229 protein-coding genes, 2 tRNA genes, 1 other RNA gene, 2 pseudogenes and 1 riboswitch (1 of these 235 cut by a window edge) are annotated in these 230686 nt (G+C 31.5%); of the genes and pseudogenes, 126 read left to right on the top strand and 108 right to left on the bottom strand.

Features of this window, described 5'->3' with window-relative positions:
• The 11 genes from ABMY20_RS01170 to ABMY20_RS01120 form a co-directional block, all read right to left on the bottom strand.
• A protein-coding gene (locus ABMY20_RS01170) for an RteC domain-containing protein (protein WP_349264422.1) crosses the window boundary here: on the bottom strand, positions 1-784 show its 5' portion. It extends 62 nt beyond the left edge of the window; only the first 784 of its 846 coding nucleotides appear in the window; the start codon lies at positions 782-784; the stop codon falls past the left edge of the window.
• 168 nt (positions 785-952) lie between these two features.
• Positions 953-1969, bottom strand: a complete 1017-nt coding sequence (gene rsgA / locus ABMY20_RS01165; RefSeq protein ID WP_349264421.1) for a ribosome small subunit-dependent GTPase A — start codon at positions 1967-1969, stop codon at positions 953-955.
• Positions 1956-2369 (bottom strand): RNHCP domain-containing protein, encoded by a 414-nt coding sequence (locus ABMY20_RS01160; protein WP_159613168.1) that lies wholly within the window; start codon positions 2367-2369, stop codon positions 1956-1958. Before ABMY20_RS01160 ends, rsgA begins: the two co-directional genes overlap by 14 nt.
• Positions 2370-2379: 10 nt before the next feature.
• Positions 2380-2922: a TetR/AcrR family transcriptional regulator gene (locus tag ABMY20_RS01155; RefSeq protein WP_349264420.1), complete on the bottom strand. Its 543-nt coding sequence runs from the start codon at positions 2920-2922 to the stop codon at positions 2380-2382.
• 140 nt (positions 2923-3062) lie between these two features.
• Positions 3063-3419, bottom strand: coding sequence for an adenosylmethionine decarboxylase (gene speD, locus ABMY20_RS01150; protein ID WP_349264419.1), 357 nt, complete (start codon positions 3417-3419; stop codon positions 3063-3065).
• Positions 3409-4452: a bis-aminopropyl spermidine synthase family protein gene (locus ABMY20_RS01145; protein WP_349264418.1), complete on the bottom strand. Its 1044-nt coding sequence runs from the start codon at positions 4450-4452 to the stop codon at positions 3409-3411. The genes speD and ABMY20_RS01145 overlap by 11 nt, the downstream gene beginning before the upstream one ends.
• 174 nt (positions 4453-4626) lie before the next feature.
• Positions 4627-5169 (bottom strand): TetR/AcrR family transcriptional regulator, encoded by a 543-nt coding sequence (locus ABMY20_RS01140; protein WP_349264417.1) that lies wholly within the window; start codon positions 5167-5169, stop codon positions 4627-4629.
• Between the two features lie 87 nt (positions 5170-5256).
• A complete protein-coding gene (locus tag ABMY20_RS01135) occupies positions 5257-6510 on the bottom strand; it encodes a site-specific integrase (RefSeq protein ID WP_349264416.1) in 1254 nt (417 codons plus the stop codon).
• 235 nt (positions 6511-6745) lie between these two features.
• Positions 6746-6819: transfer RNA gene (locus ABMY20_RS01130), tRNA-Arg, on the bottom strand.
• 75 nt (positions 6820-6894) lie between these two features.
• Positions 6895-7128, bottom strand: coding sequence for a DUF2007 domain-containing protein (locus tag ABMY20_RS01125; protein WP_047788418.1), 234 nt, complete (start codon positions 7126-7128; stop codon positions 6895-6897).
• An 11-nt stretch (positions 7129-7139) separates the two neighbouring features.
• The gene (locus ABMY20_RS01120; protein WP_047788417.1) at positions 7140-7292 is read right to left on the bottom strand and encodes a hypothetical protein; all 153 of its coding nucleotides are present in this window, start codon (positions 7290-7292) and stop codon (positions 7140-7142) included.
• Between the two features lie 590 nt (positions 7293-7882).
• Here ABMY20_RS01120 and ABMY20_RS01115 point away from each other — a divergent pair.
• The 3 genes from ABMY20_RS01115 (at position 7883) to ABMY20_RS01105 (ending at position 12461) form a co-directional block, all read left to right on the top strand.
• Positions 7883-10267 (top strand): TonB-dependent receptor, encoded by a 2385-nt coding sequence (locus ABMY20_RS01115; RefSeq protein ID WP_349264415.1) that lies wholly within the window; start codon positions 7883-7885, stop codon positions 10265-10267.
• A 91-nt stretch (positions 10268-10358) separates the two neighbouring features.
• Positions 10359-11441, top strand: a complete 1083-nt coding sequence (locus ABMY20_RS01110; RefSeq protein ID WP_349264414.1) for a PepSY-associated TM helix domain-containing protein — start codon at positions 10359-10361, stop codon at positions 11439-11441.
• 78 nt (positions 11442-11519) lie between these two features.
• Positions 11520-12461 (top strand): calcium/sodium antiporter, encoded by a 942-nt coding sequence (locus ABMY20_RS01105; protein WP_239179084.1) that lies wholly within the window; start codon positions 11520-11522, stop codon positions 12459-12461.
• A gap of 71 nt (positions 12462-12532) precedes the next feature.
• Here ABMY20_RS01105 and ABMY20_RS01100 read toward each other — a convergent pair whose 3' ends face one another.
• A complete protein-coding gene (locus ABMY20_RS01100; protein WP_073181556.1) occupies positions 12533-13543 on the bottom strand; it encodes a glutamine synthetase beta-grasp domain-containing protein in 1011 nt (336 codons plus the stop codon).
• A gap of 184 nt (positions 13544-13727) precedes the next feature.
• Here ABMY20_RS01100 and ABMY20_RS01095 point away from each other — a divergent pair, with 184 nt between their 5' ends.
• The 8 genes from ABMY20_RS01095 to ABMY20_RS01060 all read left to right on the top strand — a co-directional run bounded on the left by ABMY20_RS01095 (position 13728) and on the right by ABMY20_RS01060 (position 23108).
• Positions 13728-15911, top strand: a complete 2184-nt coding sequence (locus ABMY20_RS01095; protein WP_167713354.1) for a glutamine synthetase III — start codon at positions 13728-13730, stop codon at positions 15909-15911.
• A 411-nt stretch (positions 15912-16322) separates the two neighbouring features.
• Positions 16323-17231, top strand: coding sequence for a hypothetical protein (locus ABMY20_RS01090; protein ID WP_073181552.1), 909 nt, complete (start codon positions 16323-16325; stop codon positions 17229-17231).
• Between the two features lie 73 nt (positions 17232-17304).
• Positions 17305-17760: a hypothetical protein gene (locus ABMY20_RS01085; protein WP_159489954.1), complete on the top strand. Its 456-nt coding sequence runs from the start codon at positions 17305-17307 to the stop codon at positions 17758-17760.
• Position 17761: 1 nt separating this feature from the next.
• Entirely contained in the window at positions 17762-18505 is a 744-nt protein-coding gene (locus ABMY20_RS01080; protein ID WP_349264413.1) for a CsgE family curli-type amyloid fiber assembly protein, read from the top strand.
• Between the two features lie 12 nt (positions 18506-18517).
• Positions 18518-18934: a curli assembly protein CsgF gene (locus tag ABMY20_RS01075; protein ID WP_047788409.1), complete on the top strand. Its 417-nt coding sequence runs from the start codon at positions 18518-18520 to the stop codon at positions 18932-18934.
• Positions 18935-18965: 31 nt separating this feature from the next.
• Entirely contained in the window at positions 18966-20312 is a 1347-nt protein-coding gene (locus ABMY20_RS01070) for a CsgG/HfaB family protein (protein ID WP_173359855.1), read from the top strand.
• A gap of 11 nt (positions 20313-20323) precedes the next feature.
• A complete protein-coding gene (locus tag ABMY20_RS01065; RefSeq protein ID WP_349264412.1) occupies positions 20324-21823 on the top strand; it encodes a carboxypeptidase regulatory-like domain-containing protein in 1500 nt (499 codons plus the stop codon).
• Positions 21824-21929: 106 nt separating this feature from the next.
• The gene (locus ABMY20_RS01060; protein WP_349264411.1) at positions 21930-23108 is read left to right on the top strand and encodes an AIR synthase related protein; all 1179 of its coding nucleotides are present in this window, start codon (positions 21930-21932) and stop codon (positions 23106-23108) included.
• A 46-nt stretch (positions 23109-23154) separates the two neighbouring features.
• On the opposite strand, the gene ABMY20_RS01055 is transcribed toward ABMY20_RS01060, so the two are convergent.
• Complete coding sequence (locus ABMY20_RS01055; RefSeq protein ID WP_349264410.1) at positions 23155-23586, bottom strand: hypothetical protein; 432 nt, start codon at positions 23584-23586, stop codon at positions 23155-23157.
• 78 nt (positions 23587-23664) lie between these two features.
• On the opposite strand from ABMY20_RS01055, the gene prfA reads away from it, so the two are divergent.
• The 7 genes from prfA to ABMY20_RS01020 all read left to right on the top strand — a co-directional run bounded on the left by prfA (position 23665) and on the right by ABMY20_RS01020 (position 33147).
• Entirely contained in the window at positions 23665-24741 is a 1077-nt protein-coding gene (gene prfA / locus ABMY20_RS01050; protein WP_349264409.1) for a peptide chain release factor 1, read from the top strand.
• A gap of 317 nt (positions 24742-25058) precedes the next feature.
• The gene (gene rpsU, locus ABMY20_RS01045) at positions 25059-25247 is read left to right on the top strand and encodes a 30S ribosomal protein S21 (protein WP_047788404.1); all 189 of its coding nucleotides are present in this window, start codon (positions 25059-25061) and stop codon (positions 25245-25247) included.
• A gap of 201 nt (positions 25248-25448) precedes the next feature.
• On the top strand, positions 25449-26636 hold the full coding sequence (locus ABMY20_RS01040) for an efflux RND transporter periplasmic adaptor subunit (protein ID WP_349264408.1): 1188 nt from the start codon (positions 25449-25451) through the stop codon (positions 26634-26636).
• 121 nt (positions 26637-26757) lie between these two features.
• The gene (locus ABMY20_RS01035) at positions 26758-29898 is read left to right on the top strand and encodes a multidrug efflux RND transporter permease subunit (RefSeq protein WP_281979709.1); all 3141 of its coding nucleotides are present in this window, start codon (positions 26758-26760) and stop codon (positions 29896-29898) included.
• 2 nt (positions 29899-29900) lie between these two features.
• Entirely contained in the window at positions 29901-31379 is a 1479-nt protein-coding gene (locus ABMY20_RS01030) for a TolC family protein (RefSeq protein ID WP_349264407.1), read from the top strand.
• Positions 31380-31454: 75 nt separating this feature from the next.
• The gene (locus ABMY20_RS01025; RefSeq protein WP_073181540.1) at positions 31455-32348 is read left to right on the top strand and encodes an AraC family transcriptional regulator; all 894 of its coding nucleotides are present in this window, start codon (positions 31455-31457) and stop codon (positions 32346-32348) included.
• Positions 32349-32472: 124 nt separating this feature from the next.
• Complete coding sequence (locus ABMY20_RS01020) at positions 32473-33147, top strand: SDR family NAD(P)-dependent oxidoreductase (RefSeq protein ID WP_349264406.1); 675 nt, start codon at positions 32473-32475, stop codon at positions 33145-33147.
• Positions 33148-33275: 128 nt separating this feature from the next.
• On the opposite strand, the gene ABMY20_RS01015 is transcribed toward ABMY20_RS01020, so the two are convergent.
• From ABMY20_RS01015 to ABMY20_RS00995, 5 genes are all read right to left on the bottom strand, one after another.
• Positions 33276-35174: a monovalent cation:proton antiporter-2 (CPA2) family protein gene (locus ABMY20_RS01015; protein WP_349264405.1), complete on the bottom strand. Its 1899-nt coding sequence runs from the start codon at positions 35172-35174 to the stop codon at positions 33276-33278.
• 3 nt (positions 35175-35177) lie between these two features.
• The gene (locus ABMY20_RS01010; RefSeq protein ID WP_047788399.1) at positions 35178-35771 is read right to left on the bottom strand and encodes an NAD(P)H-dependent oxidoreductase; all 594 of its coding nucleotides are present in this window, start codon (positions 35769-35771) and stop codon (positions 35178-35180) included.
• Positions 35772-36014: 243 nt separating this feature from the next.
• Positions 36015-36857, bottom strand: coding sequence for a DUF4437 domain-containing protein (locus tag ABMY20_RS01005; protein WP_349264404.1), 843 nt, complete (start codon positions 36855-36857; stop codon positions 36015-36017).
• A gap of 10 nt (positions 36858-36867) precedes the next feature.
• Entirely contained in the window at positions 36868-37527 is a 660-nt protein-coding gene (gene nfsB, locus ABMY20_RS01000; RefSeq protein WP_159489972.1) for an oxygen-insensitive NAD(P)H nitroreductase, read from the bottom strand.
• 294 nt (positions 37528-37821) lie between these two features.
• The gene (locus ABMY20_RS00995; RefSeq protein ID WP_047788396.1) at positions 37822-38181 is read right to left on the bottom strand and encodes a helix-turn-helix domain-containing protein; all 360 of its coding nucleotides are present in this window, start codon (positions 38179-38181) and stop codon (positions 37822-37824) included.
• A gap of 104 nt (positions 38182-38285) precedes the next feature.
• Between ABMY20_RS00995 and ABMY20_RS00990 the strand changes: the two genes are divergently transcribed.
• From ABMY20_RS00990 to ABMY20_RS00970, 5 genes are read left to right on the top strand one after another with little or no spacing between them, the layout of a single operon-like run.
• Positions 38286-38879, top strand: a complete 594-nt coding sequence (locus tag ABMY20_RS00990) for an NAD(P)H-dependent oxidoreductase (RefSeq protein ID WP_349264403.1) — start codon at positions 38286-38288, stop codon at positions 38877-38879.
• A 48-nt stretch (positions 38880-38927) separates the two neighbouring features.
• Complete coding sequence (locus ABMY20_RS00985) at positions 38928-39446, top strand: peroxiredoxin-like family protein (protein ID WP_159489978.1); 519 nt, start codon at positions 38928-38930, stop codon at positions 39444-39446.
• 9 nt (positions 39447-39455) lie between these two features.
• Positions 39456-40088 (top strand): transglutaminase family protein, encoded by a 633-nt coding sequence (locus ABMY20_RS00980; protein WP_159613127.1) that lies wholly within the window; start codon positions 39456-39458, stop codon positions 40086-40088.
• A gap of 7 nt (positions 40089-40095) precedes the next feature.
• Positions 40096-40674 carry a Crp/Fnr family transcriptional regulator gene (locus ABMY20_RS00975; protein WP_073182651.1) on the top strand — a complete coding sequence of 193 codons (579 nt, stop codon included), beginning with the start codon at positions 40096-40098 and terminating at the stop codon, positions 40672-40674.
• A gap of 58 nt (positions 40675-40732) precedes the next feature.
• Positions 40733-41497 (top strand): MBL fold metallo-hydrolase, encoded by a 765-nt coding sequence (locus ABMY20_RS00970; protein WP_073181528.1) that lies wholly within the window; start codon positions 40733-40735, stop codon positions 41495-41497.
• Positions 41498-41657: 160 nt separating this feature from the next.
• On the opposite strand, the gene ABMY20_RS00965 is transcribed toward ABMY20_RS00970, so the two are convergent.
• On the bottom strand, positions 41658-43799 hold the full coding sequence (locus ABMY20_RS00965; RefSeq protein WP_281979704.1) for a S46 family peptidase: 2142 nt from the start codon (positions 43797-43799) through the stop codon (positions 41658-41660).
• 429 nt (positions 43800-44228) lie between these two features.
• Between ABMY20_RS00965 and ABMY20_RS00960 the strand changes: the two genes are divergently transcribed.
• Positions 44229-45494, top strand: coding sequence for a tyrosine-type recombinase/integrase (locus ABMY20_RS00960; protein ID WP_349264402.1), 1266 nt, complete (start codon positions 44229-44231; stop codon positions 45492-45494).
• A 109-nt stretch (positions 45495-45603) separates the two neighbouring features.
• Here ABMY20_RS00960 and ABMY20_RS00955 read toward each other — a convergent pair whose 3' ends face one another.
• From ABMY20_RS00955 to ssrA, 23 genes are all read right to left on the bottom strand, one after another.
• On the bottom strand, positions 45604-48252 hold the full coding sequence (locus tag ABMY20_RS00955; RefSeq protein ID WP_349264401.1) for a hypothetical protein: 2649 nt from the start codon (positions 48250-48252) through the stop codon (positions 45604-45606).
• 2 nt (positions 48253-48254) lie between these two features.
• Complete coding sequence (locus tag ABMY20_RS00950) at positions 48255-50624, bottom strand: hypothetical protein (protein ID WP_349264400.1); 2370 nt, start codon at positions 50622-50624, stop codon at positions 48255-48257.
• A gap of 48 nt (positions 50625-50672) precedes the next feature.
• The gene (locus ABMY20_RS00945; protein WP_349264399.1) at positions 50673-51401 is read right to left on the bottom strand and encodes an AbiV family abortive infection protein; all 729 of its coding nucleotides are present in this window, start codon (positions 51399-51401) and stop codon (positions 50673-50675) included.
• Positions 51402-51434: 33 nt separating this feature from the next.
• Positions 51435-53816: a DEAD/DEAH box helicase family protein gene (locus tag ABMY20_RS00940; RefSeq protein ID WP_349264398.1), complete on the bottom strand. Its 2382-nt coding sequence runs from the start codon at positions 53814-53816 to the stop codon at positions 51435-51437.
• Complete coding sequence (locus ABMY20_RS00935) at positions 53813-54889, bottom strand: restriction endonuclease subunit S (RefSeq protein WP_349264397.1); 1077 nt, start codon at positions 54887-54889, stop codon at positions 53813-53815. Before ABMY20_RS00935 ends, ABMY20_RS00940 begins: the two co-directional genes overlap by 4 nt.
• Positions 54886-56343 (bottom strand): N-6 DNA methylase, encoded by a 1458-nt coding sequence (locus tag ABMY20_RS00930; protein ID WP_349264396.1) that lies wholly within the window; start codon positions 56341-56343, stop codon positions 54886-54888. The genes ABMY20_RS00935 and ABMY20_RS00930 overlap by 4 nt, the downstream gene beginning before the upstream one ends.
• 152 nt (positions 56344-56495) lie before the next feature.
• Positions 56496-57356, bottom strand: a complete 861-nt coding sequence (locus ABMY20_RS00925) for a hypothetical protein (protein WP_349264395.1) — start codon at positions 57354-57356, stop codon at positions 56496-56498.
• 137 nt (positions 57357-57493) lie between these two features.
• Complete coding sequence (locus tag ABMY20_RS00920; RefSeq protein WP_349264394.1) at positions 57494-57991, bottom strand: hypothetical protein; 498 nt, start codon at positions 57989-57991, stop codon at positions 57494-57496.
• Between the two features lie 22 nt (positions 57992-58013).
• Positions 58014-58205, bottom strand: coding sequence for a hypothetical protein (locus ABMY20_RS00915; RefSeq protein WP_349264393.1), 192 nt, complete (start codon positions 58203-58205; stop codon positions 58014-58016).
• Positions 58206-58339: 134 nt separating this feature from the next.
• On the bottom strand, positions 58340-60295 hold the full coding sequence (locus ABMY20_RS00910) for a DUF3732 domain-containing protein (protein WP_349264392.1): 1956 nt from the start codon (positions 60293-60295) through the stop codon (positions 58340-58342).
• A gap of 2 nt (positions 60296-60297) precedes the next feature.
• Entirely contained in the window at positions 60298-60792 is a 495-nt protein-coding gene (locus ABMY20_RS00905; protein WP_349264391.1) for a three component ABC system middle component, read from the bottom strand.
• Positions 60789-61979, bottom strand: a complete 1191-nt coding sequence (locus ABMY20_RS00900) for an ABC-three component system protein (protein ID WP_349264390.1) — start codon at positions 61977-61979, stop codon at positions 60789-60791. Before ABMY20_RS00900 ends, ABMY20_RS00905 begins: the two co-directional genes overlap by 4 nt.
• 358 nt (positions 61980-62337) lie before the next feature.
• Positions 62338-63327, bottom strand: coding sequence for a hypothetical protein (locus ABMY20_RS00895; RefSeq protein WP_349264389.1), 990 nt, complete (start codon positions 63325-63327; stop codon positions 62338-62340).
• A 238-nt stretch (positions 63328-63565) separates the two neighbouring features.
• The gene (locus tag ABMY20_RS00890; RefSeq protein WP_349264388.1) at positions 63566-63796 is read right to left on the bottom strand and encodes a hypothetical protein; all 231 of its coding nucleotides are present in this window, start codon (positions 63794-63796) and stop codon (positions 63566-63568) included.
• A gap of 42 nt (positions 63797-63838) precedes the next feature.
• Positions 63839-64429 (bottom strand): ParA family protein, encoded by a 591-nt coding sequence (locus ABMY20_RS00885; RefSeq protein ID WP_349264387.1) that lies wholly within the window; start codon positions 64427-64429, stop codon positions 63839-63841.
• Position 64430: 1 nt separating this feature from the next.
• Positions 64431-64877 (bottom strand): DUF6730 family protein, encoded by a 447-nt coding sequence (locus tag ABMY20_RS00880; protein ID WP_349264386.1) that lies wholly within the window; start codon positions 64875-64877, stop codon positions 64431-64433.
• A gap of 2 nt (positions 64878-64879) precedes the next feature.
• Positions 64880-65638, bottom strand: coding sequence for a relaxase/mobilization nuclease domain-containing protein (locus tag ABMY20_RS00875; protein ID WP_349264385.1), 759 nt, complete (start codon positions 65636-65638; stop codon positions 64880-64882).
• A complete protein-coding gene (mbpA, locus tag ABMY20_RS00870) occupies positions 65635-65931 on the bottom strand; it encodes a mobilization protein MbpA (protein ID WP_047790877.1) in 297 nt (98 codons plus the stop codon). The genes ABMY20_RS00875 and mbpA overlap by 4 nt, the downstream gene beginning before the upstream one ends.
• A 72-nt stretch (positions 65932-66003) precedes the next feature.
• Positions 66004-66855: a toprim domain-containing protein gene (locus ABMY20_RS00865; protein WP_349264384.1), complete on the bottom strand. Its 852-nt coding sequence runs from the start codon at positions 66853-66855 to the stop codon at positions 66004-66006.
• 223 nt (positions 66856-67078) lie between these two features.
• Positions 67079-68284, bottom strand: coding sequence for a primase-helicase family protein (locus ABMY20_RS00860; protein WP_349264383.1), 1206 nt, complete (start codon positions 68282-68284; stop codon positions 67079-67081).
• Positions 68285-68372: 88 nt separating this feature from the next.
• Positions 68373-68666 carry a hypothetical protein gene (locus tag ABMY20_RS00855; protein ID WP_159296636.1) on the bottom strand — a complete coding sequence of 98 codons (294 nt, stop codon included), beginning with the start codon at positions 68664-68666 and terminating at the stop codon, positions 68373-68375.
• A gap of 78 nt (positions 68667-68744) precedes the next feature.
• On the bottom strand, positions 68745-69434 hold the full coding sequence (locus ABMY20_RS00850) for a hypothetical protein (RefSeq protein ID WP_349264382.1): 690 nt from the start codon (positions 69432-69434) through the stop codon (positions 68745-68747).
• A gap of 154 nt (positions 69435-69588) precedes the next feature.
• Positions 69589-69984, bottom strand: a transfer-messenger RNA (tmRNA) gene (gene ssrA, locus ABMY20_RS00845).
• A gap of 230 nt (positions 69985-70214) precedes the next feature.
• Between ssrA and ABMY20_RS00840 the strand changes: the two genes are divergently transcribed.
• Positions 70215-71423: an NAD(P)-dependent oxidoreductase gene (locus tag ABMY20_RS00840; RefSeq protein WP_349264381.1), complete on the top strand. Its 1209-nt coding sequence runs from the start codon at positions 70215-70217 to the stop codon at positions 71421-71423.
• Positions 71424-71462: 39 nt separating this feature from the next.
• Entirely contained in the window at positions 71463-71678 is a 216-nt protein-coding gene (locus tag ABMY20_RS00835; RefSeq protein WP_047789880.1) for a DUF3820 family protein, read from the top strand.
• Here ABMY20_RS00835 and ABMY20_RS00830 read toward each other — a convergent pair.
• From ABMY20_RS00830 to ABMY20_RS00815, 4 genes are read right to left on the bottom strand one after another with little or no spacing between them, the layout of a single operon-like run.
• The gene (locus tag ABMY20_RS00830; RefSeq protein WP_349264380.1) at positions 71658-72038 is read right to left on the bottom strand and encodes a DUF2809 domain-containing protein; all 381 of its coding nucleotides are present in this window, start codon (positions 72036-72038) and stop codon (positions 71658-71660) included. The genes ABMY20_RS00835 and ABMY20_RS00830 overlap by 21 nt on opposite strands.
• A gap of 59 nt (positions 72039-72097) precedes the next feature.
• The gene (gene creD, locus ABMY20_RS00825; protein WP_349264379.1) at positions 72098-73483 is read right to left on the bottom strand and encodes a cell envelope integrity protein CreD; all 1386 of its coding nucleotides are present in this window, start codon (positions 73481-73483) and stop codon (positions 72098-72100) included.
• 57 nt (positions 73484-73540) lie between these two features.
• Positions 73541-73837 (bottom strand): transcriptional regulator, encoded by a 297-nt coding sequence (locus ABMY20_RS00820; RefSeq protein ID WP_047789877.1) that lies wholly within the window; start codon positions 73835-73837, stop codon positions 73541-73543.
• 32 nt (positions 73838-73869) lie between these two features.
• On the bottom strand, positions 73870-74478 hold the full coding sequence (locus ABMY20_RS00815) for a hypothetical protein (RefSeq protein ID WP_047789876.1): 609 nt from the start codon (positions 74476-74478) through the stop codon (positions 73870-73872).
• Positions 74479-74556: 78 nt separating this feature from the next.
• Between ABMY20_RS00815 and ABMY20_RS00810 the strand changes: the two genes are divergently transcribed.
• Positions 74557-74928 (top strand): DUF1801 domain-containing protein, encoded by a 372-nt coding sequence (locus ABMY20_RS00810; protein ID WP_159613114.1) that lies wholly within the window; start codon positions 74557-74559, stop codon positions 74926-74928.
• Between the two features lie 94 nt (positions 74929-75022).
• On the opposite strand, the gene ABMY20_RS00805 is transcribed toward ABMY20_RS00810, so the two are convergent.
• The 3 genes from ABMY20_RS00805 to kdsA all read right to left on the bottom strand — a co-directional run bounded on the left by ABMY20_RS00805 (position 75023) and on the right by kdsA (position 77818).
• Positions 75023-75919, bottom strand: a complete 897-nt coding sequence (locus tag ABMY20_RS00805) for a hypothetical protein (protein ID WP_349264378.1) — start codon at positions 75917-75919, stop codon at positions 75023-75025.
• Between the two features lie 90 nt (positions 75920-76009).
• On the bottom strand, positions 76010-76960 hold the full coding sequence (locus ABMY20_RS00800; protein WP_349264377.1) for a transglutaminase domain-containing protein: 951 nt from the start codon (positions 76958-76960) through the stop codon (positions 76010-76012).
• Between the two features lie 39 nt (positions 76961-76999).
• Positions 77000-77818 carry a 3-deoxy-8-phosphooctulonate synthase gene (kdsA, locus tag ABMY20_RS00795; protein ID WP_159613108.1) on the bottom strand — a complete coding sequence of 273 codons (819 nt, stop codon included), beginning with the start codon at positions 77816-77818 and terminating at the stop codon, positions 77000-77002.
• A gap of 67 nt (positions 77819-77885) precedes the next feature.
• On the opposite strand from kdsA, the gene ABMY20_RS00790 reads away from it, so the two are divergent.
• The 3 genes from ABMY20_RS00790 to ABMY20_RS00780 all read left to right on the top strand — a co-directional run bounded on the left by ABMY20_RS00790 (position 77886) and on the right by ABMY20_RS00780 (position 81158).
• Positions 77886-78884, top strand: a complete 999-nt coding sequence (locus ABMY20_RS00790) for a M28 family peptidase (protein ID WP_349264376.1) — start codon at positions 77886-77888, stop codon at positions 78882-78884.
• A gap of 171 nt (positions 78885-79055) precedes the next feature.
• On the top strand, positions 79056-80540 hold the full coding sequence (locus ABMY20_RS00785) for a S8 family serine peptidase (protein WP_349264375.1): 1485 nt from the start codon (positions 79056-79058) through the stop codon (positions 80538-80540).
• A 102-nt stretch (positions 80541-80642) separates the two neighbouring features.
• Entirely contained in the window at positions 80643-81158 is a 516-nt protein-coding gene (locus ABMY20_RS00780; RefSeq protein ID WP_173359818.1) for a DUF4136 domain-containing protein, read from the top strand.
• Positions 81159-81354: 196 nt separating this feature from the next.
• Here the strand turns inward: ABMY20_RS00780 and ABMY20_RS00775 are convergent, their stop codons facing one another.
• The 4 genes from ABMY20_RS00775 to ABMY20_RS00760 form a co-directional block, all read right to left on the bottom strand.
• Positions 81355-82419 (bottom strand): phytase, encoded by a 1065-nt coding sequence (locus ABMY20_RS00775; protein ID WP_349264374.1) that lies wholly within the window; start codon positions 82417-82419, stop codon positions 81355-81357.
• A gap of 2 nt (positions 82420-82421) precedes the next feature.
• Positions 82422-85169: a TonB-dependent receptor gene (locus tag ABMY20_RS00770; RefSeq protein WP_349264373.1), complete on the bottom strand. Its 2748-nt coding sequence runs from the start codon at positions 85167-85169 to the stop codon at positions 82422-82424.
• A gap of 267 nt (positions 85170-85436) precedes the next feature.
• Entirely contained in the window at positions 85437-85910 is a 474-nt protein-coding gene (locus ABMY20_RS00765) for a hypothetical protein (RefSeq protein ID WP_159613098.1), read from the bottom strand.
• Positions 85911-85952: 42 nt separating this feature from the next.
• A complete protein-coding gene (locus ABMY20_RS00760) occupies positions 85953-92072 on the bottom strand; it encodes an alpha-2-macroglobulin family protein (RefSeq protein ID WP_349264372.1) in 6120 nt (2039 codons plus the stop codon).
• Between the two features lie 197 nt (positions 92073-92269).
• Between ABMY20_RS00760 and ABMY20_RS00755 the strand changes: the two genes are divergently transcribed.
• Entirely contained in the window at positions 92270-93622 is a 1353-nt protein-coding gene (locus ABMY20_RS00755) for a Mur ligase family protein (RefSeq protein ID WP_349264560.1), read from the top strand.
• Here the strand turns inward: ABMY20_RS00755 and ABMY20_RS00750 are convergent.
• The 7 genes from ABMY20_RS00750 to trkA form a co-directional block, all read right to left on the bottom strand.
• A complete protein-coding gene (locus tag ABMY20_RS00750) occupies positions 93606-94691 on the bottom strand; it encodes a nucleotidyltransferase family protein (RefSeq protein ID WP_349264371.1) in 1086 nt (361 codons plus the stop codon). The two genes, ABMY20_RS00755 and ABMY20_RS00750, sit on opposite strands and share 17 nt — an antisense overlap.
• On the bottom strand, positions 94681-95802 hold the full coding sequence (locus tag ABMY20_RS00745; protein WP_349264370.1) for a hypothetical protein: 1122 nt from the start codon (positions 95800-95802) through the stop codon (positions 94681-94683). The genes ABMY20_RS00750 and ABMY20_RS00745 overlap by 11 nt, the downstream gene beginning before the upstream one ends.
• Before the next feature lie 63 nt (positions 95803-95865).
• Positions 95866-96048, bottom strand: coding sequence for a hypothetical protein (locus ABMY20_RS00740; RefSeq protein WP_047789856.1), 183 nt, complete (start codon positions 96046-96048; stop codon positions 95866-95868).
• A 23-nt stretch (positions 96049-96071) separates the two neighbouring features.
• Positions 96072-99911 (bottom strand): T9SS type A sorting domain-containing protein, encoded by a 3840-nt coding sequence (locus tag ABMY20_RS00735; protein ID WP_253679796.1) that lies wholly within the window; start codon positions 99909-99911, stop codon positions 96072-96074.
• A 97-nt stretch (positions 99912-100008) separates the two neighbouring features.
• Complete coding sequence (locus ABMY20_RS00730) at positions 100009-100599, bottom strand: tail fiber protein (protein ID WP_047789854.1); 591 nt, start codon at positions 100597-100599, stop codon at positions 100009-100011.
• 281 nt (positions 100600-100880) lie between these two features.
• A complete protein-coding gene (locus ABMY20_RS00725) occupies positions 100881-102380 on the bottom strand; it encodes a potassium transporter TrkG (RefSeq protein ID WP_073181451.1) in 1500 nt (499 codons plus the stop codon).
• Entirely contained in the window at positions 102380-103726 is a 1347-nt protein-coding gene (trkA, locus tag ABMY20_RS00720) for a Trk system potassium transporter TrkA (RefSeq protein ID WP_047789852.1), read from the bottom strand. Before trkA ends, ABMY20_RS00725 begins: the two co-directional genes overlap by 1 nt.
• Before the next feature lie 165 nt (positions 103727-103891).
• On the opposite strand from trkA, the gene radC reads away from it, so the two are divergent.
• From radC to ABMY20_RS00690, 6 genes are read left to right on the top strand one after another with little or no spacing between them, the layout of a single operon-like run.
• Positions 103892-104578 carry a DNA repair protein RadC gene (gene radC / locus ABMY20_RS00715; RefSeq protein WP_073181449.1) on the top strand — a complete coding sequence of 229 codons (687 nt, stop codon included), beginning with the start codon at positions 103892-103894 and terminating at the stop codon, positions 104576-104578.
• Positions 104579-104604: 26 nt separating this feature from the next.
• Complete coding sequence (locus tag ABMY20_RS00710; RefSeq protein ID WP_073181447.1) at positions 104605-105912, top strand: polysaccharide deacetylase family protein; 1308 nt, start codon at positions 104605-104607, stop codon at positions 105910-105912.
• Between the two features lie 5 nt (positions 105913-105917).
• A complete protein-coding gene (locus ABMY20_RS00705) occupies positions 105918-106592 on the top strand; it encodes a YjjG family noncanonical pyrimidine nucleotidase (RefSeq protein ID WP_349264369.1) in 675 nt (224 codons plus the stop codon).
• Entirely contained in the window at positions 106593-107165 is a 573-nt protein-coding gene (locus tag ABMY20_RS00700; protein WP_349264368.1) for a hypothetical protein, read from the top strand. It abuts the gene before it with no gap.
• Positions 107165-108547, top strand: coding sequence for a DUF5723 family protein (locus tag ABMY20_RS00695; protein ID WP_349264367.1), 1383 nt, complete (start codon positions 107165-107167; stop codon positions 108545-108547). Before ABMY20_RS00700 ends, ABMY20_RS00695 begins: the two co-directional genes overlap by 1 nt.
• Entirely contained in the window at positions 108548-109291 is a 744-nt protein-coding gene (locus ABMY20_RS00690) for a hypothetical protein (protein ID WP_349264366.1), read from the top strand. It begins immediately after the preceding gene.
• 20 nt (positions 109292-109311) lie between these two features.
• Here ABMY20_RS00690 and ABMY20_RS00685 read toward each other — a convergent pair whose 3' ends face one another.
• The 3 genes from ABMY20_RS00685 to ABMY20_RS00675 all read right to left on the bottom strand — a co-directional run bounded on the left by ABMY20_RS00685 (position 109312) and on the right by ABMY20_RS00675 (position 112484).
• Entirely contained in the window at positions 109312-110235 is a 924-nt protein-coding gene (locus ABMY20_RS00685; RefSeq protein WP_349264365.1) for a putative sulfate exporter family transporter, read from the bottom strand.
• 77 nt (positions 110236-110312) lie between these two features.
• On the bottom strand, positions 110313-111194 hold the full coding sequence (locus tag ABMY20_RS00680; RefSeq protein ID WP_349264364.1) for a LysR family transcriptional regulator: 882 nt from the start codon (positions 111192-111194) through the stop codon (positions 110313-110315).
• An 18-nt stretch (positions 111195-111212) separates the two neighbouring features.
• Positions 111213-112484, bottom strand: coding sequence for a replication-associated recombination protein A (locus ABMY20_RS00675; RefSeq protein ID WP_047789843.1), 1272 nt, complete (start codon positions 112482-112484; stop codon positions 111213-111215).
• A gap of 76 nt (positions 112485-112560) precedes the next feature.
• On the opposite strand from ABMY20_RS00675, the gene ABMY20_RS00670 reads away from it, so the two are divergent.
• A complete protein-coding gene (locus tag ABMY20_RS00670; RefSeq protein WP_349264363.1) occupies positions 112561-113265 on the top strand; it encodes a rhomboid family intramembrane serine protease in 705 nt (234 codons plus the stop codon).
• A 30-nt stretch (positions 113266-113295) separates the two neighbouring features.
• On the opposite strand, the gene rlmB is transcribed toward ABMY20_RS00670, so the two are convergent.
• From rlmB to ABMY20_RS00645, 5 genes are all read right to left on the bottom strand, one after another.
• Positions 113296-114033, bottom strand: a complete 738-nt coding sequence (rlmB, locus tag ABMY20_RS00665; RefSeq protein ID WP_047789841.1) for a 23S rRNA (guanosine(2251)-2'-O)-methyltransferase RlmB — start codon at positions 114031-114033, stop codon at positions 113296-113298.
• Between the two features lie 126 nt (positions 114034-114159).
• A complete protein-coding gene (locus tag ABMY20_RS00660; RefSeq protein WP_349264362.1) occupies positions 114160-115602 on the bottom strand; it encodes a RagB/SusD family nutrient uptake outer membrane protein in 1443 nt (480 codons plus the stop codon).
• 22 nt (positions 115603-115624) lie between these two features.
• Complete coding sequence (locus ABMY20_RS00655) at positions 115625-118804, bottom strand: SusC/RagA family TonB-linked outer membrane protein (protein ID WP_349264361.1); 3180 nt, start codon at positions 118802-118804, stop codon at positions 115625-115627.
• Positions 118805-118934: 130 nt separating this feature from the next.
• On the bottom strand, positions 118935-120440 hold the full coding sequence (locus ABMY20_RS00650) for a SusD/RagB family nutrient-binding outer membrane lipoprotein (protein WP_349264360.1): 1506 nt from the start codon (positions 120438-120440) through the stop codon (positions 118935-118937).
• A 13-nt stretch (positions 120441-120453) separates the two neighbouring features.
• On the bottom strand, positions 120454-123669 hold the full coding sequence (locus ABMY20_RS00645) for a SusC/RagA family TonB-linked outer membrane protein (protein WP_349264359.1): 3216 nt from the start codon (positions 123667-123669) through the stop codon (positions 120454-120456).
• 340 nt (positions 123670-124009) lie between these two features.
• Between ABMY20_RS00645 and rpsL the strand changes: the two genes are divergently transcribed.
• The 36 genes from rpsL (at position 124010) to ABMY20_RS00465 (ending at position 145480) form a co-directional block, all read left to right on the top strand.
• Entirely contained in the window at positions 124010-124390 is a 381-nt protein-coding gene (rpsL, locus tag ABMY20_RS00640) for a 30S ribosomal protein S12 (protein WP_028890722.1), read from the top strand.
• 32 nt (positions 124391-124422) lie between these two features.
• Positions 124423-124899 carry a 30S ribosomal protein S7 gene (gene rpsG, locus ABMY20_RS00635; protein ID WP_028890723.1) on the top strand — a complete coding sequence of 159 codons (477 nt, stop codon included), beginning with the start codon at positions 124423-124425 and terminating at the stop codon, positions 124897-124899.
• A gap of 6 nt (positions 124900-124905) precedes the next feature.
• Complete coding sequence (gene fusA / locus ABMY20_RS00630) at positions 124906-127023, top strand: elongation factor G (protein ID WP_047789836.1); 2118 nt, start codon at positions 124906-124908, stop codon at positions 127021-127023.
• Positions 127024-127028: 5 nt separating this feature from the next.
• The gene (gene rpsJ / locus ABMY20_RS00625) at positions 127029-127334 is read left to right on the top strand and encodes a 30S ribosomal protein S10 (RefSeq protein ID WP_024740605.1); all 306 of its coding nucleotides are present in this window, start codon (positions 127029-127031) and stop codon (positions 127332-127334) included.
• Between the two features lie 290 nt (positions 127335-127624).
• Complete coding sequence (rplC, locus tag ABMY20_RS00620) at positions 127625-128242, top strand: 50S ribosomal protein L3 (protein ID WP_047789835.1); 618 nt, start codon at positions 127625-127627, stop codon at positions 128240-128242.
• Complete coding sequence (gene rplD / locus ABMY20_RS00615) at positions 128242-128871, top strand: 50S ribosomal protein L4 (protein ID WP_047789834.1); 630 nt, start codon at positions 128242-128244, stop codon at positions 128869-128871. The genes rplC and rplD overlap by 1 nt, the downstream gene beginning before the upstream one ends.
• Before the next feature lie 8 nt (positions 128872-128879).
• Positions 128880-129170, top strand: a complete 291-nt coding sequence (gene rplW / locus ABMY20_RS00610) for a 50S ribosomal protein L23 (RefSeq protein WP_047789833.1) — start codon at positions 128880-128882, stop codon at positions 129168-129170.
• 11 nt (positions 129171-129181) lie between these two features.
• Positions 129182-130006, top strand: coding sequence for a 50S ribosomal protein L2 (rplB, locus tag ABMY20_RS00605; protein ID WP_047789832.1), 825 nt, complete (start codon positions 129182-129184; stop codon positions 130004-130006).
• A gap of 6 nt (positions 130007-130012) precedes the next feature.
• Complete coding sequence (gene rpsS / locus ABMY20_RS00600) at positions 130013-130291, top strand: 30S ribosomal protein S19 (RefSeq protein WP_028890729.1); 279 nt, start codon at positions 130013-130015, stop codon at positions 130289-130291.
• Between the two features lie 9 nt (positions 130292-130300).
• Positions 130301-130705 carry a 50S ribosomal protein L22 gene (gene rplV / locus ABMY20_RS00595; RefSeq protein WP_028890730.1) on the top strand — a complete coding sequence of 135 codons (405 nt, stop codon included), beginning with the start codon at positions 130301-130303 and terminating at the stop codon, positions 130703-130705.
• Positions 130706-130716: 11 nt separating this feature from the next.
• Complete coding sequence (rpsC, locus tag ABMY20_RS00590; RefSeq protein ID WP_047789831.1) at positions 130717-131433, top strand: 30S ribosomal protein S3; 717 nt, start codon at positions 130717-130719, stop codon at positions 131431-131433.
• A gap of 19 nt (positions 131434-131452) precedes the next feature.
• A complete protein-coding gene (rplP, locus tag ABMY20_RS00585; RefSeq protein ID WP_047789830.1) occupies positions 131453-131884 on the top strand; it encodes a 50S ribosomal protein L16 in 432 nt (143 codons plus the stop codon).
• Positions 131885-131896: 12 nt separating this feature from the next.
• Positions 131897-132088 carry a 50S ribosomal protein L29 gene (gene rpmC, locus ABMY20_RS00580; RefSeq protein ID WP_028890733.1) on the top strand — a complete coding sequence of 64 codons (192 nt, stop codon included), beginning with the start codon at positions 131897-131899 and terminating at the stop codon, positions 132086-132088.
• Between the two features lie 18 nt (positions 132089-132106).
• Positions 132107-132364: a 30S ribosomal protein S17 gene (rpsQ, locus tag ABMY20_RS00575; RefSeq protein ID WP_028890734.1), complete on the top strand. Its 258-nt coding sequence runs from the start codon at positions 132107-132109 to the stop codon at positions 132362-132364.
• A 1-nt stretch (position 132365) separates the two neighbouring features.
• Positions 132366-132734 carry a 50S ribosomal protein L14 gene (gene rplN / locus ABMY20_RS00570; protein WP_047789829.1) on the top strand — a complete coding sequence of 123 codons (369 nt, stop codon included), beginning with the start codon at positions 132366-132368 and terminating at the stop codon, positions 132732-132734.
• 14 nt (positions 132735-132748) lie between these two features.
• Positions 132749-133063, top strand: a complete 315-nt coding sequence (gene rplX, locus ABMY20_RS00565) for a 50S ribosomal protein L24 (RefSeq protein WP_047789828.1) — start codon at positions 132749-132751, stop codon at positions 133061-133063.
• A 2-nt stretch (positions 133064-133065) separates the two neighbouring features.
• On the top strand, positions 133066-133617 hold the full coding sequence (gene rplE, locus ABMY20_RS00560; protein ID WP_047789827.1) for a 50S ribosomal protein L5: 552 nt from the start codon (positions 133066-133068) through the stop codon (positions 133615-133617).
• 4 nt (positions 133618-133621) lie between these two features.
• Positions 133622-133891: a 30S ribosomal protein S14 gene (rpsN, locus tag ABMY20_RS00555; RefSeq protein WP_028890738.1), complete on the top strand. Its 270-nt coding sequence runs from the start codon at positions 133622-133624 to the stop codon at positions 133889-133891.
• A gap of 367 nt (positions 133892-134258) precedes the next feature.
• Complete coding sequence (gene rpsH, locus ABMY20_RS00550; RefSeq protein WP_047789826.1) at positions 134259-134657, top strand: 30S ribosomal protein S8; 399 nt, start codon at positions 134259-134261, stop codon at positions 134655-134657.
• A 15-nt stretch (positions 134658-134672) separates the two neighbouring features.
• A complete protein-coding gene (rplF, locus tag ABMY20_RS00545; protein ID WP_047789825.1) occupies positions 134673-135218 on the top strand; it encodes a 50S ribosomal protein L6 in 546 nt (181 codons plus the stop codon).
• A gap of 18 nt (positions 135219-135236) precedes the next feature.
• Complete coding sequence (gene rplR, locus ABMY20_RS00540; RefSeq protein ID WP_047789824.1) at positions 135237-135587, top strand: 50S ribosomal protein L18; 351 nt, start codon at positions 135237-135239, stop codon at positions 135585-135587.
• 8 nt (positions 135588-135595) lie between these two features.
• On the top strand, positions 135596-136120 hold the full coding sequence (gene rpsE / locus ABMY20_RS00535; RefSeq protein WP_125064354.1) for a 30S ribosomal protein S5: 525 nt from the start codon (positions 135596-135598) through the stop codon (positions 136118-136120).
• Between the two features lie 11 nt (positions 136121-136131).
• Positions 136132-136314, top strand: a complete 183-nt coding sequence (rpmD, locus tag ABMY20_RS00530; RefSeq protein WP_047789822.1) for a 50S ribosomal protein L30 — start codon at positions 136132-136134, stop codon at positions 136312-136314.
• Positions 136315-136326: 12 nt separating this feature from the next.
• Positions 136327-136776: a 50S ribosomal protein L15 gene (rplO, locus tag ABMY20_RS00525; protein ID WP_047789821.1), complete on the top strand. Its 450-nt coding sequence runs from the start codon at positions 136327-136329 to the stop codon at positions 136774-136776.
• Positions 136777-136788: 12 nt separating this feature from the next.
• Entirely contained in the window at positions 136789-138108 is a 1320-nt protein-coding gene (gene secY / locus ABMY20_RS00520; protein WP_047789820.1) for a preprotein translocase subunit SecY, read from the top strand.
• 1 nt (position 138109) lies between these two features.
• Positions 138110-138325 (top strand): translation initiation factor IF-1, encoded by a 216-nt coding sequence (gene infA / locus ABMY20_RS00515; RefSeq protein ID WP_024740627.1) that lies wholly within the window; start codon positions 138110-138112, stop codon positions 138323-138325.
• A 12-nt stretch (positions 138326-138337) separates the two neighbouring features.
• The gene (gene ykgO, locus ABMY20_RS00510) at positions 138338-138454 is read left to right on the top strand and encodes a type B 50S ribosomal protein L36 (protein ID WP_010181906.1); all 117 of its coding nucleotides are present in this window, start codon (positions 138338-138340) and stop codon (positions 138452-138454) included.
• Between the two features lie 2 nt (positions 138455-138456).
• A complete protein-coding gene (gene rpsM / locus ABMY20_RS00505) occupies positions 138457-138822 on the top strand; it encodes a 30S ribosomal protein S13 (protein WP_047789819.1) in 366 nt (121 codons plus the stop codon).
• A gap of 33 nt (positions 138823-138855) precedes the next feature.
• On the top strand, positions 138856-139242 hold the full coding sequence (rpsK, locus tag ABMY20_RS00500) for a 30S ribosomal protein S11 (RefSeq protein ID WP_047789818.1): 387 nt from the start codon (positions 138856-138858) through the stop codon (positions 139240-139242).
• 136 nt (positions 139243-139378) lie between these two features.
• Entirely contained in the window at positions 139379-139984 is a 606-nt protein-coding gene (rpsD, locus tag ABMY20_RS00495; protein WP_047789817.1) for a 30S ribosomal protein S4, read from the top strand.
• 99 nt (positions 139985-140083) lie between these two features.
• Positions 140084-141076, top strand: a complete 993-nt coding sequence (locus ABMY20_RS00490) for a DNA-directed RNA polymerase subunit alpha (RefSeq protein WP_047789816.1) — start codon at positions 140084-140086, stop codon at positions 141074-141076.
• 62 nt (positions 141077-141138) lie between these two features.
• Entirely contained in the window at positions 141139-141615 is a 477-nt protein-coding gene (gene rplQ, locus ABMY20_RS00485) for a 50S ribosomal protein L17 (RefSeq protein WP_047789815.1), read from the top strand.
• Positions 141616-141712: 97 nt separating this feature from the next.
• A complete protein-coding gene (gene carA, locus ABMY20_RS00480) occupies positions 141713-142822 on the top strand; it encodes a glutamine-hydrolyzing carbamoyl-phosphate synthase small subunit (protein ID WP_349264358.1) in 1110 nt (369 codons plus the stop codon).
• A 73-nt stretch (positions 142823-142895) separates the two neighbouring features.
• Positions 142896-144185, top strand: a complete 1290-nt coding sequence (gene eno, locus ABMY20_RS00475; RefSeq protein WP_159490047.1) for a phosphopyruvate hydratase — start codon at positions 142896-142898, stop codon at positions 144183-144185.
• A 154-nt stretch (positions 144186-144339) separates the two neighbouring features.
• Positions 144340-144882, top strand: coding sequence for a hypothetical protein (locus tag ABMY20_RS00470; RefSeq protein ID WP_349264357.1), 543 nt, complete (start codon positions 144340-144342; stop codon positions 144880-144882).
• A 4-nt stretch (positions 144883-144886) separates the two neighbouring features.
• Positions 144887-145480 (top strand): hypothetical protein, encoded by a 594-nt coding sequence (locus tag ABMY20_RS00465; RefSeq protein WP_349264356.1) that lies wholly within the window; start codon positions 144887-144889, stop codon positions 145478-145480.
• A gap of 80 nt (positions 145481-145560) precedes the next feature.
• Here the strand turns inward: ABMY20_RS00465 and ABMY20_RS00460 are convergent, their stop codons facing one another.
• The gene (locus tag ABMY20_RS00460; RefSeq protein ID WP_159490049.1) at positions 145561-146415 is read right to left on the bottom strand and encodes a hypothetical protein; all 855 of its coding nucleotides are present in this window, start codon (positions 146413-146415) and stop codon (positions 145561-145563) included.
• A 385-nt stretch (positions 146416-146800) separates the two neighbouring features.
• Between ABMY20_RS00460 and ABMY20_RS00455 the strand changes: the two genes are divergently transcribed.
• The 11 genes from ABMY20_RS00455 (at position 146801) to moeB (ending at position 157104) form a co-directional block, all read left to right on the top strand.
• Complete coding sequence (locus tag ABMY20_RS00455) at positions 146801-148087, top strand: citrate synthase (RefSeq protein WP_073181419.1); 1287 nt, start codon at positions 146801-146803, stop codon at positions 148085-148087.
• Positions 148088-148148: 61 nt separating this feature from the next.
• Positions 148149-149102, top strand: coding sequence for an arginase (locus tag ABMY20_RS00450; RefSeq protein ID WP_231128385.1), 954 nt, complete (start codon positions 148149-148151; stop codon positions 149100-149102).
• 97 nt (positions 149103-149199) lie between these two features.
• A riboswitch (TPP riboswitch) is annotated at positions 149200-149294 on the top strand.
• A gap of 67 nt (positions 149295-149361) precedes the next feature.
• Complete coding sequence (gene thiS, locus ABMY20_RS00445; protein WP_047789808.1) at positions 149362-149565, top strand: sulfur carrier protein ThiS; 204 nt, start codon at positions 149362-149364, stop codon at positions 149563-149565.
• A gap of 45 nt (positions 149566-149610) precedes the next feature.
• Positions 149611-151470: a phosphomethylpyrimidine synthase ThiC gene (gene thiC / locus ABMY20_RS00440; RefSeq protein WP_047789807.1), complete on the top strand. Its 1860-nt coding sequence runs from the start codon at positions 149611-149613 to the stop codon at positions 151468-151470.
• A gap of 73 nt (positions 151471-151543) precedes the next feature.
• Positions 151544-152146: a thiamine phosphate synthase gene (locus ABMY20_RS00435; protein WP_349264355.1), complete on the top strand. Its 603-nt coding sequence runs from the start codon at positions 151544-151546 to the stop codon at positions 152144-152146.
• 33 nt (positions 152147-152179) lie between these two features.
• Entirely contained in the window at positions 152180-152935 is a 756-nt protein-coding gene (locus ABMY20_RS00430) for a hydroxymethylpyrimidine/phosphomethylpyrimidine kinase (protein ID WP_349264354.1), read from the top strand.
• Complete coding sequence (gene thiE / locus ABMY20_RS00425; protein ID WP_281979650.1) at positions 152932-153579, top strand: thiamine phosphate synthase; 648 nt, start codon at positions 152932-152934, stop codon at positions 153577-153579. Before ABMY20_RS00430 ends, thiE begins: the two co-directional genes overlap by 4 nt.
• Before the next feature lie 10 nt (positions 153580-153589).
• Positions 153590-154360 (top strand): thiazole synthase, encoded by a 771-nt coding sequence (locus ABMY20_RS00420; protein ID WP_047789803.1) that lies wholly within the window; start codon positions 153590-153592, stop codon positions 154358-154360.
• Between the two features lie 106 nt (positions 154361-154466).
• Positions 154467-155591: a 2-iminoacetate synthase ThiH gene (gene thiH, locus ABMY20_RS00415; protein ID WP_047789802.1), complete on the top strand. Its 1125-nt coding sequence runs from the start codon at positions 154467-154469 to the stop codon at positions 155589-155591.
• Between the two features lie 58 nt (positions 155592-155649).
• Positions 155650-156003 carry a four helix bundle protein gene (locus ABMY20_RS00410; RefSeq protein WP_349264353.1) on the top strand — a complete coding sequence of 118 codons (354 nt, stop codon included), beginning with the start codon at positions 155650-155652 and terminating at the stop codon, positions 156001-156003.
• Positions 156004-156051: 48 nt separating this feature from the next.
• Positions 156052-157104, top strand: coding sequence for a molybdopterin-synthase adenylyltransferase MoeB (moeB, locus tag ABMY20_RS00405; protein WP_349264352.1), 1053 nt, complete (start codon positions 156052-156054; stop codon positions 157102-157104).
• Between the two features lie 79 nt (positions 157105-157183).
• On the opposite strand, the gene ABMY20_RS00400 is transcribed toward moeB, so the two are convergent.
• Both ABMY20_RS00400 and meaB read right to left on the bottom strand, forming a co-directional pair.
• Complete coding sequence (locus tag ABMY20_RS00400; protein ID WP_349264351.1) at positions 157184-157525, bottom strand: tRNA-binding protein; 342 nt, start codon at positions 157523-157525, stop codon at positions 157184-157186.
• A gap of 82 nt (positions 157526-157607) precedes the next feature.
• Positions 157608-158681, bottom strand: coding sequence for a methylmalonyl Co-A mutase-associated GTPase MeaB (gene meaB, locus ABMY20_RS00395; RefSeq protein ID WP_047789788.1), 1074 nt, complete (start codon positions 158679-158681; stop codon positions 157608-157610).
• Positions 158682-158781: 100 nt separating this feature from the next.
• Between meaB and ABMY20_RS00390 the strand changes: the two genes are divergently transcribed.
• The 6 genes from ABMY20_RS00390 (at position 158782) to lgt (ending at position 164126) form a co-directional block, all read left to right on the top strand.
• Positions 158782-159330: an RNA polymerase sigma factor gene (locus ABMY20_RS00390; protein ID WP_349264350.1), complete on the top strand. Its 549-nt coding sequence runs from the start codon at positions 158782-158784 to the stop codon at positions 159328-159330.
• On the top strand, positions 159323-159889 hold the full coding sequence (locus ABMY20_RS00385) for a hypothetical protein (RefSeq protein WP_349264349.1): 567 nt from the start codon (positions 159323-159325) through the stop codon (positions 159887-159889). Before ABMY20_RS00390 ends, ABMY20_RS00385 begins: the two co-directional genes overlap by 8 nt.
• Positions 159870-161327, top strand: a complete 1458-nt coding sequence (locus ABMY20_RS00380; protein WP_349264348.1) for a hypothetical protein — start codon at positions 159870-159872, stop codon at positions 161325-161327. Before ABMY20_RS00385 ends, ABMY20_RS00380 begins: the two co-directional genes overlap by 20 nt.
• 108 nt (positions 161328-161435) lie before the next feature.
• Positions 161436-162917, top strand: a complete 1482-nt coding sequence (cysS, locus tag ABMY20_RS00375; protein WP_073181391.1) for a cysteine--tRNA ligase — start codon at positions 161436-161438, stop codon at positions 162915-162917.
• Positions 162918-163154, top strand: a complete 237-nt coding sequence (yidD, locus tag ABMY20_RS00370; protein WP_073181389.1) for a membrane protein insertion efficiency factor YidD — start codon at positions 162918-162920, stop codon at positions 163152-163154.
• A gap of 111 nt (positions 163155-163265) precedes the next feature.
• Positions 163266-164126, top strand: coding sequence for a prolipoprotein diacylglyceryl transferase (lgt, locus tag ABMY20_RS00365; protein ID WP_159490069.1), 861 nt, complete (start codon positions 163266-163268; stop codon positions 164124-164126).
• A gap of 58 nt (positions 164127-164184) precedes the next feature.
• On the opposite strand, the gene ABMY20_RS00360 is transcribed toward lgt, so the two are convergent.
• The gene (locus ABMY20_RS00360; RefSeq protein ID WP_349264347.1) at positions 164185-165051 is read right to left on the bottom strand and encodes a hypothetical protein; all 867 of its coding nucleotides are present in this window, start codon (positions 165049-165051) and stop codon (positions 164185-164187) included.
• Between the two features lie 168 nt (positions 165052-165219).
• Positions 165220-165693, bottom strand: a complete 474-nt coding sequence (gene rlmH, locus ABMY20_RS00355) for a 23S rRNA (pseudouridine(1915)-N(3))-methyltransferase RlmH (protein WP_159490073.1) — start codon at positions 165691-165693, stop codon at positions 165220-165222.
• Between the two features lie 51 nt (positions 165694-165744).
• Here rlmH and ABMY20_RS00350 point away from each other — a divergent pair.
• A pseudogene (locus ABMY20_RS00350) lies at positions 165745-165852 on the top strand (IS110 family transposase); the annotation flags it as partial.
• 44 nt (positions 165853-165896) lie between these two features.
• Here the strand turns inward: ABMY20_RS00350 and ABMY20_RS00345 are convergent.
• From ABMY20_RS00345 to ABMY20_RS00315, 7 genes are all read right to left on the bottom strand, one after another.
• On the bottom strand, positions 165897-166649 hold the full coding sequence (locus ABMY20_RS00345) for a hypothetical protein (RefSeq protein WP_349264346.1): 753 nt from the start codon (positions 166647-166649) through the stop codon (positions 165897-165899).
• Between the two features lie 464 nt (positions 166650-167113).
• Entirely contained in the window at positions 167114-167968 is an 855-nt protein-coding gene (locus tag ABMY20_RS00340) for an SMI1/KNR4 family protein (protein WP_349264345.1), read from the bottom strand.
• A 58-nt stretch (positions 167969-168026) separates the two neighbouring features.
• Positions 168027-168443 (bottom strand): hypothetical protein, encoded by a 417-nt coding sequence (locus tag ABMY20_RS00335; protein ID WP_349264344.1) that lies wholly within the window; start codon positions 168441-168443, stop codon positions 168027-168029.
• Positions 168444-168597: 154 nt separating this feature from the next.
• A complete protein-coding gene (locus ABMY20_RS00330; protein WP_349264343.1) occupies positions 168598-169101 on the bottom strand; it encodes a hypothetical protein in 504 nt (167 codons plus the stop codon).
• 2 nt (positions 169102-169103) lie between these two features.
• Positions 169104-169454, bottom strand: coding sequence for a hypothetical protein (locus tag ABMY20_RS00325; RefSeq protein WP_349264342.1), 351 nt, complete (start codon positions 169452-169454; stop codon positions 169104-169106).
• Between the two features lie 69 nt (positions 169455-169523).
• Positions 169524-170633 (bottom strand): YaaC family protein, encoded by a 1110-nt coding sequence (locus ABMY20_RS00320; protein WP_349264341.1) that lies wholly within the window; start codon positions 170631-170633, stop codon positions 169524-169526.
• A gap of 1043 nt (positions 170634-171676) precedes the next feature.
• A complete protein-coding gene (locus tag ABMY20_RS00315; RefSeq protein WP_349264340.1) occupies positions 171677-172264 on the bottom strand; it encodes a 2OG-Fe(II) oxygenase in 588 nt (195 codons plus the stop codon).
• A gap of 553 nt (positions 172265-172817) precedes the next feature.
• Between ABMY20_RS00315 and nadC the strand changes: the two genes are divergently transcribed.
• The 12 genes from nadC to ABMY20_RS00255 all read left to right on the top strand — a co-directional run bounded on the left by nadC (position 172818) and on the right by ABMY20_RS00255 (position 188521).
• Positions 172818-173678 (top strand): carboxylating nicotinate-nucleotide diphosphorylase, encoded by an 861-nt coding sequence (gene nadC, locus ABMY20_RS00310; RefSeq protein WP_349264339.1) that lies wholly within the window; start codon positions 172818-172820, stop codon positions 173676-173678.
• Between the two features lie 83 nt (positions 173679-173761).
• Positions 173762-175864: a M3 family metallopeptidase gene (locus ABMY20_RS00305; RefSeq protein ID WP_349264338.1), complete on the top strand. Its 2103-nt coding sequence runs from the start codon at positions 173762-173764 to the stop codon at positions 175862-175864.
• Entirely contained in the window at positions 175865-176434 is a 570-nt protein-coding gene (locus ABMY20_RS00300; RefSeq protein ID WP_349264337.1) for a pentapeptide repeat-containing protein, read from the top strand.
• Between the two features lie 120 nt (positions 176435-176554).
• The gene (locus ABMY20_RS00295; protein ID WP_349264336.1) at positions 176555-176932 is read left to right on the top strand and encodes a four helix bundle protein; all 378 of its coding nucleotides are present in this window, start codon (positions 176555-176557) and stop codon (positions 176930-176932) included.
• A gap of 153 nt (positions 176933-177085) precedes the next feature.
• Positions 177086-178021: a YihY/virulence factor BrkB family protein gene (locus ABMY20_RS00290; protein WP_125068335.1), complete on the top strand. Its 936-nt coding sequence runs from the start codon at positions 177086-177088 to the stop codon at positions 178019-178021.
• Between the two features lie 116 nt (positions 178022-178137).
• The gene (gene hisS / locus ABMY20_RS00285) at positions 178138-179502 is read left to right on the top strand and encodes a histidine--tRNA ligase (RefSeq protein ID WP_349264335.1); all 1365 of its coding nucleotides are present in this window, start codon (positions 178138-178140) and stop codon (positions 179500-179502) included.
• A gap of 47 nt (positions 179503-179549) precedes the next feature.
• The gene (folE, locus tag ABMY20_RS00280) at positions 179550-180242 is read left to right on the top strand and encodes a GTP cyclohydrolase I FolE (RefSeq protein WP_047790480.1); all 693 of its coding nucleotides are present in this window, start codon (positions 179550-179552) and stop codon (positions 180240-180242) included.
• Between the two features lie 313 nt (positions 180243-180555).
• Positions 180556-183411 carry a TonB-dependent receptor gene (locus ABMY20_RS00275; protein ID WP_349264334.1) on the top strand — a complete coding sequence of 952 codons (2856 nt, stop codon included), beginning with the start codon at positions 180556-180558 and terminating at the stop codon, positions 183409-183411.
• Between the two features lie 75 nt (positions 183412-183486).
• Positions 183487-184749: a DUF5690 family protein gene (locus ABMY20_RS00270; RefSeq protein WP_349264333.1), complete on the top strand. Its 1263-nt coding sequence runs from the start codon at positions 183487-183489 to the stop codon at positions 184747-184749.
• Positions 184739-185890, top strand: a complete 1152-nt coding sequence (locus ABMY20_RS00265; RefSeq protein ID WP_349264332.1) for a TIGR03364 family FAD-dependent oxidoreductase — start codon at positions 184739-184741, stop codon at positions 185888-185890. Before ABMY20_RS00270 ends, ABMY20_RS00265 begins: the two co-directional genes overlap by 11 nt.
• 8 nt (positions 185891-185898) lie before the next feature.
• Entirely contained in the window at positions 185899-186564 is a 666-nt protein-coding gene (locus ABMY20_RS00260; protein WP_349264331.1) for a phosphonatase-like hydrolase, read from the top strand.
• A gap of 142 nt (positions 186565-186706) precedes the next feature.
• Entirely contained in the window at positions 186707-188521 is a 1815-nt protein-coding gene (locus tag ABMY20_RS00255) for a hemopexin repeat-containing protein (RefSeq protein ID WP_349264330.1), read from the top strand.
• A gap of 34 nt (positions 188522-188555) precedes the next feature.
• Here the strand turns inward: ABMY20_RS00255 and ABMY20_RS00250 are convergent, their stop codons facing one another.
• The 5 genes from ABMY20_RS00250 to mtaB all read right to left on the bottom strand — a co-directional run bounded on the left by ABMY20_RS00250 (position 188556) and on the right by mtaB (position 193065).
• Positions 188556-189131: an XRE family transcriptional regulator gene (locus tag ABMY20_RS00250; RefSeq protein WP_047790475.1), complete on the bottom strand. Its 576-nt coding sequence runs from the start codon at positions 189129-189131 to the stop codon at positions 188556-188558.
• Between the two features lie 212 nt (positions 189132-189343).
• Positions 189344-190246, bottom strand: coding sequence for a lytic transglycosylase domain-containing protein (locus ABMY20_RS00245; RefSeq protein ID WP_349264329.1), 903 nt, complete (start codon positions 190244-190246; stop codon positions 189344-189346).
• Between the two features lie 36 nt (positions 190247-190282).
• Positions 190283-190948, bottom strand: a complete 666-nt coding sequence (locus ABMY20_RS00240; RefSeq protein WP_159494586.1) for an alpha/beta hydrolase — start codon at positions 190946-190948, stop codon at positions 190283-190285.
• Entirely contained in the window at positions 190948-191694 is a 747-nt protein-coding gene (locus tag ABMY20_RS00235) for a DUF6438 domain-containing protein (RefSeq protein ID WP_159494585.1), read from the bottom strand. Before ABMY20_RS00235 ends, ABMY20_RS00240 begins: the two co-directional genes overlap by 1 nt.
• 36 nt (positions 191695-191730) lie before the next feature.
• A complete protein-coding gene (gene mtaB, locus ABMY20_RS00230; RefSeq protein ID WP_159494584.1) occupies positions 191731-193065 on the bottom strand; it encodes a tRNA (N(6)-L-threonylcarbamoyladenosine(37)-C(2))-methylthiotransferase MtaB in 1335 nt (444 codons plus the stop codon).
• A 127-nt stretch (positions 193066-193192) separates the two neighbouring features.
• Between mtaB and ABMY20_RS00225 the strand changes: the two genes are divergently transcribed.
• From ABMY20_RS00225 to ABMY20_RS00210, 4 genes are read left to right on the top strand one after another with little or no spacing between them, the layout of a single operon-like run.
• Complete coding sequence (locus tag ABMY20_RS00225) at positions 193193-193693, top strand: GNAT family N-acetyltransferase (RefSeq protein ID WP_125068311.1); 501 nt, start codon at positions 193193-193195, stop codon at positions 193691-193693.
• Entirely contained in the window at positions 193690-194010 is a 321-nt protein-coding gene (locus tag ABMY20_RS00220; RefSeq protein WP_281980674.1) for an antibiotic biosynthesis monooxygenase, read from the top strand. The genes ABMY20_RS00225 and ABMY20_RS00220 overlap by 4 nt, the downstream gene beginning before the upstream one ends.
• 2 nt (positions 194011-194012) lie before the next feature.
• Positions 194013-194525 carry a DUF4442 domain-containing protein gene (locus tag ABMY20_RS00215; RefSeq protein WP_047790469.1) on the top strand — a complete coding sequence of 171 codons (513 nt, stop codon included), beginning with the start codon at positions 194013-194015 and terminating at the stop codon, positions 194523-194525.
• Positions 194526-194538: 13 nt separating this feature from the next.
• Complete coding sequence (locus tag ABMY20_RS00210) at positions 194539-196113, top strand: ABC transporter substrate-binding protein (RefSeq protein ID WP_349264559.1); 1575 nt, start codon at positions 194539-194541, stop codon at positions 196111-196113.
• On the opposite strand, the gene ABMY20_RS00205 is transcribed toward ABMY20_RS00210, so the two are convergent.
• The 5 genes from ABMY20_RS00205 to ABMY20_RS00185 form a co-directional block, all read right to left on the bottom strand.
• Positions 196110-196844, bottom strand: coding sequence for a YggS family pyridoxal phosphate-dependent enzyme (locus ABMY20_RS00205; RefSeq protein WP_349264328.1), 735 nt, complete (start codon positions 196842-196844; stop codon positions 196110-196112). The genes ABMY20_RS00210 and ABMY20_RS00205 overlap by 4 nt on opposite strands.
• Positions 196819-197562, bottom strand: a complete 744-nt coding sequence (locus ABMY20_RS00200) for an ATP-binding protein (protein ID WP_349264327.1) — start codon at positions 197560-197562, stop codon at positions 196819-196821. The genes ABMY20_RS00205 and ABMY20_RS00200 overlap by 26 nt, the downstream gene beginning before the upstream one ends.
• 89 nt (positions 197563-197651) lie before the next feature.
• Positions 197652-198254: a MarR family winged helix-turn-helix transcriptional regulator gene (locus ABMY20_RS00195; protein ID WP_349264326.1), complete on the bottom strand. Its 603-nt coding sequence runs from the start codon at positions 198252-198254 to the stop codon at positions 197652-197654.
• Positions 198254-198517 carry a DUF2024 family protein gene (locus tag ABMY20_RS00190; RefSeq protein WP_349264325.1) on the bottom strand — a complete coding sequence of 88 codons (264 nt, stop codon included), beginning with the start codon at positions 198515-198517 and terminating at the stop codon, positions 198254-198256. Before ABMY20_RS00190 ends, ABMY20_RS00195 begins: the two co-directional genes overlap by 1 nt.
• Before the next feature lie 68 nt (positions 198518-198585).
• Complete coding sequence (locus ABMY20_RS00185) at positions 198586-198819, bottom strand: thioredoxin family protein (RefSeq protein ID WP_167714128.1); 234 nt, start codon at positions 198817-198819, stop codon at positions 198586-198588.
• Between the two features lie 201 nt (positions 198820-199020).
• On the opposite strand from ABMY20_RS00185, the gene ABMY20_RS00180 reads away from it, so the two are divergent.
• From ABMY20_RS00180 to ABMY20_RS00160, 5 genes are all read left to right on the top strand, one after another.
• The gene (locus ABMY20_RS00180) at positions 199021-200901 is read left to right on the top strand and encodes an ATP-binding protein (protein WP_349264324.1); all 1881 of its coding nucleotides are present in this window, start codon (positions 199021-199023) and stop codon (positions 200899-200901) included.
• Between the two features lie 3 nt (positions 200902-200904).
• Positions 200905-201549, top strand: coding sequence for a response regulator transcription factor (locus tag ABMY20_RS00175; RefSeq protein ID WP_159494576.1), 645 nt, complete (start codon positions 200905-200907; stop codon positions 201547-201549).
• Positions 201550-201657: 108 nt separating this feature from the next.
• Complete coding sequence (locus ABMY20_RS00170) at positions 201658-201999, top strand: zinc-ribbon domain-containing protein (RefSeq protein ID WP_047790462.1); 342 nt, start codon at positions 201658-201660, stop codon at positions 201997-201999.
• 37 nt (positions 202000-202036) lie between these two features.
• Entirely contained in the window at positions 202037-202456 is a 420-nt protein-coding gene (locus ABMY20_RS00165) for a hypothetical protein (RefSeq protein WP_047790461.1), read from the top strand.
• Positions 202457-202622: 166 nt separating this feature from the next.
• Positions 202623-203165, top strand: a complete 543-nt coding sequence (locus tag ABMY20_RS00160; protein WP_349264323.1) for a hypothetical protein — start codon at positions 202623-202625, stop codon at positions 203163-203165.
• Here ABMY20_RS00160 and ABMY20_RS00155 read toward each other — a convergent pair.
• From ABMY20_RS00155 to ABMY20_RS00100, 12 genes are all read right to left on the bottom strand, one after another.
• Complete coding sequence (locus ABMY20_RS00155) at positions 203162-204157, bottom strand: hypothetical protein (RefSeq protein WP_349264322.1); 996 nt, start codon at positions 204155-204157, stop codon at positions 203162-203164. The genes ABMY20_RS00160 and ABMY20_RS00155 overlap by 4 nt on opposite strands.
• A 22-nt stretch (positions 204158-204179) precedes the next feature.
• Positions 204180-204905 (bottom strand): aspartyl/asparaginyl beta-hydroxylase domain-containing protein, encoded by a 726-nt coding sequence (locus ABMY20_RS00150; RefSeq protein ID WP_349264321.1) that lies wholly within the window; start codon positions 204903-204905, stop codon positions 204180-204182.
• 157 nt (positions 204906-205062) lie between these two features.
• Positions 205063-205815 (bottom strand): hypothetical protein, encoded by a 753-nt coding sequence (locus ABMY20_RS00145; protein ID WP_159494572.1) that lies wholly within the window; start codon positions 205813-205815, stop codon positions 205063-205065.
• A 142-nt stretch (positions 205816-205957) separates the two neighbouring features.
• The gene (locus tag ABMY20_RS00140; RefSeq protein ID WP_349264320.1) at positions 205958-206980 is read right to left on the bottom strand and encodes an AraC family transcriptional regulator; all 1023 of its coding nucleotides are present in this window, start codon (positions 206978-206980) and stop codon (positions 205958-205960) included.
• Between the two features lie 211 nt (positions 206981-207191).
• Positions 207192-208337: a geranylgeranyl reductase family protein gene (locus ABMY20_RS00135; RefSeq protein WP_159494571.1), complete on the bottom strand. Its 1146-nt coding sequence runs from the start codon at positions 208335-208337 to the stop codon at positions 207192-207194.
• A gap of 55 nt (positions 208338-208392) precedes the next feature.
• Positions 208393-209406, bottom strand: coding sequence for an endonuclease/exonuclease/phosphatase family protein (locus tag ABMY20_RS00130; protein ID WP_073184842.1), 1014 nt, complete (start codon positions 209404-209406; stop codon positions 208393-208395).
• The gene (locus ABMY20_RS00125; protein ID WP_253680614.1) at positions 209407-210267 is read right to left on the bottom strand and encodes a rhomboid family intramembrane serine protease; all 861 of its coding nucleotides are present in this window, start codon (positions 210265-210267) and stop codon (positions 209407-209409) included. It lies immediately after the preceding gene.
• A 41-nt stretch (positions 210268-210308) separates the two neighbouring features.
• Positions 210309-211034: a rhomboid family intramembrane serine protease gene (locus ABMY20_RS00120; protein ID WP_047790454.1), complete on the bottom strand. Its 726-nt coding sequence runs from the start codon at positions 211032-211034 to the stop codon at positions 210309-210311.
• An 8-nt stretch (positions 211035-211042) separates the two neighbouring features.
• On the bottom strand, positions 211043-212896 hold the full coding sequence (gene mutL, locus ABMY20_RS00115; protein ID WP_173360435.1) for a DNA mismatch repair endonuclease MutL: 1854 nt from the start codon (positions 212894-212896) through the stop codon (positions 211043-211045).
• Positions 212897-213178, bottom strand: coding sequence for a riboflavin synthase subunit beta (locus ABMY20_RS00110; RefSeq protein WP_047790452.1), 282 nt, complete (start codon positions 213176-213178; stop codon positions 212897-212899).
• Positions 213179-213355: 177 nt separating this feature from the next.
• Positions 213356-213862 carry a 6,7-dimethyl-8-ribityllumazine synthase gene (gene ribH, locus ABMY20_RS00105; RefSeq protein ID WP_047790451.1) on the bottom strand — a complete coding sequence of 169 codons (507 nt, stop codon included), beginning with the start codon at positions 213860-213862 and terminating at the stop codon, positions 213356-213358.
• The gene (locus ABMY20_RS00100) at positions 213862-214644 is read right to left on the bottom strand and encodes a tetratricopeptide repeat protein (protein WP_073184850.1); all 783 of its coding nucleotides are present in this window, start codon (positions 214642-214644) and stop codon (positions 213862-213864) included. The genes ribH and ABMY20_RS00100 overlap by 1 nt, the downstream gene beginning before the upstream one ends.
• 113 nt (positions 214645-214757) lie before the next feature.
• On the opposite strand from ABMY20_RS00100, the gene ABMY20_RS00095 reads away from it, so the two are divergent.
• Positions 214758-215837: a DNA replication/repair protein RecF gene (locus ABMY20_RS00095; RefSeq protein ID WP_047790449.1), complete on the top strand. Its 1080-nt coding sequence runs from the start codon at positions 214758-214760 to the stop codon at positions 215835-215837.
• Positions 215838-215874: 37 nt separating this feature from the next.
• Positions 215875-216174: a DUF721 domain-containing protein gene (locus ABMY20_RS00090; RefSeq protein WP_047790448.1), complete on the top strand. Its 300-nt coding sequence runs from the start codon at positions 215875-215877 to the stop codon at positions 216172-216174.
• Positions 216175-216710: 536 nt separating this feature from the next.
• Here ABMY20_RS00090 and ABMY20_RS00085 read toward each other — a convergent pair.
• The 3 genes from ABMY20_RS00085 to ABMY20_RS00075 all read right to left on the bottom strand — a co-directional run bounded on the left by ABMY20_RS00085 (position 216711) and on the right by ABMY20_RS00075 (position 219060).
• Positions 216711-217442, bottom strand: coding sequence for a hypothetical protein (locus ABMY20_RS00085; protein ID WP_349264319.1), 732 nt, complete (start codon positions 217440-217442; stop codon positions 216711-216713).
• Between the two features lie 110 nt (positions 217443-217552).
• The gene (locus ABMY20_RS00080) at positions 217553-218113 is read right to left on the bottom strand and encodes a hypothetical protein (RefSeq protein ID WP_349264318.1); all 561 of its coding nucleotides are present in this window, start codon (positions 218111-218113) and stop codon (positions 217553-217555) included.
• Positions 218114-218286: 173 nt separating this feature from the next.
• The gene (locus tag ABMY20_RS00075) at positions 218287-219060 is read right to left on the bottom strand and encodes an HNH endonuclease (RefSeq protein ID WP_349264317.1); all 774 of its coding nucleotides are present in this window, start codon (positions 219058-219060) and stop codon (positions 218287-218289) included.
• A 585-nt stretch (positions 219061-219645) separates the two neighbouring features.
• Here ABMY20_RS00075 and ABMY20_RS00070 point away from each other — a divergent pair.
• The 4 genes and pseudogenes from ABMY20_RS00070 to ABMY20_RS00055 all read left to right on the top strand — a co-directional run.
• Positions 219646-219791, top strand: a pseudogene (locus ABMY20_RS00070) (IS110 family transposase); the annotation flags it as partial.
• A 406-nt stretch (positions 219792-220197) separates the two neighbouring features.
• Positions 220198-220674 (top strand): Hsp20/alpha crystallin family protein, encoded by a 477-nt coding sequence (locus tag ABMY20_RS00065; protein WP_349264316.1) that lies wholly within the window; start codon positions 220198-220200, stop codon positions 220672-220674.
• 86 nt (positions 220675-220760) lie between these two features.
• Positions 220761-220991: a hypothetical protein gene (locus ABMY20_RS00060; RefSeq protein WP_253056870.1), complete on the top strand. Its 231-nt coding sequence runs from the start codon at positions 220761-220763 to the stop codon at positions 220989-220991.
• 51 nt (positions 220992-221042) lie between these two features.
• Positions 221043-221510: a hypothetical protein gene (locus ABMY20_RS00055; RefSeq protein ID WP_349264315.1), complete on the top strand. Its 468-nt coding sequence runs from the start codon at positions 221043-221045 to the stop codon at positions 221508-221510.
• A gap of 137 nt (positions 221511-221647) precedes the next feature.
• Here ABMY20_RS00055 and ABMY20_RS00050 read toward each other — a convergent pair whose 3' ends face one another.
• Both ABMY20_RS00050 and ABMY20_RS00045 read right to left on the bottom strand, forming a co-directional pair.
• Complete coding sequence (locus ABMY20_RS00050; protein ID WP_028892988.1) at positions 221648-222067, bottom strand: nucleoside-diphosphate kinase; 420 nt, start codon at positions 222065-222067, stop codon at positions 221648-221650.
• Positions 222068-222175: 108 nt separating this feature from the next.
• On the bottom strand, positions 222176-223183 hold the full coding sequence (locus ABMY20_RS00045; RefSeq protein ID WP_349264314.1) for an alkaline phosphatase D family protein: 1008 nt from the start codon (positions 223181-223183) through the stop codon (positions 222176-222178).
• An 81-nt stretch (positions 223184-223264) separates the two neighbouring features.
• Here ABMY20_RS00045 and ABMY20_RS00040 point away from each other — a divergent pair, with 81 nt between their 5' ends.
• The 5 genes from ABMY20_RS00040 to ABMY20_RS00020 all read left to right on the top strand — a co-directional run bounded on the left by ABMY20_RS00040 (position 223265) and on the right by ABMY20_RS00020 (position 227257).
• Positions 223265-224293 carry a bifunctional oligoribonuclease/PAP phosphatase NrnA gene (locus ABMY20_RS00040; RefSeq protein ID WP_047790443.1) on the top strand — a complete coding sequence of 343 codons (1029 nt, stop codon included), beginning with the start codon at positions 223265-223267 and terminating at the stop codon, positions 224291-224293.
• Positions 224283-224822: a gliding motility-associated peptidyl-prolyl isomerase GldI gene (gene gldI, locus ABMY20_RS00035; RefSeq protein WP_159494563.1), complete on the top strand. Its 540-nt coding sequence runs from the start codon at positions 224283-224285 to the stop codon at positions 224820-224822. Before ABMY20_RS00040 ends, gldI begins: the two co-directional genes overlap by 11 nt.
• Positions 224819-225544: an FKBP-type peptidyl-prolyl cis-trans isomerase gene (locus ABMY20_RS00030; protein WP_349264313.1), complete on the top strand. Its 726-nt coding sequence runs from the start codon at positions 224819-224821 to the stop codon at positions 225542-225544. Before gldI ends, ABMY20_RS00030 begins: the two co-directional genes overlap by 4 nt.
• Before the next feature lie 88 nt (positions 225545-225632).
• Entirely contained in the window at positions 225633-226682 is a 1050-nt protein-coding gene (locus ABMY20_RS00025; protein ID WP_073184866.1) for a peptidylprolyl isomerase, read from the top strand.
• A 2-nt stretch (positions 226683-226684) separates the two neighbouring features.
• Positions 226685-227257 carry a phosphatase PAP2 family protein gene (locus ABMY20_RS00020; RefSeq protein WP_349264312.1) on the top strand — a complete coding sequence of 191 codons (573 nt, stop codon included), beginning with the start codon at positions 226685-226687 and terminating at the stop codon, positions 227255-227257.
• Between the two features lie 115 nt (positions 227258-227372).
• Here ABMY20_RS00020 and ABMY20_RS00015 read toward each other — a convergent pair.
• Positions 227373-227457 (bottom strand) — tRNA-Ser (locus tag ABMY20_RS00015).
• 294 nt (positions 227458-227751) lie between these two features.
• Here ABMY20_RS00015 and aroC point away from each other — a divergent pair.
• Both aroC and ABMY20_RS00005 read left to right on the top strand, forming a co-directional pair.
• On the top strand, positions 227752-228813 hold the full coding sequence (aroC, locus tag ABMY20_RS00010; RefSeq protein ID WP_349264311.1) for a chorismate synthase: 1062 nt from the start codon (positions 227752-227754) through the stop codon (positions 228811-228813).
• A 211-nt stretch (positions 228814-229024) separates the two neighbouring features.
• Positions 229025-230089, top strand: coding sequence for a PA0069 family radical SAM protein (locus tag ABMY20_RS00005; RefSeq protein ID WP_349264310.1), 1065 nt, complete (start codon positions 229025-229027; stop codon positions 230087-230089).
• Positions 230090-230686 lie beyond the last annotated feature (597 nt).

Here is a 230686-nt window from a genome sequence, read left to right as displayed (position 1 = left end):
TTTGGTTGATTTTTCTTGAGCGAATTTCTAAATAGGTTCTATAATAATCCCCTAATTCGATATTAAAAATTTGTTCGCAAGCGGTAGCCATTCTTTTTATATCAGCAGCACCACTATTAATGGCACCAATACTGTCTAGAGCATAAATGAGCTCAATTAAATCTGTTTTGTTTGCTGTCCAAAATAGTTTTGAGTTTTTACAATTCATTGGATCATTGATTTCTGAAAGATTACTGTTTTCTAACTTGTCAGTTTGTTTTTTTAGATAGACAATTAACATATCGTATGCTAAAATGGTAGCTACAGTACTATCGTGACTTGTAGAAAATTGCTCGTCTGTAAAAAAGTGAAAAGTATCTGGATGCAATCTTATATTTTCTTTACCTCTTAAGAAGTATTGTTCATCGAAAGTAGTAGCGTTTCTCCGATAATATCTGTAAAATTCTAAATGATCATTAAAATAGTTTTGTAGTCTATCTATTTGATTGTTAAAATATTTTATTTGTGATTTATTACTAGAACGTGGTCGTTTATTCTCAATGTTAAAGAGTTTTACATAGTAAATTAATTTGCTATAAATTTGGGGTTTGATATTCTTAAAGAAGTAGATTTCGTCTTCTTGTGTTTTAAAAGAACGTTTAATAACATCTTTACGAACGTGCATTAAAGCTCTTTTGGTTATTTTGATTCCTTCTTCAGCTTTTATTAAAATATCTTCTGTTTCTGCTTCTAAAAAGTCTAATGCAGAATTGAGGTTGTTTACAATGTTATTGTATTTTTTCAATTTTAGTAGCTTCTTTTTTGAGGGTATGAGGCTAATGAATATTTACAAAAGGAATAAGTTTTTTTTAAGAAAACGATTCTGTAGAAAGTGTTGTTAATACCTAAGTTCAATAATATAAGAAATTATATGAGAAGAAATCTTAATTGATTTCTTCTCATAATTAATAGTCTAATAAACTACTTTTTTCTGCATAACAGATTTTCTGTACTTAGTAACATTCTTATCATATTGTCTTTCGCTATTCCAACCTTTTTCTTTTTTTCTTCTTTCTAAAAAGTCTAATTCTTTTTTGAGACTTAAATAGCTATCATAACGTTCAGGAGAAATATACCCTGTATTCATATTATTCTGAACTGCACAACCGGGTTCTCCTTGATGTGAGCAATTTTTATATTTACATTGATCGGCAGTAATAGCTATTTCATCAAATACATTGTCTAAACTTTCTTCTTCTGCCCATAATTGGATTTCTCTTAGACCAGGTGAATCAATAATAAACCCTCCATTTTCTAATTCTAACATTTTTGAAGATGAAGTTGTATGTTTACCTCCATTGTTGTTAGAGCGCACATCTCCAATTCTCTGAATTTGGTTTTTGAGTAAAGTATTAGAAATTGTTGATTTTCCTACACCTGAAGGTCCAATGAAAACAGCCGTCTTACCACCAGTTAATTTATCATAGATGTTAGAAATACCGTAATTGTCTTTTGTACTACTAATGATAAACTCTGCACCGGGTGCTACACTTTCTAATTGATATTGAATTATTTCTGCCTTATCATTAAGATCTGCTTTGTTTAATAAAACAATCGGTGTTGCTCCACTATTCCAAGCTAGTACCATATACCTTTCTAATAAACGGTCTGAATAGTTTCTTTTTCTATCTAAACCCAACACTATTATTACATAATCAATATTAGCTGCTAATACTTGTTCCTCTGTTATAACTCCCGATGTTTTTCTGCTTAATTGAGTTTTTCGTTTTTCTATTTCCTCAATTAAAATCAAATCATTGTTTATCGAAATATTTACCCAGTCACCTACATGTGGAAAATCGCTACTCCTGTTAGCTCTATTATAAAAACTACCTTTTAATTTTGCGTTTTTAATTTGTGTCCCGATTTTTATTTTATATGTATCGTGTTGTTTTAAAACAACACGATGTTTTTCTTTATGTGTATTCATTTTCTTTGCCTTTTTCTCGACTTAATTGATGTAAAGTTGAGATGATTGTTTTTGTAGCGAATGGCAATGATAATAATGGTTCTGTTGCTATAGTAAATAATAATAATTCATTATCATCTGAAGCTATTCTGTTAACTCTAATTGTTTTACACTGTGTGCATCTATGTACGATTGATGATTCTCTACTCTTCTTTTGTACATACATGCTTATTGGTTCCATAATACCTCTACAACTTGCTCTTCTATCACCAGGAGTTATATCTAAATGTAAACTATGTAAACAATGTGGACAGTGATTTCTATGCTTACCACCATGTTCTAAAGGTGAAACACCTTTGCCACAAGCCTCGCAAATAAAAGATTCTAGTGGGTTGTATCTTAAAATTTTATGCCTTGTCATTTTTTTCTAATTATAAATTCATGTACTTTTCTATTAAATATTTTTTAATATCTAATAAAGGATATTCATCCCTTGTACCTAAAAAACTTAATGCTACTCCGTCTAGTTCTGCAATAAACATATAACTTAGTAAGTGTGATTCTTGTGGATTTAATTCATCAAAAATTTTCTTTGTTGAACTAAAAATGAATTCTGATCTCTCTTGAATTAAATCTTTTAAAATCTCTTTTGTTCTAGGTTGCATCATTACATTCAGATCAAATTGAAATGCTAACTTATTAGTTTGTAAGCCTTTAAAGAAGGATTCTAATAATTCATTTAATTGCTCTTTTGCAGATAGATTGTCTTCTTTAGATTCATTAATCCTTATAATCTCATTTGTTGATTTCATAAAAATTTCTCTAAGTAGTCCATCTTTAGATTTAAAATGATGAGATACCAAACCTTTAGAAACATTTGCTTTTTCACAGATAACAGATATTGGAGTATTCTCATATCCTCTTTCTGAAAATAATACTGTTGCGATTTCTATTATTTGATCTCTTTTGTCCATAAACTAAAATTTTAATTATACTGACTGTCTGTTCAGTCGGTGCAAATATAAAACAAATTTTATAATAGACAGATAAGTTTTATTTTTTTGTTAATCAGTAGTTTGCATTTGTGGTGGATGTATAATAATAAAGGGTTAATTTAGATTTTATAGCCACGTTCAACAAGTTGAATTGATTTACTTAGCCCACCTATAGTGGAAACAATATTTTCAACAGCTAGCAAAGTGTCTTTATGATTACCACAGCTAAATACATCAAATGCAATATAATTATGTTCTGGCCATGTATGTACAGATATGTGAGAGGTTGATAATAATAAGAACCCAGTTACGCCCTGAGGGGAGAATTTATAAAAATAATCATGAAGAACAACAAGAGAAGTATTTTTCACAGAATCAAGAAATGTTTTTCTTAAGAAATCATGATCGTCTAATTTAGACATGTCACAATCAAATAATTCACATAAATAGTGATATCCGTTGGGTTTATTTAGCATGAGTGTTTTTTTTAGGTTGTTCAAATGTGTAAATTGAATCTGTGAAAATTTTGTTTTTTAAAGCTAAATTAACTTTTGATGAAGTGCGTAACTCAAATAATGTTCCTGTTGATCCTAGAATACTTGCTCCTTGATATATATTAAAGCTTCTATGTTGATTTTCAACACTCATGCCAAGTTCATTAAACATTTTTTCTAGCTTGATCTTTTTATCTGAAGGCCAATGGGCAAATGAAAAAATAATACATTTTTCTGGCGCCTGAATTAATAGTTCTAAGCTTCTAGATAAAAATAAAAAAGCTCCTTTTAAAGAATAAGGGGGGTCAGTTTCAATAACATCAAACTTATGCAAGAATTTTTTTGGTATTGGCATTCGCATATCATGTTTTATACATGTAATTGGAAAATTGTTTTTGTAGGTAATTGATTTTATAAAATCGATAAATCGAGAATCAATGTCAAATACGGTGAGTTCAATTGACCTGATACTACCTAAATACTTTGCAACTAAACATAGAGCTATAGAGATTAAATCATCATCACCAATTAATGCTATTCGTTTTCCATCAATCGCTCCTTGAACAAACATTAATAAAGCTCTGCGTATAGCAGTTTCAGCTGTACATGGTGTTTGATCGATTGTTGCATTATATTTAGGAGCCATTTTAACGTAGTTTTTCATTTCTGTTAAAATGGAATTCAAACTTTTAGGTACAACAAAATTAGGAGAGAGAATCTCATGTTTTGTAAGCTCTAAGTTCTTTCCAAATTTTAAGATATTATGCACATAATTAATACCTTCCTCCGAAAGGACCATACCATTTTTACGATTTAAAATGTTATTACGCTCTAGCTCTCTTCTAACGGCTGATATTATTGGAATGGGAATATTAGTGTGTTTTGAAACATCTTTAGCTCCAATAGGTGAGTAAGTATGGATGGTACGAAGTATAGTTCTAACACCCTCAACACCTTCATAAATTCGTGTGCGATTTGCAACTTCTTCTAATAAATCTTTTTTATTAATATCCATTTAATATTTTATTAAATTATCTGTATTTCAATCAATTAAAGCTTTTAAAAATCTTTAAGTCTTATTAACTTATAAAGGGAAGCAATGCCGGTGGAGTAGGTGTTGGTCTTATACTTTTAAGCCAACACCATTACCACATGCTTCATAATTGAAGCTTTCTAGGGGATTTTTTGTTTAAAGACTCATATATTTTTTTATCAAAGAATCTTTCATATCCGATAAAGGGTAGCTTTCGCCTGAAATTATGTATCCTAACAAAACACCTTCTAATTCTGTTATAAATACATTGCTTAGTAACATCGAATTTTTAGAGTCTAATTTTTTAAATACTTTATTTACTAATCTTAAAGTAAGTATTGATTTCTCTTTAATTAAATCGTGTAAAACGTTTTTTGTTTGCGGTTGAATGATTACATTTAAATCGAACTGAAACAATATTTTCTTAGTTGTTAATTGTGTGAAAAAGAATTCTAAAAACTCTTTGATCTCTTCATTTACTGACAAGTTTTTATTTTTATTATCAATTAGTTGAGTAACATCATTTATTGATTTTTTATATACTTCTCTTAGTAAATCATCTTTAGATGTATAATGATGATATATTAAACCTTTAGAAATGTTAGCCTTTTGGCATATTTTAGATAAAGGAGTATTACTATACCCTTTCTCAGAAAATAGCTTCGTAGCTATATTTATCAATTCGTCTTTTTTATTCATAAATGTAATATAACTATATACTGACCGTACGTTCAGTCAGCAAATGTATAACATTTTTTTTAATTGTAATTTTGGATAGAAAATAAATTAAGCGGGTTCAGAATTTCTCTTAATTGAATTTTTATCTATTTTAAGCTTTAATAGATTCATGTCTTCGCTAACCTTTCTTTCAATTACCCTAGCATAAATTTGAGTGGTTGCTATTTTGGTATGTCCTAATAGTTTAGATACAGTTTCGATTGGAACACCATTACTTAGTGTTACAGTAGTTGCAAATGTATGTCGCGCCATATGAAAAGTTAAATTCTTTTTTATGCCTACTGCATCCGCAATTTCTTTTAAGTATAGGTTCAGCTTTTCATTTGTAATAATAGGGAATAGAGTTGCTGTTACTTGTGTGATTGGATGATTGTTGTATTTATCGATGAGGTATTCTGCTTTTTCTAATAATGGAATTTTAACTGGAGTTTTGGTTTTTTTACGTTTTGTGATAATCCAATTATTGCCGTCTATACCAATGTGAATATTGTCAGGAGTAAGTAACATGATATCTGAGTAACTAATGCCAGTGTAACAGCTGAATACAAATAAATCTCTTACACGTTCTAAACGCTCAATAGGGAAGTGGTAGGTTTCTAAATTTGATAGCTCGTTTTCTGATAAGAATTGACGTTCAGTTTTTTCATAACTAGGTTTCCATCTAACAAAAGGATCTTTATCTATCCATTCCATGTGATAACCTAAGGTGACTATTTTTCGAAGCCTCTGTAGATGTTTCATAATAGTATTGTTACTCATCGCTTTTGGATGTCCTTTTGGATAATAGTTATGTAGGTAGCTTTCAAAATCACATATGAATTTGTAATTGAGTTGTTTTAAAAAGATGTCTGTTGTTTTGAGTTTCTTTTGAAGAAATCGATTAATGTAGCCTTCAGTAACACCAAAGTTTCTAATAGTACCAGGAGCAAGTGTACTTTCGATTTTGTTAGAGTGATACTCTAAAAGTTCTTTGAGGGATTTTTGATTTTCAGCTTCACCGAGATAATAGGCTTTAATGATTTGTGAAGTGATTAATTCCCCTTTGAATTTTAAATCTTGATAACATTGGAAAAGCTGTGCATTGACTTGAGTTAAATACTGATTGATTTGTTTAGCTTCTGCAGAGCTTCCTTTTGCTTTTTTAGTTTTTGGATTCCATAGTTCTAAAGAGATTTTTTTCTTTAGACTAATGTTAGCTCGTTTTTGGTTTACAGTTACTCTTGCATAAATAAGAGCTTGATTGTTTTTTGCATTCTTTTGGTCTGCCCAAAAAAGAATTGAGAAAGTGCTTTTAGTACGCATAGTCGTCGCCTTAAATGGTTAATAATCATCGAGACGAAAGTCAAAATCAACTATACTATTTCTTAAAAGGTAATTTCTGAAAGTGTCAGTTCAACTGACACTTTGAAAAAATAACTGTCGATTAACTGACAGATTAAATCAAATTGTATCAAATTAAATGAACTCCTAAAAACTTGAAAACCACATAAATCATAAGACTTATGTGGTTTTTTGAGAGTTTTAATACTCTATTTTGTGACCTCGGCAGGATTCAAACCTGCAACCTCTTGAGCCGTAATCAAGTGCACTATTCAGTTATGCTACGAGGCCGTTTTGCGGGTGCAAATATAAGAATGTTTTTTAAATTGTAAAGCAAAAAAATAATATTTTTTCACCTTTTTTAATTTATTTTTCTTCTGCTATTTCTTCTTTAAAACTATCAATAGTGTCTTGAGCTTTTTCAAGGTCTGATTCATAGATAAATACGTCAATAGAATTGCCTAAAGTTCCAAAACCAGCAACTCTTCCAGCTTCTTTATTATCTTTTACTAAATATGGAACTTCAATTTCGTTAAGTAACTGACTTAATCTGTTCACAAAGATTTGAGAACCTGAGAAAACTTTAATATGCTTGTTCATAATGGTAAATTTTAATCCAACGAATTTATTGTAACATAAGCACGCCATCCAATAATAGCCAATTGAAATTTTGATGCTTTCGAAATATCCAATTCCTTTTTAGTAAAGGAAGGTAGTAACGTCTTGTTTAGTTTGGCTAAAAACTTAAAAAAACTTTTTTTCATTAGTAGTTGATTCTACTATCAAAAATAACGAAAAATAATTTGTTATGATAAGAAAAACTAAACTTAACTTAGTTTAAAATGAAAAGTATAGGTTTAGGTTAATCAATCTCTTAAAAGATCAATTCCAGTAATAAATAAGCAATTTTAATAGTTATTAGAATTAGTTTTAAAGCAAGTATAATCATGTTAGGTTCATGTGTTTTTAGTTAGTAAATAATGATGAATTCCGGAATTGTTTTTTCAATATAGGAGAAAGGAAATATTACAACCAAACTTTTGAATCTAATTTAATTGGATTGGGTTTGAATTTAAATCTGTATAAACACTATTAGTTTTAATATATAACCTTATAATCTATATTAATGTTATTAAATGAAATATAAAAATATCTTATTATTCATATTTAGTAAGATTTTAAAGGAACTTTTTTTGCAGAATTTGAAAAGTAAAGGAAAAAGGATTTTTAAAGTAAGCAGTTTTTAGGTGTTTCATTTCTTCATAAAGAAAAAAATAAGTTTTTTGTAATAAATGTTTGCTACTATTTTGAGAGGAGATATATTCGCGATTTAAAATAAATCTAAATAAATATAATGAAATTTTACATAGCAGCAGTGGCTTTATTTTTAACCTTCGGAGTATCAGCTCAGTCTAGTTTAAAGGGAAAAATAAAGGATGAACAAGGTCAACCAATTTACGGGGTTAATATTCATATTTCAGAACTTCAAAAAGGTACTACCTCTGATGAAAATGGAGGCTTTATATTAAAAAATATAAAAGAAGGAGTTTTTAAGGTAACTTTTAGTATGGTAGGTTTCAAAACAGAAATAAGAAAAATAGCATTTACTCAAAACAACACTGTGGAGATTTTACAAATATTAAAGGAAGATTCGGAGAGTTTAAGTGAAGTTGTTGTTTCTGCTAGTAGACGTTCAGAATACCTTTCCGAGATACCAGCATCAATAACTGTTGTCAACCAAAAACAATTAGTAGACTTATCAAATTCAACAACTAATATTAATGAAATTTTAGAATTTACTGTTCCAGGTTTAGCTGTTTCTACAGGAACCTTTTCTAACTGGGGACAAACATTACGTGGTCGTTCTTTATTAGTTATGATTGATGGTGTTCCTCAATCTACTCCTTTACGTAACGGTCAATTAGGAATAAAATCTGTTAGTCCTAACGATATTAGTCGTGTAGAAGTAATAAAAGGGGCAACCTCTATTTTTGGAAATGGAGGAAATGGAGGTTTTATTAACTATATAACAAAAAAACCTAATAGTAGTGAAAAAATTGAAGGTACTACTAATATTTGGGGTACTTCTAACTTAACAAAGACGAAAGATGCTTTTGGATTCGGAGCTTATCAGTCGTTACGAGGAAAAATAGATAAGTTTAATTACTACATAAGTGGTAGTTATGAAGAAACAGGAAATAAATACGATGCAGATGGTAAAGTTATACTTCCTACTTATGGATTAGATAATACAAGAATTTATACAGCTTTAGCTAAGTTAGAGTATGAAATATCTGATAGACAAAAAATAAGTATTGGAGGAAACTTGTATAATTCTTTACAAGACACACCATTTATACCTGTTCTTGGATCTTTTGAAGTGTATAATGAGAATGGAGATTATACTTTAACACCTGGTTATGGTGTTGAAGGCTCTATTGAAGGACAAGAACCTACAGGATCTAAACTGTATAATGGTAACTTGAAATATGATTTAAATAATATTTTTGATGGAACAACAGATTTTACAGCTGATGTGTATTATCAAAAAACAAAAAACATATTCTTTTATTCAGATAAATTTGAAAACGGAGGTCAATCAGTAATTAATGCAGAAAAGTATGGTTTAAGACCAAATTTTAACACTACACTTACTCCAAATGAATCAACAGAGATTTCATTAACCTATGGTTTAGATTTGTTAAAAGATAAAACCAATCAAGGATTGTTAGATGGTAGATTATGGGTGCCAAATATTGATATGTTTAGTTGGGCACAATACATACAATCTACAGTAAAATTTAATGACGAATGGGTTTTAAAAGCAGGGTTAAGATATGATGATATGAATCTTACAATAGATGATTATAATACGTTACCATACTCACCTTTAGGAGATGGTAATTTTAATCCATCAGTAGCGGTAACAGGAGGTGAAATAGGATTTGATAATTTAGCGTTTAATGCTGGTGTAAGGTATATTAAGCATCAAGAGTTTATCCCCTATGTAAGTTATTCACAAGGTTTTTCAATTGCCGATTTAGGTTCTGTTTTACGTTCTGCAACTGCCGATAATATTGAAGATATTCAATTAGAACCAGCAGTAACCAAAAATTATGAGTTCGGATTTTTATCAAAGTTTAAAAACTTTAGGTTAGAAGCTGTAGGGTATTATAGTGTTTCTAATTTAGGTACAGGCGTTGCATTTGATGAAAATATAAATTCTTTTGTGCCATCTAAAAAGCCGCAGAACATTTATGGAGGAGAAATAGCAATAGATTATACTGCTTTTAATAGTAAACTAAAAGTAGGAACATCATATTCTTATGTTGAAGGTTTAACTCATAATGTGGGAGATGAAAATAATTTAACTTATTTAGGAGGTGATGTAATTTCAGCTCCAAAATTAACAGCTTACGTAACTTGGGTTCCAACAAAGAAAATAAGTACTTCTTTACGTATGACTAATTTAGGAGATAGAAATCGTTTTAATCCGTATTTAGATGCAAGTGATAATTATACGTTTAGACATACACAATTTCCTGTAGAAGGATACACTTTACTTAATTGGTCTATGAACTATAAATTGCAAGAAAATATATCGGTTTCATTAGCTGTAAATAATTTGTTAAACGAATATTATTTACCAGCAAGATCACAATGGGCAGCACCTTTAAGAACTTTTACAGGAACTGGAGAAGGGGCAAATGCTAAATTAAGTGTGTTGTATAACTTCTAAAATAATAAACAACATCTTACATTTGCAAAAGTATAAACCCAGTGTCTATTTTATTTTAGACTCTGGGTTTTAAAAAATAAAGAGATATCAATTGCAGCAGATACATAAAATAATTTGGAAGATACACTTATGGCTAGGACTTAGTTGTGGGGTTATTGCTTCTTTTTCTGGTTTAACGGGAGCATTGTATGTTTGGCAACCTGAAATAACTTCATTACTAAACCCGAAATTATTAAAGGTTGAAGATTTTTCTAAAATAAACGAAAAAACAATTTTAAGTTCTGCTTATTTTTTAGCTACACAGAATAAGGGAAAAGTAAATAAAGTTTTTTTGCCTTATAGAGAGCAGCAAACGATTTCAATAAATTATAAAAACGGTAAAACATTGTATTATCACCCGAAAACCAGAGTTTTGTTAGGTGAAAAATCGGTGTCAATACAGTTTTTTGAAACCCTCCTGAAGTTACACCGTACGTTAGGAATGCCTACAATTGGCAAGTATGTTATAGGTACAAGTGCTTTATTGTTTTGTTTCTTCTTATTAACAACAGGGTTTTATATGTGGTGGAAAATATATAAAAACAACCTGTCAAAAGGATTTACGATGAAGTGGAAACCCAAAAAGAAACGATTTTACTTCAATCTACATAAAGTATTCGGAATTTATTTTTTGTTGCCTTTGCTAGTAATAGCCTTTACAGGGGGGTACTTCACTTATTATAAAACCTATAAATCTGTTTTATCTATATTCAATAGTTCAGATAAAGTAATCATGAATGAAGAAATAAAACAAGAAAAGGTTTTTTCATTAGAAGAAGCAGTTTTACAAACTGATGGAAAATATGCTTTAAGAGCTATTTATTACCCGAAAGATAGCTTAGGAGTATATAAACTTCGGTATATAAAAGATCGATTTATTAAAGCAGGATTTAGAAGAACAAAAGAAATGGAGTTAAATCAGCAAGGTAAATTACGAATACTGTCAAGTTTTGATTTTGATGCAAATAATAATCGAATAGCGGCTCAGTTTTACCCAGTACATATAGGAGAAATAGGAGGAATATTAGGTAGAGTTTTAGTATTTGTATCTGGTTTAGTGCCTTTGGTGTTATTGATAACAGGCTTTAAAGTTTATAATTTAAAACGTAAGAGATTAAAGAGGCAACTTAATTAAGGTTTTATTGGTTCAGGAGCTTGAATTTGTTTTCATTTTTGCTGGGTAAAAACCTTATCTTCGCCCAAAAAATATCTTATGAGCATTCTATATATTATTATTGGTTTAACATTGTTGGTTTTAGGAGGAAGTTGGCTGTTAAAAGCAGCGGTAGGCTTATCACTTAAACTACATATACCAAAAATAGTAATAGGTATGACAGTAGTGTCGTTTGCAACTTCAGCACCAGAATTAATTGTAAGCATAAAGTCTGCTTTAAATGGAGCTACTGGGTTAGCGGTAGGAAATGTTATTGGATCTAATATTGCAAACTTAGGTCTGGTTTTAGGAATAACAGTTATATTATCGTCAATTGATGTAGAAAAAAGTTTTTATAAAACAGATTGGCCAGTAATGATGATTGCTTCAGTACTACTGTATTTTTTTATAGCGAATGACAAGACCATTCAATTTTATGAAGGAGCTATATTATTTGGAATGTTAGTAGTATTTTTAATTTATTTATTACGTTTTCAAAAACAAGCAGTTGTTGATGAGATGCCTGAAGACGATGAAGAGTTACCCTTATATAAAATAGCCTTGTTTCTAGCTGTTGGAGGAGTTGGTTTATGGGGCGGTTCAGAACTATTGATTAATGGTTCGGTAGCTATGGCTCAACATTTTGGAGTAAGTGACGCGATTATTGGAGTAACTGTAGTGTCAGTAGGGACAAGTGTTCCAGAATTGGCTGCCTCAATTATTGCAGTGTTAAAGAAAGAAAAAGCCATCTCATTAGGAAACCTTGTAGGATCTAATGTGTTTAATATTTTAGCCGTTTTAGGTATTACAGCAATGATTACGCCTGTTCAGGTAAAACCAGATGCCTATAGTTTGATTAATAATGATATTTATTGGATGTTAGGAATTTCGTTTGCCATATTACCTTTAGTATTTATTCCAAAAGGATTACGTTTAGGTTGGAGAGACGGAGTGCTGTTGTTGGTTTCTTACATTACTTTTGTGTATTTAACGATCTCTTAAAAGTGAGGGAGAAAGAAAGTGTAAAAAAAGCCGCTATTAGCGGCTTTTTAGTTGTGTTGTTGTTGTGTTAATTATATATTGGCACCTTTTACGGTTTCTATAATTCTTCCAGCTACTTTGTAAGGATCAGCGTTTGAAGCAGGTCTTCTGTCTTCTAGCCAACCTTTCCATCCTTTTTCTACAGTGATGATAGGAATTCGGATTGAAGCACCTCTATCTGAAACTCCATAACTGAAATCAGATACGTGAGCAGTTTCATGTAAACCAGTTAAACGCTCGTCATTATTAGCTCCATATACATCAATATGTTCTTCTGTAACAGGTCTAAAAGCTTCACAAATTTTCTCGTAAGTTTCTTGAGAACCACAAGTTCTTAATGTAGTATTAGAAAAGTTTGCATGCATACCAGAACCATTCCAATCTCCTTTTACTGGTTTTGGATGGTATTCAATGTAGTAACCATATTTTTCAGTTAAACGGTCTAATAAGTAACGGGCAACCCAAATTTCATCACCAGCTTTTTTTGCTCCTTTAGCAAATAATTGGAATTCCCATTGTCCTGGAGCAACTTCTTGGTTAATCCCTTCAAAGTTTAAACCTGCTTCAATACATAAATCGGCATGTTCTTCAACAAAATCTCTTCCCCAAGTGTATCTTCCTCCTACAGAACAGTAGTATTTCCCTTGAGGTCCAGGGAATCCGCCACGAGGGAATCCTAAAGGTAAATCAGTTTTAGTATCCATTAAAAAATACTCTTGCTCAAAACCAAACCAAAAGTCATTATTATCATCATCAATCTTAGCACGTGCATTTGAGGCATGTGGAGTTCCATCAGCATTTAAAACTTCAGACATTACTAAGAATCCATTTTTTCTAGTCGGGTCAGGATAAATAGCAACAGGCTTTAATAAACAATCAGAAGCACCACCAGATGCTTGCTCAGTAGAACTTCCGTCAAAAGACCACATAGAACAGTCTTCTAATTTACCGCTAAAGTTTTCTTCAACTTTAGTTTTACTACGCATGTTTTGAGTTGGCTCATGACCATCTAACCAAATGTATTCTAATTTTGATTTACTCATGATTTTTGTTTTTGTGTTGTTTTGAGTTAATTATGAAGCAAAATTGAGTATTTTTTGTTGAAAGGCAAAATTTTTAAGGGTCTTTTTGTTTAAAATTAACTTTAAATTAATTTAACCCCTATTTTTTTAGGGGTATTTTGCTTAAAGTTTGTATTTTTGAGTGTCTAATTTAATATTTTATTATATGTCAACTTTAAGATTCAGTGCATTACAAGAGGTTTTACATAGAAAAACTGTTGTAGTAGAAGAAAACGAACGTCGTTCAGAATTGTTTGGTAAAAACGTATTTAATGAGCAAGCAATGCGTCAATATATGACCAAAGAGGCATATCAAAGTGTAATGGATGCTATTGAATTTGGGACTAAGATTGATAGGAAAACCGCTGATCAGATTGCGGTAAGCATGAAAGATTGGGCATTATCTAAAGGAGCAACGCATTATACACACTGGTTTCAGCCTTTAACGGGATCTACAGCAGAAAAGCACGATGCGTTTTTTGAAACTGTTGACGGAGGAGGAGCAATGGAGAAGTTTGATGGAGGTCAGTTAGTACAACAAGAGCCAGATGCATCAAGTTTTCCTAATGGAGGAATTAGAAATACTTTTGAAGCACGTGGTTATACGGCATGGGATCCAACATCACCAGCGTTTATTTATGGTACGACCTTATGTATTCCAACTGTTTTTGTGGCATATACAGGTGAAGCGTTAGATAATAAAGCACCCTTATTAAGAGCATTACAAGCGGTTGATACTGCGGCCACAGCAGTTTGTAAATTTTTTGACAAAAATGTAACAAAAGTAAACGCAACCTTAGGTTGGGAACAAGAATACTTTTTAATTGATACAGCATTAGCAGCAGCACGTCCTGATATAATGATGACAGGAAGAGCATTGTTAGGACATGCACCAGCAAAAGGACAACAGTTAGACGATCATTATTTTGGATCAATACCTACTAGAGTATTGAACTTTATGCGTGATTTGGAAAATGAATGTATGCTCTTAGGAGTGCCTGTTAAAACACGACATAATGAAGTAGCACCAAATCAGTTTGAGTTAGCGCCAATTTTTGAAGAAGCAAACTTAGCAGTAGATCACAATTCATTATTAATGGATGTGATGGAGAAAGTGTCGCAACGTCATAAATTCAAAGTGTTATTCCATGAAAAGCCATTTGCAGGGATTAATGGTTCAGGAAAACATAATAACTGGAGTTTATCTACCAATACAGGAGTTAATTTACTGAGTCCAGGGAAAACCCCGATGAAAAACTTACAATTCTTAACCTTTTTTGTAAATACCATCAAAGCAGTTCACGATTACGAAGAATTAATTAGAGCGTCGATAGCAAGTGCTAGTAACGATCATCGTTTAGGAGCTAATGAAGCACCACCAGCAATTATATCAGTTTTTATAGGTTCACAATTATCATCGGTATTAGATGAGCTAGAAAATGTAACGAAAGGAAAACTATCACCTGAAGAAAAAACAGATTTAAAATTAAACATTGTAGGGAAAATTCCTGAAATTTTATTAGATAACACAGATAGAAACAGAACTTCACCTTTTGCTTTTACAGGAAATAAATTTGAGCTACGTGCAGTAGGTTCATGGTCTAACTGCGCAGGGCCTATGACTGTATTGAATACAATTATAGCAAGACAACTGAATGAATTTAAAGAAGAAGTTGATAAGTTAATTGATACCAAAAAACTTAAAAAAGATGAAGCCATATTTAATGTATTGAGAGAATATATTAAAGCATCAAAGAATATTCGATTTGAAGGAGATGGTTATGGAGAAGCATGGGAAAAGGAGGCTAAGAAAAGAGGGTTGTCGAATAACAAAACAACTCCAGAAGCATTAAAAGCAAAAGTTTCTGAAAAAGCAATTTCTCTTTTTGAAGAAATGAAAGTGATGAATAAGGTTGAGGTAGAAGCTCGTCATGAAATCGAGTTAGAAGAATATTCAAAGAAAATACAAATAGAAAGTAGAGTGCTAGGTGATATTGCAAGAAACCATATTATACCTATTGCTATTCAATACCAAAATACGTTGATAGAAAATGTAAGAGGACTGAAAGAGATTTTTGGAAATAATTTTGAGAAATACGCTAACGAACAAATCGATTTAATTCAGAAAATATCTAATCATATCGCTGAAATTAACTCTAAAGTAGAAGATATGATTGAAGAACGTAAAAAGGCAAATAAACTAGAAGGACAAAAAAATGCAGATGCTTATTGTAACAAAGTGAAACCTTATTTTGACGAAATTCGTTATCACTGTGATAAATTAGAATTAATGGTAGATGATAATTTATGGCCTTTAACTAAGTACAGGGAGCTTTTATTTACTAGATAAAGTAACCTGTTTTGAATGAGAAAAAACATTTGTTAAAAAAGGGGGAAAACCCCTTTTTTTAATAAAAATGAAAATAAAAAAACAAAGCCAAAGACTACGTTTATAGCGTGTTTTTGGCTTTTTCTTATTTTATTTTTTTAAGTAAAGAAATCTTGATTGGTTTTTGAAGCTAAAAAAAATTGTATATTAGCTATGTTTAAACAAACAGTCTATATATAGATTCTTACAGTTTTATTTTAAACTGATGGATGTAATTACAGTTACCAAACTAATCTTACATTTTACCCCATAATTTTATCTTACCCTTATTTACTTAGCATTCTCCCATAATAAGCATTATTAGTATTTGTATGCTTATATCATACATAGAGTATGCTAAAAATCAATTAACGTATTTTAAAATTATCTATTATGAAAAATTTTTTATTAGCAGCTATTTTTTTAGCTTCAGGAACCGTTTTCGCACAGTTCGCAAACCCATTACCAACACCAAAAGCTAACTGTTTAGGGTGTTCAGTAGCACAAGTAGGTCCTTCTTATGGAGATAGAGGAGCAGCAATAAACACGAGTTACGTAGATCAAACAGGACACATGAATGATGCAAGTGTAGTTCAAACTGGAGTAGGTAACTTATCAAATATCGATCAAGATGGTCAAAACCAAGGATTTTCTGGAGGTTTAGGAAACGAAGCAACTGTATACCAAAGAGGAAGAAAGAACGAAACCGACATTAAACAACATGGAGATTACAATTCTGGTTTTGTAAATCAAGTAGGATATAAAAACTACGCACAACAAGATGTAGGTGTAGGTTGGGCAGAAAATAACAGAGCATATGCTTACCAAACAGGACGTCAAAATACTTCTATTCAAAAACAACGTTATGATAATAATGTAGCTATTGTAGCACAATCTGGTAGAAGAAATTTAGCTCACCAAGACCAAAGTACAGGAACTAATGGTGCACCAGGTAGTGTAGCAGGTATTTTACAAGTCGGTAACTATAATAAGGCTAAACAAGTACAAAGAGGTAGTTTTAATATAGATGGAATAGCTCAATTTGGAAACGGAAATATGGCTTCTACTACGCAAACATCAACAGGGGGGATAAATATTTCTGGTATTGGACAGACAGGTTCGGGGAATGAAGCTTGTGTTGATCAAAACGCTGATGCTGGTATTAACTTAAGTTTAATTAGTCAGTTTGGTGTAGAAAATCATGCGTCTGTTATTCAAGACGCACAAGGTTCAGGAAATGCTAGCTTTATCGGTCAAGCAGGTTATATGAATAAGGCTTGTGTTGAACAAACAGGACTATAATTTATTTATTAATAAAACTTTAAGAGAAGGGAGGAACTCTTCTCTCTTCTCTTAACTTATTAAAATGAAGGTAATGAAAGATATGAAAACAATATTATTTATAATGCTGGTTACTTTTAATCTTACTATTATGTCACAGCAAAAAACATCTACATATTTTGTATCTGTACCTCAAATAGGAAATGATGTTTCTTTTGTAATACTAGAGAAAAATATTAATTCATTAAATAATTCACAAGATTTTACCTATTCAGCAGCTAATCAAAATTACCTAACAATAAATCAAGTAGGAATAAATAATGTAGCAGAATTAAAAAGTGGAGTTAGAGATGTACAGTTAGTGGGGCAAAAGGGAAAAAACAACTATTATAGCTTTATAGATTATTACAATGCTTCTCCTACAAAAATGAATATTCTTCAACAGGGGAATGCAAATTCATTACAGGTGTACGGAACAAACTCTTTAATGGAAAATGTAAAAATCATTCAAAAATCTAATTATAAAACAATTATAGTTAGGAACTATTAAAATGATGCTAAGGTTTAATTTCTTTAAAAGAAAAATAAAATATATTACTCTGTTTTTACTTTGTATAACAACAAGTTATGCTCAAGAAATAAACGAGGTAAAAGCCAAAATTCTTATTCTTAAAAAAGACAATTTTATAGCAGTAAAAGCACAAGCTGAAAATGAAGGAGTATTGTTTAAAGATGAGTTTAATTACAACTTATTGGTGTTAAAAAAGAGTAAAGATGGAAGCTACTCTAACAATAAACAATCAGGAGAATTTTCTTTAAAACCTAATGAAAAAAAAGAACTTTCATTAATAAGGTTAAGCTTAAACCCTGATGAAGAGCTAAGAGCTTATTTATTTATAAAGCACAAGGAAACTTTAATAGATAAAGATACTTTAATAATAGTGCCTAAAAAGGTAGGAGGTATAATAAAAAAAGAAAAAATAGACGAATCTAATTTTGTGTTAAAAGGATTGGTTATTGAAGAAGCAATAACAAAAATAGGGAAAGACTTTTATGATTTTTTTTACCAAGAATACCTGCTTTCAGGCTTAAAGTATCCTTTCATTATAAAAATAAAAGAGAAACCAGGATTAAGAAGAACTACAGTTTTAATTATTAAAGCTGATGATAAAAAGGTTTTTGAGTTCATGACAATGCCAGGAGAAGATTTTCTTAAACGAGCTGTTAAAGCATCTTTGGTAAGATTAAGTAGTTACTCAAAACAGAGAAATACATTATTAAGTTATAAAATTTAAACAAAGTAAGTTATGAAAATAGCAACCAAACTTATAACAATTGTTTTATTTTTAATAAGTTCATTTACTTTTTCACAAGAACTAGTTTATAAACCAGTTAATCCATTTTTTGGAGGAAATAATCCATTCGGGTATCAGCAAATTTTGGCATCAGCAAATGCACAAAACGATTTTCAAGAAGAAACACAAGATCCTTTTCAACAACCATCAGACTTAGAAAACTTTACTAATAGTTTAAACAGGCAACTACTAAACTCATTATCTCAAGATTTATTTCAAGAACAATTTGGAGATCAAGGGTTAACTGTTGGAACTTATGTGTTTGGATCTTTAGTAGTAGAAGTAACACCTACCAGTGGAGGTTTATCTGTAAATATTTTAAATACCCAAACAGGTGAACAAACACAAATTATAATACCAAACAATTAACAACAAAACGACTAACCATAACTTAAATTTTATGAGAAAATTATTATTCAAATTACTATTCTCTTTAAGTTTTATCTTGTTTTCTAGTTGTGGAGCATACCTAAATCAGCCATTCCAAACAACGAATGCTAGAATAGGGGAAAACACCTCTTTACAAAACGATTTAATTAAGAATATTCTACCTGTCGAAAAAGTAATCGTAGGAGTTTATAAATTTAGAGATCAAACAGGACAATACAAGCCGACTGAAAACGGTTCTACATTTAGTACCGCGGTAACGCAAGGAGGTACATCAATTCTATTAAAATCACTAGAAGAGTCAAAATGGTTTACTCCAATAGAAAGAGAAAATATCGCTAATTTATTAAATGAACGACAAATAATAAGGTCAACAAGGCAGGAATATCAAGGAGTTAATTCCACAAAAATGCCACCATTACTTTTTGCTGGAATTATTTTAGAAGGAGGCGTGGTTTCTTATGATTCTAATATTATTACAGGAGGTTCAGGAGTTCGATATTTTGGAGCAGGAGCATCTAATCAATATAGACAAGATAGAATAACCGTTTATTTAAGAGCCGTATCTACATCAAATGGACAAATTTTAAAAAATATTTACGTATCAAAAACAATACTCTCTCAAGGAATTTCAGCAAACTTGTATAGATATGTTTCTTTAAGAAGATTGTTAGAAGTAGAAACAGGAGTAACCAAAAATGAGCCTATGCAATTAGCTGTAAAAGAAGCGATAGATAAAGCAGTCGAACAGTTGATTATAGAAGGTGTTGTAGATGGTTTATGGACTCCTCAAGGAGGTGATAAGGTTGTTAACCTCTTTAAAGAAGAGTATTTAAAAGAAAAAAATGAAGCAGACAATACATTACTTTTTAATAGAAAGCAGGAAACAAGAAGAGCAAAAAATTCAATGAGTGTAATGGGAGGAGCTTCAATAATTTCAGGAGATTATTCAAAACCCGTAGCAAGATTTGGTTTTGACCTAAAATACAGATATTTTTTTAAGAACCCTCGATTTAGTTTTGGAGGAAGCATAGGAAGGTTTGAGTTAGAAAACGAACAATCTTTTAAAAATACTTTTTTAACATCTAGTATTTTTCTAGAATACAATATGATGCCTTACGATAGGTTAACACCGTATGCATACATAGGTGTAGGTTCAGTTTTAGAGAAAAATCTAGACCATCCTATGTTTAAATTTCAATATGGTTTAGGGTTAGAGTATTTAGTAACAAATAAAATAGGATTAACTCTTTATGGAGAAAATTATCTTTTAGGTTCAGACAACTTAGATAAGCTAGTTAGAGGAAAGAGAAATGATTTTATTTGGAGAGTAGGAGCAGGTATAAATGTTTATTTTTAAGAAAAGAAATAATGAAAAAAATAATAAAAATAACAATACTCTTAATTTGTGTAACCTTATTTAATTGTAGTGAAGATACTGTAGATTATGTAGAGTTCGGAACAATTAAAGGTCGTGTAGTTAAAAAGAAAAGTTTTGAACCTATTACAAATGCAAAAATTGCATTATCACCTACCAATAACACAAGTTTTACCGATGAAGATGGTTACTTCTTAATGGAAGATGTACCAGCACAAGAATATTCGGTAAGTGCCACTAAAGAGGGGTATTTAACAGGTTTTCAACCTGTAGGTTTAGATGCAGGGACAGAAATTAATATAGTATTTGAATTAGATATAGAAACAGCATTAAATGACCCACCAACAGCACCAGAGCTTAGAGCTCCAGCTAATGGCATAGAAGATTTAAATAATACAGTAGAATTAAGTTTTAAATCAATTGATCCTGATGAAGATGAAATAATATACAGGATAGAAATTAAAAACGACTTAAATAATGATGTTATATCTTTTGAAAATGTAAAAGACACTTTATACACAGTTTCCGATTTAAAATTCGGAGTAAAATATTTTTGGCAAATAGGAGCATCAGATGGTATTAATGCCGAAGTATTAAGTACAGTGAGTACATTTAAAATTACATCAACACCCAATAACAGATATTTTTATACACGACAAGAGGGAGGAAATAATGTAATATACTCTGGAGATTTTATCAATGAAGCCTCTGTAAATGAATTACTGTTAACATTACCAACAACAAACTCTTGGAGACCAAGAAAAAACTCAGCGGCAAATTTGGTAGCCTTCTTACGAACAGATAATAACGAAACTCATATTTATACAATGAAAACAGATGGTTCAGATGTTAAAAAAGTTACATCTAATGTTCCTGTAGTTGCATTTGATTTAAACGAAGTTGATTTCTCGTGGTCTTCAAACGGAGATCGAATTATATATCCGCATTACGATAAATTATACTTGATAAATAAAGATGGAAGTGGTTTACAACAAATTTATCAAACAACAGATGGTAGTTACATTACTGAATGCGACTGGAGTAATGATGAGTCTAAAATAGCACTGAAAACCAATAACACAAGTGGTTATAATGCACAAATCTATACGATTGATATGGCAGGAAATATAATTGACACTGTTTTAACAGGAATGCAAGGAGCCGCAGGGGGAATTAATTTTACAATAGATGGAAGCTCGCTGTTGTATACTAGAGATATTTCTGGATATGAATCAAGTAATTATAGGCAACTAAACAGTCATTTATTTTTATATGAATTTGCTACGGCAGAAGTTACTGATTTATCAGAAGGAAAAGCAGATGGAACAAATGATTTAGACCCACGTTTATCACCTAATGAGGCTGAAGTTATCTTTGTGAATACATCCAATGATGGTATTTCTACAAAAACAATTTATAAAGTACCTTTTAGTGAAGGATCTACAACTAGAACAGCATTGTTTGAAAATGCGACAATGCCAGATTGGGAATAAAAGAAAACAAACTATTACTTAGAGAGCGAACGTATAAAAAACGTTCGCTTTTTTCTTGATAAAAGCGTAATAAAACCTAAATTTGCAGGTAACAACAACACAACAAATGAGTAACGAAGTATCTAAACGCTACGCACAACGCGGAGTATCGGCATCTAAAGAAGATGTACACAATGCTATAAAAAATATTGATAAAGGATTATTTCCAAAAGCTTTCTGTAAAATAGTTCCAGATTATTTAACAAATGATGATGATTACTGTTTAATAATGCATGCAGATGGAGCAGGAACAAAATCGTCTTTAGCATACATGTACTGGAAAGAAACAGGAGATATTTCGGTATGGAAAGGCATTGCTCAAGATGCTTTAATCATGAATATTGATGATTTATTGTGTGTGGGGGCTACCGATAACATTATGTTATCTTCTACTATTGGACGTAACAAAAATAATATTCCAGGAGAAGTTTTATCGGCAATTATTAATGGAACAGAAGAGTTAATTAATGAGTTGAAAGAATTCGGAGTTACGATTCATTCAACAGGAGGTGAAACTGCTGACGTTGGTGATTTAGTACGTACTATTATTGTAGATTCTACGGTAACCGCTCGTATGAAGCGTACCGATGTAATTGATAATGCAAATATTAAAGCAGGAGATGTAATTGTTGGTTTAGAGTCATTCGGGCAAGCAACGTATGAAAAAGAATACAACGGAGGTATGGGAAGTAACGGATTAACTTCTGCACGTCACGATGTGTTCCACAATTATTTAGCAGAAAAATATCCAGAAAGTTTTGATGCTTCAGTACCGTCAGATTTAGTGTATTCAGGAAATACAAAATTAACAGATGAAGTAGAAAACTCTCCGATTGACGCTGGTAAACTAGTGTTATCGCCAACAAGAACCTATGCGCCAATTATCAAGGAAATTTTATCGAAATTTTCTTCGGAAGAAGTGCACGGAATGATTCACTGTTCAGGAGGAGCTCAAACAAAAATTTTACATTTTGTAGATAATTTACACATCGTAAAAGATAATATGTTTCCAATTCCACCATTGTTTAAATTGATACAAGAGCAATCAAAAACAGATTGGAAAGAAATGTATCAAGTGTTTAACTGTGGACACAGAATGGAGTTATATGCATCTCCAGAAATAGCAGAAGAGATTATTACTATTTCAAAAACGTTTAACGTAAATGCACAGATTGTTGGTAGAGTTGAAACTTCTGATAAAAAGAAATTAACAATCAAAAGTGAATATGGGACTTTTGAATATTAATACTGCAAGATAAAAAGTAAAATCCTTAGAGAAATCTGAGGATTTTTTATTTCATTTTTTCAAACACAAAATCAATCGAAAACTCATCGTTACTAACTTTAGCTTTCAGCAGATTGTTTCCTTTCCAGTATTGTATCGTTTTAGGGAATTCGTTTAGTTTGTTTTCCGCAGTAAAAGAAGTATCGGTTTGTTGTGTAAAAGCAAATAGTGTCGGGGTCTCATTTACACTTGTAACTTGTAAAAACAAAGAATCGTTTTTAGTAATGATGTGTAAGACCTCTTTAAATACAGTATCGTTTTTTTGTAAGGAAAAACCAATTCCAGAAAAATCATTTTTCCAAAACTCGTAAGTTCTTTTATCAGCTTCGTTATGAATACGTTCCCATTTACCAAACAGCCAAGTAGGTTTTGTGATTTTCTTTTCTTGTTGACAGGAAAAAAGCAGTGTACAAGTAAAAAATAAGATTAAAATTCGCATAACAAAAGCCTTAATGAACTAAAGATATGAATAAAATTCGATAAAAAATCGTAAATTCGCACCCCAAGAAAAGATACTATGCTAGATAAATTACAGATAGTTAAGCAACGTTATGATGAGGTATCAGATTTAATCATCCAACCAGATGTTATTTCTGATCAAAAACGTTATGTGCAATTAAATAAAGAGTATAAAGATTTAGGAAAGGTTGTAAAAAAGGCAAACGAGTACGAAACTTTATTAAATAATATAGAAGAAGCTAAAGAAATCATTGCTGACGGGTCGGATGCAGAAATGGTAGAAATGGCGAAAATGGAAATGGACGAAGCTAAAACTCGTATTCCTGAATTAGAAGATGAGATTAAGTTTTTATTAATTCCAAAAGACCCAGAAGATGCTAAAAACGCGGTAGTTGAATTACGTGCAGGTACGGGTGGAGATGAAGCAAGTATTTTTGCTGGTGATTTATTTAGAATGTACACCAAGTACTGTGAAAGCAAGGGATGGAAAGTATCTACGGTAGATTTTTCTGAAGGAACCAATGGTGGATTTAAGGAGATTCAGTTTGAAGTTTCTGGTGAAGATGTATACGGAACTTTAAAGTTTGAAGCTGGTGTACATCGTGTACAACGTGTACCGCAAACCGAAACCCAAGGACGTGTACATACATCGGCAGCAACATGTATGGTGTTTCCAGAGGCAGAAGAGTTTGATGTAGAAATCAACCCAAAAGATGTGCGTATTGATTATTTCTGTTCGTCAGGACCAGGAGGTCAATCGGTAAACACTACCTATTCAGCAGTACGTTTAACGCATATTCCTACAGGATTAGTGGCGCAATGTCAGGATCAAAAATCACAGCATAAAAACAAAGAAAAAGCATTTAAGGTATTACGTTCTCGTTTATACGATTTAGAGTTAGCTAAAAAGCAAGAGGAAGACGCTGCAAAACGTGGATCGATGGTAACCTCAGGAGATCGTTCCGCGAAAATTAGAACGTATAACTATCCGCAAGGACGTGTAACTGATCACAGAATAGGGTTAACCTTATACGATTTATCAAATATTGTAAATGGAGATATTCAAAAAATTATAGACGAGTTAATGCTTGCGGAAAATACTTCTAAACTAAAAGAATTAGGAGAAACTATTTAGTAAAAAGCGTTACCAATATGGTAACGCTTTTTTTTATAGAAAAGAATTAGAACTATGAATACTTGTAGAGCCAATAAAGAAACCCTACCTTTGTCATAATATTAATGTTCTATCCTTTTTTTAGGAGAAAATCTACAAGTCTCTACACTATTTTTCTGTTATACATCAGTTTTTTAGTCTTCAGTTTCTTTATAAATTTATTTTCAATAGAATTTTTAATCAAAAAAATAATATCATATAAAAATCATAGAACTTATTATGAAGTGCTGTGAAGTTACTTTCATGTTGTAAGATTTAATAATTAAAAACCATATCATATGTTAAGAATAGTAGTAAAAGAAGGCGAAAATATTGATAGAGCTTTGAAACGTTATAAACGAAAATTTAGAGACGTAAAAGTTTTACAAGAATTAAGAGAAAGAAAGCAATATGTAAAACCATCAGTAACAAGAAGAGCTCAAATTCAAAAAGCAGCTTATAAAGAGCAATTATTTAACGAAGAATAATTTTGATACAACACAAAATATAAAACGCAATCCGAAGGGGTTGCGTTTTTTTGTAGAATAGCTTTTAACATTTAATAGTTTTTTTTAGTAGCTAAATAAGCAAAAGATTAAATTTTGGTCATTCCTGCAAAAATTTTGGTTAAAAAAGACATTAACATCTAAATTAATTTTGCCCTTCAAATAATAAATGATTAATTTAAGATGAAAAAAAAGAATACTTCCCAAAAAAATAAAGTATTAACTTACACAATTATAGGCTTATTTATAGTTATAGTTTCTAGTTATGCATTTAGTTCTTCAGAAGTAAAAAAAACAGAATTAGTTTCTCAAAAGTTACCTGTAAAAGTTACAACACCTATATACAAAACTATTACGGAATGGGATGAGTATACAGGACGTTTCGAAGCAAGTAATAAAGTAGAAGTTCGTGCACGTGTAAGTGGTTTTTTAGAGCGTGTAAATTTTAAAGCTGGACAAATTGTAAAAAAGGGACAGACGCTCTTTATTATTGATGACAGACCTTTTAAAATAGCCTTAAATAAAGCTAATGCCAATTTAGCTCAAGCCAAAGCAAATTTAGAAATTGCACAAGACAATTTTAAGCGTGTCGAAGATTTAAAGGAAACAGGTGCAGTATCTATTGAAGAATTCAATCGTAGAAAACAAGCTCTAGAGTATGCTAAAGCTAGTATTCAGGTGTCGGAAACACACGTGGCTGATGCTAAATTAAATTTAGAGTTTACACGTGTTAAAGCTCCAATTTCAGGTTTAGTGAGTAGAGATCGTGTGAACGAAGGAAACCTTATAGATGGAGGTTCTTCAAATTCTACATTATTAACCACTATTGTAGCTACAAGCCCTATTCACTTTTATTTTACAAGCAGCGAGTCTGATTACTTGCGTTATGTACGATTGGCAAATAATGGAGAAAGAAAAGCGGTTCGCACAGACGGACTTCCGGTACATATTAAACTTCAAGATGAAGATGAGTTTTTACACAAAGCAAAAATAGACTTCGTAGATAATCAAATTGATAATAGTACAGGTACAATAGAAAACAGAGCCATTTTACCAAATAAAGACTTACTGTTAGAGCCAGGAATGTTTGGTAAAGCTAGAATAAGTGAAAGCACAGCACATAAAGCGATTATGATACCAGAGGATATTATTGGTACCAACCAGTCACTACGATATGTTTATGTTTTAGGAGAAAACAATATTGTAACCAGTAAAAACATCATTTTAGGACCATTACATTCTAACGGATTTCGTATTGTTAGAGAAGGATTATTAGAAACAGATAAGTTGATAATTAATAATATTCAAAAAATTAGGTCAGGTACAGTAGTTACCCCCGTTGAAACTAATTTAGAAATCCCAAAAAGCTAACTGTAAATCAATAACAAGTTAGTAGTAAAACCATATTAAAAAATAAACTCATTTATAGTTTTATGTCTTTAAATAAGGATATGAAAATCTTAGAGTTATGTTCAAATTTTAACAAAATACAATGAAATTTAGTCACATATTTATCAAAAGACCAATATTTGCTGCAGTACTAAGTGTACTCATACTTATTGTTGGTGGTTTATCCTATTTTTCATTACCCGTTTCACAGTTTCCAGATGTAGCCCCACCAACGGTAGAAGTAGTTGCTATGTACCCTGGTGCGAGTGCCAAGACACTGTCAGAAACTGTAGCAGCGCCTTTAGAAAAAGAAATTAATGGTGTTGAAGGTATGATTTATATGACTTCACAATCATCAGCTGATGGTAGAGTAACAGTACAAATAGCCTTTGAACTGGGTACAGATTTAGATCGCGCCCAAGTACAAGTACAAAACCGAGTTGCTATCGCAGAACCACGTTTACCAGAATCGGTAAGACGTTTAGGAATCACCACAAAGAAAATATCACCAGATATTTTACTGTTGGTTAACTTAATTTCACCTAATGAGACCTATGACCAGATTTATATGGGTAATTACGCTACGTTACAGCTTAAAGATGAGTTGGCACGATTAAAAGGTATTGGTGATATCCAAATTTTTGGAGCGGCAGAATACGCCATGCGTATTTGGTTAGACCCAGATAAAATTGCTAATTTAGATATGACAGCTGGTGAAGTAGTTGCAGCCTTACGTGCTCAAAACGTACAAATAGCTAGTGGTACATTAAACACCTTACCATCAGGCACGCAATCAGCATTCGAGGTAAATATTCAGACGCAAGGAAAACTAATTACACCTGAAGAATTTGAAAATGTGATCGTTAAATCAGCAGAAGATAACAGAATAGTAAAACTTAAAGATGTTGGTCGTGTTGAATTAGGTGCACAAAATTACGCTACAAAAGGCTATTTAGGCAAGAAGCCAGCAATTGCTATGCCTATTTTTCAACAACCAGGAGGTAATGCGTTAGAAACCGCTAGAAGTATTAAAGAAACTATGGAAAGGTTATCCAAAAGCTTTCCAGAAGATTTGGAGTACAAGATAGAATATAACCCCACTGAATTTATTCAAAAATCGGTAGATCAAGTATACAGTACAATTTTAGAAGCCGTAATCCTTGTGATTTTAGTAATTTTATTATTCCTACAATCATGGCGTGCAGCTATTATTCCAATTTTAGCAATTCCGGTATCATTGGTAGGTACATTTGCTATTATGCAAGGTATTGGTTTTTCTCTTAACAATTTAACCTTATTTGGGTTGGTGTTAGCCATTGGTATTGTGGTAGATGATGCAATTGTAGTAGTAGAAAATATGGAACGTTATCTCGAAGAAGGCTATTCACCAAAAGAAGCAGCTTTTAAAACTATGGACGAAGTTGGAGGTGCTTTAATAGCAATTGGATTGGTGTTAATAGCTGTTTTTATTCCTACTGCTTTTTTAGACGGATTTTCAGGTCAGTTTTATAAACAATTTGGAGTAACCATTGCTGTGGCAACAGCTATTTCGGTATTTGTATCGTTAACTTTAAGTCCAGCTATGGCAGCTTTATTAATGCGACACGAAGATAAAATTAAAAAGAAAAATACACCATTGGTATTAAAGCCGTTTGTGTTTTTGGGGAATACCTTCAATCGTTTTATGGATACGATTTCTGAAAAGTATGGTAGTAGTGTTCAAAAATTAATACGTACAAGTACTATGGTTATGCTAATTTATGGTGGATTAATAGCTTTAACAGGATTTGAGTTCAGTCGTGTTTCGCAAGGGTTTGTACCAGCAATGGATCAGCAGTACTTTGTAACGGTAGTACAGTTACCCCCTGGTTCTTCAATAAGTAGAACTGATGAGGTGGTAAAAAACATTTTAGATTTAACATTAGATACTGATGGTGTAAAAACAGCTGTATCTTTTACAGGATTTGATGCACCTTCATTTACCAATTCATCAAATGCAGCAGCTATTTTTATAACATTAGAAGATTTTGATGAAAGAACAAAAAAAGGAATTGATTACCACAATTTATTAAATACATTGCGTGGTAAAGTAGCTGTTGTAGACGATGCGGTTGTATTTATTATTCCACCTCCATCGGTTGCAGGAATAGGTAATGCTGGTGGATTTAGGATGATGCTGCAAGATCGTGCTAACTTGGGTACAGCAGCGTTAATAGAAGCTACAAATAATTTAGCCTTGGCTGCCAATCAAGACTCTGTTTTAAGTAATGTGTTTACTTTTTTTAACGATAAAACACCTCAGTTGTATTTAGATATCGATAGAAACAAAGCGCAACAATTAGGAGTTAATATCAATGAAATATTTCAATCATTGGAAATCTATATGGGGTCTGCATTTGTAAACGATTTTAATTATTTAGGTAGAACCTTTCAAGTAACAGCACAGGCAGATTCACCAAACCGTTTAACACCAGACGATATTACTCGTATTAAAGTACGTAACAATAAAGGAGAAATGGTACCATTAGGAACCATAGCTACACAGAAAGATATTTCTGGTCCAGCTAGAATACCACGTTTTAACTTGTATCCTTCAGCATCTTTAAATGGAGATGTCGCTGCAGGATTCAGTTCAGGTCAGGCATTAGAGCGTATGGAACAATTAGCAAAAGAAATTTTGCCACAGGGAATTTCATATCAATGGACAGAAATGGCCTACCAAGAAAAACAAACGGGTAACACAGCAGGTATCGCTTTTTTATTAGCTGTGGTGTTTGTATTCTTATTATTAGCTGCTCAATTTGAAAGTTTAGTTTTACCATTAGTGGTTATTTTTATTGTGCCTATGGTATTACTGTCGGCAATTGTTGGTATTGATTTAGCAGGATTAGACAACAATATTATGGTACAAATTGGTTTAATTGTATTAGTTGGTTTAGCAAGTAAAAACGCGATTCTTATTGTTGAGTTTGCAAAACAATTAGAAGACCAAGGAACAGATTTAAAAACAGCCGTTATACAAGCATCAAAATTGCGCTTACGTCCTATTTTAATGACAGCAATGGCTTTTATTCTTGGAGTAGTACCATTAGCAATTTCAACCGGTGCTGGTGCAGAATTACGTGTATCTTTAGGTATCGCAGTATTTAGTGGAATGCTAGGAGTTACCATCTTCGGTATTTTTTTAACACCTGTATTTTATTATTTAGGTAGAAAATGGACAACCCCAAAAAAAACAGTATAATAATGAAAAAAATAAACTATATAAATCTTGTCGTGCTAACTATAATACTAACATCTTGTGGTATTACAAAGCGCGATTTTAATGTGCAGTCTGGTGTGAATGTATCTAACTATTTTTTAAAAGATAATGTAAAGGAGGGTATTTTTGTAAGTAAAGAAACTGCTCAAAAATGGTGGACAGAATTTAATGACCCTATTTTAGATACATTAATTAATAAAGTTATGCAGCATAATTTAGATATTAATGTTGCTGTAGCTAATTTTGAAGCATCTCGTGCCTTTTTAAAAAACACAAAATTAGACCGTTTTCCAACGGTAACGTTAAACGGTAATTATACCAGAACACGATTAGGAGAAAATGTTTTTGTACCCGGTGCAAACCCAACGTACAATAACTTTAATGGTAGTTTTGATGCATTTTGGGAAGCCGATGTTTTTGGTCGTGTGTCTAACCGTATTAAAGGCGCTTATGCTAACAGTCAATTAGCTTTAGCAGATATGCAAAGCGTATACATTAGCATGTTTGCAGAAACTGCTAGAAACTATATGGAGTTACGAGGTACACAACACATGTTAGGTATTGCTGAACGTAATTTAAAAGTTCAACAAAATACTTACGATTTAACAGTAAAATTATTAGAAGCTGGTACAAGTAGTAATTTAGATGTTTCAAGAGCATTGGCACAATTAGAGAATACCAGAGCTACAATTCATCCTTTAAAAGCACGTATTGAAGCCTTAAAAAATAGTTTAAATGTGTTAATTGGCGAAATACCAGGAGAGATAGATGATACCTTATTAACAGAACAGCCATTACCAAGCTTACCTGAATCGGTTGCATTAGATGATAATATTAACGAGTTGTTACGTCGCAGACCAGATGTTAGAAGTGCCGAAGCAACCTTGCAAATCCAGATTGCAAAATACAATATCTCGGTAGCTGATTTATATCCTAAAGTACAATTTGGTGGTTCTATTGGGTTTTCGGCAGTAGATTTTTCTAACTTTGCACAAAAAGAGTCTTTTGCATGGAGTATTTTACCTAGTATATCTTGGGAAGCCTTTAATTTAGGTCGTGTAAAACAACGAATTAAAGAAAATGATGCATTAACGCTTGCAGCTTTAAATAAGTACGAAAAAACAGTTTTAAAAGCTCTAGAAGAAACGAAAACTGCATTAACAAATTATGTTAACGAGTTACAGCGACGAGAAAATTTACGTGCGTCATCAGCAGCCAGTGCTAAAGCAGCTACCATAGCTAAACAACGTTACGAGGCAGGTTTAGATAATTTTATAGATTATTTAAGTGCTGAAAATACCATGTTGGTTTCAGAAAATTCATTAGCAACAAGCGAAATTGCAGCAACTACTTATCTAATTGCTATATATAAAACCTTAGGTGGTGGATGGGATATTATAACAGAAGAAGATATAGATTTGAAAATGATGCAATTAAAGCAAAAAGAAACTACAATAAATTAAGTAATGAAATGCAAAACGGAACGACCGATATAGGGTCGTTTCGTTACCAAAAAAGTATTTAATCAACAGAACAATATGTCTAAAACACAAGTTCCTGTTTTTAAAAATAGTAATGATTTATATAAAGCTATTGGTTTTCCTCATAGAAGTCATATACCTAATTTTGATGTTCACGCAATTGATGAGTTAGAGCCTGCTTCTAGTCGATGCATGCCTCCGTATAGACAAGATTTTTTTCAAATAGCTTTGTTAACCTATGTTGGTAATAGCCGATTAAATATTAATACAGATTGGTTAGACTTAGGAAATCACCCTTTGTGGTTCACAGTTCCAGGGCAAGTGGTGTCTTGGATTAGAGATGAAGATATTGCAGGGTATAACATAATGTTTAAAAAGGAGTTTTTAATAAATGGAATACCTAAGTTAACAGATGATTTTCCGTTTTTAAAAATGACTGAAAATCAAGTGTTGATGATGACAGAAGATGAAATGAATTCTTTGCTGTTTGATGTAAAACGTATGGTTTCAGTATTTGAAAACCCACACCCTTATCAAGAAAAAATGTTGGAAGGTATGCTGGTGTCGATACTCTACTATTGTAAGGCTATTTATGAACGACATAAATCTACTCAAAACAATTTATCTAGAGAGCAAATTATTACACAGAAGTTTGAAAATTTGGTAGAAAAAATGTATGTCGATACTAAAAATGTAAGCGATTATGCTAGAGCATTAAATATTACACCAAGTTATTTAACCACTATGATAAAAAAACAAACAGGCAAAAGCGCTAAAGATATTATACAAAACCGTTTATTGTTAGAAAGCAAGAGTTTACTGAAGTTTTCAGATTTAGATATTGCAGAGATTGGCTATCGTTTAAATTTTCAAGAGCCAACGCATTTTACCAGATTTTTTAAAAAATTAAGCGGTACTACACCAAACCGTTTTAGACAAGAGGGCATGTAAATTATTATTTAACCACTTACCAAAAGTTTAAAAATAGAGCTTTTAATTTTAAATGCCTTAGTAAAGAAAGTGGTTATTTTTTAAGTTAATTTATATTTAAATTTGATTATTAAAATTAGAATGTATGAATGTAAAAAGAACAGCAGTAGTTACAGATTCTGGCAATGGGTTAGGAAGAACTTTTGCCAATACTTTACTTAAAAATGAGTACAACGTTATTCTAGCTGCAACCCAAGATAGTTTTGATAACCTGTCTATAGAGACAGATGATTTGCATAAATACAAATTAGTTAGAACAGATTTTACATCTGACGAAAGTGTTTTTGAGTTAAAAAACACAATTATTAATACATTTGGTCATTTAGATTTATTGTTTAACAATGTTGAAAAAGCTAATGGTTTTGGTCAGAAAATAGAACAAATAAATATTGAAGAGGTAAAATCTCTTTATGAGATGAATGTTTTTGCTGTAATGCGTACTGTAAAAATATTAAAATCTTTGTTTGAGAAAAGTGAAGACCCTAGAATTATTAATGTTACAAGCGCTATGGGAGACCTTAATAAAATGTCGGATGAGTCATTTTGTTATTCTAATTATTGTATGACTGCTTATGCTAGTTCAAAAGCAGCCTTAAATATGTATACACATTTACAGAGTAAAGAATTTAGTCCTTCAAGAATAAGTGTAAAAGGTTTTGATCCAATTGCTCTAAAAAATTGTACTCATAATTCAGTTGTAATTTGTAATGACGTTATGGATGAATTACTAGAGCTTATTAGTTATGAAAAAAAGAGTTAAATAAAATTTATACTTTTAAGTAAGTATAAAGTATAAAAGCCTTCGTTTCAAAAAACGAAGGCTTTTATATTCTAAGTTAAATATGATAAATTTAACTTTATATGCACACAAAATAAAGCACTCAGAAATTAAGAGTTTTTACTTTTTTTATTTTTACTTAATATATTTCGAATATGTTCTCCATCCCAATGTTTATCAAAGGTAACAATTCCTCTTTTAAAATCATCTTCCAATAATTGTTCTTGTTGTTCTAGTTCTTTTCTAACTTTAAAAATATAATTTTCATTTCTATTAGGATCTGCTGCTAATCTTTTTAAACTGGCTTCATCATATTTAATAAAGTTCTGTACCTGACGATTTAAGGTGTATTTTCTGAAACCTAATTTATTAAGAGCATCACTTGCTAATGCTAAAGAGGTATCTAATGATTCTCTGTAAATATTATTAACATTTAAATTAAGTAATTCATAAGCATCAAATCTACTTTTAGTTCTAACCATTAACTCAATATGTGGATACTTTCTTTTTACAATTTTTGAAATTGCTTTAGAAACAGAAACTTCATTAGTAGCGCAAATTAAAATTTTAGCCTCAGCTATTCCAGCAGACTCTAATAAATCTTCTCTTGTTGCATCTCCATAATATACTTCAAACCCCATTTTTCGTAGAAAATCAACACGATTAGAATCAAAATCTAAAATAGTTGTTTCTACACCATGTGAACGTAAAAAACGTCCAACAGTACTACCAAACTGGCCAAAGCCTACTAATATGACTTTTTGAGATTTAGCTATATGATCCATAGGTCGTTTAATAAATTCTTTGGTGCCAATTCTTGGAAGAATTAAACGTTCGTTTACTACTGTTAAAATAGGTGTTAAGGACATTGAAACTGCGGTAACCACTAACATTATGTCCATTTGCTCTTGTTCTAAAATATTAAGCTGAAAGGCGAAAGACAATAAAACAAAAGCGAATTCACCAACCTGAGCTAAACTAAAAGTAAGCAGTATATTTTGGTCTATTTTTAAATTAAAAATACGACCTGTAATAAATAAAACCAATGCTTTTATAATAATAATAACGAGCAAAATACCACTAATAGTTAACGGGCTATTCGCAATAACTACAAAGTTAATAGACGCACCAACCGCCATAAAAAAGAGTCCTAGTAAAAGGTTTTTAAATGGTTCTAGTGTGCTTTCTAGCTCGTGTTTAAACTCACTAGTGGATAAAACAACACCACCTAAAAAAGCACCTAATGCAGGGCTTAAACCAACAAATTCCATTAAGTATGAAATTCCAAAAACGATTAAAAAAGCAGAAGCTATTAATAACTCTCTAACGCCAGTTTTAGTTACTTTGCGTAACATTGGTACCACTATAAAACGACCAGCTAAAATAATAATCACAACAGAAAGTATAATTGCCAATGTTTGTAAACCAATAGGTAAACTTTGAATTAAAGTTGATGCTGAATGAGAAGCTTCATTACTTGTGTGTTCCGACGAATTACTTAATAGTGGTAAAGCACCAATCATAAATATTACAATGATGTCTTGAAATAATAGTATGGAAAAGGAGCTAGAGCCAAAAGTAGTATTCATTAGGCCTTTTTCTTTAATGGTCTGCAAAGCTATTGCGGTGGATGATAAAGCAACAGCCATACTAATGGCCAATGCTACTTGCCATTCGTAACCTATAAATGTAAACAATATATAAGTTAAGCCAATTGTTAAAGCGACTTGTATTCCCCCCATACCGAGAATAGTTTTTCGCATATTCCAAAAATTTTTAGGTTCAATTTCTAATCCTATTAAAAATAGCATTACAACTACTCCAAACTCAGCAAAATGTAGAATATCTTCACCTTCTTCACCAATAAAGCCAAGTACATATGGACCAATAAGTACACCAGCTAGTAGATAACCTATAACAGAACTTAACCCTAATCGTTTTGCTATAGAAACGCAAATAATAGCACCAGCAAGAAATACAATAGCTTCAAATAATAAATTTCCAGACATACCTTAGGTTGTTAAAATTTCTAAATCGTTAAGAAAAGAACAATTTGATAATTGCGTTGTATTAAAATCACCTTGTAGTAAATCTATTAATTGTTCGTACTGGTTGGTATAATCCAGTAAATCTTCATCAGATAAATTATGTGTACCCATTACTGCAAATGGAGATAAATAATTCATTCCACATAATTTAGCAGTTTGTTCATATGGTCTTAAAAACTCGTTAATTGTATAGGTATTATAACCCTCGGTACAATATACCTCTCGAGAACCGCCCGTGGTTATAACATTAAAAATAGTTTTGTTATGAAGTACTTTTCCTTCAGGACCATAAGCCCAATTAAACTCTAACACCAAATCTTTCCATTGTTTTAAAATAGCAGGGCTACTGTACCAATATAAAGGGTGATGCCAAATAATAATATCATGTTGGAGTAATAATTCTTGTTCACGCTGTATATTAATATGAAAATTAGGATAGTTTTCGTATAAATCATGAAAAGTTACATGCACTTTATTTTTTAAACGATTAACTAGAGTTGAATTAACTCTCGATTGTTCAAACTTTGGGTGGGCAAAAAGAATAAGTACTTTTTTCATGAGTTTATTTAGTTTTATGTTGGAAAATATGTTTTTTATGATTGTATTTTGATAAAGTTAATAATTTAAAATCATTGTTGTTTATGCTAAAAGCGCAAGAGTAATTTTTTTTAGTAATTATTAAGCTAGTTTATAAATTATAAAAATAAAAGCCACACAGAATGTTTTACATTTGGTGGCTCTTATATTTTTTTATTATGAAAATAAATTTATAACACTGTTATTTAGTGTTTTAGGTTTTTGTTAGTGAATTTTAAAGTCTCCGTTGCTTCTTATGTAGAGAATAGACTCTTTGTTGTTTTTTACAGCTATTGTATGTTTAGTTGCTTTTTTAGAACTAAAGTAGTTCCCTGCTTCAAGCACATTTATAACCTTATTATTTTCTATTTGATGCACTATTTTACCCTTTATTATTATAGCTCTAAAATTCTCGCTTAGGTTTTTAATATTACCTTTAAAACCAGCAGGTAATTTAACTAAAATAGCCTGAAGTTTATTGTTTTTATGTGTTTCCCATAAAAATGCAGTTTTAATATCACTTTTATTTGTAACCCAAGTAATATCGTTTGCATTTAACCATACGAGGTTGTGTTGGTCTACATTTATTGGTCGTTCACCATTATCAAAAGCTTCATCTGTAGGTTTTACTAAATATGGACCTTCTTGAATTTCAATATATGCTAAATTGTCTTCAGCATTGGCAGCAGTAATATGCGTTTCGCCTGCAGGCTGCATCCAAAAAGATCCTGTAGGTAACCATTGTTTTTTTGCGTTTTCATCATCGTTATGCAATAACCCTTTAATAACTACACCTCGATAAGTGACATTATGAATGTGTGGTGGAGATGAAAAACCTTTTTTAAATTTTACTAAAAAACCTGAAGGTTCGTTTTTGGTACGATCACCCCAAAGTTTTCCCGCAGCTGGACTTTTGTCTCCACGTAACGGATTAAGCCAGCTCCATTCTATTTGTTCAGTGGTTACTACTTCGTTTTTAGTCTTTGTGTGATCTATAGTTGAAGTCTGAGCATTGATTTTAACTGTAAACATTAAAAAAAATGAAGCTAAGAGGACAGTTTTAATCATTTTAATATTTTTAGATTTCTGTAAAAACTTCAGATTGTGACAATCTTGATTTAGGAGTTTTATCAGTAGAATTAAAGTCGGATTTTGCCCTGTATCCAATAGAAACAGCAACTAATGAGGTATAACCTTTTTCTCTTAAACCAAATTCTTCATCTAATGCTTTTACATCTATACCTTCCATTGGTGTGGCATCTATACCTAAACTTGCAACACCTAGCAAAAAACTTCCTACGTTAAGGTATACTTGCTTTTCCATCCAATGTTGAAGATCTTTTAAGTCATATTTATGAATATCTGCAAAGGTTTTAACGGCGCCTATAAATCCATTTTTAACATCTTCATTAGGAAATCGTCCATTTTTATCATCTACCTCCGCTATATATTTATAATAATCTTCATCAGCATTAGTCTTTACACAAAATAAAATAACAGCTGAAGCATTAGTTACTTTAGGTTCATTAAAGTGGAAAAAACCTTGAGTGCCTTTTGCAATACGTGCTTTACCCTCTCTAGTTTCAGCGATAATAAAGTGCCAAGGTTGAAGATTAACACTTGAAGGACTCATTTGTAGTAAATGTTTTACTTGCTCCATATTTTCTTTAGAAACTGATTTAGATGGATCAAATTCTTTTGTGGTATATCTCCAATTTAATATGTCTTTTAAATTCATTTTAATTGTTTTTTATTTGTTTAATTCAAACTATCAAAAGTATAGTGTCAAAAGTATTGATAGTTTAAGGTTTTTGCAATAACGGTCAAAAATGATAGTATGTTTTTTATGTTAAAAAACACTGTTAGCTACTATTTTTAATAGCTTTATAGGTAATGTTAAATTTACTATAAAAAGTAAAGTACGAATAAACTCTGTTTGAAGAAGTCGTAAGAATTTTGTTGGCTGCTATTGTTAAGTAGAGAGAAGTTGTTGTTAAAAAGGGAAGAGTATTAGAGTAATTTTACTGGTATTTTATAAAGTTACTATTCTACAGGCTTCAAACTCAATGTCCTTAAAACTATCTTGAGTCCATTCACTCAAACTTTTAAGAATTGGCAGTAAAGCTTCACCTTTTTCAGATAGTGAATATTCAACTCGTGGTGGTATTTCAGCATATTTTTTTCTAATTATGATACCATCTTCCTCAAGCTCTCTTAATTGTTCTGTTAACACTTTTTTTGATATAGTAGGAGTAAATATTAAGAGTTTTCCAAAGCGTAAACTTCCGTTTGCTAATAAGTAAATTAAAATAGGCTTCCACTTATTTCCAATTACGTTCATCGCGTGAACTAACGAACACACATTTGGATTATCAATTACTTTTCTTCCCATTAGTTACCATTTTGTAACCACTATTTAATGTGATTATATTATTTTGGTTTCAAAAATAAACTATTATTAGTTTCTTTGCAATACTAATTTAAAGTTTTATAAAAATGAAAAACATTTTAATCATTAATGGTCATCAATATTATCCATTTGCAGAAGGAAAATTAAATCAATCTTTTATTGAAAAACTATCAGCTCAATTAAAAGAAGCTAACTTAAATATAAAGATTACCGTAACTCAAAATGACTATAATGTAGATGAGGAAGTAGAAAAGTTCCTTTGGGCAGATGTTGTATTTTTACAAACGCCTTTAAACTGGATGGGAATTACTTGGTCGTTTAAAAAATATATGGATGATGTATTCACTGCAGGTATGATGGGGAAACTATCGCAAGGTGATGGTCGTACTTCTGAAGCACCAAAAAAGAATTATGGTTTAGGTGGTTTGTTAAACGGAAAATACATGATGTCAGTAACTGCAAATGCGCCTAAAGAGGCTTTTAACAATCCTGATGAGCCTTTTTTTGCTGGTAAAAGTGAAGAGGACTTGTTATTACCAATGCATCTCAACTTTAAATGGTTTGGTTTAGAACCTTTAAAAACATTTTTTGCTTACGACGTGATGAAAAATCCGGAGATTGAAAGCGACTTTGTAAGATTTGAAAAACATATTATTGAAGAATTACTTCAAAAAATATAATCCATTGAAAGTTTTCACGTTTAATAGAATACAACTAATACACATAAAATGAACAGACCAACACCAAAGCATACAGCACCAAATTTAACTTTTCCAGTATTAGATGGTAACGAATGGCAGATTAACAATCAACAACCAGAAAAATTTACTTTAGTGGTTTTTTACAGAGGTTTGCATTGCCCGTTGTGTAAAAAATATTTACAACAATTAGAAGAGTTATTACCAGAATTTAAAGAAAGAGGTGTTAACGTTGTTGCTGTAAGTATGGACTCTGAGTCTAGAGCACGCTTATCACGTCAAAAATGGGAGCTATCAGAATTAAAATTAGGGTATAACTTAGATTTAGAAACTGCTAAAAACTGGGGGTTATATTTAAGCAAAGGTATAAAAGATGGTGAACCAAACACATTTAGTGAACCAGGACTTTTTTTAATAGACAATAACGATCAAATCTATTATTCTGCTATGAATAGTAATCCTTGGGGAAGACCTTATTTACCTTCATTTGTAAAAGCTGTAGATTATATTGTGTCTTCAGATTATCCTGCAAGAGGCGAAATGTTATAAATTTGTAATATGAAATACACCGAAAAAACCTATTATTTCGATTATAATAGTTCAGTTATTGAAGATGTTATAAAAGACGTTAAGCATTTTACCTCTCAACAAGATATTATAGAGCAATTATATCTAAAGGTTAGAGATGGTTGGCGTTATTTACCTTTTAATATTGGTTTAACTAAAGAGCACTTTAAAGCTAGTAATATAGCAAAAAAGCCAGATGGACATTGCATTGATAAAGCTATTTTATACATTGCTTGTTTACGTGCCTTCAATATTCCAGCAAGATTACATTTAGCCAAAGTATCCAACCATATTGCTACAGAACGCTTAGAAAAAGTGATTGGAACTAATGAATTAGCTCCTCATGGTTTGGTAGATGTATTTTATAATGATAAATGGGTTAAATGTTCGCCTGCGTTTAATAAAGAACTGTGTGCCATTTACAATGTTGATGTTTTAGATTTTAATGGTGTCGAAGATGCAGTGTTGCAAGAATACAATAAAGACGACCATAAATTTATGACCTATATAGAAGATTATGGTCATTTTGATGATGTACCTTTGGAATTTATAAAGGAAACATTTAAATCAAATTATCCTAGTCTCTATGAAAAATTTAGAGATCAGGATCATATCAAAATATAAGAATGATTTGCAATCAGAACTAAGTCAAATACAAGCATTTTTTAACACCGAATACCCTCTGAATCAAGAAGGTTTAAAAGAATTATTCGGTTTATTTAAAGTTGAAAAAGTAGCTAAAGGCGAAATGCTTCTTGCTGCAAATACCACTGAAAATTATTTAAGGTTTCTTAATTCTGGTGTGGTGCGAGAGTATTATGCTACACCAGACAAGGAGACCAACATTAATTTTTATGCTGAACCACAATTTATCACAGACTTAAGTTCGTTTATTAATAATATCTCTACTAACAAAAATCAAGAATGCATAACAGAAGTAGAACTATTATCTGTTGAAAAAAGTGCCTTTAGAAAGCTGTTGGATAATTACGAATGCGGAAAATCGTTTATAGAAATTTCGTTTCAACGATTATTGAAACAAAAAGAACTTTTTGAATATAATCGTATTACTAAAACAGCAGATGAACTATACAAAGAGCTAATTATTTATAGACCTAACTGGCTAGACAATATTCCACAATACCACATTGCATCCTACCTAAATGTTACACCAGAAACTTTAAGTCGTATTCGAAAACGCATTTCTTGATTTGAATCAATGCTTAAGTGTAATACGTTTGTAACCTTTGCAAAAACATTTAAGCATTATGAAAATTCATCACTTTAGAAATGCCACAATGGTTATTGAAGCTAATAGTCATTTTATTTTAATAGATCCTATGTTAGGCTCAAAAGGATCTTTGCCTCCATTTACATTTTTTAGGTTCAAACCTGTTAAAAATCCTATTGTAGAATTACCAGAAATTAGTAAAACCTTTTTAGATAAAATTACGCATTGTGTTATAACGCACAACCATCCAGATCATATTGACAAACCTGCAGAAGATTTCTTAAAAGAGAAGAATATCCCTGTGTTTTGTAGTGTAAAAGATGAAAAAACATTTTCAAAGAAAGGTTTAAACATTGTAAAAACTATTGAATATTGGACTAAATCTGAATTTTTAGATGGTAGTATAGAAGGAATTCCGGCAAAACATGGTTATGGTTTTGTAGCCAAACCAGCAGGTAATGTTATGGGATTTTTTATACAATTACCTAATCAACCATCAATTTATTTAAGTAGCGATACTGTTTATACAGATACAGTAGATAAAGTTTTTAGAAACTATAAACCAGATATTAGCGTAGTTGCAGCAGGGTCGGCTCAGTTTGATATTTTTAAACCTTTATTAATGACTATGGATGATATTTTAAAATTTGCTAAAAATGCACCAGGTAAAGTCATCGCCAATCATATGGAGGCAGTAAATCATTGCCCTACAAGGCGTGAAGAATTGAGAGCAGAAGTGTTAAATTTAGATTTGTCTAAAAAAGTATATGTACCTGATGATGGAGAAACTATAAGTTTTTAAGGTTAGTTATATTAGTTAGTAAATATTTTAAATATGATTTTTTTATAAAACGTTTATTAAAAGAAATATCTTATGTGTAAAAAAATCATGAATTATCTAAAAAAGAAAAACGTAGCTAAAGAAATAGCTACGTTTTTTTAGTTCGTGTCAGTGTTATACTTTATTTCACAATAGTAAGTTCATCTACAATACGTTTAGCACCAGCATACTTATCAATTAACCAAAGTACATATCTAATGTCTACATTAATAGTTCGTTGTAGGTTTTTGTCAAAAATAACATCACCAGCCATCGCTTCAATATTACCATCAAATGCTAGCCCGATTAATTCACCTTTTCCGTTTAATACTGGAGAACCAGAGTTTCCACCGGTAATATCATTATCAGATAAGAAGTTTACAGGTAATTCACCTTTACTGTTAGCATATCTTCCGTAATCTTTTTTCTCATAGATATCTAACATATCTTTAGATAAATCAAACTCGCTATCGTTTGGCTTATATTTTTTAACCATTCCTTTTAACGTTGTGTAGTTGTTAATGCTAGCGTCGTTTCTAGAATCTTTAGGTAAAGCTCTTACTTTTCCGTAAGTTAAACGTAAAGTAGAGTTAGCATCTGGATATTTAATGTTACTTAGACCAGACTTACGTAAACCATCTACTAATAGTCTAAATGATTTTTGATAATCGTTTAATGGTTGTACTAAGTTTTCAGGTTGCTCTCTATACTTATCTAGTAATTGAGAAGATAAGATATATAAAGGATCGTTAGCTAACAATTCTTTATTAGGATATTTTAAGAAAGCCGTAGCACGCTCTTTAGATGTAAAAATACTTAATTCAAAAATAGAATTTACGTAGTCGTTAAAATTATCATCCTTAGCAATTTTAGCTACAATCTCTGGTAATTCGTAATTTGCTTTAGCTGAATATAACTTTAGTTGCTCAGTTAAAATTTCTTTTTCTAAAGGTAAATGATAATTTGTGTAGTTACTTTCTATAAAAGCATTCAATCGAGGCATTAAATTCTTACGAGCAGCTTCATTAGCATTAATATAAGACTCAAATCCTTTACCTATTTGATATGGTAAAACTGCAAATTTACTAGAACGTAATAATAACATTAAGTAGTTATCATGCTTTGCTTTGTTGTTGGTTAAGCTGTAGTAATTGTTTATGTTGGTAACAACATCTCCGTAAGTAGCTTTGTTAGACTTTTTGTTAGCCCATTTGTCAAATTTCTTTTCTACGTTACGTTTAGCCTCGGCAGTTTTATGAGCTGTTAAAGCATCAATCATACCTTGTCTGTTTTTCCAATAGTTGGCAATTCTAGCATATTGAGATGCATACATTAAATTGATAGATGCATCTTTATCCATGTATTTTTTCATTACATCCATGCTGAGTTTAGATCCTTCTACCCAAGCAGGATATGCGTAATTTACGTTTTGTTCGATTCCTTCTGCAGGCATCCAACGGTTTGTTCTACCAGGGTATCCTAAAATCATAGCAAAATCATTTTCTTTTACCCCTTTAATGTTAACAGGTAAGTGATATTTTGCTTTCAATGGCACGTTGTTTTCAGAATACTCTGCAGGGTTTCCTTCTGCATCTGCATATACTCTAAATAAAGAAAAGTCTCCTGTGTGACGTGGCCATTCCCAGTTATCAGTGTCTCCACCGTATTTACCAACTTTATCAGAAGGTGTACCTACTAATCGTACATCTTTATAATCTTCATATACAAAATAGTAATATTCATTACCTTGGAAAAAAGAACGTACAGAAACAGTGTATTTACCACCTTCGTTGTTTTCTTGTTCTATTTTTGCAATTTCTTTGTTAATAGCAGCTTCACGTTCTTTTTCTGTCATAGAATCGTTTACTTTAGATAAAATACGTTTAGAAACGTCATCCATTCTCACAAAGAATCTTACAAAAAGACTTTCTGGTTTAAGCTCGTCTTTTAATGTTTTAGCCCAGTACCCATTTTTAAGGTGATTTTGCTCTTCAGAAGATAATTCTGCAATGGCGTCATAACCACAGTGGTGATTTGTAAGTACTAATCCATTATCAGAAATAATACTAGCTGTACAACCACCGTTAAATTGAACGATAGCGTCTTTGAGACTTTGATTGTTGATACTGTAAATTTCTTCAGCGGTTAGTTGAAGTCCCATTTTTTGCATATCACGTTCGTTCAAACGCTTAATATGCATTAAAAACCACATTCCTTCATTAGCGAACAATGAAGCAGGTAGTAAGATTAAAAAAGCAATTAAAAAAAGACTTGTTTTTTTCATAATATAATTTGAATAATAAAAATTAGGTTGATTTTGTTTTTTAGTTTAGAATATCTTCTTTTAAAAAACATTAAGTTCTTTAATCAATTAAAGAATCAGCTCGTAAAAATACTCAATAATTTATTTTGTATAAGGAAGTAAACGTTAAAAAAATATAAGGATACGCATGTTAATTTTAGCATAATAGATAGCGTAGAAATGAGCTTTATAATAAAAAAATCCCTTACAAAACTAGACTTGTAAGGGATTGTTGTGGAGACGCCGAATATACTTTAGCTTAATTTTTATTTGTTAGTAAATCTTTGTATGTTGTTTAAAAACAGGGGTTTGGTGGCTTTTTTCATACCTTGTTAATAACTTTTTTACTAATAAGATATAAGAAAAAAATCAACGCCTTTATCAACGCGTATTATTTTAAAAATAAAAATTATGAAACAAACATTTTTTTTGAGAAAGCCAAAAGGAGAAAAAGAAACATTAATTCTATTTTCTTGTTATTTTAAAAATGAACAAAAGCAATTTGTTTATTCTACGAGAGAATCTATTCTTCCAAATTATTGGGATTTTGAAAATAAGAAGCCAAAAAATAAAGGGAAGAGTATATCAATAGATCAAAAACGCATAACTAGCATATTAAATAAGTATACAGATGAATTTTATACATTTCAGTCTCGTTGTGAAATGAGTAAAACAGAATTTACTAGTCAATTATTAAAAGAGCACCTAGATACAACCTTTAATAATTTGACATTAAGTCAAACTTCATTCTTTGAAGTTTATGACAAATTTACCGAGGAGAAAATAAAAAGGAAAGAATGGAAATATTCAACAATAAAGCGGTATAAAAATATTAAGAATTTATTACAAGAATTTGAAAAAGTTAAGAAGTACAAACTAACATTTAGTAAAATTAATAATACCTTTTATACTGAGTTTATTGATTTTTGTTATGAGTATAAAGATCACTATACCAACACATTTAATAGAAACTTAGGGCTATTTAAAACATTTATGTTCTGGGCTTTAAAAAAAGAACATACCTACAATAATAAGTTTGTTGATTTTAAGAAACCTAAAAGAGTTTTAACTAGAGAAGAAGCTTTGTCTTTTGAGGATATTAAAATACTCTATAACTTTACTTGTGAAGATGAAAGACTAAATAAAATTAAAGATGTTTTTATTTTTCAGTGTTTAACAGGAATGCGCTATGGGGAATTAAAAAGAGTAAATAAAAGAACAATTAATAATAATGGTTGTGTGATATTAAAGGAAGAAAAGGATAGTTCTAAACCGACTCGTGAAATTCCTTTAGTATCTATTTCACGATCAATATTAGAAAAGTATAATTATGAGTTACCGCTTATTTCTAATCAAAAACAAAATGATTATATCAAAGATATTTTAAAGGAAGCAGGGTTTACTCATGAGGTTGAATACACAAGAACTAAAGGAGTAGAACAACAAGTTTTTATAAAACCATTTTATGAGCGTATTTCTACTCATACTGCTAGAAGAACTTTTATAACCATTATGCGAAATAAAGGAATTGCCGATAAAACGATTATGAGCATTAGTGGTCACAAAGATTTGAAGACTTTTAACATGTATCATCAAGTTGATAACAACGCTAAAATTGATGCTGTTAAATCAGTGTTTGAGAATTTCAATAAAGATATATTGAATCAAGTTAACTAAGTGAAACAAGCAAAGACTTGAGGTAAGACTCTAAAATGACTTAATTAAAGTTTTGTTCAGCTTGAACGAGACAACGTAAATTCTTATATATAAAGGATTGTTTTTTAGTTTATTTAAAACTTTGTTCTAATCCCATCTCCCTAATTTTATCTAACCATTCATAAATCATAGTTTGGTTATATTTTTGATTTCCATTTTCATCTTTTTCTTTTTCCATTGCAATTGCTAACAAAGCATATTCATTTTCTAAAGAAGTACCAAAAACACCTTGATCATCTGTGTTAATAGATACAAATAATTGAGGACAATCTTTTACTTTTTTGAAATTAGTTTCTAAATGTAGGTTAAAGAAATTCTTTATAGGGTGCTTACTGTATTTATTAATAGTTCCGATTAAGTAATTAGATGTCGGGTTACACTCTATACCAATATTAAGTTTCTGTATATGTAGCTGATATTTTTTTTGAACACTTGCTACTAATTTTATATAATTCTCGGAAATTTCAAATTGTTTTATTTCTTTACCTTTCATTTTAATACTAGGATTAAAATGGTATTGTTGATATAAAAACTTAATGGTTTTGTCATTTCTTATATTACCTCTTTTGGGGTAAAAATGATTAATACGGCATCTTTCCCAATAAGTAATGTTGGGAATATCCTCTATATTTATATCTAGATTTTCTAGATATAAATATGGGTCATCACCCCTTAATTTCCATGCATCAAAGTAAACTTCATGTTTAAAGTGGATATTATAAAAAATAGAATTTTTATCAAATGAGCTTTGATAAATTTCTCTAAACAACGAGTCAAATAGTTTTTCTAATTTATATATTTCACTACTATGATTATTAATATTATATTTTCTAACTTTAGCTAGTAACCATGCTATATTATCTAATAGTATTTCTTTAGGTATTAATAATTTTTTACCCTTAAAATCAAAATACTCTTTAACATTTATCCCTAAAGCTAATGCGTGCCCTATTCTGTCACCTTGGTTTAGTTTTAAAAATTTTACAGCCTCATCTATGTATCTTAAACCATCAATTATATCATAGAAATCTTCTCCTACGTGGAATGTAGCATACAACTTATTCTCTATGATGTTTTTTTTCAAATGGTTGTATTTTCCGTTTAGCTTATGGTCTTTTAAATATCTGAATGCTTGTGCAAAAACTTCAGGTCTGGCATTAAACTCAGAAGAAGCAGCATCTATACCTCGAATTAATTTTGCTTTTTTCGAATAGGATTCTCTTAACTGAACTATAGCTCTCGATTGCCTCTTTATATCTTTTCTTGATTTATGATGTCTAGGTAGGACTTCTTGTGCTAATGTGTCTTTTGTGTTTTTTTCTTTAAACTTTATAAAGTGAATGGTATAAAAATGATTTTCTTTTGTCTCTTTATATTTGCCCAAAGCTTTAAGTACTGGGGTATTATAGTTAGTATGTTTTAATGCTTTTTTTTCACTGTTAATTTGATATTTTTTTAGCGCGTTATTTAAGTCCAATACAGAGTCTTTTGGAGCTATTCTAGTTTCAAAAGAAATGATTTTTTGAAATTTACGACTATCATTAATGGCCATTTGTAGCAGAGCAGTTTCATAAATAGTATTATCAGGTATAAAGTATTCTTTTCTATCTTGATAGGTAGAAAAATTAGAAAATCCAACTTTTTTATTTACTTGTATTAGTTCTGATCGAAATTGATTTTTAATAATAATATACGCATGTAATAATTTTTCTATTTCACTGCAAGACTCTTTTTGTGCATATATGTATTTAAAAGCATTATATAGTAATTTTCTTTCACCGTATACAATATAAGAACCTTTAAAGTTATAAGAATGCATATCTTTTGTTATGGCATAATCTGCTATATCATGACTTCCCTTATGGTAAAACTCATATCCGTGTAATTTTTTCTTTTCATTGATTTCACTTTGAATTTGCGATAGTTCAATTAATATTTCAAATGAACTATCACTATTAGAAATAGGAAACAACAATGGTTTGATTTCTGATAGATTGATTTCTTTTTCTTCAAATAATACCTGAAATAAAACTAACCGTATTTTTGATGCTTTATAAATAAGTATATCTATTTCCTTATGTTTATTATTAAATGAATAAGAGACTGTTCCATTTAATTTAATCTCTTTTTTTAACTTGTTAAGTTTTTTTGAATGGCCATTTATAGAATTCATTAATGAAATCCAAGATAATTCAAATATCGGTGCAGATCCTTTTAAGTGAAAATGATTTTCAGCTATACCTTTGCCTAACATATTCTTTAATCTATTGTTAGTAGAAAAAGCTACTGTTCTCCAAGAAAAAAACTCTCTATTTCTTTTAGAGCGATTATCCATGTAAGCAAAGTATGAGCAAGTAAACAAGTCTTCCCCTAAAATAAAAGACAACTCTCTCCAACGAAGTAAGTGTTTATAGGTAATAAAAGGTTCTTTATCTCGTTCTGTTAATACTTGTTTGTTAAAATGTGTTAATAAATTAAAGATTGATTTTTTGCTCTTTTCTTTTTGGTAAACATCCAATAACCAGTCAGAGTTTAACTTGGTGTATAAGTTTTCAATTTCATCAAAACTATAATTGTTAAAAAGAGATAGTCCTTGTTCTAAAAATCTTTTTTTTGAGAATAAATCATTTTCTAAGTTACCATTATACATTTCTTGAATAATAAAATCAGGACATGTATTGTTAAATATAGCTTCTATGGATCTTCTTAAATTATCCATGTCTAATTTATAGATTTTAATTCTTTTTGAATTCCAAAGAGGCCTTCTTCAAAATCTTGATCCATTATATAGCGCCAATTTTGAAGGTTTTCCCTAATAGGACTGTCTTCTTCAAAACTTTTAACTACAGAATTCATAGCTTGTTTAGCTCCTCTTTGAGAAAAATCACCATCTTCATCAAAATACCTTCTATATCTACCTAGAAGATATTTAGCCATACTGATATCTTCTTCTGTATAGTTACTTTTGATAAATTGATTATTGTAAATTTGATTTAAGATAATATCTAACCTCTCTGAGTTTTCATTATTATTCCAATATTTTAGTAGAGGATTATCGATAAAGTTATCGAATTTTATATCTAAAAAGTCGAATTTTTTTGTAATATTATTTAGAGCTTGGGTAAAAAAATTGTTAATGAATAGTTTTAACAAATCAGCAAAGTTTTCTGGAAGAGATACTTTGTACTTTGATTGAACTATTTTTATTTCTTCAATTAAAATAGAAATAAAGTAAGTGTTGAAGAATAGATGATAGTTGTCTAATTTATATTCGCTTAAGTTTTTGAATAGCTCGTTTTCTTTAAGGTTTATACCATCTATTCTATTATAAAATTGACTGGGTTGAATTATACCAATAATAAAGTTAGAAGCATTAAAAGTTGCCCAAGATTGAGAGTTTTTATTTTTAAAGGTAATTATATTTTTGTATAAAATTTCATTAGACTCTCTATACCTGTTGCTATGACCAGTGTTATAAATAAAAGAAGTGATCCAGATAAAATCAGATTCATTATGTATGTCATGAAAAACATCATCAAAATTATTAAAATAAAAATAGTCTCTATTTTTATTATCTGCTAATGATTTTCTAAACAAATTTGTTTTTTCATTAGTAATTGAATTTAGAAAAATAGTGTCGCTTAAACCTATTTCGTTTTTTTCTAAATTTAAAATATTATAATATGTTTCAATGAAGTTTAATTCTTTTAAGGATTGATAGTCAGAGGAGTTTATGTCTTCTTTATATCCATTAAAAACAATGTTTAGGTCGCTTAAGGAAACATTTTTATAATTATTTGTACGAGTAAGTTCCCTATATTTAGTGTTGAGAGGTAGTTTAAGTTTACCGCTATTAACCCAATTTATAAAATATTTATTTATACTAGAAAAAGAATCAGTTTTCAAAGACTCTAAAATACCTTGATTTGTTTTATTTAGAAAATATGATTTATTCGATAACAATAAATTTTTCAAATCTCTATAGGAGTTTTTAGAATCTAAATAAGAACAAACAGCATTTAATTCTCTAAGAGTTCTAGTCATAAAAACTTCTGTGTTAGGTAAGAACAATTTTGTTTTATTATATATTAATTTAGTAATTGCCTTCTGAATACTATTTGTTGATATTTTAGGGTCAGTGTTAATGATTGTTTCTTGATCATAATTTTGTATTGCAGTATTAACGGGAAGTCTTCTTGTTAAAGGAATTAACTTTTCAAGATATCTATTGGCCATGTCTTCAGGTGAGTCTGATAGTATCCCTTTATAGTTTGAAAAAGAAGAATATGTTTTTAATTCAATAGAGTCTTGAAGTTGTTCAATTTTACTAGCAATTAAAATAATTATGTTATTTTGAATTAAAAATTGACGAATATCTTCCAGCATATCAAAAGCTCCAGAAATATTTAAATCAAAATCGTCAATTGTTATTACTAGAGCTCCTTCTATTTTATTTTTTGTGTTATTAATGTTATATAATGCATACAAATATTCATTAACTAAATCTTTAAAATTATTTTTTAAGTTAGTCCCATAAGCTAAATCACTTAATGCTTCAATCGCTTCTTTATCATATACTTCAGATTTTCCATTGTGTACAACTTTGAGATTATTAAATACTTGTTGGAATTTTTTTATTAACTCCCTTTTATGATTATTTCTAATTTTATTTGGGCTGTTTTTTAAATCTATTTGAAATTTTGAAAACATTTTTGAAATTATTATTTCAAAAAGCTTATCATCATTTCGGAATAAAGAAGGATCTATAATATCTAAGCAAGCAAATTCGAAATTGGTTATATTATCAAAATCTTTAAAAAAAGAACTATTATTGGTTTTTAAACTATTAACAAAGGAAATCATTGAAGAACTTTTTCCAGAACCTCTCTCTCCTGTAAAAGCGATTAAATTGTTATAGTCTTCATTGCTAATGCTTTTATTAAGAGTGTTTTGTAGTTTGAAGTTTCGAATAATTTCATCTACACTATTTGCAGCTTGGTTATATACATCTTTAAAGATTGAATTATTAAATTTATCCGTATTTTCAATTTTGATTTTATATTCTTCGCCTTTATTTATTTCTAATGTCATAGTTTATATTTTAATATTAATTTTAAAATAATGTAAGATGTCGTTGCTTTAATTAGGAGTATTTAAAGTTTCTTTAAACGAAAAATCCTTTAAGCCTTCATCTATTAAATCTTTTAAAAGTTTTTTAATTCTATTAATTTGTGAGAGTTCCATATGGTTTTTTAAAGCTGGATGGAACAAAACTCTAAGTCCTTTATTGAAAGAAAAAATACTTTCAGTTATCATAAGGGTCTCTTTATAAGTGTTTTCAGTTATTTGTGTTTGAGGTAATGACAAGACGTTTTTATAATCTACATAAAGACCTTTATTCTTTAGCTCATTAAATAATTGTAGTTTGTATACTCTATCCGTAGCATCTATAATTGGCTCAACTGCTTTTACGAGATCAATAAAATCATTTACTAGATTATTTAACCAGTTAATTTTTGTTTTTAAAAGTTTAGAGGGCTTTTGTTCGTCATATTTTATCATTGATTTTACAATACCAGATCCCATTTCAATTAATTGGATAATTTGGTGTCTTATTTTATGATCAAAGAAAAATTTATGAGTTTCCTTAAGCTTGTAAACGTTATAGCCTTCGGAATGTAATAGTACTAAAATGGATTTGATTACCTCTTCTGAGCTTAAAATTAATAGAGAAGTAGCGGAACTATAAGATTTTCTGTTTTCAGCAATCAGAAGTGCATCTTTTTTTAATTGTAAAGCATTTTTATAAATAAGCTTATCAATGCCTTTCGATTCTTCTGAAGTTAAGTTGGGAAACTTTTTAATCATTTTTCTCTTTTTAGCCTTTTTTCATATTCAATTTTACCCTACATTTTTCTGATACAAATGTTCTTGAAAACCGATAAAGGTATTCCGTATGGTTGGTATGTCTCCTAAACTAGCTTTAGCGTCGGCAATACCTCCGTATTTTAAGATTAACAAATCTCCTAGTTTGGCATCATCGAGTTCATCTACCCCTTCTTTTACATATTGCTGCAATACAAAGTTTAAAAACTGTTGTTGCTCCTTATTATAATTTGAAAACTGAATTTTTGCTTTTTCAGCCCTGTTTAAACGAGGTACTAAATCGCTACTATAGCCAATATAATTTAGTACATCAAACAAATCGCTATCTTCACCATGTACAAGCTTACGTAGGTCTTCTAATTGTTCTGTTGAATAGCCTAAATCATTAAGTTCTTGCAGCAATTTTTTACGAGTAGAAGGTAAGCTCCATATTTTACGTAAATCTTCTTCGTCTTTAAATAGGGAAGGCATATCACCAAATAATTTTTTAATAAAAGCTTCTAAAGATATCGGTGTACCGTTAGGATCCCAAAAAGTAGTTTTTACCATAGAATCTAGCTCTCTTTTTTTTCCGTCAGATAAAACGATGCTAATCATCTTACTTTCTTCGGGTTCACAAATACACGGATCGTTACCACAAACATAACAAGGCTCGTCGGGTTCTTTAAGGCAGATGCAAGGTTTAGAGTTACAAACAGTACAAGGTTTCCCTGGTACTTTAGGTGTAGGTTCAACGGGATCTAGAGGTTCACCATCCCATTCTGGATCTTTAAAATGCTCATGTGCATTTACAAAGTCGTAAATGGTAAAATGCGATTTACCATCAAATAAACGCGTACCACGCCCTACAATTTGTTTAAACTCTATCATAGAGTTTACAGGACGCATGAGTACAATATTTCTCACTTCAGGAGCATCTACTCCTGTACTTAGTTTTTGAGAGGTAGTAAGAATGGTAGGTAGCGTTTTTTCATTGTCTTGAAAATCACGTAAATGTTGTTCTCCAATCTTGCCATCATCAGCGGTAACACGCTCGCAGTAATTGGCGTTTTTAGAGGTTTTATATTGATTGATTAAATCTCTAACGGCTGCAGCATGTATTTGAGTAGCGCAAAACACGATAGTTTTTTGCTGTTGATTAATCATGTTCATGAAGAGTTGTACGCGGTACTCTTCACGAGCTTTTATTTCTATAATTCTATTAAAATCCTGTTCGGTATATTCTCTCGTTGTATCTACATCACCACCAATAACTTCATCATCTTCTGTAAAGGTGTAAGAGTCTATAGTAGTTTGTATTTCCTTTACCTTAAAAGGCGTTAAAAATCCGTCATTAATACCTTCTTTTAAAGAATAGGTGTATACAGGTTTTCCAAAATAATCGTAGGTATCTATATTGATATCTCTTTTAGGAGTAGCAGTGAGTCCTAATTGTACTGCGGGACTAAAATATTCTAAAATAGCACGCCAAGTACTTTCATCTTTTGCACCTCCACGGTGACATTCATCAATAATTATAAAATCGAAAAAATCTTTTGGGTACTGACCAAAATAAGGTGTTTCATCGTCACCCGACATAAACGATTGAAAAATGGTAAAAAACACATTACCATTGGTAGGTACTTTTCCTTTCTTTTTAATATCAGACGGACGAATACGTACCAAAGCATCATCTTCAAAATCTCCAAAAGAGTTAAAGGCTTGGTCTGCTAACAAATTTCTATCGGCTAAAAATAAGATTCTCGGCGCACGTGAAGCATCCCGTTTTAAATTCCATTTGGCATGGAATAACTTCCAGCAGATATGAAAAGCGGTAGCAGTTTTACCTGTACCTGTTGCCATGGTTAATAAAATACGGTCTTTACCTGTAGCTATGGCATCTAAAGCATTTAAAGCAGCGTTGTGTTGGTAATAACGTGGTAAATATTTTCCTTTAAAGCGATGAAAAGGGATGTCGTCAAAACGGGTTTTCCAATCGGCAATTTCAATTTTATAAGGTTCTATAGGAGTAGGGAAGGTCATTTCCCATAACTCATCAGGTGTGGGGTAGTGAGTAACATCACCCTCGGCACCCTCTTGCATGTCTACTCCATAAATTTTTAACCCATTAGTTGCATAGGTAAAACGGATGTTTAAACGTTCGGCATAATCTTTCGCTTGTCCCAAACCATCGGTGTAGTATTTGTTTTTTGTTTTGGCTTCTATTACTGCTAAACGGCGGTTTTTATATTCCAATACATAATCTGCCGATAGCTTACTAGCACGTTTGTTTTTACCAATAATACGCCCCTCAGTAATAGGGAACTCTACACGTATTCTACTACCCGTGATTTCACCCCAACCTGCTTTTTTTAGGGCAGGGTCTATATACTCTAGTCTGGTTTGGGCTTCGTTCATATAGCAATTTCTTTTTGGGTTAGTTCACCTGCAAAGGCTTTTTGTAAAATGGATTTTTTGAGTTCTTCTAAAGAATCTATTTTCTTCAAGTATTGAGACTCAATTATCTCAACTTTATTCTTAATTTCTTCACATACCGTAACGATTTTATTTTGGCTTTTTAAATCTGGTATTGGCATGGTCATTTTTAGTAAGTCATTTTTAACTAAACTTGGACGTCCAGAACCTTTATCCCTTTTAGTAAAATCATAACTAAGGCAAAAGAAGTACAAAAACCTTTTATTCAACCCTTCTAAAGCATGTAAGCCAAAAGCCGTATCAACATTCCAAAATCTTGTTTCTATATACATCGGATTATTAATAGTTCCTTTTCGGCCTATAATAGTAGTGCCTGCTTCACAAATATACTTGTTAGCATATGCCATTACCTTACCAGCACTACCTAAAATTGGATACTTTCCATTAGGTGATTCTACTTCTTTTTGATTTCTTCCGCTTCTAATTTCTAATACCTCTTTCCATGTTTTTTCTTCCCAACCTTCACCAGTTTGGCTAAAAATTTGGTTGAGTTTAGACTGAAACAACTCTTTAGCGTTTTCAATATTTTTTTCAATATTGACCTTAGCTTGGTCTATAGCAGCAAAGGCTTGGTCTAGTATCTCAACGATTTGTTGTTGTTCAGATAAATTAATAAGAGGAAACTCTACATTTTTATAATCTTTATAATAAACGTGAGGAATAGTACTTCCTGTTCTATATTTTTCAAAATCTAAACCTAACAAAAAATACTTAACAAAATCTATATCATACCCAGGTTTAGGAATGATATACTGCATAGTTGCTACAATTGAAGATTTTGCAGGGTGTCTAGATACCCTACCAATTCCTGCCCCATCTTTTATTATGGCTAGATATTCTTCCTCTTGATGAAAAAATGATACATTCTTTGCAAATCCTTTAGCCCCAAATACAGGATAATTACCATCATCATTCTTTATTTTGTTCAATGATATATTGGACGAACCCTTAGTTACTGCATCATCTAAAATTCCATAATCCCATTCTTTATTCATATCATCTCTTTTATTGATTTAAGAATAGAATTAGTTTCGACATCCAAACTTTCCATTTCAGCAAGAATCACTTCAGGCTCGCGTAAGGGAGCTTCTTCTGGAGTATTAGGGTTTTTAACACTAAGGTCAAACGTTTCGGTATCTACCTCAGCTATCTTTACATTCCAAGATTGTTCTGTTTCAGGTTTGCTTTCTTGAAGTTTTACAAATTCAGCTAAATCTTTATCGTTTAACGGATTGGTTTTCCCCATATTTCTACCTGGGTCTAACTGATAATACCAAATATTTTTGGTTGGCTCTCCTTTAGTAAAAAAGAGCGTTACTGTTTTTACACCAGCACCCAAGAACGTACCACTTGGCATGTCTAAAATAGTATGCAGGTTGCAGCTTTCTAATAACAACTTACGTAAACTTATAGAGGCATTGTCGGTATTACTCAACACGGTGTTTTTAATAACGATGGCAGCACGTCCGCCCGCTTTTAAGCTTTTAATAAAGTGCTGCATAAACAAGAAAGCGGTTTCTCCTGTTTTAATATCAAAATTTTGTTGTACTTCTTTACGCTCTTTTCCTCCAAAAGGTGGGTTCGCCAATATAACGTTGTAACGGTCTTTTTCTTGGATGTCGCGTATGTTTTCACCCAAGGTATTGGTATGGATAATATTGGGTGCTTCTATACCGTGTAGTATCATGTTCATAATGCCAATAACGTACGCCAAGTTCTTCTTTTCTTTACCGTAAAAAGTTGACTCTTGTAAGGTTTTCAAGTTATCGGTGTTTTTTTCCATGCGTTCGTACATGTACTCGTAGGCTTCACATAAAAACCCACAAGAACCCGCAGCACCATCGTACACCGTTTCACCCATTTGAGGATTAATCACCTGAATCATGGCTCTAATTAATGGGCGAGGGGTGTAGTATTGTCCACCATTACGACCTGCATTCCCCATGTTTTTAATTTTGGTTTCGTACAGGTGGCTTAGTTCGTGTTTGTCTTTAGAAGTTCTAAACGGAAGCTCATCGGCATACTCTAAAATTTCACGTAGGTTATAGCCCGATTGAATTTTGTTTTTAAGTTCAGAGAAAATTTCTCCAATCTTATATTCAATGGTCTGAGGATGTTCGGCAGTATTTTTAAATTCTGCTAAGTAAGGAAACAATTCACCGTCCACAAACTGTACTAAATCTTTACCTGTTAAAGCTACATGATGGTCTAGTTTACCATCAGCATCTTTAGGCATTGCCCAATTACTCCAACGATATTCTTCTTTTAAAATAAAGGTGTAGTCTTTGTCTTCTAAGGCGGCTTCATCAGCTTTATCTTGCTCTAGTTCATCTAAATAACGTAAGAACATCACCCAAGAGGTTTGCCCAATATAATCTAATTCACTATCTGCTCCTGAGTCTTTGTAAAGGAGGTCGTCTATATTTTTAAAAGTTTGTTCGAAACTCATTTATTTGTATTACTTTATGTATGGGTACAAGCAAATTTATTAAATCTTGAATGTACTAAAATGTATGCAAATATAATTATGGATTTCCATAATTATATAATTGTAGATTAGTAAAAGGACACAGGGAAAGAAAGAGCGAAATAGTTGTATTCTTAGTATTCAAGAATAAAGGTTTTTTTTCTTCCTCTTTCTAATTCTGTTTCGGTAATTTTTGTAATTCTATTATTAGAATCGTATTCAATACCGTAATCATATTCGGAAACTCCTATTCTTTTAGCTTTTTTTACAATTCTTTTACTTACAACATTGTTTTTTGAAGGAATTAAATGTAAGGTTACTATTTTCATAGGCTTATCTAAAATAGAATTAACAAAATGTTTATCTCCATAAAAACCTTTCATAATAGAATAGTTAATGTTAGTAGTGTTATCGTATGTGAACTTCACTAAATATTGTTCTTTCTTGTTTTTTATATTAGAATGGTAGGATACTATGTTTCCATTTTCAAATGTAAACTCATCAATACGATCTCTACTCCTTATTTTTGATTTTTCTTCTGTTATTTTTAAGATATTGTTTTTCATCTCAAAGATTTCTTTGGTGAAATAATCTCCATTGTATCCAGTATGTTTAGTAATTTTAGTAATGAAGAAATCATTATCATTATTCTTTAGATACTCAAACTTAGCTTCTCGTAGTATTTTGTTGTCAACTTTACTTATTATACTAGTTATATAACCTTTTTCGTCATAAGAGAAGCTTTCAGAATACTTACTTTTATCGTTTACATTTATATAATACAATGAAGAAAGAGTGCCTTTGTTGTTATACTCAAAAAATGTAGTGCTATAACCAATGTCTATTGATTTTAATTTACCGTTTTCAAATCCGTAATTAGTCGTGGAGTGAGGGAGGATTTGTTTAATTTTTTTAAATTTTACATTGGAATTTTCTTGACAATATATTTTGCCAAAAGCTAAAAAAATAATTATTAATGGTAATTGTTTAAACATAAATGTTGTTTTTAATGGTTATGGTATATGAAAATTTGTGTTTATATTGAAGTGATTTAATATTAAGTACCCCTTAGCTTTACCTCAGTTTTTTGTTGGCATTTCTTCTTTCAATTTCTTGATTTACAGGGTTTATTTTAAATTTTGTCAAAAGCATATTCAGCTTGTTCTCTCATTACTGTATTACTTTTTTTCATTTTGTGAATAATTACAATCCAATTCCAAGTGTTATAAGGTTTTTCGTTTATGTTTATCCCATTTACTCCATCCTCTATTTTCAAACAAACTTTATAATTAGGTTCGTTTTTTCTTCTTAGAGAATTGTATTTTTTGTTAGCAAGATGACTTAATAATCTTTTTTTAGTATTATAAGAGTGACCTCTGTATATTGCTTTATGTTTTTTATATTCAAAAAGACATTTGTTATTCCCGAAAACATAATCTGTTAAAATCACATAAAAACTTGAACCTATAATTATTCTGTCTAAATGTAGCTCGTTATTTATTTCAATAATTTGAATTTCATTATTAGGAGTCAAATAGTCAACCTCCTTGAAGTATTCAATTAAATCTTTCTTTATAAAATTAATTATTTCGGATAATTGAGAAGTGTATTTTGAAATTTGTTCTTTCAAACTGAAATATTATAACTTATTATTATGATGTTTGTGTTATATCAGAAAAGTCGATATAAATCTTATCATTATATTCCATTTCGTCAATTTCGATTTCAATCATATTGTCTAAAAACCCTAAAACAGTCCAATATAAATTATAATTATTTATACCTTCTCTTTCAAAGTATACTTTATCCCCAATCTTGATATTACTTGAATTATATTTACTCATATTTTTTTTCTTAAATGAATGCCAAGTCTCGTATAAGAATAGTAGCGGATTTTTATTCACTAACTTTTCGGTTAAACAAAGACCTTTTTTTATTATTACATATTTTTGTTTTAGCGAATAAACCGCTATTATTTTTATACATTGTTCTTTATAGTGCTTGTTCCTTCCAATGGTAGCCAATCATTCGGAATTAATTTCAAACCATCTCTCCAAATTTCTGTAACTGAATTTCTAAATCTGTCATTATTAAGATAAGCATGGTCTGTAATTATAACTTGTAAATTTGGTATCAATGATTCTACCACATTAAACATAAAATCAAACATCTTATTTACAGCTATTTCATCTGCACTTACTTCAACAACATTGTCGCTCTTTTCTGGTGGATAGTAAACTTGAGTTGGTTGGTCAATAATTATAAAATTTGGAACAGGTCTGTCGTTTTGAATAAAATGTTTATGAAGAGCAAATACAATAAGCAAGTGATATGCAACCCAATTAGCACCACTACCAATTTGTGGCAAAGCAATAGGCTTATTTTCAGAATCAATGAACATCGTTAATCTATTTATATCAAACCTAATTGGATCATCCTCATATTCTACATCTAAATCTTCTACCCATTTGCTCATTTGAAGGTTTATTTTATTTAATATCGACAATAACATTTCTTTTTCGTTATCGCTATCAACTTCTTTTTCTAGATTAGTAATTCTTGTTTTTAAATTTTCAATTTTTGAATCAATACTTTCAGTTTCTTGTTCGACAACAATACTTTCTAAAAACAAACTTACTCGACCAATTATTTTCCCTCTTCGTAAATTCAAATCTCTTACGGTTCTTGCTTTTTCATTTTGAATATAAAGCGCAGAAATACTCTTTTCAATTTTTCTTAATTCTGTTTCTACGGAATGATATTGCGATTCTACGGAATCGATATAAGATTGTATTCTTGGGCTTTCAGCTTTGGTAAACCTTAGGTCTTCTCTAATATTTGCTAAGGACTTATTTATGTTATCTATTGAAGGTATTGGGTTATTCAACTCATTTTCACATAATGGACATAATGATTTATCTTTACTAGTGTCCTTATATAAATTAATTGATTCAAGTCGTACTTCTTGTTGTTTTGCTTCTGAGGTATAACCAAAAGAGTTTTTTAGATAATCTGTTGCTGCTTTTTTATTGTCAGATATTTTACTTAACTCAATTTTTAGTTCACTTCTTTTATCTATAAGTTCTTTTAGTGCAGAGTTTTCCGCTTTAACTTCTAATGGCTGATATTCCCACTTTGATACATATTCCAAAAATGAATAAGCATCTTTTTGGTTTTTAGGGTTGACTGACTTTTCTAATATGCCAATTTCTTTTGCCTCATCAATAAGAGAAAAGGCTTGACTAATCCCTTCCGCTTTTATTTTCTCAGATTCTCGTTTTTCTCTTAATAACCTATTTAATAGTTTTTTAAGTTGTGTTATTTCGCTTTCTATAGCTAGAGAATTTTCATTTACTGCTCCTAAAAAATATGGAAGAGTATCTTTTATGGATTGAGAAACAAACTCTTTATTTTGATTGTAAAATAGTTGATAAGGGTCAGCAACCAAATATTGAGGTTGGTAACAATAAAAACGTGAATGCTTAAAATTAGCTTTTAATGGTTCTCTAGTTAATGAATCTGGAACGTGAACATTTTCTGAAACACCAATTTTTCTAGTCAAAAATTCTTTTAGAGAGTCAATGTTTAAATTAGAATTTAACTCTTCTAATTCAGGTAAGTTTTTTCCTGAATTCCTTATTAAACAAACTGTTGATGATGCTTGAATACCTTTTATATTTGGGTTTTCACGTGCAATAAAAGCTGTCTCAGAATCTTTAAATCTAACTAGAATACTAAAATATGATACAGTATCTCGTATTATTCCTTCTGGAATATCACAACCACTTGAAGCTAGGCAATAATTGATTATTTCAATCAATGCAGATTTACCCGATTTTGATTCTCCAGTTATTATGTTGACTTTACCAATTTCAAATTGTAAAACTCGTTTTTCTCCACTATGACTATATAGTATGATTTTTTGTATTTGCATATTTATGGCGTGATTCTTAAAAATGAATAAATTGACTTAACATCACTAGTTGAAGATAGCCACTTTCCCAGCATTTCTGCTTTTTTTAATATTTCATTATATTCTTGATAATCGTCTTTATTTATTTTTTTTACTCTTTCATCACTTGTAATGATTTCTGCATTATCATTGAATTCTATTTTATTATGAGCTAAAAGAAAAGACAAAGCCTCTTTGGTATATTTAACCATACTTCTTGTGCGTTTTGAAAAATCAAAAAATAAATCATCATTTTTCTCAACCCAAACGAAGAAATAGGTTCTTACTGACCTTGGCATACGTTCTCTAGTTGCTTTGTGCAAAACTATTGGCAAAATTATAAATGCATAAGCATAAGGGAATTTTGAATTCGTATGTTTATTGTATTCTTTAGCACAAACTCTAATTATTTCTCCGCAAAAAGCAGGATTAAAAAGATTTGCAACTATAGTGTTTCGCTCTGTCCAACTTATGTTCATATTTTATCTTTAAAGTTTGGATGCCAACCTATTTTTTTAGAGTCAGCAAGTATTTGGTAACTTCCTCTAGTTAAATAATCTTGATTAAATTTTTCTCTTATTTTAATTTGAGGACAAGTTTTTGCGAACTGTTCCAAATAGAAATCTTTTCCTAATTCCGTTAGTTCATCCAAGGATTTATCTTCTGCTTGGTCACTCATAATGTCGAATATGTTTTTCCAATAATCGTGTAATTTTAAATCATATTCTTCTTCTTCATCTGGATTTAACAGGTGTAGTCGTAACCATTTTGAGCGCTGTTCAAACGCTCTTCTAAAATCACTTATTGCAAGTTTTAAAGTTTTTGAATTAGCTTTTATTTTAATTAGCTCTAGTTGTTTTAAAAAGTTTCTTTCTTTTAAGTTTTCAACGTCCTCATCAGTTATTTCCAACTGAACAGGAAAGTGATTAGGAAGATTGTCTGCTTGAAAAGAATCACTGATATTAGCTATTTTAAGTTGTAATTCGCTCGAACTGATAAAATCAATTTGAGATGTCAAATTGTCTATAGATTTTCGAAACCACCAACCTTCTAAAATTTCAAGAAACGCATCTATCGTATTTGGGTAAGTAGAAAAAATCAACTCTTTTTTTATTTTATCATTGATTTCAGTTATCCCAATTGAATTATCTAAAATTCGAATACGCTTAATTAGATTCTTTTTGTTTTCTATGGATAAATTTTGATAAGCTAAGTAAGCTTTTTCATTAGTCTTATTGGTGGATTCAATTGCTATTTTGTCTAGAATAGTAATTATTTCTACAACCTCACTATCTAAAGTTATGTTTTTTTTGAACTTATGAAGTACACTAGAATTTGGAATTTCTTCTGTTGTTATTAGGTTGAAAATTGTTGAGTCCAAATCTATTGTTCCATTATTTATATACTCTGACCATATTCGAATAGTTTTCCAGAAATCTACACTTGAGTCTGTAAGATTTGCTTTATTCTTAATATGTAATTTTGTTTGTAAAAGTTGCAAAGTGTTAATGTCTTCAATTTCAATATCGTCTAAGTTTTCAATTCTGACTTTCGGATTGTCGAGTTCTTTTGATTGATTTAATAGAACTAATAAAGCGTATTTTATTTGATAGAAGTAACCTAAAGACGGTTCTTTAGCAGAAAAGTCAGTAATTGTTGTTGTCATAAATCTAAATTTCGTTCATTTAATTAAGTTTTTTCTGCATTGTATAAAACTTGTTATATACAAACAAATAGCTTGTATATCTAGTTTATATTTCTGGATAAGAGAAGTTTTACCTTGACATAACCTTTTTAATTATTACTTACTTAGTATATTCTTACAGAAAAGAAAAAAACAAGACTATTACTTTATCATCAATACTTGATTTGATACATGTTTTAGAGTCTAGCAATTTTGTATATCAATAAAAGAAGTTAAACATAGCAAGTTAACTGCCATAAATATAAAAATATAATTCTATTTTTATATAAATATGAAATAAAAAAGCTTTCCTTTTGATAGTAAGAAAAGCTAGATGTCTTTAGAAGTCTAAATTACTTCCTAAGTTTTTTAAGAATTCATGAATACCTTGTCTTAAAATTTTAGGAACATTTGAAATTGGCTTTTGATCCGGGAACTTTTCAAGTTCAGAGATTGGAATTAACGTGAAATATAAGTTGTCATTTGCTCTTTCCCATTGGGCAAAAACATATTCAATACCAGGATTAATAACGATTTGTTCTTTAAAGGTTATTGTTCCCGCATATAACGGACTGTCAGGGTGAAATTTTTCTTTATTTATAATAAGTTTAAGTTTTAATTCATTGGTTTCAGAATTAAAATAAGTTTTAGGGTTAGATACTTCTTTAGGGACGATAATTTCATCTTTTATTTTCAATAATTTAGGGTTGTAATCATAGCCTTCAATCCAGCCTCTAAAATCTTTCTTTAGAATTAATAGGTTATAGTTTTCTAAAGTTTCTAAAGCTCTAATGAATTTTATGTAAAGGTTTTGTCCTAGTATATTTCCATAGTGTTTTTTTAAGGTGTAAAAGTTCATTTCTAAACAGTTCTTTAAAACACCCTTTTCAAAATTAGATAGTTTTTTCCAGTTTTTATTCTCAATAGCTTCATCCAACTTCTTTATTAATTCGTTGCGCTTTCTTTCTTGTTCTAAATGAAATTGCTGTTTTTGAACTTCTTTACAATGATTGCATTTAAAAGACTGATAATAGCGACTGTGGAATTCTCTTATAGTTTGATTAAAACTAGATTGACTTTTTGCTTCATGCTTTTCAAATGAATGGCAATGATCACAAAATAGATAAAAAGTTAAAGTACTGTAAGTAGCTGTTGTTTTAGTTAATTCGGATTGAGAAATAGCATACTTTTTTTTAATTGCTTTAGGAGCATTTACAAACTCAGTTTCGTTAAGTTTCCAATATTGTTGAAGAATTTCTTTTTCTAAGTCAGTACAGTTTTCTGATAACTGTAATTGAACGTTGGCGATTTGTTTGTTTTGATTTTCCATGATATAAAATGAATAAAAAAGCGTGGAACTGGATCTTATCGGTCTTAGGGGTCTCGCCAGAAACCTTTCCTCCAAATAAGAACAGCCCACGCAAAACGTGGGCGTCTTAACTTTGATATTGGAGGAATTAATAACCTGGCGAGTTTCTAAAACCAAATCAAAAGCTAAACGCTTTATAAATTAATATGTCTTTTTACATCTGTAAATCTCTTGCAAGATACTACAGATATTTTAAATGTTATGTTGTTTTTATATAGTTTTCTAAGGCTTTGTTGATGATGTTTTTAATGCTTTCGTCTTCGTTTAAGGCTTGTTGTTTAATCTTTTTAAGTAGGTTTTTATCTAGGTAAAAAGAAAACTGAACTTCTTCATTTTCTTTAGCAGGAATAGGAACTACCTTTTGAATCATTTTCGCTTGATTATTAGCCTTAGCTTTATTGATTAGATCGTTGAAATTTTGTTTTTCCATAATGCTAGAATTGTAGTTTTATATAAATGTGGATGTATAGAATTATATGAGTTTTGTTAGCACTTCTTTTGTTAGGTTGTCTAATTGCTTTTGAGCATTTTTATCATTCTGAACACCACCAACCAAAACTGAACGAGTAAAAGCAACTAAGTCAGATATGTGAGTTTTGGCAATAGGAATATTGTATTCTTCTAGTCCAATCAAAATATCTAAGGTTAAAGTGGTGTTAGCTTTTATCATGTTGAAAACAATTAATGTTTTATCAGCTTTATTTTCGTTTTCAATGAGCTCAATAGTACTTTTAATGGCTAACAGATCTAACACACCAGCTTTTGTAGGTATGATGATTAAATCAGCTAATTGAATAAGCTCAGGTAATTGACTGGATAGGTAAGGAGGAGTGTCGATAAAAACGAAATCATACTCCAGATTTTGAATTTCATTAATCTTCCCTTTATAAGGAATAATGTCAAAACCAGAAGCTAATTCTTTAACTTGAGATAAACTACCTTGTAAATCTAAATCAAGAATAGCTACTGAAGCGTTTTCAGATATGTTTTGAGCTAGGTTAAAAGTAAGTGTCGATTTACCTACACCACCTTTTTGATGTGTGATTAAAATAATTTTTCCCATATTAATCGTTATTTTTCCATTGTTGATATTGTTTGAGTGCTTCAGGGTTCTTTTTGAAAAATTCTTGGATATGATTCGTTATTTCTTCACGCCCTTTTATATAGTTAGTTTCCTCTACATTTTTAAATTTTTGATATTGATAGAAATTTATTGAAATACTCAAAAGACAGATAATGAAAAACGAGCTGAATAAAACTATCATCCACTTTGGAACAATGATGGTTTTATTCAGTTTGTTTTGAAGTGTACGAATTTGATTTTGTTGTTCTTTTAAGTTAGAAGTTAGTTCACTGTTAAACTCTTTAAAAACTGATTGAATTTGAGAAGTGTCAACAGTAAGTTTGTGATTTTTAATTTTATCAGTGTCTTTACTTAATTGATTTACTGCTTTTTGAAAACTTTCAATTTCCTCGATGAGTAAAGCAGTTATTTCTTCGATTTTAGCCATAATTATTTTGTTATAGAGATTTGTTTAAGAGTAGCTTTTGTAATTTCTAAGAATTTACTTTTGAGTTTGTTTATAGATAAACTTCTATGTACTTCGCTACCTTTTAGATTGATGTTGTTAAGTTGATATCGGAATCCTTGAAGTTGATTAGATTTATTTATTACAGGTTTAACCTGGATGTTAAATTGTTTCATTTGATTGATATACTGCTGATAACTCTCAGGATGGAAAAGCTTAAATGAAAGCTCATGCTTTTCTTTGATATATTTTCTAATTTCTTTTAAGTTCTCTAATTTCTGTTCTTTGACCTGCTTAACAGTTTGTAATTCTAGTTTTTTTGCGACTTTTTCTGCTGTTTTTTGTGAACGTTTTCCAATAAAATTGTCTTTGTAAGCAGTTCCATTAAAATCGATTCGATTCACATATAAATGAATATGTTTATGATTTTTGTCGTTGTGAACAAATGCGATTGCTTGATGATTTTCTAATTTTAAGTCCTTAACAAATTCTGATGTTATTTTATTAAGATCTTTTAAGTCTAGTTTTTTACCATCTTCAATAGTCGGACTAATAACAAAACTGAAAGTATTACGTTCGCATTTATCATTCATCGATTGAATGATTTTAAACTCTTCAGTAATTTCTTTAGGAGTTTCTCCAGCTAGACTTTGCTTGTAAACTATCTCAGCATCTTTTTCTTGATTCCAACCATATTCAATGGAAGCTTTTGTATGTGATATTGCTTTTCCTTTACCAATCATTTTTTAAAATTTTTAAGATGATTTTTTATTTCATCAGCAGTTTGATACACATTTTTGTATAAATCAGGATGCCTCTTTTTGATTAAATTCCCAATAGATTTAAAGTTATTATGATACTGAACAAGCATTTTGTAAAGAGAAATTTGTTCATCTGTTAATCGTTCAGAAATTACTTTTTCATTTGCAGATTTTCTACAAAACTCACTTAGAGTTAAACCAGCTCTTTTAGCTTTTACTTTTAAAAGCTTTTTTTCGTAAAGAGTACATCTAAATTCAATTTTATGATTTTTCATAATGTTGCTCAACTTTTGCGACCATAGGGAGAAAAAGCGAGATTTGTCCTGACAAGGACACATCTCGAAATACTAACTAATCTTCTTTTTGTAGTTAATTAAATAATCATTTAAATCGTTGTGATTTTTATAGTGAATTCTACAGTCAATTAGCTCTTTAGATACTTTTTCTTGAAGGTGTTTTAGAGCTTTGTTTCCAGCTTCATCATTATCAAAAAAACATTTGGTTTTGGAATAATCTTTAATTAGTTCAGGAATCTTTTGAATAAGAGAAGTAGAATTCAAAATGATAAAATTTTCATTCGGAATTATTTTTTTTAAAGTCAAATAAGAAAGAAAATCAGACCAAGATTCAAATAAGGATATGACATCAGAATTATTATTTATGGTTGTAATACTTTTTTTACCTAAGCATCCTTTAAAGAATTTGTTTCTAATTTCTAGTCCTCCAAAATCATTCATAAATCCAATTCCATAATATTCTTTTTCAGAATCAAAAGAGTAGTGGACTTGAAATAAAAAATGCTTAGCATATTCAATATTTATTTTCCTTGATTTCAAATACTCTATCAAAAAAGAGTTAGTTAATTCTTCTACTTTTTTAATAGAGTATTTAGGCTTGATTTTAACTTCTTGTAAGTTTTTATGCTGGTGAAAAGAAAAAGTATTATTACTTAACAGATTTAAAGAATCTTTTAGGGAACAATTATTGTACTTCATTATAAAATCAATTATTGTTCCTCCTAATCCTTCCCCGAAATCATACCAAATATTTTTAACAGTATCTACTTTAAATGAGGGTGAATTTTCACTCCTAAATGGAGAGCAAAACCAAACTGCATTAATGTTTGTTTTCTTGGGAATAAAGCCATTGTTTTTTAGATAGGAAACAAGGTCTATTTCTTTTGCTTTTTTACAGTTCATGATTAAGTTTTTTATACACTATATTTTTTTTATAAAATGATGAAACGATGCGGGAACGTTCTGTGTCCCTCTGTTTATAGGTTCTGTAGCTTGTCATCATTTTGTCATCGTTTCATCACTTTTGATTTTATTTTGTCATCACTTTTGAAAATGATGACAAAGTGATGACAAAACGATGACAGCCTGTACCCTTTGTCTTTACTGACTTATAGATGAATAAAAGTTAGTCTGTCATCGTTTCATCAAAATTTTTCTGTAAAAAATCTTTTTTTACAGAAAAGTACCTTCCTTTTGATTCTGTTAAAACAATTTCACCGTCACTTAAAATTGTAAATTTTCGATATTGAAGTGAGTTTTTTTGATTGGTTAATTTCCAGTCTTTTTTTAGTAAGGATCTTAATTGAGTTTGATCAGTTTTCACTCTCGTTTTATTTAACCCATTTAATAAATCCATTGGAACAAATTCAACAGAATCTAAGTCGTGTTTTTCGATTACACTGATTAGTAGTTGAGCCAACTCTTTTTCAACTCTGTTTCTATTATTATTCACAAGTTTTTTTAGAGCAGGAGTGTATATTTGTTTTGCAGTAAACCACATTCTAGTTTTTCTTTCACTGGCAAATTTTCGTTTTAAAGTGAAATCTAGAAAAGCGGGAATTTCATCTATTAATTTGTCTATAAAATTAACGTCTTCAGTTTTTATTTTTGGAACTTTAATTACCCAAAATCGAATTTCGTCTGCATCAATTTTAATAAAGGAGTCTTCTTTGTTGCTACACATGATAAACTTTCCAAAAAAATCTACTTCAAACCTCTCTTTTCCTTTAGCTTCTATTTTGTTTTTATTTGAAGTTGAGAGGTATTTAATTTTTTCGGTGATTTCTTCTTTTTGAAAAAAGGCTTCGTCTAAACCTAATATTAATTTATTGCCCCAGTCTAAATTGAAGTTGCTGTTTAAAGAATGACTATCGAGATAACTCATATTATGACCAAAGACTTCTTTTAAGTATTTTAAGAATGAGCTTTTACCTGTTGAACGCTCTTTGCTTACAAGGCATAATACAGGAAGTGTTTGTGTTGGGTTTTCATATAATAGTTTAAAATAGTCAAGTCCAAGATCTAATTGTTTACCAAATATGTGTTTGAAAAAAGTTATCGTATTATTAAAACTTCCTGTCTTTGGTAGATGTTTTAAAGGGGAGTATGTATTGTAAAAACCATGTATTGTCTTTGAAAAATTAATGTGATTAGGGAAGCATATGCTTCCATCGTATTTAGGGATTTTGGTTAAATAATTCCTGTTATAATCTTGAATAATGGTATTTCTATCCCATTTAATGAGGATCTCATTGAATTGATTATTAATCGTTGGTACTTGAACAATTTTAAAATAAGACGTACCAATTCTTAAGTATGGTATTTCTTCCATAATTTGTTTAAGAATTAACCGTATATTTGTCTTATACGGTAGTTAATACTGTTTTAGAAAATATTTAAAGCGTAATGGATGAGAGCCATTACGCTTTTCTTTTGTATTTGAAGTTTTTCAATGTTTGATCTTCATTGAAAATTTGGTAGTGGTGGATTAGTTTTTTACGAGGACCAAATTCTTGAGCTTCTATAAAACCAGAAGTAACGTAATTTCGAATACTTTGATAGTCGACGTGTAGTAAATCTGCAACTTGATGATAGGTGTAGTATTTGTTAGTGTAGTCTTCTTTAGGAGCATTTTTAATATCTAAAACAATTTTCTTTAGTTCAGATAATTGATTATAAATGTGCTTGAAAGGATCTCTGTATGTATTGTCCATAATTGCTGTTTTTATATTTTATTAGTGCAATCATAGACATTGTTGTATACAGTTTAGTAAAACTGTATAAACTGTTTTTTACTTATTACTATTGATTTTATCTAAGAACTGTAATTTTTCAAAATATATCGCTGAATCATCATCTAAAAAAAGTTCTTCTTTGGTGTATAGTTTTATAATCTGAGTTGCATGATTGTAGTCAAAATTAACGTTTAAACTCTCCTCAAATAAATTATGAACTTCTTTGTACTCTTTAAATTTAATTAGTTTAAGAGAAATTAATTTACAAATTAGGACTGGGATATATTTCTTTTTGTGAGTACTTCTATTATGTACCCAGTTATAGTTTTCATTAATAATGTTATGTTCTTTTAGAAGTTTTTGACATTTATTAAATGAGTCTTTATTCTTAAAATAAGAGTGGATTTTGAGATTTGAATTAGATTTTAAGTTAAATTCAGTCTTAATTATTTTTCTTATCATCCAAATACAAAATATCATACTTAAAATGATAAACGAAAGACATGTATAATTAAAAAAGTCGTTTTTATGATTTAAATCCCATAATTGTTTAATAAACACAAAAGGAGCAATAAAAAAAGCAATAACAAATGTGAGTTTTATTCTATCAGAATTAGGGTTCCAGTTAAGATCTTCGTTTATTATATAATTGAGTATATATGGTGCGTACTTTTTAGTAACAATATGCGTGAGTATTAATGCTAGTATTCCAATAATTGTAAAAAAAGAAAAATAATATGGTGTCATAATTTTATGTGTTATTAGTGTTAATAATCATAAAAGTATTAACTTTGGTAATGAACAGCAAATTAAAGTTTTGACAATAAGGAAGTTTGAATTATCAACGCGATTATCAACTCAAAATAAAAACCCTTACAAACACTAGGTTTATAAGGGTTAAAAGTGGAGACGCCGAGAATCGAACTCGGGTCCAAACAAGTAGCTCAAAGGCTTTCTACATACTTAGTTTTTGTTTAATTTTCGATTAAGACCTGACCAAAAACCGTCCAATCTTAACTTAGCTTCTTAAATTTCGAAAACCTATCGAAGCACTAAGTTTTCTATGTCTACTTTTACGATGCCCATAAATGAAACGCCGTAAACCAAGGCTTTTCGTGGACATTTAGCTTGCGCACCTTGTGCGCCGAGGCTCTATCTTACTATTAATTCAGATTAAGCAGCTAAAGCGTAGTTATCTTCGCCGTTTAAATGTTTGAAATAAGTTTAACGAGTTGTCATTTCACTCCTCGGTATGCTTACATTTTCACTAATCTTGCTGTCAAAACCAGTCGTCCCCAATATGTCAAAGATGCTATAAGTATCCTTGCAAAAAATATACCAGATAATCTTTGTAATTCTATGCAATTTCGTTTGGCAGCAATATAAAACAATACTGCTGAAACAAGAGGATGCAAATATAAAAAAATACTACTTGTACAATCATTTTAAAACAAGTATTTTCGCTGCAATTGTTATAAACTATAACATTATATGTAAAATTGTTTAATTTTAATACAAAGATCAATTATGAAATTCGGAATTATTAAAGAACGTAAAAATCCACCAGATAGAAGAGTTGTGTTTTCTCCAGAAAAATTGCAAGAGTTTAAAGAACAGTTTCCTCAAGCAGAAATAGTCGTGGAAAGTTCCGATATCCGAGTTTTTTCTGATGAGGCTTACACAAAAGCAGGTTTTGAAGTAACCAATGATGTTTCTGATTGTGATGTGTTATTAGGAGTAAAAGAAGTTCCTGTAGACAATTTAATTCCAAATAAAAAATATTTTTTCTTTAGTCATACGATTAAAAAGCAACCATATAATCGTAAGTTGTTAAAAGCAATGCTTGATAGAAATATAGAAATGTTTGATCATGAAACCATTATTGAAGAAAATGGAGCTCGTTTAATTGGTTTTGGTCGTTATGCAGGTTTGGTAGGTGCTTATAATGGTTTTAGAGCCTTAGGCATACGTGAAGGATTGTTCAACTTACCCAAAGTAGAAACGTTACCCGATTTAGATGCTGTAAAAGTTGAATTAGATAAAATAACTTTACCAAACATCAAAATTTTACTAACAGGAACAGGAAAAGTAGCAAAAGGAGCCCAAGAAATTTTAGATCATTTACAAATTAAACAAGTAAGCGATGCTTTATATTTAACAAGTGAGTTTACTGAACCAGTATATTGTATAACCGATGTTATGGAGTATGCCAAACGAAAAGATGGTAAAGTAGGAGATAAGTTTGAGTTTTATAAAGATCCAACAGGGTACGAAAGTAATTTTATGGCGTATGCGAAACAAACTGATTTCTTTATAGCAGGGCATTTTTATGGAGACGGAGCTCCGTATTTATTTACACGTGAAGATGTAAAACATCCTGAGTTTAGAATAAAGTATGTAGCAGATATTTCATGTGATATTGATGGACCAGTAGCAACAACACTTCGTGCGTCAACAATTGCAGACCCTATTTACGGTTACAACCCAGAAACAGAATCAGAAATTGACTTTAAAGACGAAAAAGCCATTACAGTAATGGCGGTTGATAATTTACCTTGTGAGTTACCAAAAGATGCAAGTGAAGGTTTTGGAGAAATGTTTTTGGAGCATGTAATTCCAGCATTTTATAATGATGATAAAGACGGAATTTTAGCTCGATCAAAAATGACAACAAATACTGGTAAATTAACCGAACGATATGCATATTTGCAGGATTACGTAGACGGAAAAGAATAACACTTAATAACTCCCGCTTCAGCGGGATTTTTATTTAATATGATACCAGACAAACAGTTCTTAATTGATACAGCAAACATGAGAATGCCTTTTGGTAAATACAAAGGAACGTATTTAATTGACATTCCTGAGTATTATATTGTTTGGTATAAGAATAAAGGATTTCCACAAGGGAAACTAGGCACAATGCTAGAGCTAGTTTACGAATTGAAGTTAAACGGACTAGAAGACATTTTACGAAAGATTAGAAGATAATTTGCGAGTTAAAAATTTTTCTAAAAGTAAAACAGTGACAATTCCTAAGGTATAAGCTACTAAATCACCAATACTAAAAGTAGCACCAAATACGATTACTGCTAATCGGTTATTTTCTAAACCGAGAAATTCTAGAAGAGGAGTTAACTGTAAAAATTCTACTAAATAAGCAAAAATTAGTACTGAAACTCCAGTGTTTTTATCAGAGAAGTTAAAGAAAGCTTTCACCAAATAAAAAAGTAAGATAACGACTAAAAAGTCACCAAAAGTATGTCTTATAAATCCTGAAGTTTGAGCTATTATAATTTCTAACAAAAGAAGAAATATAAAGGCAAGGAAGTATTTTATATTTAATTTCATAATCATATTTTAAGCAAACTATTACATAATATAATAGTTTGCTTATTTATTGTTGTTAATTAACCGTTTTGCCAATCTATTTTTCTTGAAGCATACATCACTGAAGCAAGAATTATAAACAATCCTACACTACCTACCAAAAGAGCATAATTTTCTAGTTGAATAATTACAAAAATAAAGGCATATAATGTGGTAAGAGAAGCTCCAATAAATAAGGGGAATTTAACACCCTTTAAAATGGATTTCGAATACAAAGAAATTAGCAATACCACAGCTATTGATGCTATTACATAGGCTTTTAAAAAGCTACTATGTTCAGAAATAGAAATAAGTAAAGTATAAAACATGGTTAAGGCAACACCAATCATTAAATATTGAAAGGGATGAATGGAAATTTTACTCATGGTTTGAATTAGAAAGAAAATTAAGAAAGTAAGTCCAATAACCAAAAAGCCATATTTAGCAGATCGTTCACTTTTTTGATACTCATCTACAGGAATCATAAAGTTTACACCAAAAGCATATTCTTTTAAGTTAGGAATTCCGTTAAAAGATTGTTGAGAGAAAGGTCTATTTATATCCAGTATTTTCCATTTAGCATTAAAGCCATTTTCAGAGATTTTGTCGGAGTTAAAAGGAAGGTATTCTCCAATAAAATTAGCGGTTTTCCAGTCAGAATTTATATGAACAGTTGTTTCTTTTCCGATAGGAATAAAACGAATTTGTTTGCTACCATTGATGCTTAGTGATAGATTAAAGTTCGTGTCTGATTTTTTAGGAAGGTCTTCTTCATTTAAAAATTTACTTTCTAATTTATGAAGGTTTAAATAGTTGTAGTAGGCTTTTTCATTACTAGCATCATCTTCATATTTAGAAGTAAAAGCGTAGTTGTTTTTATTCAGTTTTATTTCAACTAAATTGTTTACTCCCTTTAAATTAGAAGTTTTAATAATTAAGCGAGCTTTGTTCCAAAGTATGTCTTTTTCATTAATATCTTTTTCACTAAAATCAGGTGTTGTAAAACTGCCATCAATATCTATTTTACTATTATATACAGCTGTTTTATAAATACCACGCTTTTTCTCTTCAGGGTTTATAGAAGATTTCACATTTAGTTTCTTCGGAAAAAAGTAGGCATACTTGATTTTTTCTTCGATCTCGGTTTGAGTTTCTTTTGTCTTTTGATTTCGAACAAATTTCTCTTTATAAGTTTTGTAGGGAATTTTTAAAATAGGTCCATATAGCAAGACCTCTTTACCCCATTTTTGATTGATTTCTTGTACAACTTCTTGCTGTCGATTCATTCGCTCAACAATTAAGCTTTTAATGAAGGATAAAGGAATTAAAAGAATGAGAATTAAAAATCCAATCATTAACATTCTAGCTGTGATTGATGTTTTTACCCACTTTCCGAATCTTCCGTTTTGTTTGTTTGATATTTCCATAGTTTGTTGTTTTAAAAGAACTTTGAATTTCAAAGTTTAATGATAAAAAAATAGTTTTTATTTATTTTTAATTAGCTTTTCTAAAGCGTCAATATGTTTTTTAAATTCTTGCTTACCAAGCTCTGTAGCGTAGTATCTTGTATTGGGTTTTCTACCAATAAATTGTTTTTCTATCCTAATAAATTCAACTTTTTCTAATGCTTTGGTATGGCTTGCCAAATTACCATCTGTAGCACCTAATAATTCTTTTAATGTAGTAAATTCAGCATATTCATTAACCATAAGAACAGACATAATTCCGAGTCTGATTCTATGATCAAAAGCTTTATTTATATTTAGAATAATGTTTTTCAAAAAAGATAAATTTTAAAGTACGAAAATAGTGCTTATTTTCTATCGTGTTTAAAATACATGACAGTACCGTAAACAATATGCATAACTCCAAACCCTAGAACCCAAAACCAAAAACCATAACCGGGAAGCATAGCAGCAATAAGTCCTAAAACAACTTCAGTATACCCTAAATACTTAATATCACCTACAGTATATTTTGAAGCATTAATCAATGCTAAGCCATAAAAAAGTAACATCAAAGCCCCAGTTTGTCCATATTTCTGATGTCCTAAAATAATAATGATATAGATAGCTCCAGAAACCAGAGGAATAAGGAAATTCAATAATAACCTTCTTGTGGTAGCATCCCAAATTCTTTCACCGTTTTTTTTAGCTTTTCTCGTAGTTAAAAAAATGGCGGTAGTAATGCTCAAAAAGCCAACTAACAATAAATCAAGGATGACCATTTGGAAAGTTTTTCCATCTAGTATCAAATAACCACTAGAATTAATATTGACTAACCAATAGGCATAAGCTGCACCGATTAGAGCATAAATTCCTGCTAAAATACCAGACAAGCCGCTTAATGATATAAATCTTGATGATTTATTCATTAAGTTTTTAATTTCTGATATGTCTTTTAAATAATCTTCTGAACTCATTTTTAAAGAACTTTGAAAAACAAAGTAAACTTAATTTTATGAAACATACAAATAAAAATTTGATGTATTTTTGAAAGAATGAAACCAGCCGAAGAATACATACTTAAACAGCCAGAACCATTCAAGTCTATTTTACTGCATTTACAAGTACTGATAGAAGGGAATTTTCAAAATTTAGAATTAAAATACAAATGGAAAATTCCAGTATATTATGTTAATGGTAAGCAATTATGTTATATAAATGCATCCCATAAAAAAGGATTTGTTGACGTTGGATTTTGGGCAAAAGGTATTTTACAGGACTTTGATACTTTTTTAGTTTCAGAAGGAAGAGCAGTTGTAAAATCACTTCGTTATTCATCAATAGAAGAAATTAATGAAGAAATACTACTACAAGTTATAGGAGAAGTAGCAAAACACAATCATAAAGGTTTTTGGAGGAAAGATTAACTAATTGAATTTATAACGTCACTAATCTTGTTAAAGAATATCTATAAAAAAGAGCTTTTTTTAAAAGCTCTTTTTTTTATCTAATTGTGTTTGATTATAGGACATTATACGTTAGGCTTACAGAGTAAGTAGAAGATTCACCAATATTTCTACCATCTATTACTTTACCGTAACCAGCTCCAATTCCTAGTTTAGGAAGAATATTTTTATAAACAGTTATACCCACACTCTTATAATCTACATCAGTTTCAGGGAAATTACCTTTAAATGAAGGGCTTCCGATATCTACTCCTTCTTCTGAGTTATAATAATCTGCCCAAGCTTCTACATAAATAAAGCTACTAGCATAACCAATTTTACCAGTAGTGGTAAAGGCATTAGGAACACCAAAGTCACCACCAGGAGTTAAATTATTATCAGCATTTCCTCTTAAGTTGTAACCTGCAAAAATGGTAGAGAAAAAGCCAACGTTTGTGTTTAAGTGTAAACCAGCTTTTAAATCAAATCCGAAGCCTCCGTTACCAATAGATAATATTCCGTTTGGCTCATACCCTGTAGGAATAATGGTAGTAATACCTGTTATAATATTTAAATCTCCACTTTTAAACTGAAACTTATGCGCATTAAACTTTAAAGCTATTGAAATGTCTTGAACTTCAGAGATAGAGGTTAACCCGTTTACAGGGTCTGGTTGATTACTAGTATTTGTAGCATCAATAAAAGGAATGCTTACAATAGCTGAAAGTCGATCAGTGATACCATATTTTGCATAAAGAGAATAAATATTCTGATTAATCTTTTCATGAACAGGAGTAGCGTTTTGTTTAGTTTTACCTAGATAAAACTTTTCATACTCGCTTTTGGTAAAAGAAGTAGTAATAGATAAACTATTTTTCTTTGGAGTAAAGCCATCATATAGACCTTGACCGTAAGAGGTTATTGAAATTCCTAATAAAATAGAAAAGAATAGGAGGGTGTAAAATTTTTTCATGTAATGTTAATTTGTTTTCACCCTTTGTCGATTTTCTTTTAAATCATTACAGAGAAATTTACTTTAATAAATCAAAAGAAGAAAATATTGTTATTCAATTAAAAATTCAAGCATTACCTCTTTATCTACGATTAAAAATAGCTGTTTGCTATTATCAAGTGGAGTTGTTGTAACTGTAGTAATATTATTTTTAGTAGATATTTTATCTGGTTTTACAGTATATCTATATCCACTATAGCCTAAGAAAATTGATTGATTAGGATGTATGTTTTTAATTTTTAGTTCAATAGTAGCATTTTTGTTTAATCTCCCTTTTAAAGGTGAAATTAGCTCTAGGTCAGATTGTAAAAAAGAAGCATCGTAAATTGGCTGATTGTAAAAGTCTTTTTTATTCATTCTACCAATTCTTAATTGCCAGAGTGTTTTTTCAGGAAAATGTGTTCTAAAGTACTTTTCTTTAGGAATGTTATAGTAGTAAGCATTAAATAAAGGTTGCCATCTATTATTATTTACAACTCCAGCTGCCCAGGTGGCATCAATATAAATCCACTTTCCATTCAATTTAACAGCGTTCCAAGCATGATTGGAATTGATTTTAGGATTAGCTATATCATTTGATGAATTTCTGATGTACCCTTTTATAACTTCGTTTTCAATTTGAAGTATAGTACATATTTTAGCAAAAGTTTGTGCATAGCCTTCACAAACTGCTTTACGAGTTAATAGAGTTTGGTTAACAATATCGTCTTTTATAGCCTGTAGCTTTGCTAATTTCTCTTGCTCATTCCTATATCTAAAAGAAATTCGTTTGTTTTTAGGACGATAGTATGCATCTAAATCATACTGTATGTTATGGGCAAGCCAATAAAACGCAGCCTGTACTTGTTGTTCTTCAGTTTTAAAATCGCTTGCTATCTGTTGAGCTAGACGTTCTACTTTACTAAATTTAGAATACCCATTTACTTTCTCTTCAATTAAAGAAAAGTCTTGTGCACTTACGATAGTAGTAGCTAGAAAGAATAAAAAAAGAAGTTGTTTCATATATGAATTAAAAACAATTGTATGAAACAAAAACTGTGCCTATAAATTATTAATAGTTTTTCTAATGCTAACCAAGTTGGTTAACAAACTTTCTAAATAATCAAGGTGTAACATGTTAGCTCCATCACTTTTTGCATTTGCAGGATCAAAATGTGTTTCTATAAATAAACCATCAACATTATTTACTACACCAGCACGAGCAATGGTTTCAATCATATCAGGACGCCCACCAGTAACACCAGTAGATTGGTTAGGTTGTTGCAAGGAGTGGGTAACATCTAACACAGTAGGAGCGTATTGACGCATCGTAGGAATTCCGCGGAAATCAACAATCATATCTTGGTACCCAAACATCGTACCTCTATCAGTTATCCACGCTTTTTTATTTCCTGCATCATGAACTTTTTTTACAGCATGTTGCATAGCTTCAGGACTCATAAATTGTCCTTTTTTCAAATTCACAACTTTACCAGTTTTAGCAGCAGCAACTACTAAATCGGTTTGACGAACTAAGAAAGCAGGAATTTGTAATACATCTACATATTGAGCAGCTTTTTCAGCATCAGAAACTTCATGAATGTCGGTTACGGTAGGAACATTAAAAGTTTCAGAAACTTTACGTAAAATTTTTAATGCTTTTTCATCACCAATTCCTGTAAAACTATCTATTCTACTACGATTCGCTTTTTTAAAACTTCCTTTAAATACATAAGGAATTTCTAATTTATCAGTAATGGTAATTGCCTTTTCAGCAATACGCATTGCCATATCTTCTCCTTCGATGGCACAAGGACCAGCAAGTAAGAAAAAGTTGTTTGAATCAGTATGTTTTATGTTTGGAATATCAGTTAAAGCCATCCTTAAAAATTTTCAACAAAATTAAGAAATTAAATTGGCTATATTTAGGCTTTTAAATAAATAAAGAATGAAAAAAGTTTTATACCCATTAGCACTTGTAAGTGTATCAATTTTACTGTCGTGTAAGCAAACTAAAAATACTAGTAGCGAGGTTGCTATGAATACTGTTGAGGTAACTCAGAAAAAAGAAAATAAAGAAGAGTTAATTGATTCTGTTTTAGTAAGAAAACACTTATATACACTTGCTTCAGATGAAATGGAAGGTAGAAAACCAGGCACTGAGGGAATGGAAAAAGCAACTCAGTATATAGAAAATGAATACAAAAGAATTGGTTTAAAAACTTTTGATACATTAACTACGTATCGTCAAAATTTTGAATACAAGGGTATTAAAATGAGCAATATTATAGGCTTGTTAGAAGGTAAGTCTAAAAAGGATGAGTTTGTTATTGTATCTGCACATCACGATCATTTAGGGGTAAAGAAAGATGGAGAGGGTGATAGAATTTTTAATGGAGCGAATGATGATGCTTCTGGTGTTACTGGCGTATTATCATTAGCTGAATATTATGCTAAAAAAGGAAACAATGAGCGTAGTATTTTGTTTGTATGTTTTACTGCTGAAGAAATGGGGTTGGTAGGTTCTGAGTATTTTGGAAAAGGAATTGATGCTAGTAAGTTTGTAGCAGGAATTAACTTAGAGTTAATAGGGAAACAACCTAAAACAGGACCAAAAACAGCATGGTTAACTGGTTTTGATAAATCAGATTTTGGTAAAATAATTCAGAAGAATTTGGAAGGTTCAGGATATAAGTTGTTTCCAGATCCGTACCCTAAATTTCAATTGTTCTTACGATCAGACAATGCTTCTCTAGCTCGTTTAGGGGTACCGTCTCATACATTTTCAACCACTCCGATTGATATCGATGCGGATTATCATAAAGTAACAGATGAGGCTGAAACGTTAAATATGACTGTATTAACAGAAACGGTTAAAGCAGTTGCTAGAGGAACTCAAAGTATTATTGAAGGAAAAGATACACCGACTAGAGTAAAGATGGAGTAAACATATTGAAAACTTAAAGTAAAGAAGGAGCCATGAGCTCCTTTTTTATTGGGATTGGGGGTTGTGTTTTTAACAAAACGTTAATTCTGTATGTGTTAAATTATTTAAAGTGTTAAAATTGTATTAAAATTTTACTATATTCGAAAAAATTTAATCTAAACCCCTTCAAGAATGAAAAAAATACTTTTAAGCCTAACGGTTGTTTTAACTATGGTTTCATGTTCTAATAATGATGAAACATTAGACATAAAACAAGATCAAGATTTACTTACCAAAAAAGAAATTAATTCAAAAATCAAGGAATCTTTACAAAAAACTGGAGATTTCAAATGGATGTCACAAGATGCTCATACTATATGGAGTGCAGTAAATCATGGAGAAAATATCTTGACTATAGGGTACGGTACTTCAAAAAATAACTATGCAAAAAGTGAAGAAAGTACTAATATAAAAGATGAGTTAATAGCATTAGTAAAAAGCTTTGAATCAACATCTGCTAAGGGAGAAACGGAGCTGTATGTAAATGAAAATATTAATGTATTAGATATTAGAGTTACTAACAAGGAAACAATAAATGTCTTATTAAAAGATAGTAGAGTTCGTTATATAGAACCGGGAGGTTATAGTTTTTTAGAGTCTACTGCACAAGCTAAGTCAAGTTCATCAGGTTCTTCAGGATGTGGCTATGGTACGGCTACTTTAAGCACCAATGATTATAGAACAGTAGCACCAGGAGCTAAATTACCATGGTCTTTTGATGCACACAATATTTCACAAGCTTGGAATTACAGTACTGGGTCAGGAATTACTGTAGCAGTAGTTGATTCAGGTCTATCACCAGAACAAAAATGGATGAATCAATATTTTAACGATGGATATTCATCAGGAAGAACAGTTCAGAAATATGGAACGTTTGTAGATTCTTGGTGGGCGTGGTCTAATAATTATGATGGAGTAAATGATAAGTGTGGTCATGGAACCAAAATGGCTGCAGTAGCGACTGCTCCAAGAAATAATGACAACTTACCTGTAGGGGTTGCTTACAATGCAAACTTAGTAACGTATAGGGCTGTTGAAAATGTAGTAATTGATGATTATCATGAAAAAAGAGGTATTGTTGAGGCGTTAACAGCCTTGGCAAATAGAAGTGATGTAAAAGTTATTTCTATGTCATTAGGTTCTCCTTTTAGTATTGGTAATGTATCGGATGCAGTAAAGTATGCACATAGCAAAGGAAAAATGATTTTAGCAGCAGGAGGAACGTCTACTTCGTTTACTACTTGGTATGGAGTAATTTTTCCAGCAAGTATGTCTGAAACTGTTGCGGTAACAGGTGTTAAAGAAGGACAATATAGTAAGTGTGATGTATGTCATACCGGATCACAAATTGATTTTACGGTACAAATGCAACGTACTAACGGAACGGATAATAAAATTCCTGTATTGAGTTATTATGATGGACAAGCAAATTATGTAGGAGGTTCATCTGTAGCAACAGCGACTACTGCTGGTATTGCAGCGTTAGTATGGGCAAAACATCCAAGTTGGTCAAGAGAACAAGTTTTACAAAAAATGAAAGAATCCGCTGATTTTTATCCGAACAAACATTCAGAGTTTGGATATGGAAATATTGATGCGTTAAAAGCAGTTCAATAAAAATCAACTAATTAACCTTAGAAAAAAGTCTCGTGTAAACGAGGCTTTTTGTATTTTTATGAGGTATAGTTTTTGATTAAGTACACTGTAAAGAATTTATATATGAAGTATTACAAATATTTTTTTCTGTTAGTTATTATTGGTTGTGCCTCTTCTAAAGTGGTATATGATTACGATAGTCAAACAGATTTTAGTCAGTATAAGACCTTCAATTTTTTTGAAGATGCAGGTAAAGGTTTAAATGAATTAGATGTAAAAAGAGTCACTTATGAAATAACGACTGCTTTGGAAGCTAAAGGGATGCGATTAACTGAAAACCCAGATATGTATATTAATATTTTATCTGAGGAGCGAGAATCTCTTAATAGAAATACGATAGGTGTTGGCTTAGGAAGTGGAGGAAGAAATGTTGGATTTGGAATTTCAGGAGGTATTCCTATTGAAAGTAGAAAAATAAACCAGCAATTAACCATTGATTTTGTTGAGAGTAAAGACAACCAGTTAATATGGCAAGGAATTGCTACTAGTGAAATAAGAGAAAAAGCTACTCCAGAACAAAAGAAATTATATTTTCAAAAAGTGATTGGTAAAGTGATTAATAATTATCCGCCAAAATAACAGCTACTTTTCTAGTAATTAGTAATCTATAAAAACAAAACACTAAGAAGACTTACAAAAAAGACCTTGATGTTTTCATCAAAACATCAAGGTGTTTTTTCAAGACTATATTTTAAGCTAATTTTATTAGCATTAAAAAAGCCTCTTGGTTTTACCAAAAGGCTTTTTAAATTACACAACAAATACACTAATTTGATTAATCTAAATGTAGACTTTTAGAAATTTTTTGCCAATCAATGATTTTAAAATTTTGATGCAAGCTGTCCTTACCTTGGGTATTAGCACCATCTTGCGCAATAAAGAATCCTTTAGGGTATTTTGTACCAAAATTAACAGAAGTTACATCAATTCCATCCGTATCGTAGGTACCGTCAATAGCACCGTCTTTTAATGAAAAGCTTCCTAGGTATTGATTGCTAACTCTATCAAAAACAGCATAACTGTTATTTCCTTGTGAGGATAAAATAATGTATCCTTTTCCGTTTCCAGCGTCGTATAAGGTAACACCTTCAAAATCATCCTTCATATTCAAATCTTTGGTGCTGATAACCTTTACACGGTTGTTTTCAGCATTGGGTTCTGCATCATATTTCCATAGGGCTTTGTTCTCTTCTCCAATATATACTTTGGCATGTACATCATCAGCAACAATACCTTCACCTTGACTTCCTAATGAAAATTCACGAACTAACTTGGCATCAATTTGAGTGTTGTTTTCAAACAATTCCCATTGCTCAACACCGCCTTTTTTACCAACCATAAAAACATAAAATTTGTTAGTTTTTGGGCTCTTGTACATTCCTAAACCATAAACCTCTTTTAAGTTAGAAGTTATTTTTCGTGCAGCAGCATCTTCTAATTCACCTGTAGGTTTTACAATCAATATAGAAATAGTATTGTAGGTTCTATTACTAGCGGTAACTACCGAAACTTCTTTTCCGTTTAATAAAAATCCATCACGAATATCAACATTGTTTACACGTCCTATTTTATAGGAATACAAACGTTTTCCTTCTAAATTATAAACTTCTAAACCTTCTTTTTTGTTTGTGCCAATTATGGTTGATTTTGTTACATCAGCGGGATTTATCCACACACACGGGTCATCAGCAGCATCGTCAAAAGAAGTTACGGGGTCTGTTTCAGCATCAGCAACTAAAGCTACTACTGGTTTCGCTTGCGGGTTTTGATGGACTATTTTTTCAACTTTACAAGCGCTTAAAATAAGGCAAGTAATTGTTATTTTATATAAATTATTCATTCTTAAAAATTGTATTTTAAACCAGCATTCCAATTATAGTTATAAAACTCAGCTTGCATTGTTTGGTGTTTTGTTCCTTGGTAAAAACGTAATTCTTGATTGGTTAAGTTTTTTGCTTCAGCAAAGACTTGTAAGTTTTTAGTAATACGGTAAGAAGCATTTAGGTCTACAAACAATTGTTCGTCATAAAATACATCTGTAAAAGCATCGTCTCCATATTCAAAAATATAATCATCAGCAAAGTTTAAAGAGGCTCTAATAGATAGTTTAGAACTTTCGTAGGCCAACGATCCGTTAAACATGTTTTTAACAGCACCAGCCAAAGGCAATCCATCTTCTCTGTCGGCAATACCATCTGTTTTAGAGTCTGTATAGGTATAGTTACCATACACTGTTAAGTTTCTTAAGAAACCAGGTAAGAAGTTTAGTTTACGTTGTAAAGCTACTTCAAAACCATAAATTTCGGCAGTACCTCCGTTAAAAGGTCGTGTAACATCATAGGTTTCTGTAACACCCCCAACGGTAATTGGTTCTTCAGTAACTGAATTGTAAATAAATTTATCTAAATCTTTATAAAATGCTCCGGCAGATATAATTCCGACATTACTAAAGTAGTGTTCAAACATTAAATCAAAGTTCATCGCTTCAGTAGGGTCTAAATTAGGGTTTCCATACTCAGCTTCAATATCATCACTATTAATGTTTCTATAAGGAACTAAATCGTAATAGTTAGGTCTAGCAATTGTATTTGTCCAAGCAGCTCTAACAATAGTATTTTTATCAATATTGTATTTAACTTGTAGGTTAGGTAACCAGTTGGTATAGTTTCGAGTTCCTGATGTTTTAGTTACATCACTTAAATCATCAGCTGTTTCAACATCAATGGCAAAACCGTTATAATCTATTGTTGTTTTTTCAACTCTTACACCAGCTATAAAAGAAAAGTTGTTACCTAAGTTTTGTTGCAACATTCCGTATGCAGCATAAATGTTTTCATTAGCATTGTAGTTTTCAGGAACAAATTCATCTAATACAAGTTCACCACCTGTTAGGTTTAAATTTCCTAAAAATTCTTTTGAAACGAAAAGACCTGATTTATAATCGTCACCTGCTAAATAACCATTAATAGTATAATCTTTAGTAGTGGTAGTATTCATAGTTGGAAATTGATCTTCTAAATCATACTCATAAAAGCTATTATCTCTTACTTTTTCTTTGTACTTGTACTTAAAACCAAATTTTAAAGAGTTTTTGTAAGCTCCTGTAGCATTGATAGGAGCCAAGACATCAAAATTAGAACTGATTTTACGTTCTTGTGTAAATCCTTGTTGTTGGGTTACTTCTTTGTAATCAAAAGTTGAAGGTTCGTTAAAGTCATTGTTTGTTGGTCGTAATACAGGGAAGTTTGTTCGCGAGAAGTCTTGCATAACTTCAATGTCATCATTCTCAAAACTAATATAACGTTCGTCTGGACGTTCTTCTTTAGCTTTGGCAGTTCCTGTTTTCCAGTTTAACTTAATGTTTCCGAAAATAATATGTTCTCCACCTACAGATATATTGTAAGTGCTTTGGCGCTCTAAACGTGTGTTGTCATTCGTATCATTGTTGATACCTCCTTTAGTTTGACGACGTACTTCAGCTTTTGATACTCCTGTAGCATCTGGTTCGTCTATTTTTCTAAAACGCACTCTATAACGGTTTTCATAGTCGTTTCTCTGATTGTACATTGATTTAAAGAAAAGTGTATTGTTGTTGTCAGGTGTCCAGTCTAAGTTGGCGGAAACACTCATTCTATTTCTTTTTACATCGTAACGTCTAATATCGTGTTCACCAATGTATGTTTTGTTGTTTTCTTTTTCCCACTCAAACTCAACATTATCTGAACCATAATCGTTAGAGTTGTATGAAGCATTGATTACATAGCCTAGTTCGTTTTTAAAAGCCCTGTTGGCAACTAATGCAGAAACGTTATAGTTAGGCGTATTTCTTACAGGGTTTTGTCCGTAAGAACCAGCAACGAAAGCTCTAAAAGTAGTAGGAGCAGAACGTGTAACTAAATTAACAGAGCCACCAATAGCATCTCCTTCCATATCAGGAGTTACTGCTTTGTTAACTTCAATAGTTTGAATCATGTCAGAAGGAATTAAATCCATTTGAACTCTACGGTTATCTCCTTCAGCAGACGGAATTCTGTCACCGTTTAAGGTTACTGAGTTTAATTGAGGAGCTAATCCGCGAATAACTATATCTCTAGCTTCTCCTTGGTCGTTTTGCATAGAAATACCAGGAACACGTTTTAAGGCATCACCAATATTGGCATCAGGGAACTTTCCTACTTGATCGGCAGAAATAATGTTGGTTATATTCTCTTTGTTTTTTTGTTGATTTAAGGCTTTAGCTTGCCCTTTCCCAATACTTCCTTTAATAACAACTTCATCCAACCTATCTATTTTAGGTGTTAGCGAAAAGTTTTTAGATTGAATATTGTTTGTAAGCGTAATGTTTTCTGTTAGGGTTTGATAACCTAAAAATGATATTTGAACCTCGTAATTTCCTACAGGAATATTTAAAAGTTCATAATTTCCATTAAAGTCGGTAGAAAACCCAACTTGTAAAGAAGGAATGCTAATAGTAGCTCCAGGTAAAGGTTGATTGGTTTCGTCTAAAACTCTTCCTTTTAAACCGGATTTGCTTTGTGAGTATCCTAAAATACTTACCAAGCAAAGTGTAATTAGTATTATTTTTTTCATTTTGAAATCTTTAGTGAATTGTCCACGGCGAAATTATTTACGATAACTAGCAACAAGATTTCAAATTTGTTAGTAAAAAATTATTAAAACTTATACATAAGGTTGATTATATGTTAATTGGTTGAGGTTTTTATAATGTTTAAGTATTCTTTATTTAATATAAAAATTACCTTTTAAAAACATTTGATATTTAACTTTTGAAGTTTTAAAATAAAAAAGCCTCCAAATTAATTTGGAGGCTTTTGTTATATGTAGTTTAACGTTTTTTTAGAATTGGTAACGGATACTTAAACCAAAGTCAGAGTTGAACCCGTCATAATAATCACCAAAACCAATTTCTGGTCTATAATCTAATGACAACATCAAAGGAATATCAAAATTATATTCAATACCAACAACACCAGCTGCGAAAATATAGGTTTCTGAGGCATCTACATTTTTTACATTCCAATGCCCAAGACCACCACCAGCACCAGCATACCAGTTAAAACGATTTTCTAATTGCCATACCCATTGATATAAACCAGTAGCTTTAAAGCCGTCATAATTACTACCGTTACGTAAACCTAAATCTATTTCCAAACGATTGGCATCACTTAATCTACGTTGGTAAGTTATTTCAGCTCCAAAACCATCATTATCACCTAAACGAAGACCTATTGCGTTATTTGAAATTTCTTGTGCATTTGCAGTGAAAAATGAAATGGTTAAAAAACCGATGAATAAAAAGATTTTCTTCATAATTTTTAATTTAGTGTTTTGTGAATGCTAAGATAAATTATTTTACTTAATTAGTAACCTTTCTCCTTTTGAATGACTACTAAACTCGGGAGCATACATGCTTTGAATAGTTGTGATTCCGTTACTAAAGTTTCCTGCATTGTTTACACGAACATCATACTCAAATACATATACTCCTTTAGGTAAACGATCGAAAAAGAAATTTGTTGCAGCATCTTTTGTACTTTCATAATACCCTAAACCATCTTGCCATTTGTATTGTGATAATACGTTAATAGGTTCAACTCCGCTTACTCTCATATCTTTCATGTGTACAAATTCCATATCTCTATCAGAGCGAAGTTCAATTCTAACAGTCATTAAATCTCCTACATTTAATTGCGTGTTTTCTGTAACTTCTTGAAGTTGTTTGCCCGTATTAGTATTTACTTTTTTAAATAATTTTTTTGTTAGCTGTAAAGGAGTTTTTGCTGAAGTGATTTTATCTAAATCTTCAAAATATTGCCAATACAATCCACCCCAAGCAATACCTTTTCCTTTTTTAGAAATACTAACAGTACTCATATTAGGAGTAATTTCAGAACCATTCCAAGAGGTTTTTAAATAACCAGTACCCGCTTCAACTTTTGTGTCTTCTAATTTAGAAGGATTGATTGTTTTCTCTCCAATTGTTACATCCACCATATCAGTTACCGAAATCCAATCACTACCTTGTAATAATAATGCATATACAGCTTCAGTAGTTGCTTTGGTAGTTTTCCAACGATTGGTTTGTTTATTTTTTAGTAACCATATTTTTAGATTATCAACAGTTTGAATATCATTTTCAATTTCTGAAAAAGCTTCAATTAACAACGATTGGTTTTCAATAGGGGCTTGGTGCCAGTACCAACTCGGTTGATTTTCTTTCCAATACATTCCTAATTCATCAGAAGTAATACTGTTTTCTCTTAAAGATTTTAAAACTTTATTAGCAACTAATGTATTATCGTTTCTAAACTGTATTAGGGCAATTTGTCCTTTTCCGTATAAACTAAACTCTTTCCAGTAAGTTGCTGTTTGATTTTTGTAGTATTTAATAGCGGTTTTAGTCGTACTATTAACATTGATATCTTTATAAAAAGAACGCATGTATAAATATTGAATAATAAAGTAGTTTAGGTGGTTTTTTTCCAAATACTTAGTGTATTCTTTTTGTCCTTTTTCAGCTTTAATACGTTCAGCACTTTCTAATAATTTCTTGTAGGTATGTTCAACTTCAGCATCTAAAAAGTGGATAGCATCTACAAGCATTTTCTGTAAAGAATCATCTTTATTATCAATACCTAATTTTTGTAAATGTCCAAAACCAGTAGCAATATGATTCGTGATATAAACATTAGGATTATCATTCCCTTTAAACCAAGGGAACCCTCCATTGTTTAATTGCATTTGCAATAGTTTATTAATAGCGTTTTGTTGCTCGTTTTTCATTTTGTTTAAATCAAATAACAAAGCAATACGCTTTTTTTGTTCAGTCTCTGATTGAGCATCACGTAACCAAGGAGTCTCTTGGATAATCAATGATTTTAACTCTTGATTCTTTTCTAAGTTACTCAATAAAGCATCTGAAGATTTCCAAGCATTGAACACCTCTTGTATTCTTGGATTTGAATTTGCAATATGACTAGCGAGTGTGTTTGCATAATAACGAGCAAAGGTTTGTTCACTACACTCGTACGGGTATTCCATTAAATAGGGTAAAGCCTGTACAGCGTACCAAGCAGGATTAGAAGTTACTTCTAACGTTAATTTATGGTGGCTGAGCGTAGTCGAAGTTTGATTTTTTAGTTTATCTAATGTGAATGTTTTGGTTTGATTTGAACGAACCCACATAGGTAGCGTTTCTGTAACTAACATTCTGTTTGATAAAACAGGTAATACATTTTGTTCTCCATCAGAAAAATCTCCTGCCTTGGCAATTACTTTATATTGAATTGCTTGATAAGTATCAGGAATTGATAAGTTCCAAGATACATTCGTGTTTCCGTTAGAATCAACACTGAAAGACTGATTTTTAGAAGAATTACTTAACAGGTTGATTTCTTTTCCTGTAATAGCATCAGTTAATATAAGTTGTGCTGTACCTTCTAAGTTTTTATCAGAAATATTAGCAATTTTAGCACTGAATGTAATTTGATCACCTTCTCTTAAGAATCTAGGAGCATTAGGCATTACCATTAACTCTTTTTGAGTAACAGTAGTTAATGTTTTGGTAGCAGATTGCAATTCTTTTGTGTGTGCTAGTAGCTGCAATTTCCAACGAGTTAAAGCTTCTGGAGTGGTGAAGCTAAAGGTGATATTTCCTTCTTTATCGGTTTGTAAATGAGGATAGAAAAAAGCAGTTTCTTGAAGGTTTTTACGAATTTGAACTCCATCTAAAGAAACGTTTTCTTGTTTAGATTCTTTTTTAGCGTATCCCGTCATAACTGAATCATTTGCCAAATCAGCTTCTTGAGCATCTAAAAGTTCTTTCTCTTCAACAATTATTTCTCTTTCTGGAGAAGGTTGCATTTTAGCACTCATAGCTAAGCCTCTTAAACGAATATTTCTATTTATTCCGAAGTAAAACCCAAACCAATTTAATTGGTCATATCGTTGTGTTTTAAAAGATGATGGATAAGTATTGTTAAAAACTCTGAAACGTTCATTACCAAAACTTTGATATGCATTAGCGTTACCAGTATACGAGTAATATGTAGAAGTAGAGATAGGTGAAAACTCCCAATTATGAGGTTTAAATTCATCTAAAGAAGCATCGTACATACTCGCAAGCATCTCTGCTGCTACTTTGTTATTTTTGTCGTTTTTAATGGTAAAACTCCATGTTTCTTGAGTTCCAGGTTGTAATTTATCTCTAAACGTATTGGTTTCTATAGTAATGTTATCTTGTTCATTTGGAACAGAAATAGGAATGATTCCACTTACAAAACTATTGTAATTCACAAAATAGTATTTAATAACAAACCCGCCAACATCTTGTTTCGTAACAGGAACTTCAATTGTTTTGATTTTGTTATTTAAATGAATAAGCTCTGTGTTTACGATGGTATGATTCTTTTCTATTTGAACTATAACCGTAACATCTTTTGAAGCAGAACCAATTTGTAACTTAGTAATGTCATTTGGCTTATAAGTTGTTTTATTTGTGTTATACGTGAACAACTGATTGTCGGTTACACTTTTTTCTTTGTTATCAATTATTGTAAAAAGAGCTTTGTCTGTAACATCTTGTCCAAACTTATCTTTAGAACTTAATACGGTTATGTATTTACCAGAAGCCCATTTTTTATAGTTATTAAGTATAATTTGTTTAGATTCTTCTGTATTGAAATTTTGCTCAAATACTAATTTTTCTTTTTTCCAATTATGAGGATTTTGTTCTTCCGAAGTGTAAGCTTCATGAGGAAATAAGTTTCTAAAATCACTTTCTGAAATATCTTGATAATCTGGAGTATCCCAAGATCTTTTACGTAACGGATTTTTAGGAGCTTGTAATTTGTATATTTTAATGCTTCCTTTAGCAGGTGTAAATTCCCCATTTAAATTTTTACTTGACATTTCAATTGTTGTTTCCTTGTCCGATTTATGTATTGTAGAAGGAATTTGTAAAGTAGCAAGTAATGCATGATACCCAACTTTTACAATAGAGGTTGCTGAGCGAGTTTCTCCATTAACATCGGTTACATCAGCTGTGATTTCATATTCAAAAACAGGTAAGTTTTCTTTGTTCACACTTTCATCAGGTAAGGCTTTGAAAGTAATTGAAAAGTTACCTTGTGCATCAGTTGTTAATTCACCGTGTGTAATTTCTTGTGCTTCTGAAGTAAACTGAGGTTTACGCCAGTACCACCAAATAGGATATTGTACTTTACGATGCACACGATATACTACTTTAGCATCTGAGATAGTTGAACCAGCAAAAGCTTTTGCAAATCCGTTTACGGTAATGCTGTCATGTAACTTATAGGTTTTTGTTACAGGTTTAAATTCTGTTTTAAACTTAGGACGTTTATATTCCTCTACTGAAATACGAGTGATATAATCTTCTCTCTCAAAATCAAAATCTATAGTCTTATAAAACCTGCTTTCTTGTTTTTCACTTTTATCAATAGAAAACCAATATTCACCAGTTAACCCTGTATTTGGTAGTATAATTTCACCTGAAGCTGACCCATATTCGTTTAGCTTTAGGTCTAGTGTTTTTACTGCTTCACCGTTAACATTATTTAATGTTACTTGTACAAACTCATTGGTGAAAGACGTTGATTTGTCTTCATTTTCTTGAATGAAAATAGTTTTGAAGTATACAGTTTGTCCTGGTCGATAAATGCTTCTATCAGTAAAAATAAAAGATTTAATATTTATACGATTATCATTTGTAGTAGGAGAGGCTTGTTTTTGATATTTATTCAGGTAATAGTTACCAAAAACTGCTGAATCGTTTTTGTGAGTTACAGTAACGTACACATTACCATAACTAGCATCACTTTTAAAAGAAGCAAATCCGTTTTTATCAGTTGTTAGTTTTTTATGAATCGATTTTCCATACCTATGTTGCTTGTTTTGTAATAATAATTCAGCGTCTTTAACAGGCTTTCCAGTATTTCTATCAACAACTTGGTAGGTTTTTACACCATCATTATTGTTTTCAACCAAAACTAAATTGGTTGCTTGTAAATGAGCAGTAGCATATAAGTCTTCAGAGTTAAAAGTATCATTCTGGTGTGCTATGATTAAATAGTTTCCTTGATTTAATTCGGGAACTACTACCTCAGTTGTATGTGACAAATAATCTTTTTCGTTACGTAAGTTACTATTCCATGAAGTAGCTTTTGTAAGCTTTTTTATAAAGTTAAAGCGTTCTTCTTCTTTGTGAATTTTTTGAAGCTCTTCTAATTGTTTATGATCAATTTTATAAGCAGAGAAGTACAGCTTGTCAATATTATTGTAAGTAACTAGTAACCTAGAGTGAGATAGGGTTGGTACAAATTTTTCAGAAAGAATACTGAGTGATGTAGCTGTGATTTGTTGTTGTAAAGTTTCACATTTTTCAGCAGCTAAACTCTTAGAAAATTGTTTAATAACCTTTTTACAGATAGCAAGTGCTTCTTTGTTTTTAAAACGAAAGTCTTCGTTTTTTTTAGTTTTATAAGATCCAGCTTGTTGATTATAATTTCTAGCTATTTCATAACTATATAATCCAGAAACTTCATTGTTCTTGTAATTATTAACTGATGTTTTTAGTGTTTGTAATAATAACTCTTGTTTGTTATTTAAGGTTATATGCTGCTTAACAAACTGTAATCGTTGAATGTCAGCATCCACAACCGCATTAAGATTCTTGTTTTTTAAATGAAAGGTTATTAATTTTTGATAGATTTTTAAGGCATTAAACTGTAATGATAAATCATCTTTTGTAGTGAGGTTTAAAGCAGAAAACTTATCAGCTTCACTTAAGTATAAAGCGTTATCAATTTTAAATTGATAAGTAGGCTTTGTGATGTTAGTTTCTGTGGTTTTATAAAACTCTAAGGCATTGTGCGCTAAAAAATCAAATAGGGTAGGGCGGTATTTTTTAGAGTCTTTTTCTGCTTGAATAATATCTTTAAAAGTATAAATGTCTGTTTTTTGTAGTGCAGATTCATTTTCTAAAGAATTTTGATAATGACAATGAATTTCAGCAAACAACGTATTTAAGTCCCATGTTCTAAAATCATTTCCATCTACTTTTTCTTGTGTTTGGGTACGATTGTAAAATTTCCATTTGTTTTGATTAAAATATTGCCAGTATAAATTAGCTAATACATTTTCTAGCACATTTTTTGTCGGAAAATTATGTTGATTAATTTGTTGTTTAAACTCATCAATAATTTTTAATTGCGCATTTTCTTCTAAAGTTAGAGCATACTTACTTTTATAAAACAATGATTTTATAATTTGAGGAGCATTGTTACTTTTTTCAGCTTTATCGTAAATAGTGTTTACTATTTTTAAAGCAGATTTAGGTAAGTTTTCAGCTTCAAGCTTGTGCACCTTTTCCCAAAGGGTGGTATAGTTTTCTTGGGCGTGTGCTAAGGCTGAAAATAAAATCATTAGTAAAATAGGGGTTATTCTTTTCATTTATCTATATTTTTTGATGCTAATCGTAAATTTATATGAACAAAACACTTAAAAACAGTAGTTTTTTACAAGTTAAAGTTTGTAAAGATACTATTTGAGTGAGTTAACATAGCTATTTAATGAGTTTCGATTTAAAGATACTTAAAATTCTCGCTTGGTTTTGTATTTTTGACGCTTACATTACAGATAACAACACTATGAAAATTCACTTTATAGCTATCGGAGGTAGCGCAATGCATAACCTAGCAATGGCATTACAACAAAAAGGATACCAAATAACAGGAAGTGATGATACAATTCATGACCCGTCAAAAACTCGTTTAGCAAATAAAGGTTTATTACCGAATGAGTTTGGTTGGTTTCCAGAAAAAATAACCGCTGATTTAGATGCTGTAATTTTAGGAATGCATGCAAAAAAAGATAACCCAGAGTTATTAAAAGCGCAAGAACTTGGAGTGAAAATTTATTCATATCCAGAATTCTTATATGAGCAGTCTAAAGATAAAACTCGTGTGGTTATAGGTGGTTCTCATGGAAAAACAACGATTACTTCTATGATTTTACATGTGTTGAATTATCATGATAGGGAAGTAGATTACATGGTAGGGGCTCAGTTAGATGGTTTTGATACAATGGTACATTTAACCAAAGAAAATGAGTTTATTGTTCTGGAAGGTGATGAGTATTTAAGTTCTCCTATAGATATGCGCCCGAAGTTTCATTTGTACAAACCGAATATTGCATTGTTAAGTGGAATTGCTTGGGATCATATCAATGTGTTCCCAACGTTTGAAAACTATGTTGAACAGTTTTCAATTTTTACAGATTCTTTAACGAATGGTGGAATTATGGTGTATAATGAGGAAGATGCGATTTTAAAAGAAGTTGTAGAAAGTTCTAGTCACCCGATAAAAAAATATCCTTATAAAACCCCACATTATTTTATTGATAATGGAATTACTTATTTGGAAACTGAAGAAGGAGATTTGCCGTTAGAAATTTTTGGAGAACATAACTTACAAAATTTGGCAGGAGCAAAGTGGATTTGTCAACACATGGGAATTGATGAAGATGAGTTTTATGAAGCGATAGCAAGCTTTAAAGGTGCAAGTAAACGTTTGGAAAAGGTTGCTGAAAATTCTTCAACAGTTGTGTTTAAAGATTTTGCACATTCACCATCTAAAGTAGCGGCTACGACAGCAGCGGTTAAAGATCAATACTCAAATAGAACTTTGTTAGCATGTTTAGAGTTGCATACTTATTCGAGCTTAAATGCTGAGTTTTTATCGGAGTATAAAGGAGCTTTAGATAAAGCAGACAAAGCAGTAGTATTTTATTCTCCCCATGCTGTAAAAATTAAACAGTTAGAAGAAGTTTCTGAAGAACAAATAGCTAAAGCGTTTGAACGAGATGATTTGATTATATATACGAATCCACAAGAGTTTAAAGACTTCTTATTTAGTAAAAATCTTGAAAATACTGCTTTGTTACTAATGAGTTCTGGTAATTATGGCGGTTTAGACTTTGATGAGGTTAAAGGTCTGGTGTAAAACCTAATTTCCTTTTTAACCAGCTAATATCAGTTATTTTAGAAAAGAAAAACTTAAAGTATGATTTTTTAAATAAGGCTTTACATAAAATATGAATTCTTATTGATGTTTTTAAGTAGTGTTTTAATACTACTTTCTTTATTTTGTTATATCGATTTAGAGACAAACTCTGTAAACAACTAGATATATATTGTTGACTTTTTTTATCAGATGTATATTGAAGGTTTTTAGGCTCTGACAAAAGTTTGCAGTATAAGTCTAAACCAGCATTTAATTCTTTAGATAGCTTATTATCATATATTTTGGTTTGTACTTTTAACTTATTACCTAGTAAAAAAACGTCATAGGCACCTCGAAGATTAATGTTCTTTAAAAAGTAATTGTAGTCATTTACTAGTTTAGAAAAAACGGTTAATTTGATTTGGTTTTTGAGAGACAGTACAGTGACATCATTTACACTCAATAGAGAATCTTTGATACTATTATAATTAAAAAATGTAGTCTTGTCTTTTCGTAATATATCTTTATGAATTTCTACAGCTGCAATCTTATTTGGATGTGTAATTCTAGGTAGATGTCTATGATCCTCAAAAAGCTCAGAAATTTTATTGGTATACCCGTTAGTTTGTAGAAGCTTATAGGTCGTTTGGATATGTTTTTTCTCTACCAAAAAATCAATATCTCCCACCATACGTTCAGCTATATCTTCATATAACCCTTCAAGTAAATTACCAGTTCCTTTTAAAAAAATAGGAGTGATATTATTTGAGAGCAAAAGCTCGTTGATTTCTTTAGCTTCAGCTATAATATGTTCATTTCGTTTTCTGTTTAGACCAGTAATGTGTTGCATGTACTCTACTAAATCAGTTGGTAAATAGTGTAAGAAGTCAGCTCGTTTTAAATTACAATATAAAGCAGGAAACACATATTGAGCTGTACTTACTTTAACTATAGTGTTCCAATCAACCGTATTGTTTTTTATTTTTTCTTCAACCAGTTTACAATTGTCTCTTTCATGAGTGATTGTTAAACATTTTGCAACAAATAAAAGGGTTTCTTTATAATTCATCAGCAAAGATATTTTTGACAGTAGTAATCATTTTTTGATTATCAGAATAGGTTAATTGATAGCATGGTAGCTTTTCAAACCAATCCAAGAAAAGCTCTGCATTTTGAGATATTGGGGACAACCAAGAATCAGGAACTAACTGTTCAAAGGCTGTAATATTTGAAATTTTATCAATGATTAAACCACTGTTTTTTTGATACTTAATAAAAATTAAAGCTTTGCAAGGTAACTTTAAAGAGTAATCATGATTATTTGTAGGCAGATAACGAACAATTTTATTTAGTCTTTTAAAATGATATTCGGCAGATGTTTTTAGCTCAGGATATATTGGAAGTAAGGTTTCTAGACTATTCTTCTTGATAGATATAGCAGAAGGAAAACTGTGTACATTTAAAGAGTTGTCAACAGGTACAAAATCATCGGCTAAACAAGTAAAACCATTGGCTTGTAATAATGCTAAAGATGTACTTTTTCCATTTCCAGAGTCTCCTAAAAATAAAATAGAATTATTGTTATTGCTAATTGCTGAAGCATGAAAAACACCTATCCATTCATCTTCATTTTTTTTATGGACTTTTTGTACTAATTCCATAGAAAATTTGCCCTGGAAATAATGTACTTCTCTCAAGCTCCAAGTATCAATAACAATATCATCTACGGAAAGAGAAATGCTATTGTTATTACTAAAGATTTCAAATTTATGATTGATATTTTTAGTTTCTTCAGTTTCTAAATGAGCAAACTTAGGATGAATTAGAGAAGTTTCTATGTCAGAAGCATATTTCACTTCTAAAATTATATCCTTTATTTTATAATATTTTATTGAAGTAAAATATGTTGGTTTAACTACAGGTTGAGTTTTACTTTTATTGTTAGTTTCTTTTGAAGAGATAAGTAAAGTCTCAATATCTATAACTAAACTGAACGCTTCTTTATAAGTAATATCAACTTGCTTAGTAATCTGAGTAGTTATCTTTTGCTTATCAACGTTTTGATCTAAAAGAGAGAGTATTTCAGCCACAAGAGGATCTACAACAAGATATTCATTGTTATCTTGAAACCAAACAATACTTTTATTATCTATGTTTCGTTTAATTATTTTATTTATCATGATTGACTAAAGATAAAAAACCTCGATAATTTTATCGAGGTTTTTTGGATGAAGTTTTTAAGATTAAAATCCACTACCAGGATCTTCTGGAGCGCTTTGTGCTTGTGCTTTTTGAGGATTTAAAATCATGTAAGTTCCTAAAGCCGTTAAAGCAGCATATTTACTATAACCGCCAATTTTTTTTAGAGCTTCTTTGCGAGTGATATTTTTAGAATCTGTATCAGTCTTTTTTATGTTTTTCTTCATAATTACTTGATTTTATAGCTAGCTTATTTTAAGATTATTTTTTTAGTGATCTCTCCTAATTCAGAATTTAACTTTACAATATATACACCACTAGATACCTCAGGAAGGCTTACTTTACTTACTCCGTTAGAGTTTATGTTTTGATTTAAAATTTCTTTCCCTAAGATTGAGTAAACAACTATATTGGCTTTAGTTTGCAATCCTACAATGGTAACTTCATTATTAGAAGAACTATATATACTAATATTATCTAATGAAGGGGTAACAGAAGGTGTTTCAAGTTTTTTAGAGCTAGTATGCAAATAGAATTGACCAATACCGTTTGTATCATTCGTAAGAGTTATAGTATAATTATCTTCAGATAAATTGGTAAAAACTCTATTTGTTCTATCTTCTAAGTATACTTTAAGATTAGCTGGTAGATTTTTAGAAATAGTTGAAAAAGTTATTTTTTCACCTGCTTTTCCTTTAATACCTACAGGAACAATCATATTTTCATGATTAGTGTTTGGTAATGTTTGAATAGCTAATTGTTTTCCTTGGTTATTAGTAATTAGCTCAGTAAAAACAGCTAAGTTAGAAGTATCTTCCCCAAACATTTTTGAGTCATAGCTTCTATCATATCCTGTAGTCTTTCCTGAAACATAAAAGATATCTGTAGATCTTTTAACATCGTTATTGTCAATAGATAATTCAATTGAAGGAATAGGTTCCTGTCTCATGAATGTATCTGAATTTTGATGACTTTGGTTGGCTGAACTAAAGATAACATTATTGTTTACCGCAGCTTCTACAAAGAAAGCTTGCCCTGGAGCAATTTCAATTGGATTGATAGCGTTTTTGGTTATGTATTGAGTTCCATTCCACAACCAAATAGTTTCGCTGGTAAGTACAGCAGAATTAGCAGCTGTAAAACTAGCAGAATTAATGTATGATGTATACGGATTTCCTACAAGGTTGTAATTAGTTCTACTACCTGTAGAAATAGCTTTAGTAATATTAGAAGTATTAGCTGTTCCACTGATTGAAACTTCTCCAGGAGTAGCTAATTTAATAGAAACACCTATTCCATTAGTAATGGTTCCTGTATTACCACTTTGAACATATAACCATGCAGGGCCAGTAATATTGCTATAAGGAGCAAGTCCTAAATTACCACCAGTACCAGAAGCCAAGGTATGATTAGCAATAATATCTTCTAAAGTTTCACCAGCAACAGGGGGTGATACTAAATACCAGTTTGTAGTTGGTAAATTTCTTTTATAAGTAACGGTACCAGTAACAGTACTTTGAGGTATAAAAGAAGCCCCATTACTAATTGTTAGAGAATTAAAAGTAATAGCAGATGAAGCTGTTGGATAATTTGTTAATCCAGATGGAATAATAATATCAGAATTTGTTGATGGAACACTATTAGAATCCCAGTTTGAAGCTGTATTCCAATCATTATCACTAGCTCCTGTCCAAGTAATAGTTTGTACTCCTACAAGAACACCAGCTGTATTTCCAACACTATTTAAAGTTAAGTTAGCGTCATTAGTGGCGGCGTCTTTTAAAGTACCACCGTTAGCAGTTAAAGTAGAAATCGTTATACCGTCAGTGTCTAAATCACCTGATTGTACTGTGTATCTAAAGACTATAGCACTTGTTCCACTACCACTGATGTAAGTTGCTTGACGTATAGTAGCCCCAATAGTAATAGCGACTTGAGGAACTCCTCCAGTAGTACTGATTGTAATATTTTCATTAAAATTAACAGTAAAATCCAGATTATTACCTGCTATATAAGTAGCATTTGAAGGCACATTAACACTTGTTACAATAGGAGCAATTGTATCTACTAATATAGCGGTTGTACTTCCAACACTATTTAAAGTTAAGTTAGCGTCATTAGTAGCGGTGTCTTTTAAAGTGCCACCGTTAGCAGTTAAAGAAGAAACCGTTATACCGTCAGTGTCTAAATCACCTGACTGTACAGTATATCTAAAGACTATAGCACTTGTTCCACTACCACTGATGTAAGTTGCTTGACGAGTAGTTGCTCCTACTGTAATACTTAATTGAGGAGTTCCTCCAGTAGTACTGATTATAATATTTTCATTAAAGTTAACGGTAAAATCTAGATTATTACCTGTAACATAAGTAGCGTTTGAAGGCACATTAACACTTGTTATAATGGGAGCAACTGTGTCCACTAATACAGCGGTTGTGTTTCCAACACTATTTAAAATTAGATTAGCATCATTAGTAGCGACGTCTTTTAAAGTACCACCATTTATAGCTAATGTACCAATAGCAATACCATCAGAATCTAAATCACCTGATTGTATAGTATATCTAAACAGTAAAGCACTTGTTCCGCTTCCACTTATGTAGGTTGCTTGACGAGTAGTTGCTCCTACTGTAATACTTAATTGAGGAGTTCCTCCAGTAGTGTTTACGATTACGTTTTCATTGAAGTTAATAGTAAAATCTAAGTTTTGACCTGATATGTAAGTGGCGTTTGCAGGTACATTAACATTTGTTACAGTAGGGGCGACTGCATCTACTAATACACCAGTAGTTGCCCCCACATTATTTAATGTTAGATTAGCATCTTTTCCTCCAGAATCTTTTAAAGTACTGCCATTAGCAGCTAAAGAGCCAACAGCAATACCATCAGTATCAAGATCCCCTGAAAGAACCGTATGTCTAAAAACCAAAGCACTTGTTCCACTACCGCTAATGTAGGTTGCTTGGCGTATGGTAGCTCCAATGGTAATAGCTATTTGCGGTATTCCTCCTGTAGTATTTACAGTTACATCCTCGTCAAAGTTTACGGTAAAATCTAAATTTTGTCCTGTTACGTAAGTAGCATTGGCAGGTACACTCACACTAGAAACAGCAGGTGCAACTGCATTTGAAATTACTGTTGTTGTATTATCTGTATCATCAGTAGTACCATCATTTATTACAACTGTAAAAGTAGTTGTTTCTGAAGTAGCTGTTCTGTTATCAGTTGGATTAAAAGATAAAGCTCTTAGTTTTGTTTGTAAATCAGCAGGTGTAGTACTAGCTATAGTATAAGGTCCAGTACCAGAAAGTCCCGTACCTGTTAATGTTCCTTTTGCATTATTATCTAATGTAATGGTAGCAGATAAGTTATCTCCATCTGCATCTGTAGTTGTGATACTTGAAAAAGGAGAAAGAGTACTATTATCATTTACACTTTGACCAGCGGTTGTTCCTCCAATTACAGGTGCTGTATTGGAAAAAGCAGATGTAACTACCATACCATCTATTGAAAATCCCCCAAAAATAGGAGTAGCAGGTGTTATAACTATTTCGTCAATATCTGAAAAAGAACCTGTAGTAGGTGAAGCTAAGTTTATATTTATAGCAGAGTTATGAGCAGGGTCTACTAAGACAAGTGTACCAACTGTTGCACCATCTTTTTTACCAATGAATGTGAAATCAAGTGTGCTACCACCTATAGCTTGTTGGTAAGCAAATTGCATTGATGTAATACCTATTTCCCCACCACTATCTGTTGATAGTGTTCCAGAACTAACAGAAAAAGTACCGTTTCCTGCCCAAGCTAATACAGCATCCGAGGCTCCACCAATTGCATCAGTACCTACTCCGTTCCCATTTGTGGCAAAGGCAAGAACAATGTTGCCACTAGATGTACTAGAGATATCAAAGCTATTTAATAGAGAATTAACTGATTGATCAGCACTAGGATTTGTACCAGTTGCTAAAACCACAGTTGATGAACCAAATTCCATAGTACTAGGGGTCTGAGCGTTCAATTGCTTATTAGAAAAAATAAGCACAAAATAAACAAGTATATTCAATAAGAATTTAAAGTAACGATGTTTCATTTTTATTTAGTATATGATTGGTTAAATAATTTTACAGATAAAACTCTAATGATTTTCACTAGAGTTTTATTTTATCAAATGAATTATAACAAATAAGTTAATTTCTAGAAGGAAAAACACCTACCAAAGCAATAATATAATTAACAGCTAAGTAAGGTTGTACATTAGTATGTGGTAGGTTTCCACCTGTATTAAGTATATTCAAACCAGCATTAGCACTAATAGTTTGTCCATTAACAGTATTGTTAGCAGGTCCATAAGCATTTACAGGTGTGGCACTAATACCAGATCCAAAACTTGCTCCAGCAGGAACATCTCCTGCCTGAGGAGTACTACGAATACCAGCATCAGCACTTAATTGAATATGTTGGTCAGCAGCTGTATTGTTTTGAGTTGCGTGATTATGACTTGGCATTTGAGTAATGTTTAAGGTAACCGTTTCTACCCCTCCTCTTTGACCCAATCTATAATCACTTAAGCCAGGGCCATTTCTAGGGCCTATTGGAGCTCTACCTCTTAAATCGGGTAAAGCAAAAGTTGTTCTTCCGTCTCCTCCGTACGTGGTTCCTAAAATTGAAAATAAAGCAGAGTTTTGTGAAATTGCCAGTAATTGTCCATCGCAAAATGCCCAACCTCTTGGAGCAAAGTTTCCTCCGAACATCGTAATTTGACCTAAAAATGGTTCCATAAATAAAAAGTTTAGTAGTTAATGTTAAGAACAACAATTTAGTAAAAAAAACAATATGCTTTGTGTAACTGTTTAATTATTTGTTAGTTATAGTTTTTTGTTACAAGTGTGTAAAATTGCTAAATGTTGAATATTTGTTTTCTACAAACCAAATATAAAAACAAACCGCACTAAACTTTAATTCTATTGTTTAAGCGTATTCGATTAATATGCAAACGTGTACTTTTAAGGTATATACGTATAAGTAGAGATGTTTTTTATAGGTAAGTTTATTACTTAAGTTAGTTTTTTCTCCAGAAAAAAGGAGTTAATAAAATTAACACAGTAAATAGCTCTAGACGACCAATTAACATTAGAAAAGAGCAAAACCATTTAGCACCTGCTGATAAATGGTTAAAATTGTCTACAGGACTAACACTTCCAATAGCAGGTCCGATATTACCCAATGAAGAAGCGCATGCTCCTAAAGCAGACTTTATATCTAAACCTAAAAGGGCTAGAACAACAGTACCAATTATAAAAATTAGCATGTAGAGTACAAAAAATGAAAGTATGTTGAATATAATTGTTTGATTAACTGCTTTTCCGTCATAACGAACAGGTATTATGGCATTTGGGTGTAATGATTTTTTAAATTCAAGAAAGCTATTCTTCAACATGATAATGTGACGAACAATTTTCACTCCTCCAGATGTAGACCCTGCAGAACCTCCTAAAAAAAATAAAGAGAAAAATATTGCGGTAACAAAAAAGCTCCACATTGTAAAATCGGCAGTAACAAAACCAGTTGTGGTCACTACAGATATAACAGAGAATAAAGAATGTCTTATTGCACTTTCTACTTCACCCCATACTTTAGGATGTTCTATAGTAGTTTGTAGATTGGGATCTTGAAAAAAGATAATCATTAAAGCTACAATGGTAGCTATTCCAAGAATACCAAAAAGGTAGTATTTGAATTCTTCACTTTGTATAACTTTTCTAACTTTTCCTTTTAATGCAAAATAGGTGAGTACAAAATTAGTACCAGCAATAAACATGAAAAAGATGATAATGTACTGAATTAATGGAGCATTATTCCAATGAGCTACACTAGCATTTTTAGTAGAGAATCCACCCGTGCTTACGGTCGCCATAGCATGATTAATAGCATCAAACCAAGTCATTCCAGCTACTTTTAGTAGTAAAAATTCAATAGCAGTTAACAATACATAAATTAACCATAAGCGTTTTGCTGTATCAGTAATTCTTGGGTGTAGTTTATCAGCAGAAGGACCTGGGGCTTCAGCCATAAAAAGTTGCATACCTCCGATACCTAATAAAGGTAAAATAGCAATGGTAAGTACAATAATTCCCATGCCTCCAATCCAGTGTGTACAACTTCGCCAAAATAAAATACCCTTAGGCATAGATTCTATATCGGTTAAAATAGAGGAACCTGTGGTTGAGTAACCAGAAATTGTTTCAAAAAAAGCATTAGTTACGTTCGGTATACTTTCTGTGAGTAGATAGGGAAGCATTCCTGTGAACGATAAGGTAAGCCATCCTAAAGTAACAATAAGGTATCCCTCTTTTTTATGAATGTTTTTATTATCGGGTTTATTGAAAAAAAACAATAAAGAACCAATTGCTATCGTAATAATTCCGGCATTTAGAATTCCTAATTTAGCGGATTCGTTGTAATAAAAACTTATGGGTAAGGCAAGCCACATAAATAACCCATTCAGGATAGCTGTAACTCCTAAAAAACGATAGACTAATTTAAGATTAAGGTTTTCCATTACTTAAATAGGTCTTCTACGATATTTATAGCTTCAGGTAAGCAGAAAACAATGGCTCTATCACCGCTTTGCATTTGAAAATCACCAAAAGACATTAATGCTTCTCCATTTCTAATTACACCTCCAATAATGGCTTCTCTAGGAAAGCGTAATTCTCTAATGATTTTTTGAGTTACTTTAGCACCTGGATGTACTTCAAATTCAAAAACTTCAGCATCAACATTATGCAGATTAGCTAAGGCTACAATTTCCCCTTTTCTAATATGACGGAAAATATTACTTGCAGCAATTAATTTTTTATTAATTAACGTATCAATACCAATAGTTTGAGAAATGTTAATATAATCCATATTCTCTACTAAAGCTACTGTCTTTTTTACACCTTTGGATTTAGCTACTAAACAGGACATGATGTTGGTCTCAGAGTCTCCAGTAACAGCCACAAAAGCATCCATTTCTCTAATACTTTCTTCTTCTAATAATTCTAAATCTCTACCATCACCGTAAATAACTAATGTATTACGTAAATCTTCTGCAAGTTGTAAGGCTTTGTCTTTATCTTTTTCAATTAGCTTTACTTTAAAGTTATCTTTGCAGAGTTTTCTCGCTGTTTTTCTTCCTACACGGCTTCCTCCCAAGATCATTACATTTTTAATATCTATATATTCTTTTCCTATGATAGGGTATAGTTTATCAATACTATATTTTGGCACAGAAAAATATACTTGGTCGTTTATTTTATACTCAGTATCTCCACGAGGAATAATTGTTTGAGAAGTCCCTTCACGTTTTATAGCTATAGTAATGAAGTCTACCAAACAAAATTTCTCTTTAGTTTCTTTAACAGTAAGGTCTAAAATAGGAGATTTATACCCAAGTGTTGTTCCCATGATATTGAAAACTCCATTTTCAAAAGCAACAGTATCATTAAATGAAGACTGATTTAGTAGAGACTTAATTTCTTCCGCAGCTAATTCTTCTGGAGAGATCATAAAATCTACACCATAATCTTTAAAATTAATACAAGGGTTATTTAAAAATTCAGGATTACTAATTCTAGCAATTGTTTTTTTAACACCTAATGCTTTACCTATTACAGAAATCGTAAAGTTTGTATTAGGACTTTCAGTAACTGCTAATAATAAATCGGCAGAGCTTACACCTATTTCTTTCAATAACTTTATAGAGGTAGCGTCTCCTTTTTTGGTGATAACATCTAAATGATTGTTTAGATATTCTAATTTTTCACCATCAAAATCGACTACATATGTGTCTTGTGCTTCGTAAGAAAGGAGTTTAGCCAAATGAAAACCAACGTCTCCAGCCCCGGCTATAATAATCTTCATATTAAAAATTAAAAAAGATAGAATGCAAAGATACTGTGCTTCTTTTGGTTGTGCAAAAAATGAATTATATTTATAAATTTAAAAGAAAAAACAATTAAAGTTTTGTAATTAAACGACTACGTTTATTTACGTATTTATAAGACTGTGAAAAGAAAAAAAAATAATATGAATAAGATTTCTATTAAATCGTGGGCATTAGATGATAGACCAAGAGAAAAGTTAATGTCTAAAGGAAAAACAGTATTGTCAGATGCCGAATTAGTAGCTATTTTGATTGGCTCTGGAAATAGAGATGAAAGTGCAGTTGCTTTAGCAAAAAGAATATTATTATCAGTAAACAACGACTTAAATGCTTTAGCAAAATTATCTATAGAGGAGTTAATGAAATTTAAAGGAATAGGGGAGGCAAAAGCAATATCTGTGGTAACTGCTTTAGAGTTTGGTAAAAGAAGACAGTTTGTAGGAAGAGCAAGTGTGCCTAAAATAAAAAGTTCTATTGATGTAGCAAAAATTATGCAACCACTTATAGGTGATTTACAATACGAAGAATTTTGGGTATTATATCTTAATAACTCAAATAAAGTATTAGCAAAACACCAATTAAGTAAAGGAGGGTTTACCGCTACTTTGGTAGATGTAAGATTGTTGTATAAGAGAGCCTTAGAGCTTTCTGCAATTGGAGTAATTGTTTGTCATAACCACCCTTCAGAAAAATTATCACCAAGTAAATCAGATATTGATATCACTAAAAAAATAAAGCAAGCAGGTGTTACCTTAGATATTAAATTACTAGATCACTTAATAGTTACTGAAAAAGCTTATTTTAGCTTTGCAGATGAAGGAATTTTATAGTCGTTTTACGATTCTAGTTACTATTTATGATACTTATTTATACCCATAAAGTTACTCCTAGAGTACGTTATATTTTTAAACATATATTTACTCGTATTTTACAAGTTCAGATTGATTTTACAGGTAAAGTAGAGGAATTTGTAGCTTATAATGGACCTAAGTTTTCATATACAAATGTTCCTTTAGGAAAAGAGTTTTTTGTTGAAAGTAATGAGTTGTTGTTTCAACAAGGTGTAAAGGATGTAGAAATAATTATTCAAAAATGGGATGAAGCTCCTTGTTTTTTTTCAACGGCTGAAACTTCTGAGATCCCATTTGATATTTTTGCTGCTAGTTTTTATTTAATATCAAGATATGAAGAATATTTACCGCATATTAAAGACGAGCATGGCCGTTTTTCGGTAAAAGAAAGTATAGCATATCAAAATGGGTTTTTAGAAAAGCCACTTGTTGATATATGGGCATATAAGTTTCTCGATACTTTAAAGCAAAAATTTCCTGATTTTAAACATACTACAAGAAAATATAAGTATATATCTACAATAGATGTGGATAATGCTTATGCATATAAGTATAAAAGTTTTATTAGGATATTGGGAGGTTTTTTAAAAGACATTTCTCAGTTTAAGATTTTTACAGTTTGGGATAGATTTGCTGTCTTTTTTAATATTAAAAAAGACCCATTTGATACCTTTAAAGAAATAATAGATGTAAAGAAAACATATAACATAAGAACTATATTTTTCTTTTTAATAGGTGATTATACTACATTCGATACTAATGTTTCTGCTTCTAAAAGAAAATTTAAATTGTTAATAAAAGATATGGTTGATTACGCTCGTGTAGGCTTACATCCTTCTTATTACACCGTTAATAATGCGGCTATGTTAAAAAAGGAAAAAGAGCGTTTAGAAAACATAACTAATATGCCTATTAAGCGTTCAAGACAACACTATTTAAGAGTGTCTTTACCAGAAACATATCAACAGTTAATAGATTTAGAGATAGATGAAGACTATTCAATGGGATATACAACACATGTTGGTTTTCGAGCAACTACATGTACACCTTTTCACTTTTACGATTTAGATTTTGAAATTCAAACACCATTAAAAATATTCCCATTTGCTTTGATGGATACAACGTTAAACGATTACATGAAGTTAACACCAAAACAGTCATTAGGAAAAATTAGAGATTTAAAAAATGAAGTAAAGGCGGTAAATGGTACTTTTATAACAGTATTTCATAATGAAAGTTTAAGTAATTATTTAAGATGGAGAGGCTGGAATAGATTATACAATTCAATGATAAAAATAGTAAGAAATACATAGATAATATGGATATAAAACATTTGTTTTTTGATTTAGATCATACATTATGGGACTTTGATAAAAACTCTAAACTAACCTTTAATCAAATTTTTAAAGAACAAAATATAACTATTCCAGTAGGTGATTTTTTAAAAGTTTATATGCCTTTGAACTTTAAGTTTTGGAAACTATACAGAGAAGATAAAATAGAAAAATCAGCTTTAAGGTATTATCGATTAAAAGAAACATTTGATAGTTTAAATTATGAAGTTTCTGATGATTTAATAAACCAAATATCTAAAGATTACATAGAATATTTACCAAACTTTAACTACCTATTTGATAATACTAAAGAGGTACTAGAGTACTTAGAAAAGAAGTATGATTTACACATCATTACTAATGGTTTTGAAGAGGTGCAGAAATTAAAACTAAAAAAGTCAGGAATTAGTAATTTTTTTAAACAAGTAATCACATCTGAATGTGTTGGAGCTAAAAAACCTAATTCAAAGGTTTTTAAGTTTGCATTGGAAAAAGCCGGAGCTAAAGCAAAAGAGTCTGTTATGATAGGTGACAATTATGAGGCTGATATTATTGGTGCTCTAAATTCAGAAATGAAAGTAATTCACTTTTCAGAAGAAATAAAAAGTAAAGATGTCCAACAAATAACTTCATTAATTGAATTAAAAAAATATTTATAAATGAATAATATTCTGAAAATAAATAAAAATAAGAAAGTAAAACACTTCTTTATATTATTTGTTTTAATAACACATATGTCATGTATAAAAGATATTGATTTTAGTCAAGCAGAAGATATAGAAATAACACCAGTTATTGTTGCATCATTAGTGTATGCCAATCTTGATCAAATTTCATTAGTTACACCAACAGGAATTGAAATAGCAAGAATAAGAGAGGTTTCAAGGTTAGAAGTTTTTAATAATGAAGGAGCTGAAGATTTAAATAAAATTGAACTTAATTTTGAAATAAATAATCCTTTTGATAGAAACTTTAAACTTAATTTTAATTTTCTCGACGAGAATAATGCAGTAACGTATAGAGTTACATCAATTAATATTCCCAAAAACACTCAGGCTTTTAACTTTCAAGAGGTTATTGATGTTTTGAGTAATTCAAGTATTTTAAATTCAACTAAAATTGAATTAATTCTTGAGCTATTACCAAGTTCAGACGGTACCGTGATTGATATCAACGAACCCAAAAAGTTTACTTTTAAATCAGCAGGAACCCTTTATTTTAAAATAAATTAATGAAACATTTATACATTTTATTGCTGTTGTTTATAATCGTAATACACGAAATAAACAGTCAAAATAAACAAGTTTTATATGGGTTCGATGAAATACCACAAACATTATTATTAAACCCAGGAGCAACCGTTAATTATAAATATCATGTAGGAATTCCCTTTTTATCAGGAGTGTCTTTTCAAGCCGGAGTAACAGGTGATGTTACAATAGCTGATGTTTTTAGAAATGACATGATTAATTTTAATGTTAAGTATAGGAATGCATTAAATAAATTATCAGTTAACGATTATATACAGTTAAACACACAAATAGAAATACTAAATGCAGGTTATAAACTTAATGATAAGTATTATATATCTGGAGGTTTTTATACAGAAGTAGACGCATTTATGGCGGTGCCAAAAAATATATTACAACTAATTAATGATGGCAATGCTTCCAACTTAAATAAAGATTTTTTGGCATCAGAAGTTTCGGTAAAATCTGAAGTATTAAGTGTTCTCCATGTTGGTATTTCAAAAAAAGTAGATGATAAGTTAACAGTAGGAGGGAGGTTAAAAATTTATTCGGGAATAGCTAATGTTACTTCTACTGAAAATAAAGGAAGTTTTGCAACAAAATTAGGTCAAGATAATATTTACACACACCATTTAAATAATATTGATGCCGCGGTTTATAGCTCTGGTATTTATAATGAAAATAATAATGTTGAAATTTCTACAAAAGATATCATTAGTAGATCACTTTTGGGAGGAAACTTGGGCTTAGGTATAGATTTTGGAATTACCTATAAGATTAATAAACAAACTGAATTAACAGCTAGTTTGTTAGATGTAGGTTTTGTGAATTATTCAAAAGGAAATAGAAATGCATCTGTAAAAGGAAGTTATAATTTTTCTGGTATTGAGTTTAAATACGATGGAACAAATCGTAATTATTGGGAAGACTTAAAGAACGACATAGAAAGCCAAATACCTAATGAAGAAGATAAAAATTCATATACAGTAATGCGCCCTATAAAGTTTAATAGTTCAGTTAAACATAGTTGGGGAAAATCAAGAAGAGAAGAAACTTGCTACGATATGACGTATAATAAATTTTATAACAATGCTATTGGTGGTCAGTTGTTTGCTGTTTTTAGACCTACAGGACCTAAATTCGCATTTACAAGTTTTTATGAAAGAATTTTAATAAAAGGAGTGAGGAGTAAAATAACCTATACAATTGATGATTTTTCATACACTAATTTTGGATTAGGATTATCAGTAAAAACAGGAAAGTTAAACATATACGGTGTAGTGGACAATTTGTTTAAAATTGCCGATATTGCTGATGCCAATACAACCTCTTTTCAACTAGGAGTTAATTTAATATTTAAATAAATGAAAAAAATAGTTTACGTTTTATTATTAATCACAGCAACAAGTTTTGCGCAAAAATCTATTAATACTTACAAGTATGTTATTGTACCAACAAAGTTTGACTTTTTAAAAGGTAAAGATAAATACCAAACAAGTTCATTAACAAAATTCTTATTCAATAAGTATGGCTTTACAGCACTATTAGAAGAAGAGAAGTTACCAGAAGAAGTTGTAAATAATAGGTGTTTAGCTTTAACAGGTACAGTAAGAGATGAATCAGGATTATTTACAACAAAGAGTATTGTAGAGTTAAAAGATTGTAATAACAAAGTGGTGTTTGCATCTAAAGAAGGAAGAAGTAAAGAGAAAGATTACAAAAAGGCCTATCATGAAGCTATTCGTAATGCTTTTAAATCAGTACAGGCATTAAAGTACAAGTATACACCATCAAAAGAAGTAACTACTGTAAAAGAAGAAGAAGTAGCTCCAGTGGTTTCAACTGTTGAGGTAGTAAAAAATAAAACAGTGCAGGCTAATGAAGAAAACACAACAAAGAATGTATTGTATGCACAATTAACAACTAACGGATTCCAGTTAGTAAACACAAAACCTGAAGTTGTTTTTCAAGTATTAAAAACGAATGTAAAAGACGTTTTTGTAATTAAAGATAAGAATGGAATTTTATATAAAAATGGAGGTTTTTGGTTTGCTGAGTATTATGTGGATGGAACTAAAACAATAAAACAATATCAAATAAAGTTCTAACGCATATTTTTCACTACTCTTTAAGAAATAATAATAAAGAGTAGTGAAAAAACACTTATAAATATCCATAAAAGAGAAGCAACAATAACAGGCTTAATACCACTTTCTTTTAAATCCTTACCAGTTAAATTCATTCCTACTAAAAATAAGGTTACTACGAGAAGTCTTTTAGATAATCCTACGATGTTTATCGAAAAACTTTCTGGAACAACTTGATAACTGTTGAGTAGCATAGCTACAATGAATCCAATTATAAAATAAGGGGTTTTAATTTTTCTATCACTAGACTTAAAAAGAAGCATAGCAAAAAAAGATAAAGGTATAATCCATAAAGTACGTGCAAGTTTCACAGTAGTTGCTATTTGCAAAGCTTCATCACCATACTCTAAAGCAGCCCCTACAACAGAACTGGTGTCGTGGATAGCTATGGCGCACCAAATTCCAAATTGTTGTTGAGTTAAACCAAAAAGATGTCCTAAAGGAGGAAATATAAATAAGGCAATAGCATTTAAAAAGAAAACAACTCCAATAGCGATACTTATAGTTTTATGATTAGCTTTAATTACAGGTGAAATAGCAGCGATAGCACTTCCGCCGCAAATAGAAGTCCCCGAAGTAATTAAAAAGCCTAACTTTTTCTCAATTGAGAAAAAATTAATAAGAAAGAGACCTAGAGTTACGGTTAAAATAATTGATAAAGTAGCTAAAATAAACCCTTCTTTGCTTGTTTGTATAGTTTCAGTTAAAGACATTCCAAAACCTAAACCAATAAGAGACGTTTTTAAAAGAATTTGAGTTGCTTTTTTGGTTTTTTCTGGAAAAGGATTACCAAAAATAGATGTCAAAATAAAGCCAAATACTAAAGCAAAAGGGCTAGAAATGTAGCCAGCCAAGGCTAGTGTTATAGAGAATATAAAAAAGATAATTAGATAGAATTGTTTCATTTTTTCTAAGAATTTGATGAAACAAAACTACGACTGAAATATAGCTAAAAAGGAAATTAAATAGTTATACAGAATAACTAAAAGTTATAGTTGGTTTTAATTAATTTATAAAGTAGGTCCATTTTTTTTGATTGATAGTTTGTCCTACAAACAAAATCAAACTCACGCTCAAAAGAAAGCCCTTTAATATCAACTATTTTTAATTTGTTTTGAATGAGTTTTTCCGTTACAGCATGGATAGATAAGAGAGCATAAGAGTTAGAGTAGTGTAAATACTGTTCAATAGCCTCTGTGTTATTTAATGTTATTACTCTGTTTAGTGTAGTAATGTTGTTTTTCTTTAAAGTTTCTTCAATTACCTCACGTGTACCCGAACCAATTTCACGACTTACATAAGGTATTTCACTTAGTTCTTTTTTTGATATAGAGCTTTTACTATTGCTATTGTTAGTGCTTGTAACCAGCACAATTTCATCTTTTATAAATTTTGAGTATCGTAATAATTGATTAGAAGATTTTCCTTCTACAATACCAAACTCTAATTCTTGATTTAAAATCTTATGTTCAATATCTTTTGTATTACCACTAATTATATTGAACTTTATATTATTAGAGTTTTGTTTTATTTTAGCGAGTACTTTTGGTATCACATACGTAGCAATTGTGGTGCTCAATCCTATATTAAATTCAAGAGAAATGCTCTTTTCATTTAAAAGAAAAGAATTCTTTAATTCTTCAAATAACTCAGTAATTTTATAAGCATAATCAAGAAAAATTTTTCCTTCATTTGTTAATGAAATAGAGTTTCGTGATCTATTAAAAAAAGTTGTATTGTATTCTTCTTCTAATTTTGAAATAGTTTTAGAAACGGCAGGTTGTGAAATATTCAACTCTTTAGAAGCAAGTGTAAAACTTGAATACTGAGCAACTTTGATAAAAGTTTTTAGTTTATAATTCATAACCTATTTGTATTGTAACTAATAATTGTATTTATCTTTCCAACGTTGCTTCAGTAGTTCTCTAAATTGATTTTCACGAGCATTGTTGCCTGGTTCATACAATTTTGTGTTTTTTATCTCATCGGGTAAAAATTCTTGATTTACGAAATTACCAGCGTAGTTGTGAGAGTATTGATATTCCTTTCCGTAGTCTAGGTCTTTCATTAATTTAGTAGGAGCATTACGTAAATGCAACGGAACAGACAAATCACCAGTTGTTTTAACTAAATTTTGTGCTTCACCTATAGCCATATAAGAAGCATTACTTTTGGCAGAGTTTGCTAAATATACAGCGCACTGGCTTAAAATAATCCTAGACTCTGGATAGCCAATTACAGAAACAGCTTGAAAGGTATTGTTGGCTAAAATTAACGCAGTAGGGTTTGCGTTACCAATATCTTCAGAAGCAGCAATAAGCATTCTACGAGCAATAAACTTCACATCTTCCCCGCCTTCTATCATACGAGCTAACCAATACACTGCTGCGTTGGGATCACTACCTCTGATAGATTTTATAAAAGCAGAAACAATATCGTAATGTTGTTCACCTGTTTTATCATAACGAACCGTATTTTTTTGAATTTTAGATAATACCAATTCATTAGTAACCTCAATTTCATCATCAGCAGAAACTAATAATTCAAAAATATTCAGAAGTTTTCTCGCATCCCCACCAGAAACTTGAAGCAGTGCATCGGTTTCTTTTAAGTTGATTTTTTTTTGAGAAATGATTTCATCTTTTTCCATTGCGCGATGTAACAAAGCAACCAAATCATTTTTATCAAAAGAATTTAATATATACACTTGGCAACGAGAGAGTAGGGCAGGTATAACCTCAAAGCTTGGGTTTTCAGTGGTAGCGCCAACTAGAGTTACCCAACCTTTTTCAACAGCGCCTAATAAAGAATCTTGTTGAGATTTACTAAAACGATGAATCTCATCAATAAATAAAATAGGGTTTTTTTGCGTGAACAATCCGCCACTTTTCTTTGCTTTTTCAATTACTTCACGAACATCTTTTACTCCAGAACTAATAGCACTTAAGGTATAAAATGGACGTCCAGATTCATTTGCAATAATATTGGCTAAGGTAGTTTTTCCAATTCCTGGAGGCCCCCATAAAATTAGTGAAGGAATAATTCCTTGTTTTATATGATTGGTTAAAATTCCATTTTCGCCCACTAAATGTTGTTGACTAATATAGTCACTTAAACTTTGTGGACGGATTCTTTCTGCCAAAGGTTGATTCATAATGTAAAAATAGCAAAGATTTATGACAGAACTTCAGAAATACTGCTTTGGATTTATTTTTGTTATTTTAAAGGTCATGAACACAGAACAGCAACTAAAATTTTCTTCAACAGTTTTTACTATTCCTCTCCTGTTTGTTTTTACAATTTGGCTTGTATACTGGGTAGAAATTAAATTCGGATGGAATTTCAATAAATTTGGAGTTTTTCCAAGAAATTTTAGTGGTTTAAAAGGAGTTTTGTGCTCTCCTTTTATTCACAGTGACACCAAGCATCTTTTTAATAATTCAGTTCCTTTATTTGTGCTCTCAGCTTGTCTTTTTTATTTTTATAAGGAAGTAGCAATTAAAGTTTTGTTATTTGGAGGGATTATTACTGGATTACTAACTTGGTTAATTGCAAGAGAATCCTACCATATTGGAGCGAGTGGAATTGTGTATTTACTTTTTAGTTTTGTTCTTTTTAGTGGGATTATAAAGAAAAACTACAGGTTAGTAGCTGTTTCTTTCATCACCATATTTTTATACGGAAGTATGGTTTGGTATGTATTACCGATTAAAGAAGGAATGTCTTGGGAAGGTCATTTATCAGGGTTAATTACAGGAATAGTATTAGCTTTGTTATACAAAAATAAAGGTATAATTAAGGAAAGTTTTAAGTTCTCTAAAACAGAATTTGATGATATGTTTGATGAAAATGGAAACTATATTCCACCAATTGAAGAAGCCGAGTTAGAATTGAAGGAAATAAAATACCGTTATATCTACAAGGAAGAGGAATAAAAAATCCTGCATTAAGCAGGATTTAAAATATTATAAACGTTGTCTTACAGCTTCATATAAGAACGCACCACAAGCAACTGAAACATTTAAAGATTCAATTTCACCTAGAAGTGGCAATTTAGCCTTATAGTCCACCATTTTTAAAACAGAGTTACTTACTCCTTTGTGCTCAGAACCCATGATGATTGCCATAGGTTGATTAAAATTAACATCAAAAACTGAATCTTCAGTTTTTTCAGTAGCAGCAGCTAATTTAATATCTGCAGCTTTTAGTTGAAAAATGGCATCTTTAATATGATCTACTTTACAAATAGGTACTTTAAAAGCAGCTCCTGCAGAAGTTTTAATGGTTTCAGCATTTACAGGAGCACTACCACTTTTTTGAATGATGATTCCGTTTACACCGGTACATTCTGCTGTTCTAATAATGGCCCCAAAATTCCTTACATCAGAAACTTGATCTAATAATAAAAATAGAGGAGTTTTATCAGATTCTAATGCTTCTTCAATTAAGCTCTCTAAATCATAAAAGTCAATAGGGGAAATTTTAGCTACAGCACCTTGATGATTGTTATGTTTAGATAAACGATCTAACTTCTCAGTAGGAACTACACTAGTTGATACTTTATTCTTCTTTAGGAGCTTATCTAATTGAAAAAATAACTCTCCTCGTAAACCTTTTTGAAGATATACCTTGTTAATTGAAGCTCCACTTTCTATAGCTTCAATAATGGCTCTAATACCGAAAATATTTGTGTTTTGTTCCATGTTGCAAATGTAGTTGATTTTGTGGTATAAAAAAACCACCTCGGAAAGAGGTGGTTTTAGTTTTATTTAAAATTTGTTTACTTATTTAAAACAAATTATTCTAACGTTTGACAGTTTAATCATATCCTAAGGATTTTGATCAGAGCTATTAATTTTAGGATTTGAATTTATTTCGCCTTCTGGAATTTGAAATCTAAAAAAATCACCTTCTGGAGTTATACTAATGTTACCAAAGGAAGGGTGACCAGTTCGATCCAATGGTAATTTAAACCTTTTTAAATCAAACCATGCTACTCCTTCTCCCCAAAGTTCTATTCTTCTTTGAAGATAAATTTCATTTACTAAATCCATACCCGTATTAGTAGATTTTGTATATGCTGGATTTCTATTACTAACTAGCTCGAAAAGGACATCAGCAGCAGAAGCGTCTCCTAACCTAGCTTTTGCTTCAGCTTCGATAAGATACATTTCTGCACTTCTCATATAAGAGTAGTCACCTTCAAATGAACCTGTGGCATCAACAAATTTTAGATTTGTATAATCTGGAAATGAAGTATTATTATTGTTTGGATCTACCCAGGCAGCTTTTCTGAGATCTGTATCAGGAATTTGGTCATATAATCTTGGAACTATTTTTTTATATCCTCCTAAAGTTCCACCGTAACCTCCTGAAGTACTGTCAAAATGAGCGAAAAAAGAAACGAAACTACTTGAAGTTTGGGAGTCAATATCTGCACCCCACATCCATTCTACATTATTTATATTATCAAAGCCATCGCTTGCATAATCAGTACCAGGCATCAAAGAATAGCTTTGCCTTGCCTTATTTGCATTGTCAGCTGCTTTAAGCCAATCTCCTGTTTCTAGATAAACATTTGCTAAAATACCTTGTGCTACACTTAAATCAATTTGCTGTTTAGAGTTTCTAGTATATCCAACCAATAAATCTTTAGCTCTTTCTAAATCAGGTATAATTCTATCGTATACATCTTGTAATGTCCCTCTTCCATTACCTTCAAAATTAACTCTATCAGGAATAGGAACTCCAGGGTCACTTTCATTTCCTAGATAAGTATGGCAATAAAATCTAGCTAGATTAAATAAACTAAAACTTTTAATAGCTAATGCTTGACCTAACAAGGCATTTTCTTTATCAGTTCTGTCTACTTTGCCATCTAAAGCAATAATGACACTATTAGCGTCTGCTATAGCAGTGTAGTAAGTATTCCATATAATATTGGTCCTACTACTAGTTTGTTGTCTGCCATTATAATTATACACAAAGATATACCAATTGAAGTTATGTAAAACAATATCATGTCCAAGCATATCTGCGTAAGCCATCATTGCTTTCTGACCATAATCTACATCTACACGTGCCGGGTTTCCTACACCGCTAGATCTTAAATTAGCATAAATACCATTAACAATAGCTTCTGTTGCTGCAGATGCGGAAGCAACTTGTTCTGAAGATATTGATCTTTCTGGATCTGTATCTAAAAACTCCTCACTACAGCCAAAGCTAAATGTTAGAGTTAATAAAAATATAAATATTTTCAAATTATTCATTTTATATTTATTTAAGTTATTTTTAAAAATTAAGAGTAAGTCCAACAGATGTAGTTCTTGCTAAACCAAATTCGTTTATTGCATTTCCAGTAAGGCTTAGTCTTGGATCATAACCTTTTCTAGCTTTTGATAATAAAAATAAATTATTGCCTGTCACATAAATTCTAGCAGAACTTAAACCTATGTTTTTAAGTAGATTGTCATTAAAATTATATGATAATGTAATATTTTGTAGATTCAAATATGATTGATCAACTAAGAAAAACGTTGAAGTACCAGCTTGATTAACATCACTAGAGTCTAACCTTGGAATTGAAGCATTTGTATTTTCAGGTGTCCAAGAATCAAAAACATCTCTATGATAATTATCTCCTGCTGAAGTTGTACCAAGTAAGTTTTGATATACTCCGTCATATCCATATCCTCCTATTTGGTAAGCAAATGCAACATTTAGAGAAATATTTTTGTAGGAAAAATTAGTTGAAAAACCTCCATATAAATCTGGAATGGCTGTTTTACCAACAAAATACTCAGTCGCATTTACTCTATTATTAGTTGTTTCTCTTTCTCCTGTTGGATTACCATCGACGTCTAATACATCAGTAAACCATAATCCATCTCCATTTGTTGGGTCTACTCCAGCAAATTCTCTCATAAAATAATCATATCTTGACTTACCTTCTTGAAGTCTAAATAGACCATCATCAATAAATTCTTCCGGTAATCTAGTTATTTTATTCTTAAAATGAGTTGCGTTTACATTAAAATCCCATCTAAAGTTATCGTTTTGAATTAGTTTTAAACCAAGTTCAATTTCTACACCATTATTTTCCATGTCACCTACATTAGCAGGCTTAGTTCCAACCCCATCGCTTTGTGATAATGGCTCAAAAAATAGTAAATCATCAACTTTTCTTTTAAAATATTCAGCATTTAGAGTGAATCGATTATTAAACATTGATATTTCAAATCCGGCATTAATGTTAGTTGATGTCTCCCAAACTAAATCTTCATTTCCAAGTTGGAAAAAAGTTATTCCTGGAACGTTATTTCCTGCATTCACGATGTCAAACTGATCAGTGTAAGCGTAGTAATTTCTATTATCTAAATCTCCTGTAATGGTTCTATTATCTTCATAAAGTATTGCATCATTACCTTGTTGCCCATAACTAGCTTTTAATCTCAAACTATTAATCCATGAAGAAGTAAAGAAGTTTTCTTTGTGAATAGACCAGGCTCCTCCAATTCCATAAAAATTACCCCATCTATTATCCGGGTGAAATACAGATGATCCATCTCTTCTAAAACTTGCATTAATAAAATACTTGTCATCAAAGTCATACGTAACTCTTGAAAAATAACCTTCCACAGTATAATCTTTTTGATAACCTGTCAAAAATTGAATATTTACTCCGTTGTCTAATACAGGAAGATTTCCTATAACTGTTTCTGTGACTTGACCAGCTAGCAATCTAAAGTTGTAGTTATTACTTTCATGTCCCAAAAGAAAAGATAAACTGTGTTTACCAAGTTCTTTATTCCAATTTAATAATTGTTGGTTAGCTATGGTCATACCTCTATTAGATCGTGAAGTTATTCTTCCATTGAAAGAAAGCGCATCACCTCCTTCGGGTGTTGCGTATCTTGTAATATTAGCATTTGTAATATCAGCAGAAAAATTATAAGAAAATTCAAAATCATTCCAAAACTTTACAGAGGCATTTAATCTTCCTGAAATATTATCAGAAATATTTTCGTTAATGTCTAAAGCGCTAGTACCAACAGGATTAGCGTTGGCTTTAAAAGCTGGTCTTGTGCCTATTGCTCCCCCAGTTCCTTGTCCAAAATCATAAAGGGGATCTCCGTTAGAGTTTCTAATAATACTTCCATCAGCAGATCTACTAAAAACAGGATAAACAGGAGCAGTACCTCTAGCCCATCCAGCTATATTACTTACGCTTGCACTACCGAATCCACCAAGCGGGTTATCTGTATCTGTATGAGCATAATTAATGCTACCACCAAATTTCAACCATTCAGTGGGTTTATATTCCGATGAAAATCTAGCCGTTGTTCTTTCAAAGCCAGAATTAACAATAATTCCTTCATCACTAAGATTTCCTACAGAAAAAAAAGTATTAACGTTATTATTATTATAATTCATGCTTAAATAATTTTCTTTTCTTATTCCAGATAAATAAGATTCATCAAGCCAACTATCTTGATACAATAGTCTTGCATTTGGATTTATTTTACGAGTAACTGGGTCAATTAATTGATCATCCGCCACATTAAAACTATTGTATCCTATGGCTAAAGGACCACCAGTAATTAAACCTGCAGCTGCTTGATTAGCTGCTGCATCGGGAGCAGTTCCACCATCAATTAAAGATAAACGAACTCTTTCGAATACAGCTTCGTAGTATTCTGCAGCACCAGTAATAACATTATATTCAGATACAGCTCTAGTATTTACACCCAATTTTGTATCAAAGGTTATACTCAATTTATCTGTTTTACCTTTTTTAGTTGTTATTATTATAACACCATTTGCCCCTCTACTTCCATACAGCGCATTAGCCGACGCATCTTTTAAAAAGGTCATACTTTCTATATCTTGTGGGTTTATAGAATTTAGGTTTCCATTAAAAACCACTCCATCTAGAACATATAAAGGTGAGCTAGAAGAGTTTATAGAACCAATACCTCTAAAACGCACAGTAGGATCTGCTCCAGGGGCACCAGATTGATTTATTATCTGAACACCAGCTACTTGCCCAACCAATCCTTGTGTTACAGAGGCTGCAGCAACGTTTTCTAAACTTTCTGTCTTAATAGTTGTAACAGCCCCAGTTATTTCTTCTTTCTTCTGACTACCATAAGCAACTACTACTACTTCTTCTAAAAGATTGTCACTAGACATAGTAACATTAATAGAGTCAGATGCACCAACTGTTTTTTCCATTGTTTTCATACCAACAAAACTAAAAACTAAAACGTCTCCTGTTTTTGCTTGGATAGAATAGTTTCCGTCAAAATCAGTTTCAGTACCCTTGGTAGTACCTTTTTTTAAGATTGTAACCCCTGGTAGTGGACCAGATTCATCTGAAACAGTACCTGAAATTGTTCTTTCTTGTGCAAAGGATATTTGCACAATTAACGCTAGGAATAGCGTTAAAATTCCATTAAACTTTGTTCTCATTATGTAATTATTTGAATTAATTAGTTGCTAAAATCTTAAATATATCTTAAATAAACAATTTTTTAACATAAAAAAACGCCCTGACAGCAGGGCGTTTTAATAAAATGTGTTTGTTTTAGGTTGTAGTATGTTAATTTACATCCCAAAATAATTTAGATATCATGGTATCTCCATCAGATAAACTCTGTCTGGCAGCATTCCAGTTAGTATTATTCAATAACTGCTCCTTTTGTGGATAAGTAACTCTATTAGGTATTGTATTTAAATTGGGAACAAGAGTGGTGAATGTAGCAGAGCCATAAGTATCACCAGGAACGGTTAATGTATTTGGGTATCCAGTTCTTCTATACTCAGTCCATGCCTCTAGACCATCCATGTATAGGGCTATGTATTTTTGAGTTAAAACAGTCTCTTCATTAGCAGCAGGTAGCATCGCTACATAGTTATCGGCATCAGTATTAGATACGCCCCAAAACATCATTGATGCTTTAACGCCATTTTCATAATTAGTTTGATTCCATCCATTGAATTCAGACCTAATAAACTCTATCTCAGAATAAGTAAGGATAGGTTGCTTGTAATTTTGTTTGATTATATCTGAACTAGGAATTCCTTCGTCACTCACAGCTCTGGCTGTAGCATTTCCAAAACCATATGGTATACCTACTACTTCAGTAGTTCCTAAGCGAGTATCAAAATATTGAGTTGTTCGAGGGTCTTCTTTAGTAATTGAAGTAAAAGGACCTACTCGATTATATAATAACTCCGTAAAAGATAGTGCAGGACCAAAATCTCTTCTTGCTTCTACTGTAAATGCCTGATGCCAAGGACCTCCAGTAATATCGTCTAAGCCATAAGTAAAATTTGCTTCATCAGTAATAGAATTAAAAGCTTTTGAATCAGATTCGTTAAAAACCTGCACAGCTAAAGCATTGTTTACGCCACTAATATGAGCAGCTAATCTAAGTCGTATTGAATGAGCAAAGGAAATCCATTTGTTGGGGTCTCCATCATATAAATGATCACCATTGTTAAATACTGTTTTAGAGCCGTCCATTTTATTGGCAGCATCTAGTAATTCTGCTAAAATATCTTCATAAATAGTCTGAGCATCAGTGTAAGCTGGGTTAGTTACTCCTTCTTCTAGTCGTAATCCTTCGAAAGCAGCATTATTTTTTTGTCCGTAACTCCAATATGGGGCGTCACCAAAAGTATCAACTAATTTAGAAAATGTAAAAGCCATCATTATTCTACAAGCTTGAACTTGGTTATTGCTATCGCCATAAGTAGCCATAATTTCTGAAGTTTGAGGGTCTTCTATTAACTCTATAGCTTTCTTTAAGTCTGTTAAAATACGATATGGCCATTCCCATAAATCATCTACTTGGGAGGTTCTAAGCGCATATCTGTTTTCATCAGTATAGAATGTTTCAGCCCAATATTGAGCAAAACCTAAGGTTCCTCTAGCTCCTGTCCATTGATCATTTAATTCATATGCTAAATCGAATTGAGCACTAGTCACTAAATGTGTTGAGGGTGCTACTTCTGGATTATCGGGATCGATAATGTAATCTGTATCGCATGCTAAAAATGAACTTAGCAAAAGTGAAGCGAATATATATTTTATTTTTTTCATCTTATTTTATTATTTAGAAAGATAAGTTTAAGTTCATACCAAAAGACCTGACTGAAGGTTGTAGGCCACCTTCTAAACCTTGAATGTTACCTGAGCCAGTTGATACTGTTTCTGGATCAATACCATCATAATCAAGTCCCCAGGTGTATAAGTTTCTACCAAATAAACTAACTCTAGCGTTGTCAAAAACTTTTAAAAACTCTCCTTTAAAAGTATAACCAAGAGAGACTTCTCTTAATTTATAGAAGTCAGCGTCAAAAACATTTTGAGCATCAGGGGTACCGTTACCACCATAATGATAAGCACCGTAATCTGCTGCTGAAATTCTTGTGGTATTGGGAGCAGTGTTTGTAACAGTGTAGCTGTTGCCGTCATCGTTATAAGTAATAGTTCCTGTTACCCCTGGTAATATTATACCATCTTCTCGAATATTATTGTCAACAGTTTCTTGTAACATACCAGAATACATACCCCATTGGTGTGTTGTAGAAAAATATTTACCACCTTTACTCATTTCTATCAAGATTCCTAAATCAAAATTTTTATATTTAAAGGAGTTACGTAAACCAGCTGTGAAGTCAGGGTTTGTATTCCCTAAAGGGACAAGGTCTCTTGTAGCTGCATAAGCTCCATTGTTGTTAATGACTTTATTACCTTGGTCGTCATAAATGAAGTCAGTTCCCATGATGGTAGCATAAGGATTTCCTACAGTAGCAGCTAATTGAGCTTGAAATGGAGCGTCTGATAAGAGTATGGAGCTTAAGCCATCTTGTAATTCAGTCAATTCATTTTCGTTTTTAGCAAAATTTAAATCAATATCCCATTTGAAATTTTCATTGACAATAGGTTTTAAGCCTAATTGAACTTCTATCCCTTTGTTAGTCATTTTACCAGCATTAATCCATTGAGAACCATAACCAGAACCAAAAGAAAGGTCTACAGGTATAATTTGATCTGTTGTTTCATTGTTGTAATAAGTAACATCAAGATTTACACGTCTGTTTAAGAAGTTTAATTCAGCACCTATTTCCCATGTAGTAGTAGTTTCGTTTTTTAAGTCAGGATTTAGTAATCTTGAAGGTACTGTAACTCTACCATCTCCTTTAAAAGAATCATCTAAAGATAATGTTCTAATGATTCGATATGGGTCGGTATCGTTACCTACTTGAGCCCATCCTAGTCTTAATTTACCATAGTTGAACCAATCAACATTAGGCAGAAGAACATCATTAAATACCCAAGCCAAGGAAGCTGAAGGATAAAAATAAGAATTGTTATTTTCAGGTAAAGTAGAAGACCAATCATTTCTTGCTGTTAAATCTATGAACAGTTGATTATAAAAAGATAAACTTACACTTCCAAATAAGCTGTTTACAACTTTTTGGGAATTATCGGAGTCTTTTACTAATAACCCTAAGCTGTTGTTCATGTTGTATATGTTAGGGACAGACAATCCTCCAGTAGTCTGGTTCATTCTGTAGTTCAAAGTGTTGTTTCTTTTATTTGCTCCAAATAAAGCTGAGAGTTTGAAATTATTAGAAACCTCTTTTTTATAATTTGCTGTAAACTCGTAGTTGTATTCTTTAAAATCGTATGTTCTCTCTAGATATTGAGATTGAGCTTGAGATCCTATAGCAACTCTTTCTGAGTTTCTAAAGTTATATGTGTCTGCATAAATACTTCCCTTAATAGTTAAGTCGTCAGTGATTTGATAACTTAAACTAGCATTTCCGTAAACACGAGTTCTATTGTCTGTTGGGAGGTTTTCGTTTACGGTCCAATATGGGTTGTCAGAATAGTTTGGTCTAGCGTCGTCCCAAGCAATTCTATTCCAAGTTCTTTGAGTTCCATCATCATTTTTATACTTCTGAAGCCTTTTGTAATCTAATTGTCTTTGTCCCCATTGAAAAAACTTCTGAGTTACGCTATTATCATCGTACCCTATAACAGGTCTTTTTCCAGATGTTTGTACATAGTTTATTGTACTTACAGCTGTAAGCTTGTCTGATAGTTTTTGGTTAATGCTAAATTTGGCAAAGTGTCGATTAATTTCCGTGTTAGGTACTATCCCTGTGCTTTCTTGTAATCCTGCTGAAAATAATACGTTTCCTTTATCTGTAGCAGAAGTTAAAGTGATGTTATTATTTGTTGAAATACCAGTTTTGAAAAAAGAATCTACATCATTTTCGGGAGCAACCCATGCTCTTGGCTTTAAATAATCATTAGGAAAACTAGCTTGATCAAAAGCATCCCAGTGTAAGACTTTTAAATTTGGATCATATTTAGGTCCCCAACTCTCATCTGTGTCATAGGCTACTAACATATATTCAGTACCATTGATTGTTTGTGTAGCAAAACCATTTTTACCACCATTTGCATCAGAAATTATTGAACCACCACCATATTCTCTTTGAAGATCAGGTAAAATAGCGACTTCTGAAAAAGTAATGGAAGAGTTAATACTAACTCCTAATTTCTTTGAGTTTTTACCAGTTTTTGTTGTTATTAAAATAACCCCGTTAGATGCTCTAGATCCATATAAAGCAGCTGCTGCACCTTTCAATACGGTTACAGTTTCTATGTTGTTGGGGTCTATATCGTTAATTGTACTACCAAAATCAATACCACCAGCTCCTCTTTGAGTGTCTTCAGTATTGAAGTTAGAATTGTCCATAGGGATACCATCAATAACAAAAAGAGGTTGGTTTTCTCCTGTAACAGAATTTGTTCCTCTAATTAAAATTCTTTGTGATCCACCTAAGTTTCCAGAAGGAGAGTTAATTTTTAAACCAGCTACTTTTCCTGATAAAGCACTTATGGCATTGTCGTTCTGAGCAGCATTTAATTCAGCAGCTTTTACTTTAGGAGCTGCAAAGGCTAAGGCTCTTTCACTTCTTGATTGTCCAAGTGCGGTAACAACAACTTCATCAAGTACATTGTCAGTAGTCATTGTTAAATTAATTGTGTTAGAGCTTGTAACTGTTCTTTCGATAGTTTTCATACCAACAAAACTAAAAACAAGAACATCTCCAGTTTTAGCATTAATAGTGTATTTTCCGTCAAAATCAGTTTCTACACCTATCGTCGTACCTTTCTTTAATACATTAACTCCAGGCAGAGGTCCGGTTTCGTCAGAAACTGTTCCTGAAATTACTTTTTCTTGTGCAAAGGATATTTGCACAATTAACGCTAAGATTAGCGTTAAAATTCCATTAAACTTTGTTTTCATTATGTAATTATTTGAATTAATTGAGCCAAAAATCATAAATAAAACTTAAAAAAACAAGGTATTTGTTAAATAATTCTAAAATAAAGTGTTTGTTTTGGTGTGGAATGTAAGATTGTTGTTTGTTTTTTGAAATTGTTTGTTTTTTTTAACATATTGTTTATTTTTTTTGTGTTTTAGAGAAGGTGTAAGAGGCGCTGTGAGTTTGAGTTTTTGAAGTTTTTTTTGAGGTTTGTTAAAAATAACTACTTGATATTTGAATAAATAGAAAATTGTCGTACATTTGCACACTCTTAAAATTAGAGTAATTTAAGTACAAATTAAAAACAAGTAATAATTTAGTATGCCAACTATTCAACAATTAGTTCGTAAAGGAAGAGCCAAAATAACTAAGAAGAGTAAATCGGCTGCTTTACAAGCATGTCCACAAAGACGTGGAGTTTGTACGCGTGTGTATACCACTACACCTAAGAAACCTAACTCAGCGATGCGTAAGGTTGCAAGGGTGCGTTTAACAAATGGTAATGAAATCAACGCGTATATTCCAGGTGAGGGACACAACTTGCAGGAGCACTCGATAGTATTAGTTAGAGGTGGAAGGGTAAAAGATTTACCAGGTGTTAAATATCACGTGGTACGTGGAGCATTAGATACTGCTGGAGTTGAGGGTAGAACCCAACGTAGATCTAAGTACGGTGCAAAACGCCCAAAAGACAAAAAGTAAAAATTAATTAGTAACTTTTTTAATGTAAAGACATGAGGAAAAGAAGAGCTAAAAAAAGAGTTTTGTTACCGGATCCAAGATTCAATGATCAATTAGTTACACGTTTTGTGAATAACTTAATGTGGGACGGTAAAAAATCTGTAGCGTTCAAAGTGTTTTACGATGCAATGGATATCGTAAACGAAAAGAAAACTGACGAAGAAAAGTCGGCTTTAGAAGTGTGGAAAGATGGTTTGTCTAACGTGATGCCTCACGTAGAAGTTCGTTCTCGCCGTGTTGGTGGTGCAACTTTCCAAATTCCAATGCAAATTCGTCCAGACCGTAAGGTTTCTATGGCGATTAAATGGATGATTTCTTATGCGCGTAAGCGTAATGAAAAAACAATGGCACAACGTTTAGCTGCTGAGATTTTAGCTGCTGCTAAAGAAGAAGGTGCTGCTGTTAAGAAAAGAGTTGATACTCATAAGATGGCTGAAGCAAACAAAGCATTCTCACACTTTAGATTTTAATAAGAAATGGCAAGAGATTTAAAATATACAAGAAATATCGGTATTGCTGCTCATATTGATGCTGGTAAAACAACAACAACTGAGCGTATCCTTTTCTATACAGGGGTGTCTCACAAAATTGGAGAGGTTCACGATGGTGCTTCTACAATGGACTGGATGGAGCAAGAAGCTGAAAGAGGTATTACAATTACTTCTGCAGCTACTACTTGTACTTGGCAATTTCCAACCGAAAATGGACAGCCTACAGCTGATGCTAAGGGATACCATTTTAATATTATTGATACTCCAGGTCACGTTGATTTTACCGTAGAGGTAAACCGTTCGTTACGTGTATTAGACGGGTTAGTGTTCTTATTCTCTGCAGTAGACGGAGTTGAGCCACAATCTGAAACTAACTGGCGTTTAGCTGATAACTATAAAGTGCCACGTATCGGTTTCGTTAACAAAATGGACCGTCAAGGAGCAAACTTCTTAGCTGTATGTCAGCAAGTAAAAGACATGTTAAAGTCTAATGCAGTACCAATCGTATTAAACATTGGTGATGAAGCAGATTTTAAAGGAATTGTTGATTTAGTTAAAAACCGTGCTATTGTATGGCATGATGATAACTACGGGTCGACTTTCGATGTTGTAGAAATTCCAGAAGAATTAAAAGAAGAAGCTCGTGAGTTACGTGGTAAGTTAATCGAAGAGGTTGCTGCTTATGACGAAAACTTATTAGAGAAGTACATGGAAGATGAAGATTCAATTACAGAAGAAGAAGTGCACGCTGCATTAAGAGCTGCTGTAATGGATATGTCTATTATTCCAATGGTATGTGGTTCATCATTCAAAAATAAAGGTGTTCAGTTTTTATTAGATGCTGTATGTCGTTATTTACCTTCGCCAGTAGATAGAGATAATATCGTAGGAACTAATCCTGATACTGGTGAGGAGGAAACACGTAAGCCAGACGCAAAAGCGCCATTTTCAGCTTTAGCATTTAAAATTGCTACCGATCCTTTCGTAGGACGTTTAGCATTCTTCCGCGCTTATTCTGGTCGTTTAGATGCAGGTTCTTATGTGTTGAACAACCGTTCAGGTAAAAAAGAACGTATTTCACGTATTTACCAAATGCACTCTAACAAGCAAAATGCTATCGACTTTATTGAAGCTGGAGATATTGGAGCTGCTGTAGGATTTAAAGATATTAAAACAGGAGATACCTTATCTGATGAAAAGAATCCAATTGTTTTAGAATCAATGGATTTCCCAGATCCAGTAATCGGTATTGCTGTTGAACCAAAAACTAAGGCTGACGTTGATAAGTTAGGTATGGCTTTAGGTAAATTAGCAGAGGAAGATCCAACATTTACTGTAAAAACAGATGATGCTTCAGGTCAAACTGTAATTTCAGGAATGGGTGAGTTACACTTAGATATTATTGTTGATCGTTTAAAGCGTGAGTTTAAGGTTGAAGTAAATCAAGGACAACCACAAGTAGAGTACAAAGAAGCTTTAACAGCTACTGCAGATCACAGAGAGGTTTATAAGAAACAATCTGGTGGACGTGGTAAGTTTGCTGATATTGTATTTACTATGGAGCCTGCTGATGAAGGTGTTACAGGGTTACAATTTGAGTCTATTATTAAAGGTGGTAACGTTCCTAAGGAATTTGTACCTTCTGTAGAGAAAGGATTCAAAGAGGCAATGAAGAATGGTCCTTTAGCTGGTTACGAAATGGATTCGATGAAGATTACTTTAAAGGATGGATCTTTCCACCCTGTAGATTCTGATCAATTATCATTCGAATTAGCTGCTAAGTTAGGATATAAAGCTGCTGCAAAAGCTGCAAGAGCTGTAATCATGGAGCCAATGATGAAATTAGAAGTGTTAACTCCAGAGGAGAACATGGGAGATATCGTTGGAGACTTAAACAGAAGAAGAGGACAAGTAAACGATATGAGCGACCGTGCTGGATCTAAAGTAGTAAAAGCAATCGTTCCTTTATCAGAAATGTTTGGATATGTTACTTCTTTAAGAACATTATCTTCAGGTAGAGCAACTTCTACTATGGAATTCTCTCACTATGCAGAAACTCCAAGTAACATTTCAGAAGAAGTAATCGCAAACGCTAAAGGTTAATTAAGATGAGTCAAAAAATTAGAATAAAGTTAAAATCTTACGATTATAATTTAGTAGACAAGTCTGCTGAGAAAATCGTAAAAACAGTAAAGAGTACTGGTGCTGTAGTAAACGGACCAATTCCTTTACCAACAAATAAAAAGATTTTTACAGTGTTACGTTCACCACACGTAAACAAAAAATCAAGAGAACAATTTCAATTATCTGCTTACAAAAGATTATTAGACATTTATAGTTCTTCTTCAAAAACTATTGATGCGCTAATGAAACTTGAGTTACCAAGTGGAGTTGAAGTTGAGATCAAAGTATAAGTAAATCAATAACTTTCGGTTTAATTTTGTTAAGCCGAAAGTTTTTTATACTTTTGCACACCGAAATTTTAGTTTTCGGAGTGTGGAAATTTCTGAAAAGTATTCAGAAATGACATGTCCTGAGGGTTTCGCGAAGGAAAAACGGTAAAACAAATTCAAAGAGTGAAGATGTTTTTCGCTCTTTTTTTTTGAGAAATTCGAAGGAAAACAAGAAACATTTGTTTCAAAAAATTATTTTATTAATAGACGCGCTGGATAAATTAAAATCTATCGTCTGAAAATTAACAAATATGTCTGGGTTAATAGGAAGAAAAGTAGGAATGACCAGCTTATTCGATGAAAACGGGAAAAATATTCCTTGTACTGTAATCGAAGCAGGTCCTTGCGTTGTTACCCAAGTCAGAACCGAAGAGGTTGACGGCTATAACGCGTTACAACTTGGTTTCGATGACAAAAAAGCAAAAAGCTCTAACAAGGCTTTAGATGGTCACTTTAAAAAAGCTGGTACATCTGCTAAAAGAAAGGTCGTTGAGTTCCAAGGATTCGAAGGTGAGTACAAATTAGGTGACTCAATTACTGTTGAACACTTTGCTGAAGGAGAATTCGTTGATGTATCAGGAGTTTCTAAAGGTAAAGGTTTTCAAGGTGTTGTTAAACGTCATGGTTTTGGCGGGGTTGGACAAGCAACTCACGGTCAACATAACCGTTTAAGAGCTCCAGGTTCAATTGGTGCAGCATCATACCCTGCAAGAGTATTCAAAGGAATGCGTATGGCAGGTCGTATGGGTGGAGACAAAGTAAAAGTTCAAAATTTAAGAGTTTTAAAAGTGGTTGCAGATAAGAATCTTATCGTTGTAAAAGGAGCAATTCCTGGTCACAAAAACTCTTATGTAACTATCGAGAAATAATGAAAGTAGCAGTATTAGATATTACAGGAAAAGATACTGGTAGAAAAGTTGAACTTTCTAACGAGGTATTCGGAATTGAGCCAAATGATCATGCAATTTATTTAGATGTAAAGCAGTATTTGGCTAATCAAAGACAAGGTACTCATAAATCGAAAGAAAGAGCTGAGATTGCTGGTAGTACAAGAAAGATAAAAAAACAAAAAGGAACTGGTACAGCTCGTGCGGGTAGTATCAAGTCTGGTGTTTTTAGAGGTGGTGGACGTATGTTTGGTCCAAGACCTAGAAACTATTCTTTTAAGTTAAATAAAAACTTAAAGCGTTTAGCACGTAAGTCAGCTTTAAGTATTCAAGCAAAAGAAAACAATTTAGTGGTTGTTGAAGATTTCAATTTTGAAGCTCCAAAAACTAAAGAGTTTATCAATGTATTAAAAGCTTTAGAATTAGACGCTAAAAAGTCTTTATTCGTATTAGGTGAAGAAAGTAAGAATGTTTACTTATCATCTCGTAACTTAAAAGGTTCTAAAGTAGTAGATGCTTCAGGTATTAACACGTATAGCGTTTTAAATGCTAATAAAGTGGTTATTTCAGAAAGCTCTCTAGAAGGAATTGAGTCTAATTTAAGTAAATAGGGAACAAGATGAGTATTTTAATTAAACCTATTATTACAGAAAAAGCTACAAATGATAGCGAGTTAAACAACCGTTATACATTTGTTGTAAATAAAAAAGCTAACAAATTAGAAATCAAAGGAGCTGTAGAAGCTGCTTATGGTGTAGCGATTGAATCTGTAAAAACAATGAATTATCCAGCACAAAGAAAAACTAAATACACTAAAAAAGGTTTAGTTACTGGATTAACAGGTGGATACAAAAAGGCAATCGTTCAGTTAGCTGAAGGAGAAACTATTGATTTTTATAACAATCTTTAAGAAAAGACAGAATGTCAGTTAGAAAATTAAAACCAATAACACCAGGTCAGCGTTTTAGAGTTGTAAATGGGTTCGACACCATTACTACTGATAAGCCGGAGAAATCTTTATTAGCTCCGAAAAAACGATCTGGAGGTCGAAACAACCAGGGTAGAATGACTACACGTAACATCGGTGGAGGTCATAAACAAAAATACCGTATTATCGATTTTAAAAGAGATAAGCAAGGTATTCCTGCAACAGTAAAAACTATTGAGTACGATCCAAACCGTACTGCATTTATTGCATTAGTTAGTTATGCTGATGGTGAAAAACGTTATGTGATTGCACAAAACGGATTAAAAGTAGGTCAAACAATCATTTCAGGAAAGGAAGTAGCTCCAGAAGTAGGTAACGCTATGTATTTAAGTGAAATTCCTTTAGGAACTACAATTTCTTGTATTGAGTTACACCCAGGTCAAGGAGCTGTTATGGCTCGTTCTGCTGGAGCTTTTGCTCAGTTAGTTGCAAAAGAAGGTAAATATGCAACTGTTAAATTACCTTCTGGAGAAACAAGATTTATCTTATTAACTTGTATGGCTACAATTGGAGTAGTGTCTAACTCAGACCACCAATTATTAGTTTCAGGTAAAGCAGGTAGAAGTAGATGGTTAGGAAGAAGACCAAGAACAAATGCAGTAAGAATGAACCCAGTTGATCACCCAATGGGAGGTGGTGAAGGACGTTCTTCTGGAGGGCATCCAAGATCTAGAAACGGTATTCCTGCTAAAGGATTTAAGACTAGATCAAAGACCAAAGCTAGTAATAAGTATATCGTAGAACGTAGAAAGAAATAATAAACCATGGCAAGATCATTAAAAAAAGGACCTTACGTTCACTATAAGTTAGAGAAAAAAGTGTTAGCTAACGTAGAAGCAGGTAGTAAGTCAGTTATCAAAACTTGGTCTAGAGCAAGTATGATTACTCCTGATTTCGTAGGGCAAACAATTGCAGTTCACAACGGACGTCAGTTTGTACCAGTTTACGTTACTGAAAACATGGTAGGTCATAAATTAGGCGAATTTTCACCAACACGCTCATTTAGAGGACATGCTGGTGCAAAAAATAAAGGTAAAAAATAGTAGGAAATTATGGGAAGTCGTAAACATAACATGGCAACACAGTTAAAAGAAGCTAGAAAGTCTAGAGCTTTCGCTAAATTAACTAATTGTCCTACATCACCAAGAAAAATGCGCTTGGTAGCAGATTTAGTAAGAGGAGTAGAAGTTGAAAAAGCTTTACAAATCTTAAAGTTCAGTCCAAAAGAAGCATCACGTAACTTAGAAAAGTTATTATTATCAGCTATTGCTAACTGGCAAGCTAAAAATGAAGATGCAAGCATTGAAGATGCTGGATTATACGTAAAATCAATTTGTGTTGATAGCGCAGGTATGTTAAAAAGGTTAAGACCAGCTCCGCAAGGTCGTGCACATAGAATTCGTAAGCGTTCTAATCACGTAACTTTAGAGTTAGGAACTAAAAATAATAGTAATTAATCAAAGTAGAAATGGGACAAAAGACAAATCCAATAGGAAATCGTTTAGGAATTATCAGAGGATGGGAATCTAACTGGTATGGTGGAAATGACTACGGAGATAAGATTGCTGAAGATGATAAGATAAGAAAGTATTTATATGCTAGATTATCTAAAGCAAGTGTATCAAGAATTATTATTGAGCGTACCTTAAAACTTGTAACCGTTACTATCACTACTGCACGTCCAGGTATCATTATTGGTAAAGGAGGTCAAGAGGTAGACAAGTTAAAAGAAGAGCTTAAGAAAATTACTGGTAAAGAAGTTCAAATTAATATTTTCGAAATTAAGCGTCCAGAATTAGATGCAAAATTAGTTGCTGCTAGTATCGCACGTCAAATTGAAAATAGAATTTCTTACAAGCGAGCTACTAAAATGGCAATCGCTGCTGCAATGAGAATGAATGCAGAAGGAATTAAAGTTCAATTATCAGGTCGTTTAAACGGAGCTGAAATGGCACGTTCTGAGCATTACAAAGAAGGAAGAATTCCTCTTTCTACCTTCAGAGCAGACATCGATTATGCACTTGTTGAATCACATACTACATACGGAAGAATCGGTGTGAAAGTATGGATTATGAAAGGTGAGGTTTATGGAAAACGTGAATTATCTCCATTAGTTGGACTATCTAAGCAAAAAGGTAGTGGAAACAAAGGTGGTGGTAAACGTCAACCTCGCAGAAGAAAATAATTTTTAAAAGAAATTAACAATGTTACAGCCAAAAAGAGTAAAATACCGTAAGGTACAGAAGGCGAAAGGAAATATGAAAGGTAACTCTGGTAGAGGTACTCAACTTTCTAACGGAATGTTTGGTATCAAATCATTAGACCAGAACTTACTTACCTCTCGTCAAATTGAGGCAGCTCGTATTGCGGCAACTCGTTATATGAAAAGAGAGGGGCAACTTTGGATTAAGATTTTCCCAGATAAACCAATAACAAAGAAACCGTTAGAGGTACGTATGGGTAAGGGTAAAGGTGCACCAGATCACTTTGTAGCAGTTGTAAAACCAGGTAGAATTTTGTTCGAAATTGGTGGAGTACCAATGGAAGTAGCAAAAGAAGCTTTACGTTTAGCAGCGCAAAAACTTCCTGTAAAAACGAAGTTTGTAATAGCAAGAGATTTTGATTATAACGCTTAATTCTATTAGATCATGAAACAATCAGAAATTAAAGAATTATCAACAGCTGACTTACAAGAAAAGCTAGGGGCGTTGAAGAAAAATTATACTGATCTTAAGATGGCTCACGCCATAACTCCATTGGAAAACCCATTAGAGTTACGTAGCTTAAGAAAAACTGTAGCAAGAATTGCTACAGAGTTAACTAAAAGAGAATTACAATAATTCTAGTCAGTTTTAAAGATGGAAAAAAGAAATCTTAGAAAAGAGAGAATCGGTGTAGTATCTAGCAACAAAATGGAGAAATCTATCGTAGTTAGCGAGGTAAAAAGAGTAAAGCACCCAATGTACGGAAAGTTCGTATTGAAGACTAAGAAGTACGTTGCACATGACGAGAATAACGATTGCAACGAAGGTGATACTGTAAGGATCATGGAAACACGTCCTATGAGTAAATCTAAGCGTTGGAGATTAGTAGAAATCCTAGAAAGAGCTAAATAATATGTTACAGACAGAATCAAGATTAAAAGTCGCAGATAACACTGGAGCAAAAGAAGTTTTAGTGATTAGAGTTTTAGGAGGAACAAAAAAGCGTTACGCTAGCGTTGGAGATAAAATTGTAGTTTCAGTAAAATCTGCAACTCCAAACGGAACTGTAAAGAAAGGTCAAGTATCTCGTGCAGTTGTTGTTCGTACTAAGAAAGAAGTTAGACGTAAAGACGGATCATATATCAGATTTGATGATAATGCTTGTGTACTTTTAAATCCTTCAGAGGAAATGAGAGGTACTCGTGTATTCGGACCTGTGGCTCGTGAATTACGTGAGAAACAATTTATGAAAATAGTATCATTAGCACCTGAGGTGTTATAAAATCAGATTTTAAAATGAAAAAATTTAAAATTAAATCAGGAGATACTGTTAAAGTTATAGCAGGGGATCATAAAGGATCTGAAGGAAAAGTTTTACAAATCCTTAAAGATAAGGATAGAGTAGTAGTAGAAGGTGTAAATATGGTGTCTAAACACACTAAACCTAGTGCTGCTAACCCTCAAGGAGGAATTGTAAAAAAGGAAGCTCCATTACATATATCGAATGTAGCCTTAATCGAAAACGGTGAAGCTGTTAGAGTAGGGTATGATTTTGATAAGGAAAGTGGAAAAAAGTTCAGAGTTTCAAAAAAATCAGATAAAGCAATATAACAATGAGTTACGTACCAAGATTAAGAGAAGAGTACAAGAGCAGAGTTATCAAAGCTCTTACTGATGAATTTGGTTATAGCAATGTAATGCAAGTGCCTAAATTACAAAAGATAGTAGTAAGTAAAGGTGTTGGTGCAGCTATAGCAGATAAGAAATTAATAGAATACGCTATTGATGAGTTAACTACTATTACTGGTCAAAAAGCAGTACCTACAATTTCTAAGAAAGACGTTGCAAACTTCAAATTACGTAAAGGAATGCCTATTGGAGCAAAAGTTACGTTAAGAGGAGACAAAATGTACGAATTTTTAGATAGATTAGTTACAGCTTCTTTACCACGTGTAAGAGACTTTAACGGTATCAAAGCAAATGGTTTTGATGGTAGAGGTAATTACAATTTAGGAATTACTGAGCAAATCATCTACCCAGAGATTAATATTGATCAAGTGAAAAAAATTAGTGGTATGGATATTACTTTTGTAACATCAGCAAGCACTGATAAGGAAGCTAAATCATTATTAGGAGAATTAGGATTACCATTTAAAAAGAATTAATAAGATGGCTAAAGAATCAATGAAAGCGCGTGAGCGCAAAAGAGCTAAAATGGTTGCTAAATATGCAGAAAAGAGAAAAGCTTTAAAAGAAGCTGGAGACTATGAAGCATTACAAAAGTTGCCAAAAAACGCATCACCAATTAGAATGCACAATCGTTGTAAACTAACTGGACGTCCAAAAGGATATATGCGTCAGTTCGGAATTTCACGTGTTACTTTCCGTGAAATGGCTAACCAAGGATTAATTCCAGGAGTAAAGAAAGCAAGCTGGTAAGAAGCTCTTCCATACAAAATAAAGGTGTATAACTAAACAAAGTTGTACACCTTTTTGCTTAATAAAAAGGTGTAATTAATACATACTTTAATTTCATTTTAAAATTAAAATACTCTTACAGAAACGTAATATTTTGATACTAAAAATGATAATCATCAAAAAGGTTTGATTTTCAAAAAGTTTATGTATATTTGCACTCTGTTTTTATAGGGTAAATTACGCCTTGTAAGTAAATACCACTTAAATGGTATAATGCTTATGAGATTTTACTCAAAAAACAAATAAATAAGTATTAACTGGTTTCAGGTTTAGTATTTGCGTTGATAAGATAATAATGCTAAAAACCAAAACCGAAAATTAATTAACTATGTATACAGATCCAATCGCGGATTTTCTTACTCGAGTGAGAAATGCTATTGCAGCAAATCACAGAGTAGTTGAAGTTCCTGCTTCAAAGTTGAAGAAGGAAATGACGAAGATTTTGTTCGATCAAGGTTACATTTTAAGTTATCAGTTCAATGACGATAAGGTTCAAGGAACGATTAAGATAGCTTTAAAATACGATCGTGATACGAAAGAATCAGTAATCAGAAAGATTCAAAGAATTTCGACACCAGGTTTACGTAGATACGTTGGCGCTAAAGAAATGCCAAGAGTATTGAACGGATTAGGTATTGCTATTGTTTCTACATCAAAAGGTGTAATGACAAACAAAAAAGCAAGACAAGAGAACGTTGGTGGTGAAGTATTATGTTACGTTTACTAAAAAACATTTTGTAAGATGAGTAGAATAGGAAAGAATCCAATCGCATTGCCACAAGGTGTTGAAGTGAAAGTAGACGGAAATGTGGTTACAGTAAAAGGAAAATTAGGAGAGTTAACTCAAGAAATTAAGTCTGATATTACTGTAAAAGTTGAAGATGGTACCATTACTTTAGAAAGACCATCAGAAAGTAAAGATCATAGAGCAGCACATGGTTTATACCGTGCTTTAATCAATAACATGGTTGAAGGTGTTAGCAAAGGATTTACTAAAGAGTTAGAGTTAGTAGGTGTTGGTTATAGAGCATCTAACCAAGGACAAAAATTAGATTTAGCCTTAGGTTTCTCTCACAATATTGTAATAGATTTAGCTCCAGAAGTTAAGGTTGAAACAGTATCTGAAAAAGGTAAGAACCCAATCGTAAAATTAACTTCACATGACAAGCAATTAGTTGGTCAAGTTGCAGCAAAAATTCGTTCATTCCGTAAGCCAGAACCTTACAAAGGAAAAGGAATTAAGTTTGTAGGAGAAGTATTAAGAAGAAAAGCAGGTAAATCTGCATAATAAATAAGAGAAATTATTATGGCATTATCAAAGCTTGAAAGAAGACAACGAATTAAGCATAGAATTAGAAAGATTGTTACAGGTACAGCTGAAAAACCAAGGTTATCAGTTTTTAGAAGTAACAAAGAAATCTATGCTCAGTTAATTGATGACGTTGCTGGTGTTACATTAGCATCTGCATCATCAAGAGATAAAGAAATTACATCTAGTTCTAAAGCAGAAGCGGCTACAGCTGTAGGTAAAGCTATTGCTGAAAAAGCTGTAAAGGCTGGTGTTGATACTGTTGCTTTTGACCGTAACGGATATTTATACCACGGAAGAGTTAAAGTATTAGCAGACGCTGCAAGAGAAGCTGGTTTAAAATTTTAAGAAATTATATTATGTTAGGATATAAAAACGTAGAAAGAGTAAAACCAAGCGGATTAGAGCTTGTAGATAAATTAGTTGGTGTACAACGTGTTACCAAAGTAACTAAAGGAGGTAGAGCATTTGGTTTCTCTGCAATCGTAGTAGTTGGAGATGGTAATGGAGTTGTAGGTCACGGATTAGGGAAATCTAAAGATGTTTCTTCTGCAATTGCAAAAGCAGTTGAAGATGCAAAGAAAAATTTAGTACGTATTCCTATTTTAGATGGAACATTACCACACGAACAAAAAGGTAAATTTGGTGGTGCAAAAGTATTCATCAAGCCTGCTTCACACGGTACCGGGGTTATTGCCGGAGGTGCTGTACGTTTAGTATTAGAAGCTGTAGGTATTAAAGACGTATTATCAAAATCTCAAGGATCATCAAACCCTCACAACGTAGTAAAAGCAACTTTTGATGCTTTATTACAATTACGTAGTGCTGCTACAATTGCTAAGCAAAGAGGTATATCTTTAGAGAAAGTTTTTAACGGTTAAAATTTAAGACGATGAGTAAAATTAGAGTTACACAAGTAAAAAGTCAAATCGGTCGCCTTAAAAATCAAAAAAGAACGTTAGAGGCGTTAGGTTTACGTAAAATGAACCAAACTGTAGAGCATGAAGCATCAGCTACAATTTTGGGTATGGTAAGTAAAGTTTCACACTTAGTTTCTGTAGAAGAAATTAAATAAGACAATATAAAGATGAGTTTACACAACTTAAAACCAGCAGCAGGATCTACAAAAAGCGGTAAAAGAATCGCTCGTGGAGAAGGTTCTGGTCACGGAGGTACCTCTACAAGAGGACATAAAGGAGCTAAATCTCGTTCTGGTTATTCTCGTAAAATAGGATTTGAAGGAGGGCAAATGCCACTTCAAAGACGTGTACCTAAATTTGGTTTCACTAACATTAATCGTAAAGAATATGTTGGTGTAAATTTAGACAAGTTACAATCATTAGTAGATAACGGAAAGATAACAGATACAGTTAATTTAGACGTTTTAGTAGAAAACAGATTAGCTCGTAAAAACGACTTAGTTAAAATATTAGGTGGTGGAGAGTTAAAAGCTAAATTAAATATAACTGTACATAAATTTACAGCATCAGCTAAAGCAGCTATTGAAGCAGCAGGAGGTGAAGCAGTAACATTATAAGAATTGTAAATGATGAATTTTATAAATACTTTAAAAGACATTTGGAAGATTGAAGAGTTAAAAGAAAAGTTACTTTTAACCTTAGGTTTAATCGCTGTTTACCGTTTTATGGCAGCAGTTCCATTACCAGGAATTGACCCTACTCAGTTATCAGCATTAAAAGACAGTACTGACGGTGGACTTTTAGGTTTATTAAACGCATTTACAGGTGGGGCATTTGCTAGAGCGTCAGTTATGGCACTTGGTATAATGCCTTATATTTCTGCATCAATCGTGGTTCAGTTAATGGGTATTGCAGTACCGTATTTACAGAAATTACAAAAAGATGGAGAAAGTGGACGTAAGAAGATTACGCAAATAACAAGATGGCTTACGATTGCTATTACGTTGTTTCAAGCACCAACCTACATTGGAGTAATCCAAAACCAAATGGGTTTACCGCAAGAAGCATTCTTAGTAACTGGAGCAACATTTTGGGTATCATCTATCATTCTTTTAAGTGCAGGAACAATTTTTGCAATGTGGCTAGGAGAGCGTATTACTGATAAAGGAGTTGGTAATGGAATTTCATTATTAATTACCGTTGGTATTATCGCAAATTTCCCAGCAGCATTTATTCAAGAATTAGTTTCTAAGCAAACTGCAGGTGCTGGAGGAATTATGATGATTTTAATCGAATTAATAGTTTGGTTTGTAGTAATCTTGTTAACCGTATTATTAGTTACAGCAGTACGTAAAGTAGCCGTTCAATACGCACGTCGTACAGCAGTTACAAACATTAAAGATGTTGATGGCGCAAGACAGTACATTCCTTTAAAATTGAATGCAGCTGGAGTAATGCCAATTATTTTTGCACAGGCTATTATGTTTTTACCAATAGCATTAGGTCAAAAATATCCAGCATTAAACAGTTTAACTGATATTAACGGTTTATGGTATAACGTTATATTTGCTTTATTAATTATTGTCTTTAGTTACTTTTATACTGCTATTACTATTCCAACGAATAAAATGGCAGAAGACTTAAAGAGAAGTAATGGTTTTGTTCCAGGTTATAAACCAGGTGAAGAAACAGCTAACTTTTTAGATTCAGTATTGTCGAAAATTACATTACCAGGATCTATCTTCTTAGCAGCTTTATCTATTTTACCAGCAATCATTGTAAAGTTTGGAGTTACTCAAAACTGGGCAATGTTTTATGGAGGAACATCATTAATCATTATGGTAGGAGTTGCAATAGACACTATTCAGCAAATAAACTCGTATTTATTAAACAGTCGTTATGATGGTTTAATGAAAACAGGTAACAGTAACAGAAAATCATTAAAATAATATGGCTAAACAACCAGCAATTCAACAAGACGGAACTATTACAGAAGCATTATCGAATGCAATGTTTCGAGTAGAATTAGAGAACGGACATATTGTTACGGCTCACATTTCAGGAAAAATGCGTATGCATTATATAAAACTATTACCAGGAGATAAGGTAAAGTTAGAAATGAGTCCGTATGATTTATCAAAGGCAAGAATTACTTACAGATATTAAAAACACACACTGATGAAAGTAAGAGCATCATTAAAGAAAAGAAGTGCCGACTGCAAAATTGTACGCAGAAAAGGCAGATTATATGTAATTAACAAAAAGAATCCTAGATTTAAACAAAGACAAGGGTAGTTATGGCAAGAATCGCAGGTATAGATATTCCAAAGAATAAAAGAGGTGTTATCGCTTTAACTTACATCTTTGGTATAGGAAGAAGCAGAGCTAAAGAAGTTTTAGCTGCTGCTAATATAGATGAAAGTATCAAAGTTCAAGATTGGACTGATGATCAAATTGCAGCAATTCGTGAGCAAGTTGGAACTTACACTATTGAAGGTGAGTTACGTTCTGAGGTTCAATTAAGCATCAAACGTTTAATGGATATCGGATGTCAAAGAGGTATTCGTCACAGACTTGGTTTACCATTACGTGGACAAAGAACAAAGAATAACTCTCGTACAAGAAAAGGTAAGAGAAAAACTGTAGCTAACAAGAAAAAATAATCATTGATTATTTTTTACTAATAGTAAAGAATTATGGCAAAGTCTAAAGTAACAAAAAAACGTAAAGTTGTAATAGAGTCAGTTGGTGAAGCTCACGTAACTGCATCTTTCAACAATATTATTATTTCTTTAACAAACAAAAAAGGTGACGTTATTTCTTGGTCATCTGCAGGAAAAATGGGCTTCAGAGGTTCTAAAAAGAACACTCCTTACGCAGCTCAGTTAGCAGCAGAAGATTGTGCAAACGTTGCTAAAGAAGCAGGTTTACGTAAAGTAAAAGTGTATGTTAAAGGACCAGGTAACGGTAGAGAATCTGCAATCAGATCTATTCACAATTCAGGTATTGAGGTAACAGAAATTATTGATGTTACTCCGATTCCTCACAACGGATGTCGTCCACCTAAAAGAAGAAGAGTATAAGTTGAATTAATTTTCAACTTATACTTTATTTAGCGTACTTTTGTGCGTGAAAAATTAAGTATTTTAACACAGTAGGATTAAAAAGATTATCGAAGGAGTACGCCTTAATTCATAATCCCTACTAAACTAATTAGAAATGGCAAGATATACAGGACCAAAAACTAAGATTGCTCGTAAGTTTGGCGAAGCAATTTTCGGAGACGATAAAAACTTCGAAAAAAGAAATTACCCTCCAGGACAACATGGAGTAGGTAAAAGAAGAGGTAAAAAATCTGAATATGCAATCCAGTTAATGGAAAAGCAAAAAGCTAAATATACTTATGGTATTTTAGAACGTCAGTTCCGTAACCTTTTCAAAAAAGCATCAGCTTCTCAAGGAGTAACAGGTGAAATCTTATTACAATTATGTGAATCTCGTTTAGATAACGTAGTATACCGTTTAGGTGTTGCAAATTCACGTAGAGCTGCACGTCAGTTAGTATCTCACCGTCACATTACAGTTAACGGAGATATCGTTAACATTCCATCTTATAGATTAAAAGAGGGAGATGTAGTAGCAGTAAGAGAAAAATCTAAGTCGTTAGAAGCTATTGAAAATGCTTTAGCAGCTAATAGCAATGTTTACGAGTGGTTAACTTGGAATGCAGATCAAAAATCAGGAACATTTGTAAAAGCTCCAGAAAGATTACAAATTCCTGAAAACATTAAAGAGCAATTAATCGTAGAATTATACTCTAAGTAATAAATTAATCATATTGGTATTTGGCCAAAGGGTTTATTCGTATTTCTTCACACTTATAAACCGCGCAACTAAATAACAATTAAAACGAAGAAAAATAATATGGCAATTTTAAATTTTCAAAAGCCTGATAAAGTAATAATGATTGAATCTACTGATTTTTCAGGAAGATTCGAATTTAGACCTCTTGAACCAGGTTTTGGATTAACAGTTGGTAATGCATTACGAAGAGTATTATTATCATCTCTTGAAGGGTTCGCTATTACATCATTACGTATCGACGGAGTTGATCATGAGTTTTCAACTATTCAAGGTGTAGTAGAAGATGTAACAGAAATTATCTTAAACTTAAAGCAAGTACGTTTTAAGAAGCAGATTGAAGAATCAGACAGAGAAACAGTTTCTATTGCAATATCAGGACAAGAGCAATTAACAGCTGGTGACTTACAAAAGTTCATTTCAGGTTTTCAAGTACTAAATCCAGATTTAGTAATTTGTAACATGGATAAATCAGTAACGTTAAATGCTGAAATTACCATTGAAAAAGGTAGAGGTTTTGTACCAGCAGAAGAAAATAAAAGAGCTGGTGCGCCTTTAGGAACAATTTTTACAGATTCTATTTACACTCCAATAAAGAATGTAAAATATGCTGTTGAAAATTTCCGTGTAGAGCAAAAGACCGATTACGAAAAATTAGTTTTCGATATCGATACTGATGGATCTATCAATCCTAAAGATGCCTTAACAGAAGCAGCTAAGATTTTAATCCACCACTTTATGTTATTCTCTGATGAGCGTATCACTTTAGAGGCAGATGAAATTGCACAAACTGAAACTTATGATGAAGAATCATTACATATGCGTCAGTTATTAAAGACGAAACTAGTTGATATGGATTTATCAGTTCGTGCTTTAAATTGTTTAAAAGCTGCAGAAGTAGATACTTTAGGAGACTTAGTATCATTTAACAAAAGCGATTTAATGAAGTTCAGAAACTTTGGTAAAAAATCATTAACAGAATTGGATGAGTTAGTGGCTAACAAAGGTTTAAATTTCGGAATGGATTTAAGCAAATACAAATTAGATAAAGATTAACCTTTCATATTTTGCTCCTCTAAATTAGAGTAGTAGCAAGATGAGAGCTAAAACCAAATGTCATGAGACACGGAAAGAAATTTAATCACTTAGGTAGAAAAACAGCGCATAGAAAAGCGATGTTATCTAATATGGCTTGTTCTTTAATAGAGCACAAGCGAATCAATACTACTGAAGCTAAAGCGAAAGCTTTACGTAAGTTTGTTGAGCCTTTAATTACAAAATCTAAAGACGATACAACGCACAACCGTCGTGTAGTATTTAGTTACTTGCGTAGTAAAGAAGCTGTTACAGAATTATTCAAAGAAATTTCTGTAAAAGTAGCAGACAGACCAGGAGGATACGTTCGTATAATCAAATTAGGAAACCGTCAAGGAGATAACGCTCCAATGGCGATGGTTGAATTAGTTGACTACAACGAGTTATACAATCCAAAAGGAAACAAAGCTAAAAAGAGTACTCGTCGTAGCCGTCGTGGTGGAGCGAAGAAAACTGAAGCTGCAGCTGTTGAAACTCAAACTTCACAAGAAGAAGAATAAAAATGAGAATTTTTATAAATTATATCAAAGGGATAAACATTTAATGTTTGTCCCTTTTTTTATATATTTTTGCAAACAAATTACACAACACCACTAAATGAAATATAAAACACGTAAAAAAGCATTAGTTCTATTAGCAGATGGGACTATTTTCTACGGTAAATCTATTGGGATAGAAGGAACCGCAACAGGAGAAATTTGTTTTAATACAGGTATGACAGGATACCAAGAAATTTTTACAGATCCTTCTTACTTCGGACAATTAATGGTAACGACCAATGCTCATATTGGTAATTATGGAGTTAATAATGAAGAAGTAGAATCAGAAGGAATTAAAATTTCAGGCTTAATTTGTCGTAACTTCAGTTTTACACACTCTCGTGTAGATTCAGATGGGAATCTATTCAATTGGTTCGAAAAGCACAATTTAGTAGCTATTTCAGATGTTGATACACGTGCGTTAGTATCTTACATTAGAGAAAATGGAGCTATGAACGCTGTTATTTCAACTGAAATAGATAAAATAGACGAATTAAAGAAGCAATTAGCTGAAATTCCTAACATGGAAGGATTAGAATTAGCTTCTAAGGTATCAACCAAAGAACCTTATTTCGTAGGTGATGAAAATGCCCCAATAAAAATATCAGCTTTAGATATAGGTATAAAGAAAAATATTTTAAGAAACTTAGCTAAAAGAGGCGCTTATATTAAAGTGTACCCTTACAATGCTAGTTTCGAACAAATGAGTGATTTTAACCCTGATGGATACTTTATTTCTAATGGACCTGGAGACCCAGAGCCTTTAGTAGAAGCTCAAAAGACAGCCAAAGAAATAATAGAAAAAGATTTGCCTTTATTTGGAATCTGTTTAGGGCACCAAGTAATTGCATTAGCTAATGGAATTTCTACTTATAAAATGCATAATGGTCATAGAGGTATTAATCATCCTGTTAAAAATTTATTGACAGGAAAAGGAGAAATTACTTCCCAAAATCATGGTTTTGCTATTAATAGAGAAGAAACAGAATCGCATCCAGATGTGGAAATAACACATGTACATTTAAACGATAATACCGTAGCAGGTATTAGAATGAAGTCTAAAAATGTATTTTCTGTACAATACCATCCAGAAGCTAGTCCTGGACCGCATGACGCTGAATACTTATTTGATCAGTTCATTGAGAACATTAAAAAAGTAAAAGCATAAATTTTTAAAAAGTATAATAAATAAATTCCCGTGAATTAACAATCACGGGAATCTATATTAAAAGTAAATAACTATGAGTATCATAATAAACATTCATGCACGTCAAATTTTTGATTCAAGAGGAAATCCAACAGTGGAAGTAGATGTAACTACAGAAAATGGAATCGTAGGTAGAGCAGCAGTACCATCTGGTGCTTCTACAGGTGAACACGAAGCTGTTGAATTACGTGATGGAGGTGACAATTATATGGGTAAAGGTGTTTTAAAAGCGGTTGAAAATGTTAACACAGTTATTGCCCAAGAGTTATTAGGAGTATCTGTATTTGAGCAAAACATGATCGATCAATTGATGATTGATTTAGATGGAACTCCGAACAAATCAGTTTTAGGAGCGAATGCTATTTTAGGTGTTTCTTTAGCAGCAGCAAAAGCAGCAGCAAATGAATTAGGATTACCATTATATCGTTATGTAGGCGGAGTTTCAGCAAATACTTTACCTGTTCCTATGATGAATATCATTAATGGAGGTTCACATTCAGATGCACCAATTGCATTCCAAGAATTTATGGTTATGCCAGTAAAAGCTCAAAACTTTACAGAAGCAATGCAAGTAGGGTCTGAAATATTTCACAACTTAAAGAAAGTATTGCATGATCGTAATTTATCTACAGCAGTAGGTGATGAAGGTGGATTTGCTCCAACGCTTGAAGGAACAGAAGACGCTATTGAAACAATTGCCTTAGCAACCAAGAATGCTGGATACAAATTTGGAGAAGAAGTGATGATTGCATTAGATTGTGCTTCAGCTGAGTTTTATATAGATGGACAGTATGATTATACTAAGTTTGAAGGAGATAAAGGTGCTGTAAGAACTTCAGAAGAACAAGCTACTTATTTAGCTGAATTATGTGAAAAATACCCTATTATATCTATTGAAGATGGAATGGATGAGAACGATTGGGATGGATGGAAGATGTTAACAGAAAAAGTAGGAGATAGAGTTCAGTTAGTTGGAGATGATTTATTTGTAACAAACGTTGAGCGTTTATCAAAAGGAATTGAGAATGGAATTGCAAATTCAATCTTAATTAAAGTAAATCAAATAGGTACATTAACAGAAACAATTGCAGCGGTAAACATGGCGCATAATGCAGGATATACTTCTGTAATGAGTCATCGTTCTGGAGAAACTGAAGATAATACCATTGCAGATTTAGCTGTAGCATTAAACTGTGGACAAATCAAAACAGGTTCTGCTTCACGTTCTGATCGTATGGCAAAATACAATCAATTATTACGTATTGAAGAACAATTGGCAGATGTAGCTTATTATCCGAAAGAAAAAGCGTTTAAAATAAAATAATTTTTTAATAAACTTTAAAGCCCGTACTTAAGTACGGGCTTTTTTAGTTAAGTATAGTATTGTTTTTTGATAAATAGTTTAAATATAAGAAGTAAAAGTAGGGTAAAACACTTCTAACTTTTTATATAGTTGTTTATGAACTAAAAAAATAATTATGAAAAAATCATTCCTGCTTATTTGTAGCTTATTTGTTGCAACAGTATTTTCTCAAGAACAACTAACGCAGCGTGTTTGGAGAGTAAATTTTTTAAACCCAGGGATTGAATATGAAATGCCTATTGGAAATAACTCAACTCTTTCTATAGGGGTAGGAATAGGATATAGTGGAAGTTATCCACACTCTTCAGCTTCTGGTGTAGATACAGGGTTAGTATATGCCATAAACCCTTTTTTAGACCTGCAACAGAGATGGTTTTATAATTTTGATAAACGTAAAACTAAAGGTTTGAATATAACCAACAATTCAGCAAATTTTATATCAGCTCGTATTTTAACAAGAGGTAAAACTCTTTTTGGAGATGATGTAGTAACTGATAATTTAGATTTTGCTGTCGGACCTACTTGGGGTATCCAACGTAAATATGGTAAAAACTTTCACTTTTTATTTGATATGGGACCTATTTATTATTTTGATGTAAATGGAGGTCATGGTTTTTTCCCCTTAATGTTACAACTAAATTTAGGGTTTGATTTATAGAAATATGAAATACTTATACATATTACTTGCTGTTATTGTAATTACGTCTTGTAATTTGGTAAAATACACTCATTCTGGAGATGTAAATTCACGATTAGATTTCAGAAAAGGAAAGTGGTTGTTAAATGATGTTACTTCTTTTAAAAACATTAGAAAAGATGGCTTAACTGAAATGGCAAATGAACGATTTTCTGAACTTATAGGTAATAGACTTTTGGTAGTTAGCAACATGAAAGGACTATTAATTCCTAGTAATATTTCACCTAGTCTTGATAAATCTATTTTAAAAGATATAAAATACGGCACAGGTTATGATTACTTTATTGATATTAGAACTAAAAATATATCCAATGAAGTAGGTGTTTTAGGGGCAAGTAACTTTCTAACTGATCCTTCAAAAAACATAGGTGAGGTGACACTTAGTATCTACGATTTAAACATATTTAAAATAATATACAGTCAAACAGTAGTTGGTAAATTAGTTGTTTCTGAAAAAGATAATGATTATGCGCTTTCAAAAAACTCAAACCTTATTATTCATAGTGCTTTGAAAAGAATTATGAAGAAGATAAAGAAAAACCAAATCAAGGCTAAATAGTATAAAAAACAAAGGCTGTTTTAAGTTATAAAACAGCCTTTGAAATTCAATTCAATTCGTTTATTTTAGTCGATTATATTTTAATTTAAGTTTAAGAATTCTTCTTCAGAAATTTCTCCTGAAGCAATTTTTTGTAACTCTTCTAAGTGTGCTACAATATGCTCGTGCTGACTTTGTTCGATAGTAGCAGGTTTAACTAATTCTAACTTTAATCTACCATCTTTTACATAATAATCATAGTAGTAAAAAAAGTTTGCATCAAAGTTTCTGTTAGAATAGGTACCGTTATCTCCTAATAAGTAACCTAATCTAAAAGCAGATCTTCTTTGTGCAGCTGTACCATGAGAACTTCCATTAGGACCAGCTAATGTTTGTGAGAAGTTGTAAGCACCCGCTGCAGTATTCCAATCACTAGTATAAGTTCTACGGATAAAATATCCTCCAAAACCATCAGCTTCTAATTCAGTAGCACTAACATGATTGCCGCTAGGAATGGTATTGTCTCTAAACTGTACTTGATGTGCCATTTCATGAGCAGCAACATAAGCAATAGCAACATTACCATAATTTAAAGCACTAGCTAGCAATTCTTCTCCCCATACTACATAACCATTAGAATAAGAAAGAGCATTGAAAGTTCCGTCTCCACCTGCTAAGTATAAAGGTACATTACCCATTCCAAAAAAACTCGCAGCTTCGTTGTGTTCAGTTTTTAAAAAATTGGTGGTAGATTGGTTAACTATATAATCAGCCCAATAAGAGTTTGGACCAAAACCGTCAACAGTGTAACACTCAGCATTGTTAATTTCTAGCATGCTTGGAGAGTTAATCCCCATAGGGGCGTTGTCGCTTGTTAAATTATTGTCTTCTTTGGTACATTGTACGGCAAGAATTGATATGCATAATAATGCAATAATAAATTTAATTTTTTTCATTGTGAAAGGGTTTTTATGAATTGAATTAATTTTTTCTAAAAATATATGTTGTTTTGTTAACGGAGTTAAATAAAAGATATTGTGTATTTAATTTGTTATCAAGAAAAAAATACACACTCTAAAAGAATACGGAATTTGGTATGCTTAAATAAGTTTGTAAGGTCTGAAAAAATAAGAGAATTAAGATTAAATCAATTTTATAAGAGAAATTAATTGTGTCTTTCTTCTAGGTAAGGCGTTGTATTATAAGTAAGATTAGATTTGTTTTTTTTAATAAAATAAACTGATTTTTACATATTAAAAATCTATCAATTCTAACTTTTAAAATAATTCAAAAAATGGTATCTTCGCAACTCACTTCAATCATAAAAAATTATAGTAAAAAATGTCAGATATAGCAAAATTACAAATTGGCGAAAATACGTATGAGTTTCCTTTAATAAAAGGAACAGAAAATGAAACTGCAATTGATATTAAAGCCTTAAGAGGAGCCACGGGTGGAGTTATAACTATTGACCCAGGATACAAGAATACAGGTTCATGCCAAAGTGCTATAACATTTTTAAACGGTGAAGAAGGTATCTTAAGATACCGTGGATATTCAATTGAAGAATTGGCAGAAAAAGCAGATTTCTTAGAAGTGGCTTATGCGTTAATTTTTGGAGAATTACCAACTAAAGAACAATTAGATAAATTTTATGGAGACATCTTAGATGAAGCTATTGTTGATGATGACATCAAAAAAATTATTGATGCCTTTCCAAAGAATGCACATCCAATGGGGGTATTATCGTCGTTAACGTCTGCATTAACAGCTTTTAATCCATCTTCTGTTAATGTTGACTCAGAAGAAGATATGTATAAAGCTATTGTTAAAATAATGGGGAAATTCCCAGTATTGGTAGCTTGGACTTTACGTAAGAAACAAGGATTGCCATTAAATTACGGTTCACGTAAGTTAGGTTATGTTGAGAATATTTTAACAATGATGTTTCAAAAACCTAATGACGAGTATGAATTAAATCCAATAGTTAAAGATGCCCTAGATAAGTTATTAATCTTACATGCAGACCATGAACAAAACTGCTCTACATCTACAGTACGTATTGTAGGTTCTTCTCATGCAGGGTTATTTGCATCGCTATCAGCAGGAATTTCAGCTTTATGGGGACCTTTACATGGTGGAGCAAATCAAGCAGTACTTGAAATGTTAGAAGCAATTAAAGAAGATGGGGGAGATACTAAAAAGTACATGGCAAAAGCTAAAGATAAAAATGATCCTTTCCGTTTAATGGGATTCGGACATCGTGTATATAAAAACTTCGACCCGAGAGCAAGAATCATCAAAAAAGCTGCTGATGAAGTGTTAAACGACTTAGGAGTTGAAGACCCAATTTTAGATATAGCAAAAGGATTAGAGCAAGAAGCATTAAATGACCCATATTTTGTAGATAGAAAACTATATCCAAATGTAGATTTCTATTCAGGAATAATATATAGAGCTATGGGGATTCCTGTAGAAATGTTTACAGTAATGTTTGCTCTAGGGCGCTTGCCAGGATGGATTGCTCAATGGAGAGAAATGCGTTTAAACAAAGAACCAATTGGTCGTCCACGTCAAGTTTACGTTGGAGAGAACTTAAGGGAATTCGTAGAATTAGACAAGAGATAAACTATTTAAAAAGTGTCATTTAAAATAATTAAATGGCATTTTTTATGTAAAATAACTCATGATGAAAGAAATTAAAATTATCAAAAACAGATCAGACATTGGAGCAGGAACTCGTGGGTCTGACATGGGAGTAGATGCGATTGAAATTGCAGCGATAAATAAAAAAAGTAATTATTTCGATTCTTTTGATTTTGAAGATGTAATCACTGAAAACGAATCTATTTATAATAAGGTAAATAATTCGTTTGCAAAACGAATTGATAGCGTTTTTAATCAATGTAAACGATTAAGTAACCACGTGAAAGTAAATTTACAAGAAGGGAAGTTTCCTATAGTTTTGTCTGGAGACCATTCTTCAGCGTTAGGAACTATCAGTGGAATAAAAGCAGCTAACCCTAATAAAAGAGTAGGGGTAGTTTGGATTGATGCTCATGGAGATTTACATTCTCCTTATACATCACCATCAGGAAATATTCACGGAATGCCTTTATCTGCCGCTATTTCAGATGATAATTTAGACTGCCAAATTAATGATGTAGACAGAGAAACATCAGAGTTGTGGGAACGTATGAAAAACATAGGTACTCCAGGGCAAAAAGTTTTACCTGAAGACATCATTTTCTTTGGTGTTCGTGATACAGAAGAACCAGAAGACAAACAAATGGAAAAATATGGTATTAAAAACTATATGGTTGCTGAAGTTCGTTACCGTGGATTAGATGTTTGTGTAAACGAAGCTTTAGATAAATTATCTGTTTGTGATGTAATATATGTGTCGTTTGATGTAGATTCAATGGATTGTGATATGATATCTTATGGTACAGGAACACCAGTACCTAAAGGATTTGATCAACATGAAATCATTGATATAATTAACGGATTGTTAGCAAGTAATAAAGTAGCTTGTTTGGAGTTTGTTGAAGTAAACCCATTACTAGACTTTAAAGGAAATAAAATGGCTGAAACGGCGTTTGAAGTTCTTGAAGAAGTAACTAAAAAGGTAAAGAGTTTATAGTATTATAATAATTTTTGTAAAAAGCGAACTTTTAAAAGTTCGCTTTTTTATTTTTATAGAGGTCGTTTTAGAAAAAATAAACGTTTATATTTGTTGCAGTAAACTTTAGGAGTAGCTAGTTCGCTAGTTTGAGAAAGATCCTTTGAACCTGATATGGTTAACACCAGCGTAGGGAAAAGTTATAAAATCTTATTTAGGTATTGTTCATAATAAAACAATTCTGAATTTCTTCTACAGTTTACTTTAAATATATGTTAGTATGATAACGATAAAAGTAAACAATAATCAACAAGAGTTTTTAAGCCCATTAGTATTGCAAGAATTAGTAGATAAACTACAAATTAAAACCAATGGAATTGCTATTGCTGTTAACAGTAGTGTGGTAAAAAAAACAGATTGGTCTTCAAAACTACTCCAAAACAATGATGAAGTTTTAATCATTAAATCTACACAAGGAGGATAATATTTTCAGCAAACAAAATTCAAATTATAAACAAACAACCTTAAAATGAAGAAAAAAGATACAGCTCCAAAACAAGATGGTGTAACAAGACAACCATTTCCGAACTCCAAAAAAATATATGTTCAAGGAAAAATTCATCCACAGATAAAAGTAGCAATGCGCGAAATTGAATTGAGTGATACTGTGGATTCGATGACTAAAAAAAGAACACCTAATGAGCCAGTTACAGTATACGATACTTCAGGTCCTTATACAGACCCCAATAAAGAGATTAATATTCATAATGGATTAGAACGTATTCGAGAAGAATGGATTATAGAGAGAGGAGATGTAGAAGAATTAAATGAATTTACTTCGAATTATTGTAACGAACGTTTAAATGATAAAAGTTTAGACCATTTACGATTTAACTTAAAGCATAAACCTAAGAGAGCTAAAAAAGGACAAAATGTAACACAGTTACATTATGCAAAAAAAGGAATTATTACCCCCGAGATGGAATATATTGCCATTCGTGAAAACCAGCGAATAGATGAAATGACACGTTTGTCTAAACAACATCCAGGGCAAGATTTCGGAGCAAGTATTCCTACAAAAATTACTCCTGAATTTGTTCGAGAGGAAGTAGCAAAAGGACGTGCAGTTATTCCTTCAAACATCAACCATCCAGAAGCAGAACCTATGATTTTAGGTCGTAATTTCTTGGTGAAAATCAATGCAAATATTGGAAACTCAGCTACCACCTCATCAATAGAAGAAGAAGTAGAAAAAGCAGTTTGGGCATGTCGTTGGGGTGCTGATAATATTATGGATTTATCTACAGGTAAAAATATTCATGAAACTAGAGAGTGGATTATCCGTAATTCACCTGTACCTGTAGGAACCGTACCTATTTATCAAGCTTTAGAGAAAGTAAATGGGATTGCTGAAGACTTAACTTGGGAAATTTTTAGAGATACTTTAATTGAACAAGCTGAGCAAGGAGTAGATTACTTTACGATTCACGCAGGAGTTCGTTTACGTTATGTGCCTATGACGGCAAAACGTATTACAGGGATTGTATCAAGAGGAGGTTCTATCATGGCAAAATGGTGTTTAGCACACCATAAAGAAAGTTTTTTATATACCCATTTCGAAGAAATTTGTGAAATTATGAAGGCTTATGATGTTGCTTTTTCGTTAGGAGATGGTTTACGACCAGGTTGTATTGCCGATGCGAATGATGAAGCGCAATTTGCTGAATTAGAAACGTTAGGGGAGCTAACAAAAATAGCACGTAAACATGAAGTACAATGCTTTATAGAAGGTCCAGGTCACGTGCCAATGCATATGATTAAAGCAAATATGGATAAGCAATTGGAAGCTTGTGATGAAGCTCCGTTTTATACCTTAGGCCCTTTAACTACGGATATTGCTCCAGGATACGACCATATAACTTCAGGAATTGGAGCGGCAATGATTGGTTGGTTTGGTTGTGCCATGTTGTGTTATGTAACACCAAAAGAACATTTAGGGTTACCTAATAAAGAAGATGTACGTACAGGAGTAGTTACTTATAAATTAGCAGCCCATGCAGCGGATTTAGCAAAAGGACATCCGGGAGCGCAACACAGAGATGATGCTTTAAGTAAAGCACGTTTTGAGTTCCGTTGGGAAGATCAATTCAATTTAGGATTGGACCCAGAATTAGCTAGAGAATATCACGATGAGACCTTACCAGCAGAAGGAGCTAAAATTGCACATTTTTGCTCTATGTGTGGGCCAAAATTCTGTTCTATGAAAATATCGCAGGAAGTACGTGACTTTGCAGCAGAAAATAAAGTGGAAGGAGACGAAGTATTTGCAAAAGGAATGGAGGAAAAATCTAAAGAGTTTAAAGACAAAGGTTCAGAAGTTTATCTATAAAACCTAAACTTAGAATTATGAATTACGAGTTGACAATTTCTAAATTCGTAATTCATAATTTAAAATTCACTATATGATTGTTTTAATAGCTCCAGAAAAAGATATTCCAAATGAGATTGAAATCCTTCAACAATTATTTGAAGAAGGATTGGAATATTATCATTTCAGAAAACCTGATAGGAATTACGAGGAGCATGTAGCTTATTTGAATAAGATAGATGAAAAGTATCATGATAGAATAGTTACTCATTATTTTCATAAACTCATTAATGATTTCAACCTAAAAGGAATTCATTTTCAAGAGCAAAAAAGAATTGATGCTTTAGAGAATAGAAGCGAATATTTTATAGGATTAAACATGATAGGAAAAACGATGAGTAGCTCTTTTCATGAACCTTCAGTTCTAGCGAATTGCGACATCGAATTTGATTACCATTTATTAAGTCCTGTTTTCTCTTCTATTTCAAAGAAAGGATACGAAGGAAGAGGTTTTGATGTAAATCATATTGATAAAACCATTATAGGTATGGGCGGAATTAATACTGATACCATTCAAAAAACCTTAGAGTTAGGTTTTCAAGGAATAGGTGTGTTAGGAGGAGTTTGGAATACAGAAACCCCAGTTGAAAGCTTTAAAAATATCAAGCGTCATTACGAGAAGTATATGAAGAAGTAATCTTTTTATCAAAAGAAAGCATATTAATAAAAAATGAAACAACAAGCTTACATACTAACGATTGCAGGATTTGATCCGTCAAGTGGAGCAGGATTGACTTCGGATATTAAAACTTTTGAAGCACATGGGTTATATGGATTATCGGTATGTACAGCAGTTACAGTTCAAAATGACATCGATTTTAAAGACTGTGTTTGGATTGATAAAGAAACCATCATCAATCAAATAGAAACTTTATTTGAACGCTTTGAAATATCAGTAGCAAAAATAGGAATCATCCAATCTTGGAATGTATTATTGGAGGTTATTCAATCACTAAAAAAATACAATTCATCCATAAAAATAGTCTTGGATCCTATTTTAAAAGCCAGCGCTGGATTTGATTTTCATTCTGAAGAGCATATAAAAGTGTTTGAAGAAGTATTGCAACATTGTGATTTTATCACTCCAAATTATGATGAAATCAAAGCTTTGTTTTCTAATAAATCGATTGAAGAAACCATTGAATTCATTTCAGAAAAGACCAATATCTATTTAAAAGGAGGACATAGAGAAGATAAAAAAGGATGGGATGAAGTATATCACAGTAAGATAGTACAATTGAATATTCCACCGAAAGCTACATCCGTTTTTGAAAAGCATGGAAGCGGTTGTGTGTTGTCTTCAGCTTTAGCTTCAAGCATAGCCAAACAACTTTCTTTAGAAGATGCATGTACAAATGCCAAATGGTATACAGAACAATTTTTAAACTCTAATAAAACGCTCTTAGGAGAGCACAACTATACATGATAAGTAAATTACACTATATAACTCAAGGGAAAACTCCAGAAGAGCATTTAGAAAATGTTCAAAGAGCTTGTGCTTCTGGAGCAGAGTGGGTACAACTTCGATTAAAGAATATAGATCCGAAAACTATTTTAGAAACAGCACAAAAAGCGAGAGAAATTACGAGTCATTTTCAAACTCGTTTAATCATAAACGATTATTACAAAGTAGCTAAAGAAATCAAAGCAGATGGAGTTCATTTAGGAAAAACAGATACGTGTCCGTTAAAAGCAAAAGAGTATTTAGGTGATTTATATATCGTAGGAGGAACAGCAAATACTTTAGAAGATTGTAAAATGCTACTAGAGAAAAAAGTAGATTATATTGGTTTAGGTCCTTATCAGTTTACTGAAACTAAAAAGAATTTGAGTCCAGTTTTAGGGACTACTGGCTACCAGATGCTTTTAGAAGAGTTGAAAACAACCACTCCAATAATAGCCATTGGAGGAATTACTATAGAAGACGTATCTGAAGTTATAAACACAGGAGTATATGGAGTCGCTGTTTCAGGAGCAATTACACAAAATTTCAACTCGATTCCTACATTTCATAAAATTTTAAAAGCTCCAAGTACCAATGAACAAGTGTACAAAATAGGAGCGCAATAAATTAGCAATAATGAATACCAACTTAACAATAGCCGATAAAACATTTACCTCACGATTATTTACAGGAACAGGAAAATTCAGTTCCTCACAATTAATGAAAGAGGCTTTGCTAGCATCAGAAAGTGAATTGATAACAGTTGCTTTAAAAAGAGTAGATGTTCAAAATGAAGATGATGATATCTTATCACATTTAAGCCACTCAAGAATCAATTTATTACCAAACACTTCGGGAGTTCGTACAGCAAAAGAAGCAGTGTTTGCAGCTGAATTGTCTAGAGAAGCTTTGGAAACGAATTGGGTAAAATTAGAAATACATCCAGACCCAAGATATTTATTACCTGATCCTATCGAAACCTTAAAAGCTGCGGAAGAATTGGTGAAAAAAGGTTTTGTAGTGATGCCTTACATTCATGCAGATCCGGTTTTATGTAAGCGATTAGAAGAAGTAGGAACGCAATGTGTAATGCCTTTAGGAGCTCCTATTGGAAGTAATAAAGGATTGAAAACGTTAGAGTTTCTAGAAATTATTATAGAACAATCTAATGTTCCAGTAGTTGTTGATGCTGGTATTGGAGCACCTTCTCATGCAGCCTACGCCATGGAATTAGGTGCCGATGCTGTTTTGGTAAACACAGCTATTGCTGTATCACAAAACCCGGTAGCGATGGCACAAGCTTTTAAAATGGCAGTAGAAGCAGGAAGAATGGCATATGAAGCAAAATTAGCTCCCGTAAGAAAACAAGCAGAAGCAAGTAGCCCATTAACGAGTTTTTTAAGTTAGTATAACGTCATTACGAGGAGAAAAGGACGAAGTAATCTGTTTGCTGAGAACCTAAAAAAATAAAGATTTCTTCGCTTCGCTTACAATGACGAATAAAAATTAAAAGATGTGTAAAACATTTACAACCATATTTAATCAGTACAATTGGGATGAAACCTTACAAAGCATTTTCAATAAAACATCCGTTGATGTTGAAAGTGCTTTATCTAAGGATAAACTCGATTTGGAAGATTTTAAAGCGCTCATTTCTCCTGCAGCAAAACCATTTTTAGAGCAAATGGCGCAAAGGAGTCGCATGCTTACTAAAAAGCGATTTGGAAATACCATTCAAATGTATGCTCCAATGTATTTGAGTAACGAGTGTCAGAATATATGTACGTATTGCGGATTCAGTTTTACAAACAAAATTCCGAGAAGAACATTAACCGACGATGAAATATTAAAAGAAGTTGCTTTTTTAAAGAAAAAAGGCTACGATCATATTTTGTTAGTTACTGGGGAAGCTAACAGAACAGTGGGAGTTGATTATATCAAAAACGCGATTCAGCTCATTCGTTCACAATTTTCAAATATTACTATTGAAGTTCAACCTTTAGATCAAGATGAATATGAATTGTTAATTGAGAATGGGTTGTATGCCGTATTGGTATATCAAGAAACCTATCATAAACAAGAGTATAAAAAACATCATCCGAAAGGGAAAAAATCAAACTTTGAGTATCGTTTAGAAACCCCTGATAGATTGGGGAAAGCAGGTGTTCATAAAATAGGATTAGGAGCTTTATTTGGACTGGAAGATTGGCGTGCTGATAGCTTTTTTACAGCATTACACTTAAAATATTTACAAAAAACCTACTGGAAAACGAAGTATTCTATTTCATTTCCACGCTTGAGACCACATTCAGGAGGATTAGAACCCAAAGTAGAAATGACGGATGCAGATTTGGTACAATTAATCTGTGCGTTTAGATTATTAGATGAAGATGTAGAACTGTCAATGTCTACCCGAGAAAGTGAAGTTTTTAGGAATAATATTGTTAATTTAGGGGCAACCTCAATAAGTGCAGAGTCAAAGACAAATCCTGGAGGATATAGTGTTGAACCACAATCGTTAGAGCAATTTGAAATTTCAGACGAACGAAGTACAGAAGAAATTGTACAGATGCTAAAAGGTCAAGGATTAGAAGTAGTTTGGAAAGATTGGGAGCAGTTTGGAAAGATTGGCTTTTAGCTGTTAGCACTTGGTTTTTTGAGGTAATGATTAAGATTGAAAAACAAATAAAAAAGCTATGAGAAATTATCGAAAGTTTGAAGTGTGGAAAAAATCACATGAGCTAGCATTAAAAGTGTACGAGTTAACTAAAGGCTTTCCTAAAGAAGAAATATATGGAATAACCTCACAATTAAGAAGAGCTTCATTATCAGTTCCAACGAATATTGTTGAAGGAGTTAGTAGAAATACAGAAAAAGAATTTGCTTATTTTGTTAATATAGCATCAGGTTCATCAGCTGAGGTTGAGTACCTTCTAGAATTTTCAAGTGAATTGAATTATTTGTCGTACGAAGATCATGAAAATTTAAATAGAGAAATAATTTCAATAAGAAAAATGTTAAATGTATTATACTCAAGGTTAAGAAAATAAAGTTGTAAAATAAATACTAATAGCCAAAAGCGAATAGCTAATAACCAAATGCTAACAAAAGAAGAACAAAAACAATACAACCGTCATTTAATTCTCAATAAAGTAGGAGAAGAGGGGCAATTAAAATTAAAACAATCCAAGGTATTAGTGATAGGGGCTGGTGGATTAGGATGTCCTGTATTACAATATTTAACGGCAGCAGGTATTGGGACGATTGGAATTATTGATGATGATATAGTAGATCAAAGTAATTTACAGCGTCAAGTTTTATATACGATAGATGATATAGGAAAGTCTAAAGCGGAAACAGCAGTAAATCGTTTGTCAAAGTTAAACCCTTTTGTTCAGTTTCATGTATATAAAGAAAAATTAACTAATCAGAATGCTATTTCATTATTTGAGAAATATGATGTAATTGTAGATGGTAGCGATAATTTTGAAACACGCTATTTAACCAACGATGCAGCGGTATTAACACAAAAGCCATTGGTGTATGGGGCTATTTTTAAGTTTGAAGGACAAGTAAGTGTTTTTAATTATAAGGGAAGTGCTACGTATCGATGTTTATATCCAACACCACCCAAACCAGAAGAATCACCCAATTGTTCAGAAATTGGTGTGATAGGTGTATTACCCGGAATCATAGGAAGCTTACAAGCCAATGAAACTATTAAAATTATTTGTGGAATAGGAGAGGTGTTAGCTAATAAATTATTGATGTATGATACGTTAAGCATGCGTCAAATGATATTAAAGTTTGAAAAGACCGATAAAGCTGAGGTTATTGAATTAGATAACGATTATGAATTCTTTTGCGGAATAAAAACAGCTACTCACGAGATAACTCTAGAGGAGTTACAAAATAATCTAACATCCTATAATTTATTAGATGTTCGTGAAGATTGGGAACGAGAGCAGCACCATATTGGAGGACAACATATCCCTTTAGGAGAGCTTGCTCAACGATATGATGAAATAAATACCGAAAAACCTGTAATAGTGTACTGTAAATCAGGAGTACGTAGCCAACGTGCAATTGATTTTTTAGAACAGCAATTTGACAGCATTACTTTTCTAAATTTAAAGAATGGACTGGGGTAGTAATTTATTAAAGCTAAAAAGTTCAAAAAGCTGATTTCTCTTAATACAAATAAAACTTGATAAAAAACAGGAAAGAATGCTACGCAATCTTTGTCCCGTTTTTAACAGCACGTTCAGTAGTTAACAAAGTAACCTCTTTACCATCACCTAAACCACCTAATACAAGGCATTCACTCATCATATTAGCAATTTGTTTTTTAGGAAAGTTTACCACAGCAACCACTTGTTTTCCTATCAAATCTTCAGGTTGATACAATTTAGTGATTTGTGCTGAGGTTTTTTTAATTCCGTAATCACCAAAATCAACCTGCATTTTATAGGCAGGATTTTTAACCTCTTTAAAAACCTCGGCAGAAATGATCGTACCAATACGCATTTCTACCTTTGTAAAGTCGTTCCAAGTGAGGGTTTTATCTTCCATATGTCTGTAAATTATACCAGTTAGGTATTTATAGTTGTTTAAAAATAAAATTTTATTAAGTGCCCATTATGAGCTCCATAATTTAGTTGTTTTCTAGCAATCGTTTTGCTGCAGTAAACGGTGTCGTTTTCCCATTTTCTAGTTTTGCAATTTCCTGCTGCAATAATTCTTTAATTTTAGGATTGTTATAAAAATTGTTTTTTAATTGTTGATTGATGGTTTCTAACAACCAATAATTATTTTGTTCATCTCTTTTCTGTTGAAAGTAGCCTGATTTTTTCACTAAACCCATGTACTCTTCAATCATAGCATAGATAGCATCAATTCCTTGATGATGCAATGCACTAGCTAATAAAACTTTAGGTTGCCAATCACTTTCCTTAGCAGGATATAAGTGTAAAGCTCTGTTAAATTCTACTTTCGCTAGTTTAGCATTTTTTTCATTACCGCTATCTGCTTTGTTAATCACAATCGCATCCGCCATTTCAATAATTCCACGTTTAATACCTTGTAATTCGTCACCAGCACCTGCCAATTTCAATAATAAAAAGAAATCAGTCATAGAATGTACAGCCGTTTCTGATTGTCCAACACCTACCGTTTCAATAATGATTGTATCAAAACCAGCTGCTTCACATAAAATAATACTTTCACGTGTTTTTTGAGCAACGCCACCTAACGAAGTTCCAGAAGGAGAAGGGCGTATAAAAGCATTTTCATCAGTTACTAATTCCTCCATACGTGTTTTATCACCTAAAATACTCCCTTTGTTAATAGAACTACTTGGATCTACCGCCAAAACAGCTACTTTTTTACCTAAAGAAGTTAAATGCTTACCAAAAGCCTCAATAAACGTACTTTTTCCTACACCTGGAACACCTGTAATTCCAATTCTAACCGATTTATTGGCATGCGGTAAACAAGCTTCTAAAATTTCATTGGCTTGTTGTTGGTGTTTTGGATTCGTACTTTCCACTAACGTAATAGCTCTACTTAAAAAAGGAATATTACCAGCAACTATTTGAGTAACAAATTCTTTGGTTGAGGTAGTTTTTCTTCTGTTACGTTTTATTTTTTCTGCAGATGATTTACTGGTGGTTTCAGGCTGAGAAACCCCGTCTTTTTCAGAGAGTGCAGATGTGTCTTTGTCGGTCATTATGTAGGTAAAACAAAATAATAACGTAAATTTAGAAATAAAAATGCAGGAAAATGCAACGCGGTAGAAAAAGTCTCGTATTTAGGGTAAGAAATCAAGAATGAAATCAACTAAACAGTTACATCAATCGGTAATAGATGCCTGTAGAAGCAATGATGCAAAAGCACAAATGCAATTGTATGATTTGTATTGTGATGCCATGTATACAGTGGCGTTACGGTATGTAAAAGATTCTTTTATAGCGGAAGATGTAATGCAAGAAGCATTTGTAAAAGCATTTAAAAATATTGATTCATATAAAGAAGGAGTAGCGTTTGGTGCTTGGTTAAAAAGAATCGTTATCAATCAAAGTATTGATTATTTAAAGAAGAGAAAATTAGAACTGGTTTCTATTAACGAAGAAATTACCACAGTAGCAGATGATGATAATTGGAATGTAGCCGCTACGATATCGTATCAAGAAATTGTAAACTGCATTCAGCAATTAAAAGAAAAGTATAGAGTTGTGTTGACTCTGTTTTTATTAGAAGGGTATGATCATGGAGAGATTTCGCAAATATTAGGAATTTCGGAAGTGAGTTCGAGAACACATTTATTAAGAGGAAAAAGACAAGTGCAAGAACAATTAAAAGCAGTACACCATGTCTAAAGATATTAGAGAAATACTAAAAAACAATGTTGAAAACACCGAGAGGTTATCAACAAATCACAGACAGCGTTTTCAACAAAAGTTGATGGATGAATTGCATTCAACACCATCAACAAAAAAATCATATCAGTGGTTGTATATAGCAGCATCCATTGTGTTGTTGGTGAGTTTGGGAATTCAGTTTTACCCAACTAATACTGTAAATCCAATAATAACTGAGCTTCCAAAAGAAACTCAAAATCAAATTAGTTTAGGAACCATATCTCCTGAGTTAAAAACGGTGGAAGATTACTATGTAAATACCATTAATTACGAACTAAGTCAGTTAGAATTAACTGAAGATAATAAAGAACTTTTTGATGGTTATTTAATTAAAATAGGAGAATTAACCAAAGAATATAAATCGTTAACCGAAGAGCTCAATACAAAAGGAATTAACGATGATACTATCAATGCATTGATTGGAAACCTGCAATTACGTTTACAGCTGTTAAAACGTATGCAAAAACAATTACAAGAATTTAAAAATCCAACTCAAAATGACATTCAAAAAATTTAAAATCAGTGTTTTTTTACTGTTAGTAACTGGCGTTGTATCTGCACAGAAATACGATAAAAAGTTTAGTGAAAATTTTAAAACAAGTAAAGACGTAGTAGTTAATATCAATGCATCTAATGCAGATGTAGATGTAACTACATGGAATAAAAATGAAGTTTCAGTAGAAGCAGTTGTAGAAGTTGAAGGGCTAGATAAAAAAGAAGCTCAAAAATATTTAGACAACTGGAAATTTGAAGCCTTAGGGAATAAAAGTAAGGTACAAATTAATGCCAATAGAAATAGTTTTAGAATAGGAAGAGACAATATTGTATTCTTCAATTCATCAGACAATAATTACCCAAGAGTATTTGAGTATGATACAGAAAGTGAGGTTGTAGTAATACCAGAAATACCAGAGGTAAGTATCCCAGAAATGCCTGAGATGCCAGAAATGCCTGAAATTGAAATTCCAGAAATTAATTTTGAAAAGTTATTTCAAGATGTGGATTTTGATGTAGAGGAAATGTTTGAAAACGAAGAGCTTGTCAGGTTTAAGTGGAAAGATGGCAAACATAATGTAAATATAACCTCAAAAGAAGAATGGGAGGAATTTAAGAAAACGGAAGCATTTAAAGAATATCTTAAGAATAATAAAAATTCTAAAACAAAGATGTTTTTCTCAAAAAACCATCAAGTTCTCAATGAAAAAAAATTAAGAGACGAACTAAAAAGAGTTAAAAGTGAGCTTAAAAAAATTGACAGAGAAAAAATTCAAAAACAATTAGCAAAAGCGAGAGTGGAAATGCATAAGGTTAGAGAAGAAATGAAAAAAAATCACAGGAATTATTCTTTTTCTTCTGGCAGTAATAATCTTATGATTAATGGGAAAAAAGTAAAAATCACAAAGAAGATTACGATAAAAGTTCCAAAATCGGCAACGTTTGACTTGAATACACGACACTGTAAAGTAAAACTACCAAAAACTAAAGCTTCAGGAAAGGTTAGTTATGGAACTTTTAAAGCTGACGCACTTGACGGTGGAAAATTAAATATTTCATTTTCACCAGTAAACATAAATTCATTAAACGCTTGTACGTTGTTCTTAAATAATGTAACCGATGCTCAATTAGCATCGGTTACCAATACAACCGTAAACTCTAATTCATCAGGATTGGTAGTAAACAATGTTTATAGCAATGTTGAAGTAAATAATAAGTTTGGAAACTTAACCATAACCAAAGTACACCCTAGTCATGATAATTTAAAAGTACTTTTAAGTTATTCAGATGCTGGGGTTGATTTAGCAGGGATAAACAAAAAATTCGATATTCAGAGTAATAAGATTAAGAAACTAAAAGATGGAAGTGTAGAATATAATGGAGAGTTTATTTTGATTTCAAACGATAAGAAAATAGAAATAGACGGTAAATACAGCCAATTAAAAGTTAAAAACCAATAAGAAATACAAACAAAATTACTTTTTATTTCTACAAAATTGCTGCCAAATTCTTTTTCTATATTCTTTATAAAGTGCCTATATTAGCGATTGCAAATAGTCATTTTTACTATGGAATTATACAAAGAAAATCAACTTAAAATATATAACTCTTTAACCAAATCAAAAGAGCTTTTTAAACCAGTAACAGAAGGACGCGTAGGAATGTATGTATGTGGTCCTACAGTATATAGCAACGCCCATTTAGGAAACGTACGAACTTTTATGTTTTTTGATGTGGTGTATCGTTATTTATTACACCTTGGATACAAGGTGCGTTATGTACGTAACATTACGGATGCTGGTCACTTAGAAAACGATGCAGATGAAGGAGAAGACAGAATTGCAAAGAAAGCACGACTAGAGGAAATTGAACCGATGGAAGTAGTGCAACGTTATACAGTTGATTTCCATAATGTATTAAACAACTATAATTTTTTACCGCCAAGTATAGAGCCTACTGCTACAGGTCATATTGTAGAGCAGATTGAAATGATTAAAGAAATCATGGAAAAAGGTTTTGCTTATGAAGTAAACGGTTCGGTATATTTTGATGTGTTAAAATATAACGAAACAGGCAACTATGGAATTCTTTCTGGTAGAAAATTTGAAGATGCTATTCATAACACAAGAGCGTTAGACGGACAGTCAGATAAGAGAAATCCGCAAGACTTTGCTCTTTGGAAAAAAGCCGATGATCGTCATATCATGCGTTGGCCTTCACCTTGGAGTGATGGTTTCCCAGGTTGGCATTTAGAATGTTCAGTAATGAGTACAAAGTACTTAGGTGAACAGTTTGATATTCATGGTGGAGGAATGGATTTAAAATTCCCGCATCATGAGTGTGAAATTGCACAATCGCAAACGTGTAGCGGTGTAAAACCAGTAAATTACTGGATGCACACCAATATGTTATTGTTGAACAGTCAAAAAATGGCAAAATCAACAGGGAACTTTATTTTACCAAATGAAATTTTAACGGGAGAAAATAACATTTTAGGAAAACCTTTTTCAGCAAGTGTGGTTCGTTTTTTCAATATGCAAGCTAACTATAGAAGCATTTTAGACTTTTCTGGAGAAGCGTTAGAAGCTGCTGAAAAAGGACATGCGAAATTAATGGAAGCTGTAGATTTCTTAAGTAAAATTGAAGCAGGTACTACTTCTACATTTGATGTGCAAAAATGGAAACAAGATTGCTACGATGCCATGAATGATGATTTTAATACACCAATATTAATATCACATTTATTTGAAGCAGTAAAAGTTATCAATCAAATAAAAGAAGGAAAGGCAAGTTTAACTACCGATGACTTAGAAGTGTTTAAAAATACAATCAATGCGTTTGTTTTTGATGTATTAGGATTAATGAATGAAACTTCAGAAGGAAATAATTCAGACAAACTAAGTGGTGTAGTTGAAATGTTAATTAGCATGCGTAAAGAAGCACGTGAAAATAAAGATTGGGCATTATCTGATGAAATTCGTGATAGATTACTGGAATTAGGTATTCAATTAAAAGACGGTAGAGAAGGAACAACGTTTACAGTTAACTAATTGAAAAAAATACTAACATATCCGTTTATATTACTAGTTCGATTTTATCAAACAGCCATATCTCCGTTTACACCAGCAACATGTAGATATTCACCAACGTGTTCAAGCTACACAATTGAAGCGTTACAAAAACACGGATTGTTTTACGGTGGTTGGTTGGCATTGAAAAGAATTTTCAGTTGTCACCCTTGGGGAGGAAGCGGTTACGATCCTGTTCCAGAGAAAAAAGAAAAATAATAATTGTCATTGAGGAGTTTATTAAGAAGTAATCTTAAGATTATTTCATTTTAACTTGTCTTAATTGACAGCCGAAAGGTTCACAATGAAACAAAAACTAAATTAAAGTAGATGAATTTTTTATCCATAGTGTGGGATTGGAACCCAGAAATAATAAATTTAGGAGGTTTTGGTATTCGTTGGTACAGTTTAATGTTTGTAGCAGCGTTTATTTTAGGACTTCGATTAATGAAAAAGATTTACATTAACGATAACATTGCTGTTGAAAAACTAGATCCGTTATTTATGTACGTATTCGTTTCTATGTTAATAGGAATGCGTTTAGGAGATGTATTCTTTTACAGTTGGGATTATTACCAAAACCATTTACTAGAAATCATATTACCATTTAAAAAACAAGAAGGAGCTTCGGCTTTATTCGGATTGTTAGATGGATGGAAATTTACAGGATTTACAGGGTTTGCAAGTCACGGAGCAGCAATAGCAATTCCAATAGCTATGTACTTTTACGCAAAGAAACACTTACAAAAACCATGGTTGTTTATTTTAGATAGATTAGGAATTATGGTAGCCTTAGCAGGATTTTTTATCCGTTTCGGAAACTTCTTTAATTCTGAAATTTACGGAAAACCAACAGGTAGCAGCTTTGGTGTAATCTTTAAAAGAGCAGGAGAGACGGTACCACGTCATCCAACCCAATTATACGAAGCATTTAGTTATTTAGTACTATTCTTTGCTTTATGGTATTTCTATTGGAAAACAGACAAGAAAAACCAAACAGGATTTTTATTCGGACTGTTTATGGTTGTGTTATGGACGTTACGTTTTGTAATAGAGTTCTTAAAAGAGGCACAAGTAGAAGGAAGAGAAGATTGGGTATTCAATACATTAAACACAGGTCAGGTGTTAAGTATTCCACTAGTGTTAATCGGTTTTTGGTTAATGTTTAGAAAAACCAAAGCAACAACATAAAAACAATAAAAAAACTCCAAGGTTATTCTTGGAGTTTTTTGTTTATGAGAAAAAAGTTTTAAGCTTTTATTTTTGCTAACTCTTGCTTTTTAGCATTAATTTCATTTTCAATTTTTAACAAGCGATTTTCAATCTTACTGATAATAGCTTGTTTTCTTTCAATACTTTCTTTAGAAGTAGAAGCATCTTGCTTAGCCTCTTCTAATTTAGATTTCATTTTAGCTAAACCTTCCTTACCACTAATTAAAATTTCTTCGTTAATGCTAATATCATCTTCAAGGTCACTTATTAACGTGTTTTTCTCTTTACTAATGTTTTTCTCCTTAGCTTTAATTTGGTTACTTAATTGCTTCAATTTTTCTTCCTCTAAACGTAAAGCCTCTTGTTCTTTTAAATAAGCAAGCTCTTTGGCTTTTCTTTCTTCGTCTAACTTCTTACGGGCCTCTTCAAGTTTTTGTTTTTGTAAAAGAACTTCTTTCTGTTCGTCACTTATATTATCTTCATATACCACAAGACCAGTACTTACAGTAGTAGTTTTAGCTTCCTCTTTTTCCTCAGCTCTCTTAGCTTCTTCTTTTTTAAGTTTTCTAGCTAACTTTCTTTCAAGAGACGCTAAGTCTTTTTTATGTAAATCAATTTGATTATTTAACTTGCTTAACCTTTGTTGCATATTAGCAACAATTTTTTCTTTTCTTTCTACCTCTTGTTTTGTAGCTTTTTTACTTGTTTTAAAACGCTCTAAATTTCCTTTTACACGTTTTAAAGCACCAACGCCACTAACTAAAATTTCTTCATTAGCGCTAATTTGATTTTTCTTGTTTTTTACTTGAGCTTTTAAAGTTTTAATGTCATCTTGAGCATTTACTTGTTGCCAAGTAAGCGTTAAGAATAAAGTTAAAGAGACTAGGAATCTTAGTGTTTTCATTTTAATTTTATGGTATTAAGTTTTTGTTTTTTTCGGGGCGCAAAAGTATGGCTAAATGCGAAAAAAAAATAACTTTTCATCATGTTTTTTATCATGTTTTTCAGGATACTAAAAACATAATGTTTTGACTCACATAAAATTTGATATGAATAAATAGCTTAACAACACTTATTCGTGATGATAAGGCTCGTTACGAAGAATGGTAAACCCACGATAAATTTGTTCGACAATAAATAAACGAATCATTTGATGAGAAAACGTCATTTTAGAGAGTGATAACTTTCCTTGTGCTTTTTTATATACAGCCTCAGAAAAACCATACGGACCTCCAATTACCAGTACCAGTTGCTTAATACCAGAGTTCATTTTCTTTTGTAAGTATTGTGAAAACTCTACAGAAGTATACTGTTTTCCTTTATCGTCTAATAAAACTAATTGATCAGTAGGTTGTAGTTTAGACAGAATTAACTCTCCTTCTTTTTCTTTTTGTTGCGCCTCGCTTAGGTTTTTAACGTTTTTAATATCTGGAATAATCTCCAACTCAAACTTTACGTAATGTTTTAAGCGGTTTTGGTATTCGTCAATTAATTGCTGCAACTGTTTATTGTCAGTTTTGCCTATGGCGAGTAGTTTTATTTTCATATGGCAAAATTACGAATGTTTGACAAATTTTATAGAGATAGCTTTTAGGTTAAAAAACTAGCTTTAATAGCGGTATGTAATAAGCTACTAAAACAAGTTTTTGCCATCGTAAAAAGTGGTTTACCTTATGACGCAAATTATAAAAGTACGTTGGTTTAAAAAAGTATAAAATTTACTTGTTTTTTATCGTAGTTAGTTTTGTTTTACTTTTTATTAATATTTATACTATTACCTTCTTTATCATAAAGCATCTTTTTTATAATTTTCCCTTCTTGGTTGTACTCAATTTTTGACTTCAGTTTTTCATTCTTATAATAAGCTCGCCAAACTCCAACTTTTGTAAAATAATCAGTACCTAAATAGCTACCAGTTTCCATAATATTTCCATTAGGGTAAAAACTAGTATGTGTACCTATCTTATTTCCTTTTTCATCAAATTCCTTTTCTTGATATATAGTTCCGTTATCATAGTATATAATTAATTTGCCAATAAAATCACCTACATCATTATATTTAGCATCAAGTCGTAACTGACTATTTTTGTAGTATTCAGTATTCTTTTGAATTATGCCTTTTTCAGTATATTCTTCTTTTGATTTAATTTGACCATTGCTCCAATAATTTATCCAATTTCCAACGGGCTTATTTTCTTTGTAAACTCCAGTGGATTGTAACTGTCCGTTTTTATAGTAACTCTCGTAGTTTCCATCCATTTCGTAAAGTCCCTTACCAGAGTAGCTACATGTAGTTTGAATTTGTCCGTTTTTATAATAAAGAACAAAAGTACCTTTAGGTTTTCCATTTTTATCAAAATTAATTATAGAGTTTATAGAGCCGTCTTTTCTGTAATATGTCCACTTACCATACGCTACTCCTTCACTATTTTTAAAACCTTCAGATTTTTTACTTCCATTGTCAAAATAATCAATGTAATTTTGAGCACTTATAGTACTCATCGATACTAAAAAAAGCACGAAAAAAAAGGGTATATATTTTTTTTTAAGGTTCATTATTTAAATGATTATAAAGGTTTTATTTGTTTTGATGCTATTAAATTTAGCAAATTCACACAAAATTAAAAAACTGAAAGGATTTTAAGAAATAAGATAAAACAAGCAATTATTTATATTTGTTGCACAGGTAGATATTCTATTTAAAGTTCAAGTACAAGAATAATATTGTTGATACAGACTGAAATGATTCTTTGCTAACAGGAGATATATTTATTACGGTTTTTTCATTTTTAAAAGTTTCCTTACTCTTTAGAATTTTCAGTTACTCTTCATTTCCAGTAGTTTGCTGATCTCTATTTGTTTGTAACATGTTTTAAGCAAGTAAAAACCGAATAGAAAATCCGCGAGGTTTTTTGTATGTAGGTGAGGTCTAGTAATGAATTATAAAAATTTTTGTAAAACGTTCTTTATTCTTCATCAATTTCCGACATTCGTTCGTTTATAAACTCAAAAAAATCAATTTCTCCCGATATTTCCCAAACTTCATGATCCCAATCAACTGTTGAGTTTCCATTGTTTTTATAAAAGCATTGTGTATTACCAGCACCATCAGGGAAAAATTCAAGTAAATCGTTAAATGAATAACCATCTGGCTTTACATTTTGTTCTTTGCAAATTGGATTCATCATTTCTGCCATAACTTTAATATCCTCATTTGCCATTATATAATTAGCTTCGTAGATTTCTCCAAATCCATTATGGATTTTATAAAAAGCTTTTAAGTCATTCGGAATATTCCAATTATATGTTTTTAGATTTTTATTTGGTTCAGCATTTAAAAGAGATTCACCTCCAGTATATACTCTGTAGTAATCCCTATCATCATAGAGTTTCATATCAAGTAAATAATGTAAATGCCAAGTATTTTCTTTTTTTTCTGCAAAAATGAATTTACACCTCTCTTTTAAAGAAGAAATCAAATTTGGTACTTTCTTAGAAATTGGTTTAAAGTTTTCAGTAATGAATTCCGTATTCGTTTTGTCGTTTAAATTTGACCAAGGGCAGTCTTTTGGTAATTTTCCAAGCTTGTGAAAGTTTGAGCTGTTTTTTGATTCAAATACAAGTTTAATACCATTAAAACCATATTTATTTATAATTTCGTTTTCTAAATTAGTCGTTCGTATGAATTCTAAATTAAATTCTTTTTCAGAATCTCTTTTTAGTTCGTTTCTATATATATCTTTTAATTCCGAAGTCAAATTTTTATAGGTTTTCTTTTTATTATTCTGACTATTCGCTCCCAAAAAAGACAATATTCCCATTATTAAAATTATATGTTTCAATGTTTCTCTCAAATGTTATACAGTGTTAGCCACAGTTTTATTTTATTTTCTCGGTTGTAGAATCGGTTACATTTGAATTTTGAAAATCAAAAAATGCTTTAAAGCTTTTAGAAAATCCGAAATGATAAATAGCAATTGAATAAACGAAGGTCATCACAATCAATGGGATTTTATTAATAAATGGCCTATCTATTGTAAATAGAGTAGGTAATATAATTAATAATCCCAAGGAAAATAAAATCACTGAAATAACTTTAGCCCATTTTTTTCCTTTATAAACCAGAATTAAAAGTACGATTGTTAATGAAAATCTTATTAATTGTTGGATAAGTTTTTTTGACTCAATTTCTGGTCTTACAGAGTGATAAAAATATATTGTGTGAATTGAAACTAATAAAATACTTATTGAAATTAGTATCGTTCTTTTTTTTCCAATTTTAGTCGATTCGTTCATTTTTTGGTTTAATTGTGGCTAACTCATTTTATATCGAACTTCAATTTTTTACCCCAACAAAAGCATGTGATATTATAAATCTTAGCAATTTTTTACGTTATCAAATATATAAAACTAACACCTTATCTAAGGTAAATTTATTAACGAATTACTCTTATTTGTCTCTTAATCTCCCTACTAAAACAAATTTCTTATAACCAATATATTTCTGTCCATTAGAGTCTTTTCCAATAAAATACCAAAGTCCTGTTTTTGTATCACTGTATATGTAATCGCTAGTTGTCCAGTTATTTTTGTCAGAATAAGTTTCGCCTAACTTTAAAATCCCGTTTTCACAAGAATACCATTTTGAAAATTCAGATTTATTAAAAGGTCTACCGAAAATTGTATTTGAATCCCATTCATTATTAATGTAATTATAACCTCCAAATTCAACTATTTCCAACTCTTTATTTTTGGTTTTAACTGATGTTTCATAATTCCAAACATACTTCATTCGATTCGGTTTAGACCCATTATATAATTCGGCGTAAATAGTGTCTTTCGAATGAGTTACAATGATTCCCTTTTCATATTTTTTTAATATTTCGGGAATATTTTGACCAAATGTAAGCTGAGTTAATAAGAAGAGTAGGGTTAGAAATATATAACTTTTCATATTTATTCAAGTTTGTAAACTTTGGCTGAATAATAATCAACTTTCATAATACATTTTTTTGAATAGCCAGCATAACCAAAGTATCCATTAAATGTCACATATAAATTTGTGCCTTTAATTTCATAAAGGTCACCATCACCATCAGTTAATTCAATTTTATAATCTCCCTTATCAACATTTGTTTTGACATAAATATATTCAATTTCATCACCATCTTCATCTAAAGTTTCATCATCTAATTCTACTTTTTTATAAAATTCATCAACTGTGTAACTGTCCAGGTCTTCTGGATTTTGTCCAAATGAAAGATTTGAAATAATAATTAAAGTGAACAATGTAAATATTTTCTTCATATTTTTTGTGATTTTCAGAAGTAGGCGAGAACAAGCAATTAGTTATAGCCATTGTTGTGCAACGTTTTTTTATTCAATTTTAGCCATTGGTATGGCACATATCTGGTTCGTAATATGACTTACTAAAAGGTAAATAAATTGATTCGGACAAGAACTTACTGCTTCTTGAATAAGAGCTTGATATTTACCTTTTAATATTTCGTTATTTAATGTTGGTCTGTATCTTGCGACTGTTCCAATATAATACCCAAAAGCTAAAGTTGCTGACAAACGATGCATACGACTTGGTTCCAAATTCAAATAATTTCTGTAACCACTTCTGATTATCATTTGATTTATTCTTAAAGGCATAATGTCAGCACAAATTCTTTTATAAGCTCGTCTGTGACTTATATCTGAATTGCAAGTGTAATTAAATATCAGTTTTGAACGGAAGTATTTTTTTCCACTATCAGCATTACATTCAATTGGATATAGTTTTTCTTTAAAAACATTTTTTAAAAGCTTGTCAGTCTTCATTATTTTGTCAAACTTCTTTTCGTATGCCAGCGTGTAATATATTCTATTTCGATTTTTGTTTGTTCGAATTGTTATGTCAATTGGTAAATGTTTTCTTTTAGTGCTAGGAAATAAATTTAATGCATATCCAATTTCGTGAACTTCTGGTAGTTCTCTTAGTATTTCATCAAGCTTAATAAATTGGTTAGCATTATTTATTTCTATACCTATCGTTTTCGCAAATTCGTGAAATATTGATATACCTTGATTTCCAACACTTGTTAATTTCAGTTGCGTTTTTTGGTCAGATGGAAGAGACAATCCGTGATGTTCCATTTTAGTCTCTAAATCATATCCTCTAACGAGTAAGAAAGATTTTACTAGATTAATAAATGTATAATAAATTAAAGTACCTCTTGAAGGCATTTTAGCTTGTTTTGAAGAATTATAAAATCCCTCAGATAATTCAGCGAAGTATTTTGCCTTAATGAGTAAATTACGTTGCTTTCCGTGGTCTCTTTTGATTCGTTTAATTTTGGTGTCCAACCAAGCTTGTAAGTAACTGAATGGGTCAGAAGTTAAAATAAATGGTGCACCTGAATCGTTATGAAATGGAAAGTATTTCACAGCCTTAAAATCTCTTCTTACTTGTTCTCCTAATTCATCTTCGATTGGTGTCATTAATTTTCGGTTGGTTTTAAATGTTGCACAACTCGTTATATACCAAGTTTTAGTTCTTTTATCCCGATAAAAACATGGGATATCATAAAGTATAGATTTTTTTATACACTGTCAAATATATCAAAACCAACACTTTATTAAAAGTAAAGTTATTGTTATTTGTTAATTAATTATAAAAGCTAATTGCTTTTACAATTCTTGCGAACCTAATACAAAGTATTTATAAACTCTTACGGAATCCCATAAGTTCAATTATTTAAGTAATAAAAGTAGTGTTACGTGTCATTAACGACTTCGGATGCAGCTGTCAAGGTCGCTGATATCACGGCATGCTCCGCAGACACCGCGGCACGGGTCGCTGATATCACGGCATGCTCCGCAGACACCGCGGCATGGGTCGCTGATATCACGGCATGCTCCGAAGACACCACGGCACGGGCCGCTGATATCACGGCATGCTCCGAAGATACCGCGGCATGGGTCGCTAATATCACGGCATGTTCCGTTGACACCACGGCATGGGTCGCTAATATCACGGCATGCTTCGTTGACACCGCGGCATGGGTCGCTGATATCGCGGAATGCTCCGTTGACACTACGGCACGGGTCGCTAATATCACGGTATGCTCCGCAGACACCACGGCATGGGTCGCTAATATCACGGCATGCTCCGAAGGCACCGCGGCACGGGTCGCTGATATTACGGCATGCTCCGCAGACACTACGGCACGGGTCGCTGATATCACGGCGTGCTCCGTTGACACCACGGCACGGGTCGCTAATATCACGGCATGCTCCGCAGACACCGCGGCATGGGTCGCTAATGTCACGGCATGCTCCGTTGACACCGCGGCACGGGTCGCTGATATCACGGCATGCTCCGAAGATACCACAGCACAGACCTTTATATAAAAGGCAATTGCCGTAACATTGTAAGAGCTTTGTGTAGAGGTAAGTGGTTAATTATCAATAACTAAGTGCTAAGTACTAAGAGCTAATAACTAATAACCAACAACTAAGCACTAACAACTAGCGAGTAACCACTACCTGTACGGAGGCCCCGCAACCCAACCCACAATAGACTTACGAATCCCTTTAGTAATAGGAGTAACACGATGCATCATAAAAGAAGGAAAAACAATGATGGTACCTTTCTCTCTAGGAGCACTTACAATTTTTTGATTCAGCATAAACTGTAAATCACCACCCTCATACTCATCAGGGTCAGATAACTGCATGGAAATACTCAGTTTTCTATCAGAAATTTCACCCGCACCAAAATCCAAATGCCAATCAAAAAAGTCACCCTCAGTATAACTAGCCAATTGCAAATTGTTATGAAAACCTAACAAATCAAACCAATATCGTTCGTTATTACACTGAATAGCCAAACCAGCCAATCGGTTGTAAATCCATTCAGTTTCAGGCGTATTTTCAATAAACATCACATCGCTTTTTCTAAGCTCATCATCATAAGTGTCTGCTCCGCTAAGCGTAGCCTTAATTTTTTGATTCTCACTCCATAAATTCAAAATTCTATCAGTTTCATGCGGAAGAAATAAACCATTGTAGTGTACAAACTCAGCAAAATTATGTTTTAACGGAAGACCAAAAGGATAGTTTATAGCCATGATATAAGAGTAGTTATAAGTTGAAAGAAGATTTCTTAATCTTTACAACACGTACGTTTTAAAATTCAGTTAGTATTTAGATAGCAAAATATAAAAAACAAACAAGAAGGAGTAAAAAACAGTCGTAAAAGCAAAAAAATAAATCAAGAGTGTCAAACCAGTTGATGCTTTTAGAGACAGAAATATGGAAAACTGTCAGTTCGAGTGATTTTGAGGTACGAAAAATAATATCGAGAACTAATTTAAGCGTTATAACTCTTTTTCTCGATACAAATATTACTCATTTCAATAGTAAAATTCACTCGAATTAACAAAATTTCATCAAAATGTACGATGTAAAAAGTGTAAGATAATACGCTAAAAATAAACTAAACACATACCATACACACATAAACACATACCATACACACAAAGTAGTAGAAAGTGAAAAACAACCTGTAACAGGTTTAGAATTTTGTTAGTAAAGAAACGGTAAAAATTACACAACAATAAGCAGTAAACTCAAAACAGAGAACTAAAAATAATTGTATTTTTACCTCAACAATTCAATACTATGATTTCACAAGAACAATTTAATAAAGAGTTAGATTTAATTATAGCAAATGCTATTAGAGAAGATATAGGAGATGGAGACCATACATCATTATCATGCATCCCTGCCGATGCAACAGGAAAAGCAAAACTATTAGTAAAAGACGAAGGTATAATAGCTGGAGTAGAATTTGCTAAAATGGTGTTTAACTATGTGGATGCTGATTTAGAAGTGGAAACTCTTATAAATGATGGATCACCCGTAAAGTACGGAGATATTGTTTTTTATGTATCAGGAAAATCACAGTCTATTTTAATGGCAGAACGTTTGGTACTAAACGCAATGCAACGTATGAGTGCTATTGCAACCAAAACTAAGTTTTTTGCTAATTTGTTAGAAGGAACCAAAACCAAGGTGTTAGACACTCGTAAAACTACACCAGGAATCCGTGCTTTAGAAAAGTGGGCGGTAAAAATAGGAGGCGGAGAAAATCACCGATTTGCTTTATACGATATGGTAATGATTAAAGACAATCACATCGATTTTGCTGGCGGAATTACACAAGCCATTACCAAAACCAAAAAGTACCTAGCAGAAAAAGGATTGGATATTAAAATTATTGTGGAGGCACGTAGCCTAGAAGAAATTGAAGAGATTTTACAAAACGAAGGTGTGTACAGAATTTTGATAGACAACTTTAACTATGAAGATACCCGTAAGGCGGTAGCTATGATAGGAGATACATGTTTAACAGAATCTTCAGGAGGAATTAACGAAGAAACCATTCGTAAGTATGCAGAATGCGGAGTTGATTTTATTTCGTCTGGAGCCTTAACACATTCAGTTTACAATATGGACTTAAGCTTAAAAGCTGTTGATTAATAAAGAATCGTCATTACGAGTGAAACGAAGTAATCTTAACAGGTAATTACGTTCACTTTGTTTAAATACTAAAAAACAGACCAATGAAAAAACAACTATTACTCATAGCAACGCTAGTAGTAGCTATGTCGTGTAAAACAGAGCAAACTAAAAAAGAAACCACTTCAAACATGGTAGAAAATCCATTATTAGTAAAAAGTTCTTTAGACTTTGGAGCACCAGATTTTACTAAAATAAAGAACGAACACTTTATGCCTGCAATTTTAAAAGGTATGGAAGTTCAAAATGAAGAAATAGCTAAAATTATAGCAAACACAGAAGCACCAACATTTGAAAATACCATTGCTGCACTTGAAGAAAGTAGCAAAATGTTAGACAATGCTACGGCTGTTTTTTATGCATTAGCAGGAGCACATACAAACGATACGATTAAAGACAATCAAAAAGAATTAGCACCTAAGTTTTCTAAACACAACGATGAAATTTTATTAAACACTAAGTTGTTTGAAAAAATAAAAGCGGTACACGATAATTTAGAGAATCTAGAATTGGATGCTGAGTCTAAACACTTGGTAAAAGAACAATATAAAAAGTTCGTTAAAGCAGGAGCTAACTTATCTGAAGAAAAGAAAAACGAGTTAAAAGAAATCAATGCAGAATTAGCAAGTTTATCTAACGACTTCGGAAAAAAGTTATTAGACGCGAGTAAAAAAGGAGGTTTAACAGTTACCGATAAAGAACAACTAAAAGGGCTTTCAGAAGAAACAATTAAAGGTTTAGAGAAAGACGGTAAGTATGAAATCCAACTGATTAATACTACACAACAACCTTTATTACAAACTTTAGAAAATAGAGAAGTTCGTAAACAATTGTTTGAAAAATCAATTCACAGAACTGATGCAGGTGAGTATAACACAAGCGACTTGGTAAAGAAAATGGCATCGTTACGTGCTAAAAAAGCGCAAATCTTAGGTTTTGACAACTTTGCAAGCTGGAGTTTACAAGGAACAATGGCAGCTACACCAGATAAAGTTTTTGAAATGTTCAACGGATTAATTCCGGGATCGTTATCAAAAGTAGCTGCTGAAACGAAAGAAATTCAAGCAGAAATCAACAAAGAAGGAAACGATTTTACTTTAGCACCATACGATTGGAATCATTTTGCTGAAAAAGTACGTAAGTCTAAATACAACTTAAACGAAGATGAGGTAAAACCATACTTTGAGTTAACCAACGTATTAGAAAAAGGGGTGTTTTATGCGGCTACAAAATTATACGGAATCACCTTTAAAAAGCGTACCGATATTCCTACCTATCATCCAGATGTGGTAGTGTATGAAATCTTTGAAGAAGACGGTAGCAAGTTAGGATTGTTCTACGGAGACTTCTTTGCAAGAGACAGTAAACGTGGTGGTGCGTGGATGGGAGCTTTTGTAAAGCAATCGAAATTAAGAGGTCAAAAACCAGTAATTTACAACGTTTGTAATTACCCAAAACCAGCAGAAGGAGAACCAGCATTAATCAGCTTTGATAATGTAGAAACTACCTTCCATGAGTTCGGACATGCGTTACACGGTTTATTCGGAAATCAAAAATATGCATCAATTTCAGGAACAAGTACGGCAAGAGACTTTGTAGAATTTCCATCGCAGTTCAATGAAAACTGGGCAACACATCCAGAGGTATTAAATAACTATGCTTTACATTATAAAACAGGAGAAGTGATTCCAGATGCATTATTACAAAAAATTAAGAATGCAGGAACGTTCAATCAAGGATATTCAATTATTGAAAACTTAGCATCTTCTAATTTAGATATGCAATGGCACACCATATCAGCAGATACAAACATTGAAGATGTAGCTAAATTTGAAGAAGAGGCATTAGCTAAAATGAAGTTAAAGATTGATGAGGTACCACCAAGATACCGTTCAACCTATTTTGCTCATATTTTTAGTGGAGGGTATGCCGCTGGATACTACTCGTATTTATGGACAGAAATGTTAAGTCACGATGCCTACGATTGGTTTAAAAACAACGGATTGTTAACCAGAGAAAACGGTCAGAAGTTTAGAGAACAAATCTTATCGAAAGGAAACACGATGGATTATGCAGAAATGTATAAAGTTTTTGCAGGAAGAGATCCACAAGCTGAACCAATGTTAAAAGCGAGAGGATTACAATAAATGAATGATTTCTTTGACAACGAAACGTTCACAAAAGTTGATTTTACACTAACAAAAATCAACAAAGGAGAATATGACAGCTGTACGTTCGAGAATTGCAATTTCGAGAACGTACATGCTTCAAATATTGAATTTTTAGAGTGTGAGTTTATCAACTGTAACTTTAGTAATACAGTGGTAAACCACACTTTTTTTAAAGATTGCACTTTTGAAAATTGTAAAATGGTTGGGGTAAAGTTTAACGAATGCAACAACTTTTTGCTAGAAATGAGCTTTCATAACTGCCAATTAAACTTATCTTCTTTTTACCAATTAAAAATCCCTACTACAAAATTTATAAGTTGTAATTTGCAAGAAGTAGATTTTGTTGAAGCTGATTTAAGTAGAGGTATCTTTAAAGATTGTGATTTAAAAGGAGCAATTTTTGATCAGACGAATTTAGAAAAAGCAGATCTTACAACTGCCACTAATTTTGCGATAGACCCTGAAAATAATAGCATTAAAAAAGCAAAATTTTCCAATGAGAATATTGTAGGATTGTTATATAAATATGATATTGTGGTGGAGTAATGTGGTTGGGGTTATTGAAGTAGCAAAGATGCTGAGGAATGAAGTTAAAAAGAAGTAAAGTTAGAAAGTAGTAGAGAAGCAAAGCTAAAGAAGAAGCAAAGTGAAAAAGAAAAGTATAAAATGAAAGAGAAAACACGTATAAAAACATTCAGAGATTTATTGGTTTGGCAAAAATCGATGGGTTTTGTAACAGAGGTTTATAAAATATCTAATAATTTTCCTAAGGAAGAAGTTTTTGGACTAACTTCACAAATGAGAAGAAGCGCAGTTTCAGTACCAAGTAATATTTCTGAAGGGTTTGGAAGACAAAGTTTAGGAGATTTTATTCGGTTTTTAAATATTGGAATAGCTTCGTTGTTTGAATTACAAACGCAACTTGAAATTTCTTCAAACTTAGCGTATATTTCAAAAGAATCTTTTGACAGGCTTTATGAAGAATCAAGAGAGAAAGAAAGAATGTTATCAAGTTTAATAAGAAAGCTAAAAGAAAAACGATAAAAACTATGCAACTTTGATATAGTAACACTATTCAACTTTGAAACTAAAAAAACTAGCATCTTTAAACCTCAGGAACTAATGATACTTTGCAGCTAAAAACACTTTGCATCTTAGAATCTCTGAAACTAGAAACACTTTGCAACTAAAAAGAAAATGACTAAACAGATAGAAGAAAGCCTTGAGAAAATTCCAGTAATAAACTGGCTCGTAGCCTTTGGAAAGAAAATTAAAATTCCGGGGTTAGAAGGAATGTCTTTGTATGATGTACTCGAAATGTATGTTATCGGTATTGTAAAAGGAGCATTAACAACAAGGGCAGGAGGTATTGCTTTTAGTTTCTTTATGGCAATCTTTCCATTCTTATTATTCATTTTAACACTCATCCCATACATTCCAATTGATGGATTCCAAGACGGATTACTCTCATTAATGCAAGAGGCGTTACCACCAAAAACCTTTGAAGCGGTAGATTTTGTGATAAAAGATATTATTAACAATCAGTACGGAGGATTGTTGTCATTCGGTTTTTTAGCCTCTATTTTTTTAATGACAAATGGTGTAAACGCAATATTTGGTGGATTTGAATATTCTTACCATGTAACAGAAATGAGAAGCGTTTTTAGAGCTTATTTTGTTTCCTTAGCGGTATCATTACTCATGTCTTTCTTCTTAATTGTAACGGTAACATTGATTATTTTTTATCAAATAGCGCTAACAAGAATCCATAAAATAGGATGGCTAAACACAGGAGATTTAGATTTGTTTTACTACGGAAGAGGTTTCTTGTTTTTAGTGATGATTTTTACAATTGTATCGCTACTTTTTAGATACGGAACCAAACAAGGGAAAGAAGTAAAATTCTTTTCACCAGGTGCTATTTTAACTACCGTAGTATCTATGTTTACTTTTTACTTATTTGGAATTTATGTAGTAAAGTTTGCACAATACAACCAACTATACGGTTCAATTGGTACGCTGTTAATCTTAATGCTTTTTGTGTGGTTAAACGCAATTATTCTTCTCCTAGGCTTTGAGTTAAATGCTACAATTTATCGTTTAAAACGTAAAAATAAAGCGAGAGTTAAATAACATTTTTCTTCATATTTTTTCGGATATTTGCAGGCTAAATAGAACAATAAACAATTGTCAATTAACAACAATCATAAACTGATTACTGGTAATTGATAAATGATAATTAAAAGAATATGAAACCAGGAATCCCAAAAGGAACAAGAGATTTTTCATCAACGGAAGTAGCAAAGAGGAACTATATTTTTAATACGATTAAACATTCGTTTGAAAATTTCGGATTTCAACCTATTGAAACGCCAAGTTTTGAAAACTCTTCTACATTAATGGGAAAATATGGAGAAGAAGGGGATCGATTGATTTTTAAAATCTTGAATTCTGGTGATTATTTAAAGAAAGTAGATGAAAACTTATTGGCAGATAAAAACAGTCAAAAAGTTACGTCGAAAATTTCTGAAAAAGCATTGCGCTACGACTTAACAGTACCGTTTGCACGTTACGTAGTACAACACCAAAACGAAATTACATTTCCATTTAAACGTTACCAAATTCAACCAGTTTGGAGAGCTGATAGACCTCAAAAAGGACGTTTCCGTGAGTTTTATCAATGTGATGCTGATGTAGTAGGAAGTACTTCACTATGGCAAGAAGTTGAATTCGTTCAATTATATGATACCGTTTTTAGTAAGTTAGGATTAAATGGTACGACTATCAAAATCAATAACCGAAAAATCTTGTCTGGAATAGCTGAGGTAATTGGAGCATCAGACAAATTGATTGATTTTACAGTGGCTTTAGATAAGTTAGATAAAATAGGAAAAGAGGGTGTGGTTAAGGAGATGTTGGAGAAAGGAATTTCTACTGAAGCCATTGAAAAAGTGGATCCGTTATTTAACTTTTCAGGAAGTAATCAAGATAAGTTAGCTTCTTTAGAGGCTATGTTACAAGGATCGGAAGAAGGATTACAAGGAGTAGCTGATGTAAGAACCGTAGTTGATAATGTAGAAAGTATTGGGTTAGATTCAGCTAGTTTAGAATTAGAGGTAACCTTAGCTAGAGGATTGAACTATTACACAGGTGCTATTTATGAAGTAGCAGCACCTGAAGGTGTAAAAATGAGTTCTATTGGTGGTGGAGGTCGTTATGACGACTTGACAGGTATTTTCGGTTTAAAAGATGTTTCTGGAGTAGGAATATCTTTCGGATTGGATAGAATTTACTTGGTGATGGAAGAATTAGGACTGTTTGAAGCAGTAGAATTGCCAAAACCAAAAGTATTGTTCTTAAACTTTGACGAAAACGAGAGTTTAGATAAAATAAAAGCCATAAAAGCATTAAGACAAAACAATATTAAGTCAGAAATGTATCCAGATGTGGCAAGCAGTAACAACCAGCAAAAAAAGCAATGGAAGTATGCTACAAATAGAGAAATAGAGTTTGTAGTTACAACTGTTGAAAACGGTACGCTTGTTGTTAAAAATATGTCTACAGGAGAGCAAACTACTTGTTCTTTAGACGAATTGATAAATAAAGTGCAGTAAATTACCAACAATGTTGTAAATTTGCGCCCTACTAATTTTAGATAGAAATGTTTGAAGTGAACAACAACAAAATGAATGACGATAGAATTGACGAAATAGGAGAGAACCACATTGCTACGTCGGCTAAAACACCTTTACGTGCAGATGCTTTCGATATTTCTGACGACGAAAAAATAGAAAGAATTCAAGAAAGTGTTAAAGAAATTCTTGAAACTCTAGGAATGGATTTAACAGACGATAGCATGCAAGGTACTCCTAAAAGAGTTGCAAAAGCTTTCGTAAATGAGTTGTTTATGGGGTTAAACCCAAAAAACAAACCAAAGGCATCAACATTTGACAATACATACAAGTATGGTGAAATGTTAGTTGAAAAAAACATTATTGTATATTCAACATGTGAGCACCACTTATTACCAATTATTGGTAGAGCTCACGTTGCGTATATTTCAAATGGTAAAGTAATCGGTTTATCTAAGATGAATCGTATTGTAGAGTATTACGCTAAGCGTCCGCAAGTACAAGAGCGTTTAACAATGCAAGTAGTACAAGCAATGCAAGAAGCATTAGGAACGCAAGATGTTGCTTGTGTTATAGATGCTAAACATTTATGCGTTAACTCACGAGGAATTAAAGATATTGAAAGTAGTACAGTAACTGCTGAGTTTGGTGGAGCATTTAAAAACAAAGAAACTAAGCGTGAATTCTTAGATTACATAAAATTAAACACTGATTTTCAATAGAAAATAAGTAGTAAATAAATTAAAAAGCTCATTCTTTAGAATGAGCTTTTTTACTTCTAGTAAAAAAGTATAACAAGAGAACTCTCAACTAAGGTTGAGAGTTTTTTGTTTTTATCTATACTTAAATTAGTTTTTAACTAGTTGAAATACAGTGTTATTTACGTTTAGTTAAAACTAAAACCTTTGGTGTTAACAATTCTGTTACGCTATAATAGCAATTCGTAAAAGTTTTCTTAATGTTTAAAAGTTTACAAATAGTAAAATAATATAGTGATTTGCAATATTAATTTTAATAATTGTAAATAATAAACCAATGAATAATTTTAAACTTTTACTAAGTTCACTATTTGTTCTTTTTACGTGTAGTGCAGCTTTAGGTCAGGGGGCTACTATTGTTGGAATAGTAAATGATGGAAATTATCCTTTGCCTGGTGCTAGTGTTATGTTGTCGGGAACAACAAAAGGCGTTAACACAGATTTTGATGGAAATTTTGTGTTGTCTAATGTCAAAAAGGGGGAAGTAACCTTAGAAATATCTTACATAGGTTTTGAAACAAAAAGAGTTTCAATTAACACGAATGTAAAGAAAAATGTAGGTGTAATTACGTTAGTACCATCTAACCAAAATTTAGAAGAAGTAATTATTACCTCTTCAGGAAGAAGAAACAGTGAAGCAAGAGCATTGAGTATTCAAAAGAAATCAATGAGTATTATGAATGTGATTGCAGCAGATGGAATAGGGAAATTACCAGACAGAAATGCAGCGGAAACGGTACAACGTATTCAAGGATTATCTATTGAAAGAGATCAAGGAGAAGGACGTTTTGTATCAGTTCGTGGATTGCCGCCATTCTGGGCTTCTACAACAATTAACGGAAACCGTATTCCTACCGCAGAAGAAGAAACAACTTCAAGAGCTACTGCTTTCGATTTTTTCCCATCAGAGTTAATCTCATATGTACAAGCAGCAAAAGCATACACACCAGATATGGAAGCTGATGGTATTGGTGGAGGAGTAAACTTTATTACACAAACAGCACCAGCAAAAAGAGTTTTAAACGTAAATGTTGGCGGAGGATATAACGAGAAATCTGGAGAGCCAATTTACAATGCTTCATTAACGTATGGAAATAGAAGTAAAGATGGAAAGTTTGGGTTTATTGTTAACGGTTCATATTGGAATAGAAATTGGGGAACGGACAATTTTGAAGCAAGAAGAAAAGGAGATGAAGGTGTATTTAGAATGGAGTTAAGAGATTACAACGGTGTAAGAATAACCAAAGGGTTAAACGGAGCGATGGAGTATAATTTTACACCAGAACATAAAATGCACTTTAGAGGAGTGTACGGAACATTGTCAGATACAGAAACACATTATAAGCATAGAGTACGTTTTGATAAGTTTGATTCAGGAACAAACACAGCAAGGGTTGAGTTACAAAATATCTACAATGAACTAATTACTGAAATGATTGGTGGTGAAATTGGAGGGCGACATATTACAGGTAATGGAAAGTTTGATTGGAGTATAGCTAATTATAATAATGAGTTTAGATACGGAGGAATTCCAACAGAGCAAGATAAGAGCTACTATGTAGTGAAGTTTAAGCAAGATGGAGTAGGAATGAAACCTGAATATTTACAGAATAGACCAGAAGCAGCTGGTGGAGCTGGAGACGATAGAGCATACTGGAAAGCAGATGGTGGATTGTTAGACTATAACGATACAGATGCTTTATTTGGTTTCTTTAGCGATCCTTCATTTAAAATGGATGCATCTCAAATGTCATTTGCAGATTTAGAGTTGTATAAAATATCAATTAAAGAGCGTGATAACATTGTAGCGTCTTTAAACTATGAACATACTTTTAATGACAGCTTTAAAATAAAAGTGGGTACAAAATATAGAGATAAAGATCGTAGAGCTAAGTTTGAGGATGTATACTATGGTTGGGATGAAGCAAACGCAGGAACAACACCTAACCTGTCAGATTACTCTCAAAATATTATAGAGCAACCAGGAAGAGCTGATTTTTTAAACGAAATGGGGTCTAATATTCAGTCTACTTTCGGACCAGTATTATCAGAACAAGGAATGGTAAACTTCTGGAAAAACAATAAAAACAACTTAAGTGTTTTAGAAGGAGATTCAGAAATTTTACAGAACGGTGGAGGTTTAGGAAGAAACTTTAATGTAGATGAAACTCATTTATCATTCTACGGAATGGGAACCTTAAAATTATCAGATCAATTCACGGTATTGGGAGGTTTACGAGCAACCAAAACAGAAACAGAAGTAAACGGTTATGTTTGGGATGCTGATCAAAGCCAATTAAATGCTGTAAGAAATGTAAAAGACTATTGGGCAGTATTACCAATGTTACATGTAAAATACTCACCAAAAACTGATTTAAACATTCGTTTTGCAGCAACAAGAAGTTTCTCAAGACCAAACTTTGGAGATATTGCTCCTGGAGGTACCTTCATCTCATTTGATAACGAGTTTAAAGGAGGGAATCCAAACTTAAATCCTACATTCTCATGGAACTTTGATTTATTAGGAGAGTACTACTTTAAAAATGTAGGAGTAATAAATGCAGGTATTTTCTATAAGTCAATTACCGATCCTGTATTCAACGATACGTACCAGGGTACTTACAACGGAAATACAGGAGTAGAGTTTAGTACACCGGTAAATGGAGCAGACGCTTGGATTGGTGGTATAGAATTAGGGATTAACAAACGATTTGACTTCTTACCAGGATTCTTACAATACTTCGGAACTCAATTAAATGCAACATTTATGGATTCTGAAATGACAAAACCAAGTGGAAGAAAAGTATCTATTGCATACCAAGCCAATACCTTATTTAATGCACAGTTATTCTTTGAAAAAGGAGGATTCAATACACGATTAGCCTATAACCACAAAGGAAGCTATGCAATTGGGTTTGGAGAAAGAGACATTGATGATATTTACTATGGAAAATACAACACACTAGATTTTTCAGCCTCATATCAAATAGGTAAAAACTGGACCATTTTTACAGATGTAAATAACATATTAAACAATCCCCTAATTTATCATTATGGAAAAACTGAAGACCGTCCTAAGCAAGTAGAATTCTACGGGATAAAAGGAAGCATCGGTGTAAAGTATAATCTGTAATGAACTTGTTTTCTGTTTATAAATGCAATGCGGGCTCTCATTTTAATGAGGGCTTGCATTATTAAAAAAGTTAGTATGAATATAAGATTTATAGCAAGAGCCTCTATAGCAGCTTTCGGTACGTACTTTTGTATGTATGCTTTTCGAAAGCCATTTACAGTAGCCACTTTTGCCGATGAAAGTTTTTGGGGAATTGATTATAAAATTCTCTTGATAATAGCCCAAGTAGTGGGGTATACATTATCAAAGTTTATAGGGATAAAAGTCATTTCCGAAATGAAATCAGGTAAAAGGATGCTAGCTTTAGTTAGCTTTATTCTATTTGCAGAAGTAAGCTTGTTAGGTTTTGCTATAACTCCCGCACCCTACAATATCTTATTCCTGTTTTTAAATGGATTGCCCTTAGGCATGGTTTGGGGAATTGTGTTTTCTTATTTAGAAGGAAGAAAAGCTACAGAATTATTAGGAGTAATCTTGTCTTCGAGTTTTATAGTTTCTTCAGGAGCTGTAAAATCAGTTGGAAAAATAGTGTTGGATAGCTTTGGATTTAACGAATATTGGATGCCTTTTATAACGGGACTATTTTTTATAATTCCGTTGATATTTTTTGCTTGGTTACTAGAGAAGTTACCCAAACCAACAGAAGAAGATACACGACTTAAAGTAGTACGTAAACCATTAGATTCAGCTGGAAGAAAAAAGTTATTCAAAGAGTTTTCAGGACCTTTAATACTTATCGTTTTCTTTTTTATGCTACTCACAGCATTAAGAGATTTTAGAGACAACTTTGCCCGAGAAATATGGGACTCTTTAGGGTACAAAGACGCTTCAATTTATAGTATTTCAGAAATTCCTATAGCCATTATTGTACTCATTATTTTAGGATTTATAGGTAGTATTACTAAAAACTACAAAGCATTTGTGTACTATCATTATGTGCTGTTCGTTTCTTGTTTAGCAGTAATTATCAGTACTTATTTATTTCAATACAACGAAATTTCAGCATTAACATGGATGATTATTTCTGGTTTAGGACTGTATAGTTGTTATGTGCCTTTCAACGGAATATTTTTCGATCGCATGATTGCAACTTTTAAAATAAATGGAAATGTAGGGTTCTTAATTTATATAGCTGATGCTTTTGGTTACTTAGGAAGTATATTAATTCTATTATATAAAAACTTCGGAAAAGGAGATATTTCATGGCTAAGCTTTTTTACATACGCACTTTACATTTTAGCATTTATAGGAATACTTATAACACTATATAGCTTTTACTTTTTTAAAGCTAAAAAAAACAAAGAACAAAAAATAAATCAATTAGTATATGAATCATAAATATGACCTTATTGTTGTTGGAGGGGGAGTTCTAGGAACTTTTCATGCCTATCATGCTGCAAAGAAAGGGTTGTCAGTAGCTATTTTAGAAAAAGATAACAAACCACAAGGAGCTACAGTTCGTAATTTCGGACAAGTAGTGCCTTCAGGGATGAATCAAAAATGGCAAAACTATGGAAGAGAAAGTTTAGCTATTTATAAAAGCATTCAAGAACAGTTTGATGTTTCCATACGCCAAAACGGAACTGTATATATCGCTTCAAACGAGGAAGAAATTCAGTTAATAGAAGAATTGCATCAAATTAATAAGAATAATAGCTATACGTCACAACTATTAACCAAAGAACAATGTTTAGATAAGTATGCTGGCTTGCGTAGTGACTACTGTAAAGCAGGGTTGTTTTTTCCTGAAGAAGTAACTGTGGAACCTAGAGTTATGATTCTTCGTTTACATGAGTACATGAAAAAAGAATTGAATGTAACAATACACTATAATACTAACGTGGTTGCTACAAATAATGTTACCAGTTGTGTATCAGTGTTAACATCAAATTCTGAAGAATTATTGGCGTCAAAAGTAATTATCTGCAACGGAAGTGATTTTAAGACATTGTATCCGTCAATATATAATGAAAGCGATTTAATTGTGTCTAAGCTACAAATGATGCAAACAAAACCACAGAAGAATTACCAATTAGACGGATCTATTTTAACAGGGTTAACAATTAGAAGATATGAAGCTTTTGAAGAATGTGCTTCATGGAATGCAATAAAAGCTAAAGAAGATCCGAATTCGTTTGAGAAAAAATACGGAGTACATATTTTATTTAAGCAAGCGACGGATGGTTCTGTTATTTTGGGTGATTCACATGAATATGCAACGGCAAAAAATATAGACGACCTTGGATTTGACTTGAATGAAGATATAGATAATTTCATGATTCAAGAAGCTAAAAAAATTATCGATTTACCAACGTACGAAATTCAACATCGTTGGGCAGGATTTTATAGCCAATGTAAAAACAAAGATCTTTTTGAATATTCGGTAGGAGAAAATATACACATTATAACAGGAATTGGAGGGAAAGGAATGACAGGTAGCGCAGGCTTTTCAAAAGAAAGTATTAATAAATTATTTTAAGTAAATAGATGTTAGAAAATATTAAAATGGTTGTTTTTGATATGGCAGGAACAACAGTAGATGAGCAAAATGTAGTGTATAAAACCTTACATAAAGCATTAAATACACACGGAGTAGCAGTTGATTTAAATACCGTTTTAAAAATTGGAGCAGGAAAAGAAAAACATCAAGCAATAAAAGATGTCTTAGTTGAATTCAAGCCAGATGAACTGAGGGAGTCTGAAGCAATATTTGAAGAATTCAAAAAAATGCTGGATGAAGCTTATGAAAACTTAGAAGTTAAGCCCATAAAAGGCGTAGAGAATGTATTGCTTAATTTAAGACAAAAAGGAATAATAGTAGTTTTAAATACGGGTTATAACAGACAAGTAGCAGAAAGGCTGTTAGAAAAATTGGCATGGGACAAGAACATACATTACGATATGCTATTAACTGCCTCTGATGTAGAAAAGGGACGCCCTCATCCAGAAATGATACACAAAGCAATGGAAGCATTTAATATAACCAATACCAGGTTCGTTTTAAAAGCCGGAGATTCAGCTATCGATATTGAGGAAGGTAAAAATGCTAATTGTGGTGTAACCATCGGTGTTTTATCAGGAGCACAAACTAAAGAACAGTTAGAAGTCCAAAATCCAGATTATATTTTGTTGTCTTTAAGTGAGTTAGTTTAATAAAATGTAAATGATATGTTTGCTAAATATATCTTTAATGTTAGCTAATTTATCTTTGTATTAAGACTCGAAAACTGTCTTTTAAAAGTTTACTAATAGTGTATTTTTGATTAATAAATTAACTATTAGTAAACTTTTTAAAATGAAAACCAATTATTTAGTAAAGCTAAGCGCTTTAATTTTATTGTTCGCATTGTCGAGCTGTCAAGAGAACAACTTGGATGAGGTATCCAAAAAACAAGGAAAACTAGAACGACAAACAAAGTCTTCTTTAAAGAAGAAGGTACTTGTTGTAGGCTTTGATGGAATCCAGTTTGAGAAAATTGCAGGAACTTCCACTCCAAATTTAGATAAGCTTAATATTGTAAAAGGGTATGCAGGAGGAATCGATAATACTTCTTCTGAACAAAAAACAAGTAGTGGACCAGGGTGGTCAACTATTTTAACAGGTGTTTGGGTAAACAAACACGGAGTTACAGACAACAATACTTCTCATATTTCGAAAGCGAAAAGTGTTTTTCAATTAATTAAAGAATCAAATTCAGGGCTAAAAACTGCTAGTGTTGTTACTTGGGGACCTATTCATGATTTCTTTAGAGAGCAACTGAACTATATTGATTACCACTCAAAAAGTGGAGGAGATGAAAATACAGTCACAGGAGCCATTCATGCAATTAATAATGAAAATTCAGACGTGGTTTTTGTGCATCTTGATGATGTAGATGGTGTAGGGCATTCGTTAGGTTTTGGTAGTGCTTATAATAATGCTATTACCAAAGCAGACGAACAGTTCGGTAGAATTGTAGCTGAGGTAGAAAAAAGAACGAACGAAGATTGGTTAATATTAGTAGTAACAGATCACGGAAGAGGTTTTGGTGGATTTAACCATGGAGGACAAACAACGCAAGAAAAAACAATTTTTGTAGGAATGAACAAAGAAGGAAACGCTGAATTCAACTCATATGTTTCAAATGTACCAAATCAAGATTTTGGCGGAATTTACGGTCATGTTGCACAAACAGCAATCGTTCCTTCTATCTTAACTCACTTAAATATCCCCATTCAAAAAGAATGGCAATTAAATAGTACTTCTTTAGTAGGGAGTGTGGGTACTAGGAAGGTAATGATGCAAAATACCAATACAGTTTATTGGAGTTCTAACGCATCTAACAATGTTGATGTTTATAAAAACAATGCATACGTAGCAACGGTACCTGCTTCACAAGGGTATTTTACCGATGCTAACAATTCTGATGGAAGTATTAACTACACCCTGTTACTTGATGGGCAAACAGGTTCTGTAGCTTATAATAATTCTCAAATAATAGCAGGATTAGATTGGAATGATTTTGCAGACAATAGAGCTTATTTTTTTAGAAGTGACAATAGTTATATACGTTATGACAAACTGTTAGATAAGTCTGATGATGGTTACCCAAAAGAGGTAAACAACAGTACTTGGCCAGGGTTAGGGGAGTATAAAGATTTAATTAGTGCAGCTTTTAAATGGCATAATCATAAAGGATATTTCTTCTTAAAAGATGGAAGGTATTTACGTTACGATATGAATAATGATTCTGTAGATTCGGGATATCCAGCAAACATAACAAATGGAAATTGGCCTGGTTTGGAACCATATAAGAATAAAATTGTGGCAGCTTTTAAAAGGAATAATAGTAGAGCTTATTTCTTTTTAAACGATGGAACTTATATAAGATATAGTATAACAAATGACTCAGTAGACTCTGGATATCCAGCAGCTATTACCAATGGAAGCTGGCCAGGGTTAGGAGATTACGCAACAAAAATTACTGCAGCTGTAGATTGGGGTGTGACATATTGTTATTTTTTCCTAGATGATAATACGTATATTAAGTATAACAAATCAACAGATAGTGCAGTGTCAGGTTATCCTAAAGAGGTTAACAATAGCACTTGGCCTGGATTAAAAAACTAAAAGGTAAAATAAGTAGGGTGTGAGAGCACCCTACTTAATTATTTTCTGAATAAAAATATAGGACCAACATGGTACAAGGTGTTTGAGTACGATTAACAGGTACGTGAGGAAGTCTTCCGTCAAAATACAAAGAGTCACCTTCTTTAACTGTAACTTCAACATTATCGATAAGGTAGGTGCATTCACCACTCATAATGTATTTAAACTCCCAGGCATCAGTAATTACTTTTTCTCTTTTAGAATTGGGAGATACAGTTAATAAAACAGCTTCAAAACCAACGGCATTTAAACTTTTACCAAAAATTTGATAATACGTAAACCCTTCAGCTTCTACTTCTTTTTCTATTAATTGCTGTTCCTCTTTTTTAATATGAATATATTTTGAACCAGTTTTTTTCTCAACACCTTCAAAAAAAGTACTGGCATCTATTTCTAAAGCACTTATAATTTCTAATAAAACAGGTAAAGATGGAATGGTTCTTCCGTTTTCTATTCTTGAAATTAGACCATTACTTACTTGTGCATTGGTTGCTAAAGTATTGATAGTAATATGTTGCTTTTTTCTAATTTCTTTAATTCGTTTTCCTATTCCGATTAAAAAATTATCCATAAATACTTACTGATTTTTTCTTAATTTTTTAACGCCATCCACTATAAACCAAGAAGCAAATAATACTCTAAAGAGTAGAAAAATATATTGGTTTTCGGTTGTAAAGCTGAATAAAAGTCGATACACTTCTCTTTTTTGAAAAAAGATGGAAAATGTATTAATTAAAATAAATATACCTATGAATAAATATATAAAAGGAAGTACTTTTCTCACTATTTAACAGGGATTTTAATTTCGTATAGTTTTCTACTACGGTTGTTTAATTTGTTTTCACGTAACCAAGAGTTATGTAGCTTAAGCTCTTTGTAGGTAATTCCGAATTTTTTAGCAAATAAAGCAATATTACTAATAGCAGTATCTACTTTAACAGTATAGGTTTCTGGTAGTGTATATAAATCTTCTTGGTCAAAAACAAAACCGTATTCCTTAGGGTTTGAAATAATTTCTTTCAAGGCTAAAATTCTAAACACATAACGCTCAGTTTCATCTGGTAATAAAGCATCGTAATAGCTAGTTACACCTTGAGCATCTAATCTTTTAGAAACACCATAATTTCCTGCATTGTAAGCTGCTGCTGCAAGTGTCCAAGAACCAAAACGTTCTTTTGATTTCTTTAAATATTCAGCAGCTACTTTAGTAGATTTTTCAATATGGTAACGTTCATCAACATTACTATTAATTTCTAATCCATATTCTCTTCCTGTTTGTTTCATAAAATGCCACATACCAGCAGCTCCTACATGTGATGTTTCATCAATGAATCCACTTTCAGCCAAGGCTAAAAATTTAAAATCGTCAGGTAAGCCATATTTTTCTAGTAGAGGTTCTAAAATAGGAAAGTATTTATTAGCACGTTTTATTAATAACAATCCATTAGACTGCCAATAGGTGTTTACTAATAACTCGCGATCCATTCGTTCTCTAATGTCAGGTTTTTCAATAGGAACTCTTTCTCCAGCTAAATTTAAATCGCTAGGTAGTTTTAAAGCTTTAACCTCGTAGCTTTCTGCCACATTTTTAATGGTAGGTTCATTTGATTTGCTTATAGTATTGGTAAATAAAATACCAACAAATACTATAGTTAAGATAGATAAGAAGCGGATTGATTTGTTCATTTGTTCTTTTAGTTTTTGTCAAGTTGTGTAATGGTATTAATCCATCAAAAAACATTCCTTTTTTAATATTTCAGAAATAGTTTTTGCCTTTGTCAGTATCATCACATGTGTACCATTTTCAACTTCAATTGCGTTTTTGATATACTTTATAGGAAAAACCTCGTCTTTTTTTCCATGAATATGTATTATTCCAGGAATCGATTTTTCTTGTTCCCAATGTAATACGTTGTATATAGCCCATTGCAAATACTTTTTATCTCTTATAGATAAATATATTTTATATAATTCAGCTCGTTTTTTTAAATAATCATTAAAAAAGTAGCGTTCGTAACTTTCAATATTTGAAATAACTTTTGAAGGGAAAAGTTTATAGGCTTTTGTTACTTGTACTAATTTAAAACGTTTAGGAAACTCTTTATTGTTTTTAACGCTAGAAATTATAATTATTTTTTTACAATCAATAATTTTACTCATTTCTTGTACCACAATTCCCCCAAAAGAAACCCCAATTAAGATAGGGTTTTTATGTTGAATTTTAGCACATAGTCTTTGCGCGTAGTCTTGAATACTTTCATCGATAGATGTTGGAAGCATCCAATCTAAAAAGTGTAATTCAAAATGTTCCTCGGGTAAAGAAATACGCTCAAATATTTTGGTATTGGCAGCTAAACCAGGAACAAAATATAAGTGAGTTTTAGGCATTATTCAATAAACTTTTTGTCTAATAAAATACCATCTATATATTCATGTATATCAATAAGTTCATCAGGAATATCTTTCCATAAACGAATTAAAATTTGTTTTCCATCATGAACTATGTAAGTGCTAGATAAATCAGGTATTCTAGGATTGTTATAAGCGTCTTTAAAACTTTTAAAATCCTTTTTAGTAAGTTTTTCGTTTAACTCCTGTAGTTGTTTTTCAGAGAGCGTAAATTTCTGAATACCTTTTACAAGTACATATTCTACTCCGTTGTAAACAACGTTTCCTTCTTTATCAATGGAAACAGTATATACTGGACAGTCACCAAAACATTGAGTTTTAGTAATTCTTAAAAGATTGTTTTTTTCTTCGGAAATAATGTTAGTTAATTTTTCATCGGTGTTGGCATCAATCAATCTGAACTCACCACTTTCTTGTAATTTATCAATCCAAAAATCACGTTTCCCTTCTGGAACTTCAACAATACCTATTTTTGAAGCATCTGTTTCATAAGCCATTTTACTCCAAGTTAAACCGCTATTTTTTATAAGTGATTTTACATCATCAATACTTTTAGCGTTTTTAAGAACAACAATCAGTTGATTTTGAGAAGCCATAGGTTTAGTAGCTTCTTCTTTAGCAATTATTACTTTTTCAGTTGGCTCTGTTAATTTGGTTTCAGAACCTTTTTTAGGAATACCACAAGAGATTCCTAAGGCTAAAAAAGAGTATAATAAATACTTCATAGGTAGTTTTTTTGATTGAGTGAACTAGTTGACAAGTTAAGCAATAACTTCAGTATCTACAAAATCAAAACGAACTAAACCATCTTCATCAATTTTTGTTAACGTAACTGTGTGTAATGTATTTACTAATTCAGGATTCCAAGGAGCTTTAACCTTTACGTAGTTTTCGGTAAATCCATGGATATACCCTTCTTTGTTTTCACTTTCAAATAAAACAGTTAACGTGTTACCTAACTGACTTTCATAAAAAGCTCTACGTTTTTTAACAGATAATCCACGCAGCATTTTACTTCGTTTTGCACGTGTTTTCTTTGGAACCACACCATCCATTTCGTTAGCTTCAGTATTTGGTCTTTCAGAATACGTGAAAACGTGTAAGTAAGAAATATCTAAATCAGCTAAATAGTTATAGGTTTCTAAAAACAATTCATCTGTTTCACCAGGGAACCCAACAATAACATCTACACCAATACAAGCGTTAGGCATTACTTCCTTAATTTTTGCAACTCTATCAGTATATACTTTACGTAAATAGCGACGCTTCATTTTCTTTAAAAGTGTGTCACTTCCTGATTGTAGAGGAATGTGAAAATGAGGAACAAACGTATTTGAGTTGGAAACAAAATCAATTGTTTCATCTTTTAATAAGTTAGGTTCAATTGAAGAGATTCGTAAACGGTTAATTCCTTCTACTTTATCAAGAGCTTGTACCAACTCTAAAAAGGTATGTTCGTGCTTTTTGTTACCGAATTCACCTTTTCCGTAGTCACCAATATTTACTCCTGTTAAAACAATTTCTTTAATCCCTTTTTCAGAAATTTCTTTAGCATTTTTCAATACATTTTCTAACGTATCACTACGTGAAATTCCACGTGCTAACGGTATCGTACAGTAAGTACATTTGTAGTCACAACCATCTTGCACTTTTAAGAAAGCACGAGTACGATCTCCAATAGAATATGAACCGACATAAAAATCGGCATCTTCAATTTCACAAGAATGTACTTCACCAATGTCATTTTTGGTTAAGTCGTTAATATAGCTAGTTACATTAAACTTTTCCGTAGCACCCAGTACCAAATCTACCCCATCAACTGCAGCTAATTCTTCTGGCTTTAATTGTGCATAACATCCTACACCAATAACAAAAGCTTCTTCATTTTTCTTTAAAGCAGATTTTACAATACTCTTAAAGCGTTTATCAGCATTGTCTGTTACCGAACAAGTATTAATCACATATATATCTGCTTCCTCTTCAAACTCAACACGCTCAAACCCTTCATTAACAAAGTTTCTGGCAATGGTTGAGGTTTCTGAAAAATTTAATTTACAACCTAAGGTGTAAAAAGCTACTTTCTTATCTACATTCATCTTTTCTCTATCCTAAATAAAAAACAAAAGCCTTGTACAAGTCTTTAATTTTTTAGAAGTTCGTATAGTTTATTTAATCTACTACTGCTTCAAGCAGTTTTGGGTTTGCAAAAGTACGATAATATTCATGATTTTTGAAACGAAAAGATTACTTATTCGAAAGCTTCAAGTTGTTGATATAGAACCTTTTTATGAGCTAGAAAGCAATCCGAAAGTATTGCAATATGCAACAGGAGAACCTAAAAATTTAGAAGAAAGCAAAGAGGATTTAGAACAACTTATAGCACGATATACTAATAAAGAAAATGATTTTTGGATATATGCCATAGAACGTAAGTCAGACAATGAGTTTGTAGGCACGGTTGCTTTGGTAAAAGATGAAGAAGGAAATGATGAAATAGGATATAGGTTTATAGAACGATACTGGGGAAATGGTTTTGCAACTGAACTTTGTGAAGGATTAATACAGTACTGTAAATCTATTGGGATGAAAAAACTTATAGGGTGTGTGGTGGATGAAAATGTTGCTTCCGCTAAAATATTAGAACGATTCAACTTTGTTGCTATAGAGAAATTTATAAGTGATGATATTGGTCTACCAGAAACAAAATATGAACTAATTTTATGATAGTAGATAATTTAAAACCTCCGTACTACGCAGTAATTTTCACGACAACTCTTTCAGATGATACAGAAGGATATTATGAGATGGCTGAAAAAATGGACAATTTAGCTAAAGAACAAGATGGGTATTTAAGTGTTGAGTCGACAAGAAGCAATGTAGGCATTACGGTTTCTTATTGGGAAAGTTTGGATGCTATTGTAAAATGGAAAAATAATGTAGAGCATACTGAAGCTAGAAATAAAGGAAGAGAAAGGTGGTATAAAAAATATCAACTACGTATATGTAAAGTAGAACGAGAGTATGGTTTTGAAAAAGGATAGGTATGTACGCAACAATTTCTAATTTTTTAAAAAGGTTTTTTAAACAAAGTACTATTTTTAAGTATGGATTCAATATTTCTCCCATGTATAGAAGATCTACTGGGAAAATAAATTATGTTTCTGAAGATTTGTTAAAAGCGCAAGTAAAAATTCCTATTACTTATAAGAATAAGAATTACGTAGGATCTATTTTTGGAGGGAGCTTATTTTCTGCAACCGATCCTATTTTTATGATTCAGTTAATAAATATTCTTGGAGATACTTATGTAGTTTGGGATAAAGCTGCAACAATATTATTTAAAAGACCTGTAAAGCAAGACGCTTATGTAGATTTTATTTTTTCTGAAGATGAAATAAAACAAATAAAAAAGCAGGTTAAAAATGAACAGGAAATCAATTTAATAAAAGATATTAAAATAACGAACCAAGATAAAACTGTTGTTTTTGCAGAAGTTTCTAAAACCATATACATTGCAGATAAAACCTACTATAAAAATAAACGTAAAAAGAAATAAATTAGTTGTTTTAATAGCCTTATTGTTTCTTTTTTCTTGTACTAAAAAGAAATCAAAATATACAAACAACCAGGTTTTTCGTTATAATGAGCACTCAAATATTACCTCATTAGATCCTGCTTTTGCAAAAGATCAGCGAAATATTTGGGGAGTCAACCAACTATATAATGGATTGGTAGAATTAGATGATAGTTTACAAGTACAACCTTCGATAGCAAAAAACTGGACAGTTTCTGAAGATGGAAAAACTTATCAGTTTGAGTTAAGAAATGACGTGTTATTTCATAAGCATGAGTTATTTGGAAAAGATTCTACGAGAAATGTAATAGCCCAAGACTTTGAATATTCTTTTAATAGATTACTTGATAAGAATGTAGCGTCTCCAGGAGGTTGGGTATTACAAAATGTAGAAAAATTCAAAGCAGAGAACGATTCTGTCTTTACCATCAATTTAAAGCAACCTTTTCCACCTTTTTTAGGACTGCTGGCTATGAAATATTGTTCGGTTGTACCAAAAGAAGCAGTTGATTATTTTGGGAATGAATTTAGAGCAAATCCGATAGGAACAGGACCTTTTCATTTTAAACTTTGGGTTGAAAATACTAAGTTGGTATTGAGAAAAAATCCATTCTATTTTGAAAAGGATGAAAATGGAAAACAACTTCCGTATTTAGAAGCAGTAGCGGTTACTTTTTTACCAGACAAACAAAGTGAGTTTTTACAGTTTATTCAAGGAAATATCGACTTTATGAAGAGTTTAGATGCTTCATATAAAGATGATATTCTAAACACTGATGGAACTTTAAAAGAGAAATATGCTTCTACAATCAATATGCAAACAGGAGCGTATTTAAACACAGAATATTTAGGAATTTACTTAGATGGAGAAGAGAAACATCCAACAAAATCAAAATTGATACGACAAGCCATCAATTATGGTTTTGATAGGGAGAAGATGATTAAGTTCTTAAGAAACGGAATTGGGAGTCCTGCTACAAGTGGATTCATCCCGAAAGGATTGCCTTCATTCAATAACCAACAAGGATATTCATACAAACCTGAAGAAGCGAAGAGGTTAGTAGCACAATACAAAGAAGAGACAGGAGATGAGAATCCACAAATAGCCATTACAACGAACAGCAATTATTTAGATTTGTGCGAGTTTATTCAACGTGAATTACAAAAAATAGGAGTAGCTACCAAAGTAGATGTGATTCCGCCTTCAACCTTGCGTCAAGGAAAAGCAAATGGAAAGTTGCCTATTTTTAGAGCAAGTTGGATTGCTGATTACCCTGATGCGGAAAACTATGTGTCGCTATTTTACAGCAAAAATTTTACTCCTAATGGGCCTAACTATACACATTTTAAAAATGACTTTTTTGATACTTTGTATGAACAATCTATCAAAGAAGTAGATGTGAAAAAACGCTATAAACTATATCAAAAAATGGATAGCATTATTATTGCAGAAGCACCAATTGTACCGTTATATTACGATGAGGTAATTCGCTTTACACAAAATAATGTTATCGGTTTAGGAATTAATCCGATTGATTTGTTAAACCTAAAAAGAGTACAGAAAAACTAAGTGTTACTTTTTGTTTCGTTCCAGTAATAGCTGTCAGGGTATATTCGTTCTCCAAAAATAGCTGTTCCAACACGTACAATAGTAGCGCCCTCTTCTATAGCAATTTCTAAATCACCACTCATTCCCATAGAGAGTTCATTCATTTCTACATTAGGAATTTGTAGTGCTTTGATTTCTTCTTGAAGTTGCTTTAAAAGTTGGAAACATTTTCGAACTTCATCTGATTCCGAGCTTAGCAAACCAATGGTCATTAATCCTTTGATATGAATATTTTTGAATTCAGATATCTTTTTTACTAACTCAATAGTTTCCTCTGGTTTGGCTCCAAACTTACTTTCTTCAAAAGAGGTGTTTACTTGTATGTATACATCAATTTCTTTTTCCTCAAAAGTTAAGCGTTGATGCAATTTTTGAGCGACAGATAAGCGATCTATAGATTCAATACAACTAGCCCATTTTATAACTTCTTTAATCTTGTTACTTTGTAAATGACCGATAAAATGAACTTCAGGTTGCAGGTGTTTTATTGCATTACATTTTTGTTTTAGCTCTTGTACTTTGTTTTCACCAACTAGGTTTTCTCCTTGTTCTAAAGCAAAGTTTATTTTATCTGTATCTACCGTTTTAGTAGCTAATAATAAACGAACATTTTTTGGGTTTCTATTTGCTTTTTTACATGCAAATTGTATTCTTTGATGAATAATGCTAAGGTTTTTTTGAATAGTATCCATTTACTAATTGATTGTTTAGTTCTTCTTTTTCAATAATTTTATTTTTTACAGCTCGAAGAGTAATGTCTTTAGCTTCTGCATACGATATATCATACATACGATTTACTTCTCTAAACTCTTCCGGGAATTGTTGCAGCAAAGTCTCATAATAGTTATCTAAATCCGATTCACTAGGTGCTTCGAATTTTAGTTTTAATTGAAAACGTCTTAAAAGAGCAGTGTCAATAACACTAGAGTGATTTGTGGCAGCAATTAATAAAACGTCATTTGGAAGTTGATCTACAAGTTGAATAACAGTATTTACCAATCGTTTCATCTCGCTAGAATCTTTGCTATCATAATCACGAGCTTTACCGATGTAATCAAACTCATCTAAAAATAAAACAGCGCTTTCTCTAGTAGTTTTTTTAAAAACTTCGGAAATGTTTTTAGCTGTTTCTCCTAGTTTTGAAGAAACAATGCTACCCAAATTAAGTATGATAATTTTTTTATCAAGCTTTTTGGCAATAGCCTTAGCGGTGGTAGTTTTACCACAACCAGTATGTCCGAATAATAAAATTTTATTATCAACAGGCAGTTTGTATTTATCTAAAACAGCAACGTGTTTAAATTCTTTTAATAGTTGATGTAGCGTATTTTTGTTTTCATCGCTAAGATGAATTTTATCTAGTTCTATAGTTGTTTCTTTCGATTGAAGAATCAAGTTATGTATAGCCATTTTGTATTTTTTGTCAAAAATAAAAGGTTGTATGTAATAAAATTAATTTTTTAGTATACCCAAAAAAATAAAGTTGATGCTTTAAATTATTAACTCTTAAATTCGTGTTCAGGGCAATCAATTCTTAACTCTTTAGAAGCTAGTTTAGATTGTAAAAGGTTACAAAAATGTTCATTGTTTTCATGTTGGTAATAAGAGCAAGTATAGCACATTCTTTGAATAGTTATAACTCCTGCTTTGTTTAATTGATATATTACTTTTAAGAGTCCTGTTAGTATGTCTTTTTTTTGATCTTCAGGTAATGAACTCAAAGGTTTCTCAATATTGAAAGTAAAGTTAGCTGATTTCTCAGCTATTTGTTTTCCTTGCTGAGTTAGACCAATAATATAACTTCTAGTATCGTTAGGGTTATGAAACTTTTGAACTAATTCTTTTTTTAATAAAACCCTAATACTATCACTAACAGTAGCTTTAGTCATGTTAAACTCTTCAGCTAAATAACTCACTTTACATTTTTCTTCAGAATGAAATAGTAAAAAAATTAGGATTTGAATTTGGATAGGGCTTAAAGAATTCTCCTTGCTTTCGCTCCAAAGAAGTACTCTAAAAGCTTCAGAAATTCGTTCTAAAGCTACAACTATTTTACTTTCAATTTTAGTGTTTTGCTGGTTTAAGTCAAAAGGAGATTTCATTAATTACAGTTTTCCATTTCGTATATAAAATACCCTATTTTATGTATAGCATCTTCCCATTCGGGTTTGAGTATTTCAATATGGCAAAATACACATTCTTTTGAAGATATTTCAAGGTTTTCTAATCCTTTAGTTTTTAAATATTCCTTACCATAGTTGAAAATTATGTTAGTGTCTTTATTGCTAGAAGGCACAATAATATCAAAATGCATTATTGTATTATCTTTTTTAGTTACGTAGGTATCCCAAACAGCTGCTTTCATTTTATTATATATTTATAATATTAAAAGCTCTACAAAATTAGGAATACTAACTTTATAGAGCAAAAAAATTATCCTTTTACTTCTTCCATTGATGCTCCAAAATTAATATGGAGAACATTACCAGTAGGAGTTACCAAAGCAGGGACAGATTTTACACCAGCATTTTCTGCTTCTAAAATTCGACTTTTGTCTTCTCCAAAATGAACTACTTCAACATTATCAGAACCAATTAAGTTAATAATGTCTTGTTCTGCGCTTACACAAACAGGGCAACCTGCGTGATAAAAAATAGATTTACTCATAATTATATTGATTTTAAATTTTGATACAAATATAGTTAGGTTTCCTAACTGTAAAAAATAATTTTTGTTTTTTTTATAAAAACTGCTTCTGTTTTGGAAATGAAGAGTATATAATAAAGTTGTTAATAGTTAATTAAGAAATAAAAATGTTATGTAATTTTAGCGGTTCTTATTGTTTATAGAAAAGATTTAATAATTGAGATGAGAACAGGTTACTTAAAAAAAGAAATGAGGTTGTTATTTGCAAAACAAGTTATAATCACAGTTCTTTTGTTTTTTGCTTTAGAAGGAATGTCGCAGTCGGTGGGAGTACAAGGATTTAAGGCTTTTGGTGTAAACCCCACAATACCTAATGATTCTCTTTTTTCAAAAATAAATAAGGCAAAAGACTTCAAAGCTAAATATGATGCGACATTTGATCTTATAGAGTTTCATCGAGAAAAAGGAAATTTAGATTCCATTATATACTATGGAAATAAACTGTACACGGAAACAACTAAGAATAAATTGATAGATAAAGAAAATCATTTATCAAAGGTTTCTAGTATAGTGGCTGAAGGAAAGTTAGAAAAGGGACTTTTTGATGAAGCTTTGAAATGGTATTTTAAAGGAATAGAGCACTCAAATAATAAACCGGATGATGAATTATTTGTTAAAAATAGAATAGGATTAGGAGCTGTAAAGTATGTTAGAGGAAAAGAAGAGGAAGGAAAGGCAATTATAGAAGAATGCATTGAAAATGCTCCAAACGAAAAATTAAAACACGATGCTTTTTATGAACTAGGGTTTATTTATTATACTCAAAGAGAGTATGATAAAGCAAGAGAAAATTATAATAAAGCTAGATTACACTACGTGGCCGAGGGGTTTGTGAAAGAAGCTTTAGAAACTGATTTGTGGCTAGGAAAAGTATTGAAAGAAGAAGGTAAAATAACTGAAGCTCTAGATGTTTGTTATTATGTTTTTAATGAGTCGTTATCTAAAGGTTTTTTTACATTGTATGCCAAGACAGGAAATACATTAGGTATTCTTTATTTAAAAGAAAAAGACTATGAAAATGCTAAAAAAATACTTTCTACAGTATATATAAACTCCATACAATGGGCAAATTTAGAGATAGAAAGAAGAGCTATTTTAGGACTTCAAAACGCCTATGCTTCAACAGGAGATTATAAAAATGCACATGCTTTAATGACGCAATTAAATCGTGTTAATAATGAAATTTTAGTAAGTCAAAATAAACAGCAAGTAAATGAGCTTGAAGTACAGTATAAAACACTGGAGCAAAAGCAAGAGATTGAGCGACAAAAAACAATGAAAGCATACATACTAATAGCCTTTCTTATAGTATTAATACCTGTACTTGCTTTATTATATGTGTACTATCAAAAGCTTCAAACACAAAGTAAACTTAATAAGACTTTAGAAGAAGTAAACCAACAAAAAATAACTACGTTACTTAAAGACCAAGAATTAAAGTTAGTAAAAGCATCATTAGAAGGGCAGAATAATGAAAGAAAACGTATTGCCAGAGAGCTACACGATAGTATTGGAGGAAATTTAGCAACCATAAAGTTACAACTATCAAACAAGAGTAAATTAGAGGAAGAAAGCATAATTAAACAAGTAGATGAAACCTATAATCAGGTAAGAGAGTTATCTCATAATTTAATGCCTAAAAAGTTTAAAGATTCTGCTTTTACAACAATAATAACAGAATATATAAATAATGTAAAAGCGCTATCTAAAGAACAAATAACGTTACAAATCCATCCAACGGAAGAGGTAGATAAAATAAATGAGAATTTAAAAGTAGAGCTTTATAAAATAATTCAAGAATTATTAACCAATGCATTAAAACATGCGAAGGCAACACAAATAGATATTCAGCTTTCTCTGTTTAATAACACGATACAACTACTTTTTGAAGATGATGGTGTTGGATTTGATCAAGAAAAAGTAAAATATGGATTAGGGTTTCAAAATTTAAAAGACAGATTAAAAACAGTTAAGGGAAATATTTTAATTAACTCTTTTCCAAGTAGAGGAACAGTGATAGATATTAATGTACCTTTAAATTAATATATGATGACTTACAATATTATTTTAGTTGACGACCATAAAATGTTTTTAGATGGGTTGGTAAATATTTTTAAAAATGAAGATGTGTACAATATCTTGCTTACAGCAAATAATGGTGAAAATGTAATAAAGTACATAAAAACAAATCCGAATCAACATATAGATATTGTTATTAGTGATATTTCTATGCCAGATATAGATGGTATTACGTTAAACGATTATATTAAAAAAGAACGTTCAGATATTAAAACATTAATTGTTAGCATGCATACAGATGCTGGAATGATAGATACATTAATTAAAAATAATGTAGACGGATATTTATCTAAAAATGCAACTCAATCTGAACTACTAAAAGCAGTACAAACTATTCTTAATGGAGAAAAATATTTTTCACAATCTGTGCGAGAAGCTTACATGGAAAATGTTTTTAATAAAAAAAAGGAAACGTCAATAATGTTAACAGCTAGAGAGAAAGATGTACTTAAATTAATTGCAGAAGAATATACTACACAAGAAATTGCAGATAAACTCTTTTTAAGCAAGCATACTATTGAGAGTTATAGAAAAAACTTAATATCTAAGCTTAACGTAAAAAACCTTGCAGGATTAACAAAATACGCAATAAAACTGGGCTTAGTAGAGTAGTAATTTTACCACCCCCTGAAAACAGGGTAGTAACTTTCACTAGTTTCAGTCTATTTTAAGAATCACATCCAACGCATCTTTGTACCATAATTATTAAGTAATAAAGTTATGGTCATTTTTGGATGGCGAGAAGCCAAAATAAGTATACAGCCAGTAAACAATCATAGTTGTAGTTATTGCAATACACCAGAACGTTTATTTATTCAAGTAAATAGATTGTATGTACATGTATTTTGGATTCCTGTTATTCCTTTATACAAAAAAACATATAGTATTTGTGGTCATTGTAAACTGGAAATGAGCAAAAGCCAAATGCCACCAGACTTACAACGAAAGGCGAAAGAATATAAGCAAACAAGTAAAACTCCTTGGTGGATGTTTTCGGGGCTTATCATCGTAACTTTTTTAATGCTGTTTATATTTTCTTCAGCACTTTTAATACATAAATAATAAAAATCAATATAAACCATTTAAATTTTAATCAAACATGATTTACGGAATCTCATTAGTATTTTTAAGTATTGTAGCGGTACCATCTTTAATTTTATCAAAAAAGCCTAATGCTAAAGAATTATTAGAAAAAATAGAGCCTTACCAAGGATGGATTGGTCTTATTTTCTGTATTTGGGGAATTTGGGGAATTATTTCAGCTATTTTAAACTTAGGTTGGTTAACTACAGCACCAATATGGTGGGGAACCTTTTTAGCAGGAAGCATTGTAGAAGCAGGGTTAGGTTTTATGTTAGGATACGGAATGATAAACAAATTATTACTATCAAAAAATCCAGAAGCTAGAGAAAAAGCAGAAATATTGAGAGGGAAGATTGCACCGAAACAAGGAAAATTAGGATTATTAGGAATCGTTGTTGGAATATGGATGATTGTAGCTTCATTCATTTTCATATAAACTAACAAAATAAAGAAAGAGAAAACATAAAATATAACATTGTAAACGAAGGCTTAAATAAGGTAGGGGTGTGGGGTTTCTATCAAAAAATCAAAAAAAAAGCCTTGTTTGCAATGTTTTTGTATAAAACTGAAATTATTTTTTAGAACAATAAAAGGTAGTTGAAATGAAAAGTATAAAAAATATTCTAGGAATTATTGTAGTATGTATCTTATTAACAGGGTGTGAGAAAGAAACTCCGCAAAAGGTAGTTGAAAAAACAGTACTCAAAGCCAATTTATTAACTGTTAACTATGGCATAGGATATTTTAAACAACTTAAAGAATTACAAAAAAATGAATATTTAAAGTATTATGATAATGATGGAGAAGAATATTCCGCAACATACTCTCAATATCTTCACAAAGTAACAATACCAAACCTTGAAAGAAGTTTAATAGACATTCAGAAGTTAGAAGTAAACGAAGATTCAAAAGATTTAATAAATGCTTCAATTGAATTGTTTGAGTTTTGTATAGACTTTTATAAAAAAGACTATGCAGAAATAGCATATATGTACGATGAAGGAAAAACTCAACAAGAAATTAATCAGTTAATAAAAGAGTTTAAAGTAAGAAGTTTTGAAGAGTTTAAAGAAAAAAACTTGGAGCTAGAAGAAGCAGCAAAAAAATATGCTGAGAAAAAAGGAGTAAACTTAAAGTTTGTTTAAATAATTTTTAACTCAAGTTTAGGATTAGAGCCAATTATATATCTAGACTTGATAGTTAAGAATCCTTTTTCGTTGTTGGAAACATCCTGAATGTACTTAGGAACAGTTAAGCCACTTTCATTTATCATAAGCTTCTCATTTTTATAAATTGTAATTTCTGTCATCACCACAATTTCACTAGCTGTAGAAAGTTCTTTCTCTCTTAAAACTGTACGTTTTTCAATAAAATTTAAATTGTTTGAATTTTTTTCAAACAACCACTCACTCGAATTCAGTGCTTTTTTACTAACTTCAAAAACCTTATGATGTTCACGATAATATTTTTGTTGAATGTTAGGTTCATCGTTTTTGTATGAGCTAGTACCAATAGCTAATGTAATTTTCTCAGGAACAAAAACAGTATTTGAATTAGACTGCTTCATTAAATTATAAAAAACAGAAACTTGTTGCTCACTATCCAACGCACGTTGCATCGTCTCACTTAAAATAATATCTGGAGAAAAGTTTTTAGGGAATTTATATTTTGTAGCGTCTTGATTTATAAAGTTGATATTATGGTTTTCTAAATCTAGTTTTTTAATTGTACTTTTTAAAGTTTCAAAACTCAGAGGGTTTATCTCTAAAAGTGAGTATGTTATATTCAAATCAGCATACTTTAATATAAAAGGAAGTATAAGCGAAGCAAAAGGACCAGTACCAGCATAAAGTATATGTAATGAGTCTTTTTGATAGATCTTCTCTTGAATAGCAATATCAATTCCTTTGATAAATTTTAGAGTTCTTTCTAAATCATCAAGGCAATTAGCTGCCCATAAAGTACCTATTGCTACACCATTTTCAAGTTGAACATTATTTCGATGCTCTTCATGATTTATAGCTTCATTTGAAATTCTAAAGAGTAATTGTTTATAATCTTTTAAAGAAGAAGAATAATTAGATGTTTCATCAAAGAATTTAGAAGTAATATGTAGTAACTCTTTTTTTAAATTCATTACAAGCTATTATAAGAGTTGTTTATTTTGATGTAAGCTTTGATAACTTCTGTTCCATTTCATTAATAAGTTTTTTCGAAGCAGGTTCATTGCTACGTTTTAGCTCGTTTAGGATAAGGTGTATTGTTTCTGGTGAATCAATTTCTTCTTGTTTAGGTTGAAAACTTTCTTTTGGAGCAAGAGAAAAAAATAAAGTATCAGACCATTCGTTCCTTTCAGCATCGATAACTAAATGAATACGGTCTTCATTTCCTTTATTAGTAACTGAATGTATATAATTTACATTCGTATACCAACACTCACCAGGTAACATTTTCAATTGTTCATCATCTAAAATAAATTCAACTTTATTATTCGTAATAATTGGAATATGTAAGCGAAAGTTGCCATCTTCATAGCCTAGTTTGTAGTCACGATGAGGTTTAATTTCTGCACCAACATTCAAACGTAATAAGCGAGCAGATGAAATAGGACATTGAAAAGAGTTGATAACCTCTCTAAAATAATTGCAATCATTCATTATCGGAGTTTCCTTAATAGTACTATTATCATTTTGAAAAGCAAAAATATTAGAAGCATCACCATTACTAGAATACAAAGAGATTGCTTTCCACTCACCTTGATATCCAGATGTGTTGAAATGAGGAATCCAATGTTGATTTACAACTAAAGAATAATCATGTAATAGTCTATCTGTATCAAACAGAAAAGGAAGTTTTAAAGATGTAGTAGTTTTAATTTCTTTCACTTATATGTGTAATTGTTCTACAGCAAGTTACTAGAAAAATTGTAGATTAAATCGTTTTTAGAATAGGTGTTTATTTTTTAGGCATAAATGAAAAAATAACGACCAGTACTAAATAACTGTAATAATTATTTAGCACTAGTCAGAAAATATTTTTTAATTAAAATGCTTTATTTGTTTTAAAAGAAGCAACACTAGTTCCTCCATTTGTAACACTACCATCATTGTATTTAGCATAAGGTCTAAAGTAATAAGTGGTTTCAGGTGTTAATTCTTCAATAAATTCAGTATAAATATTTTTAAAAATATTACCAGATACATCAGTATCTAAGGCTATAGAGCTGTTAGAAAAATCTTCATTTACACTATATTCAAAACCAATTTCTTTAGGAGATTCTTTTTCTATAGAAATTACTTCTAATTCTGGGGTAATACCTTCTGAATTTTTAAAGAATAGTTTCGGTTTGATTATCATGTTAATAGACCTACTTTCACTAGCGTCTATACTAGTGTTTATTTTAATTTCATTTCCATAGAAATATGTGTTATCACTTAGTTTAAAATAACCTCTAATATAATAAGTTGTTTCCTTTTGTAAATTGTCGACTATACCTGTAATATTGTCAGCAGGACCTGCGGCAACCACAGTATTGTTGCCATTAGGAATAGGGTTTGATGATTTTCCATATACAAATCCTCTATCAGTTACATCAGCTAAATCATTACCATCTTTAAAAGTGCCTTTTAAATATATTTTAAGAGTATTATTGTGGTTAATAAAATAATTAAAATCATTACTAGTATTGAAACTAGTTGGTATTATTTCTATTTCGTTTTCTTCACTAGAGCAGTTAGTAAGTATAATAGAGATAAATAAAAAAAATAGAGGTTTTAAAAAATGTTTAATTTTCATGTAGTTTTAATTTTTAATTTTTTGCAAAACTCAATATTTTAAATCATTTAAATATGAAAGATAAAGATATAATGAGTTCGAAAATCAGAAAATAGAACTTTAATTAACTCTTTTTTAAATGAAAGAAACAGGTTTTTATAGGTTAAATATTAAAAAAGCTATTTTTATAATTAGTAGGAGTAGTACCAGTTTCTTTCTTGAAGGCACTATAAAAAGCACTTTTACTTTTAAAACCAACCTCTAAACTAATACCTTCAATACTATAATTTTTTGAATTATTACTTTTTAAAATTTCTATAGCTTCATTAACTCTAAAACCATTTATAAAAGTTTTAAAGTTTTTATTTGAAATTTCATTAATAACAAAAGAAATTCTTTTAGGGTGTTGATTTGTAATATTAGCTACATCAGCAATGGTTAAATCTGGATCTTTATATTTTTTATGTAAAATTATAGTTTGTTGAATATGGTTAAATAAATCTGTATCAACTTTACTTATTTTATTCTCGCTATTAAAATTGTTCTTCTTTTCAATCTTAGAGTCTTTTTGTTGAGTCAAGTTTTTAATTGTTTGTTGTTGTAGCCCATAAATACTAATCCAGTATAAAAGCCCAACATCAATTAAAATAATAAATAAATTGAGAGTTTTATTTGTTATTTCAGGTAAAAAATGAAGTGTGAGCGTAAAAAAGAGACCAATTGACATAAATGTTTTAGCCCATTGTAGCTCTTTACCTGTAGTAGAAGTGTATTGATTGTTAGTTTCTTCGGTATGTTTTTTTATAAAAGTATAAGTTTTGTAGTATATAAAAATATCATATAAATGCCCACCTATATGATTTACAAAACGAAATTCTTTTGAAAGTTTTAACTGTTCTAACCCTGATGATAAATTAAGATAAACCAATATATCTATAATTAACATTAACAAACCTGGTAATAAATAAAAATAGACTTTATTAGATTTAGGTAGTATAGAAATATTTCTTATATAAACATAAAAAAGAGGGAATAGTAGCCAAGTAAAATCAACAGGAAGATTATTTAAAAAAGAGTAATTTTTATCTAAATCTAAAAGTTTAGCTATTGGTTTGAGGTAATTTATGGAGTAAGCAAAAATAAATAACCCTAAAAGTAATGTAGGGCGATTATTTTTTTTATCCAAGTAAATTAAAAGTATACTAAATATAATTCCTTGAATAAGGCCGAGTAAATAAATTATAGGAATTAAGTAACTATCTAGATTCATAATACTGTTCTAATTAAACACAAAATTAGATATTCTTCTTTACAAATAAGAAGTGTAAATAATAGTATTTAAATTTTAAAACTGTATTGCTAATCAAAAATGATAGTAGCTATAAGCAATCTCTTTGTTAATATGAAACTAAATCTTTAATTCGATTCGTAATTGTTTTTTTAATATCTTTAGGATAACTTCTATCCCCGTGAAAAACATCGGCCATCGCTTCACTAAACTGCTGACCATATTTTTTTAATACAATATTTCGGATATTCTTTTGCTCGTAAAACCATTTTGAAAGCCATAAACCAGTTTTTATTTCAGGAAGTAGGCTTTCTGATATTTTTTCTAAATATAATTTAGTAGCTAATTCAGGCTCTTTTTCACTCTCAATAATAGCTTCAGCAGCCAATTTACCACTGTAAATAGCATTAGAAATTCCTTCAGCAGTAATAGGATCAGCAAAACCAGCAGCGTCACCAATTAAAAACACATTATTTTTAACAAAACCATCTGTACGAGGAGCAACAGGAATTTGAAAACCATGTTGTGATTCGCTAACAATATTTGTAATTCCTAATGTTTTTAAGTATTCTTGATAATATTCTTTCAAGTTAATTTTAGTTCTTCTAGCAGAGGCAACCCCAATAGATAAATGCTTTTTCTTTGGGAAGTTCCAAGCATAACCGTAAGGAATAGCATCAATATCAAAACGAACTTCTTTTGATAAACGTTTAAAGTCTTCGTCAGAAACTTCTACTTCATATTCTAAAGCAGGAATTAATTTACGAGTATCTTCTTTCCACCCAGCCATTTTAGCTGTAGGACTCAAAGCACCATCGGCAGCGATAACAAAATTAGCAGTAAAATTACCTTGAGAAGTTTCAAGAGTAATAATATCATCAGAAAAAGTTAGTCCTTTTAGCTTATGGTTTTCTAGTAAAGTAGCACCAAACTCCTTTGCTTTTTGCGTGATAAGATTGTCAAAAGAATCACGCATAATCATAGAAATAGTTGGTTCTTCTCTATGCGTTTTAAAGTGAAGTTTCTCTCCCAAATAAATATCAACAGTATGAAACTCTTTTTCAACGACCTCTTTAATATCAAAAGGTAAGTTTTTGCGACCTCTAAAAACAAAACCTCCACCGCATGTTTTATAGCGTGGTAAAGTTTCTTTTTCAATAATAACTGTTGAAATTCCTTTTTGAGCTAAGTAAAAAGCTGTTGAAGCTCCTGATGGTCCGCTGCCAATAATAGCAACATGGTAATGCTGTTTCATAGTATTATTTTTAGTTCGGTTAAAAATACACTTTTATACCGAATTAAAAATTAATTTACCAATGTAAACGAGTCATAACAGGGTAGTGGTCAGATAGTTTTATGTCTCCGTAGGTTTTAAATTGATTCACAGTAGCTTTTTTATCTGTTAAAATAAAATCGATTCGCATAGGATAAATGTACCTAAAAGACTTGCCTAAACCAATTCCACATTCAATAAAAGCATCTTTTTTATCAGAAGCCAATTGTTTATAAGCCCAAGAATAAGCGGTGTTATTAAAGTCGCCACAAACAATTTTTTTACCTTTCCATGAATACTCATGCTGTTGAATTAATTCAACCTGACTTACTTGTTTTACAAAACCATTTTCTAAACGTTTAAATAAACGCTCAGAACTTTTTTCTCCAAAATTTTCTTTTTTCGGATTTAGTTTTAATGATTCTAAATGCACATTATAAACACGAACGGTGTCATCTTTTACAAGAATATCGGCAAAAATGGTGTTGTTAGCACTTTGTTTAAAATCAAGAGAACCAGAGTTTATAATTGGGTGTTTGGAATAAATAGCTAATCCAAATTTATTCGTTTTCGTTTTCGTTTTGATGTATTTATAAGGAAGTTTAATATCTAACATTTTAGAATTGTAAAATTCCTGTACAGCAATAACGTCTGGATTTTCATTATTGATGAACTCATAAATCTTTTGTTCAGTAGTTACATCTTCTTCATGTTTATAATGATTAAACAAATGGACATTATAGCTCATTATTTTTAAATCATCATTTAAAATTACTTCCTTATTAGAAAATTTAACTAAAGGAGTAGAGACAAACCATCCTATGGCTAAAACAAGTAATGATAAAAAAGCATTCTTATGCATTTTAATAAGCCAATACACAAAAAAAGCAATGTTTACGATAACTAAAAACGGAACAAACAACCCAAAAACAGAAAGGAAAGGAATTGTTTGTGGAGATACGTACGGAAGTGCATATGATAGCAATAAAACAGCTGCAAAAACTGAATTGATAAAGAATATAAACTTATGAGCTATCGAAAACTTTTTCATCTAATTTTTTCCTTGTTTAAATAAAAACTCTTTTTCACTTTTACTTAAAGTATCGTATCCAGATTTACTAATTTTATCTAAAATAGCGTCAACTTCTTCTTGGTTTCTAGTCTTATCAACGTTAGGTTTTGGTGTTTTATTACCAGATTTATAAACTGTTTTGAGTTTTCTTTCTTTTTTAGAAAAAAGTTTGTTTACCGATTTAAAAATGTCCAACTCCTTATTACTAGCACTACGAACATAGAAAAAGCCTAGTAAGGCACCACCTAAATGTGCTAAATGCCCACCAGCATTACCAGCAGGAATTTGAATAATATCAATAGCAATCCAAATACAAGCTAATACCCATAGTTTTACAAAACCAATTAACGGGAACTTTAATTCATAATTAGGCATGTAAGTAGCAATACCAATAAAAATAGCAGAAATACCAGCTGAAGCACCTAACAAAACACTATTATGAGCAACATTTTGTAAGGCAGGAAAAAAATTATAACTCGCAACAAAAATAATACCTCCAAAAAGTGTTCCTAGTAAATAAAAACTGAGTAATTGTTTAGGGGTAAAGTATTGTTGAAATAAATGTCCGATATAAAATAAGGCAATTAAGTTTAGTAGAATATGTAAAAAACTAGTGTGTAAAAAACCATAGGTAATAATAGTCCAAGGTTTAACAATAAAGTCATCAAAGTTAGCAGGTAACGCAAGCCATTCTACTAAAAAGTTTGTTTTTGATTGAAAAAGAAACCCAAAAGTATTGGTCACAAAAACAAGTAAGAAAACAGCTAAGTTTACGTAAATTAATTGTTCAACAATTCCAGCATGTTTGAATCTATATTTTAAGTTTTCGAGTATATTCATATTTTATGACTTCTTGAATAAAGACAAGTTAAGATACTAAATTAACGAAATTTAAATTGATTTTTTTTCCAGTACCAAGCAATGATAAAACCGATAATAGCACCACCAATATGCGCAAAATGCGCAATGTTACCAATTGAATAACTAGTCATACCAAAGAATAAATCACTTAAAATAATTAAAGGAATAAAGTATTTGGCAGCAATAGGAACAGGGAAGAAAATCAATGCTAGTTTAGCGTCAGGATAAGTTAACCCAAATGCAACTAAAATTCCATAAATAGCACCAGAAGCACCAACGGCAGGCGTGTGGTATAAACTATAAAACTCACTCATAGTTTTATTAGACAAAGTTATTAAGCTATCGTTATATTGACCTGAACTTAAAATATTTTGAATTTCAGCAGGAGAAACTCCCATACCAATTAGCTGTTCGTATATTCCATTGAATTGATAGTAATTCACGAAAGTGTAAATTAAACCTGCACCAATTCCTGCAGAAAAATAGAAGAATAAAAATTTATTTCGTCCCCACATTTGTTCAAGTGGGGTACCAAATGCCCATAAACCATACATGTTAAAAAGTAAATGTGCTGGTCCGCCATGCATAAATATGTGTGTAACATATTGCCAAACCCCAAAATGTTCGTTTTTGGGATAATGTAAAGCAAATAGATTAGTTAAATCCATGTTTAATAACTGCGGAGCAAAATACATAATCACGTTAATGATTATTAAATGCTTTATGGCTTGTGTTAATCTAGGCATATTACTTTTTATTTATTAAAAATGGCATCAATTTCATTTAAAGCTAATGTTTTAAATGTAGGTTTGCCAAAGGGTGAAATGTTAGGTTCTTTGCAAGAGAACAAGTTGTTTACTAAGTTTTCTTGCTCTTTTGCACTTAAAGAAGTTCCTGTTTTTATAGCTAATGATTTAGCAAATGATTTTGCCATCACGTCAAAGTGACTAAAACTACTATCAGGTACTTCGAGTTTAATATCATCTAATAACTGTTCTAAAATAAGGGTGATTTGACTTTCACTTATTGAAGTAGGAATTCCTGCAATTACTACACTTTCTTTGGTGAACTCGTCAAACATAAAACCAGCACTCTCTAAATCAGATTTTATACTGTATATCATTTCTATATCAGATGAAGAAAAAGAAATATTTACAGGAAACAGCAATTGTTGACTACTTGCTTCTTTAACAGTAATGTTCTCTAAAAATTCTTCATACAAAACACGTTGGTGTGCTAAAGATTGATGAATTAATACCACGCCTGATTTTATAGAACTCAATAAGTATTTTTTTTGAATTTGGAAGGTTTTTCCAGTTTCAGTTTCTTGCTCAGATTCAAAAAGTTGTTCTTGCTGAATAGGCTCAATGGTTTCAGTATTTGTATATAAAGCTTCCCAACTTCCAGTATCTTTTTTAAAGTTAGATTGATAACTGTGTGTTGTACTACTTTTAGGTGAGCTACTTGTATTAGAAGACTCTTTGTAATTAGTTTCCGTTTTAAAAGGATTAAATGTAGGATCAACAGTTATTGGAGGAACAGATGAGTTACTCTTTTTGCTATAATCGTAAGGAGTATCTAAAGTAGCATCTCTGTCAAAATCCAATACAGGAGCTACATTATATTGCCCCAAACTATGTTTTACAGTAGCACGTAAAATAGCGTATAATGCTTTTTCGTTATCAAACTTAATTTCCGTCTTTGTTGGGTGAATGTTAATATCAATTGTATTAGGAGGCACCTCTAAATACAAGAAATAAGAAGGATGCGAACCACTTTCTAATAAACCTTCAAAAGCATTTACTACAGCATGATTTAAGTACGAGCTTTTTATAAAACGGTCATTCACAAAAAAGAATTGTTCACCACGTTTTTTCTTTGCGAATTCAGGTTTAGCAACAAAACCGTTAACAGTTATAATATCTGTTTGCTCATTAATAGGAACTAATTTTTCGTTCATTTTAGTTCCAAAAATAGCTACAATACGTTTACGTAAGTTGCTCTTTTTTAAATGATAAACCTCGTTGTTGTTATGATGTAATAAAAAAGAAATAGTAGGATGCGCTAAGGCTACACGTTGAAATTCATCAACAATATGACGCGTTTCAACAGTGTCAGACTTTAAAAAGTTACGACGTGCAGGAATATTAAAAAATAAATTTTTAACAGCAATACTAGTTCCTTTTGCAGTTGAAACCACTTCTTGAGAAGTTATCTCACTACCTTCAATTTTTATTTGCGTTCCTAACTCGTCATCTTCTTGTTTCGTTTTTAACTCAACATGCGCAATGGCAGCAATAGAAGCTAAAGCTTCTCCACGAAAACCTTTAGTATTTAGGTTGAATAAATCTTGTGCATCTTTAATTTTTGAAGTGGCATGACGTTCAAAACTTAAACGAGCATCCGTAGCACTCATTCCCTTACCATCATCAATTACTTGAATTAAAGTTTTTCCAGCATCTTTTAACAATAAGGTGATAGAAGTAGCACCAGCATCAATAGAGTTTTCAATCAATTCTTTTACTACAGAAGCAGGGCGTTGCACAACTTCTCCAGCAGCAATTTGGTTTGCAACATGATCAGGTAGTAACTGTATAATATCTGACATTTAATTATTTTTTGGGAAAAAGATTGTAAGATCAAAGTCGATAATAAACAAGAAAATAAGCGTTAAAACTAACGCTATAATAACTATAGTTTTATTCAGTTTGTAACCAGACTCTTTAAATTCGTCAAAAGCAGCATTAAACTTTCCCTTTAAACTTTTTCTTTTTCCAACAGTAGTTCTGTATTCATCAAACTTTTGTTTTATCTTATAAGGATTTCCTTCTCCTTGATAATAACGAGGTTTGTAATCGAACTTTTTATTTTCTCTTTTGATAAATCCCATAAAATTGTTGCTTCTTTAATAGCTTAAGTGGAACAAAAATCACACCAAATAAGACGAATTCCAAAGTTACTGAATTATAGAGAGGTGGTCAAAAAATGTGTATAAATTAAAGTTAAAAAGCGTTTAGATTCCAAAATCTAAACGCTTTTTAATAATATTTAACTATAACAGAATTAATTAAAAACCTAATGATTTTGATGGACGTTCTTGATTTTTAATTGCTGCCATTTTAACTGCAGCTACTGCACATTCAATTCCTTTGTTACCTAGTTTACCGCCTGAACGATCAATAGATTGTTGTTTGGTGTTATCGGTCAATACACAGAAAATTACAGGAACATCGTACTTAATGTTTAAATCTACAATTCCTTGAGTAACTCCTTCACATACAAAATCGAAATGCTTGGTTTCACCTTGGATAACATTTCCAATGGCGATAATAGCATCTAATTTTTGTGTTTCGATCATTTTTTTACATCCGTACACTAATTCAAAACTACCAGGAACATCCCAAGAAACAATATTTTCCTCTGTAGCTCCACAATCTAATAAAGTTTCAATAGCACCTTTATGAAGGTTTTTAGTGATTTCAGGATTCCATTCTGAAACAACAATCCCAAATCGAAAAGACTTCGCATTTGGGATTGTTGCTTTATCGTAATAAGATAAATTTGTTGTTGCCATTATTGAGCGTATTTTGCACTGTTGATATACTTTTCAATATCTCTTCCTTGATCAGAATCAGCGTATTTTTCTTTAATGGTTGTGTATAATTTTTCAGCTTTACTGTATTCTTTTAAATCCATTGCAATTTGAGCTGCTTTGAATAAAAATAAAGGCGTAGTAAATTGATTATCTTTTTTATTAGCTGCCTGTTGATAATAGTCTAAAGCATCTTCTGGCTGATTGATATCAGCAAAAGCATCACCAATAGCTCCTAAAGCAGTAGGCCCTAATAGCTCATCATCTGAACTAAAGCTGCTTAAATACTCTATAGCTTCTTCGTATTTTTTTATTTTTAGGTAAGAAATACCTGCATAATAGTTTGCTAAGTTTCCTGCTTTTGTGCCACTAAATTGATCAGCAATATCAATAAAACCATATTTTCCATCACCACCCTCTAAACCTAAAGTGTATAATGAATCAGCAATAGCACCAGCAGAGGTATTTGCTTTTTCAAAGAAAGTACGAGGATATGCTAATTCGTTTGAAGCTTCTTGTTGTGTTGGCTCAGCAATAAACTTGTTATAAGCTAAGTACACTAAAATTAAAGCTGCAACAGCTACCAATCCGTAAAATAATGGCTTGCTATTTTTTTCAATCCATTCTTCTGATTTGTTCGCCGTATCATCTAAAGTATTAAATACTTCAGCTGTAGTACTTTGAGATTCATCAAATGTTTCTTCTACTTCTTGTGTAACCTTTTCTTTCTTAGGTTTATAACCTCTTTTCTTGTATGTAGCCATAATTGCTTAAAAAATTAGTGGCGACAAAAATAGTTTTTTTAATTGGATTTTAAAAGTCGTTTTTTCGTAAATTTTCGATAATTTGCGCTTTCTTTTAGTAACAGGGCTCATTCATGTATTTACAAAAACTTTCTTTGGTAAACTTTAAGAATATTGAATCTCAAACTTTTGATTTTCAAAAGAAAATTAACTGTTTTGTAGGAAATAACGGTATTGGAAAAACCAATGTGTTAGACGCAATTTATTACTTGTCATTTGCTAAAAGTTACTTTAATTCGATTGCAGGACAGAATATCCGACACGGTCAAGATTTTTTTATGGTTGAAGGAGATTATTTGTTAAACGACCGACAAGAAAAAATTATCTGTTCCTTAAAAAGAGGTCAGAAAAAAGTATTGAAACGCAATGGAAAAGCCTACGAAAAATTTTCTGAACATATAGGGCAGCTACCGTTGGTGATTATTTCTCCTGCGGATAGGGATTTAATTGTTGAAGGAAGCGAAACTCGTCGTAAATTTATTGACGGAGTAATTTCTCAACAAGATAAAAAGTACTTGCAAACGTTAATTTCGTACACTAAAACGGTGAGTCAGCGAAATGCATTGTTGAAGTATTTTGCTGCCAATAGAACATTTGATGCGTTAAATTTAAAAGTATACGATGAGCAGTTAATTGAGTATGGAACGGTTATTTATAACAAAAGAAAAGCTTTTTTAGAAGAGTTTGTGCCTATTTTTAACGATAAGCATAAAATTATTTCTGGAGCAAACGAAGAGGTAAATTTACGTTATAAAAGTCAGTTGCACGAGGTGTCTTTAGAAGTTTTGTTGCAACAAAACTTAGAGAAAGATAAGATGCTGCAGTATACATCTGTTGGAATTCATAAGGATGATTTAAATTTTGAAATAGAGGAACATCCTATTAAAAAGTTTGGTTCACAAGGACAACAAAAATCGTATTTAATAGCATTAAAGTTGGCACAGTTTGAGTTTATTAAAAAGCAATCTAACGTAACTCCTATTTTGTTATTGGATGATATTTTTGATAAGTTAGATGAAAACCGTGTTGCTCAAATTGTTGATTTAGTAAATAGTGATGAATTTGGACAAATTTTTATTACAGATACACATGCCGATAGAACAGAGGAAGTGATAAAAAAGAGTAATCAAGAGTATCAGATTTTTAAATTATAATCTTAGTTGCAAGAAAACAAGGCAAAAAGCAAATCAAATGGCTAAAAGAGAAAACGATAGTTTTTCAATCAAAGATTTAATGGGAAGCTTTATTCAAGAGAATAATAAGTTGAAAAAAGGATTTCAAAAAATTCATATTGACGAAGCTTGGGAAAAATTGATGGGTGCTGGAGTAGCTTCGTATACCAGTGAAGTAAAACTACAAAACGGAACTTTAATTGTTCGTTTGTCTTCCTCGGTACTACGAGAAGAGTTAAGTTACGGTAAAGATAAGATTATACGCATGATTAATGAGGAAATAGGAGAGGAGCTTGTTAAAAAATTGATGTTGGTGTAGGGTATAATGTGTGTATTATAGCTAACGTGATTGTATAAGCGTAGTGCGAGGTTAGAAGCACTTCACTTTTGTTTAACCTTAAGGTTATAATAGTCTATTTTTCGTATTTAGCACTCTACTCCGCATTACGCTTATACTTTGTTGGTAGTAGTTTTTTTCCAATTATCATTTGAGAATAATAAACCGAAATAGAAATTACCATACTTGGCACTATAAATAACAGTAGGTCATATAAAATTATTTCAAAACCATATTTAAAAGAGCTTATTAAAATTATGACCGCTAATAATACATTTATTGTAATAAAAAGTAATAAATGTTTTAAGTAATTTTTTATTAAAAGTATTGAAAATGGTGCAAGCCACCAAAACACAAAAAAATAGAAATAGTAACTATAATTTACGTAACTACTGATTTCGGTAAATTTTTTTATGTGATTACTAACTATTCCTTCGATTAAAGGAAAAACAAACTGTCCAACTAAAAACAGTATTAGAAAATTAGACAAACAAGATAAAAAATAAAATTTTCGCATTCTATATATAAAAGTATGTGTGATTGCTATTATTTAGTTCTCTTTTTCCTGAAAGTGTTAATGCCCCATCACATTCTATACTCCCCATATAAGATCTACCCCTACCTCTGCCTGCGCCGATAGAGCAAAACCCATCATCAGCAACCCAATATTTTTGAATACTTGTAATAATTTCTACATGTCCTTTTCCAAAAACAACAATATCTCCAACTTGAACATCTTTGTAATTTTTTCTTTTTCTTAAAGAAGATTTACCCATATAGATTTGTTCTGGGTCATAATAATGATTATTTGATGAAGTAAAGTTATTTAAACCGTATAAATAAATAGCATCACCAACAAAAACATTACAAAGCCAACGTTTTCCGTTTCCTAAATCACTCCAGAACACACTGTATAAGTTTACTTTCCATTTACTCATACAAGCTTCTCTTAATCTAGAAAAGTGAGATATATTGTCTAAGTTAATTCCTCTCCCTTCATATCCAAACCCAGCAAGAGTTGAAATTGTCATTCGTTGCTTCATACTAAGGTTATTCCATTTTCGTTTTCTCTCAGATGATTTTAATTTTTTCCAATCTATAAGACTTGGAAACATAGGTCTTCTTGTAGCTCCATTTAAATTTGGATTTGGAGAAAAAAACCAATTCTGTTTTCTTTCATGGTATTCCCAGTATGAATCCATTATTTCTTTATTTGTTCCTAATTGTTTTGCTATTTCTGCTAATCGCATCTTTTTCTCTTTATTTTTTAATTACAGCAAACGGTTTTGGATATAATTAGTGTGGGAGTTAATAAGCACCTTATTAGCTATGTTTTATACACCGTATTAGGTGTAGTTATTTAATTTCTAATGGTTATTTCTTTTTTCCATATATTAGAACGAATGTCACCTTCAAAGACAGAAATAATTACTTTTCCTTCCCTTTGAAATGCTACTTCCATATCAGCACTTCCAGACTCGGCATCAAATTCCTGTCTTCCTCCATTTTCAGGTTCATAGGTTTTTGCAGTCCAATTTCGTATTTGACTTATTGAAAAATTCCATGATGCACCGTCGTCTTGTTTGTGAAGTCGTTTAGGTCCTTTTAATTCTACAAGTATTTTTTCATTTTTTGGTATAATTGCCCTCAAAGAAACTTTCTCGCCTTTTTGGACACTTAACGTTGAATTTGCAAGTATATTTCTACCATTTTTTCCTGTTTCTGGATATACAAATTCACTTGGGTCATCACTTGAAGGACTATCTTCTTTTGAATTTATTTGCTCTTTTAATATCTCTATTCTTTCTTTATAAAATATAGCTGCAAGTCCCCAACCTGCGGCAAAAAATATTGTTGCAATTGTGATCACTTTCCCAATATTTTCGGCAATCCAATCCCAGTTTTCTCTTATAAAATCCATATTTATATTTCGATTTATATGTGGTTTTAATTACATCTAACGGTCTCGGCTATGAAATCGTAGGGGATAGAAAGCAGCGAAACTGTCCTACCGTTGCGGCTTTGTTTAGTTTGTTTAATTTAGCGTAACCCACTGATGCCCTATGTTTTATAGCCATTGTTAGGCAACGTTTTTTATTTATTAATCATTTTTTTCAATTCCTCAATAGTTGGTTCTTTACCATTTAATTTTCTATGAAGCATAGAATGGCAATTTGGACAAACTGGAATTAAATCGTTTCTATAATCTATTTTATAATTTTTTCCGATTTCGTGAATTGGAACCAAATGGTGAATATGAATAAAGTCTTCTCCAATTTCTCCGTACATTTCTTTAAAATTCAAGTCACAAACTTTGCAATTCAGTCCGTGAAAATTTACTGCATTTTCTCTCGCTTTTGAACTTCTCTCATATTTATTGACAATTACTATTCTTTTCGCTCCTTCATATTCTGTTTCTTCCTCGTTCACAGTATCAGGAAAAAAGTCAGTTTGATAGTTATCAGTAAAATAGGTTTCAATGTGTTTTAGCAGATTTTCATCTTTTATTTTTACAGGACCTTGTGGTGCAGCTTTTAATCCATTCTCTTTAAGATTCTCTAGTTTCATTTGATTGTTTGAAACTTGTTCGACAAGTCTTAAAGTCATAAATTTTCCATCTAACGATTTAAAATATTCCTCTTCGTCAAGCCAATATTCCTTATCGTCTCTAATTTGGTCAGAATTAAGGTCAATTCTATCAACTGTACATTTGTACTGTATCATCATTAAAGGTCGAGTACAATAAATGTAAACAGTATCTCTAACTTCAAATTTCGCATTTCCTTGTCTCCAATCTATTGAACCATAATGTTCAAAAGAACTTGAATGGTCGTACATTTTAGAATTTGCTGAAATTATCCAATTCATTGATTATTCTCGGTTTTTGTCAAATGTTGCCTAACTAGTTTATATAGGTAATGAAATTACTGTTACATTCTCTTAACGGTAGGATAAGCGGAACTTTTAGCAATTTTTATATGCTATCAAATATATTAAAATCAACAGGTTACTTAAAATAAAGTTATTAACGAGTTATTACTATTTGTTAATTAGTTATACAACTCCAACAAACTTACTACAATATGTGTACAAAATCTTATGGAATACCATAAGTTCAATTATTTAGGGGATGAAAGATGTTTTAGGGAGTAGCAACGGTTCTATATATCGCTGTTGACACACTTTATTGAATACTCCCATTATTTTTTATGATTTATGACACACTTTATTGAATAGTCTCCCAACGAAACCATCAGCGCGTCACGCTGAGCTTTTTTCAACACAACGAAACCATCAGCGCGTCACGCTGAGCTATCCTCAAGACAACGAAACCATCAGCGCGTCACGCTGGTCTTTCCTCAACACAACGAAACCGTCAGCGCGTCACGCTGAGCTTTCCTCAAGGCAACGAAACCATCAGCGAGCTTCGTTGAGCTTTCCTCATCAATATGTAAGTACAATAAAGAGTGTAGAGAGCTTTATGATCGAATTATTGCTAGGGTAAAAGTGAAATCTGCTTTAATAGCAGTGTGTAATAAGTTACTAAAATAATAGTGAAAAGTGGTTTACATTATGATGCAAATTATAAAGTGCTTTGAGTTAAAAAAGTATAAAATACACTTGTTTTTACTTCAGTTCTTCCTAATAATACTATAGTAATATTTTTCTCACACTATTTTTTAAATTAATGACAATTTTTTAAGAACCCGAATCCGTTTTAATGATTTATGCTCAATACTAACGAAGTTATTGTGGATTAAATTAAAAATGAACTAAGTATTTGTTTTTGAGTGTGTTGATGGGTTTTTTAATATGACAAAATGACCTTTTTTTGATGAAAAACAATAGGTGACTGTAAAAATAACAGTCGTATGTTAAAGAAAATTAAAAGTTAATAAAAGAAGTTGTGTGGTTTTTTATTTTGGCTTATTATTTGCAAAATAGGTGATTGAAATCACTTAAGGTTTCATATTTGAAATAATGTTTAATTAAAATTTTGTAATTATGAGCAATTTAATTAATGTTCCTAAAAACGGAAGTTTAACAAGCACTAATTCAAACGTAAACTTCCCTAACTTGTCTAATTGGCTAGATGATGTGTTTAATAGAGATCTTCCAGCTGTATTTACATCAAACTTTAACACAGGAATTACTTTACCTAAAGTAAATATTAAAGAAACAGCAGATAGTTATATTGTAGAAATGGCTGTTCCTGGTTTAAGCAAATCTGATTTTCATATAAATATTGATAATCAAATATTATCTATTAGCACAGAAATAAAAGAAGCAAATGAGGAAAAACAAGAAAACTATACTCGTAGAGAGTTTGGATATTCTTCGTTTAAAAGAACATTTACGCTACCAGAAAGCGTGAATGATGATAAGATTAATGCTAGCTACAAAGATGGTATCTTAAACATCTTTTTACCTAAAAAAGATGAAGCAAAACAAAAACCAGCTAGAACAATTAAAATTTCATAATGATTTTTTATCCTTAAAGGAGGTAAGGAGGCTGAATTATCAGCCTTCTTTATAAATATTTTCCTATTAATTTAATATACAATCGCATGCCTAGAAAATTTAAATCAGGAGATTGGGTGAAATTAAAAGGTAGTAATAAAACTCCAAAGATGGAAGTGCTCAAATACATCCTAAAGAAGGATGCCTTATTAGGGGTGAATAATAATGATACTTATTTAGAGTGTGTTTGGTATAAAGATGGTGAACGAAAATCAAAAATATTTCATCAAAACAATTTAGTGAAGTCACCAGAAACAGGAGGTTTATATAAGGTGTAGAAGTTTAATTAACCATATTAAGTTTACGAATTGTTTAACAAAAAATTAAAAATGATGAGAAAGTATATGTTATGTATGGTCTTGGCTTTGTTAACTATTAGTTGCAATGGTCAAAAACACAGACAAAAAGAAAGTGTTGAGCGTATAGAAAAACAACCTAAAGGAAGTTGGAAAGTAGATAAAGAGTTTGATGAAAATGGAAACTTGATACGTTATGATAGTATTTATACCTGGTCACTTAACAACAATGAAACAAATCTTTCTTCTATAGACAGAGATAGTTTGTTAAAATCATTTAAATCTAAATTTTTTACAAACTTTTCAGAATTTCAAGCGCAAGGATTTGAAGATGTCTTTTCTGAAGACTCTCTTTTTAGTAAACATTATTTTAGTAATGATTTTTTTAAAAGTAATTTTGGTAGAGAGTTTATGGAGATAGATAAAATAATAAAACAAATGGAAGATAAGCAGAAGAAGTTTTTAGAAAAATATCAGTCTGAATTTATAAACCCTAAATAAGCTAATTTAAATTAGCTAAAAGGATGCATTTTGCTTAGTAAAGGGAAAATAATTAGAGAAATATTTATAAAAAAACTCGCTACAAAACTGTAGCGAGCCTTTATAATATCTATAAATTCAGTAATCTAAATTAAAGATTAAAACATTTCTCTACCAGAAAAGTGGAAAGCACCTTCGATAGCTGCGTTTTCATCAGAATCAGAACCGTGTACTGCATTTTCTCCAATAGAAGTAGCATATAACTGACGGATAGTTCCCTCAGCAGCTTCAGCTGGGTTTGTAGCACCAATTAAAGTTCTAAAGTCTTCAACAGCGTTGTCTTTTTCTAAGATAGCAGCGATGATTGGTCCGCGAGTCATAAACTCAACTAACTCACCAAAGAAAGGACGCTCGCTGTGTACCCCGTAAAAAGTCTCAGCATCACGCTTCGTCATTTGTGTTTTTTTCATAGCTACGATTCTGAAACCTGCAGCATTAATTTTTTCTAAAATTGCACCAGTATGTCCGTTTTCAACAGCATCTGGTTTAATCATTGTAAAAGTTCTATTTGTTGCCATTATTAAATATAATAAATATCAGTATATGATAAATTTCTTAATTGTTGTTGATTATGCAAACTTTGCATAAATCGGCGCAAAAATACACTTTTTAATGTTATTAGCAAGTTAAGGGTATACTTGGTTGATTTCTTGTAAGATAGATTTGTTTTTACCACGCATTTGAAAGGTTACTTTTTTAGTTTTTAAATCTAAAAGCAACGTTCCATAGCTTAAAGAATTTACAACATTTCCTATTCTGAAGTTGTTTTCTTCTGAAGAAAATGAAGAATAAGCATGTGTTAACCCACTTGAAGTGAAATCTATAAGAGGATAAGCAAGTCCTTCAATAGTTGTTTTAGAAAACTCAGAAATATGTCTATCTCCAGAAAGAAGAATTACGTTGGTGTTTTTAGCTTTTTTAATTAAACTGAATAAATTAGCTACTTCATGAGGAAAGTTACCCCATTTTTCAAAACCATGTTCTTTTGATAAGATTTGAATACTGCTTACAATTATAGTAAAAGTAGCAGTAGAGTTTGTAAGTTCATTTGTAAGCCATTTCCATTGTGTATCGCCTAAAACAGTACCTTCGTTGTATTCGTTAGGTTGAAAACGTTGTCCGTTAGTACCTCTAGTAAGTGAAGTTCTAAAATAGCGAGTATCTAAAACAATAATTTTAACACTACCATCTTTTGTGTTGAAAGTTTTAGAGTGGTAAACGCCTCGTTGTTTTCTTCTAGGAGAATCTTTAGGGACATCTAAAAAATCTAAAAATAATTGTTGACTTTCGTCTTTCATTTCAAATTCTACACCTGCATCATTTTTACCATAATCATGATCATCCCATGTAGCAAGAATTGGAACTTTGGTAGTTAGTTCTTTATATCCTTTAACCTTTTTTTGACTTTTATACATGCGTTTCATTTTACGCATGTTATTAGTATCTGCATAAATATTATCTCCACCCCAAATCCATACATCGGGTTGAAGTGATAGAATGTTTTCCCAAAAAGGATTGTTAAGTTTTTGGTTATTACAAGATCCAAAAGCAATGGAAAATGTATCTTGACTAAAAGATAGAAAAGGGATACTTAGCAAAAAGGTTAATAGGGTAATAAATTTAGTATATTTCATTAAGTTTTAATTTTATAGCAAAGAAACAAAAAGCAATACATAAAAAGGTTAATATAGCATTAATTTGTATCTTCGCCACTTATGATTTTAAAGCATTTTACAGAATTAAAAGAGTTCTTATCTAAACCTAGGAATATTGTAATAATTGGACATAGAAACCCAGATGGAGATGCAATTGGTTCAACATTAGGTTTAAAACATTATTTAGACAAAAAAGGACATACGGCACAAGTGTTAATGCCAAACGAATATCCTGATTTTTTGCATTGGGTTCCAGGGTCAAAAACTGTTAAGCGTTTTGATCGTCAAAACAACCAATCTGTCAAAGCTTTAGCGAAGTCTAACATTGTTTTCTTACTAGACTTTAATGCGTTACATAGAGTAGGAAGTGATATGCAAAACACTTTAGAGCAATACGAAAACGATTTTGCTTTAATAGATCACCATCAACAACCAGACGATTTCATGTATATGTATTCAGATACTTCCATGTCTTCAACTTGTCAAATGGTATACAACTTTATTGAAATGATGGGAGATGTAGAGTTAATAGATAAAAATATAGCAACTTGCTTATATACGGGTATTATGACCGATACAGGTTCTTTCCGTTTTAGATCTACAACAAGTACCACTCATAGAATTATAGCAAATTTAATAGATAAAGGAGCTGAAAATGATAAGATTCACAGTAATGTACACGATGCAAACTCTTACAATAGATTATTGTTGTTAGGGCAAGCACTTAGTAATATGAAAGTTTTACCAGAATATAAAACAGCATTTATAACACTTACTGAGGAAGAAAAGAGAAAATTTAATTACGAAAAAGGAGATACAGAAGGGGTAGTAAACTATGCATTATCTTTGAAAGGAATTGTATTTGCTGCCATTTTTATTGAAGATGAAGAACAAGGAATTGTGAAAATATCTTTTCGTTCAAAAGGAAAATTCTCTGTAAACCAGTTTGCACGTAATTATTTTAATGGAGGAGGACATGATAATGCAGCTGGAGGTAGAAGTGATGATAGCTTGGAAAATACGATAGCAAGATTTAAGTCGTTATTACCTACATACCAACAAGAGTTAGAAAAATCGTATGAAGCATAAAATAATACTTTTTGTTTTTACAGCTATACTTATAGTGTCTTGTAAAGAGCCGCAAGCAAGAAGACCAAAGCAACACGGTACAACAAATTTTTATAAAGAAGTTCTTAAAGAGAATAAGAAACTAAACGCTTTAGAAAAAAAACGTTTAGAAGAATGGGTGGCTAAAGATACTCTTAAAGAATATAAAACTTCACCTAACGGTTTTTGGTATACATATATTACTAAAGATACATTAAACTCAAGTTCTCCGAAGTTTGAAGATTTAGTTATGTTGTCTTACAATATAGTAAGTCTGAATGGAGATGTTCTTTATGAAACAAAGGAGAGAAGTTATAGAGTAGATAAAGAAGATTTTATTCCTGCATTACAAGATGGAATAAAGTTGATGAAAAAAGGAGAAACTATTACATTTGTCATTCCATCATACAGAGCTTTTGGAGTTACTGGAGATGGAAATAAAATAGCTGTAAATCAGCCAATACAAAGTACAGTAACATTAATCGATATAAAATCAAAAATAGAAGAATGAAATTAACCAACATTTTAGCAGCTACAGTTGTAGGTTTATCAATTGTTTCATGTAGTAACGGTCAGTTTAAACAAAAAAGTTCATTAGCAACAGAAGTAGACTCTGTAAGCTACGCTTTAGGCTTAGATATGGCTAATAAAATAAAAATGAATTTTGATGATATGGATCAGGATTTATTTGTGCAAGGTTTTAAAAATGGTATGGATTCTACAAACCTATTAGTAGAGTCAAAAGATATAAACAATATTTTAAGAACATTTTTTCAAAAGAAGCAACAAGAAAAAATGAAACAAATGCAAGAAGAGCAAGCTAAAAAAGCAGAAGCTGAATTTGGAGATAACAAAAAAGCAGGAGAAGAGTTTTTAGCAACAAATAAAGTTAAAGAAGGAGTAAAAACTACAGAGAGTGGTTTACAGTATGTAGTTTTAAAAGAAGGAGAAGGCGAAGTTCCAACAGCAAACTCTAGAGTAAAAGTTCATTATCATGGAACTTTAATTGATGGAACTGTGTTTGATAGCTCAGTAGAAAGAGGTGAACCAACTGAATTTGGAGTAGGACAAGTAATTAAAGGATGGACAGAAGGTTTACAGTTAATGAAGCCAGGAGCAAAATATAAATTCTTTATTCCTCAAGAATTAGCCTATGGAGCGCAACAAAGAGGACAACATATTAAGCCTTTTTCAGCTTTAGTTTTTGAAGTAGAGTTATTAGAGATAAAATAAACAAAACTTAAATAGTTGATAATTAATTAGGTTAGCACTTGTTGTTAACCTAATTAATTGTTTATATGAGAAAATAAAAACGAAATAAATGAAATTATTTAAAATTGTATTTGTTGTATTGATAATGTTTGTATCATGTAAATCAGCGAAATACCCTAATTTAGAAAACGGGTTGTATGCAGATATCCAAACAAACAGAGGAGATATCTTAGTAAAGTTTTTTTATGATAAAGTTCCAATGACAGTAGCGAATTTTGTAGCCTTGAGTGAAGGAACACATCCTAAAATGATAGATTCGTTAAAAGGAACACCGTTTTATGATGGAACGAAGTTTCATAGGGTTATTAAAGATTTTATGATACAAGGAGGGGATAGAACAGGAACAGGTGCTGGTGATGCGGGTTATACATTTGCCGATGAATTCCCAATGGATGAAGAAGGAAAACTGTTGTATAAGCACGACGGACCAGGGGTGTTGTCTATGGCAAATTACTCAAGACCAGTTACCAATTCCAGTCAATTTTTTATTACACACAAAGCAACACCTTGGTTAGATGGTGGACATTCGGTTTTTGGTCGTGTTTTGCAAGGTCAGTCAGTAGTAGATACCATTCAGAAAAATGACTATATAAAACAGATAGAAATTTTAAGAATAGGAGAAGAGGCGGCTAAGTTTGATGCTCCAGTAGTTTTTGAAAATGAATTAGCAAACGTTGAAAAGAAAGAAGAAGAGAGAAAGAAAAAGCTAGAAGAGTTAAAACAAAAGTATCAAGAAGAACAAGGAATTAATGATGCAATTACAACTGATTCTGGTTTGAAAATTTTGTCATTACAAAAAGGAAGTGGAAAAAAAGTAAATCCAGCATTACCAACAACAGCGCATTATACGCTGTATTTAGCAGATGGAAGAAAAATAGACTCTAGTTTAGATAAAGGAGAAGCTTTTGTTTTTACTGTAGATGACGAAAACTTTCCATTAATAGCAGGTTGGAAAGAAGGAGTGAGAACAATGAGAGAAGGAGATAAAGTACGATTGTTTATACCTTCTTATCTAGGATATGGAGATCGTAGAGTAGGACCGATACCTCCAAAATCGGATTTAATTTTTGAAATAGAAGTATTAAAAGTAGGAAAGTAATCGTGATAGAAAATATTATACAAAAAGATAAAGAGCTTTTAATTTATCTTAATAGCTTAGGAAATGAGCAATGGGATAGTTTTTGGTTAACAATAACCAATCAATTTACTTGGACACCTTTGTTCGCTTTTCTGCTGTTTTTAGTGTTTAAACAGTTTGGGTGGAAAAAAGGATTATTTACGATATTATTTATAGCGGTTATTGTTGCTTTTTCTGATCAATTTACAAACTTGATTAAAAATTCTACTGAAAGAATTAGACCATGTAATACTGAAGGCTTGAAAGAGTATTTGAGAAACTTTACATATAGGCCAAGAGGGTATAGTTTCTGGTCTGGTCATGCTTCGTTATCTACTACAATAACAACTTTTATAATTCTATTGTTGAGAAAGCACATTAGGTTAATTTATTTAATGGTTTTATTTCCTTTGATTTTCGGATACAGTAGGATATACCTAGGTGTACATTTTCCAGTAGACGTCGCTACAGGATATATTTCAGGTATAATTTTAGGAACATTATTTTATTTTGGATACTTAGCTCTTGAGAAGAGAGTTGGGTTAGGGAAAGAATAGTATTAAGATTATAAGAAACGTTACTGTTTCTAATTAATAAAAAAAGCTTACAAATTTGTAAGCTTTTTTTCTTTAATCCCCTAAAAAAAAATCCGAAGCTTTCGCTTCGGACTTGCGGAGAAAGAGGGATTCGAACCCCCGGTCCTGTTACAGACAACGGTTTTCAAGACCGCCGCATTCGACCACTCTGCCATTTCTCCTGAGTGCCTCATCAGATATATTCCCTGATTGCGGGTGCAAATATATGACCTTTTTTCAATTCTAAAAAAGTTTTTTGATACTTTTTTTAATAAAATTTAAGCTTTAAAAGTGTTGTGAAACGTAATGCTTTTGCTATCAATAAGTTTGGTGTGAAATAAAATTAAAAAAAAAATAAATAAAAAATAAACTGAATACATAATAGGATGAGGTAATGGATTAATCGATAATTATAAGAATGAAAATTATCGTTTTTAGTAAATAAATTCTACCTTCGTCTTATTAAATAGTAAGGTATGTTTAATTCATTCGGAAATATTTTAAAGTTAACTACATTTGGTGAATCTCATGGAATAGCAATTGGAGGTGTGATTGATGGATTCCCTGCAGGAGTAAAAGTTAATTTTGATGCTATTCAGCAAGAATTAGATCGTCGTAAGCCAGGGCAATCTAAAATAGTAACACAGCGTAAAGAACCAGATACAGTTGAGTTTTTGTCGGGTATTTTTGATGGAGTGACTACAGGAGCCTCAATAGGTTTTGCAATAAAGAATACAAATCAAAAAAGTAAAGATTATAACCATAATACAGATGTGTACCGTCCTTCACATGCCGATTACACGTATGATAAAAAATACGGAATTAGAGATCATAGAGGTGGTGGACGAACATCAGCAAGAGAAACAGCCAATTGGGTTGTGGCAGGAGCGCTAGCAAAGCAATTAATCAATCACATTAATATAAATGCATTTACATCATCAGTAGGAGACGTTTTTATGGTAAAGCCATATCAAGATTTAGACTTTTCTAAAATTGAAAGTAACATTGTCCGTTGTCCTGATGAAGTATCAGCAGAAAAGATGATTGCTAAAATTCATGAAATACGTAAAGCAGGTGATACTGTTGGAGGAACAATAACATGTGTAGCACAAAATGTACCTGTTGGTTTAGGAGAACCTATTTTTCATAAATTACATGCAGAGTTAGGAAAAGCCATGTTATCTATAAACGCTGTAAAAGGATTTGAGTTTGGAAGTGGTTTCTGTGGAGCAAAAATGCAAGGTTCTGAGCATAATGATATTTTTAATCCAGATGGAACAACACAAACTAACTTGTCAGGAGGAATTCAAGGAGGGATTTCTAACGGAATGGATATCTATTTTCGGGTAGCATTCAAACCCGTAGCGACAATAATGCAAAATCAAGCAACAACAAACTCAAAAGGAGAGGCTACTGAGATACACGGAAAAGGGAGACATGACCCTTGTGTAGTACCAAGAGCAGTACCTATTGTAGAGGCATTAACAGCTTTAGTACTCGCCGATTTTTGGTTAATGAATAAAACTAGAAGAATTTAAAATTAAAAACACCATTTTTTTAAAATGGTGTTTTTTGTTTATAACAATTTTACCTATTGTTAAATAAATCATTTTATTTTAAAGTAACTTTACAAAGTCACTTCGGATGATTTCGGTGCTCTATCGAAATTGTATCGAGAAGTTTATACGAACCTGTTCTCGATAAAGTCATTCTAAAGACAATTTTATAATATTTTATTTAGATATGATTATGGACTATATTAAAGGGCGTGGTGCACAACACAACACGCACAATAAATTTATACAACATCAACACGAGGTGTTAGATGACTTTTTAAATTATTGCGAAGCTGAAAATGAATCAGCAGATAACAATAAAACAACCTATTTAGAAATTTATCCCAAAACAATTTTAAATAAAGTAAAAAGTCCAGACATTGGATTTTCATATTCAATGAACCCATACCAAGGCTGTGAGCATGGATGTATATATTGCTATGCACGTAACACGCATGAATATTGGGGGTATTCAGCAGGATTAGATTTTGAACGTAAAATACTGTATAAAACAAATGCACCAGAACTATTAGAGAAAAAACTGCGAAGTCGTAATTGGCAACCCCAAAATATTATGTTTTCAGGAAATACAGACTGTTACCAACCAATAGAAAAGAAGCTTGAAATCACACGAAAAATGCTACAAGTGCTGTTAAAGTTAAAGCATCCAGCAAGTATGATAACAAAAAATGCACTAATACTTCGTGATTTAGATATCTTAAAAAAAATGGCAGCTATGAATTTAGTGAGAGTGAATATATCAATCACATCGTTATCAGAAGAAACAAGAAGAGTAGTAGAGCCAAGAACAGCAACAATCAAAAAAAGATTAGAAACAGTTAAGACATTGACGGAAAATAATATTCCAGTTAATGTTATGATGGCGCCAATTATACCTTCAATCAATAGTCATGAAATATTACCATTAGTAAAAAAAGTAAGTGAGTTAGGAGTAGCGTCAGTTGGATATACGATAGTACGTTTGAATGGAGCGATTGGGGAAATTTTTACCAATTGGGTAAGAAAAACCTACCCCGATAGAGCAAACAAAATACTGCGTCAAATAGAAGACACGCATAAAGGCTCGTTGAATGATTCACGTTATGGGAGTAGAATGAGAGGGGAAGGAAAAATAGCAGAGCAAATAAGTACACAATTTAAGCTGGCAAGAAAACTGTATTTAAAAGATAAAACACTCCCTCCGCTAGATTATACCAAATTTGATAAGTACCAAACTAATCAAACAACACTGTTTTAAATAAGATATTGTAAAAGCATTTTGCATACATCATATATATATAATGTATTTCTAAAAAAACACCTTTATTAATATGTGCGTTTCACTTTATTGTTTGTTTCCGCTGCGCTATAACATAATAAACTGTCGGGCTTTCCGCTGTATCTTTTGCTTAGTCTGTTAAGGGCAGGCTAAGTAAAAGGATACCGCTTCAATCCCTAACGCGAATAATTACATTATATATGGTAGTATAAAAAGGGAAACTTCTCCATATAGAAGTATTAAAATAGTAATAAGTATAATAAACAAAGGAAGGAGAGGGGTTTGGTAAAAAAAAACTTTCGGTTATAAAGTATTAGGTTATAGTGGGTTAAAAAAAGGTGATAAAAAAGGCAAAAAAAGCCATTGTCATATTGAAAAAGGTGTCTATATTTGCACCCGCCAACGGAGAAGCGGTAAGCTTTAAAGTTAGTGAGAGTTCATTAAGATAGGGGTTTAAGATATTTAAAGAAAAGGTTAAAAAATAGTTTAACAAATTCTTGTTTATTAGGAAATAAAGTGAGTATCTTTGCAGTCCGAATTTTAGGGAAGCAGTTCATTAAAATAGTGTAGCAAATC

This window comes from Tenacibaculum sp. SSH1-16 (assembly GCF_040104435.1).
GTDB classification, from domain to species: domain Bacteria; phylum Bacteroidota; class Bacteroidia; order Flavobacteriales; family Flavobacteriaceae; genus Polaribacter; species Polaribacter mesophilus.
This window is presented reverse-complemented; position numbering and strand designations above follow the sequence as displayed.

Excerpts from the sequence above, each read along its gene's own strand:
- ABMY20_RS00135 (WP_159494571.1), bottom strand. The coding sequence starts at position 208,337 with ATGAAACAGCATTACCATGTTGCTATTATTGGCAGCGGACCATCAGGA.
- ABMY20_RS00730 (WP_047789854.1), bottom strand. The coding sequence starts at position 100,599 with ATGGAACCATTTTTAGGTCAAATTACGATGTTCGGAGGAAACTTTGCT.
- ABMY20_RS00470 (WP_349264357.1), top strand. The coding sequence starts at position 144,340 with ATGAAAAAATCATTCCTGCTTATTTGTAGCTTATTTGTTGCAACAGTA.
- ABMY20_RS00995 (WP_047788396.1), bottom strand. The coding sequence starts at position 38,181 with ATGGGAAGAAAAGTAATTGATAATCCAAATGTGTGTTCGTTAGTTCAC.
- ABMY20_RS00875 (WP_349264385.1), bottom strand. The coding sequence starts at position 65,638 with ATGATTGGTAAAGGAAAAGCAATATCACATACAAAAGCTTCCATTGAA.
- ABMY20_RS00460 (WP_159490049.1), bottom strand. The coding sequence starts at position 146,415 with ATGAAAAAAATTAAATTTATTATTGCATTATTATGCATATCAATTCTT.
- ABMY20_RS00765 (WP_159613098.1), bottom strand. The coding sequence starts at position 85,910 with ATGAAGAAAATCTTTTTATTCATCGGTTTTTTAACCATTTCATTTTTC.
- ABMY20_RS01075 (WP_047788409.1), top strand. The coding sequence starts at position 18,518 with ATGAAAATAGCAACCAAACTTATAACAATTGTTTTATTTTTAATAAGT.
- ABMY20_RS00900 (WP_349264390.1), bottom strand. The coding sequence starts at position 61,979 with ATGACAACAACAATTACTGACTTTTCTGCTAAAGAACCGTCTTTAGGT.
- ABMY20_RS00225 (WP_125068311.1), top strand. The coding sequence starts at position 193,193 with ATGATTTTTGAAACGAAAAGATTACTTATTCGAAAGCTTCAAGTTGTT.
- ABMY20_RS00080 (WP_349264318.1), bottom strand. The coding sequence starts at position 218,113 with ATGGATTTTATAAGAGAAAACTGGGATTGGATTGCCGAAAATATTGGG.
- ABMY20_RS00970 (WP_073181528.1), top strand. The coding sequence starts at position 40,733 with ATGAAAATTCATCACTTTAGAAATGCCACAATGGTTATTGAAGCTAAT.
- ABMY20_RS00755 (WP_349264560.1), top strand. The coding sequence starts at position 92,270 with ATGAAAATTCACTTTATAGCTATCGGAGGTAGCGCAATGCATAACCTA.
- ABMY20_RS00295 (WP_349264336.1), top strand. The coding sequence starts at position 176,555 with ATGAAAGAGAAAACACGTATAAAAACATTCAGAGATTTATTGGTTTGG.
- ABMY20_RS00270 (WP_349264333.1), top strand. The coding sequence starts at position 183,487 with ATGAATATAAGATTTATAGCAAGAGCCTCTATAGCAGCTTTCGGTACG.
- ABMY20_RS00400 (WP_349264351.1), bottom strand. The coding sequence starts at position 157,525 with ATGGAAGATAAAACCCTCACTTGGAACGACTTTACAAAGGTAGAAATG.
- ABMY20_RS00100 (WP_073184850.1), bottom strand. The coding sequence starts at position 214,644 with ATGGCTACATACAAGAAAAGAGGTTATAAACCTAAGAAAGAAAAGGTT.
- ABMY20_RS01055 (WP_349264410.1), bottom strand. The coding sequence starts at position 23,586 with ATGCGAATTTTAATCTTATTTTTTACTTGTACACTGCTTTTTTCCTGT.
- ABMY20_RS00050 (WP_028892988.1), bottom strand. The coding sequence starts at position 222,067 with ATGGCAACAAATAGAACTTTTACAATGATTAAACCAGATGCTGTTGAA.
- ABMY20_RS01015 (WP_349264405.1), bottom strand. The coding sequence starts at position 35,174 with ATGTCTGGAAATTTATTATTTGAAGCTATTGTATTTCTTGCTGGTGCT.
- ABMY20_RS00790 (WP_349264376.1), top strand. The coding sequence starts at position 77,886 with ATGAAAAAAGTTTTATACCCATTAGCACTTGTAAGTGTATCAATTTTA.
- ABMY20_RS00670 (WP_349264363.1), top strand. The coding sequence starts at position 112,561 with ATGAACACAGAACAGCAACTAAAATTTTCTTCAACAGTTTTTACTATT.
- ABMY20_RS00780 (WP_173359818.1), top strand. The coding sequence starts at position 80,643 with ATGAAGTATTACAAATATTTTTTTCTGTTAGTTATTATTGGTTGTGCC.
- ABMY20_RS00130 (WP_073184842.1), bottom strand. The coding sequence starts at position 209,406 with ATGAAAAAGTTTTCGATAGCTCATAAGTTTATATTCTTTATCAATTCA.
- rplP (WP_047789830.1), top strand. The coding sequence starts at position 131,453 with ATGTTACAGCCAAAAAGAGTAAAATACCGTAAGGTACAGAAGGCGAAA.
- nfsB (WP_159489972.1), bottom strand. The coding sequence starts at position 37,527 with ATGAATTTAAAAGACATATTAAATTGGAGATATACCACAAAAGAATTT.
- ABMY20_RS00910 (WP_349264392.1), bottom strand. The coding sequence starts at position 60,295 with ATGCAAATACAAAAAATCATACTATATAGTCATAGTGGAGAAAAACGA.
- ABMY20_RS00220 (WP_281980674.1), top strand. The coding sequence starts at position 193,690 with ATGATAGTAGATAATTTAAAACCTCCGTACTACGCAGTAATTTTCACG.
- rsgA (WP_349264421.1), bottom strand. The coding sequence starts at position 1,969 with ATGAATACACATAAAGAAAAACATCGTGTTGTTTTAAAACAACACGAT.
- ABMY20_RS01155 (WP_349264420.1), bottom strand. The coding sequence starts at position 2,922 with ATGGACAAAAGAGATCAAATAATAGAAATCGCAACAGTATTATTTTCA.
- rplV (WP_028890730.1), top strand. The coding sequence starts at position 130,301 with ATGGGAAGTCGTAAACATAACATGGCAACACAGTTAAAAGAAGCTAGA.
- thiC (WP_047789807.1), top strand. The coding sequence starts at position 149,611 with ATGAAGAAAAAAGATACAGCTCCAAAACAAGATGGTGTAACAAGACAA.
- mtaB (WP_159494584.1), bottom strand. The coding sequence starts at position 193,065 with ATGAATGTAGATAAGAAAGTAGCTTTTTACACCTTAGGTTGTAAATTA.
- ABMY20_RS01090 (WP_073181552.1), top strand. The coding sequence starts at position 16,323 with ATGAAAAATTTTTTATTAGCAGCTATTTTTTTAGCTTCAGGAACCGTT.
- rpsL (WP_028890722.1), top strand. The coding sequence starts at position 124,010 with ATGCCAACTATTCAACAATTAGTTCGTAAAGGAAGAGCCAAAATAACT.
- ABMY20_RS00710 (WP_073181447.1), top strand. The coding sequence starts at position 104,605 with ATGATACTTATTTATACCCATAAAGTTACTCCTAGAGTACGTTATATT.
- ABMY20_RS00455 (WP_073181419.1), top strand. The coding sequence starts at position 146,801 with ATGTCAGATATAGCAAAATTACAAATTGGCGAAAATACGTATGAGTTT.
- ABMY20_RS00980 (WP_159613127.1), top strand. The coding sequence starts at position 39,456 with ATGAAATACACCGAAAAAACCTATTATTTCGATTATAATAGTTCAGTT.
- ABMY20_RS00025 (WP_073184866.1), top strand. The coding sequence starts at position 225,633 with ATGAAATTATTTAAAATTGTATTTGTTGTATTGATAATGTTTGTATCA.
- ABMY20_RS00195 (WP_349264326.1), bottom strand. The coding sequence starts at position 198,254 with ATGAAATCTCCTTTTGACTTAAACCAGCAAAACACTAAAATTGAAAGT.
- ABMY20_RS00860 (WP_349264383.1), bottom strand. The coding sequence starts at position 68,284 with ATGGAAGAAATACCATACTTAAGAATTGGTACGTCTTATTTTAAAATT.
- ABMY20_RS00215 (WP_047790469.1), top strand. The coding sequence starts at position 194,013 with ATGTACGCAACAATTTCTAATTTTTTAAAAAGGTTTTTTAAACAAAGT.
- ABMY20_RS00190 (WP_349264325.1), bottom strand. The coding sequence starts at position 198,517 with ATGAAAGCAGCTGTTTGGGATACCTACGTAACTAAAAAAGATAATACA.
- rplC (WP_047789835.1), top strand. The coding sequence starts at position 127,625 with ATGTCTGGGTTAATAGGAAGAAAAGTAGGAATGACCAGCTTATTCGAT.
- gldI (WP_159494563.1), top strand. The coding sequence starts at position 224,283 with ATGAAGCATAAAATAATACTTTTTGTTTTTACAGCTATACTTATAGTG.
- ABMY20_RS00940 (WP_349264398.1), bottom strand. The coding sequence starts at position 53,816 with ATGAACGAAGCCCAAACCAGACTAGAGTATATAGACCCTGCCCTAAAA.
- meaB (WP_047789788.1), bottom strand. The coding sequence starts at position 158,681 with ATGACCGACAAAGACACATCTGCACTCTCTGAAAAAGACGGGGTTTCT.
- ABMY20_RS00200 (WP_349264327.1), bottom strand. The coding sequence starts at position 197,562 with ATGGCTATACATAACTTGATTCTTCAATCGAAAGAAACAACTATAGAA.
- rplD (WP_047789834.1), top strand. The coding sequence starts at position 128,242 with ATGAAAGTAGCAGTATTAGATATTACAGGAAAAGATACTGGTAGAAAA.
- ABMY20_RS00735 (WP_253679796.1), bottom strand. The coding sequence starts at position 99,911 with ATGAAACATCGTTACTTTAAATTCTTATTGAATATACTTGTTTATTTT.
- ABMY20_RS01080 (WP_349264413.1), top strand. The coding sequence starts at position 17,762 with ATGATGCTAAGGTTTAATTTCTTTAAAAGAAAAATAAAATATATTACT.
- ABMY20_RS00125 (WP_253680614.1), bottom strand. The coding sequence starts at position 210,267 with ATGAATATACTCGAAAACTTAAAATATAGATTCAAACATGCTGGAATT.
- trkA (WP_047789852.1), bottom strand. The coding sequence starts at position 103,726 with ATGAAGATTATTATAGCCGGGGCTGGAGACGTTGGTTTTCATTTGGCT.
- ABMY20_RS00935 (WP_349264397.1), bottom strand. The coding sequence starts at position 54,889 with ATGAATAAAGAATGGGATTATGGAATTTTAGATGATGCAGTAACTAAG.
- ABMY20_RS00290 (WP_125068335.1), top strand. The coding sequence starts at position 177,086 with ATGACTAAACAGATAGAAGAAAGCCTTGAGAAAATTCCAGTAATAAAC.
- ABMY20_RS00095 (WP_047790449.1), top strand. The coding sequence starts at position 214,758 with ATGTATTTACAAAAACTTTCTTTGGTAAACTTTAAGAATATTGAATCT.
- rplQ (WP_047789815.1), top strand. The coding sequence starts at position 141,139 with ATGAGACACGGAAAGAAATTTAATCACTTAGGTAGAAAAACAGCGCAT.
- ABMY20_RS00055 (WP_349264315.1), top strand. The coding sequence starts at position 221,043 with ATGATGAGAAAGTATATGTTATGTATGGTCTTGGCTTTGTTAACTATT.
- ABMY20_RS00490 (WP_047789816.1), top strand. The coding sequence starts at position 140,084 with ATGGCAATTTTAAATTTTCAAAAGCCTGATAAAGTAATAATGATTGAA.
- rpmD (WP_047789822.1), top strand. The coding sequence starts at position 136,132 with ATGAGTAAAATTAGAGTTACACAAGTAAAAAGTCAAATCGGTCGCCTT.
- rplO (WP_047789821.1), top strand. The coding sequence starts at position 136,327 with ATGAGTTTACACAACTTAAAACCAGCAGCAGGATCTACAAAAAGCGGT.
- ABMY20_RS00985 (WP_159489978.1), top strand. The coding sequence starts at position 38,928 with ATGAACAGACCAACACCAAAGCATACAGCACCAAATTTAACTTTTCCA.
- thiS (WP_047789808.1), top strand. The coding sequence starts at position 149,362 with ATGATAACGATAAAAGTAAACAATAATCAACAAGAGTTTTTAAGCCCA.
- ABMY20_RS01105 (WP_239179084.1), top strand. The coding sequence starts at position 11,520 with ATGAGCATTCTATATATTATTATTGGTTTAACATTGTTGGTTTTAGGA.
- ABMY20_RS01100 (WP_073181556.1), bottom strand. The coding sequence starts at position 13,543 with ATGAGTAAATCAAAATTAGAATACATTTGGTTAGATGGTCATGAGCCA.
- ABMY20_RS00255 (WP_349264330.1), top strand. The coding sequence starts at position 186,707 with ATGAAAACCAATTATTTAGTAAAGCTAAGCGCTTTAATTTTATTGTTC.
- thiE (WP_281979650.1), top strand. The coding sequence starts at position 152,932 with ATGATAAGTAAATTACACTATATAACTCAAGGGAAAACTCCAGAAGAG.
- ABMY20_RS00840 (WP_349264381.1), top strand. The coding sequence starts at position 70,215 with ATGAAATTCGGAATTATTAAAGAACGTAAAAATCCACCAGATAGAAGA.
- ABMY20_RS00950 (WP_349264400.1), bottom strand. The coding sequence starts at position 50,624 with ATGACATTAGAAATAAATAAAGGCGAAGAATATAAAATCAAAATTGAA.
- ABMY20_RS00325 (WP_349264342.1), bottom strand. The coding sequence starts at position 169,454 with ATGAAGAAAATATTTACATTGTTCACTTTAATTATTATTTCAAATCTT.
- ABMY20_RS00930 (WP_349264396.1), bottom strand. The coding sequence starts at position 56,343 with ATGAGTTTCGAACAAACTTTTAAAAATATAGACGACCTCCTTTACAAA.
- ABMY20_RS00360 (WP_349264347.1), bottom strand. The coding sequence starts at position 165,051 with ATGAAAACACTAAGATTCCTAGTCTCTTTAACTTTATTCTTAACGCTT.
- ABMY20_RS00680 (WP_349264364.1), bottom strand. The coding sequence starts at position 111,194 with ATGAATTATAAACTAAAAACTTTTATCAAAGTTGCTCAGTATTCAAGT.
- rlmH (WP_159490073.1), bottom strand. The coding sequence starts at position 165,693 with ATGAAAATAAAACTACTCGCCATAGGCAAAACTGACAATAAACAGTTG.
- ABMY20_RS00960 (WP_349264402.1), top strand. The coding sequence starts at position 44,229 with ATGAAACAAACATTTTTTTTGAGAAAGCCAAAAGGAGAAAAAGAAACA.
- ABMY20_RS00750 (WP_349264371.1), bottom strand. The coding sequence starts at position 94,691 with ATGAATTATAAAGAAACCCTTTTATTTGTTGCAAAATGTTTAACAATC.
- ABMY20_RS00745 (WP_349264370.1), bottom strand. The coding sequence starts at position 95,802 with ATGATAAATAAAATAATTAAACGAAACATAGATAATAAAAGTATTGTT.
- mutL (WP_173360435.1), bottom strand. The coding sequence starts at position 212,896 with ATGTCAGATATTATACAGTTACTACCTGATCATGTTGCAAACCAAATT.
- ABMY20_RS01085 (WP_159489954.1), top strand. The coding sequence starts at position 17,305 with ATGAAAGATATGAAAACAATATTATTTATAATGCTGGTTACTTTTAAT.
- ABMY20_RS00925 (WP_349264395.1), bottom strand. The coding sequence starts at position 57,356 with ATGTTTAAACAATTACCATTAATAATTATTTTTTTAGCTTTTGGCAAA.
- ABMY20_RS00245 (WP_349264329.1), bottom strand. The coding sequence starts at position 190,246 with ATGAACAAATCAATCCGCTTCTTATCTATCTTAACTATAGTATTTGTT.
- ABMY20_RS00645 (WP_349264359.1), bottom strand. The coding sequence starts at position 123,669 with ATGAAAACAAAGTTTAATGGAATTTTAACGCTAATCTTAGCGTTAATT.
- ABMY20_RS00915 (WP_349264393.1), bottom strand. The coding sequence starts at position 58,205 with ATGAGTAAATATAATTCAAGTAATATCAAGATTGGGGATAAAGTATAC.
- aroC (WP_349264311.1), top strand. The coding sequence starts at position 227,752 with ATGTTTAATTCATTCGGAAATATTTTAAAGTTAACTACATTTGGTGAA.
- ABMY20_RS01010 (WP_047788399.1), bottom strand. The coding sequence starts at position 35,771 with ATGAAAAAAGTACTTATTCTTTTTGCCCACCCAAAGTTTGAACAATCG.
- ABMY20_RS00120 (WP_047790454.1), bottom strand. The coding sequence starts at position 211,034 with ATGCCTAGATTAACACAAGCCATAAAGCATTTAATAATCATTAACGTG.
- speD (WP_349264419.1), bottom strand. The coding sequence starts at position 3,419 with ATGCTAAATAAACCCAACGGATATCACTATTTATGTGAATTATTTGAT.
- ABMY20_RS00990 (WP_349264403.1), top strand. The coding sequence starts at position 38,286 with ATGAAAAACATTTTAATCATTAATGGTCATCAATATTATCCATTTGCA.
- ABMY20_RS00385 (WP_349264349.1), top strand. The coding sequence starts at position 159,323 with ATGTCTAAAGATATTAGAGAAATACTAAAAAACAATGTTGAAAACACC.
- fusA (WP_047789836.1), top strand. The coding sequence starts at position 124,906 with ATGGCAAGAGATTTAAAATATACAAGAAATATCGGTATTGCTGCTCAT.
- ABMY20_RS00760 (WP_349264372.1), bottom strand. The coding sequence starts at position 92,072 with ATGAAAAGAATAACCCCTATTTTACTAATGATTTTATTTTCAGCCTTA.
- ABMY20_RS00705 (WP_349264369.1), top strand. The coding sequence starts at position 105,918 with ATGGATATAAAACATTTGTTTTTTGATTTAGATCATACATTATGGGAC.
- ABMY20_RS00185 (WP_167714128.1), bottom strand. The coding sequence starts at position 198,819 with ATGAGTAAATCTATTTTTTATCACGCAGGTTGCCCTGTTTGTGTAAGC.
- infA (WP_024740627.1), top strand. The coding sequence starts at position 138,110 with ATGGCTAAACAACCAGCAATTCAACAAGACGGAACTATTACAGAAGCA.
- ABMY20_RS00775 (WP_349264374.1), bottom strand. The coding sequence starts at position 82,419 with ATGAATAATTTATATAAAATAACAATTACTTGCCTTATTTTAAGCGCT.
- lgt (WP_159490069.1), top strand. The coding sequence starts at position 163,266 with ATGAATTTTTTATCCATAGTGTGGGATTGGAACCCAGAAATAATAAAT.
- cysS (WP_073181391.1), top strand. The coding sequence starts at position 161,436 with ATGGAATTATACAAAGAAAATCAACTTAAAATATATAACTCTTTAACC.
- ABMY20_RS01095 (WP_167713354.1), top strand. The coding sequence starts at position 13,728 with ATGTCAACTTTAAGATTCAGTGCATTACAAGAGGTTTTACATAGAAAA.
- ABMY20_RS00465 (WP_349264356.1), top strand. The coding sequence starts at position 144,887 with ATGAAATACTTATACATATTACTTGCTGTTATTGTAATTACGTCTTGT.
- ABMY20_RS00800 (WP_349264377.1), bottom strand. The coding sequence starts at position 76,960 with ATGAAACAACTTCTTTTTTTATTCTTTCTAGCTACTACTATCGTAAGT.
- ABMY20_RS00815 (WP_047789876.1), bottom strand. The coding sequence starts at position 74,478 with ATGAGTTCAGAAGATTATTTAAAAGACATATCAGAAATTAAAAACTTA.
- ABMY20_RS00175 (WP_159494576.1), top strand. The coding sequence starts at position 200,905 with ATGATGACTTACAATATTATTTTAGTTGACGACCATAAAATGTTTTTA.
- ABMY20_RS00660 (WP_349264362.1), bottom strand. The coding sequence starts at position 115,602 with ATGAATAATTTGAAAATATTTATATTTTTATTAACTCTAACATTTAGC.
- ABMY20_RS00685 (WP_349264365.1), bottom strand. The coding sequence starts at position 110,235 with ATGAAACAATTCTATCTAATTATCTTTTTTATATTCTCTATAACACTA.
- ABMY20_RS00885 (WP_349264387.1), bottom strand. The coding sequence starts at position 64,429 with ATGGGAAAAATTATTTTAATCACACATCAAAAAGGTGGTGTAGGTAAA.
- ABMY20_RS00300 (WP_349264337.1), top strand. The coding sequence starts at position 175,865 with ATGAATGATTTCTTTGACAACGAAACGTTCACAAAAGTTGATTTTACA.
- ABMY20_RS00205 (WP_349264328.1), bottom strand. The coding sequence starts at position 196,844 with ATGGATACTATTCAAAAAAACCTTAGCATTATTCATCAAAGAATACAA.
- ABMY20_RS00380 (WP_349264348.1), top strand. The coding sequence starts at position 159,870 with ATGACATTCAAAAAATTTAAAATCAGTGTTTTTTTACTGTTAGTAACT.
- ABMY20_RS01070 (WP_173359855.1), top strand. The coding sequence starts at position 18,966 with ATGAGAAAATTATTATTCAAATTACTATTCTCTTTAAGTTTTATCTTG.
- ABMY20_RS00835 (WP_047789880.1), top strand. The coding sequence starts at position 71,463 with ATGATACCAGACAAACAGTTCTTAATTGATACAGCAAACATGAGAATG.
- ABMY20_RS00165 (WP_047790461.1), top strand. The coding sequence starts at position 202,037 with ATGATTTACGGAATCTCATTAGTATTTTTAAGTATTGTAGCGGTACCA.
- ABMY20_RS00320 (WP_349264341.1), bottom strand. The coding sequence starts at position 170,633 with ATGACACCAATCGAAGATGAATTAGGAGAACAAGTAAGAAGAGATTTT.
- ABMY20_RS01040 (WP_349264408.1), top strand. The coding sequence starts at position 25,449 with ATGAAAAAAAAGAATACTTCCCAAAAAAATAAAGTATTAACTTACACA.
- eno (WP_159490047.1), top strand. The coding sequence starts at position 142,896 with ATGAGTATCATAATAAACATTCATGCACGTCAAATTTTTGATTCAAGA.
- ABMY20_RS00695 (WP_349264367.1), top strand. The coding sequence starts at position 107,165 with ATGAAACATTTATACATTTTATTGCTGTTGTTTATAATCGTAATACAC.
- prfA (WP_349264409.1), top strand. The coding sequence starts at position 23,665 with ATGCTAGATAAATTACAGATAGTTAAGCAACGTTATGATGAGGTATCA.
- ABMY20_RS00435 (WP_349264355.1), top strand. The coding sequence starts at position 151,544 with ATGATTGTTTTAATAGCTCCAGAAAAAGATATTCCAAATGAGATTGAA.
- ABMY20_RS01025 (WP_073181540.1), top strand. The coding sequence starts at position 31,455 with ATGTCTAAAACACAAGTTCCTGTTTTTAAAAATAGTAATGATTTATAT.
- ABMY20_RS01005 (WP_349264404.1), bottom strand. The coding sequence starts at position 36,857 with ATGATTAAAACTGTCCTCTTAGCTTCATTTTTTTTAATGTTTACAGTT.
- ABMY20_RS00315 (WP_349264340.1), bottom strand. The coding sequence starts at position 172,264 with ATGGCTATAAACTATCCTTTTGGTCTTCCGTTAAAACATAATTTTGCT.
- rpsD (WP_047789817.1), top strand. The coding sequence starts at position 139,379 with ATGGCAAGATATACAGGACCAAAAACTAAGATTGCTCGTAAGTTTGGC.
- folE (WP_047790480.1), top strand. The coding sequence starts at position 179,550 with ATGTTTGAAGTGAACAACAACAAAATGAATGACGATAGAATTGACGAA.
- ABMY20_RS00690 (WP_349264366.1), top strand. The coding sequence starts at position 108,548 with ATGAAAAAAATAGTTTACGTTTTATTATTAATCACAGCAACAAGTTTT.
- ABMY20_RS00390 (WP_349264350.1), top strand. The coding sequence starts at position 158,782 with ATGAAATCAACTAAACAGTTACATCAATCGGTAATAGATGCCTGTAGA.
- ABMY20_RS00855 (WP_159296636.1), bottom strand. The coding sequence starts at position 68,666 with ATGGACAATACATACAGAGATCCTTTCAAGCACATTTATAATCAATTA.
- ABMY20_RS00240 (WP_159494586.1), bottom strand. The coding sequence starts at position 190,948 with ATGCCTAAAACTCACTTATATTTTGTTCCTGGTTTAGCTGCCAATACC.
- radC (WP_073181449.1), top strand. The coding sequence starts at position 103,892 with ATGAATAAGATTTCTATTAAATCGTGGGCATTAGATGATAGACCAAGA.
- rpsH (WP_047789826.1), top strand. The coding sequence starts at position 134,259 with ATGTATACAGATCCAATCGCGGATTTTCTTACTCGAGTGAGAAATGCT.
- ABMY20_RS01060 (WP_349264411.1), top strand. The coding sequence starts at position 21,930 with ATGAGTAACGAAGTATCTAAACGCTACGCACAACGCGGAGTATCGGCA.
- ABMY20_RS00330 (WP_349264343.1), bottom strand. The coding sequence starts at position 169,101 with ATGAAAAGTTATATATTTCTAACCCTACTCTTCTTATTAACTCAGCTT.
- rplE (WP_047789827.1), top strand. The coding sequence starts at position 133,066 with ATGAGTTACGTACCAAGATTAAGAGAAGAGTACAAGAGCAGAGTTATC.
- ABMY20_RS00945 (WP_349264399.1), bottom strand. The coding sequence starts at position 51,401 with ATGATTAAAAAGTTTCCCAACTTAACTTCAGAAGAATCGAAAGGCATT.
- ABMY20_RS00030 (WP_349264313.1), top strand. The coding sequence starts at position 224,819 with ATGAAATTAACCAACATTTTAGCAGCTACAGTTGTAGGTTTATCAATT.
- thiH (WP_047789802.1), top strand. The coding sequence starts at position 154,467 with ATGTGTAAAACATTTACAACCATATTTAATCAGTACAATTGGGATGAA.
- ABMY20_RS01030 (WP_349264407.1), top strand. The coding sequence starts at position 29,901 with ATGAAAAAAATAAACTATATAAATCTTGTCGTGCTAACTATAATACTA.
- rpsU (WP_047788404.1), top strand. The coding sequence starts at position 25,059 with ATGTTAAGAATAGTAGTAAAAGAAGGCGAAAATATTGATAGAGCTTTG.
- ABMY20_RS00785 (WP_349264375.1), top strand. The coding sequence starts at position 79,056 with ATGAAAAAAATACTTTTAAGCCTAACGGTTGTTTTAACTATGGTTTCA.
- rplB (WP_047789832.1), top strand. The coding sequence starts at position 129,182 with ATGTCAGTTAGAAAATTAAAACCAATAACACCAGGTCAGCGTTTTAGA.
- ABMY20_RS00865 (WP_349264384.1), bottom strand. The coding sequence starts at position 66,855 with ATGAACTGTAAAAAAGCAAAAGAAATAGACCTTGTTTCCTATCTAAAA.
- ABMY20_RS00110 (WP_047790452.1), bottom strand. The coding sequence starts at position 213,178 with ATGGGATTTATCAAAAGAGAAAATAAAAAGTTCGATTACAAACCTCGT.
- rpsS (WP_028890729.1), top strand. The coding sequence starts at position 130,013 with ATGGCAAGATCATTAAAAAAAGGACCTTACGTTCACTATAAGTTAGAG.
- ribH (WP_047790451.1), bottom strand. The coding sequence starts at position 213,862 with ATGGCAACAACAAATTTATCTTATTACGATAAAGCAACAATCCCAAAT.
- ABMY20_RS00180 (WP_349264324.1), top strand. The coding sequence starts at position 199,021 with ATGAGAACAGGTTACTTAAAAAAAGAAATGAGGTTGTTATTTGCAAAA.
- ABMY20_RS01035 (WP_281979709.1), top strand. The coding sequence starts at position 26,758 with ATGAAATTTAGTCACATATTTATCAAAAGACCAATATTTGCTGCAGTA.
- ABMY20_RS01125 (WP_047788418.1), bottom strand. The coding sequence starts at position 7,128 with ATGAACAAGCATATTAAAGTTTTCTCAGGTTCTCAAATCTTTGTGAAC.
- ABMY20_RS01065 (WP_349264412.1), top strand. The coding sequence starts at position 20,324 with ATGAAAAAAATAATAAAAATAACAATACTCTTAATTTGTGTAACCTTA.
- rplN (WP_047789829.1), top strand. The coding sequence starts at position 132,366 with ATGTTACAGACAGAATCAAGATTAAAAGTCGCAGATAACACTGGAGCA.
- rplX (WP_047789828.1), top strand. The coding sequence starts at position 132,749 with ATGAAAAAATTTAAAATTAAATCAGGAGATACTGTTAAAGTTATAGCA.
- ABMY20_RS00160 (WP_349264323.1), top strand. The coding sequence starts at position 202,623 with ATGAAAAGTATAAAAAATATTCTAGGAATTATTGTAGTATGTATCTTA.
- ABMY20_RS00675 (WP_047789843.1), bottom strand. The coding sequence starts at position 112,484 with ATGAATCAACCTTTGGCAGAAAGAATCCGTCCACAAAGTTTAAGTGAC.
- ABMY20_RS01140 (WP_349264417.1), bottom strand. The coding sequence starts at position 5,169 with ATGAATAAAAAAGACGAATTGATAAATATAGCTACGAAGCTATTTTCT.
- ABMY20_RS01120 (WP_047788417.1), bottom strand. The coding sequence starts at position 7,292 with ATGAAAAAAAGTTTTTTTAAGTTTTTAGCCAAACTAAACAAGACGTTA.
- ABMY20_RS00955 (WP_349264401.1), bottom strand. The coding sequence starts at position 48,252 with ATGGATAATTTAAGAAGATCCATAGAAGCTATATTTAACAATACATGT.
- ABMY20_RS00265 (WP_349264332.1), top strand. The coding sequence starts at position 184,739 with ATGAATCATAAATATGACCTTATTGTTGTTGGAGGGGGAGTTCTAGGA.
- ABMY20_RS00170 (WP_047790462.1), top strand. The coding sequence starts at position 201,658 with ATGGTCATTTTTGGATGGCGAGAAGCCAAAATAAGTATACAGCCAGTA.
- ABMY20_RS00250 (WP_047790475.1), bottom strand. The coding sequence starts at position 189,131 with ATGGATAATTTTTTAATCGGAATAGGAAAACGAATTAAAGAAATTAGA.
- ABMY20_RS00895 (WP_349264389.1), bottom strand. The coding sequence starts at position 63,327 with ATGGAAAATCAAAACAAACAAATCGCCAACGTTCAATTACAGTTATCA.
- ABMY20_RS00075 (WP_349264317.1), bottom strand. The coding sequence starts at position 219,060 with ATGAATTGGATAATTTCAGCAAATTCTAAAATGTACGACCATTCAAGT.
- ABMY20_RS00450 (WP_231128385.1), top strand. The coding sequence starts at position 148,149 with ATGAAAGAAATTAAAATTATCAAAAACAGATCAGACATTGGAGCAGGA.
- moeB (WP_349264352.1), top strand. The coding sequence starts at position 156,052 with ATGCTAACAAAAGAAGAACAAAAACAATACAACCGTCATTTAATTCTC.
- mbpA (WP_047790877.1), bottom strand. The coding sequence starts at position 65,931 with ATGAAAAATCATAAAATTGAATTTAGATGTACTCTTTACGAAAAAAAG.
- rpsJ (WP_024740605.1), top strand. The coding sequence starts at position 127,029 with ATGAGTCAAAAAATTAGAATAAAGTTAAAATCTTACGATTATAATTTA.
- ABMY20_RS00725 (WP_073181451.1), bottom strand. The coding sequence starts at position 102,380 with ATGGAAAACCTTAATCTTAAATTAGTCTATCGTTTTTTAGGAGTTACA.
- ABMY20_RS00340 (WP_349264345.1), bottom strand. The coding sequence starts at position 167,968 with ATGGGAATATTGTCTTTTTTGGGAGCGAATAGTCAGAATAATAAAAAG.
- ABMY20_RS00065 (WP_349264316.1), top strand. The coding sequence starts at position 220,198 with ATGAGCAATTTAATTAATGTTCCTAAAAACGGAAGTTTAACAAGCACT.
- rpsM (WP_047789819.1), top strand. The coding sequence starts at position 138,457 with ATGGCAAGAATCGCAGGTATAGATATTCCAAAGAATAAAAGAGGTGTT.
- ABMY20_RS00880 (WP_349264386.1), bottom strand. The coding sequence starts at position 64,877 with ATGGCTAAAATCGAAGAAATAACTGCTTTACTCATCGAGGAAATTGAA.
- kdsA (WP_159613108.1), bottom strand. The coding sequence starts at position 77,818 with ATGGCTTTAACTGATATTCCAAACATAAAACATACTGATTCAAACAAC.
- ABMY20_RS00155 (WP_349264322.1), bottom strand. The coding sequence starts at position 204,157 with ATGAATTTAAAAAAAGAGTTACTACATATTACTTCTAAATTCTTTGAT.
- ABMY20_RS00905 (WP_349264391.1), bottom strand. The coding sequence starts at position 60,792 with ATGAACATAAGTTGGACAGAGCGAAACACTATAGTTGCAAATCTTTTT.
- hisS (WP_349264335.1), top strand. The coding sequence starts at position 178,138 with ATGAAACCAGGAATCCCAAAAGGAACAAGAGATTTTTCATCAACGGAA.
- ABMY20_RS00890 (WP_349264388.1), bottom strand. The coding sequence starts at position 63,796 with ATGGAAAAACAAAATTTCAACGATCTAATCAATAAAGCTAAGGCTAAT.
- ABMY20_RS00235 (WP_159494585.1), bottom strand. The coding sequence starts at position 191,694 with ATGAAGTATTTATTATACTCTTTTTTAGCCTTAGGAATCTCTTGTGGT.
- ABMY20_RS01135 (WP_349264416.1), bottom strand. The coding sequence starts at position 6,510 with ATGCGTACTAAAAGCACTTTCTCAATTCTTTTTTGGGCAGACCAAAAG.
- ABMY20_RS00420 (WP_047789803.1), top strand. The coding sequence starts at position 153,590 with ATGAATACCAACTTAACAATAGCCGATAAAACATTTACCTCACGATTA.
- ABMY20_RS00430 (WP_349264354.1), top strand. The coding sequence starts at position 152,180 with ATGAAACAACAAGCTTACATACTAACGATTGCAGGATTTGATCCGTCA.
- ABMY20_RS00810 (WP_159613114.1), top strand. The coding sequence starts at position 74,557 with ATGAAACCAGCCGAAGAATACATACTTAAACAGCCAGAACCATTCAAG.
- ABMY20_RS00965 (WP_281979704.1), bottom strand. The coding sequence starts at position 43,799 with ATGAAAAAAACAAGTCTTTTTTTAATTGCTTTTTTAATCTTACTACCT.
- nadC (WP_349264339.1), top strand. The coding sequence starts at position 172,818 with ATGATTTCACAAGAACAATTTAATAAAGAGTTAGATTTAATTATAGCA.
- creD (WP_349264379.1), bottom strand. The coding sequence starts at position 73,483 with ATGGAAATATCAAACAAACAAAACGGAAGATTCGGAAAGTGGGTAAAA.
- ABMY20_RS01115 (WP_349264415.1), top strand. The coding sequence starts at position 7,883 with ATGAAATTTTACATAGCAGCAGTGGCTTTATTTTTAACCTTCGGAGTA.
- ABMY20_RS00770 (WP_349264373.1), bottom strand. The coding sequence starts at position 85,169 with ATGAAAAAAATAATACTAATTACACTTTGCTTGGTAAGTATTTTAGGA.
- rpsQ (WP_028890734.1), top strand. The coding sequence starts at position 132,107 with ATGGAAAAAAGAAATCTTAGAAAAGAGAGAATCGGTGTAGTATCTAGC.
- ABMY20_RS01145 (WP_349264418.1), bottom strand. The coding sequence starts at position 4,452 with ATGGATATTAATAAAAAAGATTTATTAGAAGAAGTTGCAAATCGCACA.
- ABMY20_RS00410 (WP_349264353.1), top strand. The coding sequence starts at position 155,650 with ATGAGAAATTATCGAAAGTTTGAAGTGTGGAAAAAATCACATGAGCTA.
- ABMY20_RS00655 (WP_349264361.1), bottom strand. The coding sequence starts at position 118,804 with ATGAGAACAAAGTTTAATGGAATTTTAACGCTATTCCTAGCGTTAATT.
- ABMY20_RS00850 (WP_349264382.1), bottom strand. The coding sequence starts at position 69,434 with ATGACACCATATTATTTTTCTTTTTTTACAATTATTGGAATACTAGCA.
- ABMY20_RS00740 (WP_047789856.1), bottom strand. The coding sequence starts at position 96,048 with ATGAAGAAAAACATAAAAAAGACTGATACAGATTCTAAAAATATCACT.
- ABMY20_RS00260 (WP_349264331.1), top strand. The coding sequence starts at position 185,899 with ATGTTAGAAAATATTAAAATGGTTGTTTTTGATATGGCAGGAACAACA.
- rpsC (WP_047789831.1), top strand. The coding sequence starts at position 130,717 with ATGGGACAAAAGACAAATCCAATAGGAAATCGTTTAGGAATTATCAGA.
- ABMY20_RS00040 (WP_047790443.1), top strand. The coding sequence starts at position 223,265 with ATGATTTTAAAGCATTTTACAGAATTAAAAGAGTTCTTATCTAAACCT.
- ABMY20_RS01020 (WP_349264406.1), top strand. The coding sequence starts at position 32,473 with ATGAATGTAAAAAGAACAGCAGTAGTTACAGATTCTGGCAATGGGTTA.
- ABMY20_RS00345 (WP_349264346.1), bottom strand. The coding sequence starts at position 166,649 with ATGAGTACTATAAGTGCTCAAAATTACATTGATTATTTTGACAATGGA.
- ABMY20_RS00805 (WP_349264378.1), bottom strand. The coding sequence starts at position 75,919 with ATGAAAAAATTTTACACCCTCCTATTCTTTTCTATTTTATTAGGAATT.
- rplF (WP_047789825.1), top strand. The coding sequence starts at position 134,673 with ATGAGTAGAATAGGAAAGAATCCAATCGCATTGCCACAAGGTGTTGAA.
- rlmB (WP_047789841.1), bottom strand. The coding sequence starts at position 114,033 with ATGGAACAAAACACAAATATTTTCGGTATTAGAGCCATTATTGAAGCT.
- ABMY20_RS00060 (WP_253056870.1), top strand. The coding sequence starts at position 220,761 with ATGCCTAGAAAATTTAAATCAGGAGATTGGGTGAAATTAAAAGGTAGT.
- ykgO (WP_010181906.1), top strand. The coding sequence starts at position 138,338 with ATGAAAGTAAGAGCATCATTAAAGAAAAGAAGTGCCGACTGCAAAATT.
- ABMY20_RS00335 (WP_349264344.1), bottom strand. The coding sequence starts at position 168,443 with ATGAACGAATCGACTAAAATTGGAAAAAAAAGAACGATACTAATTTCA.
- rpsN (WP_028890738.1), top strand. The coding sequence starts at position 133,622 with ATGGCTAAAGAATCAATGAAAGCGCGTGAGCGCAAAAGAGCTAAAATG.
- ABMY20_RS00045 (WP_349264314.1), bottom strand. The coding sequence starts at position 223,183 with ATGAAATATACTAAATTTATTACCCTATTAACCTTTTTGCTAAGTATC.
- ABMY20_RS00305 (WP_349264338.1), top strand. The coding sequence starts at position 173,762 with ATGAAAAAACAACTATTACTCATAGCAACGCTAGTAGTAGCTATGTCG.
- carA (WP_349264358.1), top strand. The coding sequence starts at position 141,713 with ATGAAATATAAAACACGTAAAAAAGCATTAGTTCTATTAGCAGATGGG.
- ABMY20_RS00090 (WP_047790448.1), top strand. The coding sequence starts at position 215,875 with ATGGCTAAAAGAGAAAACGATAGTTTTTCAATCAAAGATTTAATGGGA.
- ABMY20_RS00700 (WP_349264368.1), top strand. The coding sequence starts at position 106,593 with ATGAATAATATTCTGAAAATAAATAAAAATAAGAAAGTAAAACACTTC.
- rpsK (WP_047789818.1), top strand. The coding sequence starts at position 138,856 with ATGGCAAAGTCTAAAGTAACAAAAAAACGTAAAGTTGTAATAGAGTCA.
- ABMY20_RS01160 (WP_159613168.1), bottom strand. The coding sequence starts at position 2,369 with ATGACAAGGCATAAAATTTTAAGATACAACCCACTAGAATCTTTTATT.
- secY (WP_047789820.1), top strand. The coding sequence starts at position 136,789 with ATGAATTTTATAAATACTTTAAAAGACATTTGGAAGATTGAAGAGTTA.
- ABMY20_RS00275 (WP_349264334.1), top strand. The coding sequence starts at position 180,556 with ATGAATAATTTTAAACTTTTACTAAGTTCACTATTTGTTCTTTTTACG.
- ABMY20_RS00650 (WP_349264360.1), bottom strand. The coding sequence starts at position 120,440 with ATGAAAAAAATAAAATATATATTCGCTTCACTTTTGCTAAGTTCATTT.
- ABMY20_RS00005 (WP_349264310.1), top strand. The coding sequence starts at position 229,025 with ATGGACTATATTAAAGGGCGTGGTGCACAACACAACACGCACAATAAA.
- rplR (WP_047789824.1), top strand. The coding sequence starts at position 135,237 with ATGGCATTATCAAAGCTTGAAAGAAGACAACGAATTAAGCATAGAATT.
- ABMY20_RS00085 (WP_349264319.1), bottom strand. The coding sequence starts at position 217,442 with ATGCGATTAGCAGAAATAGCAAAACAATTAGGAACAAATAAAGAAATA.
- ABMY20_RS00830 (WP_349264380.1), bottom strand. The coding sequence starts at position 72,038 with ATGAAATTAAATATAAAATACTTCCTTGCCTTTATATTTCTTCTTTTG.
- ABMY20_RS00145 (WP_159494572.1), bottom strand. The coding sequence starts at position 205,815 with ATGAAAATTAAACATTTTTTAAAACCTCTATTTTTTTTATTTATCTCT.
- rpsG (WP_028890723.1), top strand. The coding sequence starts at position 124,423 with ATGAGGAAAAGAAGAGCTAAAAAAAGAGTTTTGTTACCGGATCCAAGA.
- rpmC (WP_028890733.1), top strand. The coding sequence starts at position 131,897 with ATGAAACAATCAGAAATTAAAGAATTATCAACAGCTGACTTACAAGAA.
- rplW (WP_047789833.1), top strand. The coding sequence starts at position 128,880 with ATGAGTATTTTAATTAAACCTATTATTACAGAAAAAGCTACAAATGAT.